This is a genomic window from Paenibacillus polymyxa M1, assembly GCF_000237325.1.
In the GTDB taxonomy this organism is placed as follows: Bacteria; Bacillota; Bacilli; order Paenibacillales; family Paenibacillaceae; genus Paenibacillus; species Paenibacillus polymyxa_C.
Window position 1 is genome coordinate 1514212 of sequence record NC_017542.1, and the last position, 230686, is coordinate 1744897.

Genomic DNA, 230686 nt, shown 5'->3' on the forward strand with positions numbered 1-230686 from the left:
GTCATTCCACGAGTCGCCGATCGCAATGGTCTCCGACAGATCACAGCCAAAATGGTTTGCAAGGAAGGCAAGGGCGTGGCCTTTAGTGCCTTCATGATGCATAATTTCCAGGAAATGAGGTTTGGATTTTGTAATATGCACCTCGTTGCCAAGCAGTTCGCGCAGTTCGGGAATTAATTCATCCAACACTTCCGGCTCGTCAATGATCAGCAATTTAGGGGCCGGTTGCTCTATAACTTTACTGAACACAGGCTCTACAAAATATTCCGTGTTGTTCAGCTCGGTGTAATCTTTAATTTTCTGATTATCTTCACGTGTGTACAATTTGTCATCTATATATGTTTGCAGATGCAGATTGCGTTCCACGCAAAATTCGTACAGACGACGTGCAGCCACGAGTGGAACATAACGCTCATACAGCACGTTTTCGTCGAGCAGATTTTTAACCAAAGCTCCTTGGTACGTAATGATCGGTACATTCAACCCCGTCTGGCGTGCAATTTTGTGCGCGGAGGCATAAGCTCGTCCAGTAGCGAGAGTAACCACCACACCTTTAGCTACAGCAGCTTCCAATGCCTGTTGTGTCGCTGGAGTAACTTCTTTCTGGTCATTAATGAGAGTATCATCAATATCAATGGCAATTAATTTATACATATCGGTATCTCTCCTTTATCTCTATCATGGGGCAATATTAAAATTGTATCTTATAATATTCAAAATGACAATATTGCATTGAAAAAGGGACGCCGCCCATAAGAGCCTGTCCCCTTATAACCACTGAAGTATTGGCTTGAAACCATGGGAAAAAGTAACGCTTAGTCTTCCAAAAATACAAGTCCAACAAAGTCGTCCAGCTCAATATTACCAAAGTAATGCTTCAAATCGAGAGAGGATAAGGCTTGACGGACCTCACCTTCATCATAACGCTTGCCGCGCAGGATATTTTCAATATCAGCGACATCACCTACACCGAAGAAATCCCCGTAAATTTTAATATCACGGATGTAGCCTTCCTTCAGATCCATGCGGATATCTATAATACCGACCGGGAATTTACGTGTGTGCTTGATATTGCTCTCGGGGGATAGACCGTAGTTCCAATCCCACGATTGATAGCGCTCTTTGGAGATTTCATGGATTTTAGCCCAATCCGCATCGGTGAGCTTATATTGAGGCACCTGATCCAATTCTGAGCCAAAGATGGACCGCAGCAGTTCCTCGCGAAATTGTTCTATGGTCATCTCACGGTCCATCAGTTCGCTGATGTTAGCCACGCGACTACGGACGGATTTTGTGCTTTTGGATTTGAATTTTTCGGGATTGGCGTGCAACGATGCAGCCACATTGTCCAGATTCAAATTGAACATCAATGTACCATGGCTGAACATACGTCCACGTGTAGCAAATTGAGCGTTTCCTGAAATTTTACGTTCTCCGACTTGCAGATCGTTGCGTCCTGTCATTTCGGCTTCTACTCCCATTTGGCGGAGGGCGTCAATCACAGGTTGCGTAAATTTGAGGAAATTATGGAAGGACTCCCCATTATCCTTGGTAATGAAGCTGAAATTTAAGTTACCGAGATCATGATATACAGCCCCGCCGCCGGACAGGCGACGAACAACTTGAATATTGTTGTCTCTCACAAACTCAGCGTTGATTTCTTCAACGGTGTTTTGATGCTTGCCTATAATAATAGAAGGCTGATTAATGTAAAACAGCAGGTAGCTGTCGTCCAGCGGTAGATGCTTGAGCGCGTATTCCTCAATAGCAAGATTAATGGCTGGATCGTGTATGCCCTGGTTGTCGATGAACAGCATGTCCATTCCTCCGTATATAAACTGTGTAATTTATGTGTGCCTCCCTCTATTGTAACCCAAGTGAGCCATGTACAAAAGCTCATTTGCATTGACGGGACGCAAAAAGCAGCCTCATAATGGATCTAAATGATTGGAAACGGCCGGAAAGGATGAGAGGCAATGATAGAGGTTTACGGTCATGGCGGGGACAGGGAGACGGCTGCCGCGACATTTGGTGGAGCTGCTGCGGATTTTGTGGATTTTAGTGCGAATATTAATCCGCTCGGTCCGCCACCGGAGGTGCTTGAGGCGCTGCAAAGCTCATTGGACACGGTGATTCGCTATCCAGACCCTGGACACCGCCATTTTAAAAATATGCTGGCACGGCGGCTGCAGGTTCCACCGGAGGCTTTGAGCATCGGTAACGGCGCGGCTGAAAGCATGGCGCTCTTGCTATTAGGGCTGGCACCCAAGCGTGTGGGTACAGTGGAGCCGTGTTTTTCGGAATATGCCGAGCTGGCTGGCAAATTCGGAGCCGAGATCCATCGGGTATACGGGAAGGCTTCGCTTCAATGGAAGGCAGACGTGGAGGACATCCTTCAGCTCATGGAGCAGGTAGATGTATTGTTCCTTGGGCAGCCGAATAATCCAAACGGTGTGCAATATGGTGAGCAGGAGCTATATGAACTGGCAGAGGCGGCTGGCAGAACGGGTACCGTGTTAGTGGTGGATGAAGCCTTTATTGATTTTATCCCACTGGAACGGCAAATCTCATTATTGCCTGTGCTGGAACGCTATCCTCATGTGATTTTGATCCGATCGATGACCAAATTTTATGCCATTCCTGGCTTACGATTGGGCTATGCGATTGCTCATCCGGACTATATCCGGCAAATGACGGCCAAACAGGTGACCTGGAGCGTTAATGGACTGGCGTTGCTGGCTGGAGAGGCGTGTCTGAGAAGTGGGCAAGCTTATGAGCGCCGCACACAGGAACTGATTGCTACGGAGCGCAGTCGCTTACTGGCTGCCTTGGCGGAATGGGGCTGTGGTGTCGTTCCCGGCGAAGCCAATTACGTGCTAGCAAGGGCGCCGGGAACGTGGAGTGCATCGGCTATTCAGCAGGCGCTTGGACAACGCGGGATTCTTATACGTAGCTGTGCCATGTATCCTGGACTGTCAGCGAGCCATTTTCGAATTGCGGTTAAGGACGCCGAAGCCAACAATATGCTGCTGTCTGCACTGAGTGAAGTGCTGGAGGAGGAGCGGCGTGATCGTTAGCTTGGTTATCATGGCAGCCTATCTGCTGGACAGGCTAATCGGTGATCCGAGATGGTTGCCGCATCCAGTCATCGGGATGGGACATGCCATTTCAGCATTGGAAAAAGCGATTCGCCGTAAGGTCCGCAGTGACCGAGGACTGAAACGTGCGGGCATACTGCTTCCATTTATTGTGGCTGGGGGTTCCTTTGTGCTTGCCTGGGGGCTGTTGCGTGTGCTTGCCTGGATTCACCCGTGGTTGTCTGTCGTTGTAGAAATTGTTCTGATTGCAACTACGATTGCTTCCAAAGGTCTAAAGGACGCAGGGATGGCAGTATACCGAGCGTTGCAGGCGAATGACCTGACTGGGGCACGTCGGGAGCTAGGCATGATTGTCGGAAGGGATACGCAGCAGCTTGACGAGCCCGAAATTGTGCGCGGTACCGTCGAAACGGTCGCTGAAAATATCGTGGACGCCATTATTTCCCCGCTTTTTTATGCCCTGATCGGGGGAGCACCCTTGGCACTGGCATATCGTGCCGTAAACACGCTCGATTCAATGGTTGGCTACAAAAATGAAAAGTACCTGCATTTAGGCTGGGCCTCGGCACGGCTGGATGATGTAGCTAACTACATTCCGGCTCGCATGACAGCAGTTATGCTAGTGATAGCGTCGTGGTTGTATCGGCTGGATGCTGCAAGAAGCTGGCGGACAATCAAGCGGGATGCCCGTCTGCATCCAAGCCCAAATAGCGGATTTCCCGAATCAGCGGTGGCAGGTGCCCTAGGGATTCGTCTCGGTGGCTATAATGTGTATCACGGCATACGCTCCTTTCGGGCATATATGGGCGAAGGGATACGACCGCTGGAGTCGAAGGATATCCGGCATACGATCCGGCTGATGTTCGCCGTATCCACTATGTTTGTAGGGTTATGTTTGATGGGAGCTGCAGGGTGTTTTGCCTTGGGATGGATGCAGTGAGGAGTGACACGATTTTGAAACAAGATACAGAAGGAAAAAGAGTGCGAGAAAGTGCACCAAGTCCGAACTCACAACAGGTTAGTAAGCCGAATGATGCTAAAGAAGATCTGCAGTGGGACATGGAGCTCGTGCTAGTTCGTCATGGCACGACCTTATGGAATAAGGAACATCGATATCTGGGACATGCCGACTTGGGTTTGCTGTCGGGAGCAGAGCAGGAGTTAAAGACTTTACAGAAAAAATTGCAGGGACATTCCTTTGCTCGAATCTATTGCAGCGACTTGATGCGATGTCGCCAGACCTTGCAGATCATTTTGCCGGAGTCAGCATTGACGTCTGAATGTTCCCTCTCTGCTATGCCTCCTATCATGGAACCACATCTGCGAGAACTTCACTTTGGTGAGTGGGATGGAAAAACGTATGACATGCTTAAGGATGTGGCGTTGTATCGCGCTTGGATTGATGAGCCGCAACAATTCACCCCACCTGGAGGAGAGCCTTGGATTCATTTTGTGAATCGTCTGCGTGAATTCCTAGACTCTCTGTTTGCGTGGCGCATTGCTTTGGAAGTTCAGCCAATGGAGTCGAATGCTGCGCCGTCCTCTGTTTTGATTGTCACGCATGGTGGTGTAATTCGTCAGTTGGCTTGTATGCTTATGCCTGGCCATGATTTTTGGAGTCTGAATCCGAAGCCGGGAGAAGCATTTAGGATTCAGTTAAGGTTGACAGGACCGCACAATTGTATAGCAAGATTGCTTTCTCATTAGGTTAAACAAGGCGAATAAAGCGACTGCTTGGGTTGTAAGCTAACTCTTTTTAACCTATAATCATCAAGTAAAAGAACGGCTTGACTACCACTACATCAAATATCCAGCAGACGAGGTCGGCGCTATGTGAGGAACTTGCTTTCCTTTATTGCGCTGTTAAAAGGGAAGTCGGTGTGAGTCCGACGCGGTCCCGCCACTGTAAATGGAAACATGCTCATTAGCCCTGTTTTATGTGCCGCCAAGCATATGAAAGAATATCAGGACATGCATTTTCCATAAGTCAGGATACCTGCCCGTCCGCCTGTCACCATAATCCTTCGAGGAAAGGATGACGTGTTCGCAGTGACTGTCCATGCGGAAAGAAGCTGCCCGCCTGCGCACGATCTGTGCTAACGTGACCCCTGTGTCCTGATATGAGGATGCGGGGGTTTTTGATAGGAAAAGAAGGCTGGAATGAGAAAATATCGGATGAAGTTCAAGTAACGCTCTTAACGATTTTTGTATGAAAGGGTGCAAATCATGGCAGGAAAAAAAATAAAGGTATGGACTACAGGTCTATTGGCGCTGATATTGGCAGTTGGGCTGAGTGCATGTGGCGCGAATGGAAAAAATGCACAAAATAAAGAGGGCCAAGCTTCTTCACAGCAGCCGGGACAGACCGTAACCGCACAAGTGCCTCCGGGCAAAACGGTTTACCCGCTAACGCTTAAGGATGCAACAGGACAGGAATTTACATTTAAAAAAGCACCGGATAAGATCGTTTCCGTCTCCCCGGCAGAAACCGAGGCGCTGTTCGCTATCGGACTGGATAAGGAAATTGTTGGTGTATCCGACTACTCTGATTACCCGGAGGCAGCTACGAAAAAGCCTAAAATGGGCGGTATTATGAAACCGAACGAAGAGGCGATCATTGCTGCGAACCCGGAAGTTGTTTTTGCAGGGATTTCACTTAGTGAACAGGCTACGACTAAGCTGCGTGACATGGGAATTATGATTTTTAAAACTGAACCGAAAACAGTTGAAGATGTCATAGCTAACATCGAATTGTATGGGAAAATCACCGATCATCAGAAAGAAGCGAGAGCGGTGACTGACAAGATGAGAGCAGATGTAGCAGAAGTGAAAGAAGGAGTTAAAAATATCGGCAAAGGGCAGAAGCTGCGGGTATACGTCGAGTTTTCACCAGGCTGGACAGTGGGTAAAGGCGAGTTTATGGACGAGCTGATTACATTAGCAGGTGGTGAAAATGTAGGTGCTACGCAGAAGGGGTGGTACCAAATCAGTGAGGAAAATATTATAGCTGCAAACCCTGACGTGATTTTGTACAGTAAAAGTGTGAAGGACGACAAAACAGGCCAGACCCTCGGAGATATCATTAAAGCTCGCAGTGGATGGGATCAAATATCGGCTGTTCGTAACCATCGTGTATTTGCCGTGGATGATAATTTGATCAGTCGTCCGGGGCCACGCGTAACGGAAGGGCTCAAGGAAGTGGCTAAGGGCGTGTACCCTGAAATTTTCAAATGAACCGTAGACTGATCGGTTTTGGGGGGACAGGTCTTGTCTTGCTGCTGCTGACGCTGCTACTCTGTCTTGGCATCGGCTCGGTCAGTCTTCCGGTCAGCCAGATCACAGGTATTTTGATCAACCACCTACCGTGGTTAGGTGATACGTTTACACCGGATTGGAATACATCCTCAGAGCAGATCATTTTGAAGGTCAGATTGCCACGGGTGTTACTGGGAATGTTGGTTGGAGCAGCGCTGGCGCTGGCGGGAGCCGGATTTCAGGGTGTGTTGCGTAATCCCTTGGCTGATCCGTATACCCTTGGGGTATCCTCGGGAGCTTCGGTCGGAGCAGCAGTACTGATTTATTGGGGGCTTCAATTTTCATTTGTGGGTATATGGACGCTTCCGCTAGTTGCATTTATAACCGGCATGCTGACGCTGTGGATGGTGTTGACGTTGGCGCGTGAAGGTGGGAAAATTCCGACCCAAAGCCTCATTTTATCAGGTGTGGTGATGCAATTTTTTGGGGGAGCCATTGTTTCTTTTCTGGCAGCCATGTCGAAGGAAACAGTCAATGAAATATTGTACTGGACGATGGGAAGTCTCAGTCTGCGAGGTTGGTCATATACGGGAATTCTTTTACCTTACGTGATCGTTGGGCTGGTGTTTCTATGGAACCGGGCACGGGTGCTGAATATTCTGGCTTTGGGAGAACGTCAAGCGGCTCATATGGGGGTTCATGTAGATGCGACGAAGCTATCTGTCCTGATCATATCTACCTTGCTGACAGCTGCCGCTGTCTCGGTATGTGGAGTCATTGGCTTTGTTGGACTTGTTGTGCCTCATATCATTCGTCTGATGGCAGGTCCCGATTACCGGATGATTGTTCCGTTATCTGCACTGGGTGGAGCTATTTTTATGGCTTGGGCAGATACGGCGGCTCGCACGTTGTTGGCCCCAATGGAAATTCCTCTGGGCGTTATGACGGCCTTTGTTGGGGCACCATTCTTCGCGTATCTCCTGTACCGGAACAAGAAGCTACGCAGGGGGGATCTGTTGTGACCAAACAAAGTGAATTACAGAAGGTGTATGATCGGGCGCTAGAGGTAGCAGGCCTGACCCGTGCTTATGGAAAGTTCCATGTGTTGAAGAATATTAGCTGGAACGTAGACGAAGGAGCTTGGTGGGGGATCATTGGTCCGAATGGGAGTGGAAAATCGACGTTGCTGCATCTGCTTTCTGGCGTAGATCAGCCGACTTCTGGAAGTGTTCATATCTATGGTAAAAAGGTCGGTAGCTACAGCAGAAAAGAGCTTTCTCAACTTGTAGCCGTACTCCAGCAGGAGGGAATTCCTCCAGTGGGATACACCGTCAGGGAAGTTATAGAAATGGGACGGTTTCCTCATCAGGACTGGCTAGGCAGGGAAAAGGGAGTTGATGTGGAGGCGATTACGGATCGGGTCCTAGCGCGATTGAGTCTAACTTCACTGGCCGACAGAACATTGGACCGCTTGAGTGGGGGACAGCGACAGCGTGTAGCATTAGCAAAGGTGATGGTACAGGAGCCACAGGTATTGCTGCTGGACGAACCTACGACTTATCTGGATTTGCGCTATCAGCTTGAATTTATGGAGTTGCTGGCAGAATGGCGCCAAGAAACGGGCGTGACAATCATTGCTGTCCTGCATGATCTTAATTTGGCGGCACAGTTTTGCGATAATTTGCTTGTACTTAAGGATGGAATGGTTGAAGGATTGGGTACTTCATCGGATTTGCTAACAGAGGACCGGATTCGTCGTGTATATGGTGTTGAGCCTGTGATGCTTCCGCATCCCGATAGCGGTGTGCCGCAGCTCTTGCTGCGCAGAAGCGCTGCGTCTACAGCAGACCAATAGGAGATTGGGAACATACTAAAAAAAGAGCAGGGAGTGGAAGATATGAACGACAAGCTGCGTCAGCTGATCGATAGCATTGCCCAGCCGGATGGAGTGGCGGCTTCGGCAGCTTCAGCACATTTGGACCAATTAACGAAGCCACCTGGAAGTCTTGGAAAGCTGGAGAGTTTGGCCATCCAGTTAGCAGGAATTACTGGCGTGGATAAGCCTGAATTTGATCGTAAAACGGTGATGGTCATGGCTGCGGATCATGGTGTGTGTGAAGAGGGAGTTAGCGCCTTTCCAGCTGAGGTTACGCAGCAAATGCTGTATAACATGCTGTCAGGCGGCGCAGCAATTAATGTGCTGGCACGTCATGCGGGCGCTGATGTCCAGGTAGTAGATGTTGGCGTGAATGCGGATGTCTCTCACCCGAGTTTGGTGAATCGTAAGGTGCGCATGGGCACTTCGAATATGGCTAAAGGGCCAGCCATGCTGCGTACGGAAGCGGAACAAGCAGTTTTGGCCGGAGCTGAAGCTGTAGCAGAAGCGGTTAAAGGTGGCACACGGCTATTCGTTACCGGAGAGCTGGGCATCGGGAATACGACAGCCAGCGCTGCGGTCGTGTGTGCGCTCACCGGGCTTGAGCCGGAAGTTATCGTAGGCCGGGGGACAGGTGTAGATTCGGCGGGACTTACCCGTAAAATAGCCGTTGTCTGCCGCGCATTGGAGGTGAATCAGCCGGATGCCAATGACGCGCTTGACGTGCTGACCAAGGTCGGCGGTCTGGAGATTGCCGCCCTGGCAGGCGTCATCCTCGGCGCAGCCGCACATCGCTGTCCAGTGGTGCTGGACGGCTTTATTTCCGGCGCGGCTGCTCTCGCTGCACGCGCAATTGCGCCTGCAAGCGCGGCGTACATGCTTGCTTCGCACGCCTCGGACGAGCGCGGACACGCGGCGGTGCTTCGCCAGCTCAAGCTGGAGCCCATGCTCCATCTGGACATGCGGCTCGGGGAGGGCACGGGCGGTGCGCTGAGCTTGCACCTGATTGATGCGGCGTGCCGCATTATGCGCGAAATGGCGACCTTTGCCGATGCAGGCGTATCGGACGGTCAGGGAGCCGCGCAGCGATGAAGGCGCTCGTGACCGGCGGGGCACGCAGCGGAAAAAGCGGCTTTGCCGAGCGATTATGCATGGCGCGCGCGCCGCGCGCCTGCTACATTGCAACGGCCCAAGCCTATGATGTGGAGATGAAGGAGCGCATCGCCCTTCATCGGCTCCAGCGCGATTCTGCCGGGTATGACTGGCAGACGCTGGAGGAAGCGCAGGCGCTGCCGGAGCTGCTGCGAAAGCTTGGCGGTGCTCAAGCGTCGCAGCCTGCGCCTATGGTGCTGGTCGACTGCCTGACCCTGTGGCTGTCGAACGTACTGCTGGCCGCAGGCGAGGACGGTGAAACTGCCGCCAGAGCCGCCATGGATGAACTGGCGGCAGCTGTGGAGCAGTATCCGGGATCGCTCGTCATCGTAACCAATGAGGTCGGTGACGGTATTGTACCAGAGTATCCGCTTGGAAGGCTGTACCGGGATTTGAGCGGAGTTATGAATCAGCGGATTGCCCGTCTTTGTGATGAAGTTTTTTTAGTAACGGCGGGTATCCCCGTAGAACTTAAACAGTTGGAATATAAGCTATGAGCAGTGAACGTCAGGCTGTTGCTGCGGCTTTTCAATTTTTATCCCGTCTACCGGTCAAGGCGGAGCTGGATTTTTCCCCGGAGTTGCTGAAACGCAGTACAAGTTATTATCCGCTGGTTGGATTGGTTATTGCCATTATCGTTTGGAGCTTTGCGGCGCTTACGGCTATGGTTCTGCCACCAGTGCCATGTGCGATTCTTACCCTTGCTGTCTGGGTGTGGTTGACGGGCGGACTGCATCTGGACGGGTGGATGGATGCGGCTGATGCCTTGTTTAGCTACAGGTCCCGTGAACGGATGCTGGAAATTATGAAGGATAGCCGTGTAGGAGCAATGGGTGTTATTGCTTGTGTACTGCTACTCATGCTCAAGGCTTCTTTGTTGTATACCGTGCTGGTTGAGCGAAATGCGTCCGGCTTGCTGATACTTCCGATGGTTTGGAGCCGTTGGTTTATGGTACATGCGATGAGGCGCTGGCCTAAAGCCCGTAACGATGATGGGCTGGCGGCGCGTTTTGCTGATATGAATGGTAAACGTGTCGGACTGGCCGTATTCTGGGCAGTATTAGTGACGCTATGCGCTGCTGTAGGGCAATATATATTTGCAGGTTTAGCTACAGTAACAGAGGAAGCAGGGGGCCTATCGTTAGCAGGGGCATACTTACAGATGCATCTTTCGAATTCTGGGTCTTTTCCAATCTGGCTAGGATTTGCATTGCTTCCGCTTTTGGCCTACGGAGCTGGAACCTTTGTTGCAAACCGTATTAACCCTCGCCTTGGGGGACTTACGGGGGATATATACGGAGCTTTGAACGAATTGCTGGAGACGGTTTTGTTGCTGTTTATTGTCATTTTGTACGGGTTGTGACCCAATTTGAAATGAATTCGTTAAAGGGGAAGAGGCAATTGTCAACTTTCGAACCGTCCCGCACGAACCCGGCAGCTATATTGATGCTTCAAGGAACAGCGTCGGATGTGGGCAAAAGCGTAGTAACGACTGCGCTGTGCCGGATCTTTCTGCAGGACGGCTATCGTCCCGCACCGTTTAAGTCACAAAATATGGCGTTAAACTCTTATGTTACTGAGGACGGCAAGGAAATTGGACGTGCTCAGGGTGTGCAGGCAGAAGCCTGTGGTATTGAGGCGACGACCGATATGAATCCAATTCTGATTAAGCCAGTCAAGGACATGCACTCACAAATTGTTGTACACGGTGTACCTTATGCCTATATGAGCGCCTCTGATTACCGAAAGGATTTTTTGCCACAAGCCAAGCATACCGTTATGGATGCGCTGAATCGGCTGCGTGATACCTATGATATTGTGCTTATGGAAGGGGCGGGCAGCCCAGCAGAGATTAATTTAAAGGACCGCGATATTGTAAATATGAACCTTGCAGGCTGGGCGGATGCTCCAGTACTGCTGGTTTCGGATATCGACCGGGGCGGTGTCTTTGCCTCTCTGGTAGGGACTATCGAATTGCTAGAACCCCATGAAGTACAGCGTATCCGTGGATTTATCATTAACAAATTCAGAGGCGATTTGTCCCTGCTTCAACCGGGATTAGACTGGTTGGAAGAACGGACAGGTATTCCTGTACTCGGTGTATTGCCCTATTTACCGGACATTCGTATTGAAGCAGAGGACTCGGTCGTACTGGACAAGAAGCCTAAGCGGTCAGCAAAAGATAAAGAATTAGATATTGCGGTGATACGATATCCGCGTATTTCCAATTTTACGGACACGGATGCTCTGGCTGTAGAGCCTGACGTGAGCGTACGTTATGTCACAGAGGCCGGACAATTGGGCGTACCGGACGCTATTATCTTACCGGGAACCAAAGACACCATCGGAGACCTGCTGGAATTGCGTGAAAGAGGGCTGGAGGAAGACATTCGAGAGGCTATGAAGACGGGACGCACGCAACTGGTTGGTATTTGTGGGGGCTATCAGATGCTGGGCACAGCGCTATTTGACCCCGATGCCGTCGAATCTGGGTTGCCGCAGCAGGCAGATGGATTAGGATGGCTAGCTCTATCCACGACCTTCTTAAAGGAAAAGCAAACCGTGCGTGTTCAAGGAACCCTGTCTAATCATTGCCCGCTTTTGCTAAGCGCTGCACCTGATTCAGGTTCTGCCGTCAAGCCAATCATTGAAGGTTATGAAATACATATGGGTGTTACGGAGTATGTCACGGAACCACATGTATCTATAGACAGGACTCCAGACTCAACGAATATGAAAACATTATTCCAGATTCAGCGTGGGGAAGGGGCCGCCTTTGAGGAAGGTTGGGGCACGACTGACGGTAAGGTATGGGGAACCTACTTGCATGGTGTGTTTGATAATGACCGTTTTCGCCGGTCCTGGTTGGATGGATTACGACAAGCCAAGGGCTTGGCAGCTTTAGATAGCACTTTTACTGTACGTGAAGCCAAGGAACAAGAGTTTGACCGTGTCGCAGAGGTGGTACGCGCTCATTTAGATATGGAGCAAGTTTATCGCATTCTGGGGATGGATTCATAAACTTCTTCATGGAAGATCCTTTAAATCGCTTTAAAAAAATAAAGAGGTATCTCTACAGTCATTTTTGTGACTGAGAGATACCTCTTTTAGCAGCTCAGCTTACTTAATTTTAAATTTTTGGACCGCCTTTTGCAGCTCAGTTGCTTGTTGGCTTAATTGACGAACAACCTCACTTTGGCTTTCCATTTCATTCAGTTGCTCATCGGCATTTAAACCGATTTCCTGAATCATATGCTGTGCATTGGCAGCAATGAGAGCTGTTTCTTCCACGGAAGCAGATACTTCCTCCGAGCTGGCGGATACTTGCTCTGTTGCTGCGGATACGGTTTGAATCGTAGCGTTGATCTTTTGCATGAGCTCACTTAGCTGGTTAAAAGCGAAACTCGCCTGCTGAACCATTTCTGTTCCCGAGTGAATCTCACGGCTAACCTGGGTCACAGAGTCCACAGATTGCTGCGATACTTCCTGAATGGTAACCAAGTAGTCCGAAATTTCCTGTGTTGCTTCTTTGGATTGCTCTGCGAGCTTGCGAACTTCCCCGGCAACTACAGCGAAGCCCCGTCCATGCTCGCCCGCACGGGCAGCCTCAATGGAGGCATTCAGGGACAACATTTGAATCTGTTTTGTAATATCGAAAATTGCAGAAACGATGCTACCAATAGCTTCTGAGCGTTCATTCATACTATGTATGTATCGAAGCGACTCATCAGCAGCATGTCCTACCTGTGACATTTGAGCTACAGCTTTTTGAGCAAGCGTATTACCGTTAACCGTTTCTTTCGTCGCTTCACTGATTTGATCAGATACATCATTGGCAGAGGAGGCGATATGCTGAACACCTTGAGCAATCTCCTCCATAGCCTGCGCATTTTCAGCAGCAGCAGAAGCGATGCTGTTGCTGCCCTTGGCTACTTCTTCAGCGGCAGCTGTAGAGTCCTGCACTTTTACACTCATAGCCTCAGTCCGACGAAGCAGCTCGTCCGACCCTTTAACAACTGCACCTGATGTAGTAAGCACGTGGCCAATCATTTCTTTCAAGTTATGAGACATAGATTGGAAGCTGCGGGCAAGTTGAGCGATTTCATTAACTCCATGAACCTTCGTGTCTTGTGAAAGATCACCTTGGGCAATTTTTTCGCTATGACGAACCAATTCGGCAATGGGCTGTACAACTTTACGTATGACAAGGGTAGAAATAACTCCGCCCAGTATAAGTGTTGTCAGTGTAATACCTATGCAAATCCATAGAATTTGTTGGGATTTTTCCTGTACAAATCCAACATCTTCGTTCACGCCAAGAATCAGATTACTGCCTGATATGGCAAAGAAGGCGGTTTTGTGTACTCCGTGCGAGTCGCTGTAAATGCCACTGATATTCATCTCGCCTTGTTTTGCTTCTTTAATATCCTCGACAGGAACGAGAGTATCCTTGACCTTATATGCTGATTTTACGTTTCGTGCGACAACTTCGGCCTTACCATCATCCTTCAGCACCGCAATATATGCTGATTCTAATTTGAGGGTGTCGACCTTGTCCTGAAGATAAGCTTCCATCTGCATAGCAGAGCCCGAATCAGAACCACTTCCTTGCCCAGCCTGAACAGCTAAGGAGATATTGAGATCCTGGTACACATTTTTAGCTCCAGTTTCTAGCAATTGGTCTACTTGAGGCATGACACTGCTATTAATGATACTCATAGAAACTGCATAAAAACTAATGCTGAACAGAAGGGACGCAAAGAGTTGAATCAGCAAAAACATAATCCGCAATTTTGCGCCTAGGGAACGATTAAAAAGCTTCATGAAAATTCTCCTCTCACATGATGGTAATAAAACAGACGGATTGCCCTGCTTGATGTAGGCCGCTTGTCCAATGAGATACTAGACAGCCATGATCTACTTGTTTCCTTTCTTTGCTTGAAGAAAAGACTGAAAATGTTCGGATTCTATGTATATTTCAGCTGTATTCAAGGGACAAGAATGAGAAAGGGAAGTAATCCATGATTTACTAAAAAGTAGGTTAGACCTATTTTACATAATTAACAGACGGTTGAATAGTCATATTTGCCCAAAAACAAACAAAAAATATATAACTATGGTCTTAGGTGTTTAGATGTAAGTTTGATGTAAATTATCAGGAGTAAGAAATTAAAAGGCTTTACCTGTGCTTTTATAACTATTGTAAAAAAGAAGGAATATAAGTAGTATAAGGAATGCTACTTTTTACAAGCTTCTTCTAAGCTAGCTTTAATACGTTCGAATGTGGCCTTCAATATACATATAATATAAAAGGGGTAAAGGCAGTTATGGATCGTGAATTACTTTCAAAGGAAATAAACTCGGAGGTAGAAGGAGAAGATAAACAGGAACCGACTAGAGACAAAGATAAAGCGAATAGAGGAGGGAATCCGTTCAGCCGCCTGTTTGATTTTATCTCAGATGTATTCACTCCGTGCTTGCCATTGCTAATTGGTGGAGGAATCATTCAGGTGATTGCGCCTGTTTTATTGTTCTTAGATTTATTTTCTGATACTCAAGTTTCCACTGTTTTAGGGTACATTGGTGGGGTCGTATATTATTTTTTGCCCGTTATGATAGCGGTAAATGCGGCAAGAAAGCTTGGTAGCAATTTATTTATTGCGGCGGCAATTGCGGCCTGCTCATTTCATCCTGGCATTATAGAACTGCTGCAATCCAGCATAAAAATGAACTCAGACGATTTACCCGTGGTGGAGCCACAGTATGTTGCTTCTTTTATACTGATCCTTATTGTTGTCTGGCTTGCATCAAAGATTGAAAAGGGATTGAGTAGGTTCGACCGCTATTCTATTCAACTATTGGTCGTTCCGACATTGACGCTTATCATTATTGTGCCTTTATTACTGTTTGTTTTTGGTCCGCTGTGGACGACCCTGGCTCATAACTTGTCAGATGGTCTTGCTTCACTGTTTGACGATGCGGAAGTATTTGCGGGTCTGCTGTTTGGCGGGACGATACCTGTGCTCCATTTTGCGGGTATGCAATATATGATGTCGATGAACATAATAGAATCCATGGCTACGAAGGGCTATGATTCTATTACTCCTGTTGTTGCGGCAGCAGTTATGGCTCAGGCAGGCGCGGCCTTCGGTGTATGTGTTAAATCCAAAAATGCCAAAGTCAAAACACTAGCTGCTTCCACAGGCATATTGGCTATGTTTGGAATCATTGAACCGGCATTATACGGCGTTAATGTGCGCTTCAAAAAACCGCTTATCGCGGGACTGATCGGCGGAGCTGTTGGCGGGGCGTGTATGTGTCTGTTTGAAGTGAAATTGACTGCTTTTGCAGCCTTATCTGGCTTGCTTAGCTTACCACTGTTTTCCGACGCTACATTTGTTTACGCCATTTTGAGCATGCTGATTTCGTTCGTTACGGCTGGCGTAATTACGTATTTTATGGGCTTTGTGGACGAGAAAGAGGAGCGATCAAAAATTGCATCCGCATCCCGCATCAGTGCTTCCTCCGATTTAAATGTGGAAAAGAGCTCTAACAATTAAGATGCAGCGACAGCACATAATTACATCATGAAAGTGTTTACAAAAAAATCTTGTCAGCTCAGTTGTTTATATGATACTATGATGACAGTTATTCAAAACTGCACAATCATGGATTGTTACTGAGCATATCGGGCAAAACCATAAACAGGCACTTTGTGTCAGTTTTGGTGTTGCCTTTTTTTTACTACTCCAAGCGGCTTAAGGTGATGGAATGAAGATAGCAAAGGTGCTGAATAATAACGTCGTAACGGTCATTGATGAACAGCAGAAAGAATTAGTCATTATGGGAAGAGGAATTGCTTTTAAAAAAAACACAGGCGATGAGATTGAAGAGGGGAAAATCGAGAAAATTTTCAAGCTTGAAAGTACCGAGGTTTCCCGTAAATTGATGACCCTGATGTCTGATATCCCTATTGAGTATGTTGAAATTTCTGATGAAATCATCCAATATGCCAAAACGATACTTGGTGTAGAGTTGCATGACAGCATCTATATTTCGCTGACAGATCATATCCATTTTGCCATAGAGCGTTATCGTTTGGGTATGGACATCAAGAATGCACTTTACTGGGAAATCAAACGAATGTACCGCAAAGAATTCGCGATTGGAACCAAAGCATTACACATGATTCAGGACAAGCTGGGGGTTACACTTCCAGATGATGAAGGGGCGTTTATTGCCTTACATTTGGTGAATGCACAGCTTAACAGTGAAATGCGTGAAACGATAACCCTGACTAATATCGTCAAGGATATTATAAACATTGTAAGCCGCTTTTTTGTAATGGAGCTGGATGAAGAGTCGTTAAGCTATTACCGCTTTATTACACATCTCAAATTTTTTGCCCAACGGGTTATGAATGGAACTCCTGTACAAAATACAGATAATTCCCTTCATGATATGGTTAAGGTACAATATAAGGACGCTTATGCTTGTGCGGAAAAAATAAGAGATTATACGACTAAGATCTATGGTCGAAGCTTGTCCCAGGATGAGATGCTGTATCTCACCATTCATATCGAACGCATCATTAAAAATCAATGATTTTATAGATGATCAGGGATTTAGGATTGCTACTTCTAAACCAGAAGGCAAAACCTGAATGCTGAAAGAAGATTGGCTTTTATAAAGCTGTCTGCTTTCTGTATTCAGGTTTTTTTTATTCCTAATTTTCACACTTTATACCTTAAAAAGAAAAGAGGAACACCTCATGGATCGAAATCAATTATCCAAAGAGATACTTACATTGGTTGGTGGAGAAGAAAATGTAGAGCAGGTCATTCACTGTATGACGCGCTTGCGTTTCAATCTTCATAATGATAAGAAAGCTCAAAAAGAGCAGTTGCAAAAAACGGATGGTGTCATGGGAGTCATGGAGAGTGGCGGCCAGTTTCAGGTGATTATCGGTAATGATGTAGCTAATGTATATAAATCGTTGGTGAGCAACATGTCCAAGGCACCGCAAAGTGAAACAGGCGCAAGCACTGCATCCAAGAAAAAACAAAACCCGATCAGCCAACTGTTCGACTTTATTGCGGGTATGTTTACACCTATTTTGCCGGCGATCACCGGTGCAGGTATGATCAAAGGGATCATTGCCCTATTGGTAGCTATGCACTGGATGTCTGACAAGAGTCAAACCTATACGATTTTAGCGGCAATAGGTGATGGTGCGTTCTACTTCCTGCCTATTATTCTGGCTGTCAGTGCTGCTAGAAAACTCGGCAGTAATATGTTTATTGGTGCGGCGATTGGTGCTTCTATTTTACATCCAGACATTACAGCATTACTGGCTTCGAATGTGAAAGTTAGCTTTATTGGCCTTCCGGTGACAGCGGCCACGTATTCTTCGACCGTTATTCCAATTGTTATCGCGATCTGGCTGGCGTCCTATGTTGAAAAATTCATTGATAAGTATACTCATGCATCATTGAAGTTGCTTGTTGTCCCAACACTGACTTTATTGATTATTGTACCTTTGACTTTGGTTGCTGTAGGGCCGCTCGGCTCTATTATTGGTAACGGCCTGTCTGGTGGTATCTCTTGGTTGTTTGAAAATACAGGTGCACTTGCAGGTCTGCTGCTCGGCGGTACCTTCTCCCTGATCATTATGACTGGTATGCACTACGCGTTGGTTCCGATTATGATCGGATCGATTGCAACGCTGGGTTATGACTACATGATTCCAATTATGGGAGCAGCTAACTTGGCTCAGGCTGGTGCTACACTCGGCGTATTCTTGAAATCCAAAAATGCCAAAGTCAAAACAGTGGCCTTCTCCACGAGCTTGACAGCTATTATGGGTGTAACCGAGCCTGCAATGTATGGGGTTAATATGCGGTTTAAAAAACCGTTTACGGCAGCGTTGATCGGCGGAGCTGTCGGCGGGGGCTTCATGAGTTTGTTTGGCACAAAAGCGTACGTCGTTGGGGGACTCGTTGGTTTACCTGGTCTGGCTATGTTTATTGGACCGACTTTCTTGTATGCAATTCTTGGTCTCATTATTGCATTTGTGGTTGCTACGATTGTTACCTATGTGATCGGTTTTACAGATGAAAAGAACGAAGAGGCACCACAAGTAGCAAATGCTACCGGTGGCATTTCTACTAAGGGAGTAGCACAATCTGCGGTGAGCTCACTTCCGAAAGGTGAGACAATCCCGGTTTTCAGCCCAATTATGGGTGAAGTTAAACCGCTCAGTGAAGTTAATGATCCTGCATTTTCTCAAGAAATTATGGGTAGAGGATGGGCTATTGAACCCTCCGAAGGTCGGGTTGTTTCCCCAGTTGACGGCACAGTGTTCTCTATTTCCAAAAGCGGACATGCTGTAGGCTTGGTGAGTGATTCAGGACTTGAAATGCTCATTCACGTAGGGATGGACACTGTTAAACTAAAAGGACTTCATTTTACGCCTCATCTTAAAGCAGGAGATCGCGTGAAGGTAGGCGATCTTATACTGGAGTTTGACCTGGTGGAAATCCGCAAGGCTGGTTACGAAACGATTACGCCTGTTATTGTTACGAATGTAGACCAGTTTAGCGAGTTGGAGCCCGCTGGAAATCAGCATAAAGTGGTTAAGGAACAAGAACTGCTATACACAGTGATCGTCTAACCGTTGAAAAAATCTATGCATAAGCTGAATACAAATCGTTGTGTTCAGAATAACAAACAGCAAGCCTTCATTTTAAGAAGGCTTGCTGTTTGGCGTTTACATAAAGTCTAAAGCTGAAGCATCTTTATTATTTTTATTTCAATAAAACCTACAAAAATAGTTGGCTTTGTGATATAGTAATCTTCGGATTGAAGGGTCGCTTTTTTATAAAACATCTTACGTTTAAGTTTGGAGGAAATGATATATGGATACCTTCTTTATTATTTTGAATGTCATCGTGCTGCTTGCACTGCTCGGCGTATTGGTCTGGATGCAGAAAAAGCGCATCTCTTTTACAAAAAGAGTATTTACCGGACTCGGCTTCGGACTGATCTACGGGGCTATTCTTCAGTACGCTTATGGGGCCGGCTCAGAGGTCATTACCAAATCGGTCGATTGGTTCAACCTTGCAGGTAATGGTTATGTCCGTTTGCTGCAAATGGTTGTTATTCCACTGATCATGGTGTCGATTATTTCGGCTATTATGAATCTAAAGGGAAGACAGAACCTTGGCAAAATAAGCGTGTCCATTATTGCAGTACTACTGATTACAACGGCGATTGCTGCTTCTGTAAGTATTGTAACCAGCCTGTCTTTTGATCTAAAAGCAATCGAGATTCAAAGTGGTGAAAAGGAGCAAGCGCAAGGCCTGAAGATGGAAGAACGACTGGGAACAGTCCAGGATATGACTATTCCGCAGCAGGTGCTGGAATTTATTCCTTCGAATCCTTTTGAAGATATGACAGGGGCACGCCGTACATCGACGTTGGCGGTGGTTATTTTCTCAGCCTTTATCGGGGTGGCAGTACTCGGATTGGATCGTAAAAAACCAGAGCAGGCGCAAACCTTCCGCAAAGTGATCGACGCAGTGTACGCTGTAGTGATGCGGATTGTAACGCTGGTGCTAAGATTGACGCCTTACGGTATTTTAGCACTGATCACGAAAGTTGTAGCTACGACAAATCCGGATGAAATCTTGAAGCTGATCAAGTTTGTACTCGCTTCTTATGTGGCTTTATTAGTCATGTTTGTTATTCATCTTATTTTGCTGGCCTTGTTCGGCTATAATCCAGTGACATATGTGAAAAAGGTATTGCCTACACTGGTTTTTGCTTTTACGTCTCGTTCCAGTGCAGCGACTATTCCATTAAATGTTGAAACACAAACGAAAAAGCTTGGTGTTTCCGACGGCATCGCGAATCTGTCCGCGACCCTGGGAGCAACCATTGGGCAAAACGGCTGTGCGGGTATTTATCCGGCCATGCTGGCGGTCATGATTGCTCCAACGGTGGGCATAGATCCTACAAGCTGGGATTTTATCCTCACGCTTATTCTGGTTGTTACGGTCAGCTCGTTTGGTGTGGCAGGTGTAGGCGGGGGTGCTACTTTCGCTTCCCTGATCGTGCTTTCTACCCTGAACCTTCCCGTGGCCTTGGCAGGATTGCTCATTTCGGTTGAACCGTTGATTGATATGGGACGCACTGCGTTAAATGTTAATGATTCTATTACCGCAGGTCTTATCTCAGGTAAAGTACTTAAGGAGAACGATCAAGACGTGTTCAACAACCATGGCACGGATCTGGATGTAGCGGCACACTCTTAAGTAAAAGATAGACGAATGGTGTACACTGCAGTCTCATATCGCATTTATAGCATAAGTATACGTGCAATGAGCACCCCAATATAAAGAGCCGACCTTAAGGTCGGCTCTTTATATTGGGCTTATGACCGTGTAAATTATAGCTGTTCACAAATCCTAATCTATGATACATTAAAATAATGTTTTTCCGGCTTGTTCGGATGAACCGCGGTTCGCAACCATCCCGCGCTATCAAAACTAGGAGGATTTCATGTTTAATCTGTTATGGGGGGCAGCATTTGTCCTCGTCAATTTTATGTTCTTTTTGTTATGTTATCGGTTGTTTGGTAAAAAAGGGCTGTACGCCTGGATTGGCGTTGCTACTGTATTGGCCAACATTCAGGTAACCAAAACCATTGATCTGCTCGGCATTACCACGACATTGGGAAATACAATGTATGTTTCTATGTATATGGCCAGCGATTTACTAAATGAAAAATATGGGCCTAAAGAGGCGCAAAAAGCTGTGTGGTTTGGCTTTTTCACTCTGATTATGACGACGATCACGATGCAGATGGTGCTGTTATTTGAGCCTACTGCAACGGATTTTGCCCAGACACCGATGCAACAGCTCTTCGGATTGTTGCCAAGGCTTGCGCTTGCCAGCTTGACAGCCTATGCGGTCAGTCAATTGCTAGACGTGCGTCTATATGCCTGGATTCGCAAGTTTTTCCCGGAGCGTCATCAGCTCTGGATTCGCGGCAATGGCAGCACGATGATCAGCTCGTTTATAGACACCCTCATTTTCTGTAGTATTGCCTTTTACGGCTATGCGTGGGGGATATGGATCGAATTGCTGTTCACCACTTACATCTTAAAATTTGTACTGACTGCGGCGGGTACACCGATTTTGTACATCGCACGCAATTTCTGTTTGATAGAAGAGGAGGGGCAAACCCTCAAGCCATGATTGGCTTGGGGTTGCCCCTCTTTTTTTATCCCAGCACGGTCAGTTCCTTCGGAAATGAGGTCAGCACTTCAACACCCTCAGAGGTGACCAGAACGTCATCTTCAATCCGCACGCCCCCAAGACCTGGAACGTAGATGCCGGGTTCGATCGTGAACACGAAGCCTTCATGAAGCAGATCGTTATTGCCTCCGTGTACAGATGGATATTCATGAACACTCATACCAAGACCATGTCCAACCCGATGGTTAAAAGCAGGGCCATATCCAGCGGCTTCAACAACGGCTCGAGCTGCCTGGTCTACGGATGCGCAGGAAACTCCCGGGCGAATGGCGGCAATTCCGGCTTCGTTTGAACGGAGAACCGTATTATATATCGTTTCCAGCTCAGTCGACAGCTTGCCAAAGGCAAAAGTGCGTGTAATATCCGAAGCATAACCGTCGCAATATACGCCCATATCAAACATGAGTAGATCGCCGTGTTGCAGCTTACGGGTCCCCGGAACACCATGAGGCAAGGCCGTTTTGAGTCCAGACAACACTGTCGTGTCAAAGGATGGGCCATCTGCACCGAGTTTTTTCATTTGGTATTCAATTTCGGCTACCAGCTCGACTTCTGTCACCCCTTCGCGAACATGGGTTAGGCCGTGACGAAGAGCATCTTCCACCAAACGAGCTGCATGTTTCAAACGTTGTACTTCCTCAGGAGTTTTTCTCACGCGCATTTCTTGAAGCACCGGACCCAGGTCCACATATTGAGCAGCGCCAATGGCAGTATGTAGTTGTTCGTAACGGAGGACGGAGACGTGTTCCTTTTCTAGTGCGAATGCTTTCACTCCGGTACCTGTGCGTTGGCGTAACAGATCATATGGATTGTCCGTATCGGTGTGGGTGGATATACGCGTCACCGAAGAAGCAGCTTGAGCGGCTTCTGCATCCAGAGCTGGTACAATCAGTTCTGGTTCTTGGTCACGAAGCAGCACGAGCCCTAGAAACCGCTCATGTGGATCACTGGCAAAGCCCGTCAGGTAGTAAATATGTTTGGGATCGGTCACAAGCAGGCCATCCCAAGCTTGTGACTTCAGTTCATCATACAATCTGGTAATTTTCTCATTCATAGAGTCTCATTCCTTTCTGTCCATTTATTCATTATAGCTCTTGTTACACCCTAATTTATATCTTTAAATGGTTTTCTCTCTTGACTGACTTAATGCTTGCAGACGTGCCTGTACGTTGTGATCGTAGTAACCACCATGGTAGCAGAGTACCTTATCAACATCCAATACAGTCAGCTTATCAAGGCTCTTTAGAGCCAACGGCATATCCGGCGTAGCTGACTCAGCGGGACCGACCAGCTCACCTTCGACTACACGCAGTTCATCTGCTGCCAACAGCAGCTTCTGTGCAGGCACATACAAGCTGATATGTCCTGGCGTGTGACCGGGTGTATGAATAATCTGTATGCCTCCACCATAAGGCAGATGTTCACCGTCCTCAAGAATATGAGCAAAGCGCAAATCTGGCAGGTGGCGAATCATATCCTCTGCTTGTTGCTTGAGTGCAGGCTCCATCAGATTGATGCGTTCCGGCGTCAGCTTTATAAATGGTCGTTCTCCTGTCATATATGGAATGTCATCCTTATGGGCCAGCAGGGCAGTGTTCGGTAGCAAGTCCAGCAGTGCTTGAACATTTCCGATATGGTCAATATCCTGATGCGTTATAATAATTCTTTTCAGACGGCTTATATCCTCACCCACATCTGAAATAGCCTTGCGCAGAGGCTCCAATTGGCCGAGCATGCCCGAGTCTATCAATGTAAGTCCATCCTCGTCCTTGAGCAGTACAGGATGAATGATCGAATTACCAAAAAAAGGTCCCATAGACACTTCCAAAATCAAAATTTGAGTTCCGATATTCATATTAAGCTGCTTCAGATTCTTTTAACTCCGAAGCATACCTCCCGTCTCATGTCGTTAAATCGGTTAACGTAGTGTTGGCTTATCTTCAAGCTCTATTATAAGACCCTTTGGGACTAATCCGCAAAACAACTCGATATGGCTGTTCGGGCGCTTGTCCTGTACAATAAATAAATCACCACAATAGGGGGGGCAGCTACGATAATGAATAACGACCAATCTTTTTCCATTGAAATTGCATGCAGGGAGGATCTTCCCGATATTGTGGATATATATAATTCTACGATTGCAGGACGAATGGTCACAGCAGATCTGGAGCCGGTGACAGTAGAGAGCCGTATTCCATGGTTTGAGGCTCATGAGGAAAACCACCGCCCTTTGTGGGTACTAAGACAAAAGGGGACAATTGCTGGATGGGCCAGTCTTCAGTCCTTTTATGGCCGACCAGCTTATAACGGTACAGCAGAAATTAGCATTTATGTCCATGAGGATTCTCGTGGAACCGGCACTGGAAGCCGTCTGGTACAGCACTTGCTAAATGAATGTCCTAGACTAGGAATTACAACATTGTTAGGGTTTGTGTTTGGTCATAATGAACCGAGTATTGCGCTGCTGCGGAAGTTTGGCTTTGAGCAGTGGGGGTATTATCCACGTGTTGCCGTGCTGGACAGCATAGAGCGCGATCTGGCTATATTGGGTAAGCGAGTAGATTAATATTGAGTTACAGAAAAAGGCTGCCTCCAACATCGTCTCATACACTGTCAGTGTAGCGATTTTAGAGGCAGCCTTTTTTTACTTTGTTATTTCTCCGTTTTTAACGCTGAGGTTTAAAACGTATGTTGTGAAAGATTTGGTTAAGCACCTCAGAGATTACCAAACCGACTGCTATCGCTCCTGCGATCATCAGTGTGCTCATGGCCAGCTCCAGTGCCTGAGGATAATGTTGTTGTACGAACTGGCGCATGGCATTATAAGCCATTCCTCCTGGCACCAGGGGAATCATGCCTGCCACGCTGAAAATAATCACAGGCATTTTGTACAGTCTAGCAAAACCTTGACTGACGATGCCGATGAGGATCGTGGCTAAAAGGCTGGCGCTCACAGGTCCCATGCTGTCCGTGGTTGAATAATAGACAAGCCAGCCCAGCATACCGACAAAACCACATTGCAGCAGCGAGCGTCGGGGGGCATGGAACAGTATGCCGAAAGCAGCGGTGGCAATAAAGCTTGTGAATAATTGTGCAAGCATAAGCTTGAATCTCCTCCAAATTACATATAAGAAATGATAACTGCAACACCAGCTCCAATGGCAAAAGACGTCAAGCAAGCATCTGCACCTTTGGAAAGCCCTGAGACAAGGTGCCCGGACATTAAATCTCGAAGGGCATTTGTAATTAGCAAGCCCGGCACCAATGGCATGACGGAGCCAATGATAATTTTATCCATCATCTGCCCCCCGCCGACGATCACTAACAGAGCCGCCAGCAAGCCGATTAGAAAAGATGCAGAAAATTCTGAGAAAAACTTAACCTTAACGAGCCTGTGAAAATATTGTAAGGCTGCAAATCCGATACCGCCGCACAACACAGCTCCGGGGAAATCTCTCCACACTCCACCAAACATGATCATAAAGCAACCGCTGGCCAACGCTGCAGCGATCAGCTGTACACGATTGGAATAGCGGAGGGGACCACGTTCAATTTCCGAAAGCTCTTTTACGGCTGCGCTGGGTGACAAAGTGCCTGCGCTGATTTTACGTGAAATGGAATTCACCTCGGTCACCTTGTGCAAATCTGTAGTCCGCTCTACGATCCGGATAAGCTTGGCAGGTTCCGAATCATTAATAGCAAAAAAAATTCCAGTGGGTGTTACATAGCTATGGGACTGGGATATGCCATAGGCCGAAGCAATGCGGGACATCGTGTCTTCAACACGATAGGTCTCGGCTCCATTTTGCATCATCAGTTTGCCTGCTAGCAGACAAACCTCAATGATTTCAGGAGTAGGATAGGAATGATTATTCATGCTCGCTCTCTTTCATGCGCCTCAGGTCGTTCGACCCTGTTGTTTTCATTTATTGTAGCACAAAAAGCCGCCTTTTCAGAGGCGGTTAAATTGGGGGAATCTATGGAGTTTATCGAGATTCCATCGTATCCGGAATAACGGTATAGTAGGACTCTTCTAGGTATGTTGCGGCCTCAGACAAGCCCATCAACTTAAGCTGCCCTGTTACAAAAGCACGAAGGGCTGAATGGGTGAACAGATGCCGTGTCTGAGCATCTCGAATAAAGGCCAGTCTGGCTTCATGCGAACCGCTGCGGAATAACTCACGTACAGCTTCACCTTGTTGTTCCCAGAGGAACGGCTCCGTTACGTTCAAGAAGTCGCTCTCAATAGAAGAGCTACGCTTCATAGAAGAAGATGTCTGAATACCCAAGCCATTCAGTGTAGGAGCAACTTCATTTTGCTTACGCTCTGTTCGCAAGCTGTCGATGTAGGCGGCCATATCTTGAATCGGCAGAATGCCAAAGCGCTCCCGAAAGCATTCGCGTACAAATGCGGTACGTTCATCCACAGCTTGCAGAGGACGCTGACCGGCATGTCCAGAATAGTCAGCTCCACTGGCATAGTATCGTTTTAATGAACTGTTTTCTGTATAAACAACGCTTAGAAAATCCTGCAAATGGCGGGCAACCACCCATACCCCCGTCCAATCGACGGGAGAAACGCATACAATCGGAGCCTGTGAAAGGTCCTTTTCAAGGCCAAAATCGGTTAAAAAGCCATAATGTATCCCGTCCACTCCAGCGTGGGCAAAAGGAATAACATCAGGCGGTGTAGCCATATATCGCGGAGCGCGGCCCTGTTCCATAATCAAGCCCAAATCAAAACTCAGAGAATGCCGGTTCGCTTCAAGCTCCTGTTCAAACTCTATAAGTGCCTCAATCAAAGGTGTGGCTGATCCGTAGGCTAGGTTAGAACCGGAATCCATTGTGTATACCTCCCTTATCCAAGTACATCTGTAAAGCGTTCATCCCTAAAAGGTACGTGATTTTACACGAAATGTAAACCTGTATGACGAATTTTTTCAAAAATGTGACCTTTTACCCGTGTGCTGTCAAAATAAAACGCTTTCGTTCAAACCAGGACAAGATACCTATGTTAGCGCAGTAGTGAAGTAAAGTGAGTTTGCGAAAATGCAGTCTTTTCAGTGTATGTTATCACCTGAGAAGGGTGAATGAGAGATACGGGCTGGGAAGGTAAGGGTGCAACGTAATAGGTCAACGGGTATAATATCAGGACAAGGTATAGAGAGTGTCATCCAAAGATTTAACAGAAAGAAGTGGGCATATGAACTTGCAAAAGAAGGCTGTTTTTTTTGATGTAGATGACACGATGTACGATCATTTGCACCCTACACGTGATGCATTGCGTACAGTATTAGGATTAAGTGAGCGTTTTCCATATGAGGAAGTCTACCACCGTATTCGCTATTACAGCGATTTACTATCGGCTAAAGGAGGACTATTGGAGGGGAAAGCAGGGCAGGATGAACTGGATGATATGAGGGAAGGTCGTTTTATTCTGGCTCTACAAGAATTCGGGGTAGATATTACCCGTGAGCAGGCAGTGCATGTCCAACAAGAATACTTGGATCGACAGTACCGAATTGAGTCTTTTGAGGGGGCTACCTCATTAATCGATGAATTGAGCTCGGCTGGCTATTTGGTCGGTTTGATTACGAACGGTCTTGAAGAACATCAGATGAGCAAAATTAAAGCTATGACACTGGAAAATCATGTTGCGGCAGAGCATATTTTTGTGTCTGGGACTGTTGGTTATGCCAAGCCTGATCCGCGCATTTTCGAAATAGTCAACGAACGGACAGGCACTTTAGCAGAGCATTGCTGCTACATTGGGGATTCCTGGCGTAATGATGTGGCGGGAGCTATAGCTGCAAATTGGCGGGTAATTTGGTTCAATCACAGGAATGCTATTCCGGAATCTGATGTGTCGGGAGCCTATGAAACTGCGGCAAGCTATGCAGGGCTAAGAAAGCTGCTCCTGCCCGACGCACGTTAGACGCGGTACATATTCGTGTCACCCAAAAGAATCCAACCTATTTTGAAGCTATTTCAAAAGCTGGTCCGTAATACTATTTATCTGTTATAGATCTAACTTCATTTGAAATGGGTAGAACAGAGAAGGAGGGATCGCGCATGGTAGAACAATGGAGGCAGGCAGACGACATCATAAGTCAAGTGACCGTATATAGTACGGAGGATAATGACCCAGTTAGCATTAAAACAGCCACCCAAGGCGTCCGCTGTATCGGCATTGGGACAGATGCGGCCGTATTTACGCTCGATACGTTGCCAGGCTACGCGTTTAAGGTGTATTCAGACATGGCGATCGAAAAAAAAGATGCAGAGGCCGATGTATATGAGCGTTTGCAAGGTTCTGATTATTTTCCTCATTATTACGGAAAAGGCGATAAGTATATTGTCATTAGTTACGAATCTGGTATTACGCTGCTGGATTGCCTGCTGCAAGGAATTCCGGTGCCGGAGCAGGTCATTGAGGACGTGGAAAAGGCGAGGGAATTTGTTCGGTCCAGGGGGCTGAATCCTCGTGATATTCATCTCAAAAATGTACTCATGCAAGATGGACGCGCCAAGGTGCTAGATGTATCTGAATATGTAAAAGAAGGCGATGACAAGCGTTGGGAGCATTTGGTGTGGGCGTATCATACGTTCTATTCCGGTTTCTCCGAGGTTAAGGTTCCTTCATGGATTTTGGAGACGATCAAAAAATGGTATTACAAGCTGGACAACTCCAGCATCAACCTGGAGGAGTTTGCCCAGCGTGCCAGTCAATTGTTTTCTAAATGGAAATCATAACCACTGTGAAGGATACCGAAATACAGCCCTATCCTTCTATACCAAAGGATTGCACCCGCTTTACGGGAGCAATCCTTTTCTTTTATCTGAAATCTCTAGGCACTCTTCTGGCCGTACCGCTCGCAATCGCGGCTTGAATCACCTTTTTACGCACCTGTTGTACGGCGCCCTCGTTAAATACACCCGGGATAATATACAGTTTGTTTAATTCATCGGGACGGATTGTGCTTGCGATAGCTTCTGCGGCTGCCAGCTTCATCTCTTCGTTAATTTCGCGTGCGCGACAGTCCAGTGCTGCTCGGAATATGCCGGGGAAGCAAAGTACATTGTTAATCTGGTTAGGATAGTCTGAACGTCCGGTAGCGATGACCCCTGCAATGTCCTCGACATCCTCTGGGTTAATTTCAGGGACCGGGTTTGCCATGGTGAACAGGACAGGAGCTTCCTTCATGCGCTTCACGTCTTCTCGTTGCAATATTCCGCCTGCCGACAGACCGATAAACACGTCCGCGTCCTTCAGAACCTCAGATAGCGTGCCGGACAGCCGTTCGGGGTTGGTATGCTGCGCATACCAGTTCCACATCGGATGCTCATAGGTTTCATCAGCTGTAAGCGCACCGTTCCGGTCTACACCAATAATGTTCACTGCCCCTGCAGATAGCAAAATTTTGGTACAGGCCACACCTGCAGCCCCGATACCGCAGACGACAATTTTGACGTCAGACAGAGCTTTGCCGACCACCTTGAGCGCATTAATCAGCCCTGCGTACAACACGACAGCTGTGCCATGCTGATCATCATGAAAAACAGGTATGTCCAGCTCGTCACGTAACCGCTGTTCAATTTCAAAGCATCGCGGCGATGAAATATCCTCTAGATTAATACCGCCAAAGGCTGGGGCCAGTTGCTTAATGGCTTTAATGATTTCTTCCGTGTCCTGCGTATCCAGGCAGATCGGGAAGGCATCGACGGACCCAAGCTGCTTGAACAGCATGGCTTTGCCTTCCATAACCGGCATGGCTGCATATGGACCGATGTTGCCGAGTCCGAGGACAGCGCTTCCGTCAGAGACGACAGCAACAGTGTTGCGCTTGATCGTTAACCGGAAAGCTTTGTCCTGCTCCTCATGAATGGCCATGCATACGCGCGCCACATCAGGAGTGTATACCCGGGATAAGTCGTCACGGTTTTGAATCGGGACCTTGGGCTGCATTTCAATCTTGCCCCCGAGATGCAAGAGGAAGGTGCGATCAGAGATGGACAGTACCTTTACACCTTGTGCTTTTTTAATCCGGGCGATCATTCGGTCGATTTCTGCTGGATCAGCAATGGTGACTGTAATATCTCTTACAGTGGCCTTCTCAGAAGTGCGGATGACGTCAATGGCAATGACATCTCCGCCATGTTCGTTTACCAACGTAATCAATTGACCAAACTGGATGTGCTCGGTGGAAATTTCCAGTCGTAAAATAATATTTTTACCGCCAATACCGCCTTGCATACAAATTCCTCCTTTGTCTTTCATAACAAAATAGTGAGATCAATTGATTGCGCTTACAATCGAGAGCAAGTCTAACATCTGGGCTGATAGTTTAAATTAGTGGTTTCTTTCCCTATCATAGTGAACATTCTTCCACTTGTACAGATCAAGCTGAGTAATATCCGTGATTTTGTATCCAAAAAGGACGAAAGCCCGGCTGAATTCCAGTCCAAGCAATCGTCCTTTGTACAACGAAATGATCCAATTTTTGTTTACGTCATATTTTTGCCGTAGTAAATTTCATCCATTTCGATTTTGAGTCGTGTTGATATATTCTGTTGTTCTTTTTCACTCAAACTTTCCTTCGTGTAGCCGAACAGATAGTTGTCCAAATCAAATTGTTTTAGCTTGCATTTGGTATGGAAAATATTTTCCTGATACACATTCACGTCGATCATGTCATACTGATTGCGCACTTCGTCGGGAATATAGTTTTGAATCGAGGCAATGTCATGGTCGATAAAAAGCTTATGACCATTCGTATCACGTGTGAAGCCGCGTACCCGGTAATCAATCGTCATAATGTCAGTGTCAAAAGAATGGGTCAGGTAGTGAAGTGCCTTGAGCGGAGAGATTTCCCCACAGGTAGAAACATCAATATCTGCACGAAACGTGCTAATCCCCTCGTCTGGATGATATTCAGGGTAGGTGTGAACCGTAATATGGCTTTTATCCAGTTGTATCACGACAGACTCAGGTAAGGGGCCTGGTGACTCTGTGTACGATTCATTCGGTACCTCCACAATCGGCCCTTCTGATATAAGCACTGTCACGCTTGCTCCTTGAGGGACATAATCCTGCTGAGCAACATTGAGTACATGGGCGCCGATAATATCGGATACATTTTTTAAAATAGCTGTCAGTCGATCCGAGTTATATTGTTCATCAATATATTCAATATACGCCTCGCGTTCCTCTTTCGTTTTGGTGTAACAAATATCGTACATATTAAAGCTCAATGATTTGGTCAAATTGTTAAATCCGTGCAGGGTAATCCGCTGTTCCGGTGTTATGGTCATAGGCTATTTCCCCTTATAGTCGCAGTATTCATACGTAATATTCCCAACACGCCTCTTCATATACCGATTCATACAATCCGTTCTGTAACGGACAAAATAAAGACTTGAATATGTATGTCTTACCCGTTTGGCATCATTAAAAACAGGCAGCGTCACTTAAGACACTCTCGATTTTACATGTATGGGAATTTAACGTTAATATACTTTATTTCTTACTCAGCAATTTTTAAGTAACAGGCCTTATAATGTGGACTATGTATACAGGAAAGGAACGAAATTGACAGTGGATTCGTAATGTAATAGAAAATTTTAGGTTCGTAATTCCTGAATTTAATGTATCTTATCTTCATAATGCCCAAATCTTAACCGAATATGATTATAGACCCTCAAAAATAGTGACTTAGTACATTGCATAAAATGAGAAAAGCAACTTCAGCTACTGATATGCGTATAATGAAATAAACGTAACAAGCTAAGAATTATGATGTTAAATGAATTTTTGATAGCAAACTCATTTTATAAATCTATCTCATGTTACTGTAAGAAAACGGTGAAAGGAGTATCAAGATGCTGGCTTTGTCCGATCCGGTCTGGACTCTGCTCCAAGGCCCCTACGGTTCTTCTCAATACGTCCCAGAAATGTTAAAACAGCTCCAAGCCGGATATGATGGCGAAATAGCTGACACCTTGTATTGGGAGGAATTGTATCACCAAAATACGTTGTATACTTGTACATTTGCGGCTGTACCCTACCTAGTAGACATTGCGCTAAAAAGTTCTGATATAGGAATTCGGGCAGATATATATAACATTTGCGGAATATTTGAAGCGAAGAATAGTAATCCCTTACATACCAAAATCCCGTTGGAATTTGCAAGGGATCAGGTGGAAGTGGATTCTAGCCTGGCAGAATATATCTACGCGCAATATCGAAGTGCCATCGTTCGCCTTGCAGAATTGACGGAAGAAATGGTGCTCTATGCGAAAGAACATGAAGAAGATGTCGGCAAGCGCTATGTTCTTGCTGCGGCTGCCGCCTTTGAGGGGTATCATTGCGTAGCCTATATGCTGCAAACCTATGATACAGGTGACGAATATATGCTGGATTGTCCCCATTGCGGTACCCCGCTCTATATTTGGCCTGATGAACAGGGTGACACTCTGGTTGTCTATGATAAAGACCCTGTCAGTTCAGGCGATCTAATCCCCTATCCGATTCGCCCCCGTTCATTGGACCATAGAGGTGCAAATATACAGTGGCTACACGAATATGCTCAAAAAATAGATGAGAAATTACTTCTTGCCCAGCTACCCTACTTAAACGGTTGGGTAGAATGTCCAGTGTGTAATTCACCCATATATATATGGGATGAATTGATGAAAATGGCTGATGGTGTTCGGAGGTATACCGCTTAACCAACAAAAAAAGGGGGCTGTTTTTTTACAACCCCCTAATTTCCTTTTGTATTATTACACTCTTCTTCGTGTGCTTTACTGCAGTCTACTCTCTAAACGGATTCAAAAAGGTTTTAGGAGTGTCGGATTCAAAACGCAGCAATACTCCGGTGAGGGGATGTATAAACGACAATACCTTTGCATGCAGACCAAGGCGGCCAATCGACTTGGACTTAGAGCCGTATTTTTTATCCCCAACAATCGGATGACCGATATCCTCCATATGCACGCGAATTTGATTTTTGCGTCCGGTCTCCAAACGTACTTCCAGCAAAGAAAAATGCCGATTGGCCTGAAGCCGCTTGTAATGAGTGACTGCGTGCTGTCCGTCATTCGGATAAGGACTGGAGTACATTTTTAGCGTCTTGCTTTCTTTCAGCCATGAGGTGATTGTGCCCGTTTCTTTTTTAACCTGTCCTTCTACGAGAGCAATGTATGTTCGTTCATACACAACTTCCTTCCACGCTTGTTGCATTTCCTGCTGTATGGCTTCGCTTTTCGCAAACATCATCACTCCTGATGTATCACGATCCAAACGATGCAGTACAAAAATACGGTTGTACGGATGCTCGCGTCGTACGTGGGCTGTAAGCTGGCGATATGCTGTGACTTCCTGCTCCTGCGCAGAAGCGACAGAAAGCAACCCGGCATCTTTATGGATAACGATAATAGCTTCGTCCTCATGCAAAATACGCAGCCCGGTTAGCGGCACCACAGGAGCTACCTTTTCTTTGGAGAGCGCGACAGTCTGTCCTTGCTCCAGCGGAAAATTATGCACCGTACGAGGAATACCATTGACGGAAACTTGTCCACGCGCCAATGCTGATTTAATGGAATTACGACCCATGCCAGTCACATGCTCAACTAAAAAGCTCAATAGCTCGGCAGGCTCCTGAACGATGTATGTTTTGGCAGGTGCTTTATCCAAAGTATGGGTTTTCCGTTGAGCTTCCGGTCTATAGGAGCCAGATTTCCCGGCGGGTTTGTGGTTGCGTCTGGAATGGCTTGAGTTTGAGGTTGATTTTGTATGATTTTTCCTTTGAGGTTTCCGATTATTCATGGGTTCTTTCTCCTTCTTGGAGCCGTATCTCTTCATAGTTATGGACCATTTGCGGCACCGTGTCCACTATATCATGAGAAAACAGCGAATGCCATAAAAGACTAAAACCCGATTGACAGACTTCCAGCGGTTGAACATTACCCTTAACCCCGGTAAACTAAAGGTAACGAAAGAAAAGCCGATATGCGTCGAGGACGCTAGAAATATGAGGAGTTTTGAAACTATGAGTGTACAAGCACCAACATTGGAACGGGCGCAGGACTTGCTGCAAAAATTTTATGGCTATCCCGATTTCCGGGAGGGACAAAAGAAAATTGTGGCCAGTATGCTGGAAGGCAACGACACTTTGGGCATCATGCCAACAGGTGGCGGAAAATCGATATGCTACCAGATACCCGCGTTGTTGCATGAGGGGCTGACCATTGTTGTGTCACCACTGATTTCGTTAATGAAAGACCAGGTGGATGCGCTGACCACGATGGGGATTGCAGCTGCCTACATTAATAGCACGTTGAGCGGTCGAGAAGTCAACGACCGTATCCGCGCCGCACGGAACGGAGATTTGAAGTTGCTGTATGTCGCCCCTGAACGACTGGAACTGGATTGGTTCCGTGATGAGATGGCTCAGTTACCGATTTCCTGCGTTGCGGTAGATGAGGCTCACTGTGTATCCCAGTGGGGTCATGATTTTCGTACCAGCTATCTGGCGGTGGCTCCATTCGTGGACGGGCTGTATGAACGTCCAATCGTAGCTGCGTTTACGGCAACGGCTACACCGCAGGTTATGGATGATATCGTACGCCTGCTTCGTCTGCGTTCACCGGAAACGTTCGTTACGGGTCTTGGAAGGCCGAATTTGGCATTCAGTGTGCTGCGTGGGGAGGACAAACGTAGCTTTTTACTAAATTATGCCCGTGAACATGAGGGTGAATCCGGCATTATTTATGCGGCGACACGTAAGGACGTGGATGATTTATATCAACGCCTGCGCGACGCTGGCATGGCAGCAGGACGTTATCATGCAGGAATGACTGATCAGGAACGTGCAGATAGCCAGGAAGGGTTTCTGTACGACGATATCCGTGTTATTGTCGCAACCAATGCCTTCGGTATGGGGATAGATAAATCAAACGTACGTTATGTCATTCATTACAATATGCCTAAAAATATGGAGGCGTATGTACAAGAAGCAGGACGCGCAGGACGTGATGGCGACCCAAGTCAATGTATTTTGCTGTTCGGACCGCAAGATATTGTGACCCAGAAGTTCCTGATTGAGCAAAATCCACAGGATGAAGACCGCAAGCGCAACGACTACCGTAAGCTCCAACAGATCGTTGACTATTGTTACACGACTCGCTGCCTACGTTCAGCACAGCTGGAGTATTTCGGAGAAGCGCAGGAGCATGAAGCCTGCGGCATATGCAGTTCATGTACAGATGAGCGGGAACTGGTGGATATGACCATAGATGCGCAAAAGATTTTTTCATGCATTCATCGTATGCGGGAACGGTATGGGGTTTCAATGGTAGCCTCGGTGTTGAAAGGCTCGCGCAACAAAAAGGTGCTGCAGTATGGTTTTGACAGCTTGCCAACCTATGGTGTGATGGGCAACCGAACGGAAAAAGAAATTGCTGAAATTATCAATGTTCTTGTTTCGGAAGGCTATCTGATGCTATCCGAGGGGCAATATCCGGTCGTACGCTTGCAACAGCTTGCTGCTGAAGTACTGAGAGGTCAGCGCGAAGTCATGCAGCGTGTGGTCCGGCATGCCACTGCTTTTGCAGGTGGAGCGGGATCGCGTGGACGAAAGGGACGCGATACCTACCCTGCCGCGGTCAACGAAACTGTGTTCGAGCAATTGCGCTTGATCCGCCGTGATCTGGCCGCTCAGGAGCATGTACCGTCTTATATCATCTTCAATGATGCCACGCTGCGAGAGATGAGCGTAGCGAGTCCGCAATCCGAGGCAGACATGTTGCGGATCAAGGGTGTTGGTGAAGTGAAGTTCCGCAAGTATGGCAAGCCGTTTCTTGATTTCTTTCAAAATCAGGGGAATACCGGCGGAATGGTGAGCGAGGATGAGATCTTTGCAGATGATGTGTACGAGGATTTTGAATAGCTATACTAAGGATGTAAGAGTCCATGCAAACTTATAGAAGGTTGTGACCTATGAAAGTCATTTTATCAACGTTAAACGCAAAATATATTCATACCTCGCTGGCCATCCGATGCCTCAAAGCCTACAGTGAAAAGGATTTTGATATCGAGCTGGCGGAGTATACGATTAAGGACCCGGTGATGAACATCGTATCCGATCTGTTTCAACGAGGGGCAGATGTCATCGGTTTTTCCTGTTATATTTGGAACATTGAAGAGACGATTAAAGTCATTGATGTGTTGAAAAAGATTATGCCCGAGGTCAAGATTGTTTTGGGTGGCCCGGAGGTATCTTACGATACAGAGCACTGGATGAAGCGCTTGGCGAATGTGGATTTTATCGTTGTTGGTGAGGGAGAGGAAACTTTCCATCAACTGCTGCAAGAGCTGGAAGGGGATCGCAAGTTCCATTTTGTATATGGACTGGCTTACCGTAAGGGAGAAGAGGTCATTATCATGCCGGGTCGTCCAAAAGCGGACTTGAACGAGCTGCCGTCGCCATATCGTTTTGCAGAGGATATCCCAGAACTCGGGAAACGGGTTGTCTATTTTGAAACGAGCCGGGGCTGTCCGTTCAGTTGCCAATTTTGTCTGTCCAGCATTGAGGTCGGGGTGCGTTATTACGATATCGAGCGCACCAAGTCGGATATTCTGTATCTGATTGACAATGGAGCTAAATTGATTAAATTTGTGGACCGAACCTTTAATATTAAACGCGATTATGCGCTGGAAATGTTCAAGTTTTTGATTGAAAATCACCGTGGCTGTGTCTTCCAGTTTGAGATTACGGCAGATATTATGCGTCCCGAGGTATTGGATTATTTGGCGGAGAACGCGCCACCGGGGGTATTTCGCTTTGAGATCGGTGTCCAGTCAACGAATGATCCCACCAATGAACTGGTTAAGCGCCGCCAGAACTTCACCAAGCTTTCCCGCACTGTTACAAAGGTCAAGCAAAGCGGGAAAATCGACCAGCATCTGGATCTGATCGCCGGATTGCCATTGGAGGACTACAACACATTCCGTAAAACGTTTAATGACGTTTTTGCGCTTGGCCCGGAAGAGCTTCAACTGGGCTTCCTCAAAATGCTGCGTGGTACTGGTCTGCGCATTGATGCCGATAAGTATAACTATACGTATATGGATGTTGCGCCGTATGAAATGTTGAGCAATGACGTCCTTTCTTTTGCCGACATCGTACGACTCAAACGCTTGGAAGATGTATTGGAAAAATACTGGAACTCTCATCGTATGGACCATACGGTGAACTACCTGATTGAGCGTGAATTCTCGTCCGCCTTTGATTTCTTTCAGGAATTCGGAGACTACTGGGAAGGACAGGGCTGGCAAAAAATTGGACATCAACTCGAAGACTTGTTTACGCGCCTTCAGTCCTTTTTGGAATCGCGGGGAACCAAGCAAATGGATATGGTGCTTGGGCTGATGAAGCTTGATTATTTCCTCAACCATAAATATAAGCCGCGCAAAATCTGGTGGGAGCATACTTTGGAGAAGGACGATTGGTCCAGCTATATGAAAATGGCTCTTCAGCACCCGGATGCGCTGCTGTCCCCTGCGGCGGCAGATGTGAGCAAGGAGAATACGGGTGAGACGGATGTGGCTAGTCAACAGACGCAGCCATACCGCGAGATGATCCCAGCCTTTGCTTCTTTGAACCTGGGTGAAAAGGAACTGCAAAAGCACGCTGTGCTGGATGTGCTGCCGTTCAGTCTGGATCATATCCTGAGTGGTGGTAGCCCATTAACAGCCGAAGGCCGCACATTGCTGCTTGTAGTCTATCAGCAAAACGGACAGCAAAAACCGCTGTACTACACCATGCCCATCGGCAAAAATATCGCCGCGATGTAGTATAAACAACAGAAGGCATCAACTCTTGGTATACCATGAGTCGATGTCTTCTTTTTTTATTATAAAAACATAGCTGACCACTTCAATTTTTTACATTCGGGAAACCTAGTGCTTTACGATTTTTTACAAAACCAATATATGATGAAATTATCATATATGAATATTAAATTTATTGGAGTGTGACCTTGTGAAAAAGCCTTCCATGAAAAAGAGTATCCTTGCGTTAAGTGCTGTGACTGTTTTGACTGTACCCTTATTATCTGCTGATATCCCTACAGCTTTTGCAGCCGCGACTTCTACGAAGTCCACTGTTGCAGAGTCCAAGGCACAGAAGGCTGTATCAGCTAAAGCGGATACTCCTAAAAACGTCATTCTTTTTATCGGTGATGGTATGGGGGAAGCCAGTCGCAACGCGATTCGCTTAGCAACGGTTGGAAAATCGGGATTGCTTGAAATGGACAAGATGCCTATAACGGGTCTGGTTAGCACGAGTTCAGGGGACAACCTAGTTACAGACTCTGCCGCTGCTGCGACTGCCATTGCAACAGGTGTGAAAACGTATAACGGCGCGATCGGAATGGATTTGAATAAAAAACCAGTGACAACCATTATGGAGCTGGCTAAAAAAGCAGGCATGTCTACAGGAGTGGTGACGACAAGCCAAGTGACAGATGCGACGGGCGCTGCCTTTGGTGCGCATGTTGAGAAGCGCTCCGCGCAAAGCGAGATTGCCAAGCAGTATCTTGAGAAAAGCAAGCTGGATGTGATTCTGGGCGGGGGTGAGGATTTCTGGTACCCTGCAGGAACACCAGGCAAACATCCAGATGCACCGGCAGAAGATCCTGAGGAAGCTAGTAAGGGAACTCAAGGAAATTTGGTGGAACAAGCGAAGAAGTTGGGCTATAGCTATGTGACAGATCAGGCTGAAATGAAAGCAGCCAAAGGCTCTAAACTGCTAGGTCTATTCGCCAATGAAGAAATGTTCCAAGCTCACAACAAACTAGGCAATTCTTACAACCCAACGGTTTCTTTACCGGATATGACAGCGAAAGCGATTGATGTTCTATCCAAAAACAAAAAAGGCTTTTTCCTGATGGTAGAGGAAGAAGGAACTGATGAGATGGCGCATGACAATGAAGGTGAATTAACCATTAAAGCCGGGCAGCAGCTGGATAAGGCTGTCAAAGTAGCTAAGGACTATGCCAAAGCGCATCCAGATACTTTGGTGTTAGTGACGGCAGACCATGAAACAGGCGGTTTGGCCATTGAAGGCGAAGATGCGGAAGATGAATCCGGTGAAGGTGTCTCCAAAGAGGACGGCCCTTTTACCGTAAAAGGTTCTGATGAGAAGTTTTATATCGACTGGACCACAGGAGGACATACATCCGTTGATGTAGCGCTAACTGCAATGGGTCCGGGTTCCTCCCAATTTAGTGGAAATTACCCGAATACGGCTATTCATGACAAGCTGGTTAAGCTGCTTCAATTAAAAAAATAGCTCAGGGTGAAAGCTGCCCATAAAAGGTTTTCCATATTGTCAATATGGTTTTTCTTGTGATAAACTATAGACAATAGGTATATACTTAAAAAAGAGTAAGGATGCTCTAACATCCTCACTCTTTTACAACAGCCGCTTATAAGGGCGGTGGCTGTAGGGTTGGATTAGTAAAATAGACCGCTAACCTTTTCCAGAGGGCGGTCTATTTCTTTTTGTTGAAGGAAACAATCAAGATCACCAACGTTGCAAATTGAATCATCAACATCAGCGTATCTTTAACCTCCACAGGCATCACCTCCTTTGCAGGAGACTAGCCGACCGCCCATCTAAGCCATTCTGTTGTTAGTTTATAGTATATCATATGGATACTATTGCTAAAAAGGACAAAAATGAAAACGCCTGTTCTAGGCGCTTTTTTGTTTTTTCATAAGATATATTTTAAAAGTTGAAAATCATTATGAGTTCTTAACCAGTATAGGTGTTACGTAACTCATTTAAAAATTGCACAGCATCTTTGAATCCCTATAAATATATTTGGTATGATCGAGATGTATTTTGTCGATTTCAGAAATCCGGGGGCGATGGGAAGCACCATCCGTCTGCGTAGTGGCACGACAGGTAACTTTTAAATTTATGAACATGCCGAATAGACTCAACCTTTACTCCTCCGTTGTTTTCTTCCCCCACACAAATTTCATTATAAAAAATATAATTGTCAGCATGATGAGAAGCAATGCCACCTGCAAGCCATAACGATGAATCAATTCTCCTGCTGCTTGTACATGGTCACCAAAGAGACGTCCGAGCAGGAAGAAGATTAGCGTCCAAATCAAGCCCGTTGAATAAGAGAAGAGGGCATAGCGTTTGAAGCTCATTTTATTGATCCCCACAATATAAGGGACAATGTGGCGAACGATTGGCAGCAAGTAGCTGATGCATATCGTGAAGTTTCCATACTTATGTACTAAATTCTCTGAAAAAGTAATATACTTGTCCATTTTTTTCTTTCGGCGCAAACGATCCAAAATGGGTGTACCCAAGCTTCTGCCCAACACATAACCTAAGGATAGGCCTGATACAACCCCAAGATATACAATTAAAAAAGCAGGTAACGGATGAAGTATCCCCATGCTTGTTACGGCCCCGCCAGTCATCACTATAACTTCGTCTGGAATGGGCAGTCCCACAATTCCGAGCCATAGAGAGAAGAATAATGCTGCATAGCCATATTGTTCGATAATGGAAATTAAATATTCAACATCCATCCCCATACTCCTTTCTTAAGCTTTCTTTCGGCATACATAGACGAATGCAGGTGGAACATTCATAGGTACAAACTTGATTTCTTCAATATCAAACCATTCACCTAACTGCTGCTTCATCTGTTTAGAGTATTGAAAGGCAACAAACATTCCTCCATCCCTAAGTGATAGATGAATTTGTTCTACGATTTGATCTCGCATCGCTTGTGGAAAGTTGAAGAATGGCAGCCCGCTGATTATACAGTCGAGCTGTTCAATTTGGGCATTTTTCATAGCAAGCTGAAGCTCACGCGAGTCGGAATAGCACAGATAATTCGGGAATCTCCTTTTTAAACTCTGCTGCATGGTCGGGTCCTTCTCAAAGAGCAGAACTTTGGGATGAATTTTTGTCGTAGACGGAATGTATTGGGTAATTGCGCCTGTTCCAGCCCCGAGCTCAGCCACGGCATGAACTTCACTCCATGGAATGGATTCTATCATATTTTTAGCTAAAAATCTGGAACTGGGTGTTACGCTACCTACATATGCAGGTGAGTACAAAAATTTGAATAGGAACATAAGTCTCTCATGAACCAAATGACTAATACGGATCATACACCTTTCCCCTACCTTCAATTTTCAATATACGTTCATTTATTCTCTGCTAAGAGTAACAAATTATCCCTTTACTTGCTCCTGTCTGGAGTAGGGTTCAGTTCCCCGTCCTGCGGAGGGGTCTTTCCTTGACTATGGTCTAGGAAAAAGAAAAAGAGTACGTATGGCTCAGTCCGTATTCATTCAGTTATCATTCAGCATTCCCTCAGGCTGCCTTCAGTTTTGCTACCGATGAAAGAGAGGTGGGCAGCTAAAAACACTATGTACATTGAGAGGGGATCTACTTTGTCACTATCCATTAATAGGCATCTCATCAAGACTTCGACTTCCTACGATAATTCGAATACGCTGAAGTCAAATGAGAATGGACTAAATAACACGGGGCATACCACACACAAGAAATCTAACGATTCACTCGAATTAAGTGCGGAATTTATGGAATATGCCGGGGGTATGCAGGCTCCACTTCCTTCGGAAAACTACAGTTATGACTACAAGTACGACCAGGATACTGTGGCGCTGACTACGGATGAACAGAAAGCGTTGTTGTCAGATTTACAAAGTTACTTAACGTCTTCAAGTGCTTTATCTGAAACGAATGAAATCAACAACAGTACGAAAAATCCTTTGGCTGCAGTCAGTGACTTGTTATCCGGGGTGGATCTTTCGACAGCAACAGATGCGGAAGTATCCAATTTATTCGATAAGATAGCAGAATCCATCCAAAATAATCGCCCTGCGCCGCCTGAAGATGACTCATTCCGACCTGAAGTTGATGGCAGTGGTCTGCCTCCAATGATGCAGGCGATGGGTGGAATTATGCCCCCATTTGCATGGAATATTCAGGCGACTACCAATCAAGAGGATAACACCACTACATCTGAAAAAGAGCTTACGGTAGATGAAAAAAGATCCTTACTGAGTGATTTGCAAAACGTCCTGAGTTCCGAGCTTCTATCCGGCTCCGTATCTGCAGAAACAGATGAGGAAATATCGGCTTTATTCGATAAAATCGCCAAGATTTTCGAACAATCTGTATCAGCTTCGTCATAATCTTTAGGGTGCAATAGCGTATCTTAAAACCGGTTAGCCCACATCTGTAACTCAAACTTAACTTTTAAAAAGGGGAATTTTTCTATGAATATTTCAGCGACTTCCAGCAATTCTATATCTATTGCAAGTACTTCATCTTCATCCAGTGCCAACAATACAGCCAGTCTGGAAAAGCAAAAAGCTCAGCTTGAAGCAGAGTACAACAAGGTACAACAAAGCAAAGATAATAAAGATACAAAAGAAACAAAAATGAAGCAGCTTCAGCAGCAAATTAAACAAATTGAAGCCCAGATTGCACAGCAAAGTTCTCAATCCAGCAGCACGTCAACACCAAAAATGGAAAAGTCCGCTCCAAGCAATATGGAAATGACTCGCGCCAGCAGCTCGAATGGCAGTGATATTACTGGGGTTGGAAAATCACTGGATATTTCTATCTGATCATCCCATCTCTTCTTCTGTAAGCCTGACGATGATACAAAAGACAGCAGGCTCTCTGTTTCATAGGGAGCCTGCTTTTTTGCGTTTACGTCGGGTTAAAATGAATCATGTGACTAAACTTAGAAAAGTATATACAATAAATAACAGTGGGAAGATGAAAGGTTTCTAACTTTAGTATTTTATAGATTGAATCAGTAGTGTTAGTATACATTCTAAATTGGAGGATTTAAGCCATGACGCTGGAACCTCAAATGAGTCGAAGTAGTAAGGATGAAGCTCGTTTCGTCAGAAACAAGTTGATTGAGTTTAATGCAACACACGTCCCAGTAGATATTCAAACCCAATATGAAGAGATTAATCTTACGCTCAAAAATGGAGAAGGTCAGGTCATCGGCGGTCTTCTAAGTGTACTATGTTGGAACTGGGTGGAGGTTGATATTTTGTGGGTAGATCAGGTCCATAGAGGAAAGGGCTACGGTTCGCAATTGCTTGATGAAATCGAACAAATGGCTAGAGATAAAGGATGTAATTTTATACAACTAAATACCTTTTCTTTTCAAGCGCCTGAATTCTATGAGAAACATGGGTATGAAGTAGTCGGTGTCATTGAGGAGGCTCCTAGAGGCTTTAAACACTATTATTATAAGAAAAATATCTACTGAGGACTCCGAATATGCGCGTACAGATCAAGGAAGTAAATAAAGATGAAAAGATCATCATTCGTAGTATTGGCGAGGAAAAAGTATACGGCTACTGGACATCTTTTTGGTGTGAACTGACCTCGGGATATGCGTATGTTGTTCCGTATAAACAAAGCTTGGACAAGTTAATTCCTGGCTGTGTCATTTCGGTTGAGATTTCTCAATCCAGTATAGAAGGGTTCAGAAGACTGAGGCCTACTGAAAAGACAGGCGTTGTTCGCCCTCAACCAAAGCTAGGCGACTATTGGATTCAAGGAATGATACAACAAGTGATGCAAGGCGAAGCAGGCGGGATAGAATGTCTGGAGATTGTTGTAGGAGATGCTACGTTTGTTTTAGATTCGGAAGAAATGAATGGTGATATCCACGTTAAAGCAGGCGATGGTGTCTCCTTTGAAATTATAGGTATGCAGTTGTTTGAAGAGGGACTGTGATTGTTCTGATTGGAATACTATATTTAACCAATTACAATATGTCGGTGAGAAAGTCAAAAGCTAGATCATAGAGAATCGCGAATAAAGAAAGGTATGATTGGATTGGCTACAGAAGTGACACACAAAATATATACCATGTGCATGATTCAAGACGGAACCAAGGTATTGCTTATGAATAGACCCAATCGAAAGGGGTTTCCAGGTTATATTGCTCCAGGAGGAAAAGTAGAGTTCCCAGAGAGCATTGTGAACGGAGCCATTCGCGAAGTAAAGGAGGAAACGGGCTTAACGGTTACGGAAATTGTATTTAAAGGAATCGACGAATATTGTGATCCAAATCAAGGGCTGAGATATATGGTCTTTAACTATTTGGCTACAGCAACGGAAGGTGAACTATTAAAGAATCCCCCTGAGGGAGATCTGCTGTGGGTGGATATGAAGGAAGCACTAAATTTGCCGATGCAGGATTGGTTTAAGCGGAGATTCCCATTGTTTTTCGAGCCGGGGACGTTTGAGGTTAGTTCTGTGTGGCTTGCGGAGACGGATGAAACTCTGGAAGCAACGACTAAGAACTATGGGGTGTAGAGATGACGACCATTAGTAGATATATGGAGCGCTTAAAGAGGAGGTCGTGAGTGGGATGCAGACCGTAAGATTGGTTGAGCCGGATCGGCGCTGGAAGGATACTTATCTTTCATTTTATGAGGAATGGAAAAAAAGCCAGGAGCAAATGGTGCCTTGGGTGATTTCTATAGAACCGTATGATTTTGAAGGTATGCTGACGTTTTTAAATCAACAGAAAAATGGAATTGGCTTGTCTGAAGGCTGGGTTAAAAGTTCGACATACTGGCTGATGGATGCAGATGACCAGGTCGTCGGAGCAGTGAATATCCGTCATGATCTTAATGAGCATTTGTTAAATGCTGGCGGTCATATCGGTTATGGTATCCGTCCTTCTGCACGAGGGAACAGGTACGCTGTGACTATGCTGAGTCTGGCATTGGGCAAAGCAAAAGAGTTGGGTGTTTCCAGAGCCCTCGTCGTATGCGACTCCGATAATATCAGTTCCAAAAGAACGATTCTGCGAAACGGCGGAACACCAGACAAGTATTACATAGAGGAAGATGGAAACCGTGTAAACCGGTTTTGGATCGAGCTGTAAGTGAGGGAGGGGAACACAAAAGCTCATGAAAATATGGCCTGAATATGCACAAAATATTATTGTCGGTGTCGTTTTTCAGGGACAATGGAATTGGTATGTGACGGAAAGAGAGTATTGGTTTTTGAATACCGAGATGGAGGAACGGTTTGGTATCGCTATTTTGGATGAGACTACAGCGGGAGCATTTTTGGAACACATCTGTGAATATAAGGTGGCTACGGGAGAACTCACTACAATGCTCCAGATGCTAGATGATGCAATCCAGCATAAGGATGAAGTGTTGGAATTCTGTCCTGCTTTATATGTTGATTTTGACCAGAAAATTCTCTACTCACTATTTCCAGAGCCAGCTTCTTTTGAACACTATGTCCCGGTGGGCTGGAAAGGGGAATATCAGAACTTTTTGGAAGAGGTCCCTCCTGCTGAACAATATTGGATAATCCACGGAAGTGACTTTTTCAAAAAATACAGCTGAAAAGATGAAGGAGGAAATGAACATATGAATTCTTCCATGCATGAATTTACGATCATATCCAAGCACAGAATGTACGATCAATACTTGGTTAAGCTGCGGATTAACAAAAGCAATAGCCAGATAACTGTATAAAATGTAGTTCCAAAATCACAAAAACCTCTGTCACAGATATGTTTTTATTTCTTAATTGATATTGATAATTATTATCACTTATAATAGAAGCAGACATATTAAGTTATGATAGGGAGAGTTGCAGAGTGACAGAGTCCTTGGAATTATATGATGTAACGATCATCGGCGGCGGTCCTGCCGGTATGTATACCGCGTTTTACAGTGGAATGAGAGATATGAAAACCAAGCTGATCGAAGCCAAGCATGAGCTAGGCGGACGGATGCGCATATACCCTGAGAAGATGATATGGGATGTTGGAGGCGTTACCCCGATTTTATGTGAAAAGCTGATCGACCAGCTGGAGCAGCAGGCAAAAACGTTCGAGCCTACCATTGTACTGGGGCAACAGATTACGGGTTTGGATCGGCAAGAAGATGGTACGTTCCTGCTGACTTCTGCCACAGGGGAACAGCATTGGACGCGTACGATCGTTCTGGCCGTAGGCTATGGTATTCTCAAAATGGCTAAACTGGAGATTGAAGGCGCTGACCGTTACGAGGTTACAAATCTGCATTATACCGTACAAGAGCTGGAGCCGTTCCGGGACAAGCACGTCCTGATTTCCGGTGGAGGCAACTCGGCGGTAGATTGGGCGAATGAGCTGGAATCTATTGCGGCGAGTGTAACAGTTGTACATCGTCGGGATCATTTTGGCGGACATGAGAAAAATGTAGCCCGTATGAAATCCTCTTCGGTTCGTGTTCTCACACCTTACGCGGTAGGTCAGTTACATAGCAACAACGGAGAGACGATTGAGCAGGTGACGATCAATCATGTAGATACGGGCGAAACAGAGATACTGAATGTTGATGCAGTTATCGTAAATCATGGTCTAAAATCCGATTTCGGTCCTCTGCGAGATTGGGGACTGGATATGGGAGAGTGGCATGCCCGCGTGAGCGACAAGCTGGAAACGAATCTACCGGGGATTTTTGCTGCAGGCGATTTTGTCGAGTACGGAAGCAAGCTGTATCTGATTGCAGGTACGTTCACAGACGCCGCCCTTGCCCTCAACAGCGCCAAGCTGTACATTGATCCGACAGCTGACAAAGCGGCATATGTATCTTCTCATAACAGCCGATTCAAGGAAAAAAACCGCGAGCTTGGTGTCTTGGAGTAAGATAAGGGAATCAGTGTTTAATAAAGAACTTCCGTTAACTACAGCTGATGTGGTTGAGGAGGTTCTTTTTTTGCATAGTTAAGGACTTCTCGACCTAATGTTGGATGCCACACACATATAGAATAAAATGAAGAAAGCCTGTCTTTTTCGGGACTTAAATAGTAGATTTGGAGTAGAAAAGATTAGGAGTGTGAAAAAATGAGCTTACGAGAGGTGTTTGAGCGTCTAGCGATTTATCTGCCTGACGATACGCTGGAAGCTTTACTGATCCATAGTAAGAAGCAGAAAGGGCACAAGGTTCAGCTACGATTACTGAGTGAACAGGAGCTTGCTGAGAGTACTGAGTGGATGGCGCAGATCGAGGTGTTCAAACATATCGTCCCTCTATGGACGGATGATCATTCTAATTATGTAGGCCTATATGTAGAAGGACCGTTGGCATATAAATTATGTTATATAAATCACGAGGAAACAGATTTGTCACCGATATACCGAAGTGCGGCTTCGTTGATTGCAGAGTTGGAGCAAAAACCGGAGCTCGATTGGGAAGAGCTGCATAAGGATTACCCGTCTAACGAGAACATAAGCACCGAACAACTAGCAGAAGATATTCGCTGTATGCATGAATTACAGGCTATACTGGAAAAGGATTCATCTATGGAGGATGACGTGAGGTGTCAGCTTCTTTACAGCTTAATGGCGATTACTCCTGTCAGTGAGGTGGATTCATTGCTTTCCTATGTGGATGATGAAGATATGTATGTACAGGAACGTGCATGTATTCTTTTGGGATATCATGGGTATGAACCAGCGACCGAAATATTAAAAGAAGTAGTGAAGCATGGAAGCCCAAATGGGAAGCTGGCAGCCCGTAAGGCGCTCTCGATGATTCGCACTAAGCAAATGGACAAGCATATAAAAAATAAACCAACCTCTCACATAGTAAATATAGACGGGATTGAAAGGTGACTTATGAACAGACGAACAGAGCAACAGGAAGCGATAAGGGTAAATATCATTCAAAAGGCAGAGCCGTATGTACAGCAACAGTTGGAGCATGACCACAGTGGTCACGATTGGTGGCATATTGACCGGGTGAGGAAGCTGTCCATTGAACTCGCTGCAAAAGAAGGTGCAGATCCGTTCGTGTGTGAACTGGCAGCACTGTTGCATGATGTAGCGGATGAAAAATTGAATGATTCCAAACAAGCGGGGCTGGATAAAGTTGAGCAGTGGCTGCATCTGCATGTAAACGATCCGGACGTGATCACACACGTAATGACCATTATTGCTACAATGTCCTACAATGGTGGACAAAACCCGCCTATGGAAACGCTGGAAGGTCAGGTTGTACAGGATGCAGATCGGTTGGATGCCCTGGGAGCGATTGGGATTGCAAGAACCTTTATGTATGCAGGCTCAAAGGGCAGTATCATGCATGAACCAGGTCAGGACTATTCACAGTATGAATATCGCGCCGCAGGTAAAAGTGCTATTTACCATTTTTACGAAAAGCTGCTCAAGCTCAAGGATTTAATGAACACCACTTATGCCCGAGAGCTAGCGGAGGTCCGGCATCAATGGATGGAGATGTATTTGGAGCAGTTCTATAGAGAATGGAATGTGAATGATATCCAACAGAACAGGGGAGGCTGATGCTTCCTAATTGCAATGATTCCAGGAGAAGTCAGCTCTCTTTTTAATAAATATTAGAAAAAATATTGCAATACACCGATTTCTCTCCTACTATTGATAATAGTTATCAATGATAATGATAATTATTATCTATAAATTCAAGTAGGTAGAGGGGAGTCTTTTAGATCATGAAGAAATTTGCAGTATGGATGTGTACCTTGTTATCGGCAAGTTTGCTGTTGACGGCATGTGGTGAAAAGGTACAGGAGGTGGATAGCTCAGCCCAAAAGAATACCAATGCATCGACACAAACGTCTGTTTCTGACGGAGAAAGTGCCAAGACGATTACATATCTAGATAAGACTTATAAGCTGGCCAAAACGGATCATATTATTATAGCTAGTCTGGAAGCGATGGAAGATGCGGCTGTCCTTGGAGTGAAACCAACTGGGGCGGTTACCTCGGGCGGGAAATTCCCTGAGTTCATGGAGAAAGCAATGGAAGGAGCTACAGACGTTGGTGACCGAATGCAGCCTAGCGCTGAAACGATCCTCAAACTGAAAGCGGATGTAATTCTGGGAAGTTCTAAATTTCGGCCTGCGGTGGCAGATCAGCTAGGTAAGGTCGCTCCAATGATTCCAGTATCCCATATTTCAACGAACTGGGAAGCGAATCTATTAATGTTGGGAGAACTTACGGGCAAAGAGGCGAAAGCGAAAGAGATCCTGAATAAGTACAAGCAAGATGCGGAAGCGGCCCAACAGAAGCTAAAGCCAATATGGGAAAATAAAAAGGTACTCATGGTAAGGATTCGTACAGGCAATTTGTATGTATATCCTGCAGATGTATATTTCAATCCTTCGCTGTATGCTGATCTAGGAGCTAAAGTACCGGAAGAGTTAAATACAGTTAAAGCACAAGAGGCGGTTTCTCTGGAGAAATTGGCTGATATGAACCCGGATTATCTGTTCGTGCAATTCTCTGAAGGAGAGAACAAGGATCAACCGCAGGCGTTGGCAGATTTGGAGAAGAATCCGATTTGGAGCAGCATCAATGCCGTTAAGAATGGGAAAACCTTCGTCAATATTGTAGATCCCAATGCTCAAGGTGGTACTTCATGGAGCAAACTTGCCTTTTTGGAAGCGGTTATGAACCGACTTTCGCAGTAAAGGTAGGAACATGGGAAAAAAGTTGATCTCTCCTTATGTTGTAATCTTCGTCTCTCCCTTATTTATCGTATTAACGCTACTGCTGTCTGTGATGTATGGAGCCAAAACGATAGAATGGGAGACGGTAACTGCTAGCTTTTTTCATTTTGATGCTGGGAATGTGGATCATCAGGTCGTTTTAAACTCGCGTCTGCCCAGAGCGGTCGGCTCTATATTAATCGGTGCTTTTCTCGCGATTTCAGGAGCCATTATGCAAGGAATGACGCGGAACTTCTTGGCTTCACCCTCAATTATGGGCGTGTCGGATGGGGCGGCATTTGTGATCACCTTAATGATGATTCTCGCGCCAAACTCCACTTCGATGGGCCTGATCGGAAGTTCTTTTGTGGGGTCTGCTTTGGGAGTGGCTATTGTGTTTGGTTTAGCCTGGATGATTCCCGGCGGTCTTGCTCCGGTTCGTATGGCCATTTTGGGAACGATCATCGGCACGTTTTTAAGCAGCCTGTCGGCCGTTCTTTCCATTTATTTTAATGTATCGCAAAATGTAAGCTTCTGGTTTAACGCTCGTCTGCATCAGATGGATCCCGATATGATTCAATTGGCAATTCCCTTAGCTCTTGTGGCAATTGTGGGAGCGATGCTGCTGGCCAAGCCAATAACACTATTGTCGCTGGGCGACGACGTGGCCACAGGGCTGGGACAGCGGGCATTACCGGTCAAGCTGGGGGCCATGCTCTGTGTAGCATTGCTGACAGGTGTTTCTGTTGCGCTGGCAGGAAAAATTGCCTTCGTTGGCTTGTTGATTCCGCACATTACCCGATATTTAATCGGTGTAGATTACCGTTGGGTCATTCCATGCTCTGGATTGATCGGTGGTCTTTTTTTGGGCATGTCTGATGTGTTGAGCCGTTTTCTTAATTATCCGTTTGAAACGCCTATTGGTGTGGTTACCTCGGTCATTGGCATCCCTTTCTTTCTGTACTTAATACGTAGAAAAGGAGGGGGAGAGCATGCGTAAAATCAGTGCGAAACGTCTGTGGTTCGTCCTTTCAGGCGGGGCTGCGCTCATTTTAGCAGCCTCCTATGTCAGTCTGACCCATGGAGAGTTCGACATGACCCTACAGGAAGTAATTCAGACCTTGTTCCGTATTCACCCTACTCCGCAGTTGGATTTGGTGATTTTTGATTTTCGGCTACCGCGTATTGTGATTGCGGCCTTGGTCGGCTTAGGTCTGGGGATTGCTGGGGCGGCAGTACAGGGAGTTACACGAAATGGCTTGGCCGATCCCGGCATTTTAGGCATTAACGCAGGGGCGGGGGCAGCCATCGTCATATTTATGTTCTTTTACCAGGGACAAATGGAAACAACCGGCTGGACTGCAGCGCTGGCTATGCCCTTTTTCGGCTTGATTGGAGGTTTGATGGCTGCGCTGCTGATCTATTTATTTGCTTGGAAAGCAGGTCGTCTGGATCCGCAGCGGCTGCTTCTCGTAGGTATCGCGATTGGCTCTGGCTTCGGTTCCTTAAGCTTATATCTGTCGCTGAAAATGAAAGCCTCGGATTTCGAGATGGCGACAGTATGGATGTCGGGCAGTATTTGGAGTGCTGATTGGAAGCTGGTTGCTGCCGTAATTCCATGGCTCGTCATTTTAATTCCTGTTATTTGGCTGAAGTCATATGTTCTGGATCTATTTCAATTGCATGAACATACAGCTAAAAGTCTCGGGGTTGCGACCGAAAAGGAAAAGTCTATTCTTCTGTTGTCCAGCATTGGACTGGTGAGTGCCTGTGTGTCTGTTTCGGGAGGAATAGGCTTTGTAGGATTATTGTCTCCTCATATCGCCAGAAGGCTGGTTGGCCTTCATCATCGTTTTGTGATTCCTGTATGCGGTATGGTCGGTATGGTACTGGTGCTATTATCTGATTTTATTGCCAAAACGGTAGTTGCGCCTGCGGAAATTCCCGTTGGACTGATTATTGCGGTGATCGGGGTCCCATATTTTGTAGTCTTGCTTATGAAAAAAACGGCCTGATTTCATTAGAATTCAGGTTCTACAGGAGGTTATTCTCATTAAAAGCGTATTTACGCAAGCTAATCATTCCAGCGATGCTCACGGAGCCGTATGCGTTCCTCGTAGTCAGCATCGAGTGATGCACTCGCAGGCTGAAAACCGTGAGTATCATATTTATATTGCCATCCCTGCCGAGGAACCTCCTGTATCTGGTTATCCTATTATTTATGTGCTGGATGCCAATTCTGTTTTTGGAACCATGGTGGAAGCAGTGCGCGTTCAGGGTAGACGGCCCGAAAAAACAGGGGTTGTTCCAGCTATCATTGTAGGAATAGGCTATCCAACAGAGGCTCCATTTCATCCTTCACGATATTACGATCTTACACTGCCGGGGACGGCTGTGGAGCTTCCAATAAAGCCAAACGAAGATGCAGCTATAGAAAGCGGGGGCGCCGAGCATTTCTTATCATTTATTGAAGATGAGCTTAAGCCTATGATTGAGCGTGATTTTCCTATCGACCGCAGCCGACAGACGATCTTCGGGCATTCGCTTGGAGGACTGTTCGTATTACATACCCTGTTTACAAGACCAGACTCTTTTCAGGTGTATGTGGCGGGAAGTCCGTCTATACACTGGGGTGGACAAGCTATTAAGGATGAAGAGAAACAGTTTGTAGCTTCTATAGCTCAGAAGCATTGGACTAAAAAGCTGTTGATTGCTGTAGGGGAGTTAGAGGCTGGGCATTTTAGTGGCATGCAGGAAAAAGCCAGGGACTTAGCTGCGCGTCTAACGACTAGGGACAATCTAGGACTACACGTAGAGTACCGGGAATTTGCAGACGAAGGTCATATATCCGTGCTGCCGGTCTTGGTTAGCAGAGCGGTTCGTTTTGCTAGTGATTCTATTTAAATATGCAGATAGGTATACATTTTTGAAAGTGTTTTTATTAAAAAAATGCAAGAAATCTGAGGCTGTTTCCCCAACCGAGCATATCGGAGGGGAGCAGCCTTTATTTTTTTGTAAATGTCATATTGATATTATTGTTTAGTTGTGTTATTTTATTGTTAATAACAAATTGATAATAACAATTAATAATTAACAAGATGGTGGATACGATAAAGAAAGCGAGGAAGCGACGATGTTTGGATTTAATTTTGTTAAATTTCAACCCAGTGAATATGTCATGAAGGTGAAGAACGGGAAGGTGGTTCGAGAGGGTGTCGGGTTATCCTTTTATTACTACGCCCCGACCACCTCGGTCGTCGTCGTGCCGGTCTCTTCCATTGATGTACCGTTCATGTTTGAAGATATGACGAATGATTTCCAGGCAGTGACAGTGCAGGGACAACTGACTTATCGGATTGTGGATTACCGCAGAACGACGCAGATTTTAAACTACACGTATGATTTGAAGGAACGGCGCTACATTTCGGACGATCCAAGCAAGCTGGCCCAACGGGTGATTAACATTGCCAAGGTGCTTACCAAAAAGTATTTGGAACGTGTCCCACTCAAAGAAGCAGTTCAGTCCAGTGAACGTCTGGCCCAAAACATGACGAAGGATATTGCTCAGCATACAGAAATGGAGAAACTGGGCATTGAGGTCATGGGGCTGTCCATTTTGGCGATTTTACCCAATAAGGAGACGATGAGAGCACTGGAAGCGCAGGCGAGAGAGGAAATTCTTCGTAATGCGGATCACGCTTTGTATGAGCGTCGTAACGCATCCATTGAGCAGGAGCGCCGTGTAAAGGAAAATGAGCTGAATACGGAAATTGCAGTGGAGACGAAAAAAAGGCAGATCCGCGAAACCCAACTGGATGCCGAGCGTTCCGTAAAGCAAAAGCAAAGTGAGATGAAGGAGGAGCAATTGCGGTTCGACACGGCCTTGGAAGAGAAAAAACGCGAACTGATTGAGCTGACCGTAACGAATAAAAAGGCGGAAGCCGATGCCAAGGCCTATGAGCTGACAGCGGTGATGAAATCGTTGCAGGATGTCGAGCCCAACGTGCTTCAAGCTATGGCCAACATGGATATGAGCCCGGATAAGCTGATCGCGATCGCATTTCAGGAGCTCGCAGAAAATGCAGGGAAAATCGGTCAGTTGAATATTACACCGGATCTGCTACAAGGTCTCATGTCAGATATGGGAACAAACGGATCAGCAGGATCGAGAGGATCTGGAGGAAGAGCACGATGAACAACCGAATGACAGAGCAGAAGATTATTTTGGTGAAGCGTAAAACGCGACTGGAGGAACTGATTGTCCGATACAATACGGTGCAGCAGGCTCGCTTCTTTATGGAACGGCTTGGTGCGGATTTCAGTGATTATGTGCTGGAGGATGAAAATTACCGCAGGGCGGTGGCAACGGCAACGTCCGAGTTGTCGGCCTTGGGCCGTGTGCAGATTGTGGAACGGGAGCATGTGCCGAACTTTATTTTTGGTGAACAGGATACGGTGGTGGTACTGGGTCAGGATGGGCTGGTAGCCAACACGTTAAAATATTTGACCGAGCAGCCGCTAATCGGCGTGAATCCAGATCCATTGCGCTGGGACGGGGTATTGCTGCCATTTACTGTATCTGATCTGCGCTGGGTGGTGCCGGATGTGTTCGTGAACAGACGGCCGATTAAAGAGGTTACGTTGGCTAAGGCCCAACTGAATGATGGCCAATCCTTATATGCCGTGAACGATTTGTTCATTGGGCGCAAAACTCATGTTTCTGCGAGATATGAGTTGAGATTGGAGGATCAGGTAGAGCAGCAATCGTCCAGCGGTATTATCGTTTCCACGGGACTGGGGGCGACAGGCTGGCTGACCAGTGTGCTGGCTGGAGCGGCCGGTATTGTCGGCAGTGCTACACGGCATCCGGTCTCGCTGACTCCAGATCACCTGGTGTCAGGTGCTGCTTTTAGTCAGGAGGGGACAGTAGAAGGAATGGGACAGGATCATCGTGCAACCTGGAGCTCGCCATCGCTTTATTTTACGGTGAGAGAACCGTTTCCCAGTCGGACGACTGCTGCGGAGCTGGTGTTTGGACAGGTGGCAGTTGAAAGACCGCTGCGCATTGCTTCGCAGATGCCGGAGAATGGAGTTATTTTTAGTGATGGAGTGGAAAGCGACTTTCTGGAGTTTAATGCTGGCATTGAGGCGACCATTGGACCGGCGGAGAAAAAAGGGCATCTGGTCGTGTAGAGGTTTGTACAGGACAGCAATGGGTAATTATGAGTAAGGTACAACCATCAGATGAAATTAAAAAGGAGGAATCAACATGAGCGACCACACTCAAGACGAAGCGAAAATCCGCAACAAGAAGAACGAGGACGGAGATTCCTTGATGGAGAAAACGAAGCTAGACAACGGCGTGGATATCGAGCCTGAGGCTGATGAATGGATTGCGAAGCCCTCACCAGTATCATACGATGATACGAAATCCTCTTCGCAGAAATAAGACTCTTGCGTCTCAATAGAGCAGTGATGCAAAGACAGATGATCCTTAACCGGGTCATCTGTCTTTTTTTACAAATATTAATTAAATCTGGAATATACCTTCCATACTAGCTCACGACGGCTGCTTACCTCTGTTTTCAAGAAAATCGCTTTCAGATGATCCTGCACCGTGTAGGCCGTAATATGAAGTGCACTTGCCAGTTCCTTAGTAGAAAAGCCTTGGACAATGAGCCGTACAAGCTGTCTCTCTCGTTCAGTCCATGAGTAGATTTCAGCCATAAGCGGCAACATGTCAGTTGCTTTAGCAGGCTCAAACCATACGGCCAACTGCTTCTCGCCCATATGCTCGCGTCCGCCTTGCAGGAGAGTGGCTCTGATCGTGACCCAAGGGGTTTCAGCATCAGCGGAAGGGATACATAGTCTGGCTGGTGCAGTAGAAGTGGATAGCGCTCGCAAGCTTACCGCCCGGACAGAGGCTGGCAGCTCGCCATCATGGATTCCCTCTTGCTGCCGAAGCAGCTTTAGCCACTGTTCTGCTACTATATTGGACGAGAGGGGGGTTAGTTGAGTGGAAAGCGTCAGAACCCCTGGCTCCAGTTCATGTTCCATAATCATTGCGGAGACTGGAGATACACTGACACTAGTTTGACGCAGATGGTAGGCTATGGACGGCGCTAATGCTTCAAGCAGTTGTTGCTCTTCCGTGCTGAATACAGGCTTTCCATGGTGGCGGAACAACGTAAGAAATCCCCAGCAGCTTCCTTTGTACATAAATGGAACACGCAGCTCATCTCCGAATCCGGCGGGTTGCAAAACATTTCTAAAACGTGTGCTGCGATCCGGCTGGCCTTGTGTAGACCCATGAAGCGTCGCGATGGACTGCCCCTCTCGCACCAATTGATCGTATTTCATGATATCGTCGTGCAGATATTCGTATTCTAGTAGTTTGCTGTGAATGCCCTCTACACCCGACTCCGTAAATGCCCCCGTGGAAAGCAGCGTTCGCGGATCTACTGAGGTACAGCACGCCGCATCAAAAGAAATCTGAGTACGCAAGCGGTCGATTAGCGTGTGCTTGTAGGTGGGGGATGAGGGTGACTTACTTCCCATTTCCATGATTGGTTGTCGATTCTTCTTAAGCTGTGCAAATGGTGTATTATGTGCGTTCATCCTTTACTCCTATCGTGAAAGCTGGAGATTCTCAAAGCGCGATTATTAAATCCCACATTTGTGGGATGGTTTGGATATTCGTATTGTCTATATAATTGAGAATGATTCTTAATTAAATCTACAATAAACGAATGGTCGTTGAAGATCAAGGCTAAATGTTTGGAGGAGAGCACATATGAAGCAACCCCATATTGGAAATACCGACTCAAATCAACCTATGAGCTGGAATCATCCGAATGTGCATAAATACGCGGATACGATTGCTTTAAAAATACCTGGATATACCCATCTGTATGAGATGACAGATTGTTTGATAACCGCACAGCTTGAAGTGCAGGCTCATAACAAAAATATTGATCCGAATGTGCTGATTGTCGGAGCTGGGGGCGGTCAGGAACTGATTACGCTCGGAGGGCGGCATGAGGCATGGTCCTTTAGGGCAGTTGATCCCTCTGAGCACATGCTGGATTTGGCACGTCAACGTGTGACACAAGCGGGCATCGGTTCAAAAATATCATTTGTTACAGGTACGTTGGAAGAGTTGTCTGGAAAATCACCTAAAGAACAGTACGAAAAGCGCAGCGAAGAGTCATGCAGAGAACCGGTCTATGACGCTGCTACCTGCCTGCTGGTGCTTCATTTTCTTCAGAGCTTGGAAAATAAACAGGCATTGCTGCGCCAGATATCCGGTCGACTCAAGCCGGGTGCGCCTTTTTGCCTAGCTTCTATTAATGGGAATCCGCAGGATCCTTCTTTTTCCATCCAAATGCAGGCGTGGAAAGGCCATATGCTGAGTCAGGGTATTTCACTGGAGGATTGGGAACGATTCGCTGCTTCTATCGGTCGTGAGTCAAACCCGGTGTCCAATGCGGCAATTCAGGAACTGTTGATAGATGCAGGCTTTACTCGCATTATCCGGTATTATGGTGCTTTTTTAGTGAATGCATGGTTTGCGGTTAAAGAGGGAGAGACGGCTTATGACAAAGGATAATATCATCATCATTGGCGGGTATGGGCATGTTGGGAAAATTGTATGCACAGAGTTAAGTGAAATGTTCCCTGGCAAGGTATTTGCCGCAGGCCGTAGTCTGGAACGTGCCACTGCATTCAGCCAACAATCGAATGGCAAGATACGACCTTTGCAGCTTGATATTCATGAACCCATAGACCCGTCGATATTAGAGCAAGCTAAAATGATTATTATGTGTCTGGATCAGGACAATACAACCTTGGTACGCACCAGTCTTCAGCATGGCGTGCATTACATGGATATTACTGCGAATGCGGCCTTTTTGAGTCAGGTGGAGCAGTGTCATCAGGAGGCCCGAGCTTATCAGGTCACTGCATTGTTAAGTGTAGGATTAGCTCCAGGGCTAACCAATCTATTGGCTCTGCAAGCGACACAGCTCATGGATCAGACGGATGAATTGAACATATCTTTGATGCTGGGCTTGGGTGATCAACACGGTCAGGCTGCGATTGAGTGGACTGTAGATCAGATTCATACCGACTTGGAGGTGATAGAACAGGGACGTCCAGTGACTCGAAGAAGCTTTACTGACGGCATAGTAGCAGACTTTGGTGTAGGAGTGGGTCGTCATCGGGCGTATCGGTTTCCCTTTTCGGATCAGCAGACACTTCCACGTACGCTCAATATTCCTACAGTCAGCACACGCCTGTGCTTCGATTCGCGCTTGACCACCCGTCTTTTGGCAGGGCTCCGGACGATAGGAATATCAGGTCTGCTCCGACAGCCAACTGTTCGTGATGCAGTAGTTCGCAGCTTTGGCAAAGTGCATCTAGGAGGAAATGCTGTAGCGGTCAAGGTAGACACCCAAGGAACTCGCAATGGCAAGGAGACGAGGGTTGAATGCAGGCTAAGGGGACATCATCAGTCTGATTTGACTGCTAAAGCCGCCGTCTTTGCGGCGCTTGCCCTGTATCGTTCAGAACTTCCATATGGTGTTTTTCACATGGAGCAGATTTTTTCGTGGAATCGCATGCGGGCTTGGCTGGGACAGCAGGTAGACGTAGATATTCAGGTGAACGGACAGCAAGTATAAAAGTCATATATCTGAAAAAAGGACTCTCATATCATCCAAGCTTATTCGGCAATGCCTTGCGGATAGGTCTTGGATTTCTTTTCCTATTGGATTACACTAGAAGGAAGTACATATTTTTGGGAAAGACCAGAGGGGATGATATGAAATGTGGAATCCCTATGAACATAGTAGGCAGCATCCGCACGATTTTATAGTAGAATATCGATTTTACACACCGGAAGAAGGAGGCAGGAAACAACTGCCTATTCAGGGTTATCGCTGCGATTTTTCCTATGAGGGCGATGATATTACAACAACGGGAATTTATGCAATACATCCTGAGTTTGAAGATGAAGAGGGTCAATTGATCATGGATACCAGGCACCCGGTTCACCGGGAAGGTCAGGCAAGAATGTGGATTTTGTTTGGAGAAATGAGGGAAAAGGTACACCGACACCGGATACATGTAGGAACTAGGGGATATTTTATGGAAGGCCCACGCCGAGTCGGTGAAGTTGAAGTTACAAGTCTGGTAGGCCTCTTGACCAATCCGCTCGACTAAGCTGCTAGAATTCAATCAGAAGGTGCAATCAGACAGCGAATAGAGGTGTTCAATCGAAGATGGATGTCGCTTATATTATCGATCTATTACGTAAAGACGATGTAACCTTAACCCCAGGCTTATCCACCCAGGAGATTACTGAAGTCGAAGACAGGTATGATATTCACTTTCCGCCCGATTTAAGAGAGCTGCTGATGAACGTTCTTCCAATCGGTAAAAGCTTTATTCCTTGGAGAGATACGTCACCACAGCGAATGGGTGTCATTTGGGAAAGGCTGAATTGGCCGCTCGAAGGTATGATTTTTGATGTGGAGCAGAATATATTCTGGCCTTCCGAATGGGGAGAAAGACCAACAGATTTGCAGGAAGCCATTGATACGTGTAAACGTGAGTTTTTGCACGTGCCCAAGCTCATCCCCATCTATGGTCACCGATATATCCCAGAGCAGCCTTGTGAAGAAGGAAATCCGGTATTTTCAGTGTATCAAACGGATATTATCGTGTATGGAGAAAGTTTGCAGGAATATTTCAAGCAGGAATTTGGAGAGAAGACTTACGAACAGATTGATTTTGAGGCCGTAAAAACAGTTCGCTTTTGGAGTGATTTATGTAGTTGAAGCGTCGAATCGCTAGGAAGTTAAATAAGTCGAGGCAAAGGAAGGAGAGCATAAGGTGACGATGGAACAGGATTTGGAAGAAATCAAGGAAAGGCTAACCCAAATCGAGACAAAACTCGAACAAAAGTCGACTTCTAGCAAAATCCTGAAGTATATGGTCATCATTTTCTTGTCTATTTTTTTCTTGCTTCTTGTGATCGGAGTTCTTCAATTCGTCTCAAGCTGATCGTTATAAATTTACCGACAGAAAGGAGCTCGTTATGTCTATAGAAGCCATTATTTTTGATCTGGATAATACACTGATTCATCGCAAACAGGCATTTGCTGCATATACGGAGCGTTTTATAGAACGATTTATTGTGGCAGAAGAACCAGCCAGCCGTGCGGCTGTCGTTGAGCGAATACGTCTGGCGGATCAAGACGGGTATCGAGATAAGAGGGAACTGTATACCGAGCTGCATGCAGACCTGAAACTGAAAAATCCCGATACGACAGTACAGGAGATGCTAGGCTTTTGGTACGGTGAATTTCATAAGTTTACGGTCCTGATGGACGGAGCCAAGGAAGTGCTGTCCGAACTACGGTCTCGGGGCTTGAAGCTTGGTATTATTACCAACGGCTCACTCCGTACACAGCAGGCTAAGATTGACCGGGTTATGCTGAGAGATTATGTGGATTCCATTATCGTATCGGGTGGCGTCAACGTCGAGAAGCCTAATCCTCGTATTTTCGAGTTGGCACTGAAAGAGCTGGACATTGCCGAACCTGGTCATGCCTGTTACGTAGGCGATCATCCGACGAATGATATTCGTGGTGCGCAAAGTGCAGGGCTGCATACCATCTGGCTGGAAGGCTTTATGACGTGGAATGAAATGGACATTGTACCGGATCATCAGATTGGGAGTCTACGTGAAATCACTGGCTGGCTGGATCGTCTCAGCTATCCATCGAATATGGAGGAGGGGGCATCATGAGTAGGGAGCAGCAACCGAATCCCATTCTGTTATCGTTCCCGGAACAATTCCAGACGGAGCGATTGACCATACGTGCTCCACAGTGGGGCGATGGTGCGGCGGTCAATGAGGCGATACGCGAGAGTGTACATGAGCTGCGGCCTTGGCTTCCTTTTGCGAGAAATCTCCCTACGGTAGAGGAATCTGAAATCCGTTCACGCCAAGCCAGACTTAAATTTCTGGATCGGTCTGACATGGTGCTGTACGTATTTGATACGGCTTCAGGACAATTTGTAGCCAGCAGCGGTCTGCATCGAATGAATTGGGATGCACGAAGATTTGAAATTGGATATTGGCTCAGAACCTCATGGACTGGCAAAGGTATTATAACAGAGGCCGTGCATGGTGTTACGGATTTTGCCATACAGCATTTACATGCTAATCGGTTGGAGATTCTTTGTGATTCCAGAAATACGCGCAGCGCCAAGGTAGCGGAACGGGCAGGTTTTACATTAGAGGGGATTTTAAGGAATGTCGAGTGTGATGAAGAGGGGAATATGGTACACCATATGGTTTTTGCGAAAGTACGTGGTATTGAATTTTAGCAAGCGATTGTACGATATTGCGGGAGCTTATATGATTCATAATATGACGAAAAATACAGACAAGTTGGTGTGCATACAATGTGACATCAGCTTAAGGTTCAGCAATCTTGCAAGCGCTATCCCAAGAGGATGCTTTACGAAGTTTTATTAGAAGCTTGGCAGGTATTTTCCGGTGTTAGGAAAGGTAATTTAGTATGAGAAAATTTAGTAAGAGCAGCAGTAGGGGAATTAATCAGGAAATAAAGGAAAAGTTCCACTGGAAGGCTCGCGCTGCGTATCTGGTTGCCGTGCTGGTCATGATCTTGTTGGGCTTGGGAAGCAGGGCTTTCTCCACCCAGTTACCTGCATTCGTTGCCAATCACTTTGGGGATGCCTTGTGGGCATGCATGATTTATTTTGGGCTGAGAATGTTGTGGGTGAACCGTCAGTTGTCTATAGCCCTTTGGGGCAGTATGCTGTTTTGCTTCGCTATTGAATTCAGTCAGATGTACCAGACTCCCTGGATAAACCACATTCGGGCGACCACCCTGGGCGGCCTAGTGCTTGGCAAAGGGTTTCTGACCGTGGATCTGATCAGGTACACGGTTGGTATTGTGGTATCCTGGGTACTGGACCAGGGCTGCCAAAGGCTGGTGGGGATCAATAGACGTATGGACGATGACAAACCACTCAAATAATCTGAGAAGCGAGGGTTGCGCTTGAAACAAAAGGGAAAGCATCACAGGTCGTTCGGTAAGATGATTGGGTTATGCGTAGGGTTCAGCTTGTTGTTTGCAACCATACTTATTCCAGGGCAGGCATTAGCGGAAAAGCAGCTTGCGGCGCCTCTTCGTTTTGATTTTGGTCCTGGGGATGTGGCTGACGGCTACACTCAGGTCACTGCTAAGGATGCTTACACGCCTGAGCGTGGCTATGGATTTACCGATCTTTCCAAGGTAAATGGAGAGAATCGTGGTGGAAGTGATGCTATCCGCTCAGATTTTGTTCGTGTTCAAGGCTCATCATTTGTCGTCAATTTACCACCTGCGGATTACACGCTTTCTCTGATTGCCGGAGATATTGCCGGAAACACGGACATTATGGTTAAAGCCGAATCCATTGTTAAAGTAGAGCCTACTGCCAAAACAGCAGGACAATTTGTCGAGGCTGGGTTTGAGCTTGCACTCATCGACGGTCAGCTCGAATTGTATTTCTCAGGAAATGAAGCGAAGATCAACGCTTTGGTTATCACTCCCAAGGGAGCTCGAACGGCTGGAGAACATCCTTCCGTATACCTTGCGGGAGATTCTACGGTTCAAACCTATAAATCCTCGATGAAGCCTCAGGCAGGCTGGGGGCAAATGATTGCGCCGTTCTTTACAGATGAGACTATTTTTGTGAACCGTTCTATTGGTGGACGTAGCACGAAGACTTTTTTGGTTCAAGGGCGGTTAGATGATATTTTACGGAATATCCGTCCAGGAGATTATCTATTCATACAGTTTGGGCATAATGATGCCGCGATCAATAATCAGGAGCGTTATGTTTCACCGGCCGATTACAAAGTATACTTGAAAACGTACATCCAAGGAGCCACTCAACGCGGTGCGGTACCTGTGCTAATTACTCCTGTAGGCCGCCGCGATTATGATGCAGCAAGTGCTTCGTTTCGGATTAGTTTCCCGGAATATGTGCAGGCCATGAAGGAAACAGCATCAGAGACGGGTGTTGCACTGGTCGATCTTAGTCAATTGAGTGTAGCCTACTATGATACATTAGGCCTGGAAGGAACACTTCCACTATTTTTACATTTGGAGCCAGGTGTGTATTCTGCATTTCCTGATGGCGTGAAGGATGATACACATTTTCAGGAGTATGGTGCGGAGCAAATAGCCCGCTTGGTAGCCCAAGGGGTTCGTGATTTGAATATTCCTCTATCCTCTTATGTAAAGGCAGAGAATCTGCAATAGCACCGAGTTTCCATAACCATGATATACTCAGAAAATAAGCTGGCCCTACCCAAACCCAGCATGATTTAGGCTTGGGTGGGGCTTTAATGTTCTGGACTTTAAGGAGGAAGTAGTATGACAGTCGCTCAACTTCATAATCTTATTAACGGTCAACTCCTGCATAATCAGCATCGGAGTTTATTTTATATGCGCGAGGGTTCTGTTCTGTTAGGACCTTCAACGGAAATGACGTACTGGCTGACGCAGCGAAGCTCGGAACTGATCCTCATGCTTCAAAGCTTGAAGCGCCAGCATACGTATCATGTTTTTGTGAAGGATGTAGCGGCCAAAATACTGTCCCAGTTTGTAAATACCAATCAGTATCTACATTTTCACACAGATCATGCGAGGGAACTTACGGAGCTGTATGATCGATTCTTCACCCGGATTGAAAAGCTGTTCCAAAAGAAATCTATAGCAGGGGCAACTCTGGACTTACTACTCCAGCAGCATTATGGGCATTTGAGAGATTTTTTAACTCGTACCAATGGACGTGAAGTGTTCGCTAAGTATGCAGAGAATGAATATACCTTTTGGGTACCTTGTGAGGAATATACACCGGAGTTGCAAGCGAATCTGCTAGGATTGGACATTGCTCGTTTGCAAGAGCCTGTTCTAGATGTTGGTTGCGGATCAGAGGCACGGTTGGTTACTTATTTACGTGCCTACGGAATTGAGGCATACGGAACAGATCGGCTGGCTGAAACAGACGGTTGTATCACCCAAGGAGATTGGTTAGCGACTACTTATGAAGAAAGTAGATGGGGAACGATCGTTTCACATATGGCATTCTCCAATCATTTTATGCATCATCATCTGAAGGCAGATGGTAATATCCATGAGTACGCTCGTAAATATATGGAATTGCTTAAAGCCATTCGGCCAGGAGGGAGCTTTATCTACAGCCCGTGCCTCCCGTTTATGGAAGAGCTTTTGGATGCCCAAATGGGTTATCAAGTAGAGTATATCCAGTCATATGAAGGTTATAGAGCTACGAAGATAACGCGTATACATTCATAAGTGCTAGTATCAGCCATTTGTCAGATTCACTCTTGGAATGGTAGTATAAGGATAGATATTACTCTATTTGGGATTCTGTTAATGATCAGGATTCTCATGTCGTTGATTTGATAGCATAGTTGCCCTGAATAATAAATTATTGTATAGATAACGGAATTTTTCAGGGAAGATTAAACCATATTTTCCTAAAAGCCGATATATGGAAATGAGGCGAAAACACACTGTTATTATGCCCGCCGCAAAATGGATGTAATAATTGGGTTAGGAGAGTAGAAGAAGTGTCCGATCTGTATACAAAAAAAGAAGTAGAAGATTATGTAACGAACGTGGCTTTCGAACGACCTTTAGGTGTAAGCATTTCAGCTATTTTACTGATTTTTAATGGAGCACTCCTGTTGGTGACACAGCTATTGACGCTTAATGCATTAAATGAGGCTTCTACGTTGTTAGGCATGTGCAGGGGCATGTTTCAAGGATTTATCGCGTTGCTCGGTCTGGCAGGAACGGCTGCCGGTATTGGTATGTTGTTCGGTAAGAAGTGGGCTTGGTGGCTGGCATTATTTTATTTTACATATGAGACCATGCGTTATGCGTGTGCAATTCTGTTTATTCCCGATATCTCTCCAGCGTTAGGCGGTGTGCAGCTAAGTCCTGCTTTTTACTACCTTAAATATGGTATGCGTATTATTTGGAATTTATTTTTTACGTTGTTTATGTGTCGTAGTACCGTGACCAGCTTTTTTCAAACAAGTGAAATCAACAAATGGAGAGCATGCACCGCATTATTCTTCATCAATGGAGTAGTGGTGGGGATCGGCTGGTGGTTGACAAGATAGGTTCTTCGATGTGAAGGAGAGATGAATAATGACAATGGAAACGTTTCCGACTTTGGTAACCGATCGGCTTTATTTAAGGCAGCTTACATTAGCAGACGCGGAGGACATATTCAACTATTTCTCCAGAGATGAGGTTACTAAATTTTATGATTTGGAAAGCTTTACGAAGGTAGAGCAAGCTGAGAAATTTATTCGTTCCATGCTAACCAGATATGAGAAGCAAGAGGGATTTCGCTGGGGGATTACGTTAAAAGAAGCTCCTGAGCGGGTGGTGGGTACAATTGGATTTCATAACTGGCAGAAGGAACACTCCCGTATCGAAATCGGCTATGAGCTGGCACCGGAATACTGGCGGCAGGGCCTGATGACAGCAGCGATGAAGGTGGTGGTGGATTACGGCTTTCAATTGCCGCAGGTTCACCGTATAGAAGCCTTCATTGATCCAGATAACGAAGGCTCCAGACGGCTATTGCTCAAAAGTGGCTTTACTAAAGAGGGGCACTTGAGAGATTACTTTTATGAAAAAGGTCAGTTTGTTGACGCTGTTGTTTTTGGCTATCTTCGCAAGGAGTTTTCTGCGGAGCAGTAAATTTACAAATATCCTTTGTCCCCGTAAGGCTGGAGTCGATCAAGCCAGGTCTGCTCCAGCTTTGCCAGCGCGTCTTTGACATCAAAGAATTCCGAATCCTTTTTCTTCAAAACATCCAGCACTTCAAATTCAAACGAATCTTCGCCGTACTCATTCCATTCCTGTTGTAGTTGTTTATTCTTAAATCCACCCATATTTAGCTCAAAACGGCGTCCATTCAGCGATTTTAAATTCGGCGTGGAAGCAATGAAAATTTTTCCATTATGTGTATTGCGAATGCAATAGATTCCTGCCTCTGTCTTCATCTCCATGTATTGCTGAACTAGTTCTTTTCTTCGATCCATTGTCGAATCCTCCTATTTTATAAGCGCCTAGCTTCAAGATTCCTTCAACCAATATTCACTGCCATCCGGTTTGCGATCCAATAGACCATATTCAATCATATATCTTCGCACCGTGACATAATCGTCATATACTTCCTGTAAAATCGCATTGATATCTTTCTCATGATATATTTGTCCCTTCACAAAACGGCTCGCAATTTCACGCAGTACAATCAGCTTGTGCTTTTCTTGCATTTTAAAGGTCTTTAGCCGCCCGTCTGTCCCATTCGGAAAATACTTCGTGAGTACCTTGAGCCTTTCGTCTTCTGTAATGTTGTAACGTTCGTCTACCATCCGTGCTTGTACGGGTACTTCTACCATGGCGGGAGCGTGGCGATCTTTCTCCTTTAACAGTTCCATTAATGTGAGAAATACCTTGGACTGCCGTTCTTTTTCCTTGAGACCAAAGCGATGATTGCGTATGGTGGATGCACTGCCGATTCCGGTTTCCTTTTGAATATCCGCATCGCCCATCCCTTGATAAAATAACTGAAGCAACCGATTTTGATGATCCGTCAGTCCAGTTAGCTTTTTATCCAGACCGATCAAATAGTCAAAGACCGAACCGTACGTCCGCTCAATATGAAGGCGCATATACCGCTCCGCGTCATAAAATACCCCTTGATCCTGATATATGATACCTTGCTCGTATCGTTGTCCGTCCAAGAGGCAAACTACCTGCTCTCCTTGGCGAATATATCCACGCTTCAGTTCTTCAATATCAGCATTCCAGAATAGTTCGGAATGATCCATTTTAGCAAACACCTCAATCAAATGATGATTATTTTATAGACAATATAACATTTTGTTTATTGTAAATCAATGAGTGGATATTTTTTAAGATCTCGACAATGTTCGCTATATACAAAAGGGAATTAGGTTTGTTATTATATGTAAATTATTGAATTGCATTAAGACTGGATAGTTTCTATTTATTGTAATAAGGTGGATTGGTAAACAATGAACATAATGCGATTAGAAGAAGTCATAGAGAGTGGAGATTTAAAGGTAGCGATAAGGATTATAGAGGATGTGGGTGAAAAGCTGGATCATACATTCACTCCAATATTATTGAGTTATTTGGCAACAACGGATAGTGCATTGCTCAGAAATGTAATCGCCATTACGTTAGCTGATCTAGGAGACAGTGAAGCGGTGCTGCCACTTATTGACTTGTTAAGAAGTCCTAAGACGAAAGGGAATAGAGGAACACTGTTATATGCTCTAGAATTTTTTGACGTATCTACTCATGTTGTGGTGCTGGTAGATTTACTGGATGATACCTTTGAAGCGAGTAGACAATCCTATCAACTGATAAGTACCGTGCAAGATAAAATCTCTGAGGCTCAAAAGGAGCTATGTAGACAAATGATAAGAAGAAAGCTGGGCGATCATAAAAATAAATATAAGCGTGACTTTTTGCTAGAATCTTTAGAGCTTTTTACATAAGACCTTTAACCTTATTCCTTAAAATTATTGTTGGGAGGTATGATATAAATTGAGACAGAGATTTGCTGTTATGGACGATGAAAGTGGGCTCACAGTTGGTTATTGTCGAGATGTGGTTGGGTTAACGGGTGATATTATGGTTGGAACGAATGAAAAGGTCATTTTTGAGCAATTTGAATTTAACGAAGAATTCATAAAAAACATAGCAAAGACAAAACAATCTGTATCCAACTTGTACATTGCTATTTTAGATGATGAAGAAAAAGTGATTGGAAGCTATCATTATCACCTACCTGAATCCTATATAATCCATAAACCAAATTATAGTAAAGGAAACTTCAATCTGGAGTTAACAGGCATACTTGAAACGAAGCCCTCCCCTGTGGAATTAAGATTATGGGAGTTATTAAAGTGCGCTCAGTCGCTTGAAAATAATATATGGCAAGGCTTTTCTAAAGAAGAACGGTCTGGATGGCTAAACGTGACTAGAATACATTCTGCATCTAATTGTTTTCAATCTTCCAGACTGGATAAACGAGGAGATGTCTACACCTTAGACGGGAAACACATATTTGATTTTACAACATTTTTTATAGCACTTGGGGAAGCGATTAATGGGCCTGGAGGGTACTTTGGATTTAGCTTGGACAGTATATCGGACTGTCTCTGTGGAGGTTTTGGGGTAGTAGGACCGTTCACAATCCATTGGCAAAACGCACATTATTTCTTGGAAAGATTCGAGGAAGAATGGGATCAAGAAGAGAGATACTATAGATTTTCACCACAGCAATATTTTATGGATCTTTTAACGATCTTAGTATCAGGTGGTGTTACCGTGAATTTTTCTTCGAATTAAGCTAGCAAAGCAAAAAGGGAATTTTGAAATGGAATATAAATTAATGCATCCATCTTATACAGGGAGGAATATATTTAAAGTTTGCGTATGACTATTTTAGCGAATGTATCAGTTGTTGACTAATAAATATGAGCGGATTTAAGGAGAACTAAAACCCCAATCAGCTCCCAATAATATGTTTTGCTTCTGCTTAGATGTAGGTGGCTGAGGTTCTTCCAAGCCATATTGCTCTGCTAGTCTCTCTTTCGTTTTTTGATCTATGACAAGGTCATTCTGTGCAAAGGTGAAGCACATAGGAATGCTTAGCTGTACTAAAAAAAGTAATACTACTGCTCCGATAATTATTTTTTTGCTCTGCATGGATAGCTCCTGTGATCTCCAATTTTGGCCTATACTTTTTGCGTCACTCAGACTAAATAATTCCTTTACAGGTTTTTGTGACCAGATTATAATGGTAAATAACAGCAACGATTGACATACACTGGTTTATCGGGGTATAGCGCAGCTAGGTAGCGCGCGCCCTTGGGGTGGGTGAGGTCGTGGGTTCGAATCCCGCTACTCCGATTATAATCCAAATGTCCTGCTGGTGCAGATAATGTGCCTGCCGGGCATTTTTTTGTATATTACATATATCCTATCGCTCTTTGTCGCTACTGGGTTTTGACGAGCTAGCCGTATGTAACGAATGTATGTACTTGTGAAGCATTGAGGGGAGATAGGATGAAACCACTTCTGCACGGGATTGGGAGGCAGAAGTGGCAAATCAACATTCCCTTCAATACTACCATTTATGACTTTTTTAATTTGCCTATAAAGATTCCTGAAGGGCCTTAGAAGAAGTGCTGTAATCAGCATAACGGGGAAGCACAATAGTGTAGTATATGCCTACCATAACGGTACAAACCCCAACTAATAAAAACAAGAGCTCAATTGAAATAAATGAAGGAAAGCTTACAGCAATGAAACCTAATGTAAGAGACTGAGACAGCATCATTAACGGATTAATCAAACCTTGCACACGTCCCATCATTTGAGGATCTACAATACGAGGCAGCCATCCTCCTATACCAATGTTAATGAACGGAAGGATCAGTGCAATGACAAAATTGATAATCATAAAAGCATAGAGGTGGTTAACAAAACCAAGTATGCACATGCCTATTCCAGCTACCAGAACTCCGGCTGCAATCATTTGGTGTAGCTTTAGCTTGGCGGAGATGAGCGAAGCGATTAGTGTACCAAGCAACACACCAGCTCCAAAAATAATACCTGTCCAAACCATATACTGCTCATAGTTGCCTGGAGCTAGCTTATATTTAAGGATAAACATCGGTAAAACGCTAAAACCACCATTTAAAATACCGAACATAAAAAAGCCTGAAACCAACCAAAGCAATAGTCTGTTGCGTAATATGTAAAGAAACCCTTGTTTAAAATCGATCATGACAAGTTTGAATTTTAATTGTTTAAATTGATGTGCACCGTTCGGAAGGCGTACTTCCTCGGGAATTTTGCAAGAACGAATGAGCAGTGCAGACACAATAAAAGAAATAGCATCAATGAGGATGGCTCCAGTAATTCCAAAGTGCCAGTAAACGACGGCCCCCAGAGTTCCTCCAAATAACATGAAAAGACTCCCCATCATTTGATTGAGGCCTGCGGCAATGGTGTAATCATCTTCGCTTAATATCCCCTGTATAATGGCACTTTCGGCTGGAAAGAAAAACTTGGAGGCAGCACTACGGATGAAGAGGAGGGCAAATACCAAAGGAATCGAATCGATCCAAATAAAAACAAGCAAGCATAAGGATAAAAAGGCGCTAATCCAGTCACAATTAACAGCAATTTTTTGTCTGTCCATCCGATCTGCCAGCACTCCAACCACGAGAAATACTACCAGCATCGGGAGCGAATACATTAACTCGGCAAGTGTTGCATAGTAAGGCTGATTTGTAAACCGTTTCAACAAATAAAACATGAATGCAGTAACTCCGATAATTCCTCCCATTTGTGAGGCGAAGGTTGCCAGAAAAAATCTGACATAATTCTTGTTTCTGAGTATTTGTTTTAGTCCAGTCACAGTTCCATCCCTTTCGCTTTCAAAGCGGTTTTTAGATGCCTAAGTAAAATAATAGTGAAAAGTAGGAAAATTGTACAGAAAAGTGACTTTAATGTCACTTTAAGTTTGAATTTGCATCGTATCGGCAACTTAAATAACCAGCCATCGGTTGATATCCGACAGCTGGTTATTTAAGTTGCCATGTGCTTGATTCCTGAATCACAAAAGGGTGTCAATCTCCAATCTTAATTAAGCTAAATCCTCGCCATTTATAGCGATTACTTTTATATACCAGTCACAGATTTAAGTTCGTGATTAGGATATCCGTTTATATCACATCCTAATCTTTAATTGATAAAGACTACAGAATTACAGAATAGCCCGATTCATCTCATTTACGCATGGATATGTTGAGAAAAAGGAAATGCTCATAGCTAGAAAACTTTATACAATGAAAGAGAAATAAGCACTGTGAAATTCGACTTTTGATCATGGATTTCATATAATGTGAATTGCTTAAATTAGAGATTTAACAAAACGACAAAATGAAAATGATTTCCGTCCAGCTATGAATTTCAAAATTTGACGGAGGGAACGAGATGACAATGGAAGAGAGCAGCAGACAGGTACCTTGGCAGACGTATTACGGACCTAATCTAGGTTATGTGCAGGACCAGTATGAAAAGTATGTAGCGGATCCCGGAACGGTTGATCCGGCTTACCGCGAGCTGTTTGATCAATGGGGCGAGCCGCCACAATCCGAATATTCGGCTGCTTCCATGATAGACAACAAATTACAAGGCCCCCCCGTAAATGCTTTGGGGCACCTTGATTCGAACACATTACAGAAAGCGGTTACAGCGGGCAAAATGGTGTGGAATATCCGTGAATACGGACATTTGGCCGCCCAAATCGATCCACTGGGACTGGATGCAGAGCAGGATACACGTCTGCTTGATCCAGCATCTTACGGTTTAACTGAACAAGACCTAAAGGCTTTTCCAGCCTCTTTAATATGGGATAACGCTCCAGCGGGAACACTGAACGGGTGGGAAGCCATTCAACGGCTACGTGTAGCATACACAGGACCGATTGCCTATGAATTTAGTCATATTCATAACGAGGAGGAACGCCGCTGGCTGAACAGCTATGCAGAATCCGGCTGGTCCTCCAAGCCACTTACAACACAGGAACGCAAGTCGTTGCTGGGCAGATTGGTAGAAGTAGAACAGTTCGAAGAGTTCTTGCATAAAACATTCGTCGGGCAGAAGCGTTTTTCCATTGAGGGTAATGATGTGCTTGTCCCTGTACTCGACGAGGTTATTCGTCTAACCACCAATGCAGGAGCAAGTCATGTCCTGATGGGGATGGCGCATCGTGGTCGTCTGAATGTATTGGCACATGTGCTGGGCAAGCCTTATAGCAAAATTTTCTCTGAATTTCATCATTCCCCGAATAAGGATCTGATTCCGTCGGAAGGTTCCACTGGAATTAACTACGGCTGGACTGGGGATGTAAAATATCATCTGGGTGCGGATCGTTTTGTAAAAGATGGGGAAGCCGTCCAGGCCCGTCTGACATTGGCGAACAACCCAAGTCACCTGGAATATGTGAATCCGGTGGTGCAGGGATTTTCGCGTGCGGCACAGGAAGATCGCAGTGAGGCTGGTTATCCGAAGCTGGACGTTAGCAAGGCAGCTACCATTATTATGCACGGTGATGCGGCGTTCCCGGGTGAAGGTATCGTAGCCGAATCACTCAATTTCACCAATTTGCGCGGCTTCCGTAATGGTGGCACAGTGCACATCATTGTGAACAATCGTCTGGGCTTTACGACAGAGAGTGTTGATTCACGTTCGACCCGTTATGCCAGCGATCTGGCCAAGGGCTACGAAATTCCAATTGTACACGTGAATGCGGATAATCCTGAGGCTTGTATTGCAGCGGCTCGTATGGCTGGTGAGTACCGTAATCGCTTCAAGAAGGATTTTCTGATTGATCTGATTGGTTACCGTCGTTATGGTCACAATGAATCCGATGATCCGGAAACAACTCAACCGCTGGTGTATCGCAAGGTAAAGAATCATCCAACGGTGAGCAAATTATATGCTCAAAAGCTGATGAAGCAGGGCATAGTGGATGAAGCATTTAGTGCTGGCCTCATTGAGAAGGTCCAAAACCGACTGAAGGAAGCACATGAGCATGTGAAGAATCAACCGGAGGAGGAGCCTGAATTTACTGCTGTGAAGGCGAAAAAGAATCAGAGCACACCGGTCCGTACTGCGGTTGAAATGAAAAAACTGCGTCAAATTAATGAAAATTTACTCAAATGGCCACAGGCTTTTCATGTATATCCGAAGCTGGAACGAATTTTACAGCGTAGAAAAACCGCTCTGAACGAGGGTGAAAAGGTAGATTGGAGCTTGGCGGAGACACTCGCTTTAGCTACCATTCTAGCAGACGGCAAGCCTATTCGTATGACAGGTCAGGATGCAGAGCGAGCTACTTTTGCTCACCGTAACCTTGTGCTGCATGAGCCTGAAACCGGGCGTACCCATTGCCCGCTGCATACATTGCCGGAAGCACGTGCTTCGTTCAGTATTCATAACAGTCCATTGTCTGAGGCATCAGTCCTCGGCTTCGAGTATGGCTATAACGTGTTTTCTCCTGAGACGTTGGTCATTTGGGAAGCGCAATTCGGTGATTTTGCCAACTGTGCGCAGGTTATTTTCGACCAATTCATTTCCGCTGGCCGTGCCAAATGGAGACAGAAGTCCAGTCTGGTGATGCTGTTACCGCATGGTAGTGAAGGACAAGGACCTGAGCATACGAGTGCACGTCTGGAGCGTTTCCTCCAGTTGTCTGCACAAAATAACTGGACTGTCGCCAATTTGAGCAGCGCCTCACAGTATTTCCATCTGCTGCGCCGTCAGGCTGCATTAAGCGAAAGTGAGGAAGCTCGTCCGCTTGTGATGATGTCGCCGAAGAGCCTGATTCGCAACAATCGTGTCGCTTCGCCTGCTTCTGAATTCAGTGAGGGAACATTCCGTCCTGTGTTGGAGCAATCTGGTCTGGGATCACGTCCGGATCGGGTAGAGCGCATTGTACTGTGCAGTGGCAAGATTGCCATTGATCTGGAGGAAGCGTTGGAGAAGGATAAAAACGGGAATGAAGCAGAGGAGCGTTTGCACATTATTCGTGTGGAGCAGCTATATCCTTTCCCGGCAGAGGAAATTCGGAATATTTTTAGTCGCTTCCCACGTGTTAAGGAGTTCGTATGGGCTCAGGAAGAACCTAAAAATATGGGGGCCTGGAGTTATATGGAGCCTCGTCTGCGGGAGGTTGTGCCACAGGGAGCGGAAATTCGCTACGCAGGCAGACCGGACCGTTCCAGCCCGGCGAGCGGTTATCAGCAAGTACACAGCCTAGAACAACAGCGAATTATTCAATCGGCGTTGAAGCAGGATTCCAAAAACAATATTACACTGGGGAGGTAGCGGCTGTGAGTGATATTATAGTGCCAGCAATGGGAGAATCCATCACGGAAGGAACAATCTCCAAATGGCTTGTAAAGGAAGGAGATTCCGTAGGACAGGGAGATGTTCTACTGGAGCTGGAAACGGATAAGGTCAATCTGGAAATTAGCGCCGAAGAAGCAGGTGTAGTCCAGAAAATCCTTCGTCAAGAGGGGGATACTGTGGTTATCGGTGAAGCTGTTGGCTTGATCGGAAACGACAGTGGTGCGGAAGCAACTGGTGCCGGAGAAGCCGCAGCGACTCAAGCGCCTGAAGCGCCGTCCGTAGCAACTTCACAGACTTCCGTAGAAAGCGGCGGTAAAGCAGTAGAAAAGTCTGCGCCGCCCATCCCCTCCAATAGTGACGGGAATGGTCAGACGGCATCACCATCCGCCCGGAAGCTGGCGCGTGAGCGCGGGATTGACCTTGAGCAGGTACAAGGAAAGGACCCGCTTGGACGTGTGTTTCAGGAGGACGTAAAAACGCATAACAGCGCTGAAGTATCACGTACAGCATCTGTACCTGCGTCTCCCGCTGCTGGCAAGTCTGTGTCACCGTCTCCAGCTCAAACAGAGTACAGCAAGCCTGTGGAACGGCAGCGGATGTCCCGTCGGAGAGCGACGATTGCCAAGCGTCTTGTTGAAGCACAGCAAACAGCCGCCATGCTTACGACTTTTAATGAAGTGGATATGACCGCTATTCTTGATGTGCGCAAACGCCGTAAAGATAAGTTTAAGGAGAAACATGATGTAGGGCTGGGTTTTATGTCCTTCTTTACGAAGGCAGTGGTTGGCGCGCTCAAGCGCTTCCCTACTGTGAATGCAGAAATCAATGGCGATGATATCGTACTGAAAAAATACTATGATATCGGGATTGCTGTATCTGCCAAGGAAGGTTTGGTCGTTCCTGTTGTTAGGGATGCTGATCGGCTTGGTTTTGCTGAAATTGAGAAGAGCATTGCCGATTTGGCTAGCAAAGCTCGTTCCAATTCACTTTCTCTGGGAGACTTGCAAGGAGGAACCTTTACCATAACCAATGGAGGTATTTTCGGTTCCCTGCTGTCTACGCCAATTCTGAATACGCCGCAAGTGGGTATTTTGGGAATGCATAAAATCCAACTTCGCCCGATTGCCATCGACGAGGAACGTATGGAAAATCGTCCGATGATGTATATCGCGTTGTCCTATGACCACCGTATTATTGATGGTAGCGAGGCGGTCCGTTTCCTGGTAACGGTCAAAGAATTGCTGGAAGATCCCGAATCATTGTTGCTGGAAGGATAAAATATATCATTCGAGTGCATCTCCCTTGTACGTGCATGACAAAAGCAGACTCTTGCGGGTCTGCTTTTTTTCCTGCATAGTTATAACATAAGGCTATAGACAATTGCAGACATTCAGATACAGAGAAGGGCGGGAACTGTTTTGGACAAAGACTTGCGCTACCCGATTGGACCGTTCGTGGTTCCAGATACCATTACAGAAGAACAGTTGACCACATGGATCGACGACATTGCTGAATTGCCTGGACAATTGCGTCAGGCGGTCGAAGGACTGAATGAGCAGCAGTTAAATACGCCTTATCGTGAAGGAGGATGGACGATTCGGCAGGTTGTTCATCATTTGGCAGACAGCCATATGAACAGCTATATCCGTTTTAAGCTAGCGCTGACAGAAGATACACCGACAATCAAACCCTATGATGAGGGGCGTTGGGCTGAAATACCAGACGCTAGAGAGCTTCCACTGGAACCTTCGTTGCAATTGCTGGAAGGACTTCATGAACGGTGGGTGACCATGTTGCGTTCATTGGGGGAAGATCAGCTACACCGAACATTTATTCATCCTGAATCGGGCCAGACGATCCGTCTGGAACGAAACATTGGCATCTATGCCTGGCATGGCAAGCATCACACAGCTCATATTACTTCGCTGAAAGAACGAAATGCATGGTAATTAACTCCAAAATGATGCCCTGATGAAAAATAAAGGAATACAAAAGAAGCCTTTAAAGCCACTTTTATCATGCTTTAAAGGCTTCTTTTGCTAATTTCTCACTAGGAAGATGACTTGGGCGAAGCTGATAAAGCGGATGCTTCGGAGGCTCCAGACCCAACGGAAACAGAGGTTGCCCCTGTGTTAATATGACGGTCGAGCCAGTCCACGATGTCACTCATTACCTCGTCGCGATTTGTTTCATGCAACATCTCATGGCGACCGTCAGGATAAAGGCGATACTCCAAGTCTTGAAGCTCCAGGCTTCGATACATATCCACTAGCGACAACACACCTTTTCCGAACAAGCCCACCGGATCACGATCCCCGGCAAAAATATAAACGGGCAGTTTGGGATTAATGTTTTTCAACGAGGAGGGCCAGTGAATTTCTTGCAAAAGCCTGAAAAAATCGAGGAAAAAGCCTGTCGTGCAAATAGCTCCACATAGTGGGTCGTGCACGAACTGATCTACTTCCTCAGGATCACGGGACAGCCAGTCGAACGCTGTGCGCACAGGACGAAAAGCACGGTTAAAGCCGCCAAAGACCATAGCGTTGAGCAGCATGCTACGATGATCCATTCCTTGCAGTTTGGCTTGCAGCAGAGCAACCTGTTCTCCGAGTTTCAGCAGACTACGTCGTCCGTTGGTTCCCGATAAAATAAACCCGTGATACGCCTGTTGATCATCATACATAATTTTCTGGGTTAAAAAGGAGCCCATGCTGTGACCCAGTAAAAAACGAGACTGATCAGGGAATTCCTTGGCCGCAATTTCGCCTAGCTCCAGCATGCCTTTTGCCATTCGGTTGAATGCATTGGCTCCCGGCATACCGAGCTTATCAGGATCACCAGCTGTGCGCCCGTGGCCGATATGATCGTTGGCATACACGCCGTAACCAGAAGCGGTAAGCTTTTCGGCCAGCCGAATGTAGCGGTAGGACGTCTCACACATGCCATGCGAAACTTGAACGATTCCCTTGATGGGAATGTTCGGCTCGGGCAGCCATCGATAAGCAAATAGCTCTGTTCCGTCATCTTCAGCGATGGTGAAGGTGTATTCCCGCATGATTAGACATCACATCCTTTAAGCTTTAAGGAAGATAAGATCTAAGTACGGTCATTCCGTCATTTAGCGTGTAACCGCCCAAATTAGCAGGGAGCAGGAAGCAATCTCCAGCTTTACAGGAAAGAGACTCCGTATTATTGTCCCATGTTATGGTCCCACTGCCTTCGCAAATTACAAGAATAGTGAAGCTGTCTTCCGTTGTAGAAAGTGCCCAACTTCCATCTACGATACCCTTTTCAACAACAAAATACTCACAGGATGCCAGTTGGAGCCATTCTCCAGGCTGCAGGCCGTCCGTTTTCATCGTTGTTGCGCCTGCACCTTCGTAGGAAGTTACATTAAGGGAGTCCTCGATGTGCAACTCACGAGGTTTGCCGTCCAGACCGGGGCGATTATAGTCATATAAACGATAGGTTGTATCCGAATTTTGCTGAATTTCAGCAACCACTACACCCGCACACAGTGCATGCACGGTTCCAGCGGGGATGAAGAATGTATCGCCAGCTTCAACTGGAACTTGGCGCAAACTGCCCATGATATCTCCGCTTTCAAGAGCTGTACGCAGACTTTCACGAGTTACACCTTCGGTCAGACCATAAATGATTTTGGCATCAGGCTTGGCATCAAGCACGTACCACATTTCGGTTTTTCCTAATTCTCCAGCTGGAAGTCCGGCGTAATCATCCGTCGGATGCACCTGAACAGATAAATCATCATTGCAATCCAGCAGCTTGATCAAAAGTGGAAAACGTCCGCCTTTTTTCGATACGCCCTTTGCCCCAAGCCAATCCTGTCCGTAAGTCTGGCGGATTTCATCCAGCCCTTTTCCAGCCAGCTCGCCATTGATGACCGTTGTTGTTCCGTTCGGATGATCGGCAATCATCCATCCTTCACCAATATGTCCTTCTGGTGGGGTTAGACCAAATTGTTCTAAGGCCCGTCCTCCCCAAACTCTCTCTTTGAACTCAGGTTGGAATTGCAGCGGGTATGGCTTTAGCATGATTTCTCTCCTCCATAATGAGTAATGAGTACGATCTAACAGAATCAGGCAATTAAAACGTGCCGCTGGGCAATAAACCGGAAGAATAGACCCATATGGCGCTATAAAATATATGTAAGGCGGCTAAAAAACCGCTCATTACCTAAATATGCGAGAATATGCGAGTTTAACAACTCGACATTATTTCTTTTCAACCGCCACTACGTAAGGTGAAGCGTCTCGTTGTAGTTGACGGTAAATAATGCTTTGACCGCTGGAGACTGGGAGGGTAGAAGCCCAATGAAGAACAGCTTCCGCTTCTTCCCTGCCTCCAGCATGCCCTGGATATAATACGGCAGTCAAAATACCACGCGGTCGCAGCAATTGCAAGGCAGCTTCAAGTGCGACGAGCGTGCTGTCTGTATGCGTGATGACCGTAGGATCGGCGCCTTCGGACGGTAAGTAGCCAAGGTTAAACATGACCGCAGCCACTTTACCATGCAGCAGGTCTGGGACGACCTCCCGCATGTGCTCATGGCCTTGCAGCAATAGTGATACTTCCGCTAATGAAGGGGAGGTGTCTTCTTCCAGTCGACGACGAGCGTAATCCAAAGCTGCTTGCTGGATATCGAAGCCATAGACGCGGCCCCGTTTGCCAGCAGCTTTAGCCAGAAACAACGTATCTGCTCCTGTGCCGACGGTGGCGTCTACGGCAGTATCGCCTGGCTGCACCCGCGCAGCTACTAATTGATGAGCATAGCTCAGAACAGACAGGAATCCCATTTAAGACTTCCTCCAGTATTTTCCCTGCCACGTTTCACGTGATTTCAGTTCATTATCAATGCCGTTGAGCACTTCCCATTTTTTAAGCGACCACATGGGGCCCATCAGTAAATCGCGTGGTGCATCTCCGGTCAACCGATGAACGATCATTTCAGGGGGTAAAAACTCCAACGTATCTACAATAAGCTTAATGTACTCGTCCTTTTCCAGAAAGCGTAGCAATCCTGCTTCGTACTGCTTGACCATTGGCGTTTTGCGCATGAGATGCAGCAGATGGATTTTGATGCCCTGCACATCCATAGCAGCTACTGCACGTCCTGTATCAAGCATCATTTCATGCGTCTCTTGCGGTAGGCCATAAATGATGTGGGCGCACACACGGATATTCCGCTTGCGCAGTTTTTCCACTGCATCCAGATAGCACTGCGTATCATGAGCACGATTAATCAGCTCAGAGGTCGATTCATGAACGGTTTGCAGACCCATTTCGACCCACAGATACGTGCGTTCGTTCAGCTCGGCTAGATAATCGACTACATCATCAGGCAGGCAATCGGGACGTGTAGCGATGGACAGACCGACAACACCGGGCTGCTCCAAAATAACCTCGAAATATTCTCGCAGTTCCTCAACCGGGGCATACGTATTGGTGTAGGCTTGAAAATAGCCAATATATTTAGCGTTGGGCCATTTTAAATGCTGGCGATCCCGAATCGTATTGAACTGGGTGACCAAATCATCGCGGCGACGTCCGGCAAAATCGCCTGATCCACGTGCACTACAAAAGGTACAGCCACCTTTGGCAATGGAACCATCGCGATTTGGGCAAGTAAAACCCGCATCCAGCATGACTTTAAACACTTTATTTTGAAATTGCTCGCGCATTTCGTAATTCCATGTATGGAACCGTTTATCTCCCCACAGGAGAGGAGCAGGCAACAAATCTGTTTTCATGGGAGGACTCCTTTTTTTACGATCACCCTATTGTAACAAAATTCAATCTTAAATGGGAATCACTTGACCGAGAAAGTCATTAAAAAGTGCTGATTTTATAGCTTTGCGGATTGAAAAAGGTTACACAATATGTTATATTGTAAGCGGTACCAGACATATGATAAAAGGACTGTTTTTGATCCTGAAGATAAAAAGTTATCAGTTGCTAATGACTATTCTTCAGGGAGGCAGCTATGCTGTTTCTATCGCCTGCTTTAGGGGAAGTGCACGTCGGTTCCATCACAAATAACCCGTGAGGTGATCTTTTATGAATACGCAGGATAAGACGCGTATGGATAAAGTTACTGTTGAGTTAACCTTTGATGAGGCGTTAGCATTGACTGGTGTCCGTTTTGGGCAGGATCGTCAGATTGGAACGGCCGCACGTCAAAAAATCAGAGCCGCTTGCCAAAAGACAATTGATTTTTCACCTGCTGATGGGGTAGACTATGAACAATTAAATTAGTTGGACCCCAATCCAAATATATTGAAAAAGGAATTTCATTTCCGTATCTTCAAGCGGGGGTGAAATTCCTTTTTCCTTGATAACAGAGTATATGGAGGAGTAACATGCGTTTACGCGGAAGAAAAGGAATACGTGAAAGTCTGGAAGAACAGCAAGATCTGGTCATTTTGGAACCATCACAGTATAAGGGGAAATGGCAGCAGTTATTTGGTAATGATCGTCCCATTCATGTGGAATTTGGTATGGGTAAAGGGCAATTTATAAGCCAAATGAGTTACCGTAATCCAGAGGTTAACTATATCGGCTTTGATATGTATGACGAGCTGGTTCGCCGTGCTACAGAAAAGTCTCGTCTGGCCTGGAGTGAATCAGAAGTTGTAACACCGCCCAACATCAAATTGGCACTGGCAAACATCGAACAGATCGAAAATGTTTTCGAACCAGGAGAAGTAGAGCGCATTTATCTGAATTTTAGCGATCCTTGGCCTAAAGCCAAGCATGCACGCCGTCGTTTGACGCATCCGCGTTTTTTGGACAAGTATCGGCAGCTTCTGAACAGCAAAGGACAAATTCATTTTAAGACGGACTCGGAGACATTGTTTGAGTTTTCTCTGAATTCATTCGCTGATAGTGGTCTACAAATGACGAATATTTCGTTAAACCTTCATCGTGATGGAATCAATGAGGAGCATGTCATGACAGAGTATGAACAAAAGTTCATGGGTAAAGGTATGAATATTCATCGTGTCGAGGTGCTGATTGGCAAAGACGCTTTGGAAGAGTACGAAAAAATACGACTCGAAAAATATGGAAAGTAAAAGCGGGCAAAATAAATAAAGTAAACAAGACAGGGTGCTTCCTTTTAGGAAAGCACCCTGTTTGGTTCCAGTATATCCAAAATACTCTGTGCGCTCTGAAGAGGATAATATCGCGCTACATTATGGATGTGCTCCTGTCGCTTGCGAACGATTTCTGGAAAATCGTATAGCAGTCGGTTCATCCATTTAACGACAACATCCAGCGAAGTAATCGGTTCTCCGAAGCCTTGAGCCGTAAAGTACTGACAATTTTCCTCTTCCTGTCCAGGGAGAGGCTTGTGAAACAGCATCGGAATCCCTTTCGCCAGCCCCTCGGTGCATGTCATTCCACCGGGTTTGGTAATGAGCAGATTCGACACTTCCATTAATTTGTCGATTTCCCGTGTAAATCCGAAAATATGAATATTTGGATGATTAAACCGAGGATCCAGCTCCATTTTACGACGAATTTTATCATTATGCCCCAAACAAAAAATAAATTGAATCTTTTCTCTCCAATCGGTAAGCGAACGATGTATGACTTCGTCGTTCATCAGGCCCCAGCCGCCGCCCATAACAAGTACTGTCGGGATGGGTTTAAGTCCAAATTGTTCTCTAATTTCATCGTGCCCTGGATGTTCCCAAAAATTAGGATGAACCGGAATGCCGGTCACTTGGATTTTTGATACAGGTACTCCGCGCGCGCGCAGCTTACGCATGACTTCAGGCGTAGATACAAAGTACCGGTCAACCTCAGGACTAATCCATGTTCCATGTGCATCGTAGTCTGTTATGACGGTACACAGCGGGACATGTAAGCCTAAGCGCTTCAAACGTGAAATGACCGCGCTTGGGATGGGGTGAGTACATACCACCAAATCGGGACGAAGCTGCCGAAGAATATTCCGGGTCTGTGTGTAGAACAGACGGTGCAAAGCGAGCGTTGTAAGACGGTTTAATGATTTTTTGTATTGATGACGGTAAACCAATCCGACTAGGCGAGGCTGCGATACAACAGTCTTTTTGTATGCTGTAATAATAAGCGGGGCCATTCTCGGATTCAAAAAGCTCCCCAGCTCCAGCACTCTTGTCTGCACATCCGGAGAAAGCTTCCGCAAGCTGCTTGAGAGCGCGTAGGCAGCTTGAGTATGTCCGGCACCGAAACCTTCCGATAATAATAACACTCGTTTTTTAGCCACTCTCATTTCACCTGTTCCTGCTGGGATGTTCTCAATCATACCATATCGGCTTTAAGGCCAGAATGCAACCGTTCCTATTGCTGCAGACGTTCCGATGACTGCTCCTGCAAGTACATCCGTGGGATAGTGAAGCCCCAGGTAAATTCGAGAAAAACCTACAATTATCGCTACAGGCAACAGCAACAGTGCTAGCATGGGTGACTGCAGCATAAAAGGAACGGTAGCCGAAAAAATAGCGGTTGTATGCCCTGAGGGAAAAGAATGATCCGACAAGGGATTGCGGAATGTATTCGTACCTGGTAGCGCCAAGTACGGGCGTATCCGTGGATACAGTTTTTTGACGATAGCCACGGGAATGTGACTGACCGCAAGAGCGATAGCTCCCTTCATGCCGGAATCTTTCCATGGATACGGAGCGAGCCACCAAATCAGAAGCGTAGAGGCTATTGTAAAGGTAGCCCCGCCTAAATGTGTGAGATAATACAGCCAAAAGTTCAAAAAACGGTTGTGTAAGCGCCCGTTGATCCATTTGAACAATCGCTGCTCCAGATTTACAAGTTTTACGACTAGACGTTGCATTTGGTTTCCTCCGGTTGCCGGTTCAGGTCTGTCGGCAAATATTTTGAATCCATTTGACAGAATTAGATCTAAGTAATTATTCTCTTGCTCTCATCATATTTTTAAACGCTGTTCATTTCAAGAATCACCACTTACCTGGTTCAATTCTACACAAAAATGTTAATGGAATATAAGCCGTTTTGTATAACTTTCTTTGCGTTCATCCGTCTAATAAGATAGAGTGATTAGAAGTGGTTGCTAATTGGCCCACAAAAAGGAGGGACCAAAGAAATAAAAAGTTAGCAAATGGATGAAAATAAGACCTAAGCGTCATGAATGAGAGGTCCAGCGCCGCATTCTCGGTTCAAACGGGAATTTGTCGTGTTTTTTTGCTGCTGAGACCCGTTTAGGGGCTTTGACAAAAGATTGAAAACCAACGAAAATCGTAATGGCATTCCTGTGTCAGCCAAAAGGGGGCTGCGCAGAGCCAAAGAAGAAAGCAAGGGTCGGGTCAAAACTACAGAAAAGGCGCACAAAGCGCCGCAACTTGCGCTACACAGATAGAAAACAGACAAACGCAAGATTTTTAAAGGGGTATAAAAAGGGGGTAACAAGAGATCATGTTAGACGCTATTTTCGTGACGCTCCAGATCATACTGGCGTTGATCGCAGTCTATCAGTTTGCATTCTCCTTGTTCGGATTGGTTCGTAAGAAAAGGAAAGAGCAGGCGGCTCCAGAAAAATCATTTGCTATTTTAGTCGCTGCCCACAATGAAGAACAAGTTGTCGGAGCACTGATGGAAAATTTAAAGCAGCTTGACTATCCAAAGGAACTGTACGATGTATTCGTAATCTGTGATAACTGCACAGATAAGACAGCGGACATCGTTCGCGCTCACGGCATGAATGCTTGTGAACGTACGAATCCGAATTTGCGTGGTAAAGGCTATGCTATTGAGTGGATGCTCAAAGAGCTATGGGCTATGCGGCGTCAATATGATGCCATTGTCATGTTTGATGCCGACAATTTGGCGCATACCAATTTCCTGAGCGAAATGAATAATGATTTGTGCTCAGGTGCTCGTGTTATCCAGGGATACATTGATACTAAGAACCCTGAGGACTCTTGGATCACAGCAGCATACGGGGTATCTTATTGGTACATCAACCGTCTGTGGCAGTTGTCACGTCACAACCTGAATATGGCTAATTTCCTCGGTGGTACAGGCATGTGCTTTGAAACAAATCTGCTCAAGGAAATGGGCTGGGGTGCAACAAGTCTGGTAGAGGATTTGGAATTCACTATGCGTTGTACACAACGCAACGTGTATCCAAGATTTAATTACGATGCCAAGGTGTATGATGAGAAGCCGTTGACGTTCAAAGCTTCTTCTAGACAGCGTCTGCGCTGGATGCAAGGTCACTTCACGGTTGCTCGTCGTTATTTCTTCCCGTTGCTGTGGCAGAGTATCAAGCATAGAAGCCTGATTAAATTCGATATGGCTCTTTATGGTCTGAACGTGTACATCGTACTGTTTACCTTTTTGATGACAGTAGCGATGTGGATAGATATTGTATTATTTGGTGGTCCCAATATTGAAAATATCTACGTACAATTCCCTGCTTGGACCGGTTTTGTGGCTGTGAGTCTGAATATTATCACCTTTTTAATCGCGATGATCTTGGAAAAGGTCACGTTCAAAAAAGTATATCTGTACTTGCTGCTGTTCCCAGTCTATCTGATTTCGTGGTATCCGATTACGTTCTATGCGTTCTTTACACAGAACAACAAGCAATGGAGCCACACCCAGCATACGCGTGTCGTTCGTCTGGAAGAGGTTCAGAGCAAGCAAGGCTAATTAACAATGAAGTAAGACTATGCAACCTACAGCGGATGTGTACACCTAATTTTTTATAAAAGTGTTGACACCTCTGTAGTAGCATGATATGATACTTGAGTATGTTAATTGAAAAGTATGGATTAACAAGCAGAAGGTCCGACTTCTCACCTGTCCGGTATTGCCGGCTGGTCATGATCCAATGATTTGTGAATTGAACTTTCATGATGAATTGAGTATCAGACAGGGATGTCGGCTGCATAGTCGTCATCCCTTTTTTGTGCTTAAACACAATACAACAATAACAGGTTCTGGAGGTGGAGGGTTATTAGTAAGGAACATATGATCAATGATGAGATTCGAGTGAGAGAAGTACGTCTAGTTGGTGCAAACGGGGAACAAATCGGTATTAAACCGACTCGTGAAGCTCTGCAAATGGCTATTGATGCAAACTTGGATCTCGTGAACGTGGCGCCTCAAGCGAAGCCGCCCGTGTGTCGGATTATGGATTACGGTAAATTCCGCTATGAGCAACAGAAGAAAGAAAAGGAAGCCCGTAAAAACCAGAAGATCGTTGACATCAAAGAGGTATGGTTCCGTTCCAACATCGAGGAACATGACTACCAGACCAAGTTTCGCAATGTGGTGAAGTTCCTGAATGAAGGGGACAAGGTGAAATGCTCTGTTCGTTTTCGTGGTCGCGAAATTACCCATGCTAATGTGGGACAAAAAATTCTCGAACGTGTAAAAACGGAAGTTGCTGATCTTTGTACCGTGGAGCGCCAACCCAAGCTCGAAGGACGCAGCATGATTATGATATTGGCTCCAAAGAGTCAATGACAAATTAAGGAGGAAGTTCAATGCCAAAAATGAAAACACATAGCAGCCTTAAAGGCCGCTTCAAAATTACCGGTACTGGTAAAGTAACGCGTTACAAAGCTTACAGAAACCACTTGCTTTCCCACAAATCCAAACGTGCAAAACGCGTTCTGGGTACTAACCCTGAGATGGCACCTGGGGACGTTAGACGTCTGAAACAAGGTCTTGCTAACCTGAAATAGCATTAAGCACGGAAATAAATAAAGTATAAACATTATTTGGGAGGTCTTTTGATATGGCAAGAGTAAAGGGCGGATTCGTCGTTCGTCGTCGTCATAAAAAAGTATTGAAGCTTGCTAAAGGTTATTTTGGTTCCAAACACCGCATTTTTAAAACAGCTAACGAGCAGGTAATGAAATCGCTTGTTTACGCATACCGTGACCGTCGTCAGACGAAACGTAACTTCCGCAGACTGTGGATCGTGCGTATCAACGCAGCAGCTCGTTTGAATGGTTTGTCTTACAGCAAATTGATGCACGGTCTGAAATTGGCTGGTGTAGACATTAACCGTAAAATCTTGGCTGATCTTGCAGTCAATGATATTAATGCATTCAACTCTTTGGCAACTGTTGCTAAAGGTAAAATCAACGCTTAATTAAGGCGTAAAAACCGCGAAAGTGGTAACAAAGGTGTCCCGAGCAGTACGCTGTGTAGGGACGCCTTTTTTTGTACATTCTTAACACTAAAAAGGACTTCGTTTTCTTCGAAATACGAATAAATATGACGTGTGATGATAGAATGTATGGATTTTTCGATTTTGTAACGCTTACATTTTTGGGATTCTAAAAAAAATTGACCCAAGGTTATTAATTGTCTAGATTTTAGCCGATCATAATTGTATAATCTCTAAAGTAAGTCTTCTGTACGATCTGTCTCGTCAGTAAATGACATGAAAATGATGTGTATTTTCTAAAGAAAAGAGACAGTCCAGGGATCTAACACTAAGGGGGAACAGTATCAGCATGAAGAAATTGTTTAGTATGTCTTTGGTTATGCTGCTGGCGATCTCGGTCATTCTCGCAGGCTGCGGTAACAAAAATCAAGGTGCGTCCAACGCAAATGGTGGAGAAGCAGGCGGTTCTGCCAAAACATCAAATGTCCAACTTGGCATGGTTACTGATGTGGGTGGAGTAAACGACAAATCGTTTAACCAATCTGCTTGGGAGGCACTTCAAGCTATTGAGAAAGAATCAGGCGTTAAAGTTAAATACCTGCAAAGTAAATCCGACCAAGATTATATTCCTAACCTCAACCAATTCGTTAAGGGTGATTTCAACCTGACTTGGGGAATCGGTTTTAATCTAGCTAATGCGATTGGACAAGTAGCAAAAGACAATCCGAACAAAAATTTGGCGATCATTGATAGTGTTGTGGATGCGCCTAACGTTAAATCGGTTGTATTTGCTGAAAATGAAGGTTCCTTCCTGGTGGGGGTTGTGGCTGGTAAACTTACTAAAACAAACAAAATTGGTTTTGTGGGTGGACAAGACAGCCCGCTGATCAAACGTTTTGAAAAAGGATTTGAAGCAGGGATTAAGGCTGTTAATCCAAAAGCACAACTGAATGTGAACTATACGGGTGCATTTGATAAGCCAGATCTCGGTAAGGCTGCAGCAGCAACGATCTACAACGATGGTGCGGATATTATTTTCCATGCAGCTGGCGGATCAGGAACAGGCGTATTTAACGAAGCACTCGCGCGTAAGCAGCAAGGTCAGCAAGTATGGGTTATCGGTGTAGATAAAGACCAATCACTTGAGTTTGGTGACGAGGTAACATTAACTTCCATGGTAAAACGCGTAGATGAAGCAGTAAAACGCGTATCCCAAGAAGTAATTGACGGTAAGTTTAAGGGCGGTGTCGAAACACTGGCTCTGAAAGATAACGGAATTGGTTTGGCAGATACATCTACAAAAAACGTTCCAAAAGACGTGCTTGATCTTGTAGAACAATACAAGCAAAAAATCATTAAAGGCGAGATTACAGTCCCTTCGAAATAAGTTAGACTGAAGAACATAGAGGTGGCGACAAGGCTGGTTCATAAGACTAGCCTTGTTCTTACGTCTGGAGTTATAAGATTATAACGGTCAATATCAGCTCATTGGAGCACATACTATAAAGTGTATAAGGGTGATCTCATGGATGCAGCGACCCCCGTCGTTGAGTTAAAGCAAATTACAAAACGATTCCCCGGCATCGTTGCCAACGACTCCATCAGCATCAAGCTGCATAAGGGAGAAATTCATGCCCTTTTGGGTGAGAATGGCGCGGGTAAATCTACGCTTATGAATATTCTTTTCGGACTATATCAGCCGGATGAAGGGACCATTGAAATGGGAGGGAACCCCGTACAGATTGATAGTCCAAATAGGGCGATTGATCTGGGGATCGGCATGGTGCATCAGCATTTTAAGCTCGTACAGCCGTTTACCGTAACCGAAAATATTGTCCTTGGGTCGGAGCCACGTAAAGGTCTGAAAATCAATTATAAAAAGGCTGACGCAGAAGTACAGCGGTTGTCTGAACAATACGGACTTCAGGTAAATCCGAATGCCAAAATTGAGGATATATCTGTTGGTATGCAGCAGCGTGTGGAAATTATCAAAACGCTCTATCGCGGTGCAGATATTCTGATTTTCGATGAGCCAACCGCGGTGCTGACACCGCAGGAAATCTCTGAGTTGCTGGAAATTATGAAGCGCTTAGTAGCTGAAGGCAAATCAATCATTCTTATCACTCATAAACTCAAAGAAATTATGCAAATTGCAGATACGGTTACGATCATTCGCCGAGGTAAAGTTATTGACACGGTCAAAACATCCGAAACAACACCAAATGAGCTGGCGGAGAAAATGGTGGGCCGTCGTGTGTCCTTTAAAGTGGATAAGAAGCTTGCTCAACCAGGACAAACTGTACTGGAAATGAACAAAGTAATTTCTAAAAACAAGGATGGCATTCATGTTCTGAATGAATTGAACCTGCAGGTTAAGGCCGGCGAGATTTTGGGGATTGCTGGAGTAGACGGCAATGGACAGAGTGAGCTGATAGAAGCTTTGACAGGATTACGCAAGGTGGATAGCGGAAGTATCCGTTTGCTCGGAAAAGAACTGGCAAATCAGCCACCGCGCAAAATTTCAGAGGCAGGCGTTTCACATATACCGGAGGACCGCCATAAGCATGGATTGGTGCTCGATTTTTCCATGAGTGAAAATATGGTGCTGGAGACGTATTATCAGGCGCCTTACAGTAAAAATGGCTTCTTGAACAAGGACGCTATAGAAAAGCAGGCAAAAAGTCTTATCGAGAAGTTTGATGTTAGAACACCAGATATTCATACCAAGGCAAGATCGCTATCTGGTGGGAATCAGCAAAAAGCAATCATAGCGCGTGAAATTGATAAAAACCCAGACCTTCTCATTGCGGCGCAGCCTACACGCGGGCTGGATGTCGGGGCTATTGAATTTGTCCAGAAACAATTGATTGCCCAGCGGGATCAAGGTAAAGCAGTACTGCTCATTTCTTTTGAGCTGGACGAGATTATGAATGTATCCGATCGAATTGCTGTTATCTATGAAGGCAAGATTGTCGGGGAAGTGCTGCCTGAAGAAACGAATGACCAGGAACTGGGACTGATGATGGCAGGAAGTGCAGTGAAGAAAGGAGCAGAGAATGGCTAACTTATTAAAAATATTCACAAAAGACTCCTTTGTTCTGGCTCTAGTCTCTATTATTTTAGGCCTCCTTCTGGGTGCTATCGTGATGATGATTGGCGGGTATGACCCTATTGTGGCTTATTCCGCTTTATTTAGCCGTGTGTATGGAGATTCCTACAACTTTGGCGAAGCGATCCGTGAGATGACTCCTTTGATTCTAACAGGATTGGCATTTGCTTTTGCGGCTCGTGCCGGGTTGTTTAATATCGGTGGCGAAGGGCAGTTTTTGGTCGGTATGACAGCTGCTTCGATTGTGGGCATCAAACTTCATGGGCTGCCTGCTATCATTCATGCACCGCTGGCTGTGATCGCAGGAGCAGTTTTCGGAGGCTTGTGGGCAGCGATTGCTGGCTATTTGAAGGCTAAGCGAGGCGTGAACGAAGTTATTACCTGTATTATGATGAACTGGATCGGCCTGTATTTGGCTAATTTGGTGATTAATCAGTTTGCACTTATGGAAGGCGAAAATCGCTCTGTGGATATCCAACCTTCCGCTTCCATTTCCATTGATTGGCTGTCCCAGATGATGGGGAATGCTCGGGTTCATTGGGGCACAGTTATTGCTGTGCTGGCGGCAGTGTTTTTCTATATTTTTATGTGGAAAACAAAGCAGGGCTATGAGCTTCGGGCTGTCGGATTTAATCAGGATGCATCCCGTTATGCAGGCATGAATGTAAATCGCAATATTATAAAAGCGATGTTTATTAGTGGTGTTTTTGCCGGATTGGCTGGTGCTTTTGAGGTGCTGGGGGTTTTCCATTATCAATCTGTCATGGCAGGGTCACCGGGAACGGGCTTTGACGGTATCGCTGTGTCTTTGATCGGGATGAATAATCCGTTCGGTGTACTGCTCGGTTCTGTTTTGTTCGGAACACTTACGTATGGTTCTGCGGGGATGAGCTTTAGCGCGGATGTACCGCCAGAAATTATCCGAGTAGTCATTGGCTCGATTATTTTCTTCATTGCGGCCCAAGGCATTGTGCGTTGGGTTGTAAAGCCGCTCTACTCCAAGCGTAAGAAAGAGAAGGTGTTGTAAAATGAGTTGGTTAACACTTGGTGAATTAATCCATACAACGCTCGTTTTTGCGACGGCGATTATTTTTGCGTCTCTTGGCGGAGTTTTTTCGGAAAAATCCGGTGTAACGAATCTGGGATTGGAAGGACTTATGGTATTTGGGGCGTTTGCGGCAGGTGTTGGCGGATTTTATGCCGAGCAAGCTGGACTAGGAGGCACCTCTGCGGCCTGGGTAGGTGTGCTGTCAGCTGCGGTGTTCGGTATTCTGGTTTCGCTCATTCATGCTGTTGCCTCTATTACGTTTAAAGCCGATCAGGTTATTAGCGGGATTGTCATTAACTTCTTGGCAGCGGGTAGTACCCTGTACATGGTTAAGCTGTTATTCGAGGGTGATGGTGACACCGGTCGAATTCAAGGCTTTAACGAGATATCCATCCCTTATCTTGTGGATATTCCGATTGCAGGAAAAGCATTTTTCCAAGCCTACCCAACGACATATCTAGCTATTCTATTGGTTATAATTGGCTACTTTACTTTGTATAAAACTCCGTTTGGCTTGCGTTTGCGTTCAGTAGGGGAGCATCCGGGTGCAGCCGATACCGTGGGAATCAAGGTCAATCGCCTTCGTTATATCGGTGTTATGATTAGTGGTGCGTTGGCTGGGATTGGTGGAGCAACAATCACTTTGACTACAACCAATATGTTCTCACATAATACCGTTTCGGGGCAGGGCTATATTGCTATTGCTGCTATGATTTTCGGTAAATGGAATCCGCTCGGTGCTTTTGGCGCGGCAGTGTTTTTCGGTTTTTCACAAGCCATTCGCAACTATGTGCAGCTGTTCGCATGGTCGCAAAGTATTCCCCAGGAAATTATTTTTATGTTGCCGTATCTCCTGACGATTATTGTGCTGGTGGCGGCAGTTGGACGTTCACGCGCTCCGGCTGCTTTGGGTCAACTGTATGATCCAAGCAAGCGTTAATAACTCATAGACAGCTGAATGTTTTTAAATATACGCGTTAGTGTATATGAAAATCTGGTATCTGCATGTGCAGGTACCGGATTTTTTTACATTGTGCAGGCATTTAAACATACGCTTCTGGCTTGAATGGAATAGACTGTGCTATGCAGATTGGACGGACGCTCGGCCCCTGTCAGCTCCAGTCTATTTTGTGGTGGTGGTAAGCTATCAAGGAGCCGTTCAATCTGTCCATCCGTTGAGAAAGAAGGAGGAAATACGATGAAACAGGCAGTAACCAGAAAGCAGGTGGAGAAGCTTGTCGGCAAAGTCATCTTCGCTACACGTAAGGATGGCTCCCGGGTCAGTGGCAAGCTGATTCGCATTTCAGGTAACCGACTGATTCTCCAACCAAACCGTAAGAAAAAAGTAAACACGAAGGCGATTATTCCTCTGGTGCTTTTTGATTTGCTTGCCATTGGCACAGCTCCATACGTTGGTGCCTACGGTGGCTACGGTCCAGGTTATGGAGGACCAGGCTATGGAGGGCCAGGATATGGTCCACAGTATGGACCGTACACAGACGGGGGCTACCCCGGGGTAGGCTATCCTTTTTACCCTAACTTTTTTTAGTTTTACAAAATCCCGAAAACCATGCTTTTCACAATGACTTTTCGAGTTCGTGACATCGGCTTAGAGCCACATATCGTAGCATGTGGTATTGATGGCGTAGATAAAAATGGATCCCTCGCACATTGTCTTCGTCCACCATCACTTTAGCCCGCTTGCAACGTCGCAGTCGGCCGTATTGCTCGGCATACTCCAGCAACTTTTTTCCGTATCTTTTACCTTGATGAGCCGAAGAAATTGCGATCAAATCAATGTATAATAGTTCTCCATGCAGCATAACATGAATGAAGCCAACAACCTGTGCATTATCCGGTCTGCAAGCTACAAAAGTGATGCCCCGGTTTAAGCGCCGGGGTAATTCTTTACGTATTTGATCCATTTCTTGGGCACTTAAATGCGATAGAGGGACAAGTTCTTGCTCGATTAGACGAAATATCATGTTGTCATCTTGGGCGCATCGTTTGCGAATCATAAACGGGCCTCCTTTTTACCCTTTTAACAAGATATGACTTGGTCTTTGAAGGAGTACAAAATCTCACTGTGCGGTCTTTTTTATAATATGCGGGTACCTCTTACAAGCGTGCGACCCAGAGGTGTTTAAGCGGAGAAACATAAATTTTTATGAAATATGGGTATTGACTATCCCAGATGGGGGACATATAATGTGTCTAAACATTTGAAAGAATGACATGAACACAACGGCAATGAAGAGGACGAAGTGATTAGGGCTCTTTTGTTCAGAGAGTGAGGCATTAGCTGCAAGCTTCACCAAAATCCCTTTTTAACGAGCTCACCTTGGAGCTGTTTTCCTGAAAAGTATTTGGGCCCCATGATATTAACGGTGCGCCGAATCGCCTATTAGGGAAAATCGTACGGTCTACGTTACAGACGCCAGATATGGAGATCCTTTGTGATTTCTGTACCTGCCAAGGTTCGGTATTGCGAAATATCGGGCAAACACGGGTGGTACCACGGAAGCTACAGCCTTTCGTCCCTCAGTAACAGCAAGTCTGTTCTAGGGATGAAAGGTTTTTTTGTTTTTACAAATGTCAGCTGTATGTAAATTTTGTAAAGGAGGATGACCAATGAGTGCACAAATTCCTGAAGTTAGGTCAACCGATGAATTACGTCAAAAGTGGATGAAGCCTGAGGTGATTACAGGTTCGGAAATTTTACTCCGTAGCCTTTTGCTGGAGGGAGTAGAGTGTGTCTTTGGATATCCAGGTGGTGCAGTGCTTTATATCTATGATGCCATGTACGGCTTCAAGGATTTCAAGCATGTCCTCACTCGTCATGAGCAGGGAGCTATTCATGCGGCAGATGGTTATGCACGGGCAAGCGGTAAAGTTGGTGTCTGTATCGCGACTTCCGGACCTGGAGCGACAAACCTGGTAACTGGCATAGCGACAGCTTATATGGATTCGGTGCCGTTGGTGGTCATCACGGGTAATGTTGTATCTTCCCTGATCGGTACAGATGCTTTCCAGGAAGCTGATATCACGGGAATTACAATGCCGATTACGAAACACAGCTATCTGGTGAGAGATGTAGAGGATCTGCCGCGAATCATCCATGAGGCATTTCATATTGCCAATACAGGTAGAAAAGGACCAGTACTGATTGATATTCCGAAGGATGTCTCCGCAGCCCAGACGTTGTTTGTTCCACAGACGGAACCTGTGACCATGCGGGGTTACAACCCGAATGTGTTGCCCAACAAAATTCAACTAGACAAGCTGACTCAAGCTATCGCCGAAGCAGAACGTCCATTCATTCTGGCAGGTGGAGGAGTTGTATACTCCGGTGGACATGAAGCACTTTACGAGTTTGTTCGTAAAACGGAAATTCCGATTGCAACAACATTGCTTGGTTTGGGAGGATTCCCAAGTGGACATGAACTCTGGACAGGGATGCCGGGAATGCACGGAACATACACTTCCAATCAGGCGATTCAACAGTCGGATTTGCTGATCTGTATCGGTGCCCGCTTTGATGATCGGGTGACAGGCAAGTTGGATGGATTTGCTCCTCAAGCCAAAATCGTACACATTGATATCGATCCTGCTGAAATCGGAAAAAATGTTGCCGCGGATATTCCAATCGTAGGCGACGTGAAGGCAGTATTGGAATTGCTGAATCAGGATGTGAAACGCGCGGATCTGGCAGATGCATGGAGAGCGCAAATTCAGCAATGGAAAGCTGCGAAACCTTTTTCTTATAAGGATTCTGAAACAGTGCTTAAACCACAATGGGTTATTGAATTGTTGGATAAAACGACCAAGGGCGGAGCAATCGTTACGACGGACGTAGGACAGCATCAAATGTGGGCAGCACAGTATTACAAATTTAATCAGCCACGTTCATGGGTCACCTCTGGTGGACTGGGTACGATGGGATTTGGTTTCCCTTCTGCCATCGGCGCTCAGATGGCCAATCCCGACAGATTGGTAATATCGATTAACGGAGACGGTGGCATGCAGATGTGTTCGCAGGAATTAGCCATCTGTGCAATCAATAACATTCCGGTCAAAATCGTAATCATCAACAACCAGGTACTTGGAATGGTTCGCCAATGGCAGGAATTGATCTATAACAATCGGTACAGTCACATTGACCTGGCTGGAAGCCCGGATTTTGTGAAACTGGCCGAAGCATACGGTGTCAAAGGACTGCGTGCTACGAATAAGGAAGAAGCACGTCGGGCTTGGCAGGAGGCGCTTGATACACCCGGACCGGTCGTTGTCGAGTTTGTAGTCAGCAAGGAAGAGAATGTATATCCGATGGTGACGCAAGGTTCGACAATTGATCAAATGCTGATGGGGGACGAGTAAAATGACGACAAAAAATACCATTGCTGTACTGGTAAATGATCATCCCGGCGTTTTGCAACGTGTGTCCGGACTGTTTGGTCGCCGTGGCTTCAACATTGAGAGCATAACTGTGGGTCAATCGGAAGAAGTTGGATTATCCCGTATGGTCATTGTGACTGTAGGAGATGAGAACAACCTGGAGCAGATTGAAAAGCAGCTTTACAAGCTGGTTGATGTGATCAAGGTCATCGATCTCAGTTCCAAGCCGATGGTTGCTCGGGAATTGGCAATGATTAAGGTAAAGGCTGAACCGCCTCAGCGACCAGAAATTATGGGCGTGGTAGAAACGTTCAGAGCAGCTGTAATTGATGTTGGAACGACAAGCTTGATTGTTCAGGTCATTGGCGATACTGAAAAAATCGATGCGATGATCGAGTTGTTGAAGCCTTACGGTATTCGCGAGTTGACCCGAACCGGGGTTACAGCTATGATACGTGGAAATGCATAATATAAAGCTTTAACGATTTACCGCTTATAGCGCATTACATCATTAAAGAACCGCCCGCATAAGAGCGGGTGCTCGAAGAGATTTTTAGATACCAATCATGAGGCGAAGTCTCTTGGAGTACCCGCTCATTATGAAGGGTCCAATTAAAAGGAGGAAATTAACCATGGCAGTTACAACGTACTACGAAAAAGATGCAGAACTCAGCGTATTGAAAGGAAAAACAGTGGCCGTAATTGGTTACGGTAGCCAAGGACATGCTCAAGCACAAAACTTGCGTGACAGTGGTGTAAATGTTGTTATTGGTTTGCGTGAAGGCAAATCAGCTGATGTCGCAAGAAACGACGGTTTTGAAGTTCTGAACGTAGCTGATGCAACAAGCCGTGCAGATGTGGTTCAAATTTTGTTGCCTGATGAAACTCAAGCTTCTGTCTACAAAAACGAAATCGAACCTAACCTGAAAAAAGGCGCAGCACTTTTGTTCTCCCATGGTTTCAATGTTCATTTTGGACAAATCGTAGCTCCTAAAGATAGCGATGTATTGCTGGTTGCTCCAAAATCCCCAGGACATATGGTACGTCGTACCTATGTGGAAGGGTTTGGTGTACCGGGATTGATCGCAATTGAACAGGACGCAACAGGCCAAGCCAAAGAAATCGGTCTTGCTTACGCAAAAGGCATTGGCTGTACACGTGCAGGCGTAATTGAAACCTCCTTCCGTGAAGAAACGGAGACGGACCTGTTCGGTGAGCAGGCGGTATTGTGTGGCGGTGTGAGCGCACTCGTAAAAGCGGGCTTTGAAACATTGACTGAAGCCGGATATGCTCCTGAGATGGCATACTTCGAATGTTTGCATGAGCTTAAGCTGATCGTTGACCTGATGTATGAAGGTGGATTGGCAACAATGCGTGATTCCATCAGTAATACAGCAGAATATGGCGATTATGTAACTGGACCACGTGTGGTAACAGAAGATACGAAGAAAGCCATGAAGGATGTATTGACTGACATTCAACAAGGTAAATTTGCTCGTGACTTCATCCTTGAAAATCAATCTGGACGTGCATTCCTGACGGCTACTCGTCGTAATGAAGCTAACCATCCGATTGAAGTGGTGGGCGGACAATTGCGTGAAATGATGCATTGGATCAAAAAGTAACAACCTTTTGTACTATAAGCTCGACAACATGAATTATTTATAAATATTAATTACAATGCGGCCCTGCTTATTGCGTGAGCCGCATTGTAATTTAAGGGTCCAAATCCTGAGGAGGTGCGTTAGGTTGCGCAAAATATATATATTTGACACAACGTTGAGAGACGGAGAACAGTCACCTGGCGTGAACTTGAATACTCGTGAGAAAGTAGAGATCGCTCATCAGTTGGAAAAGCTGGGAATCGATCGTATGGAGGCTGGGTTCCCGGCTGCTTCTCCGGGTGATCTGGCGGCTGTTAATGCAGTGGCAAAAGCTGTAAAAAATTCGACCGTTATTGGCCTTTCGCGTGCAAGGGAACAAGATATTGATGCGGTTCGCGAGGCGCTTAAGGGAGCACAGGACCCGTGTATCCATATCTTTTTGGCAACCTCTCCAATTCATCGTCAGCATAAGCTACGGATGGAGAAGGCACAGGTATTGGAAACTGCCCGTGCAGCCATTCGTTATGGATTGAAGTATTTGCCAAAAGTGGAGTTTTCATTGGAGGATGCAGGACGTACGGAGCTTGATTTTGTGGTTGAAATGGTCACCATGGCTGTACAGGAAGGGGCTTCTGTCGTCAATATTCCAGACACGGTAGGTTACTTAACACCCTACGAATACGGAAATATATTCAAACATATCAAGCAAAATGTGGTTGATGTGGAGAAGATTCAGTTGAGTGCACATTGCCACAATGACTTGGGAATGGCTACTGCTAATACGCTTGCTGCGATCCTGAACGGTGCAGATCAGATCGAGGGGACTATTAACGGTATCGGTGAACGTGCTGGAAACACGGCCATTGAGGAAATCGCCATGGCACTGGAGACGAGACAGGAATTTTTCCAAGCCAAAACGTCTCTGCAATTGTCTGAAATTGCACGCACGAGCCGATTGGTTAGCCGTTTGACGGGGATGGTAGTGCCGGGCAACAAGGCGATCGTGGGTGCTAACGCTTTTGCGCACGAATCAGGTATTCACCAAGACGGCATGCTGAAGGAAAAGACGACCTATGAAATTATGACACCGGAAAGTATCGGTCTGAAAGAAAGCAAGCTGGTGCTGGGCAAGCATTCAGGGCGTCATGCTTTCCGGGAGCGTTTGGTTGAGTTGGGCTACGAATTGAACGAAGAAGATCTGAATCGCGCTTTTGGGCAGTTTAAGGATTTGGCTGATAAGAAGAAGGAAGTATCGGACGATGATATCCTGGCATTGCTGGAAGAAAAATTGGCCGATGCACCTGAAGTCTTCAAGCTGGAAACCATTTTCGTAACTTATGGGAACAAGGCTACGCCTTCCGCACAAGTGCGACTGGTTAACGATGAAGGTCAGGTGATTGAGACAGAAGCTGAAGGGAATGGTTCAGTCGATGCGATCTATAACGCGATTGATCAAGCCAGCAGCGAGAGTGTTGTACTTTCTGATTACTCCATTAAATCTGTTACCCATGGCAAGGACGCTCTAGGGGAAGTACATGTGGTGCTGACTCAGAACGGAATATCTGTACAGGGACGTGGGGTAAGCACCGATATTTTGGAAGCAAGTGCACGGGCTTATGTGGATGCACTGAACGGTTTGATCGACAAGCGTAAAAATTACAGCAATCGCGTAGACTATAAATCCTAATTTTATACAGGCCCAAGGAATGAGTATAGACAGGATCGGTATCGGTCCTGTTTTCTTATTCTCTGATGAAAAAATCAGCTTATAGGCTAAGCCTATTGAATTGATAGATTCTATATCTTGGTCAAAGCCCTCCCAAATATGTTACAAAGAAGGTATGAGAAATACGGCTGTATGGCTGTATAACAAGAGGAGTGTACGTGATGGCAGACGTTAAAAAGATTGCAGTAATAGCGGGAGACGGAATCGGACCTGAAGTGGTCGCAGAGGCAGAGAAAATTTTGAAACGTACGGAAGAAGTGTTTGGCCTCTCATTTGAAACAGAGCATGCGCTGTTCGGCGGGATTGCCATTGATAAGAAGGGGACTCCATTGCCGCAAGAAACACTGGCCGTATGTCAATCTGCAGATGCCGTGCTGTTGGGAGCGGTAGGTGGACCACAATGGGACAACAATCCTAAGGAGCTTCGTCCTGAAACCGGATTGCTCGGTATTCGCAAAGAGCTCGGTCTATTTTCAAATCTTCGTCCTGCTGTCGTTTTCGATTGTCTCAAGGACGCGTCTACATTGAAACCAGAGGTATTGGAAGGAACGGACTTGATCGTGGTGCGCGAACTGACGGGCGGCATTTATTTCGGTGAGAAGTACAGACGAGAGAGTGCTCAGGGGGAAGAAGCGGTCGATACTTGCGCATATAATGTAACAGAAGTAGAGCGTATTGTTCGCCAATCTTTCGAAATTGCACAAAAGCGTCGCAAAAAGCTCGCATCGGTGGATAAGGCTAATGTACTGGAAACTTCTCGTTTATGGCGTGAAGTTGTTAACCGGGTCGCTGTAGATTACCCAGATGTCGAGCTTGAGCATGTATTGGTCGATAACTGTGCCATGCAATTGCTGCGTCGTCCATCCAGTTTTGACGTCATTGTAACCGAAAATATGTTTGGTGACATTCTTAGTGACGAAGCAGCTATGCTGACTGGGTCCATCGGTATGCTCTCCTCTGCATCACTGGGAGAAGGCAGCTTCGGTCTGTACGAGCCGGTGCACGGCTCAGCACCTGATATTGCTGGTCAGGGACTGGCGAACCCCATTGCAACGATTTTGTCCGTTGCTTTGATGTTCCGCCTCACCTTCGGGTACGAGAAAGCAGCTGACGCTATCGAGAAGGCGGTAGCTGAGGTACTGGATGCAGGACACCGTACGGCAGATATCGCGGTGGATAAATCACAAGCGATCTCGACAACTGAAATGGGCGATTTGATCGCAGCAGCTATTCGCTAAAGTCCCCAGAAACGTATTTGTTCTGAAAAAAAGCTTCCTATTATATAGTGAGGTTATACAGTATAATTTTATAGCAAATGTTTGACACAGTAGCTCCTGAGTAATCAGGAGCTACTTGCATATCAGAAAGCTCTTGAAATGTGAATAAATTGTGAATTTTTAAGCTAGTTTAAAATAATTATAAAAAAGTAATGGTTACAATATTGACTTTGATTTCAGCGAATGATAACATTTATCAAGTAGGTGGTTTATTACAATACAGTTGATTGAGGAAAACACAATTGGTGTTTTTCTTACATATTTTAAAGGAGGATTTCACATTATGGCAGAAAGATTGGTAGGAAGACCCGCACCTGATTTTGCATTGGAAACAGTATCTGGAGACGGTCAAGAATTTGGCTCGGTGAAACTTTCCGATTACCGTGGCAAGTGGCTCGTATTTTTCTTCTATCCACTGGATTTCACTTTTGTATGCCCAACAGAAATTACAGCATTGAGCGATGCAGCTGACCAATTCAAAGAGCTGGATACTGAAATTTTGGGTATCAGTGTAGACTCCGTGCACAGCCACAAAGCATGGATCAACACAGCTAAAGAAAACAACGGTCTGGGCAAACTGAACTTCCCGTTGGCTTCTGACATCACGAAAAAAACAGCAAGCGACTATGGTGTTCTGATCGAAGAAGAAGGCGTTGCATTGCGCGGCTTGTTCATCATTGATCCAGAAGGCGAACTTAAATATCAAGTGGTTAACCACAACGATGTAGGCCGCAGTGTAGAAGAAACATTGCGTGTACTGCAAGCTTTGCAATCCGGTGGCTTGTGCCCAATGAACTGGAAACCAGGCGATAAAAATCTGTAATATTAGCTTTACAAGTTGAACTTAAACAAGCAAGCCCCCAACCAGCGGTTACTTTACCGTTGTTGGGGGCTTGCTTGCCTGCGCTATGCAGCGGAGATATAGGAATAGCCTGTCTGAATCATGTAATACAGAGTGAAGTAACAAATAATTATGGAAATGTTGTTGTGTTCTGGAGGAATTTTGCCTGATGAAAGCGAATAAGGTATTGTAGAAGATAAACAAGGCAGAACAGGTTTTGTTCAGAGGAGGCTGAGCCCGGATGAGTTATTGCTGTGGAGCAAGCATGGTAGGAACCAAGGGAACGCTGAAGCATTACCGCACCCAAGTCCATAATGTTCCTTTGCTGTTTTGCCCGGTATGTCATCGCATTGAAGTTCATTATAAAGTTGAAAATGAGTATGAAATTTTGGCTGAGTATGCACATGGAGATGGGGCATCTGAGATTGATTTTCAGGATTATGTCATGGAAGACGATGATACGATATTTGAAAACTGTGTAAATCGTGAGAGTGAAGATGCATTTGAAATTGTGAAGCGACAAATTGACATGTCGCTGGATTTATTGACGGTAGCGAAACAGATGAATGATGAGAAATGGCAGGGAGAGCTTAAGAGAAGACTGGCTGTTATGAGTCAAAGACGATCCCGGCTTCAACATAATAAGAGCGGCAGTTGACATCCTACACACCAAAGAAGCTCTCAAATCTGGAGAGCTTCTTTGGTGTGTAGGGCGCTTATTTTTAACTTATTTTTTTATTTTGTAATGTTGCGCAGATATTATGACGAAAGAAAATAGGATAAAAATGTGGATTCGACACTTTTTCCGATTGACTGTGATCCTTAATCTTGTCTATCATAAAATAAGACTCGAATCGAAAAAAATGGTCGGAGTTGATTGAAACTGTTTTTTACACCATTTGAAGGGTGATCGATAGATGCCTTTCTCTTCTTCAAGAATATTACACGTCCGATACGGCCAGTTTATCATTCCGATACAAGGGGGAAGCCTGGCATGATCAGTGAATTCCAAGAAGCCTTGCTTGATACCGTGGGAGCTTGCCCTTCCACACAGATCGCCAATAATAAGTATGAAAATGTACTGGAGAACCTGGATAGTGGTATCATGCTGTTTGACAGTGACGGGGTACTGACCTTTATTAACGTGCAAATGGCGAGATTACTGGAGCTACCACGTAGTTCGCTCGCGGGTCGCAACCTGATGCAAATTTTGCATCATCCTGAGTTAAGTCGGTTTAAGAAGAAGAAAATCATGCGGATTTATAAAGAAACTATCTTTCATAGAAAGCGCTATCATGAGTTGATTGATGAGTATGGTCGGCATTGGTTGATAACAGTGACCTACGGTGATCAGATGGATGGCGATTTTTTGTTTAGTGTAAAGGATGTGTCGGATTATAAGCAGATTGAGCAGACAGCGTATCAAAACGACAAGCTGGCAATGCTGGGACGTATTTCGGCCTCTATCGCCCATGAAATCCGTAACCCGCTTACTGCAATCCGGGGTTTTATTCAATTGCTTCGGCCGCACTTGGTGGAGTTGGGCAGGGATGAGTATGCCCGCATTATTTTAACCGAAATTGATCGTGCGAACGACATTATTTACGAGTTTTTAAATTCGTCCAAGCCTTCGGCTCCGCAAAAAACGGCAGTATCTGTGATGGGACTGTTGAAAGAAGTAGTGATGCTGACAGAAAGCGAGGCGTTGATGAAGGGCTGCCAGATCGCACTGGATGAAAATGATGAACTCATGAAGGTTTCCATTGACGTGAAGCAGATTAAGCAGGTTATCCTCAATATGATTAAAAATGCGATGGATGCCATTGAAAGCATCGGCGGGGAACGAGAGGGATGCATTGATATCCATACCGTGCTTGAGGGCTCTTATGTCCACATTTGTATTGAAGATAACGGATTAGGGATGGATCACAATACATTGGCGCGTTTATTTGATCCTTTTTTTACAACAAAAGAAAGTGGAACCGGCTTGGGATTGGCTGTGAGCTATCGTATTATCAAAAATCATGGAGGCTTCATTCATGTAGACAGTAAGCATGGAAGCGGTACACAATTTAAAATCACACTTCCTGTAGTCTAATATGATGAGATTTTCGCAGAGGGGTCCTGTACATACTATTTCTGTTGTGGTGTGCAGCGTTGGGGTATAGGTATCACCTAATTGAAAAATGTCGTCTGAAGCGCATGATCTGAAAAGATGATGCGCTTTTTTGGTACTGTAAGCTCGTGCATTTGCGCAAATGCGAAAATAAATTCATGAATATAGAACAAAAAAATGATTCACCTTTCACAGATTAAATGCTATTATATACCAGAATACAACATTTTTTTTGATACTATAGACTTAAACAACGGCTTCCAAAGCTGTCAAACGTCTTAGATGATCGGAATCTCCGATATGCAGGGGGCTGAAGAGGCTGAATGAATATACGGCTGGAAGTAAAAAAAACGATAGGCATTGGTATTGCCGCCATAGTTTTGTTTGTCTTAGTTCAGTTATTTCACGTAACTTTGAATAAAATATACTCCTATAATGTATTTTTCTTGTTATATCCGATTATAGGGTTCGCCTGTGCTGCGATTTGTTTTTCTATTTTTTATCAATCCTGGTCCGTTTTGCTGGAACAGTTGACCTGGCAGAGACTTCTTATTGCCCCAACATTTCTGGTGGCTGGTCTGCTTTACCTTGTTCATATTGTTTCGTTTAGTTTCGTAAGCCTGACGGACTTTGCTTTGTCTCCGGGCATTTCGTTGTGGCTACTATTTGTAAATCGTGCCTTTACCTCTATTATGCTCCTATTCGTTTGTTCTCTCCCATTTAGAAGGACGAAGTCTGAATACAAAACAGTGGCTTTGTGGGCAGGGATAGGTTGTACGTTGCTGATTCTAGGAGTTATTAAGGCATATGATGCAGGCTTACCAGATCTACGTATACGGTACGAATTAGGTAACCTGGGCTGGACGTTGAATCTGGTTGTCATGTTACTGCTGGTGCTTACATTTATTTTTGGAGTACGAAAATACCGAAAAGTCCGCCCTGCGGAGTTGGGCATGTTGCTTATCGTTCGTGGGATTGGGCTGTGTGTTGTGAGCCAGTTATTCTATTTATTTGCTAAGCAAATGAGTGATATCAATCATCTTATAGGACTTTTGACGAACGTGATTGCATTTTATAATCTGTTGAGCGGTCTAGTCCGGCTTATGGTTCTGGTTCCTTATCGGGAAAAACAGGCGGCAGAATCTGAGTTTAATCATATTGCTTATAACGATGATATAACAGGCCTTCCCAATCGCCGTCGTCTTTCCCAGCGCCTGGATAAAATATTGCGCAACTCACTGAAATCTGATGAGACAGTAGCGCTTTTAGTGCTAAATATTGATCGTTTTAAAGCGATTAATGATTCGCTTGGGCATACGGCAGGCAATTATTTGCTGTATGCGGTAGGCGAACGCTTGGGGCATTTTTGCCGTGAAGGGGAAGCTGTCTTTAGCATGGGTGGAGATGAATTTGCCTTTCTTCTAATGGGCTACGAAGATTCAGATGCCATGAGAAATCGTATTGATGATATGGTGAAGCTGTTCGATCAGCCTTTTGATATTAATGGGGAGTCTTATCATGTGATGGTGAGCGTTGGCATAGCTTTGTACCCGTCGGATGCGAATCAGAGCGAACAACTTATTCAGCAGGCGGATACAGCCGTTCATAGTGCCAAGGAGCAAGGAGTGAATTTTCAGCGGTATGCTAGTGCGATGCAGATGCGAGCGCATGAAAGGCTCCAGCTGGAGAATGATTTGCGGCGAGCGCTTGAAAATGAAGAATTTTCATTGGTGTATCAGCCACGCGTCCATCTGCAAAGTGGCGAGCTAACGAGTTTGGAAGCGCTGGTGCGTTGGAATCATCCTCATCGCGGGATGGTGATGCCGGGTGATTTTATTCCAGTAGCTGAAGAAAGTGGCCTGATCGTGCCCTTGGGGGAATGGGTGTTGCGTGAGGCGTGTCTCCAAAATAAGCAGTGGCAGGAGCTAGGGTATCCACCGATCCCGATTTCGGTCAATTTATCCATGCGCCAATTCCAGCAAAAAAAACTGGTGGATGTAATTCGGGGCATTTTGGCCTATACGGGACTGGAACCACGCTATTTAGAGCTGGAGATTACTGAGAGTATGACTTTTGATAAGGATCGGGCTTTTGAACAGTTGAAAAAAATAAAGGCTATTGGTGTTGCAATCAGTATTGATGATTTTGGAACGGGTTATAGCTCATTGCATTATTTGAAGAATCTTCCGATTGATCGTCTTAAAATTGACCGTTCCTTTGTAAATGAGGTGCTGATTGACAGCAAAAATGCGGCCATTGTATCTACCATTGCCTCTATGGCTCACCATTTGAAGCTGAAGGTTACGGCTGAAGGGGTGGAAAATGAGGAGCAACTTCAATTTTTGCAGGCGCAGGATTGCCATGAAGGGCAGGGGTATTATTTTAGCCGCCCCATTCCGGCAGAAGTTTTTGAAAAATTGTTTTTACGTAAACCTGTCAATTGGCTGGTTCAGGATGGTATGTAGTATGCTTGCATTTTGTGGAAAGATAAGTTATACTAGATAACATCCTGATTCAGTTAGTTGACGAGAGCTTAAGTGTGTCATACATATGGATCAAGATGTTATATAATGCGGGTGTAGTTCAATGGTAGAACTTCAGCCTTCCAAGCTGATAGCGTGGGTTCGATTCCCATCACCCGCTTACGACTTTAAAAATTCCGAAACCCTTGTAAATTCAAGGGTTTTTATTTTGTTTTTAATAAGAATATATTTTAGCCGGGCTACCAATGGGGAATCCCGGCTTTTTTGCGTTCCTACGAACTATTTTCACGCTGTTAAATAATATAATTTAAATATTTCTCTTATATGCTATAAATAAACAGATAAAAAGAACTATTTACCATTTTGCAAAAAAAGTATAGTCTCGTAATTGGAATTTAATATAAAAAAAGGATGGTGTGGCTGCGATGAGAAAAATCTCTTTTCTTTTAGCTTTGGCCTTTGTGTTTTTTACCTTTTCAGCAAGTGCTACGTTCGCTGCGACTGATTTCCCAAATACGTCGACGAATGGCATGATTGGTTTTGCTGGACAGGCTAAAAGCGAAACAGGAGCTTCAAAGCCTGCTACAACAGGGGGCAAAAATGGTCAGGTCATCTATATCAATAATCTAAACGAATTGAAAAATCAGCTAGGGGATTCAACTCCCAAAATTCTGGTCATCGAAAAGAATATTTCTGCTTCTTCTAAAACCGTGGTCAATATCGGTTCTAACAAATCTCTAATCGGCTCTTATGCGCAAAATAAGCTAGTCAATATTCATTTGAAAACAACAGCTAACTCGGGAAATGTGATCTTTCAAAATTTAACTTTTGAGCACAGTGCCAGTATTAATGGTAACGATGATATCCAGCTATATCTTACTGCAGGTACAAATTATTGGATTGATCATGTTACTTTTGCAGGTCATAATTATAATGCAAATGGCTCGGATTTGGACAAACTTTTGTACATAGGACAATCGGCTGATTATGTAACCATTAGCAACTCCAAATTTGCGAATCATAAATATGGCCTTATTCTGGGTTATCCAGATGACAGCAATAAAAATTATGACGGCATGCCCCATATTACGATTGCCAATAATTATTTTGAAAACTTACTTGTACGCGGTCCAGGTCTGATGAGATATGGGTATTTCCATGTGAAAAATAATTATATTAATAATTTTCAGTTGGCTTACACAATAGCAACCAATGCACGAATTTATTCCGAGAATAATTATTTTGGAAAAGGTAGTGAAAAGGGCGGCATTTTGGATGATAAAGCCAATGGTGAATTTAAAGATGTAGGTAGTTTTCCAGCCATCACTAACCAAAAATCGCCTGTGACCCGATGGAATCCGAGCAAGAACTACAGCTATCAAGTTCAAACTCCTGAATATACTAAAGAATTCGTAACTAAGTATGCAGGTTCGTCCAATACAACTTTGGTCTTTGGAAAATAAAGCGGGTATTGGAAAATATGCTGTGATCTGCTATACTGACTGCAAGTAAGTATCCCATGAAAAGGAAGGTAACCATACGTCCGATGAAGTAAGCACACTGATTTTCCCACTCAACTGCACGTTACTGGCAGGCGGCTGCAAGCTGCAACGGGAGAAGTGTGTCTGAATTGAAAGTAGGGACGTATGCGTTGAAGATCCGTAACGAGATTTTCTTTTTCGTTCGCGGTGTTATTTTTCATAGGTGTATGTTCTGAAACCATTCATAACAGTCATTCTATATTCCTGTATGCAAGCCGCAGCCTTCTGCGGCTTTTTTTATTGCTTCCGGTATAAAAACCGGACTGGGAAAGGATGATCGTGGTATGAAAACCATTTTGCGAGTTCGCAATGTAGTTAAGGAATGGAACGGGACATCTTTATTTGAGAATGTGTCGTTGGACGTGACGGAAGGAGAACGGCTCGCGTTGTTTGGAAGAAATGGAGCAGGCAAAACGACGCTATTACGAATATTGCTGGGAGATGAAGCGCCAACCTCTGGTCAAGTAGAGCATGATTTGCCGCTGGAAGAGCGAGGTTGGCTGAAGCAGCAGGATACAGTGAATTGGTCTCGAACCGCACTGGAGGTCGCACAGCAGGCGAGCACTCAGCACTGGGATCTCAAGCAAGAGTTGGGACAGCTGGAAGCTGACCTAGCCAATGCTGGTAAGGATATGGAGCAGCAACTGGAGCGTTACGGCGAGCTGATGGATGAATACGAACGCCTGCAAGGCTTTGCTTGGGAGTCTGAGGTGGAAAAGGCGCTCACCCGAATGGGAATGCCTGCACAGACGTGGTCCATTGCTTATGGTGATCTGAGTGGCGGACAGAAGACGAGAGTACGACTGGCTGGCCTGATGGTCAGGCAGCCCAAGCTGCTGGTACTGGATGAGCCAACCAACCATTTGGATGCCGAAAGTATGCTCTGGCTGGAGCAGTGGCTGTCCTCGTATCCTGGAACACTGCTGTTTGTATCGCATGATAGAGCCTTTTTGGATCAGGTGGCTACGAGTATAGTTGAGCTTACATCCACAGGTATTGAGCGCTATAAAGGTGGTTATAAGGAATATAAAGCGCAGAAGGAGCGGGAACTGCGAGAGCAGGAGGCCAGCTATCGGAAGCAGGAACTGGCGAGACAGGCGCTGGAGGAAACGATTCGAAATTACAGGGAATGGTTTCATCAGGCGCATCGCAGCGCATCCAAGGTTGAAATGGCCATTACGCAGAGCTTTTACAAGGCCAAGGCTAAAAAAAATATTTCCCGTTATCATGCAAAAGAGAAGGAATTGGAGCGACTGGAGGCTAACAGGGTAGAGCAACCACGTGGAGCTCCGTCTTTGCACATGAAATTAAATGACAGCGGGTTTCAGGCTAAATATTTGCTGCGTACTGAGCAGGTTGACTTTAGCTACGACGACCATGTCATCGTGAAAAATCTAAATCTGAACGTTGCACGTGGGGATCGTTTGGCTGTTCGAGGGCCCAATGGAATTGGCAAAACCACGCTGCTTCGGTTATTAACAGGTCAGCTTGAACCGAAGACGGGAAAAATCACAGCCAACCCACAGTTGAATATCGGGTATTTTTCACAGGAGTTGGAGCAGCTTCCAGAGGATCAGACGTTGCTCGACAGTCTGCTTGCACTCCCAACCATGACCCAAACAGAAGCGAGAACGGTGCTGGGCTGTTTTTTATTTGCCAAAGAGGATGTATTCAAAAGGATCGGAACGCTCAGTATGGGAGAAAAATGCAGGGTAGCTTTTCTGCGTCTGTACTTTAGTGGAGCCAATCTGCTGGTGCTGGATGAACCGACGAATTACTTTGACATTGAAACCCGTGAAATTGTAGAGGACTCTTTACGCCGATATAATGGGGCATTGGTACTCGTCTCGCATGACCGGGAGCTTGTGCGTTGTACGGCAACTCGATTACTCGATATGCAGCCGGGGGGCGGATATGAAATCTACGAGGGGACGGCCGACGAAAAACAAGAAGATGAACGGAGAAGCATCCGAGAGCCAAAGGATCAGGGAGAGCGGGAGGAACGTCTACGATTACAGCTGCGTCTTACCGAACTGATGGGAATGACGGGGATGAGTGAAGCAAATGAGGAGCTCTTGAGCGATATCAGGCGCATTCGTGCCAAGATGGATCAGTTGAATGATCCCGATATCTGAAGGAATGAAATATAGGCGCTGCTTGCCAAAGTGCAGTAGTTTGCATATAATAATGAACAATAGTTCGTATTTAGAAAATGTCTTGATGGAGAAGAGTAGGCAGTGTCCGATTGAACAGGGAGGAAGCGCCGTAGGATTGAGAGCGTTTCTGCAAATATTGGGCTGTTGAAGTTCACTCCGGAGCAGTTCCTTGAACCTCAAGCGTCATGTAAATGGCGGTTGTGCAAGTAGGGGATACCGGTTCACGACCGTTACAACGTGCAGAGCGAGATGATGATGCATAGCATGAATGATCACCCGTACTGATTGCCATAAGGCAACGCATCGGGTTGCTAAACTTCATTGTCTAACGAGGGTGGTACCACGGTCTTTTCGTCCCTTTTCGGGAGAAAAGACCTTTTTTTGTTGTCTGAAAAGCTGGATATGAAGAAAGGGGACTGAACAGGCGATGAGCGAAACCATCCAAATGAAGGAACATTTGCTGGCCTTGAAGGAAGAAGCACTGGAAGTATTGGAGAAGGTGGCAACACCTAAGGAGCTGGCTGATCTACGAGTTAAATATTCGGGTAAAAAGGGTGCGTTGACCGAAATTTTGCGCGGTATGGGCAAGCTGAGCGCGGAAGAGCGTCCAGTTGTTGGACAGGTAGCCAATGAGGTGCGCGAGGCGATTGAAGAGGTCGTTAACCGTAAGCAGGACGAGTTCACGAAAGCAGAAACGAATGAGCGCTTGCAAGCAGAAAAAATCGACGTTACGTTGCCTGGACGCGCAATGCCGCAAGGCGGGCTCCACCCACTTAACAAAGTGATCGAGCAAATCGAGGATATTTTTACAGGTATGGGATATCGAGTGGCTGAGGGTCCGCAGGCAGAGACCGATTATTATAACTTCGAAGCATTGAATCTGCCTAAAAATCACCCAGCACGCGATATGCAGGATTCATTTTACCTGACCGAGGATCTGTTGATGCGTACTCATACGTCACCAGTTCAGATTCGCGCGATGGAGGCGATGAAGGGTGAAACGCCTATTAAGGTGATTTGTCCGGGTACGGTATTCCGACGTGATGATGACGATGCAACGCATTCCTTCCAATTCCACCAAATTGAAGGTCTTGTGATTGGAAAAGACATTCGTATGAGTGATTTGAAAGGAACTTTGCTGCAATTTGCACGCGAAATGTTCGGGGAATCGACCGAAATCCGCTTGCGTCCAAGCTTCTTTCCGTTCACCGAGCCAAGTGCTGAAGTAGACGTGACTTTTGTGAAGAAAAACGGCGAGCGCGTGTGGATTGAAATTTTAGGCTGTGGTATGGTGCATCCGAAAGTGCTGGAAATGGGTGGTTTTGATCCCGAGGTATACAGTGGCTTTGCATTCGGTATGGGTGTAGAACGGATTGCCATTTTGAAATACGGCATTGATGATATTCGCCATTTTTATAACAGCGATCTGTCGTTCTTGAAGCAGTTTGCGCGTCAATAAACAACTATATCAAGGGAAGTGAACCCATATGAAAGTATCATTCGATTGGCTGTCCGAGTATGTATCACTGGATCAAGTGAGTGCGGAGGAGCTAGCAGAAAAAATCACCCGTTCGGGCATTGAAATTGATGAAGTCGAACATCGTAACCAAGGAATTACTGGCGTCGTTGTAGGCTATGTCAAAAGCAAAGAAAAGCACCCAGATGCGGATAAGCTGAATGTGTGTATTGTCGATGCGGGTCAGGGAGAAGACTTGCAAATTGTGTGTGGTGCCAAGAACGTGGATGCAGGTCAAAAGGTTCCTGTTGCAGTTGTAGGTGCCAAGCTGCCAGGAGATTTTCATATTAAAAAGGCCAAGCTGCGTGGTGTTGTGTCCATGGGCATGATCTGCTCGGCCAAAGAACTGGGCATGAATGATAAGCTATTGCCAAAAGAATTGCAGGAAGGCATTTTGGTGCTGCCAGAAGATGCTGAAATTGGTACGCCAATTACGAAGCTGCTTGCTCTGGATGACCAGGTGCTGGATTTTGATTTGACACCCAACCGTTCGGATTGCCTGAGCATGCATGGAGCCGCTTATGAAGTGAGTGCCATTCTAGGACGTAACATTTCGCTGGCTGACCCCGCTAAGGATCTGGTGGAAATTAACGATGCAGCGGCAGATCATCTGTCCGTAAAGGTAGATACTCCTGAACTGTGTACGCACTATGCAGCGCGTTATATCACAGGTGTAAAGGTGGGGCCTTCCCCGTTATGGATTCAAAATCGTCTGATGGCGGCAGGTGTTCGTCCGATTAACAATATCGTAGATATTACGAACTACGTTATGCTGGAATACGGCCAGCCGTTGCATGCTTTTGATGCGGATAAGCTGGAAAATGGAAATATTGAGGTTCGGCTTGCTCGTACAGGCGAAACTTTGATTACACTTGACGATCAGGAACGTAAGCTGGAACCGCATATGCTGCTGATTACGGACGGCGTGAAGCCGATTGCATTAGCAGGCGTAATGGGCGGAGCCAACTCTGAGGTTACGGATGCAACGGTTAGCATTGCGTTGGAATCTGCGAAGTTTGACGGGGGAACAGTTCGCAAAACATCCCGTCAACTTGGACTGCGTTCGGAAGCAAGTCTTCGTTTTGAAAAAGAGGTTGATCCAGGTGCTGTTATACCTGCTGTGAATCGTGCAGCTGCGCTGATCCAGCGTTATGCAGGGGGCACTGTACACCAGGGTATTGTAGAGTCTGCTTCCGCAAAAGCTGAAAATCATATTATCAAGCTGTCGCTAGATAAAATAAATCGATATTTGGGAACCGAACTGTCACTGCTTGAGGTGAAGACGATTTTTGGTAGACTTCATTTCGGATGCGGCGACACAGAGCCAGGGGTGCTGGAAGTTGAAGTACCTACACGCCGTGGAGATATTACCATTGATGTGGACTTAATCGAAGAAGTAGCACGTCTGTATGGTTACGATAATATCCCAACCACGCCGATTGAAGGTCCAACAACTCCAGGAGCTTTGACGGCATCGCAATCTCTGCGTCGCTCCTTGCGCAGATTGCTGGCTCATGGTGGCTGGCAGGAGACGATCAGTTACTCTTTTGTACATCCGCAAAGCACGGCTTTGTTTAACGCTCTAACAGAAGGCAGCCATCCGGTACGTTTGGCTATGCCTATGAGTGAAGATCGTAGTGTGTTGCGTACAAGTATCATTCCGCAGATGCTGGATACAGCGGTGTACAACATGAATCGCAAGCAAGATAACCTAGCGATTTTTGAGATGGGAACTGTATTTTACACAGAAGAACAAACCTTAACTCGCCAGCCGCAGGAAATTCAAGTGCTGAGTTTGCTGCTGACTGGGGTACGTCGTGAAAAACAATGGAACATCGGTGCCGAAAAGGTTGATTTCTTTGATATTAAAGGTGCGCTTGAAACGGTGTTTGACTATTTCGGACTAAGTGCCAGCATTCGTTATGTGGCTGACCAGCCGCAAAGCTACCATCCAGGACGTTCCGCTTCAGTATGGCTGGATGTGAACGGAAGCTCCCAACGGATCGGTACGGTTGGACAGATCCATCCTGAACTGCAACAGTCCTATGGACTGAACGATACGTATGTAGCTGAAATTGCGTTGCAACAGCTTGTTGAGCATGCAAACTCCCATATTCAGTTCAGAGAGCTGGCTCGCTTCCCATCCGTGGAACGTGACATTGCCCTCGTGGTGAATAAAGACGTTGAGGCAGGTGAACTGCTTCGTGTTATTCACGCTGCAGGCGGAGAACTGTTGCAGGATGCACGGGTGTTTGATGTATTTACAGGCAGCAAGCTTGGTGAAGACAAGAAGAGCGTGGCTATTTCCCTGACCTATCGTCATTGGGAGCATACGTTGACGGATGAAGAGATCAATGCGGCGCATTCTCCTGTCGTTACGTCTCTGGAACAAACTTTTGGAGCGGAATTGAGAAAGTAGCAGGAAATGCGGGAAGCCGTATCGAATCTTAGTGACAGAGGTTCGATACGGCTTTTTGGCCTATTATCATAGAAGCTCTCTACTCTGATATTCACCCGCTGCGGGGAAGCCGGACTAATAAGGTTGAACGCTTCACGGAAGGCGGGTTACCCTAGTACCGGACACACCTTAGAATCAACATACAGTAGTATTGAAGGAGGGCATAATTGTGACTACACCAGATCGTACTCGCGTCACTGTAGAGATCTACGGTACTTCTTATAAACTTGTCGGCAGTAATAGTGATTACATGAAGCAGGTTGCCAATTACGTAGATGAACGTATGCACAGCATTTCTCAAGCTCATTCGCGTCTGGATATGCCCCGAATTGCCGTGCTGGCTGCGGTTCATATGGCTGAAGAAGCTGTACAAATTCAGGAGATCCAGAGCCATATGAACCGCTTGGCAGCGGAACGGGCGGAGCTCCGGGGAGATCTGGCCCAACTCCAGACGGCTCTAGGGGAACAACAGCAGAAAAATACAGATATGCATCAAGCCCTTGTTCAATTGAGGGAAGAAAAAGAAACGACGCAGAAGAAGCTGGTGGAGACTGAATCTGCGTCAGCCAAGGAAATTGCCGAACTAAGGGCAAAGCTTGAACAGCAGGAGAAAAAAGCGGCTGAACTTGAAAATGCACAAAAACAAGCTAAGCGTGAATTGGAGGAATCTCGTCAAGAAGCTTCTCGTAAGCTGAAAGAGCAGCAAGAGGCTGCGAATGCGCGTGTCCGGCAGACAGAAGAGCAGTTGAAGAAGGAAATAGCCGAAGCGGCTAAACAAGCTGAAGCTAAGCTTTCCGCTGCGGAAAAGGCTCATCAGGAGCGAAATCGCACTGAGCTAGACAAGCTGCGATCTGCTTTGCAGCAAGAGCATAGCCAGAAGATAAGCGAATGGCAGATCAAGTGCTCCGGGCTGAATGAACAGCTGGAGCAGGAACGTAAACAGGCTGAATTGGCTCTAAATGAGCAAAAGCTCCAGCATGAGGAAGCACAGAAACGTGCCGAGGAAGCTGCACTGGAGCAGGAGATTCGTATGGAGGAGCTTCAGGAGCAATTAGAACAAGTACAGGCAGGTAGTGCAGAGCTTTCTTCTCGTTTGAAGGAGGCTCAAGAGCAAGCTGCAGCATTGGAGCAACAACAGTCCGAACTGGAGGCTGAGCTGCAAGCACAGCAACAGGCGGCAACAGAGCGGGAGCAGGCAGATACGCTTGCGCGTGAAGAACTGCAAAGCAGATATGATCAATTGCTGGATGAAGCCAAGGCTACGCAGCAGCAGGCGGCTAAGCTGGAGGAAGAGCAGCGCCGGATGCAGAAGCTGCTGGAGCAAGCTCATGTATCTTCTCGCAAGCTGCAAAGCGAGCTGGCTACGCTCGCTGAAAGTGAGAAGTCATGGAAGAAGCTTGCAGAAGAACGTCAATTGGCAGCCGACGAGTTGGAGCTTTCCCTGCTGGAAGCGCGTGAACAGAAGGAAGCAATAGAGCAACAACTACAGCAGACTGTGACTGAGGTTGAAGCTGCTAATGATAAATATGCTTCACAGCAGCAACGTCTAGTTCAACTTGAAGCGAAGATCAAGGAGCTATCGCCTGAGCTGATTCGCGTTCAGGACGAGCTTGAGAAGGCCAAAGTCCGAGAGCAAGAGGGCGCGAAGGCGTATCAATCGCTTCAGGAGCAATATGGAAGCATGAAGAGCCGAGCTGGACAGCTGGAGCAACATATTAAGCAACTCCAGCAGGAAAATCATGATCGGCAAAGTAAACTGGAACGTGCTGAGAAGGCATCTATGGAGTGGCAGCTGAAATATGATCAGTTGAAGGATGAAGCGGAACGTCTGGAAGCTGAAGATGCTGCCCGTAAGGAAGAATTTGCTTCTTGGGAACGGGAGATAGCGGTAACGATTGAACAAAAGGAACAACTTCAGGAAGAGATTCGTTCTGCAGTTGAAGCTGCCAACACCGCAAAGGCAGAACAGCAGTCCATAGAGCAGGAACGGATGGCCTTGCAGTCTGAATTAGACGAAGTGGGTCAAAAATATGAAATGGCAGCTCATCAGCTTCGTTTATTACAAGTACAACAGGATGTAGACCGAGAAAATGCAGAGAAGATCTCGACTGAATTACGTCAATTAAAGGAAGAATACACCAAGCTTCAAACCGAGTATAATGAATGGATTGAACTTATCGAACAGGATCAGTAGATACGGATTATAATTGTAAGGCAATCCCCGGCTGCTCATGGGCCGGGGATTGTTTGTTTATGGATCGCTAAGAAGTGTAAGTGACAAAAAGCTGTCCTTTGGCAGACGAATCTGCTTCGGGACAGCTATGCTGGAAGTGTCCGCTGAAATTATTTCCCTTCCTTACGCCCGGCTTCAAATGGTGTCGATACCGGAATGAACAAATCGATAATCCCGATAACCAATGCAGCGAGCAATGCGCCCAAAATAGAAACACTAACATTGGCCACGACATATTGAGCGACCCAGATAACCAGAGCGCTCACTAGAAAACCGACAATACCGCGTCCAAATGGAGAAACGCGTCGACCAAACACTGCCTCAACGATGTAGCCAATCAAGGCAATGACAATGGCAAGGATCAGCGCGCTCCAAAAGCCGCCTACACTAAATCCGGGAACGATCCAGCTTACGACCATCAAAACCAGAGCGGCAACGATGAAACGTACAATGTGCCCAAGAATGCTCACGGAATAACCTCCTTTGTTTTTTTGAATTAACAGGGTTAGACAAAGGTTAGTGTGTGGCATGAAGAGCTTTCTTATGTGTAAAGCATAGTTGGCAAATAGCGTAAGTTTGCTGCTTTCGGTATAATATAGATATAAGTGAAAGGAGCAGTGAAGTTGGACTCTAAAATTTTCAAAACCCTTGAATATCAAAAAATTCTAAATAAACTAAGTCACTATGCCCAAACGGCAACGGGACAACAGACAGCCCTTCGATTACAGCCCAGCGATGATTTGGAGCATATCAAGAAATTGCTGAAAGGTACGGACGAGGCCTATGCTGCTGATCGACTAAAAGGAGTACCTTCATTTAACGGAGTAGTGGATATCACTCCGGCGGTGAAGCGTGCCCGTATTGGGGGAACGTTAAGTCCGCAGGAGTTGCTTGGTATTCGGACAACGGTTCAAGCTGCACGCCGTATACAGGTATATGTAACAAGTTTGCATGAGGAAAATCCTGTTGAAACTTTGCTGTATTGGAGTGAGCAGCTTTCGGAACAAAGAAGTTTGGAAAACTCCATTAAAGGCTGTATTGACGAAAATGCAGAAGTGCTGGATTCTGCCAGTACAGAGCTTTCACAAATTCGCCGGGAGCTGCGCTCCGGTGAAGTGCGTATTCGTGAGAAGCTGGATTCCATGATTCGCTCCTCAACTGTGTCCAAAATGCTTCAGGATCAGTTGATTACGATTCGTGGAGATCGGTTTGTCATCCCGGTCAAGGCCGAATACCGTTCTTATTTTGGCGGAATTGTGCATGATCAATCCGGGTCTGGCGCAACATTGTTTATCGAGCCTGAATCCATCGTGGCCATGAACAACAAGCTGAGGGAAACCAGGCTGAGAGAAGAGCGTGAAATTGAAGTCATTTTACAAAAGCTGACCGCACTTGTCGCAGAACAAGCGGATATGTTGCTGTATGATGTGGATATTTTGGGCAATCTTGATTTTATTTTTGCGAAAGCGCGTCTCGCTCGTGAAATGAAGGCAACGCTGCCCTTAATGAATGATCGTGGGTACTTGAAGCTGAAAAAGGGTAGACATCCTCTAATTCCGTTGGAACAGGTCGTTCCCATAGATGTGGAACTGGGTAATTCGTACACCTCCATTATCGTTACCGGACCGAACACAGGGGGGAAAACCGTTACCCTCAAAACAATAGGTCTGCTAAGTTTGATGGCGATGTCTGGACTGTTTGTGCCTGTTGAGGATGAAAGCCAGCTATGCGTATTTGATGCAATCTATGCCGATATTGGTGACGAGCAGAGCATTGAGCAGAACTTGAGTACATTTTCCAGTCACATGACCAATATTATTAGCATTTTGAAAAATATGACACCCAAAAGTCTTGTATTGCTTGACGAGGTGGGGGCAGGAACGGATCCGGCAGAAGGTTCGGCTCTGGCTGTGTCTATTTTGGAGCATATACATGCTCTGGGTTGCCGTATGGTGGCGACGACTCACTATAGTGAATTGAAGGCGTATGCCTATGAGCGCAAAGGAATTATTAATGCAAGTATGGAGTTTGATGTCGCTACATTAAGCCCGACTTACCGTCTTCTGGTTGGTGTACCTGGGCGAAGTAACGCTTTTGCCATTGCCGAGCGATTGGGATTACCAGGGCGGATATTAGATTATGCCCGTGGCGAGGTAACGGAAGAAGATCAGCGCGTCGAGCACATGATTGCATCACTGGAGCAGAACCGTTTGACCGCTGAGCAAGAACGGGAAAAAGCAGAGCAGCTGCGTAAGGAAATGGAAGCATTGCGTACCCGTCATCAGACCGAGCTGGATAAGCTGGAGTCACAACGGGACCGTATGTTGGAAAAGGCCGAAGACGAAGCAAGAGTTCTCGTGGATAAGGCTCGTAGTGAAGCAGAAAAAATTATTACTGATTTGCGCAGATTGGCTCAGGAAGAGGGAGCCTCGGTTAAGGAGCACAAGCTGATTGCAGCTCGTAAAGAACTGGATGAAGCTGAACCGAAGCAACGCAAGAAAAGTACAGCCAAACGTTCAATCACTACGCGTACTCGTTCCATCATGGCTGGCGATGAAGTATCCGTTCACAGTCTGAATAAAAAAGGCCATGTGGTTGAACTGACTGGCAGCAAGGAAGCTATCGTTCAACTGGGCATCATGAAAATGAAGGTCAGTCTGGATGATCTGGAGCTGCTGCAACCTGCCCAAACGACGGCTCCAAGGGTCCAAAAGCCAGTGACTGGCGTTAAGCGGACACGGGATGATAATGTGCGAAGTGAACTTGACCTTCGGGGGGCAAACGTGGAGGAAGCGCTGATGGAAGTGGACCGCTTCATGGATGAAGCGTTTTTGGCCAATCTGGGACAGGTATACATTATTCACGGCAAAGGTACGGGGGTCCTGAGAACCGGTATTCAGGAGTACCTGCGCAAGCATAAGCATGTGAAAAGCTACCGTATCGGTAACTACAATGAAGGCGGCACGGGTGTAACGGTTGCTGAATTGGAATAGATATGGGCTGCTGACCGAGAACGCTTGGTAGAACGGGAGGGACGAGGTGAAGATGGCGATTGATGAATTGCTATCACATCCGTTGGGGATGATGTTGGGTTATTTCTCCGTGGCGGTGCTGGAGTTAATTGTATTTTTGTCCTGCTTTGAGCTGGTAACCCGTTATAAATGCTGGGAAGAGATCAAGCGAGGCAATGTTTCGGTAGCCATGGCAACGGGTGGGAAAATGTTCGGTATTTGCAACGTGCTCCGCTTTGCGATGGAGGCAAAATCCAGCGTGTATGATACGATGATCTGGTCATTCGTTGGTTTTTTACTGCTACTTGCGGCATACTTCCTTTTTGAATTTCTGACACCGGTATTTTCTATCGATCAAGAGATTAAAGAGGATAACCGTGCGGTCGGCTTGTTCTCCATGATTATTTCAATATCGTTATCTTATGTGATTGGTGCGAGTGTAACTTGACACATCCTGTATACTAGAGCTTGGTATACGCTTTGGAACGGAAGGATGATAAAGCTTGGAAATGACTATTTGTCCATGGTGTAACATGGAAATTATTTGGGATGAAGAATTAGGGCCTGAAGAAGAGTGTCCTTATTGCCATAATGATCTGAAAGGATACTCAGACATAACAGATGATGAAGAGGAGTCTGAGTCTGTTTCTCCATCTGTTCACAGACATACGGATGGGCATGAAGATGCGACACATGATCATGCGGTTTCTGTAACCCCGGCGCTCCATGCTCATGAAAAAGAAGACCTAAAGGGTTATCGTACATTGAGTATTCAGCTTGGCGATGATGACGAGCAGGATATTTTATACGAGGCAGAGGATGAAGTCGTATCTGAAAAGCCAGCTGATGCACCGTTATTGCAGGATAATGAGCTTCATAAGCTGCCTGTGCTGCATACTTTACAAAAATTCGAAGAAAGCGGTGCGGATCTTATGGCTTATGAACAAGGGGCTGAACAATTACTCGACAGGCAAGATGAGGTTCTTGAATGTTCCCAATGCGGAGAGTACATGCTGCATGCGGGTTCGCAAACCGTAACCAGAGAAGGCTTCGAACCATCGATATCTCCAGTGCTCGGTAAGCCTGTTCTGGATTTGCCGTTCGTCTTGAATGTTTATGTGTGTCCTAGCTGCTTCCATGTTCAGCAGACTTTGTCAGAGAATGACCGACTGCGAATGCTGGAGAAGCTCAGCGGTATTTCCAATATTTAAATAGCGATTCCCCGGATAGGTCCAAGCTCAATACGGGCATGTTAAATCAAAGAAATCTTTGAACAAGCTGACTCGTAATAAGCTGATTGGTGATCTTTCCGTTAGGGGGAACTGCATTGAAATCAAACCTGAACGGACAATCCATTCTGCTATTAAGCTTGAATGGATTGTTTGTGTTTGCAGCAGCATTGTCCGGCACATTTCTTAATGTGTATTTGTGGAAAAGCAGGCAGGATTACGCGATGATCGGATGGTTTAATGTCAGTCAACAAATTGCGCTGGGAATTATGGTCTGGGTAGCTGGAAAGTGGGTCAAGGAACATAACAAAATGAATGCCCTGCGCGTGGGAACCGCATTGTCCGGCCTATTCTATCTAATCGTGTTGTATACGGGACCGCAGGCTGTAAACTACATATGGCCGCTCGGAATGTTGTTGGGTGCAGCGTTAGGTTTATTTTGGCTGGCGTTTAATGTCATTTTTTTCGAAGTCACGGATCAGGCAAGTCGTGATCATTTTAACGGATGGGTGGGCCTGCTGGGCTCATTTTCCGGTATAGTGGGTCCTTGGCTCTCTGGTTGGATTATTGCGCGTATGGAGGATGACGCGGGTTATCGTGTGATATTCAGTATTTCCTTGGCCTTTTATGTCGTAGGAGTGGTGCTAAGTTTCTTTCTTCGCAAGCGTAAACCGACAGGAAATTACAATTGGAAAGAGCCTAAGCAGCGATTGTCACAAAAAGGAAGTATGTGGCGTCCGTTGTCGTTATCGCTTGTTACGCAGGGCATTCGTGAAGGTGTGTTTGCTTTCCTGATTACGCTGCTTGTGTATGTAGTTACTCAACAGGAATGGAAGCTAGCACAGTTTTCACTTATTACATCGGGGGTTTCATTTTTCAGCTTTTGGGCTGTCGGAAAATGGCTCAAGCCACACTATCGCTCGGCTGGTATGTTGTTGGGTGCCGTGCTGTTGGTGATCGCGCTTTTACCGCTATTGTGGCGTATGGAGTATAGCACGCTGCTGATTATGGGGATTGGCACCGCTTTATTCATGCCCTTGTATTTAATTCCTATGATCTCTGCGAGCTTTGATCTAATGGGTACGAGTGAAGGAGACGCTAATCAGAGAGTGGAACTGGTTGTACTGCGCGAACTATGCTTAATGATAGGTCGGTTGACGGGGACACTCATTTTCTTGGGCGTCCTAAGTATCAGCAAGGCTCCTACGGCGATGATCTGGCTGTTGATTGGACTGGCATTGATGCCAGTGATTGGATGGCTCTTTATGCGAAGTGTGCTGAAAATGGAACAAAAAACGAAGCAATGCAAGTCCGATTCCCATGCACGACGCTGGCACAAGCAAACCGAATAATTGGAATTTCCATACAAATGACCTCCAAATCCATTTATATAGGAAAAGGAGGTTTTGTTATATCCCAATTAAATCATCGGTTCCGTTGTTTCGGGCGAGGGTTTGGTAGAACGAGTCAGAGAATAAAGCTCCATTTCAGGTCGGTGTATGCCCGTCAGTTCATCAGCCAATAGCTGTGCTGCCATCATACTCGTGACTGCTCCATTCCCTCCGTAACCCTCCAAAAAGTAGCAATTTGGAAAACGCGGATGTGGACCAATATACGGCAAGCCGTCATGAGAGGAACCAAATACAGCTGCCCAAGCATAGTCGATTTGAAATGGGACACCGGGAAAAAATTCCTTTAGCGATTGTAGCAGCTTTTGCTGTTGATGTAAGAGCCTGATTTCACGCTGGCTGGCGTCCAATATAGGTTCATCCAAACCACCAATAATGATCCGTCCCTCCGGTGTGGAGCGCATATATAGATAAGGACGAGCAGTTTCCCAGATCAGACACTGCTCATGCCATAAGGGAGCATCTTCGATTGGATTGGTGACGATAGCATAAGAGCTCTCTAGAACGGCTCCGCGATCGGCTTTAATCTCTTGTGTTTCATAACCTGTTGCAAAAACAACTTTTTTTGCTCGGATCATTCCACCGCTGGTATGACAAACGACCTCATTATCGTTGAAATCAAAATGCTTGGCTTCCGTATGCTCATATAAGCGAACACCAAGACGGTTGGCAGATTGCAGCAGCCCCTGGGCAAAACAAAATGGATTCACTTCAGCATCTTCATGTGTGTACAACGCCGCTGGTTTTCGAAAAGGAAATCGGGCAGCAACTTGTTGCTCATCCCAGAACTCCACTGGAAATCCAAACCGGGTTAGCTGTTCGTACTCTTCCTGAAGCATCAATACATCCTCCCACGTACTTGCATAGTACAGGCTGCTGCGCCGAATAAAGGTAGGGTCTGTATCCAGTGTGGTGGACAGCTTTTCTAACTGATCCAGAGCATCTTTGCACATGCGGTAAAACAGTACGCCGTTCGTTTCACCAAACGTGTGGATGCAAGAGGTTAAGGTCTTGTCATTGCTATATTGCAGCAGTCCTGTATTGGCCAAAGAGCTTCCGTGTACCAGCTTGCGCTTGTCAATAACCACGGTGTCTACCTGTTGTTCTCCCAATAACCTGGAGCAAATGGATCCGCTCATCCCTCCCCCGATAATCAATACATCACAATTTAAATCCTCTGCCAAAGGCGGAAAATCAAGCGTCTGCTCCAAGGTATTAGGCCAATATGTTTTCCCGATTATCAACTCCATATAAAATAGCACTCCTCATAGGTAATATGTAGTATCTCTTATGCGTACATAGTATTTCGCCAAAGGGACAAGATAACCAGCGTGCAACAAAACATTTAAGGAGGCACAGAGATTATGCAATCTACGAACATGCAACCCTTGTCAGGCAAAGAGCTGGAGTACATCGTGGACTCCATTTCCAATGAAGAACTACTACTCAAACAATGTGCGGCCACAGCGGCGTCTATTCAGCATCCAGCCATCCAACAAGCCTGTTTGCAACTGGCAAGAACTCATGAGCACCACTTGAATCTGCTTTCTAATGCTCTTCAACAGCATCAGCAGCTTGCTCCAATGCAGCCGCAGCAGTAATTTGGACTAACTAATAAAGGAGGTTTGACAGAATGTATTCACAAAACAATATGTCATTTATGCCCGAAGAGGATTTGCTCTATACCATTCTTGCTGATATGAAACGTACAGTGCGCGAGTACACAACAGCGACGACAGAATCCAATTGTCCGTCTGTGCGTCAGATGTTCACCGACCTTACGAATGATACATTGCGTCTGCAAGGTGATTTGTATCATCTAATGAGCCAGAATAATATGTACTCCGCTCCGACTAAAGCGCTGCGCATCGATTTGGACAAACAGATTCAAGAAGCTCGCAAGACCCAACAGGAATGCCAACAGTTCATTCAGCAGAAGTCGTCATCCGCGGGAGTATATGGTCAACCTATGCATCAGCAAGGCCAATCTACTCATCAAAGCAACCCTTATTATATGTAAACGGGATTTTCCGTTTTTGAAGCAATTTCCCATAACAGCCGTCCGTCTGCCGGGTTTACCGGGGCGGACGGTTTTTCTTTGCAGGTTTAAAGTGCGTATTGTATGATGTATAGTAATCTCTTTCGATGGAGGCCTTATGTAGAATGACAGAGCTGAATGAATTGAAACTAAAAGTGCTGGAATTGTTAAAAGAAGATGCAAGAAGAACACCGACTCTATTGGCTACTATGCTGGGGGTAGACGAGCAAGACGTACGCACCTCAATTAAAGAGCTTGAAGACCAACATGTGATCGTCAAATACGCCGCTGTAGTCAATTGGGACAAAGTCGACGACGAAAAGGTTACCGCTTTGATCGAAGTGCAGATTACACCTGAGCGTGGAAGAGGATTTGAAGGGATTGCAGAACGGATTTATTTGTATCCGCAAGTTAAATCTGTTTATCTCATGTCCGGAGCATATGACTTGCTGGTAGAGGTGGAAGGCCGCAATCTCCGTGAGGTCGCTAATTTTGTGTCGGAGAAACTGTCGCCTATTGACTCGGTATTGTCTACCAAGACTAATTTTACGCTTAAAAAATACAAGCAGGACGGAATTATCTTTGAGGACCATCAGGAAGATAATCGTCTGATGATTTCGCCGTAAAGGAAGATCATGATGAATCTCAAAACAGAAGCATTTACCGACAGTAACAAGGCCATGAGTTCTTATTTATCCCCATTGGTACGCGAGATTCCATCATCGGGTATCCGTAAGTTTTTTGACCTGGTGGGTGGTAACAAGGACATTATTACCCTGGGGGTAGGCGAACCGGATTTTACAACCCCTTGGCATATGCGGGAAGCCTGTGTCTATTCATTGGAGCGAGGCTTCACCAGCTATACGTCTAATGCGGGAACGGCAGAACTGCGTGAAGCGATTAGTGAGTATCTGAATGAGCAATTTGACGTCCGCTATGATCCTAAAAATGAGATTATCGTAACAGTTGGAGGTAGCGAGGCAATTGATCTTGCGTTGCGCGCCTTAATTGTACCTGGTGATGAAATTCTGGTGCCTGAGCCGTGCTACATTTCCTATTCTCCAATCACTTCGATTGGAGGCGGGATTCCGGTCGGTATTGAAACGTTTGCCAAGGATGAGTTTAAGCTGACGGCTGAGGCGCTGGAGGCAAAAATTACACCAAAATCCAAGGTGTTGATTTTATGCTATCCGAGCAACCCGACCGGGGCTACGATGACTTATGAAGATTGGCTTCCGATTGCGGAAATCGTGGAAAAGCATGATTTGATCGTCATCTCTGATGAAATCTATGCCGAATTGAATTATGGCGACAAGCATGTCAGCTTTGCTTCGGTACCGGGTATGATGGATCGTACGATTCTCGTTAGTGGTTTTTCCAAAGCCTTCGCCATGACTGGCTGGCGTATTGGATATACTTGCGGGCATCCTGATTTGATTGCTGCTATGCTCAAAATCCATCAGTACACTGTTATGTGTGCGCCTTCTATGGGCCAAGTTGCAGCACTGGAAGGCTTGCGAAATGGTATGGGTGAGAAAGATCGAATGGTAGAAGCCTATAATCAGCGTCGTCGTCTGATGGTTGAGGGATTCCGCGACATTGGTCTGGAATGCCACGAGCCAAGAGGGGCTTTTTACGTTTTCCCGAGTATTCAAAGCACAGGACTCAGCTCGGATGAATTTGCGCAGCGCCTATTGGCAGAGGCCAAAGTTGCAGCTGTACCGGGCAATGTGTTTGGTTTGGGAGGCGAAGGCTATCTTCGGTGCTCATATGCGACTTCTGTCACTCAGCTGACGGAAGCTCTGGATCGGATTGGTCATTTTGTTGAAAAAGTTAAAAAAGAAGGTTAAAATTATTTTTTTTATGGGTAATTCATAGAAAATAGTCTTTTATTTCTAAATTTCTATGCTATAATTTGAAATCGGAAGCAGGAAGTTCAATTTTTCAATTACAGGAGGAGTGCTCATGTCATATGTTGGATATAAGTCGCCGAGTTCAATAGGATACGACATTTCCCTGGAAGATGAAATTTTGTTCCTGCGCAATGAGATGATGCGGACGTTTCAGGAAGAGCAGTCCTTCACCTCTGATCTTGTCATCGAGATCAGCTGCAAGCTTGATTTGAAAATCAATGAATACATGAAGCTGTACGGTATGGAATGCAGAGTGTAACTGTGTGAAGTCACCGTAGCTACGAAGAAGGCCGCAGGGCCTTCTTTTTTTGCATTCACAACTTATGATATATTAGTGGCATGGAAGAGGGGGCGTACATATGAGAGCAGGGCTAAAAAGGATATCGCCATGGATTATCGGAATCATAGCACTTGTACTATTGGCTGGATGTGGGGGACGGGACAAGGACAGCTTCTCCATATTTATTATGGATAAAGGGGATGCATCAGTTATTCGTGACGAGCTGGCACAAAAGCTTAAGGATAAGCTGGGCGAACAGGCTCCGACGATCGAGATTTCAGTCAGCCCACTGTATAACCAGCAGAAGCTGGTCGTAGAATATGCGGCCGGAGAGCATGATTTGTTTCTTTTGCCGGAAGAGGACATGAAGTTGTATGGACAGAATGGCTCGAATCTACCGTTAGATGATGCCTTTGACAAAAAGACGTATGCCCGGGGTGTGTTCGAGGGCGGCGTATTTAAGAAAAAGGAGCAAGGGGAAGAAGGAACGGATGTAATCAAGGCAACCCATTTGTTCGGAATTCCGGTGGAGCAGATGAAGATGTTTAAGGACCTAAAATATAACTCAAACACATTATTTGCTACTGTACCGCCACGCACAAGCAATAAGGAAGAAGCCATCAAGGTACTGAAAGCACTCACAGAATGATAAAGGGGATGGAATGATATGGGTATTTATACCAGAACAGGCGATGAAGGGCAAACTTCTGTGATCGGCGGCCGAGTGTCCAAAGATGACGACCGTGTGGAGGCGTACGGTACCATTGACGAGCTGAACAGCTTTGTAGGACAAGCAATCAGCTTTGCCGAAGGGGAGAAGTTTGCGGACATTCGGACTCAATTGGAAGAAATACAGCAGGAGCTGTTCGATTGTGGTTCGGATTTGGCGTTTGTTAAAATCAATGAAAGTAAATATAAAGTAAAAGACGAGCTGGCAGAGCGGCTGGAAGGCTGGATTGATGCATGCCAGGAGGAAAATCCAAAGGTGGAGCGCTTTATTATCCCGGGAGGAAGCACATTATCTTCGACGCTTCATGTTTGCCGCACGGTTTGCCGACGCGCGGAACGCCGTGCGGTTACACTAGGTAAGCACACAGATATCAATCCCGCGGTACGTCGGTATTTGAACCGCCTGTCCGATTACTTCTTTGTTGTGGCTCGCACAGCGAATGTGCGTCAGGGTGTGCCCGATGTCGAATATGTGCGCAGCAAAAAGGTGTTCCGCAAATAAGGAGGCAATCGGGAATTTGTGATGAGCTTGTACTATGAACCTATCGTATATATGATTCCTCCTGAGGAGGAGGGCATGTTGTTGAAGACCATTCTCCAAAAACGTATGAACATTTCTCGTAAGCTCATATCCAAACTCAAGCTGACCGAACAGGGGATTATGCTGAACGGGATACGTGTGTATATCAGCGTAAAGGTAAAGTCCGGGGATCGAGTAGAGATTCGCATGGAACGCGAGCGTTCCGACGATATTTTACCCGAACCCATTCCTTTTGAGATTTTGTTTGAGGATGAACATCTGTTAGTAGTGAACAAGGCGGCGGGCATGGTTGTCCATCCGACTCATGGTCACTACACAGGGACGCTGGCTAACGGGGTTGTGCATTATTGGCAGGCCAAGGGGGAGCTGTTTCGGTTTCGTCCTGTTCATCGTCTTGATCAGGAGACGACGGGCGTGCTAGTTGTAGCTAAAAATCCGTATGTTCACCAGCATATTTCCGAACAGATGATTGCGGGAACGGTGGACAAGCGCTATACAGCTTTGGTGCATGGACGCCCTCAGCAGCAGGAAGGCAGGGTGGACGGACCGATTGACCGCAACCCGGATAATCCGCATTTGCGCATGGTGACCCCGGATGGTTATCCTGCTCTTACGCTATATAAGCTGGAGGAAGTGTGGAGCGGAGGAAGCCGCATCGGTTTAAAATTGGAATCTGGACGTACGCACCAAATTCGGGTGCACATGACATATATCGGATGCCCGTTGATCGGAGATAAAATGTACCGGATTACACCTAATGACGCTGTGCAGCGTGAGCTCTATGATCAGCTTGATGCGAGGATGCCTCGACAAGCCCTGCATGCTTCGGAATTGTCCTTGGTACATCCTGTGACCGGGGAGCGGATGACGTTTTACGCTCCTCTGCCGGACGATATGATCAGAATGCAAGAGCTGTTAAGAGCTCAATATCATCCAGAATAAAATATTCAATAATAGATTGAAACTAAATGGAGGTTAATCTAGCGATGAGCCAACTGAAAGTATATCAATATTCTAAATGCAGCACCTGTCGTAATGCAGTGAAATGGCTGCAAAACAAGGGGCATGAGACGGAACTGATTCCTATTTTTGAACAACCGCCCGGCCCGGAGGAACTGGAAGACTTGATTAATAAAAGCGGGCTGGAGTTGAAAAAGTTTTTCAATACAAGTGGTGAAGTATACAAAGAGTTAAAGCTGAAAGATAAGCTTGGAAGCATGAGCCGTGAAGAGCAAATTTCACTTTTGTCCTCGAATGGAAGATTAATCAAACGTCCAATTGTAACTGACGGGAGTAAAGTAACGGTAGGATTCAAAGAGGAAACATTTGAGGGGACATGGGGAGCTCAGTAACGCCCAATTTACCACCATGATATGTTATACTGTGGGGGTTAAATAATATGATGAATGGGAGCAATACAATCTGTGACACAACGCAATGAACAATCCGTAATGCTGGTTGACGGCATGGCCCTGCTTTTTCGTGCTTATTATGCAACCGCTGCAAACGGTTATATCCGTCGTACAAAAGCTGGAGTACCAACGAACGCCATATATGGTTTTATTCGATATTTTTGGGATGCAGTCCAAACCTTTAATCCTACACATGTTATTTGCTGCTGGGATATGGGCGGAACGACATTCCGTGGGGAACATTTTGCTGCGTATAAGGGAAACCGAGCCGACGCGCCAGATGATTTGATTCCTCAATTTACTTTGATCCGTGAAGTGACGGACAGCCTCGGCATTCCCAACATTGGGGCGGAAGGCTTTGAAGCGGATGATTGCATCGGTACGCTCGCACGCCATTATTCGCAAAATGAGGACATGGATGTCATGATTCTATCGGGAGATCATGATTTACTTCAATTGGTAGATGAGCGGACACAAGTCATTATTATGAAAAAAGGACATGGCAATTACATGGTATATACCCCGGAGACGCTGTTGTCTGAAAAAGGGCTTAAGCCGCGCCAAGTGGTTGACCTCAAAGGTCTGATGGGTGATGCAAGTGACAATTACCCGGGAGTACGCGGAATTGGTGAAAAAACGGCCCTCAAGCTGGTGCAGGAATACGACTCCATTGAAGGCATTCTGGAAAATCTAGATCAATTGACACCGTCGGTCCGTAAAAAGATCGAGAGTGATTTGGATATGCTGCATCTTTCACGCAAACTTGCTAAAATTCACTGTGATGTGCCTGTTGCATGTGCTTTAGACAGCTGTCTGTTGACACTGGATCACGTGCAAATTGTCGACAAATTTGAGCAACTTGAAATGAAAAGCTTGTGTACGTTGATGGGTGTCGCAACCGGATCATAATGAAGAGCTGTTAGGCTGGGGATGTACATTTCAGATAGACTAAGTTATATAGGGATGCTGACGCTTGGTGCGTGAGTGTCCTTATTTATATGCCATTATGCCAGCGAAGATATATAGCCATGTGAAGGATTTTATACAATTGTGATAAGGGGATTGACCTTAGGCTCGTTTCAGGTGAATATAGTGAAGAGAGATCATGGAGAGGGGATTACAACAGCTATGACAGTATTGGGAGCAATTGAGGCAGGCGGCACCAAATTCGTATGTGGAATCGGAAATGAACGTGGGGAGGTCTTGGAAAGAGCAAGCTTTCCAACAACAACTCCAGCAGAAACCATGGAGAATGTCATCGCATTTTTTGAAGGCAAAGGGATTGAAGCGCTGGGTGTAGGCTCATTCGGACCAATTGATCCTATCGAAGGCAGTGATACATATGGTTATATTACAACAACGCCAAAGCCGCATTGGGGAAATTATAATCTGATTGGCAAACTGAAGGAGCATTTCGATGTACCTATGGGGTTTGACACGGATGTAAATGGAGCAGCACTGGGTGAATCCATTTGGGGTGCGGCTAAAGGATTGGACAACTGTCTGTATATTACAATAGGTACAGGCATCGGAGCGGGTGCTTTGGTTGGCGGAAAGCTGGTACATGGATTGTCCCACCCGGAAATGGGGCACATTCTGGTACGTCGCCATCCAGAGGATAACTATGAGGGCACATGTCCATATCATGGAGATTGTCTGGAAGGACTGGCAGCCGGTCCGGCGCTCGAAAAAAGATGGAAGGTTAAAGGACACGAGCTTTCTGTGGATCACCCTGCCTGGGAAATGGAGGCGCATTATCTGGCACAGGCTCTAATGAGCTATATTTTAATCCTCTCACCGCAAAAAATTATTATGGGCGGCGGAGTAATGAAGCAGGATCAGCTGTTCCCGCTCATTCGTACCAAGCTTCAACAACTTTTAAACGGGTATGTACAGCATTCAAGTCTGACTACAGAAATTGAGCAATATATCGTATCTCCAGGATTGGGTGACAATGCTGGATTGTGCGGAGCTCTGGCTTTGGCCAAGGAAAAGCTGAATTCTTAGAATTTATGGTTGACGGTACTCCAAGGTCCGGTTATCATATAGGCAACAGCATAGTACGGATCAAAAAGGGAAGCACCTTTCTTGCGAATACGCGGGATAGGTGCTTTTTTTGCGTTTTTGTATTGTGCGGGTCAGTAATCTAATTATATGAGGGAGGAAGAATCATGGAGATTGTATTTTTAAATCGCTTGTCCAAACGGAATGAACAGGGCTGTGAGGACTTTGCGCAGGTATGGATTGGACAACATGAAGGGGGATGGAGTGCAGGCTGGAGCACACACCATGTCCCAGATGAAAGTATAGACGACCTTTGGTATGAGGGCAGTTTGTGGCAGGAATTACTGCATGTATACCGTCATGAGCTGGCGCTCAAGATGGCTGAGGGCTACAGGCCTCTAATTCATGGCGTTTTTCATGAACAAGCAGGATCATCAGGACGTGGACAAACGCTACAAAAGCTGTATTGCTATAGTGATTTGTTTCCGCGTGATGAGGTGTATGAACAATTGACAATGTGGAGACGGCAAAAGGCAGCAACTGAGCGAAAAGCACCTTATTTTATCGCTACGAATCGACTACTTCGACTCATCAGTGTCTTTCTTCCTCATACCGAAGAAGAATTGTTAGAACTGCCTGGTATGGGCCTGGGTAAGGTGTCGCAATATGGGACGGAGCTATTGGCTATTACGAAGCAAAATGATCGGACTACGCCATTTCCGCTGAACTGGGTAACAGAGGCACTTGAAGAAGAAGTTTTTTTGTCATGGCTGTACAAGCAAAAAGAAAACCAGTACAGACAGGAACTAAACAAGTTTAGCCTGACTAGAGCGATTGTCGAAGGCATTTCGGACGGTCTTTCACTGGAGCATATCGGAATGAAGGCAGGCTTGCACCGCCGAGAAATGATTGAAGCTGTGGAACATTTGGATAGGGATGGAATGGATATGGAGAAGCTGATCTGCACGGAATTGGCACATGTATCTGAGGAGGAGCAAGCAGCCATCTGCTCTGCTTATGCAGAGTTGGGAGATACGCTGCTCAAGCCCATTATGCTAAAAGTGTATGGAGAAGAAAAAGCGACGGAAGCAGGACTGGATCAAATTTATGAGCGATTGCGACTGATTCGTATACGGTTCCGCCATCAGGAGGTACCTGACCAACATGTTGGATAATATAGAGACGATTGGAAGTGTCCTAAAGTACAAATAAGGTGCAATATAAAAAAAGCAGCAGCGAGTTCCTCATAGGAATCGGCTGCTGCTTTTGATGACCAAGCTTGAAAAATCGAAATAAGCACCCAGCTTGGTAGTTTTGGTTTACTCTCTTCTTTTCAAACCCAGTCCTTCTTGCGGAAAATACAGAACATACTGACACCTAGTGCCACCATAATCCCAATGACGACAAAATAACCATAACGTGTATGAAGCTCAGGCATATTATCAAAGTTCATCCCATATATTCCGGTAATGACCGTCAACGGCATAAATACGGTTGTAATGGCGGTAAACACACGCATGATTTCATTAGCACGGTTGGCGATACTTGACTGATAAGCTTCTCTAAGGTTCCCCATCAAGTCGCGATAAGTTTCGAAAGTCTCCGAAATTTTCACAGCATTTTCATAAATGTCGCTAAAATATTTTTGTAGTTGATCGTCGATAAGTCGCAAATCCCGTTTGTTCAGGGTATTGATGACTTCCTTTTGCGGGCCGAGCACTTTTTTTAGCCATAGAATCTCACTGCGCAAGCCGATGATTTCGTTCAAGTGCGACTTTTTCGTATGCATTAGAATGTCTTCTTCCAGCTTTTCAATACGAACCTCAATCCGGTCACCAACCAGAAAATAGTTGTCAACGATCAAGTCGACCAACAGATACATAAAACGGTCAGGCTGGCTGACTTCCTGCTCCCATAGCATAGGCTTGAGAGTACGAAGCTCATTGATTTTCTGCTTGGTCACCGTAATGATAAAATGGCGGCCGAGAAAAATGTTCAAAGCACGCAAAAATATTTCTTCATCATCAAAACGAATACTATTTACAACGATAAAATAATGGCTTTCATAAATTTCAATCTTTGGACGCTGTTCTTCTTCACTTAAACAGTCCTCTACTGCAAGATCATGCATAGAAAATAAGGGCTGGAGCACTGTCAGATCCTCGACATCGGCATCAATCCAATAAAAGCCTTCTGCCGGTGCAGTGAGCGCCATTTCAATTTCTTCGACAGGGGTAAAAACCCCGTTGTTAACCAAACGGATTTTCATATATGTCACTCCTTATGCTCCGTCGTAACGGAAATACGTTTACCTTAAGCATAAGGAATGGACTCAGTTAGCCAGTTAGCCGGTTCGGGTAAGCGTGCATACCATCAAAAGCAGAAGGCTTTTGGAGCATACGGAGCCTGGCGTCCCGTCTTTCGGCAAGCTGAAGTCATTCCTATGCTGTTGTTCAGGGATCGCCGCCTATTCGGACTCGGGTCGCCTTCCATTCCGGATTCACCTCACAAATGTTCTTTTTTTAGGTTGCCACAGTATCGCAGAAAACACTCTAATCTACACTGCTGCACCATATTTTTGCCTATTAGCACTTGTATAGTATAACGCTCGGCCTACGGCCTTTCAAGCGCAAAATCATGGGCAAAATCAACAGCAGTCATATGAGCTTCTGCGACAGGGAGGATATGATTTAACCTATGGAAAAGGTAGACAAAATGTGAATGCAGGGCACAAATTTACAAGTCCATCTTGACGAAGCCCAGCCGATGCATTAAAGTGAACAACAAGAACTTTGTGAACCCAAAATGAATATAGCGAAATCTTATCAAGAGCAGGTGGAGGGACTAGCCCGATGATACCCGGCAACCGGCGATTTTTATCGCACGGTGCTAATTCTTGCAGGACTCGCGCTTTGTACAAAAAAGCGTAGCCCTGACAGATGAGAGAGGCGCATATGGATACAAATATGACCTTTCTCTAACTGAGAAAGGTCTTTTTATTATATGCCCGGCATCTCTACCAGACGATTTTCGCACAACTTACCGATCAAGGAGTGAGTTTACATGCCGATTAAAATTCCAGACACGCTGCCTGCCAAGGAAGTGCTGGAGGGCGAAAATATTTTCGTAATGGATGAAAGCTTGGCTTATCATCAGGATATTCGTCCGTTGCGTATCGCCATTTTGAATTTAATGCCTACCAAGGAAACGACGGAAACCCAACTGTTGCGCTTAGTCGGTAATACGCCGCTACAAGTAGATGTCACGTTGGTGCATATGAAGTCTCATGTATCCAAAAATACATCGCAAGAATATTTGAACATGTTCTATAAAACGTTTGATGAGATCAAGAACAGTCGTTTTGACGGCATGGTCATTACAGGAGCTCCGGTTGAACAGCTTGAGTTTGAGGATGTGAACTACTGGGAAGAGATCCGGCAGATCTTTGAATGGACGAAAACGAATGTAACTTCGACCATGCATATCTGTTGGGCCTCACAGGCAGGCTTATACCATCATTTCGATGTCCCTAAATACGGGCTCGACACCAAATGCTTTGGCGTATTTCCACACACCGTAATTAAACCTAAAGTGAAATTGCTACGCGGCTTTGATGAACTGTTTTATGCTCCTCACTCCAGACATACAGAAGTTCGGCGGGAAGATATTGATCATATTGCCGAATTAGAAGTCTTATCCGAATCCGAGGAAGCTGGAGTATACCTGGTAGCCACACTTGACGGTAAACAAATTTTTGTAACAGGGCATTCTGAATATGACCCGCTTTCACTGAAATGGGAATACGACCGCGATGTGGCCAAAGGACTGGATATTGACGTCCCCAAAAATTATTTTCCTAACGATGATCCTGAACGCATACCACCCTCTATCTGGCGAGCTCATGCTAATTTATTATTTTCAAATTGGCTTAACTATTATGTATACCAAGAAACACCTTATGATATCGGACCTCAGATTTAAAAAGGGGCTTGTCGTTTACCCTTATACAGTAACACCTTGCAGTAGCGCAGCAGTATAGTCTTGGACATCCATTTTTGCAGCATATGTTATAGCACCTACTATGGAAGTGAACAGGAGGATTCATATGAGTGAGAAACAGTGGAAAATCGAAAGCAGATTGGCACAAATTGGTTCGATTGAGGAGCCAGTAACTGGGGCTGTTAATTACCCGATTTACCAATCTACGGCGTTCCGCCATCCCCGTCTGGGCCAAAGCACTGGGTTTGATTACATTCGGACGATTAATCCCACGCGAAAGGTACTGGAAGAGGCTGCTGCTGCACTTGAATCTGGTGATGCAGGCTTTGCTTGCAGCTCAGGTATGGCAGCGCTGCAAACTGTATTTGCATTGTTTGGACAGGGAGACCACCTCATTGTATCGCTGGATCTTTATGGCGGGACCTATCGTTTGCTAGAGCGTATTTTATCCAAATTTGGTGTGACCGCAAGCTATGTGGATACAAACGATCTTGAAGCACTCCAACAGTCATGTCGACCGAATACCAAAGCAGTATTCATAGAAACGCCTACAAACCCGTTAATGATGATAACTGATATTCAAGCGGTGGCTTCATGGGCATCACAACATGAGTTGCTTACTATTGTAGATAATACACTGCTAACACCATATTTTCAGCGGCCATTGGAACTGGGTGCGGATATTGTGGTACATAGCGCAACCAAATATTTGGGCGGGCACAACGATGTGCTGGCAGGGTTGATTGTAACCAAAGGAAAAGAGCTGTCAGCTGAAATTTCCTTCCTGCACAATTCCATAGGGGCCGTGCTTTCCCCTAGCGACTGTTATCAGTTGATGAAGGGGATGAAGACGTTAGCGCTGCGCATGGATCGACATGAGCATAATGCAACGGTGTTGTCTAATTATTTACTGACGCATCCGGCAGTGGCGGAAGTATTTTACCCGGCGCTTGAAGGTCATCCGGGTCGTGAGATACAAAATAAACAATCCAGCGGAAACACAGGGATTTTCTCTTTTAAAGTGAAGGATGCTCGCTACGTTGAGCCTTTGCTTCGCCATATTAAGCTTATTGCGTTTGCCGAAAGTCTGGGCGGTGTGGAATCGCTAATGACTTATCCTGCTGTACAGACACATGCGGATATACCGGCAGAAATTCGGGATGCAGTCGGGGTAGATGACAGGTTGCTTCGTTTCTCCGTAGGTATCGAGCATACAGATGACCTGATTGAAGATTTGCGTTCGGCACTGGAAGCGGCACGTCAAGAAGTAGAAGGAGGGGAACAGCAATGATAGAGGATGCGAGGAAGATCGGAGAGGATCTGGACAAAGGGCGGAAATTCGCAACCAAGCTGCTGCATTTTGGCTCTGAAATTGACAGTGTTACAGGGGCATCGAGTGTCCCGATCTATCAAGCTTCGACCTTTCACCATCATGATATTTTTAATCCTCCGCAGCATGATTATAGCCGTTCAGGTAATCCGACACGACAAGCTTTAGAAGATTATATCGCATTATTAGAAGGCGGAGCTTGCGGTTTTGCCTTTGCCTCTGGTATGGCTGCTATCTCCACTACATTTATGCTCTTATCGGCTGGTGATCATGTCATTGTTTCGGAGGACGTATATGGAGGAACATATCGACTGCTGACCTCCATCTTGAAACGGATGAATATCGAAACGACCTTCGTTGATATGACGGATCTCAACCTTGTGAAAGAGGCGTTGCAGGAGAATACAAGGGCTGTGTATATGGAAACCCCCTCTAATCCGACACTCAAAATTACCGATGTGGCAGGAATAACCTCTTGGGCAAGAGATAATGGGCTGTTGACGTTATTGGATAATACTTTTATGACACCTTATTATCAACGTCCGATTGAGCAGGGAGTCGATATTGTATTGCACAGTGCGACCAAGTTTTTAGGTGGACACAGTGATGTACTGGCAGGACTTGCGGTAGCTCGTACTGAATCATTGGGGAGACAAATCAAGCAGCTGCAGAATGGATTGGGTACCGTGCTGGCTCCGCAAGAGTCTTGGTTGCTTATGCGTGGGATGAAGACACTGGAAGCGCGTATGGCTCACAGCGAAAAAAGTGCAGCTAAGCTTGCAAACTGGCTAAACGAGCGCAATGACATTGAAGCGGTATACTATCCGGGTTTGGAGAACCATCCAGGGCGTGCAGTTCATGAGAGTCAATCGAGCGGTTATGGTGCAGTGATATCGTTTGATGTGGGTTCTGGTGAGCGTGCAAAAGAGGTCCTCAGTCGTGTACGTATTCCCATTGTGGCGGTGAGTCTGGGAGCTGTGGAAAGTATCTTGTCGTACCCAGCAATGATGTCACATGCGGCTATGCCGCAAAGTGTACGGTTGGAGCGCAGGATTACGGACGGTCTACTCCGTTTTTCCGTAGGTCTGGAGGACATTGATGACCTGATCCGTGATCTGGATGAGGCGTTGCGCTAGAACGTTAGCACATCCGCAGCAGCTTAACGTTATACGAAGGAAGCAAATAGGTACAGCTTTAAGCAGCAGGTTTCCGGTATTCAGGAGACTTGCTGTTTTCTATATGAATGACATGAAAGACAGTGTGAAAAAAGGCACTTTTCAGTCTAAGTATGGTTCCTTACCTAAAGATATGTTAGTATTATCATTAGGTTTTACTATGCTAAATAGCACAGACAACATACAAGGCTAGTCATGAACATACATTACGGCAGGGTTCGAACGCAGGTTTGTGAAAGCATTCTCGTTCATACGTCCTGTCTTTCATTTCGTCGCCCTGTGACAGCGAAGGAGGATACACCATGAGTGTAATCGACCATATTTTAGATAAAGCCCTACGCGGCGAACGCCTGAATTTAGAGGATACCGTTGCTTTGTTCGAATCAGACGAGGTTGAAAAAATAGGTCATGCCGCAAATAAAGTCATGAATCGTATGCATCCCGATCCCATAAAAACCTTTGTCATCGGACGAAATATTAACTATACGAACGTGTGTGACGTATACTGCCGCTTTTGCGCTTTTTACCGTAGACCGGGTTCCGATGAAGGTTATGTTTTGCCGGATGAGGTAATTTTTCAAAAAATTAAGGAAACGCAGGAAGTAGGTGGCACCGAAATCCTAATGCAAGGCGGTGTAAATCCAAATCTGCCATTCAGCTATTATACCGATTTGCTAAAAGCTATTAAGGAACGTTTTCCCGATATCACGATGCACTCCTTCTCACCAGCTGAAATTCATAAAATGAAGGAAAAATCCGGTCTATCCATGGAGGAAACGATTCGGGCCATTCATGAAGCTGGGTTGGATTCGCTGCCAGGCGGAGGCGGAGAAATTTTGGACGACCGCACACGCCGCAAAATTAGCCGTCTCAAAGGCTCCTGGCGTGATTGGATGGATGTTATGCAAACAGCTCACAAGGTTGGGATGAACACGACAGCTACGATGGTTATCGGCTTTGGCGAGTTGATGGAGGAGCGTGCACTGCATTTGTTGCGTGTCCGTGATGCTCAGGACGAATGCATTGAAAACAAGTATAACTCTGAAGGATTTTTGGCCTTTATTCCATGGACCTTCCAACCAGACAACACCAACCTGAAGAAGGAACGCCAGACGCCAGAGGAGTATTTGAAAACTGTAGCGATCAGTCGTCTTGTTTTGGATAACATCAAGCATATCCAGTCTTCATGGGTAACCATGGGACCGGAAATCGGTAAAAAATCGCTGTACTACGGTTGCGATGATTTTGGCAGCACCATGATTGAGGAGAACGTAGTTTCCGCTGCAGGTGCAACGTATAAGGTCAACATTGAATCCATTTTACAGTTGATCCGTGAGACGGGTCACATTCCGGCACAGCGCAATACCCGTTATGATATAATTCGTACTTTTGACAGTGCCAGCAGTATTGAGCATGACTTTATTATGCAAAATTAAGACCTGTTATTAGGTGCTATAACCAGAACGCTTATCTATCACTAATCCAAATGGAGGGATTGATGTAGATAAGCGTTCTTTGTCGTCTGTTAGAAACAACAGAATGGCTTAGATGGGCGGTCGGCTAGTCTCCTGCAAAGGACCGCCCTCTCCAAAGGTATACGGCCTATTTCGGTGAACAAATCTTTGAACTGCCACCGCCCTTGTAAGCGGCTGTTGCTAAAGAGTAGGGATGCTACAACATCCTTACTCTTTTTTAGTGTCTACATATTAGCTATATTGTATCATTATTGCCAATCCGCATGACAATGGAGTAAAAGCGTATTTTGGTTAATATATTGGGCTTTGCTACGTTTCCCAGCACTTCATATGCATGATCTCAGCCTGTGGGTCTGCCATTTGGATGACTGCCTTAAAGCGCTGCAAATCTAGAAGATGAACGCTGTAAACGATGACCATTTGTTCTTTTTTATCTGATTCACTTTTCATCTTACCCTTTATCTGGGCAGAGCCTTCAATAGGTGTGCCGTGTAAACGCAACCTGCGATATATGGCATCTTCGACAGTTTGCTGTTTTTTGCTGACAACACAGACCATGCGTCTCAGACCAGTAAACATCAGCCGGGTCGTTTCATATGCAGCGAGACAGGATAAGGCGGAATAGAGGGCTGGCTCCCATCCTAACACAAAGCCAGCCGTAATGAGCAGCAGGCCATTACACAACATTACAATCTGTATTAACGGAATTTTCCGATGGGTTAGTACCAAAGTGGATGGACGGCCATCGTCAGATTCGCTAAGTCCTAGTGAATCAAGCAGCCCCCCGTGACGAGCTGTCAGTGCTGCGCCAAGCCCAATACAGATTCCGCCTCCCAAAGCGCATACGACCGGATGGCCGCTCACTGCCGGAAAAGGCGAGAGAATGATGGCTGAGCCTGAAAAGGCAAACAAGCCGGGGAGTGCGCGAAGCAGCATGGGCTTGTGAGTAAACAAAGAATACAGCAGCATTAGTGGCAAGTTTAATACGAATAGCAGCAATCCAAAATGCTCCTGTGTGTAAAGCGACATGAGTCTGGAGATCCCCGTAACGCCTCCAGCGATCATATCGTGCGGATGTAAAAACAATTCCAGACCGACGGATGCCGTAATTCCGCCAATCACCGTATAAAAGACAGGGAACCTGCTCGCATCTCCTGAAGCGGGCTTCACAAGCCGCCTCATAGAGTTTCGGCATGTTTTACAGCGTGCGGCATAGCCTTCCCTCCTATGGATTGTCGTATCCAGCTTTTACAGTTACGCCGATTTGCTTTCTTCCTTTCGTAAGCGAGGGTCCTTAAATTTGAATACTTTGTTTAGCATATTAAAGATAGGCTTTGACTGCTTTGTCAGAAGTGGTCCAAGAATTGCCAGTATGAGTACATAGATGGCTGCAAAAGGTTGAACAATATCAAGCAAACCGCCTTCTTTACTCAAGTTGGCCATGATGATCGAAAATTCGCCTCGCGCCACAATAGTTAAACCGATATTTGCGCATGCTTTGGGAGATAAGGACGCCGTACGCCCAGCCAGCATACCCGCCCAAATATTACCCAATAGTGTGAGAAGGACTGCTGCCAGCGCAAGCCATATGGCGTTACCTCCTAAGGACAGCGGATCAATGGAGAGTCCGAAGCTGAAGAAGAACAGGGCACCGAAGAAATCACGGAAAGGAACAATTAAATGTTCAATCCGTTTGGCGTGTTCCGTTTCGGCCAGTACTAGACCAACCAGCAGGGCTCCAATAGCTTCCGCTACATGAATCGTTTCCGAAAAGCCAGCCACCAGTAACAGTGAGCCAAAAACAACAAGTCCGAATACCTCATTGGAGCGGATACGGAGAATCCGATTTAGCAGAGGGACGGCCTTTCGACCGATAATAATAACTGCAAGCATAAAGCCAAGCGCGATGAGTGCCGATAGCAGTACACCCCCGAGCGAGGAAGAATCGCTAAGAACCAATCCGGAGAGGATGGAGATGTAGACGGCGAGGAAAACATCCTCAAACATAATAATACCTAAAATCATTTCTGTTTCAGCATTAGCGGTACGCTTGAGATCGACCAGCACCTTGGCTGCAATAGCACTGGATGATATTGTCGTAATTCCGGCAATAACCAGTGTCTCTGCTACAGGAAAGCCGCTCAGGAAGCCCAGAGCCAGCCCCAGTGTAAAATTGATGCCAATATAAATGGTACCGCCTACAGCAATGGAACGACCTGATTTAATCAACCGACCTACTGAGAACTCCAGCCCTAAGTAGAAGAGAAGAAACAGCACTCCGATTCTCCCCATAAAATCAATAAACGGGGCGCTTTCGATAAACCGAAAATCAAAATGCCATAGCTCCATCGCATGCGGTCCAACTGCCATTCCGATCAGAATATAAAAAGGGATGACCGAGAAGCGCAGTTTGGAGGATATCAGCCCGGCTGCAGCGATTAGAGCAATAGCCAATCCAACCTCAAATACCAGATGATCCATCCAATCACCCGCTTCCGTTCATAAGGATTTGTTTAAAGCGTTTCTGCTGATCACGTTCTCCAACAACAACTACAGTGGCATCATCGCTAATAATCACTTCAGGGCCAGGATTTACATATTTTTTTCCCTTTTTCTCCACAATGGCAATAACCGTGGCACCCGAATTTTGCCTTACATCCAGTTCCCCGATGGATTTTCCGACACTTGCATAGTGGGATTCCACTCTATACCATTCGATAATAAAATCGTCAAAAGTCATTTCTACACTTTCAAGCTGCTTGGGCTTATAAGTCATACCACCGATGATAGAGGCTACCAATCGTGCTTCCTGATCATTCAGGGTTGTCATAGAAATGCTTTGTTCCAGATTCTCGTAATCAAAGTGATATAGCTCACGTCTGCCATCATCATGAATAATAATGACAATTCGGTCGCCACTCTCCGCATCTATTCGATATTTAATTCCAATTCCTGGTAAAATAGACTCTCGAATATCCATTTATAAAGCCTCCTGTATAATACGTTTATTTAAGTGAATGATATAAGAAATAAATCACATACTTTGGGAGTGACATGATAAAATTAGAATTCATTAAATTTTAAATAAGAATGGAAAATGAAATTTTACGCATTAGATGAATAGGAAAAATTGGCAAAGAGACATGCAATTGTGGTGATATGCATGCTAAAAGGAGGTTAAGCCACATAACTAGAGGTGAATTTGATGGGGAATAAGAATAATTGCTTTTTTAGCTTACAGATGACAGGAATAAAAGGCAGACGTAGCTTAGGAATGCTCATGAGCAGCACAAGCGCTATCAAAATGACAAAGGGAAGTGATTTAGCCGCAGCAATCACCAGATGAAGTAACGGGGAGGATTTGCGCACCGCTGGTTTGGAATGATGCTCCAGACCGTGAGAGTCCGTTTCTAACGAAGTAACCTCAGCCTGAAGCATAAGTGAAGAACCTGAAGTAAATTGAAGGGATTGAGTGGTATCTTCCGCGTGAAACGTCACAGGAAGGGACAAAATCTGAACGAGGCTCAATATGACGATCATGAATGTACGCAGCATGTTCAGCATCGTTGACATCTTATCTCCTCCCTCTTGTGAAAAATTCATATCACTATAACCTTAACATACCCCGCCCTAAATATTCAAACAGCTTTCGTTTTTACCTAATCACGGTAATTGTTTATAACACGCTTCACGTCTCTTTGAAACCTGATCAGCCTTTTTTGCATATGTCTTTCTGTTTCCAGTCGTTCACTTCGTATAACCCTTCGGAGGCCGCCATATACTGAAAGCAGTGATCGAAAGGAGTGAGCCAATGGAACTGTTTACAGTGTGGACCAATACAGACGGAGATCAAGAAACCGACCGTTTTTACGAAGTGGTCAAAAGTAGAACCAAGGGACTACATATGTCACGGCGCGGATTTCGATTCACTTTCAGACAGCTGGACAACAAAGTGGCATGGACCTGCAAGGGCACTGAAAGCAATTCGGCGTTTGAAAGCTTTCTTCCCTGTGTATACAGCATCATGTCTTCGGCAATAGCGGATTATATTATCGAAGTCAGGGAGTGGAGGATACTCAATCAAATTCTCAACAAAGCCTGCTCGTTGCTGGAGAAAGAGGATGTTGAACAAATTCGTAGCATGATTCGCTCACTGTTAAATGATGATGGTCCCCGAGGACGTTTAAAGCGTCATGGTAAGCTGACCACTCTCCTGGAAAAGGATTTCAAGGAGCTTCGTGTGATCAATTTGGAAGGGCTTATTCAATTCAGACTGCATGCGTATAAAAAAGAGCTTGAAGAAATCGTTGACTATGCCATGGAAGAATTCTGGGCAGATCGGCAATACGAAGAATTTATGGGGCTGCTTAAATATTTTGTGTTTTTTCAGGAAAGCAAAGTTCCACTCGTGCATGTACTTCACCAAGGGGGGCATGATTTTACCATTCTCGATAGTGCCATGGTGCCCATACCGACTCCTGATGCAGATGATATTATTGTGGAAATGCCCGGTATTGAACTGGAGATGGAGGTTGAAGATCGAATCGTCAGTACCCTTATTTCGATATCTCCTGCTTCCATTATATTGCACACAGACGATGAGCACACCCCTATTGTGCGGACGCTCCTGCATATTTTTGAAGATAAAGTGAAGCTAAGCAGACTTTATCCGGGGCAGGATGTTCAAAAATAATCAATAGTTCGTATAAACCTATGGATTTCTGGAAAGCCTTTGCCTCAAGGGGAGGTTTTTTATGAGATCCATGTTGGTATGGAAACGGGTTTTGGGAGCCATGTTAATCGCAATTTGTCTGGTATTGCCCGGCAATGAGGTTTACGGTCACAAAGAACCGGTCCAGCATAAGAAATGGCAGTCTGCACCTGTTTTGGCTCCACGCGAAGAGCAGGTTATTACGACCATGACGGTCACGGCAACAGGATATACAGCAGGCTATGAATCCACTGGCAAACGGCCGAATCATCCCGGTTACGGTATTACGTATTCCGGTGTAAAAGTGCGTCGTGACAAAAATACACTGTCCACGATTGCGGCTGATCCGAAGATGTTTCCTTTGGGCAGCATATTGTACATTCCAGGTTACGGCTACGGGATTGTAGCAGATACAGGTTCAGCGATTAAGGGCAATAAAATTGACTTGTATTTTAAAACAATCCGGCAGGTGTATTCTGAATGGGGCAAGAAAGATGTGGATGTTCAAATCATAAAAAAAGGAAACGGAAAGTGTACGGAAAAAATGATAAAATCGCTGCAAAAGGCGATAGAAACGCATAAGACCATTCCGCCCGAGACACTGGATGCTTCCATATAATCCTTGAATATTGTTTTTCCTGACTTCACATACTATGTTTCGGGATGAGCTTATCCCGCAAAACCATACTGGGAGGTCGAGGAATATGCCAAATCAAGGCGGAAGTTCTTTCACGAACAAAGGCTTCAAGGCAAACACAGGAAATCAGTTCAAAGCGGAATTTGCACAAGACGATACGGTAGGCGTTGTTTCTCAAAAGGTAAAGCAGTCTGAACAAAATAAAATTCAAGACAACTTCCAAACACCAAATGAGAAGTATGACGAAGAATTTGCGACAGATCAAGGCGGTACAAGTGCAGTAGCGCAAAAAGTTCAAAACTCCAGTCGCAGCAAAATTCAAAGCAATGCACAAACACCGAACGAAAAGTTCGACGAGAACTTTAACACAAAATAAAAAAGCAATACTCAACACGAAATGCTCCGGATTGAATTCCGGAGCATTTCGCGTTGAGTAAAAGTGGCTAGATACAATAGGTCTGAGGTTTTATCTCCTTTTTAATTTTTTTTAAGGTGGAATTAAGGTTTAAAGTGCAAAATAAAGTCAGTTAAACAACACCACCTTGAAGCATAGGGTTTGGGAGGAGATATACAATGGACGAATTTAAAAATAATAATTCCGGGCGCCGGAACGACAATGATCAGGTTGATAACGATAAAGCAACTCGGCAAAACGATTCAAACGGTTCCTCATATTATTATTCCTATGGCCCTTTTTCCTCAGTGCAGTCGGACGGACAACGCAGGGAAGGACAGTCGGTGGAGGACGTTGAGATTACGCCACCGCAGGCAGTGAGACCGCTTCCTTCCTCTTATCAACGTGCTATGCCTGAGCAACAGGATGGTTCTGGTCGGAATAGTGGAAACTGGCAATTTAAACCCAATAAGCCCAAGTCGCAGGTAAAAACGATCTTATTATCTTTTTTAGCCGGAATGCTGGTCATTACGGTATTGATGTATACAGCTGACCGAACCAATATGTTCACACCGGAGACAGCGTTGACTTCGGCGGCAGCTGAAAGCGGAGAAACGACGAATTCGGGAACCACTAACTCGTCTCCAAGCGCAGTTCCAGCTGTGATGCCTTCAGGTACGGCTGATGTTCAATCTGTTGTGGCGAAGGCTGGTCCGGCAGTCGTCAAAATTGAAACGCTTGCCAAGCAATCGAGTGCTGGCAGCGGCAGACAAAGCAGCCCTTATTACAATGACCCGCTGTATCAATACTTTTTCGGTAATCAGTATGGCGATAGTGGCAGCAGCGGCAATAGTAACGAAAATGAAGGTAGCAACAGTGGACAGCTGACTCCGCTGGGTATTGGTTCCGGTTTTATTTTTGATAAATCGGGTTACGTCCTGACCAACAACCATGTTGTGGAAGGCGCGAGTGTGGTTCAGGTTACAGTAGAAGGAACCAACAAGCCTTACGAAGCCAAGGTCTTGGGCAAAAATGCAGATCTAGATTTGGCAGTTCTTAAAATTGAAGGAAAAAATAACTTCCCTACCGTAACCTTGGGAGACTCCGATAACGCTAAAGTCGGCGAGTGGATGGTTGCAATCGGTAATCCAGAAGGCTTTGAACATTCAGTAACAGCCGGTGTGCTAAGTGCGAAAGAGCGTACTATCACCATTAACAGTGAATCAACTGGAAAACCGACGCAATACAAGCATCTCATTCAGACGGATGCCTCCATTAATCCTGGTAACTCTGGCGGACCGTTGTTAAATCTTCAAGGGCAGGTTATCGGTATGAACGTAGCTGTTAGTGCAGATGCACAAGGGATCGGGTTTGCGATTCCGTCCAATACGATTTTGGAAGTCGTCGATAAGCTGAAAAATAACCAACCTATTCCGAAAGAACCTGTACCTTTCATTGGTGCAAGTCTGCTAAACTTGAGCCCTGAAGTAGCCAAGGAATTGGGTACATCTCTGAGCGAAGGCTCGGTTGTTCGGGATATTATATACAAATCCCCAGCTTATCAGGCCGATCTGCGTCCTTACGATGTAATTATCGGAGCCAATGGCACGCCTTATAGCACATCACAGGAGTTAATTCAATTTATCCAAAAACAAAAAGTGGGTACAGCACTTACGCTTAACATCGAACGAGCCGGGCAGAAAAAAGATATTCAGCTGAAAATAGGCAACAAAAATGACTTTAGCTCGACTCTTCAGCAGTAAGAGAATAACTCTAAAATTGAACATGAATGCAAGAAACGGAAGGAAGAAGCCCCTTCCGTTTCTTGCTGCATGCGGTGGCAAGATGCTACACGCGTCTACTCCTGCTACAATAGAGGGAAAAGAAGAAGAGATAAAGGAGTTTGATCGTGTATGCGTTCTACTATTCTGATCATTGATGACGATGAAAAAATCGTATCCATGCTGCGCAGAGGGCTGGCTTTTGAAGGATATGAAGTGCTGACAGCCACCAATGGAGCAGAGGGATTAAATAAAATGCTAACAGCTGAGCCTGATTTGGTCGTACTGGATGTAATGATGCCGCAGGTCGATGGTTTTGAGGTTTGCCGGCGTATGCGAGAGGGAGGAAGCACGGTACCTGTCCTAATGCTTACAGCCAAGGATGAGGTGGAGAACCGGGTGAAGGGTCTGGATCTGGGGGCTGATGATTATCTCGTGAAGCCGTTTGCTCTGGAGGAGTTGCTGGCACGAGTGCGAGCGCTTTTGCGGCGTAAAACTGAACAGCAGGACAATAATGGGAATCGGCTTACCTTCGAGGATTTACAACTGGATAATGAATCGCGTGAAGTGGTTCGTGGTGGCAAACGCTTGGAACTGACGGCCAAAGAATTTGAACTGCTCCATTTGTTCATGCAAAACCCGAAACGTGTTCTGTCGCGTGATCTGATTATGGATAAAATTTGGGGCTATGACTATAGCGGGGAATCGAATGTGCTGGAAGTATATATTGCCATGTTGCGACAAAAAACCGAGCAGGATGGTGGCAAACGGCTTATTCGTACCATTCGGGGAGCCGGCTATATTTTAAGAGGTGATGTGTAATATGTCTATTCGGTGGCGGCTGACAGCTTGGTATTCGAGCATCTTGGCTATAGTGCTTGTCATTTTTGGTCTGGCTATTTACGGACTAGTATATTACTACACATATAATGAAGTGAAAAGTCAGCTTATGACTCAGGCGCCACAGATTAACAAGCAATTACGCCTTATTATAAAAGGGGGATTGTTTGAGGTCCCTAACCTGGATCTTGGATTGGAGCAGGGGCGTGGAATAGATGACTCACAGCTCTATGTTCAAATTTACAATTATACGTCCGGTGTAACTAAAACGACCCAAAATATGAAAGACCTTAGTATCACCTTCCCTGTTCCGTCTACAGCGGCAGGAGCAGTTCAAAATGAGGGAGTTCGGCGTGTGAACGTAAATGGTGATTCCTTTATGATTTATCAACAGTCGATCAAATCCGAGGAATTGGGCTTGGTGGTCGGGCTGCTACAGGTAGGGCAATTCACGGGTTCTCAGGACCGACTCATGAATAGGTTACAAAATGTGCTTGTGTACGGTTCGTTATTTGCCTTACTGGCTGCTGCGACCTCTGGTCTCTTCCTGGCTCGTAAATCTATGAAGCCGCTGGTTAAGGTGATTGAGGGGGCCAATCAGATTCAATCGAGCAATGATTTGAGTGTTCGGATTGAATATGACGGTCCGCCAGATGAAATAGGACAATTGATCGGGACGGTTAACAACATGCTGGGGCGTACAGAAGTGTTCTACAAGGAACTTGAAGATGCATATGGTGCGCAGCGCCGCTTTGTAGCCGATGCTTCCCATGAACTGCGCACACCCTTGACGACGATTCGTGGCAACGTTGATTTTCTGCTCAAAATGTGGACTACTGAACCGGGCGAGCGGCCGAATATGGATGAAGCGATGATTCGCGAGCTTTCCATGGAGGCGCTGAATGACATGGCGGATGAAGGCAAACGAATGAGCCGCTTGGTGAGCGATATGTTGTCACTCGCAAGAGCGGACACAGGGAAAACGTTCGATAAGATGCCTGTTGCGCTGGAGCCGCTCGTAAACGAGGTTGCTCGTCGAGCTCAGTTTTTGGAGCGAACAGCCGAATGGAATGTGGGCGACTTTTCATTGTTGAATGGTATTTATATGGACGGAAGCAAAGATTATTTGCAGCAAATGCTATTCATTTTCATTGATAATGCTTTTAAATATACACCTGAAGGCACAGTCCGATTTGATGCGATTGTATATCAGGGACAGGTGGGGCTACGAATCAGTGATACAGGCATTGGTATGGACAAAAGTGAGGTTCCCTTTATTTTTGACCGGTTTTACCGGGCAGATGAGTCACGCGGCGTGACAGAGGGAATTGGCTTGGGATTATCGATTGCCAAGTGGATTATTGATGAACATCAGGGGTCTGTGGAAGTGGTTACGCGCCAAGGAGAAGGAACGACCTTTGTCATTTGGCTTCCAGTCAGCTTTTCCGCGCCTTTGGAATAGGCTATAATAGGAGGGGAACTACATCATAGAGTTGGCCGGTAGAGGCATAAAAGCCCACAGCTGTCCCGTTATTGGAGCTGTATACTGTGTCGAAGAAAGTGGGGGCTATTTTTGGAGGTACTCAGAATTTCGCCCCGGGGTTACTGCTACGGCGTAGTCGATGCCATGGTATTGGCTCGTCAGGCAGCCAGAAATTTGGATTTACCCCGGCCTATTTATATACTAGGCATGATTGTTCATAACAGTCATGTTACCAATTCCTTTGAAGACGAAGGGATTATTACATTGGACGGACCGAACCGCATGGAGATTTTAAGCCAGGTAGAGAGTGGTACTGTCATCTTCACTGCTCATGGCGTATCACCAGAGGTTCGCAAGCTGGCACGGGATAAGGGATTGACTACGGTTGACGCAACCTGTCCTGACGTGACGAAGACACATGATCTGATTCGGGAGAAGTCAGCCGAAGGCTATCAGATTGTTTATATTGGCAAAAAGAATCATCCAGAGCCAGAGGGAGCTATCGGTATTGCTCCTGACCATGTTCATCTGATTGAAAAGGAAGAAGAGATTGACGGTCTTACACTGTCAGCAGACAAAATCCTGATTACGAACCAGACAACCATGAGTCAATGGGACATCAAGCACATTATGAAGAAGCTGCTGGAGAAGTACCCAGGTGCCGAGATACACAATGAAATCTGTTTGGCAACGCAGGTACGTCAGGAAGCGGTAGCTGAGCAGGCAGGACAGGCGGATCTGGTAATTGTAGTCGGTGACCCGCGAAGCAACAATTCCAACCGATTGGCTCAGGTGTCGGAGGAAATAGCTGGTACCACGGCTTATCGTATTTCTGATATAACCGAGCTGAAGAGGGAGTGGCTTGAGGGCGTAGCCAAAGTAGCTGTGACCTCCGGGGCTTCAACACCTACGCTGATTACCAAAGAGGTCATTACGTATTTGGAACAGTATGATGCGGATAACCCGGAAACATGGGAGATTCGGCGAACCATTGATATGAAAAAACTGTTGCCTCCTGTACGAGAAAAGTCAAAAACGACGAAATAGTATGTGATTGATTACAGCCGTTATTCGGATACAAAGTCCGCGTAGCGGCTTTTTTTAAACTGTTTAAGTGCCGATATTATCCAATTAGACCAGCTACACTAATTCAAAAAAATAGAACAATTCGGGATAATTAAGCCTTGACGAGTCAAGTTAAAACAGGTATAGTTGCTTTAACGAATAAAAGCTTAAAAGCGAACAAGCGTCTAAGTGTCATAATATCATCCTATGTGATTGTAAAATATGGTTTATAGAGAGGGAGAAAAAAATGATCGTTATCGCTGGTGTTCAAACACCTGAAGAACATATTCAAGCTATTGTTGAAGTTATTGAAAAAGAAGGATTGCAGGCTCATGTATCGCGAGGATCGGATCGTACGATTATCGGGCTGATTGGAAGCGTAGAGCCGAAGCTGGCAGAACATCTACGCCAAATGAAGGGTGTAGAAAATGTGGTTAAAATTTCAAAGTCCTACAAATTGGCCAGCCGTGATTTTCATCCGGAAAATACGGTGATCTCCATCAAAGGTGTAAATATCGGCGGGGGCGAGCTTGTCGTTATGGGGGGACCATGTGCTGTTGAGTCTGCTGCACAGATCGATGAAATTGCCGGATTGGTCAAAGCTGCAGGAGCGCAAGTCCTTCGTGGAGGTGCTTTTAAGCCGCGTACAGGGCCATACAGCTTCCAAGGAACGGGTGTAGAAGGTTTAATCATGATGGCTGAGGCGGGTCAGAAGCACGATCTCTTGACCATCACAGAGGTCATGACACCTGAATACGTAGACATCTGCGCGGAATACGCCGATATTCTGCAAGTAGGTACACGTAATATGCAAAACTTTGATCTGCTGCGCAAGCTGGGTACTTGCGGCAAGCCAGTATTGCTCAAGCGCGGTTTCAGCTCGACTTATGACGAGTTCTTGAATGCTGCTGAGTACATCTTGGCAGGCGGCAATCCGAATGTTATGTTGTGTGAGCGCGGTATCCGTACATTCGAAACTTACACTAGAAATACGCTCGACTTGTCCGCGATCCCTGTTTTGCAACAGTTGAGCCATTTGCCGGTCATTTCCGATCCTAGCCATGGCACAGGTAGACGTGAACTGGTTGTTCCTATGACGAAGGCTTCGGTAGCTGCCGGAGCGGATGGTTTAATTATTGAAATGCATACAGACCCTGACAACTCGATGACGGGGGATGGTGTACAGTCCCTATTCCCGGATCAATTTGCAGATTTACTAAAAGATTTGGAACTGTTAGCCCCCGCAATTGGAAAAACATTCCATACACCTAGTTCCGTATCTTAAAACTAATTATTAACATTAATGCATAAAAGTTTTGCCGCAATGCAGTAAATGAGAGTAAAATCACCAAAAAGCCCGATATTTCGGGCTTTTTGTATTGTTCAAATGTTATCAAGGGCGTAAGCATATCTAACATTAGTTTAAAAAATACCTTACATAGCTATTGACCCGTGTCATGTTTGAGATTTATAATGACGACAGAAAAAAACATTCGATCATGAACATTTCAGGGTTGTATAAGACTTAATGTTCGGAAAAATTGGGAGGAAGAAGACATGTCCGTTGAAAACGTATTGAAAACAATTCAAGAAAATAATATTGAGTGGGTAGATTTTCGTTTTGTAGATTTGTCTGGTCGTGCTCACCATATTTCGTTGCCAGCTTCCGAAGTAGATGAAGAAACATTTGTTAACGGTGTTGCTTTCGACGGTTCTTCCATTCCCGGCTATCGTGGCATTGAGGAATCCGACATGGTTATGCTGCCCGATCCAGAAGCGGTTTTTATCGACCCTTTCACTCAGCATCCTACACTGAATATCCTGTGTGACATTGCTACGCCAGACGGCGAAAAATATGACCGTGATCCTCGTGGCATTGCTAAAAAAGCTGAGGAATTTCTGCAATCCGCAGGAGTGGGCACAGCGGCATTCTTTGCACCTGAATCTGAATTTTTCATCTTTGATGATGTTCGCTACGAAAGTGGCATGAACAGCTCCTCCTTCTTCGTAGATTCTGAGGAAGCAGCTTGGAACACGAACCGCAAGGAAGAAGGCGGCAACCTGGGCTTTAAAGTGGGAGTGAAGGGCGGCTATGTACCTGTAGCACCAGTAGACACCCAACAAGACATTCGTAGTGAAATGTGCCGTTTGCTTGAAGAAGCAGGTCTGAGAATTGAGCGCCATCACCATGAGGTGGCTACAGCAGGCCAAGCGGAAATCAACTTCCGTTTTGATACACTCAAGAAAACAGCAGATAACCTGCTCGTTTATAAATACATTGTACACAACACAGCTCGTCAATATGGTAAAGTGGCAACATTCATGCCGAAACCAATTTTCGGGGACAACGGAAGTGGTATGCACGTTCACCAATCTATTTTTGACGGCGATACTCCTTTGTTCTACGAAAAAGGTGGTTATGCTAATCTGAGCGAAATGGCTCTTCATTACATTGGTGGTATTCTGTACCACGCACCTGCGTTGATCGCTTTGACCAACCCAAGTACCAACTCGTTCAAACGTCTCGTTCCTGGTTACGAAGCGCCGGTTAACCTGGTATTCTCCAAAGGTAACCGTTCTGCGGCTGTACGTATTCCAGTAGCGGCTGTTACTCCTAAAGGCTGTCGGATCGAGTTCCGTACACCGGACTCCACAGCTAACCCTTACCTCGCCTTCTCAGCAATGCTGATGGCGGGTCTGGATGGCATCAAGCGCAAACTGAACCCAATCGAATTGGGCTATGGTCCACTCGACACTAACATCTATGAGCTGTCTGATGCTGAAAAAGGCAAAATCCGCAGTGTACCTGGTACACTGGATGAAGCTCTGGACGCTCTGGAAGCCGATTACGAATTCCTGACTGAGGGCGGCGTATTTACGAAGGACTTTATTGATAACTATGTAGAGTTCAAACGTTCTGAAGCTAAATCGGTGAATATCCGTGTTCATCCACATGAATACAGCTTGTATTTTGACTGCTAATACTACATCGATAGCATAGCTGCTTTTGAATAACGCTCATTAGCCTGCGGGGAATAGATGTTGTTCAAAATAGGTCTCCGGTCTCACGCCGGAGACCTTTTACCATTAAGAAGAATATTACAAAATGAAGATGTTAAATATATTAACATTCACAGCTTTGTCACATCGTAAAGGAATTCGGAAACATTTTTATACAAGTCTTGAACGCATTTATGAATACTGCTATCATAGCGATAATATCCACACCAGAGTAGAGAAGGGATGGGAAATTGTTGAGTAAGAGAGCCTACAATTTTAATGCAGGACCGGCGGCATTGCCGCTTAAAGTACTGGAACGTGTACAAGCTGAATTCGTAGATTTCCAGGGAACAGGGATGTCCATCATGGAAATGTCTCACCGTGGAGCCGTGTATGAATCCGTTCATAATGAGGCGCAGGAACGTTTGTTATCTCTGCTGGGCAACCCACAAGGCTACAAGGTGTTGTTCCTCCAAGGGGGGGCAAGTACGCAGTTTGCCATGCTGCCTTTAAATTTCTTGAGTGAAGAGCAGATCGGAAGCTATGTAATGACAGGTAGCTGGTCGGACAAGGCATATAAAGAAGCTAAGCTATTGGGCAAGGCTCACATTGCCGCCTCCTCCGCTGATGAGAAATACATGCGTCTTCCAAATGTGGATTCCTTGGACTTGCCTGAGAATACTGCATATGTGCATATGACATCCAATGAGACGATTGAAGGTACACAATTTAAGCAATTCCCGGATACGGGTTCCGTACCGCTGATTGTGGACATGTCCAGTGATATTTTTTGCAAACCTTTTGATGTTACTCAATTTGGATTGATTTATGCTGGTGCGCAAAAAAATCTGGGACCTTCTGGTGTAACGGTCGTGGTTGCCCGTGAAGAGCTACTGGCTTCCTCACCAGGTAATATTCCTACAATGCTGCGTTACAGTACTTATCAAAAGAATAACTCTCTCTACAATACTCCCCCATCCTTTGCCATATACATGGTGAATGAAGTGCTCAAATGGATCCAGGAGGAAGGCGGTTTAGAAGGCATCGAGCGTGTGAATCAGCAGAAAGCTGCTCTGCTATACGACCGTATTGACAGAAGCGAAGGCTTCTATCGTGGCTGTGTGGACAGCGCTGATCGTTCTATTATGAACGTAACCTTCCGCCTTGCAAATGAGGATCTGGAAAAACAATTTATTAAAGAATCCGAACAAGCCGGGTTCATCGGATTGAAGGGGCATCGCAGTGTAGGAGGGCTTCGCGCCTCGATCTACAATGCGGTTCCACTGGAGAACTGTCAAGCATTAGCCGAGTTTATGGATGGATTTAAGCAACGTAACAGTTGATAACACAGACATATATTTCGATACACGATATTTGAAATCGAAAAGTAAAAATAAAGCCTTCCCTGAATGTGTATAGGGGAAGGCTTTTAGTGGTGTAGGGAAAATGATATTTTTTTGTCGTTTGATGTCTATATCCCTCTGATTTTGTTAAAATGAAGAGAGTGCATGCTTTCAGCGTACACATTTTGGTTAGACTTTAGGTTATTTGTCTGATGAATTTAATGATGAAAGGAATGAAAAACTGATGCCATTACATATTGTGCTTGTCGAGCCGGAAATTCCAGCTAACACAGGGAATATTGCCAGAACATGTGCTGCAACCGGAACTCATCTGCATCTGGTTAAGCCACTGGGTTTTCGTACCGATGATGCTACGTTAAAACGGGCTGGGCTTGATTATTGGTATGCTGTCCACATTGAGTATCACGAGTCTTTTGCTGAAGTACAAGAGAAATATCAAGCAGGTCGCTTTTTTTATGCGACGACAAAGGCAAAACAGCAGTATAGTGATATTAAATTTCAGGATGGAGACTTTTTGGTATTTGGTAAAGAAACGAAAGGTTTGCCTCCTGAGCTGTTAGCTGCTAATCCTGATACATGTATCAAGATGCCAATGTCAGATAAAGTAAGATCTCTAAACTTGTCGAATTCCGCTGCGATTATTGTATATGAAGCGCTGAGACAATTGGATTTTCCAGGTTTATCGTAATAAACATCAATCGATCAAGTATAAATGCGAATAAAGAACCAGGACCTTAGTTACTGATAAAAGTTGCACTATTATTGCTCGAAAGTACATGACAGTAGAGCTTGAATAAAGGATATATGGTCATAAATTTGCGGAAATTCTCTGTGAAAGCTAATGATAATTAGCTTTCCGGTCGATAAAAATATTATAGACATTCTGTACCATACTTTGATATGGTTCATGATTTTATGAAAAAATGTAATAAAATTTCCTGCTATCAGCAGGATTCGACAAAAAGACAGCGAATACTACATAAAGAATAGTGTCTTTGTACCTAGTTTTTCGCCTGGAAAGAAAATTGAAAGCTAATACTCAATAGGAGAGGTGTACGATCACGATGAAACCTGCCGGTGTGGTACGTAAAGTTGATCAGTTGGGGAGAATAGTTCTGCCTAAGTCACTACGTAAAAGATATCAAATGAATGAGGGAGATCCTGTCGAAATTTTGGTTCAGGGCGACCATATTATTTTGGAGCGTTATCGTCCAAAATGTGTATTCTGCGGCTCAATAGAACAAGTGAACGATTTCAAAGAACGTTATATTTGTGCTCAATGCCTGACAGAAATGACACAGTACTCCTCCTAAATGAGGCAAAAGCATCACGACATTCGTTCGTGATGCTTTTTTTCGGATAGAGCTATGCCTGAACAGCATATATTTAATTGGATAGTAAACTACACATAACTATTTATAGAACAAAAAATGAGTAGGGACTGGACGCAAATTACCATCTGACGGTTTGTTTACGATTCGGCCGTTTAGTATAAGGGACGATGAACCGCCGCCGTCCAAATTATAAGCATCTTGAACACCCAGATTGAACATCTTCCCTTGGAGTTCTTCGAGCGTTGCACCTGAACCCCCGCTTTCATTGTAGCCATCTACGACAATAATGAGCAACTGATCATCTTTATAGTTGCCAATGACTGTACGTGGAGCCCGCTTGGGAGAGACTTTCCATTTGTCAGGAATAGGCACTTTTTGTCCCCTTTGTAACAGAACGGGAACGAAGGTAGCTCCAAAGGCAGGTTTTAAGCTGTCAAGAGCACCTTGATTGTAAAATTTGCCCCCAATAAGCTTGCCGTCGTTACTCAATCCAACGAATGACAAGTCCTTGAAACTTGACTGAAAGCCAGTAAGGTAGCGGCCGTTCAAGACAGTAGTGCTTAATGGATAGCGTTTGCCGTCTCCATCGGCAAAGCCGCCTGCGTTGATGCCAGCAATAGCTCCGTGTCTCAAGACTGCACGCATGGTCGTTTCTGAGCCACCCAACTTGTCATTTCCCAAAGACATTTTCATTGCCGTAGGATCTTTAAGTTTGACTTTCATAGCGTATCCGTGATAAATTCCCGGGTTTACTTTAAACAATTCAATGGTAATCCGGTTGCTATCTACCTTGTAATAGGGAACACCCAGTTTGGCAGTGATGCGCCGATTATAGATAACCGCGGGTCGCTTGGACTGCGCAGAGGCAGTCACGACAAGCTGATTCATCGTTTGGGTCGTTTGTTTGTAGAGCTCAGACGTCCGGCGAATCGTAGATAAGGTATACGTTGCTGTTTGCTTGGCTTCATCAAGCTGCTTGCCTACTGATTGCGCTTGTAGAGTGATTTCGGCTTTTTGCAGACTCGGAGATGTAGATTTAGGAAAGCTCAAAGGGGGATGCACTAACAAAATACACCCTAACAAACCGATAAAAGGAGCAAGGGCCAACATAAAGAACCGGTTTACTAGCTTTGTATCTACATTCATTTTAGCAAGTCCATTTTTTTCTGAAGTGTATTGAGTTGCTGCTTGACTTCATTTAATTGAGTATACAGTTTATTGCTATTATCGGTCTTGTTATTGGCATTATCCTTTGTAAATGTCAGTAGTTCGTTGAAGGACTGAACTTTGCCCTGCAATCCGCTAACTTCCTTGGAAAGTGCAGTCAGTTGCTTTTCATAGTCGGATTTGAGTGCCTGAATCTGTTGGTCTGTATGGGTTTGCATTTCGTTTAGCATTTGCTGCTTCAAGTGATTGCTATACAGATAGGTTGCGAGAGCACCTAGTATAATAAGAATGAACCAAAATAGCAGAAAAGTCTTTACGGGTAACCCCTTTCTTGAATTGCTCCGCCGGGCTTCGGCAGGAGGACGTTCAGGTGAAGCTTGCATGCGATTTTCAACTCCCGTGTAAATTCAAATTTCCAGTCTTTATTTGCAGTACCAATTCTATCATGGGCCTATTTATTTCGCAAAAGCGAAATAGTCATATAAAAATATTGGAAAAAGAGATTGCATCGGAAGGAAGTCCTAGGATACAATTTCCTTAAATCGTTTTCGCTTCCTATACGTTCACATTTACGCAATTTCTACATAAGTATTCTTTAGTTTTATGATTATTTTCATTAAATATGTATTTTTTTGTAAATCAGGAGGTTTAGATATGAGAAAAGTATGGCAGGTGGTCATCATAGATATTCATCCTACAAGTATGCTGGGAACAAAGCTTATTTTGGAAGACCAGCAGGATTTGCTTGTTAGAGGGATGTCTTCCTCCGGCACAGAAGGCCTGGAGCTGGTTTGCTCCATTCGCCCGGAAATTATTTTAATGGACTATAGGTTGCCTGAGGGAACGGCGGAACCGTTTTTGACACAAATGCGGGTCTTGTCTCCGGACAGCCATATTGTTATTATGACGGATGAGGACAATATTACGTTGTTCCAGCAGTTAATCTCGCTTGGTGCAAATGGAATGCTATCCAAGCAGGCATCACCGAGCCAGTTAATTCACCTGATCAACGGTTTGCGCGAAGGATTTGCTTCATTACCGATGGATTGGATTCGTTGTGGAAACTGGCCATTTATGCCGTTAATGGCTTCGGAGCCTTTTGACGAATTGACGCAAACCGAAGTTTTTATTATGGAACGTATTGTACAGGGAATTACATATGACAAAATTGCTGTCGAGATCGAAGTTAGTCGGCGCTCCATTGATAATTATTTACGTAAAATTTATGCGAAATTAGGTGTGTCCAGCCGGGCGCAGGCGATTGAACGTTATGCCTTATATGCGCGTCAGATGAAGCAGTTATATGCTTGACGCGTCAGCCCGGAGATCATGACTATTTTCAGGAGAAGGAGGATGTTCATGCAATATTCCTTTGCTTCACGAACGGCTGCGATGTTGGCTTCTCCAGTGCGTCATATCCGGGAAAATGCGAGGAAACATTCCTTTATATCTTTGGCTGAAGAATTGCCCGCACAAGAGCTGTTTCCGGTGAAACTATTGGAAGAAGCGGCTCATGATGTGTTTGGCTCCGGCCCTGACGCCCTCCAGTATGGTGAACCGGAGGGTTATTTTCCGTTGCGGGCATGGCTTGCGGGAGAGTGGGAACAGCGTAAAGGAGTAAGAGTACCGCCAGGTCAAATCCTTCTCACCACAGGTAGCCAGCAGGCTATTGACTTGATCGTAAGGCTGATGGTGGATGAGCGTGATCCGGTATTGGTCGAGAACCCGACATCCCCTGGATGTTTGCAGGTGCTATCTATGCAAGGGGCGCAGGTCGTTCCTGTAGAATCAGATGGAGAGGGCGTTATTCCCGATAAGCTTGAAGCTTTAATGATCCGTTATCGCCCCAAGCTTTTTTTTGCTACGCCAACGTTTACGAATCCGACAGGCTCCTTATGGAGCGCGGCTAGACGGCAGGAAATTTTGGATCTGTGTAGACGTCATGAGGTGTTAGTCGTTGAGGACGATTCTTACGGTGAATTGCATTTTAAGACAAAGCACGAAACTCATGATAAGAGTCCGCATGCGCAGAGCCGAAAGTTTGCAGAGGCTTACCCCTCACTATTCGCGCTGGATCATGCGGGTCAGGGTGGTCAAGTGCTATATATCGGTTCATTTAATAAAACAGTTGCCCCTGCACTGCGAACTGGCTGGGCGGCTGGTCCTGCGCCGCTGATTGAAGGGATGTACGCCTTGAAGCAGCTGGCTGACGTGCAATCCAGTACGATGAACCAACGGCTGCTGTTCCAATTGCTGACCAACTCGCGTTTTCAATGGCACGAGCACTTAGCAATGTTGAACAAGGAATATTCAACTCGGCTCCAATTACTCTTGGAGCTGCTCAAGCGTCCGTTTTGGAAAGATGTGACGTATCATATTCCATCTGGTGGGATGTATGTGTGGGTGAAATTGCCCGCTGGGCTGGACAGCGCCTTGCTGCTCAAAGCGGCGCTACCCAAGGGTGTAGCCTTTATGCCAGGTGCGTTGTGTGCGGTTGGCGATGAAGGTGCGTCCCATATTCGCCTTAACTTTAGCCACCCAGGCCGAGAACAGCTGCTTATGGGCATGAATCTAATCGGTGAGACGATCGGAGAATTTACTGCGCGAAGCTAGTCAAAACAACTATCCGAGGGTCAGTCATCCTCTGCTTCCGCTACAATGGTGGAGTAACCGACGGATGCGTCCGCAATCTGCAATTGCTCGCTACTCTCGTTAAACTCTGCCGCCATTCCAGCGGCAGTTTCAATCCCCTGCTGCTGCAGCACTTCCGCATACTCGCTCAGGGCGGCTTCACCGAACGGAGTCAGCCGATAGCGACCGCGGGCTACACGTTCAAACCAGCCGTAGTAGTTACGCTGGAGTACCGCAGCAGCATCGCTGACGGCTGCTGTACGGGCAAGCTGCGCCGGGGCGGCTTCTCCCAAGCCCTGCAAAGCAGCGGCTACGCGCAGTGCTTTTTCCCGGTAGGCAGTGACCAGCTTGCGCCGGGTGCTACCGCCGACATTGTGGTCACCGCTGCGTGCGTGGAATTCCCGCAGCAGCTTTTCCTTGCGCGAGCCGCGACGAATGGCAGTCGTTTTGTAAACATCATCACTAGATGCCACGGGCTTACACAGCACCTCAACGAGTGGAGGCTTTGTTTTAAAATGCGTGACGGTGAGCAAGCCAAGCCCCAACTGGCGGCACAGTCCGATCAGTTCATTCCAGCGTTGATTCACCGCCCCTTTTTTGGCACGATTCCGTTCTACGGCTACATATACATTGCTGCTTAGCTTCAAGCGCTGCATACCTTGCAGCACTAACGCCAGGTTAAACGTCTTTTTTATCTCCACAATCAGTGGCGTTTGCTGCCCTGGCTTGATTCCCACCAAATCGCAGTTACGCACTTCTCCTTTGACTTCATATCCCAAATTTTCAAAAAAGGCTTTGACTGGAGCGTACAGCTCCGTCTCATGCCGAACCGCCATGGATTCTCCCGCTCCTTTATCCCATTATTCCGAGCTTATATTGTACCATAATGCGTCAGGTCCGCGTCGTTGTTGTCTATTTTAACATAGTGAATCCCTTTGTTTTTGGAAAAAGCGCAGAGACCTGTCACAAAAAATAGGTCAATTCTGAAATCAATCTGCATAGGTATGTATTACACTTTTTTTTAGAGGATCGCATCATATCCTGAAAGGCGTGACGAGTGTAGCCATAATCATCAAGAGTGGAGGATAGTCATTACGCAGTCATGGGAGGAACCGAGCATGAATATTTTTGACCGCCTTGCGGAGTACCGAGCGGAGAACAACCGCTTGGCCTGGAACGGCACTTTTAGAGAGTATATCGAGATACTCAAGAAAGACCCGACACCGGCGATGACCGCTCATGCACGGGTTTACAAAATGATTGAATCTTTTGGTGTAGAAGAGGTTGGGGGACATAAGCGATATAAATTTTTTGAGCAGGAGATTTTTGGGCTGGATCGTGCACTGGAGAAGCTGGTGGAGGAGTACTTCCATTCCTCAGCCAGGCGGCTCGATGTCCGCAAGCGTATCCTTCTTTTGATGGGACCTGTTAGCGGAGGGAAATCGACACTGGTCACCTTGCTAAAGCGTGGGCTGGAGAAGTTTTCAAGAACAGATCAGGGAGCTGTGTATGCTATAGAGGGCTGCCCTATGCATGAAGATCCCCTTCATCTTATTCCTCATGAGTTGCGTCCCGAATTCGAAAAGGAACTGGGTGTACGCATTGAAGGTAATCTGTGCCCATCCTGCCAGATGAGATTGCGTACGGAATTTGATGGCGACATCGAAAAGGTGCGTGTGGAGCGGGTCTTTATATCGGAAGAAAACCGGATCGGCATAGGTACGTTCAGTCCTTCTGATCCAAAGTCACAGGATATTGCCGATTTGACAGGCAGCATCGACTTTTCCACCATTACGGAGTATGGTTCGGAATCTGATCCGCGCGCCTATCGATTTGACGGAGAACTGAATAAAGCGAATCGCGGACTGATGGAATTTCAGGAAATGCTGAAATGCGATGAGAAATTTTTATGGAATTTATTGTCTCTGACCCAGGAGGGAAATTTCAAGGCCGGACGGTTTGCGCTCATCAGTGCAGATGAATTGATCGTAGCTCACACGAATGAATCGGAGTATAAAAGCTTTATTGCGAATAAAAAGAACGAGGCGTTGCAATCGCGGATGATTGTAATGCCCATTCCCTATAATCTGAAAGTGTCCGAGGAAGAAAAGATTTATGCCAAACTCATTGAGCAAAGTGACATGCGTCATATTCACATCGCTCCTCATGCGCTGCGAACGGCTGCCATTTTCTCTGTGCTCACCCGGTTGAAAGAAACCAAGAAGCAGGGTATGGATCTGGTTAAAAAGATGCGCATGTATGACGGTGAGGAGGTCGAAGGCTATAAGGAGGCCGATCTGAAGGAGATGCAACATGAGTTTCTGGAAGAAGGCATGTCCGGCGTAGACCCAAGGTACGTCATTAATCGTATTTCCAGTGCGCTGATTAAGCAAAATGTGGAGTCCATCAATGCTCTGGATATTTTACGAGCCATTAAGGATGGTTTAGACCAACACGCTTCCATCACCAAGGAAGAGCGGGAGCGTTATCTGAATTTCATTTCCGTGGCTCGTAAGGAATATGATGAATTAGCGAAAAAAGAAGTACAAAAGGCCTTTGTGTACTCTTTCGAAGAATCAGCCAAGACGCTGTTTGATAACTATTTAGATAACATCGAAGCTTTTTGCAATTGGGCGAAAATCCGCGATCCGCTCACAGATGAGGAGCTCGACCCGGATGAGAGGCTTATGCGTTCCATCGAGGAGCAGATCGGGGTGTCGGAAAATGCGAAAAAGGCATTCCGTGAGGAAATATTAATCCGTATTTCCGCCTATTCCCGCAAGGGGCGAAAGTTTGAGTATCATCATCATGATCGGCTGCGAGAAGCCATTGAAAAGAAGCTGTTCGCCGATTTGAAGGATATTGTGAAGATCACAACTTCGACCAAAACGCCTGATGCTAATCAGCTCAAACGGATGAATGAGGTGATTAAGCGACTGATTGAGGAGCATGGCTACACTGGAGCCAGCGCCAACGATTTATTGAGGTATGTAGGCAGCCTCCTGAATCGGTAAGGGGAAATAAACAATTGTGTAATGAAGCTATGGATTGAAATGGATGGTGAAGAGAATCCGGCAGGCACAGAGCGTTTGAGGTGCTGGCGGGTTCTTTTTTTGTAATATTAGGGAGTTGAATTTATATACTTTTCTGAAATTAATATGTAAACAATCACAATCAATCTTCTGCTTTTTTAACATTTTCTAAAAAGTTGCCGATAAATATGGTAATGTAAAATCTATGTAAACTATTATTTGGAGGAACTTATGATTCATGTCGCTGAGAGTAGATTAAAACAGATACAATATATTGGTATTACTGATGGTGATTTGGCTTTATTGCATCATTATCAGGGGCTATTCCAATCTATTGTAAATGAGGTAGTGGATCGTTTTTATGAGCATGTAGAAAAGGTTCCGCATCTCGTGTCGATTATCTCTAAATGGTCGAATATTGAGCGACTAAAGCAAACACAACGTGAATACTGGCTTTCTCTTGCAGATGGGAAAATAGATGATCAGTTTATCGAACACCGCCTTTTTGTGGGGCAGGTACATTCCCGGATCGGATTGTCTTCCGATTATTATTTGGGTACGTACATTGCTTATCTGGATATTGCAGTAGACATTTTAAAGCATTCGGGGATAGAGGACTGGTATTCTATTGTGCACGCTCTTTCCAAAATGTTCAATCTGGATTCTCAGCTTGTGCTGGAAGCTTATCAGGAAAAGGAAAAGGAGCAGATTAACGAGCTCGCCGATGAACAAACGCAGATGCTGGCTGTGGTGTCCCGAATTGCACAAAATTTGACGGGGATGATTGCCGAACTTAGGGAAAATACCGATAATATCGCGGAGAGTGCTTGCAATACTGCTTCTTCGTAGGAACATACAGAGGAACTAGTATTGCAATTGAGTGACGAGATTAAGCATATTGAACAGATGAGCAGTACCATTCGAGAATTGTCCGATCAGACTCATCTGCTGGGACTGAATGCGGCGATTGAGGCAGCCCATGCGCAAGAAGCAGGGCGTGGATTTCAAGTGGTGGCGCAGGAAGTGCGAAAGTTGGCATCTAATTCAAAGCAAGCACAGGAGCAAATTCAGCGCAAGGTGCTGGATATTGCCCGTATGCTTGACAGTGTGCAGTCCGAAACCGCTACCACAACAGCCAGTGCCCGGCAACAGGCCTCCAGCTCGGAAGAATTGGCTTCATTCACAAAGCTGATTGAAAACATGGTGAAGGAATTGGAAATGTTGCAGCACTCCCCGGAAATGCTGGAGGTGTGAGATGTAGCTGATCGGTATATCCTGGGGAACTGGAAGTTTTCGGGCGTTAGCTGGCTGGATACTGGCAAAGCGATGCTCTTCCTGTGTGGCAGTCCAATCAACGCAACAGAGGCAACAGAGGAAGTGCATATTCCTATGAAAGAATACCGAATCTTTGAAACAAGGAATTAGAGGAAGCTTCTCTATTGTAACGCTTCAGTCAAAGATTTTTTTCCATTCCATATGAGCCGCAAGTACTCTTTTCCATAACTCGTCCCGTTCCTGGTGACTGTAGTTAACGAGCGGCTCACCAAATACATCTGCCAATACTTCCAGCCACTGCGACTTCTTATCCAGCTCTATTTTTTCCAAACCGTTTAGCCCACGTTTCTTCCAAATACATCCTCTGAGTTCATTCGCTTCTAATGCTTGCCTTTGCCGAATTAGAAACAGGTTAAACCATGGAGATTCCACGGAGCGGCTATAGAAATGATGTTTCGGCCTGAATTCTTCCAAATCCTGAACAACCGTAGGGGCAAAATCAACGCCAACAAATGAAGCAAGCGAGTCGTGTTCTAAACGCCAACCATTAGTAACAACTTCAGATTCCATAACTTTATAACGAAGTGGGGGTTGTTCATAAGTCCCCATCAGGAGTGGAAGAGGCTCATATGGCATATCGCCCAGTCCGACATCTACAATCCATACTTCATCTTCTTGCTGCTCATTTAGCAAGTTCACTGTTAATCCAAGATGAAATGAATTAATGCGTGGCTCAGCTCCTAAAGGTTGTACCCCAGCATGATGCAGAGAAACTTTGTACCCTAGTGAATGTAGTAGCGCACTAAAGGCACCATTCAGATGAAAACAATAACCACTTCTCCCATGTAGAATGAGTTGAACAGATTCTTGAAAACCAATGGCAGCCGGCTTTCTTGCAAAAATGTCCAACGTTTGCCATGAAAGATGTTTTACATGTGCCTTATGCAACTCCACTAAATAGGATAGGGTAGGAGGCTGAACTTCGGGAATTCCGATTCTGTTCAAATAAGCTTTTATTTCTTCTTTTGTCATGGTGTACATGTACAGTCACCTCTATTGTTAGTTTGCCAAATTCTCTTCTCGAAACAAATGAGCATTGAGTCTTAGCATCATTGTAAAAGGGGGGCGTGCTGTGTACAATGCTATAAATTTTTGGTTGTACCGGTACAATCAGAAAATCGATTCGTTTAGTAACATGCCGATTTTCCTTAGCTAGTTGTCAAAACACAAAAAAACAGACCTTATCACCAGGTCTGTTTTTTTTGCTTAGTTCCATGCCAACTGATTATAGCAGTGATCTAAGTTCACGTCGGTATTTGTTCAGATGCACAAACGATGGAATGACTCGCTTCGCAGAACGGAAGCCGCCTATTCTAAGGTTGCGGACTACATGATAGGGAGAGATCAATAGCATATGAAGCAGATGCAAATCCTGAGTGCTCAACGGTCGATATCGTTGATAAAATTCTATCGCGCGCAGCATCTTTGTCGCGTTCCAAAGACAATTCCGATGAAGAAGATGGGAGAGATCCTTCATCCTTACATGTAGGGAACAATTTTCGAAGTCGATCAAATGGATTTTGAGCTGCCTGTCTTTGACCAGATTGGGATAGTTATAGTCACCGTGTATTAATGCAGCTGCTTTTTGCTCCTGCTGGATTGCTGCTCGAATTTTGGGTTGCTGTAGACGATATAACACTTCTTCACAAAGAGCTAGGAGATGTGCTGTGCCTTTGTAAGGACTGAGGCGTTTTTTATATTCAGCTATTTCATCGCTCAAGCCTTCATAACGGATTCTGGAAGGCGGCGCTTCCGTGACAGGAAAGCCTACGGCACTGGTGTGGAATTTGGCTAAAGTAGAAATTCCCTTTTTGAAGTCTATTCTTTTTGTAAATTCCGGCCTGGGTCCATGAACCCAATTGGTTAATGTATACGAAACGCCTTCATAGGTCATGTAGGCTGTTTGCTGTACGGTTGGATAGACCTTTTGGCTACGTGTAAACCCGCGTTCATCCAGGTAGGACAAGACACGTGTAATAAAACGAATCTCTTCTTCCGGGAATTTATAGGGTTTTAAGCAGTAAGTTGTATTGGCAGTTTCAATCTTGTGAATGTCCTTCATTTGACGGCTACGCTGAATTTTGATTCCGTACATTTGCTCAACATTCGATAAAATCGACATTTTGCTCCTCACTTTCTTTTATACACGGGCCCACTCCTGCAAAATATGGATGATTTGTAATCGAAGAGGCCACGACTGATCCCAGTTGTCTAGGATTTCGCGGTCTCTTGAACGATTTGGATGTCGGGAAGCATGCCAAGCCTCTCGTGGCAGTTTATATAAAGCTGTAACAATCTTCCGCTCAGTTCGGCTGAGTGGTTTGCGTTTTTGGTATCCCCTCAACAAGGATTGCACAAATTCAGGATTGAATTGAGTTGTATTCATAAGAGCCTTTGCCAAATCAGCATAGACTGAGCCAATCTTAGCCCGATCCCAATCAATGATTTTAAGATGACCGTCATCTGAAATAATGACATTCGGGGTGGTGATATCACTGTGTATCAAGGAGGGGTGCCGACGTTCCGTCCGAAGCAGTCTTATAATGGATGCGTCCTGCAAATCCTTCCATGCACGTCTGGATAAACGTTTACAGTCCTTGCCATGAGTGTTGTACCAGTTGCGGTACTCTTTATTCTGGCGACTGATTTTTATCATTTTTTTTTGGAAAAGACGGTCTTGGTTTTTCCATATCCGCAATTGTTGAATAGTCGGAGGGGACTTTCCTTTCTCCATCCGATGCAAGCCGGTGGATGTAGCGTGAAGTGTGGCAAGAGCCAACCCCAGTTTTTCGAAATCTTCAGCGGTCTCCAGTCCCCGTCCTTTGATCCACTGACTTACATAAAATGGCGTCTCTTGATACAAAGTCCATAGCTTACCGGAATGAGTGGGGAGCCATGTAGGCATGTAGGTATATTTTCTCTTTTTCAAAAGCCTTATATAGCTCGCAGCTCGTTCCATCTGTTGAATCGTATTTGAACGAGCCATCTTTGAACGACTAAAGGGCTTTAATGCATAAGTTCCCTTTTTCGTTTTTACTTGGATCACAGCATTTTTTCGGTACAGCGATGAGACTAAGCTTGATTTTAAGGGAATCAGGCCGAAACGACGGGTGATTTCGCGAATCTGTGCTTTTGTATAGGATTTCGCCATAAGAACCTCACTTGATTTTTAATTGAAGAAAAAGGTAATCCTCTGTTAGTTATCAGTCTATTCATGAGGAAATAATAGGTGCAGTTTTATGGGCTATTCTCGTTCTTTTCCTGTTCACGTTGGTCAAAAAAAACGGAGCAGCGAAAGTTCGCTGCTCCGTTTTAATTAGCACTGTATTATGCAAGTCTGGTCATGAATGGTGGGTGATTAGTTATCGTTGTTGTCATCATCTTCGTCTGTATCCACGATCGCTCCAGATGATGCATGGATTTCAAGCTCAACAGTTCCTTCGTTGGTGAGTACCTTGACCTCATAGATGAACTGTCCATCTTCCTTATCTAATTTAGAAGACAGAAGGGTACTCCCAGGCACATGCTTAAGTGCAATTTGTCCAGCCTGCTTTTCAGTTAGAGTGACGTGGTTGGGTTTGTAAAGGGAAGACTCGTCATTCGAGTCATGATCAAGCTCGGAATGGGAACGGATGGTTTTCCCAGTATAAGCATCAACCTCTATATCCCAATCTTTATCTCCTTGCTGAAGATCCACTTCATAGTAGACTTTTCCGTTCTTGCGCTCCAGTTCGACATCCTCAACTTGCGCATGATTTCCCACAGCTTTTTTGGCAATATTGGCAGCAGTAGTCGCTCCAATTAGTCCTGTAGGCTTAGCAGCCCATACGGCATTTGCCGAGACACCTGTAGCCGTAACTCCAAGCAGAACCGTGGCTGCTATTATTCCTAATGTATAGTTTTTTTTCATTACCTAATTCCTCCTTGAGCTGTATGCTTGAATACAGCTTAACCCTTGAACATGAGAGGAACATAATAGAATCATGAGAAAACAATGAGAAGACATAAGCATGATCATCAGGGCGTCATGATTCGTCGTGATCCTGTTTTTCTTTTTCCCAAGTGATAGAGTCGATTGAGCCTGATACTGCATTGATCTGCACCACTGCCTCACGCCCATCTTGTACCTCAACCTCAACAAGATAATAGAGGCCTTTGTCATTGCGGTGCAGTTCAATGTCATCGGATGTTCCATTCACTGCTTTTGCAGCAAGCTTGGCTGCTTCATTCTCTGTAATGACAAGAGAAACCGGGTCAGTTTTATGGACTGGATTTGATTGGTCACTGGGCTCTGAGGAACCGGGCGTGTGATCTTGGGGTTCCTGCTTTGCATCTGTATACATCTGTGTCCGCTTTATGGATTGGATGACACCATCATAGGCGTTGACTTTTATTTCGTACTTCCCTTTGGCGCGTTCTAGCTTGATCACATAAAAATTATCCAAACGTTGGGATTCGAGCACCTCGCCGGGATACTGATGCAATACAGATTGGACCACGGCTTTTTCTTCCAAGGGCGAAGCTGCTAACGATCGTGCCCAGGGCCACTGTAAAAGGCAAATGGTGATCAATACAGCCGCTACCGTACCTCCAATCATCCAGGCATAGATCGTTTTCATCGGTTTTCCCTCCTTTGGCTTATTATTTTGGAACAGCAGGGAGGATGATCGTTGCAGTTGTTCCGCTTCCCTCTATGCTTTCTAGCCCAATTTGTGCTTGAATAGCTTGAGCAATTCCTGTAGCTAATGATAAGCCTAGCCCGGCCCCACCTTCCTCGCGGCTTCTGGCTTCGTCCACACGATAAAAGCGGTCGAAAACTTTAGATAACTTTTCTTCAGGAATTCCAATTCCTTGATCTGTGATTCTTATGCAAGGTTGAGCCGTACCGCTCACAATATCAATCATCAGGTGTATCGGCTCGTCACTGTATTTGCGTGCATTATCCAAAAATATAAATAGAAGTTGTTTTAGTTTATTCTCGTCCGTAAAGGCAGTGCAGTCTGTCTGTACATCCAGTTGAATTTGTCGGGCGAAAGCATTTTCAAATGTAGCTTTCAGTTCTGTCCCTACTTTGGTCAAGCGTACAGGTTCTAACACGACATTCCATTGTTCTTCGTTTCTGGCCAACAGAAGAAGTTGTTCTGCCATATCCTTCATTCGGATCGCCTCAGAATGGATTGCTTCAACGGATTCGGCAAAAATATTGGGATTCTGCAATCCCCGTCGTTTAAGCAAACTAGCATAACTTTCAATAATGGTTAGAGGTGTTTTCAATTCATGGGACGCATTCGAAACGAATTGTTCTTGGCGAACGAAATTCCGCTCCAGCAATTCAATCATGTCATTAAACGTTTCTCCCATCTCGACTAACTCGTCGCGTGATGACGAATTGAGCGGAAGACGTTTGAATTTCCCGCTACGTTGAATCTCTTTCATCGTGCTAATCATGGATGTAATTGGATGTGTAATCAGTCTGCCCAGCAGTCTTCCCGATATGACGACAGGAATAAGAGCAATTCCTGTGACTGCAATAAGTACGATTTTGAGTACCTGGAGCGTCTGCATCGTCGGTTGCAGACTTTCGGTCACCTGAAGATTGACAACCTCTCCATTCGACCAAATCATGGGGACCGAAACGAGAATATAACGGTTGCTTTCATGGGTAATGATGCGAACCTGCCGTGTTTCATTAAAAACGCCCTTCATCAAGCTGAGAGACTGCTCTGATGAAGAGGTGATAGGAGCAAGAAAATCGCCTTCCGGTCTCATCAGACGAAGCATGCCGTCCAGAGGCACATAGGCTCGTAGCAGATCCTCAGCGGCTATGGATACTGGAGCACGTTGAATGCCATGAATCATGTTCTCTGCTGCGGCCTCTACCTGGTTTTTTCGACTGTCTATTGAAAGTTGGCTGAATAGAAAATAGACTGAGAAATTAATAGCCACAAGTAGAATCCCGAATAATAACGAGGTGTACGTATGGATTTTGTTCTGCAGCTTCATAACGATTCCTTCAGAACATAACCAATACCGCGCACTGTATGAATCAGCTCAGGGAGCTGGCGCGTGGGGTCAATTTTATTGCGTACGTAGCGAATATACACATCGACGACATTGGTATCACCGATATAATCAATGCCCCATACATTTTCCAGTAATTGTTCACGACTAAGGACCTGCCGCTGATGTCGGAGTAAATGAACGAGCAAGTCAAACTCTCGCGGCGTAAGCTCAATGTTGTGCTCTCCCCGAAGCACTTCACGTGTACCCTCATGAAGACGTAAATCTCCGGCACTAAGCCATTGATCTGCCACTTGTAAAGCCATGTCTTTCGTTGCACCTACCCTGAGCGCGGCCCTTACACGTGCAAGCAGCTCTTCGATCACAAAAGGTTTGGTAACATAGTCATTGGCTCCCAAATCGAGTCCCTCGACCTTATCCGCAATGGAACTTTTAGCCGTCAGTAAAATGACAGGAACGTTCGCATCATGTTTACGAATCCTCCGAAGGAGTTCGATGCCATTGATACCGGGAATCATAATATCCAGTAAAACTAGATCCCAACTACCTTTGCAATAGGTCTCCAGCCCATCAATTCCGTTCTTTTCTTTACTTACTTGATAGCCTTCAAATTCAAGTTCGATCTCTAGAAGTCGGGCAATCTTCTCTTCGTCTTCTACGATCAAAATGGATTGGTTCATAATCATGCCCTCCTGTAGGCGAATAGCCGATACGGAAGTATTTTAGCATATACGGACAGGTAAGACACTTCAAAACACAGGGCTGGGAGAGAAAGAGATTAGTATGGTGTGTTATATTTATCGACATTAAAAAATGATAATAGCGCTATAAGTTTGTTTTTTTATTCTGTGAGCACAAGAAAAAGATCCATGTTTTGGCCGAAATGAACATTGTTATGCTAGAAAAGTTGCATTAACATAAACTAAAATTCATCAATTGGTGAAATCTGCGATTTCTTCAGCTACTTTCGGAACGCCAATAGCCTGCTCATTCCAATTTAAGCTCCTATCTTATGGAAACACCTGATAAGGGCAGGCGGCAGGCTTGCCCTTTGTCATCAGGAGCGTAAAATAAAATGAAGCGAAAGCAGAGATTCAAGATGTATAAGCTTGGAATGATTACGATTGGACAATCCCTTCTTCGGTCAGATGTAGCCCCTATCGTAGAAAGGGCATTAGAAGGACGGGCCAAGCTGGTGCAGGCACTTGGGGCAGCGGCTGGAGCTCGCCTGGCAACTATGCCTGGCATGACCGATGATATGTTCATGAACGTTTTTTGAGGTAGGGAGGGAAGGACATGGATAAAAGAATACTGATAGCGGACGATGAGGCGAGTATTCGGAATGCACTGGCCTATGCGTTAAAGCGGGAAGGTTTTTTGGTGGAAACTGCTGTGGATGGAGAGGATGCATTGGAAAAAGTGCGTTTGTTCCACCCGGATGTGCTTATATTGGATGTGATGATGCCCAAACTGGGCGGATATGAGGTGTGTCGCCGTTTGGAAAGCCGGAAGGGCGTTGGTATTCTACTGCTAACCGCCAAAAATGATATCGTCGATAAGGTGCTTGGACTGGAGCTGGGAGCAGACGATTTTATGAGCAAGCCGTTTGACCTGAGAGAACTGCTCGCACGTATTAAGGCATTAGTACGGAGACTGGAACGAGAAGGAGCACCTGCGCCGGAAGGAACGGAGGTAATACTGGGTCCATTACGAGTGCGTCCATCTAGCCGAACGGCCGAACTCGGAGTAAAAGCATTGGATCTGACCCCCAAGGAGTTTGATGTACTGGCTCTGCTGGTGTCCCATACTGGGAGGGTGTATACACGGGACGATCTGTTGGAACAAGTATGGGGCATTGATTATGTGGGAGGAACGCGGACGGTGGATATTCATATTCAGCGCTTGCGCAAAAAATTGGAACCGCATCAGTCGATGCTGCAGACCGTATATGGAATCGGCTATAAGGCGGAGAAAATGACGTGAACGAACATCATTCACTCCATTCACAAGAAAGCTTGCAGTCCACTGACCCGCAGAAGCGCAAACATAAGCGTACAGGCTTGAGCCTGCGCTGGAAATTTCCGCTGGTCCTGGCGGCTTTACTGCTGTTTACTGTCGGTGTGCTGAGCTGGCTCGTGCTTACTGGTATTCGTGCCAATCAGACTGATCAAATGGAACGCGGCTTAAAGCGTCAGGCGGAAATCGTGGAAATGCGCGTCAAACAGTCTTACCTGTTGGGAGCTGGCCAATCACCCGAAGACTTCATGAAAAAGCAAGCGCCACAGCTTGCCGTGGAACTCGGTGTGTCCAGTAATATGCGCGTTATTTTATATGATGGCCGGGGACATGAGGTCGGAAATTCTCTGCCACTGGCTTATAGAACAGATGTCGGCCAGGCGCTTTCTTATGCGCTCCAAGGGAAAATTGCGTATATTACAGAAGGTAGCTCAGTGACCTATCTAGCTCCGCTTCAAGGTCCAGACGGCTTGCTGGGAGTGGTACAGCTTCATAGCTCAATAGAAGCACAGCAGCAGTTTTACCAGGACATTGCCCGCTTGTTTTTATGGACAGGAGGTGCGGTGCTGGTCTTAAGCTTTATTCTTGGCTTAGGCTATGTCAGCCGCCAGACGAGGGACATCGGACGACTGACTCGCGCTTCTGAGCAGATCTCGGCAGGGCACTATCCAGAAGCCAGATTGCTGCGACGGCAGGACGAGCTGGGAAGGCTGGATGAAGGGATGCTCCAGATGAGTCATGTGATCCGGGCAAGTATTACTGCGCTCGAAAATGAAAAGCTTCGGCTGGAAGAAGCGGTTCGGCGTTTGAGAGAGCTAGAGCAGCAGCAAAAGACCTTTATTGGCAATATCAGCCATGAACTGAAGACTCCGTTGACCTCTATTCAGGCTTACGCTGATTTGCTGGATATGTATGGGGATGATCCCGAATTGGTGCGTGAAGCCAGAGAAAGTATCGGTAAGGAAACCAAACGGTTGTATGAGCTTGTCGAGGATTCACTGAGACTATCTGTGCTGGACAAATATGATTTTGAATTACATACGGAGGAAGTGGAGCTGCATTTGCTGCTCGAAGATGCAGGTAGCCGAATCCGGGGGAAAGCTGCGGCGCGTGGACTGAATTTTTCGATGGATACCATTCCAGCCAAGGTGTGTGGAGACCCTAAGCATCTGATGCATATTGTGCTGAATTTGCTGGATAATGCAGTAAAATACAATCAGGACGAAGGCTGGATTACGTTATCTAATCGAGTGGAAAAGGACACCGTGATAGTGTATATACGCAATTCCGGTCCATGGATTCCTCGGGAAAAATGGGACATGATTTTTGAGCCGTTTGCTACCTTAAGTCGTGATCGTTCTCGTCAAGACAGTGGCACGGGACTTGGCCTGCCTTTGGCACGCAGACTGGCGGAGCGCATGGGTGGAGAGTTGCAGCTCACAGCTTCAGACGAAACCGGGTTGGAAAATGGCAATGGTCATTCAGGTGCAAGTGGCAATGAATTTTCGCTCAGGCTACCCCTGTTGGTTCACGATGGCTTCCAGTAGTTGGACCGCTCGATAGCTATAGAACTGAAAATGTTGTCTTATTTACAATTTGGAAACAATTCGATGTATTCACGAGATGTTCAGGCATTAAGCTGGGGGTAACGTTAACAAGGAGGCCGTTGTACATGATGAAGAAAAACCTAGACAGCCACGGGAAAAAGAACGGCTTTCCTCGTCTCAAACATCCCTATGCACGCTTTTTCAGACACAAAGTCACAGGATTGCTCATGACTGGCTTGATCGCTGGAGGATTGCTAGGCGGCTGCGGCATAAAAAGCGCAGGAGAGACAATTCCAACATCCGGTATGAAACCGGGGCAAAAGCTTACTGTGATTGACATGGAGGCAGCTCGGCAGCAAGTATCGGACGAGCTGGTGGTACAGTCCATCGACAAGCTGGGAGATGTCTACGCGAGGTCATGGCTGAGTGATGAAGAGCTGATTGTGGAACGTCAGAATCAGTTATGGATTCATAATGTAAAGACCAATAAGGAACGAGTTTTAACACCAGGTCGTAAGGCTCTACAGTTACTTGCTGTGGTTTCTCCGGATCAGCGCCATGTCTTTTTTACGGAGGGCAGCACCAGCAGCAAGTATGATATTCAGGGCTATATTTTAGAGCTAAGCAGCGGCAAGGTTACATCGGCTGGCCAGCTGGACATGACTAACGAAGTGAGCTGGGGCGATAAGGATCATCTCATTACAGGTACACCAGACGGTAAGATACATCTGATTGGACTGGACGGCAAAGCTGAAGAATTGAGTTTTCAAGATCCAAATCACTCAGAATTAATTGCTCATGTCGAAAAAGTGGGTAACGCCATATTTTATACAGGCAATGATAAACAAGGGTATCCGGTGCTGAATCGGTTCACTCTCAATCATCCTCAAGCTGTGACCATTGCAGAGGGGGCCATGTCTTTTGCAGTGTCGCTTGATGGTAAATCTATTGCCATTGAAAAGCGGAAATGGAATACATCCGAACCTGCTCGTATGATCATTTTGGATGAACAAGGCAAAGAGAAAGGGATCGTGGGTCAAGGGACTTTAATGAGTCGTGGAAGCTGGTCCAACGACGGGTCCAAGCTTGCTTTTTCCATTTATGATGAGGATCAGCAAGGTATGAGAGGGTTGTATGTGTTTGACCAATCCACGGGTAAAACCACTCCCGTTACGACCGATATCCAGTCCTATGACAGTCCAACAGTGTGGAGCACTTCCGCCCGGTTTTTATCCATGTACCAGAACATTTCGGAAGGTGGAAAACAACTGAATCAGAGCTACATCGTCGAATTTAAGAAAAAGCAGTAAAAAAAGGCGCATTTCCTTCTTCGGAATGTACCTTTTTTAATTAGGCTGGTTATTCGATTGTGTATCACTATACAAATTTGCGATGGTGTTTCTTACCGTCATATGAAAATAAGGCGAGCTTACCTTCAATCATTGTTTCCAAATGAACGGTGCGCCCCCATAGCTGATATACATACGGAAGCGTACGCTCCATATATTTTAAATCCAGTTCAATGCCTTCATACTGGTGCTTGAGTTTTAATTCACCTGTATGCAGATAATCTCCGTCTTCAACAACGATATAAGGGGAGCCTCCATTTACACGTGAGAACACAAGCTGATCCCGTATGTTTTCCCAGGATTTATCGGTAATTTTCCAATCCGGTCCCCGTTTCTCAAACACGTACAGATCCAAATCCTCCGTTAGTTGCTTGGTCATGTAATTGCGTATAAAGGAGGTATCCGAGTCAAACTCTCGCACCTCGAATATTTTAGCTCGACCTTCGCCCGGTTTGCGTCCTTGGCGCTCTTGCTCCTCGCGGGTCGGGTTATCCCATCGCTTTTCAATATCTTCAAATATTTTCAGTCCCAAATAATACGGATTCAAGCTTTGCTTGGAAGGCTGCACAACGGAGGCGTTCAGCATGGCAAATTCAACGGTTTCATCCCCAGTCAAATCCAGTTCTCTGACAATCCGTTGATGCCAATAGGAGGCCCAGCCTTCATTCATGATTTTGGTCTCCATTTGGGGCCAGAAATACAGCATTTCGTCCCGCAGCATCGTCATGATGTCCCGCTGCCAGTCCTCCAATACCTCGGAGAATTCCTGAATAAACCAGACAATATCTTTTTCAGGTTCCGGTGGGAACTGGCGTACCTTAATACCCTCGGTCTCGGCTGAATCATGCTGCTTTACTGTGTCCAGTGACCACAGATCATCGTAAGGTCCGATGGGACGCTGGTGTTTTTTAGGTTCTTTTTGCTCCTTGATTTTGAGTTCCATGTAGCGTTGTTTATCCAGATGCCTTGGTTTGATGAGCTGTGGGTCTACATGTTCCTGTATCGCCAGTACAGAGTCAATGAAGGATTCCACGGCCTTTGAGCCGTACTCCATTTCATAGCTGCTGATCCGTTCTGCGGTGGCAGACATGCTCTCTACCATATTGCGGTTGGAGGCCGAGAAGCGGGCGTTGTGTTTAAAAAAATCGCAGTGTGCCAGTACATGGGCGACAATCAGTTTATTTTGCACCAAAGAATTTCCATCCAGCAGGAAAGCGTAGCAGGGATTGGAGTTAATAACCAGCTCATAGATTTTACTCAATCCAAAATCGTACTGCATTTTCATCTTGTGAAATGTTTTGCCGAAACTCCAGTGGCTGAAGCGCGTGGGCATACCATACGCCCCGAATGTGTATACAATATCCGCCGGACAAATCTCATACCGCATCGGGTAGTAGTCGAGCCCGAATCCATCTGCAATCTCCATAATTTCTGATATCGCGTACTCAAGCTCTTTCTGATCGGTGCTCATCCTACCGTTCCCCCTTCCCGTTTGCGAAAAAAGGTACGTAAGGCTTGGTATACCTCACCTTTTTCCTTGATGACATAGTACATAAACTGATCCGTTTTAATATTCTTGTAGGCTGACATCAGCGTACTGCTGCGATTATATTGGTTCACCTCTCCATAGCCGAACATATTGCTGCGCTTCATAAGCTCCTCGATTAGTTTCACACACCGTTCATTGTCTGAGCTTAGGTTATCGCCATCGGAGAAATGGAAGGGATAAATATTATAAGTCGAAGGAGGATAGCGTTTATCGATAATCTCCAATGCTTTCAAATAGGCAGAAGAGCAGATTGTGCCGCCACTTTCACCGCGAGTAAAAAATTCTTCCTCCGTAACCTCCTTGGCTTCGGTATGATGCGCAAGAAAAACAATTTCCACCTTTTCATATTGGCGACGCAAAAAGCGGGTCATCCAGAAAAAGAAGCTGCGGGCGCAATATTTTTCAAAAGATCCCATACTGCCTGAGGTGTCCATCATAGCGATAATTACCGCATTGGATTGGGGAATGGTCTTCTCTTCCCATGTTTTGTAGCGAAGATCGTCCGGACTAATATGATGAATGCCCGGATTCCCCTCACGCGCGTTGCGGCGCAGATTTTCGAGAATCGTTCGTTTCTTGTCAATGTTCGCTTGCATGCCTTTTTTGCGTATATCATTGAATACGATAGATTCAACCTCAATTTGATCCTTATCTTTTTGCTGCAAATGCGGCAATTCCATTTCCTCAAACAGCATATCTTCGAGTTCCTCTATGCTGACTTCTGTTTCCATAATATCGTGTCCCGGTTGGTCGCCTGCTTTCTCACCTTTACCTGGCTTTTGGGAAGCAGGATCACGTCCGATGACATCTCCCACCTGACTGTCGCCATCCCCTTGGCCTACATGCTTTTGCTTTTGGTAGTTATAAATGAAGCGATATTCATCCAGACTGCGAATGGGCACTTTGATAATCTGTTGACCGTCCGACATTATAATATTTTCTTCCGTAATCAGATCGGGTAGATTTTGTTTAATGACATCTTTGACCTTCTGCTGATGGCGTTGCTGGTCCTGGTACCCTTTGCGATGCAGCGACCAATCTTCGCGGGATACGACGAATGAATATGGCTGGCGTGGTTCCGTCATTGTTAGGCACCCCCCAAGTGGATACACGGCACAGTTTGGCCTTGTTGGTTATTAAGTATATTCACGGGGATGTACGATATGTGATGGAACTCGATTTAAATTCTGCCCGTTTGCTTTTATAATGAAAGTAAAAAATGTAAAAAAAGAATGGAGAACCTTGGTTATGGAAGAAATTGCAGTGCTTATCGTAGACGATGAACAGGGACTGCGAGATATGCTGACAAAAGTATTAAAAAAGGAAGGATTTCTTCATGTTAAGCATGCAGCCACGGGCCAAGAAGCGCTGCAAATCGTGATGGAATCTCGTATTGATGTGATTGTGCTTGATGTTATGCTCCCTGATAACGATGGATTTGAGGTATGTCGTCAGATGCGTCTATACACGGAAGTTCCTATTCTTTTTTTGACGGCAAGAGATACAGATCTGGACAAATTAATGGGATTTGGTATTGGGGGGGACGATTATATCACCAAACCGTTTAACCCGTTGGAAGTCGTTGCACGTATGAAAGCTCGAATGAAGTATCGAAATGTGACAACAGCGGATATGAAGCCTGCTTTACAAACCTTAGATTTTGGATATTTTTGTCTGGAGCTGGAATCAGGTGCATTGTATGTGCAAGACCAAGAGGTCGATTGTCCTGCACGTGAATGGCTACTGCTGGTATTTTTGTGTAAGCATCCTAACCGTATATTCAGTGTGCGTCAGCTATACGAAGCAATATGGAGCGAGACCTTCCTTGGTGATGAAAAGACAGTAGTCATTCATATCTCTCGTTTGCGAAAAAAAATAGAACCTGATCCCAAGCACCCGCAATTTTTAGTTAATGTAAGAGGGCTAGGTTATAAAATGATATCAGTCAAGAGGGGGGAGCAAGAATGAACTCTCTGGTCAAGATATCCTTTCGTTTTATAAAAGTAACATTATGTTTTGCACTAGCCTATGTTCTTTGTTTTCTTATCTGCACTGTTATATATATTTTTATAAAAAGTACATTTGGTACATCTCATAATATGAATATTGATCTCTTCTGGATAGGACTTGGAATCGTGCAGAGCATTGTGTTCATAGCTGTCTATGGATGGTATATAGGCAAACCCTTGGTGTATGTAATTAAATGGATTGGAAATATAGCAACAGGGGAATTCCAAGCGCCGCTAAGTGAGCTAGAACTGCCAGAGCGCAAAAAAAATCAGAGCAATAATTATAAGCCTCCGTATCAATTGTATAAAGAAGTTTTTGAACAAATGAACATCTTATCTGCTCAATTGCGCAGCAATGAGGAAGAGAGAATGGAAATAGAAAAGCGAAAACAGCAGTGGGTAGCAGGTGTAAGCCATGATCTCAAAACACCTTTATCTTATATTGAAGGATATGCAGCCATGCTGACTGCTCAAGAGTATGATTGGTCCGAGGAAGAAAAAAGAAGCTTTAGTATGGCTATCAGTGAGAAAGTGACGGAAATGAAGCAGTTGATTCAGGATTTGAATGCTTCTATGCAGCTCAAGGAGGGTGCCTTGCCGATCCAGTTAAAGAAGGAGGACATTGTGGAGTTTCTCCGCAATACGGTCATAGATATCGCTAACCATCCTTCGGCCGAGCAGTACGAATTTTCTTTTATGTCATTGGAGGCAGTATGTGTCGTGCCCTTCGATAGTAAATTATTAGGTAGAGCGTTGAAAAATTTTTTGATGAATGCAATCATTCATAATCCTCCAGGTACACATGTTTCAATGGAAGTAAACAAAGAGAGCGATAAGCTTCATATTTCTATCGAAGATGATGGAATAGGAATGAATCCAACTGAATTTATACAGATGACACCTTCCAAAGAGCATGGGATACCTATTGCCAAAAGCTTTATTGAAGCCCATAACGGAACGCTTCATATTCTTCCGGGAAGTCAAGAGGGTACCAGAATAGAAATTACGTTGCCACTGAATATGTAACTCTTTAACATCTCTCCCTCACATTTTGGAGTTCGCTCGTTTTTTTGCCTGTTGTTTAGGAACTGTTTACTTGATGTTAACTTTCTTTCAGTAAACTGTATGTAACTAACTTCAGCATTAAAAGTCGAGAGGAGAGCAGGAAATGTCTGAATATGTAATACGTACACGTCAGCTAACCAGGCGTTTTGGAAAAAGGGAATTTGTCAAACAAATAAATCTCCAGGTACCTGGGAAGCAAATTTACGGATTTTTGGGACCAAACGGGGCGGGGAAAACAACCACGATTCGTATGCTACTCGGGCTGATTAAATCCACATCCGGGGATATTGAGATTTTTGGGAAAAAGCTCAAGGATCATCGCATGGAAATATTAAAAGATGTGGGTTCTTTGGTTGAATCACCTGCCTATTATGCCCATTTGTCCGCATATCGAAATTTAGAAATCGTTACAACGATGCGTGGGTTGCCGACTCGAAAAATTCATAAAGTGCTGGATTTGGTGAGATTAAGCAAGGATGCGTATCGTCCGGTAAAAGGATACTCCTTGGGGATGAGACAAAGGCTAGGAATTGCCATGGCGTTGATTGCTGATCCCAAATTGTTGATTCTTGATGAACCGACGAATGGTTTGGACCCGTCCGGTATTCAGGAAATTCGGGAGTTAATTATGAGCCTGCCTGATGCTTACGGAATGACGGTATTGGTTTCGAGCCATCTATTAAGTGAAATCGAACAGATCGCAACCTATGTAGGGATTATTAATCAAGGGGAAATGATTTTCCAGGGAACGATGAAAGAACTTACAGACAAAAGCAAGCCTCAATTATTCATTGAAACCCAAAATCCTGTTCAGGCTGCTGGAGCCCTGATGCAGCATGGATGGATTGCCGGAGCTGAATCCATGGAGCAAAAAGAGGTCATAACTCCTATAGTAGACCGTGAGCAGTCATCGGAGATGATCAAAGTGTTGGTGGAGCACAATCACCCCGTCTACCGGGTAAGGGAGAAGAAAAAAACATTGGAGGAAATATTCCTGGAGCTGACTGGTAAGGAGCGAAGCTTATGATACTCCAAGTTATCAAGGCGGAAGGATATAAGCTGAAAAAAATATGCTGGTGGCTTCCTCTAATACAGGGCTGTGTTCTTACAGGAATGACTGCCGTGGAATGGTATCTCTACTTTCGCCAGGGGCCAGGCGGGGTCTATGCTGGTTTTGCCGTTATGTTTATGTTCATCTCATTTGTGATGTTGCTTGGTTGTACACTTTTGGCAAGCATAATGGCAGGTACAGAGCACGATACTCAAACATGGAAGCAGTTGATGGCCATGCCTGTTCCTAGAAGCTATATTTATGTATCCAAAATAGTGTGGATCGTGATTTTGCAGCTTGGCACCGCCTTGATCACGATAGCAGGGATGAGTCTCATCTGGGTGTTGTATACAAACGAGCCCATTCCTTGGCGAGTTATGCTGCTGCAGCCGATTAATGCCAGCTTGGCTACCCTGCCTGTACTTGCAATTCAACTTTGGTTGTCTACCCTTTTTACTAATCAGGCATTTCCGTTAGCGTTTGGCATATTTGGTTCTATTGCCAGTTTGTTTTTGGCACGAACAAGTATTCTTTGGATTAAATTATTACCTTGGTCGTATCCGGCACTATCAAGTCCTCTGATTAAGGAATACGTAATGTGGGTGGTCATTGCTTTATGTGCAGGGATCATCTTCACAGGACTCGGTACTCTACAGTTTACAAAGCATGAATTCAAATAGAGAGGGGAATCTGCATGGGATCCATTTTACGCGTGGAAGCGATGAAGCTTCAATGGGTCATGGTATGGATTCTCATTATATTGGATGCGGTTATCAATTCTTTAATGGGAGTCCTGGAACTGAACGATTTGAAGCAGTTTTATGAGCCTAGCTGGTTAATGTTATACACCTATGCGGCGCATTTTCACTCGATGTTTTTTTATCCGCTTTATTGTGGAATTATTGCTTCTCTTTTGTGTGCATACGAACATCGAGATGGAGGATGGAAGATTTTATTGAGCAGCCCGTATCCCCGTCAGCGAATCTATTATGCAAAATATATATTGCTCATTCTCATACTGTTTCTTGATCAGCTTACATTCATAGTAGGATATTTTGCAGGTGGGTATATAGCAGGTGCTCCAGGAGAAATCCCTTGGACTCTCGTTCTTTCTACCGGATGGGGAGGGTGGTTCGGAATTCTTCCATTGGCAGCCCTCCAGCTTATGCTTTCGGTAAAAATCCGCAATTTCGGAGCTTCACTAGGAATGGCTATTTGCTGTGTAGTGCCTAATATTGTTATGACAGGCTTTCATTCTTCTATAGGAGCATGGTTTCCCTTTACGATTCCTTATTATATTATGTTGCCACAAACAGCGAGCTATGCTCCCAGAGTCGAGCCTTATAGTCTTGGTTTGATTGTACTTTTTACGTTTTTAGCCTATCTATATGGTGGAAGAAAAATGTTTGTGAATAGGGACTGGTTGTAGCTAGGATATCATGAGGCTGTAATTCATCTCTTTGTTCTCAGAAACATTTATTAAAATAGCAGTAATCTCTGCAAGGCCTTCAAGTATGTCGTATTTGAAAAATAATATGGCTTAAGAATTAAATAAGATATCCGTAAAGATCATTTAAGAGTGAGTACCTTATGATTAAAATGAAAAAAAAACAGAAAGGAGATGATGTAATGAAAAATCAATTTGATCTGGATTTGCAAGTGACCAAAAGTGAGAGTGCTTCTAAAGAGCTTCAAGCAGACAGCGGCATTATTTGTACTCCTACTTGTTTAACATCTATTTTAAACTGCTATACTAGCATTTCACATTGTGGACCTTGTTGATAACTAAAATTTGACCATGAAGGCACGGTTCAAAAACCGTGCCTTTAGTTATAAATTTAATTTCCTTTACTACTCGCTTTAATAGCATAGCGTCTTCAATATAAGGGTTCGTCCTTAGGGTTCTGATATAAAAATAAAAATGGATAGTCCTAAATAGCGGCTGGTTTTAGCTAAGATAACATCAGAGTGTAATCCCAGGGCATCTCTTTGTTCTGAGAAACACTTAATAACGCAGAAGCAATCCCGGCGACGCCTTCAAGCAGGCCTGCTTTTGTCAGCCAGGCCAAAGAGCTGTCTGCCCTTGGCTCGGGGTCCAGATATCCAAGTGGACTATCGGCTTGAAAGCGATCTATCAGCTGACTGGTTAATTGTTGAATAAGCGGGATAAACGCTGGTTCCTTACTGTGACACCACATTCGCCAGGAGATCGTAAGCAACCCGGCAAGACCATGACACAATGCAGAGGAGTCCATTTCCCGCTTAGCTACCTCATAGGAAATGGCACCGATACAGGCCTTCACAGCCATTTTTTGCAGTACTTCATCATGAAGAGCCTTCCCGGCAAGAAATAAGGAACAGGCAACGCCAGGAGTACCGTAACACCAGGCTTCTCTTGCTCGATTTAAATCAAACTGTAAAGAGCCTGTTTCAGCCTCAAAAGGAACAATATGAGGCCAGTAGTAGCCGTATGTATCCTCATTTTTATACTTAAGCAGCCATTCCGTAATCGTTTCAATCGCTTGATATTGGCCTTTTACTTCAATTCCAGAGTTGTAAGCTACTGATAGTAAGGCCAATGGTCCGGGAATGCCGTGTGCCATTCCGCAATTGAAGTTACCCATAGGATAGTTGCGTTTATCTCGATCCAAAAACTGAAACTTTTGCGGAGAGTACCAGCCTGGAACATAGCGGTTGTGGATTTTTATAGGATATGTGAGATCGGTTAGAAATTGAAGAATAGGCTCGACAAGAGGAGTACAACTAGGATCGGTTGAGTTCATCACAATATATCTCCCAATCCCGGTGGCTCCTGAAATCGTATCAAAGGATTGCAGGGGCATCCCTTCGTGCAGAGCTAATTGTGCTGTATTCAATTGCAGCCATTGTTCTGTCAGAGGAATCATCCATTCATGTATTTGCTGTAAAAAATGACTATAGTATTCGCCATGATTGGAGGCTTCTCTCACGGAAGAAGCGATGCCGGTCCAGCCGCTGTAAAGTGAGACATCATTTAGACCACTTTTAGCAAGCGAAGCTTGAATGTGCTTCATATTCAAGTAGATAGCCTGATTCCAATCATACGTGGAGTCTGAAGCACGACATTGAGATAGTAAAAAAATATTACCCGGATATCCGTGTGAAAGCGAAGTCTCGCCCCATGGGTGATATTTGGTTTCGGGTGAAATATTTTGCTCTGCGTGGACTGCTTTGTAGACTGATTCAGGATTACTCAGGCGCAAGGCGATTGTTGTACTGAAGTCTTTTGCCTGTAATTGATCGCATACTTCCATAACAAACTGGCCCGTTTTCATACGAATGCCCCTTTCATTTTTTCCTTCATTATATTGTTGCTCAAAGCTGGCGAGTTGTCCTTAAAAATTCTAAAAAGTAACGAGGAATTATCTTAATTGCATTCACTAAATTTAAGATGGATGTAAGAGATTTATAAAGTCTAGTTAAGATTGTATAACTTATAATAAAATTGTAAAAAATAAAAGGAGGTAGCAAAATGAAAAATCAATTTGATCTGGACTTGCAAGTAGCCAAAAATGAGGTTGCTCCTAAAGAGGTTCAACCAGCTAGCGGTCTTATCTGTACTCCTTCCTGTGCAACAGGTACTTTGAATTGCCAAGTTAGCCTTTCCTTCTGCAAAACGTGTTAATAACGAGAAAACATGGTACAAAAGGCACGGTTTTATAACCGTGTCTTTTCCCGGTTATAAAAATAGGGGGAGGAATTATGGTTGGAGATTTGCAGGCAAGGTCAGTTGAGATCAGCAAAAATATTACACAAAAACTGATAGACCTATCATATACAGAAAAAATAGTTCACCATAGAAACAACCTTTCACCTTCGCGTGGAACGGCCCCTTGGAATCCCGGCTGGCTTGCTGATGGAGTTCCAGGTGTATTCGTGCTGTTGGCCGAGTGGGGTTATCTGGAACCTGATCAGAATTGGTCAGAACATGTGCATACACAGTTGTTGTATTTACATCGCAATTCTTTAATACTACTGCCCGATATATCTCTGTACTATGGTTCTACAGGTGTAGCATATGGAGTATTGCTTGCCTCAAATAACAGAGCTAATTATCAACAACTGTTAAATCAAATAAATGATTATATTCGTACTCAATGGGTAAAGTCACCCGTCATAAATACAATTACAGAGTTTAGCAAGCAGATGGACGTTATCCACGGCTTGCTCGGAATGGGCAGATACACATTAGAGATTCCTGAAGACGAAAAGATGTGTAATCTGTCCCATCAACTATTAGACACTATAACGCACTTTATACCTGAATATATACATTCGGCATCAAGGAGAAGTTCGACTTCGATTCATCTAGGTATGGCGCATGGCATCACCGGAATCCTTGCACTGCTTGTCACTGCCCTACAAAAAAAGATTGGAGTTAAAGGATTACATGAGGCTATAGAACATATAGCCGATTTTTTGCTTATTCAAATTCAGGAGGATCAATATGGTTTGTATTGGCCTGTTAACTCTCAAGCGACTTCAATGAACAAGACAGATAACAAAGAAGGAATGAGAGAAATTGAAGGCTGGTGCCATGGAACCTGTGGAATAGCATGGACTTTACTCAGAGCAGGAATGGAGTGTAGCAATGAAGAATGGAAAAAGATAGCCGAACAAGCTATGAAATCCGTATTTTGCTTGGATGATGAGCTTTTAAACGCGCTATCCCCCACTTTCTGTCACGGATTGGCGGGTTTGCTTCATATGGCTCATAGATTCTATTACTTCACTGGTAATAAAGCTGCATTAGGCTTTGCCAACCAAATAGCATTAAAGTTAATGAATCTATACGATGAAGAGCTCCCATTTGGTTACCAGGATTTAGAGGGGAGCATTCATGTTCATAATATAGGAGTACTGCAAGGGGCAGCAGGGATTGCGTTAAGCTTATTGGATTATGGAATAGGGAAGGAAGAGCCTAAATATTCAGGGAGATGGAGTGAATTATTTCTGATTTCATAAAAGAACTGTCTTAACTCTTTACCTGAAGCATTGGTTTTATAGTTAGGGGGGGGTTAGATGAAACAAAAATTTATCGCTATATCATCTTTTGGGAAAATTAGACACTTTTTTGAGGCGTTAAGTACTCCGGAAAACGTCCAAATAATTTTTTATAATTCGCTTAATGAGGCTTTACCGTGGATTGATGAGCAGTGCATCGGTGTCGCTTTGAACCAAGATCATTTAACGCTAGAGGATTTATCTTACTGGCATACTATCAAAGAAAAATGTTCGGTTCCATTTATCTTCCTGTCCTATCATCGTGATGACCAGAGGCAATTGGATCTCCTGAAACAGTTGTTTTCAATCGCTTCATCTGAATATCAAATCCAGCGAGAGCATGAGGCTATTAGTCTATCTCCCAACGTTATTTTTGATCCTGCTGGAAAAGTCATTTGGAAGCAAGGGCATGAGTATATGCTGACGATGATGGAATTTCGATTATTGATGTATCTCCTTACAGCGAAAGAGTGTGCATCCACGATTGATCACATTATAGACAGAGTATGGGGAGTTGATGCTTATACTACATCTAATACGGTGTATGTGCATATCCGAAAATTAAGAGAGAAAATAGAAGATGATCCAAGTCATCCGAAAATATTGGTAACATGCCATGGAATCGGTTACAGGTTGAATATATTTCCTAAAAACTTGGAGGTGGCCAGTTGTGAAGAGACAACTGCATTACACTGATGCTCATAACCTACATAGAGAACCGAGAGATAAGAATGAACGATGGTTCAGCGCATGTGATTATTTTCTAATCAGAGCTCCATTACTCCCGATAGAGCAATATTATAAGGTGTTTTCGGATCAAGATGTAGATAGCCATCTTTCTTTGGAGGAAATCACTCGTCGACTAAAGCTGGTTTCCCAGGAAGCTGTTATTCGAGAAGCTATTTCATTGGCCTCTCCGTCCCTTATGCAGTTTCTACACTATTTAAACGATGACAACGCTTCGGATGATAAAGGAGAGTTACAAAAGTATGAGAAGACGCTGAATAGCTTTTATCGTTATTTTATTCGGATGACTACCCGAACAACCCCATTTGGATTATTTTCAGGGGTGGGGCAAGGGATTTGTAGGGATGCTACCCATTTGGACATAGGTACCTATCATCAGCATCTGAAGAGAGCCAGACCCGACATGGAATGGATATATAAGATGATCCGGAAGATGGAGTCTGACCCAGTCATATTTGATCAACTAAAGGTTTTCTTAAACCGAACGGTTATGATCAAGGGCGATCGTGCCAAATTACCATTTCGGCCTAAACATGGAGCGGCAGAAGCCGATGATTCAGCCGAAATGTTTAGTTCCATTCGGCTTACGGACGTCGTTCGCCTGACGTTTGAAGCTGCAGAGCATCCGATTCAGGTGATGGAGCTTAAAGAATTACTATTGAAGGCATTCCCCGACGCTACTATGGAAATCATCGCTCATTTTTTGCAACAGCTTGTAGAGCAGGAGTTTATTTTGAGCGAGCTTAGACCTCCACTGATGGATCATTCACCTTTTCATTACATATTTGAAAAAATTAAAAAAATGGACATGTCTGATCATTGGACTGACATTTTACACGAAATTGATATTTTATTACGTCAATACAATCAGTGCACGATTGGAGAAGGAGAGAAGGCCTACCGGGAACTATGTGGCAAAATGCTGGATATCATTCCTGTAAAAACACCTGTACAGGTCGATGTCAAATTAGCTCAAGAAGTAACGTTGCCAAGACATGTGCTCAATGATGTTGCATTAGGAGCTGAAGTCATGTGCAGGTTGTTTTCATCCCCCAAAACGGATGAGCTGGACGATTATTTAAATCGTTTTTTGGAAAAGTACGGCGTGTATCAGGAGGTCCCTATCAATGAACTGTTTGATGAGGATTGGGGACTTGGTATACCAAAGATGTATCGTACCAATGAGAAAAAATCAATGGGCATGGAAGCATTTAAACGCAATGCTGTTCTCTTTCAATGGCTTTCGAATGCCATTGCCAACCATGACATAGAAATCGTCCTTTCAGATGAGCAGTTGGAGCAACTGACGATTTCCGATAATGATGACACTTCCCCGGAATCTATGGAGGTATACTACAGTATATTTGCCGAATCACCTGAAAAAGTCGATTCAGGAGACTATAGGCTTTTACTTGGGCCCAGCGCTGGTTCTAATCGGGCAGGTAAAACTTTTGGACGTTTTCTGGATATGTTTAGTGATGAGTTTGTACAAAATTTTTCTGAAATATATGATCATCACCAGTGTTTTCATCCTGATGCGTTATTGTCAGAGATGGTTTTTATGCCCGATCAGGGGAAAATATCAAATATATCACTGAGCAAAAATTTAATGGGATATGAAATCGTGTCCGGAACGACCTCTTCTAAAGATGAGGAAACGACATTACACATGGATGATTTATTGATAGGTGCAACTCATGACCGTTTCTATGTCAAGTCCAGACGTTTGGGTAAAGAAATTATTCCCCTGCAAACCCATATGCTTAATTACAAGCTTTCACCGCATATATTCAGATTCTTGACCGATATCACCAACAAAGAGCTCGGCACATGGTCCTACTTTGACTGGGGGCCACTAGAGCAGTCTCCTTTTTTGCCAAGACTTGTATATAAAAAAATCGTTATTAGTGCTGCACAGTGGAGGCTTGGCAAGACTGCGTTGAATATTTCAGGTTTAACTGAGCCTCAAGCAAGGGAGTATCTTTTTCATACTTGGAGAGAACAGTGGAATGTGCCACGCTATGTTTATTTAACGATGGGAGATAACCGACTTTTATTGGACCTGTGCAATCTCTTCCATGTCAAAGAATTGCTCCGTGAGGTGAGCAAGATGCGGGAAGGACAAGAATTGCTTCTTACCGAGTGTTTGGGCGATCCATTCCATACCCCGTTACATGGGACCGCCGGGAGATATATGGGGGAATTTGTGTTTCCGCTCAAGAAGAAAAAAATAAAGGTGAAACCGAGTATCCCTAGTTCACAAAACCATTTAGATTCTCAAAACTTCATTGCTCACACTTCTTCCAGCATTCATAGAGGTATACTTCCAGGGGGCGAGTGGATTTACCTTAAATTGTACGGAGTCAAGGAAAGGGAAAACGATCTGATTGGATTGAGTTTAAGTCAACTCCAAAATAACCCGGGATTTGAGGATTGGAGTCAAAAATCTTATTTTTTGCGGTACGTTGATCCCGAGCATCATATCCGTCTGCGGTTTCAAGGAGAGCCGAGTCAACTATGGAGTGCTGGCTTGGCGCAATTAAATCAGTGGGCAGTTGAGCTGCGTGAAGAAGGACTTATCACCCATATGGTACTGGATACATACCTTCCTGAGCTGGAGAGGTATGGAGGACAGATGCTTATGGACCTGGCAGAACAGGTTTTTGACGTGGATAGCCGATGGGTCATCGCCTATATGGCTGGAATTCGTTCCAAAGCTTTCAATCTGGACATAGAGATTGCAGCTGTGATTAATATTATTCATTATTTAAGCAGCTTTGGTTTAACGATTCGGGAACAAGTGGACTGGCTAGACGAAAGAATTGACAGCAAGCCTTATATGAAGGCGTTCAGGGATGTTAAAAAAGCATTGATTAACGCTGTAGAATCGGATTATGAATGGATTAGACAAGCAGATCCAGCTGCACAGGTCGCTTTGTTGGCACTTGTAAAAAAAAGACAGGCCATGATTCAACAGTATGCTCAAGCGATAACCCTGGCTGAAAAAAATCATGAGCTTACGAATCATGCGAATGATATTTTAGGCAGTATCATTCATATGCACCTGAATCGTCTGCTTGGTGTCAATAGGGAGCGGGAAATGAAATGTATGGCTTTGGCAAAGCATACAGCGGCCAACCTGTTGCATCGGAAAGGAGTGCACCATGTCACAGTCTAAAGGACAAACCAGTGACCTGGTTTCTTTATCCTATAAAAATATATTTCGTACCTTCTTATTTTGGCCTCGTATATTCAGGCTGCTTTGGGACACTCATCCTTCCTTTTTGATTGCTATACTCATTACAAATTTATTGAAGGGTGCCATTCCTGCGGCGATCCTTTTAGCAACAAGAGAATTAATCAACAGTGTTGTGGCAGGAGCATCAGGAGGACGTTTTCAGCCTGCTTTTATAGCTTTTGGCGTCCTAATAGGTGTTAATTTAGTGTACGACCTAATCAATATTGGTGAAAGCTTTTTTCGTAAAATGTTCCAAAGTCGGCTATCCAATCAGGTAAATATTAAAATTATTGAAAAAGCACAAAAGATGTCTTTGCAGTCATTTGAGGATGCAGATGTGCAAAATATGCTTCAACGTGCTCAGGGAGAAGCAGATTACAGACCATTTGAAATATTTACTCAGATTCTTGCTATTATAAGCAGTGTTGTAACTTTATTTTCAACAGGTGCTATTCTTATCGCGTGGAGATGGTGGGCATTCTTATTCATTTTTCTCATTCCATGCTTATCATTCTATTCTTTTTTACGTATTGGACAAAGAGAATTTAACGTTCACTTTCAAAGAGCAGGAAGACAACGTGAATCCTGGTACTTGTCGTTTTTAGTGACAAGAGATAATAGTTTTAAAGAAGTGAAAATATTTCAACTAGGAGATTACCTGCGAAAAAGATATAAAACGATACTCGAAGGGTTTTATCGTGAGGATAAAGTGCTAGCGGTTCGTAGATCCTATACTTCTCTTGCATTTCAGATTGTGAATCAGGGTGCATGCGCATTTATTATTTTCATGGCCATACAAGCCACCTATGTTGGTCAAATTTTAGTGGGGAACCTGGTGAGCTTAATTCAGGGGATCACGTTAACCCAGTCAACATCGCAAAGCATTGTACAAGGAATTTTAAGTCTGTGTCAAAATAATTTGTATATTAAGCAGCTATTTGACTTTTTGGATATGCCGGAGGAAGCAAAAATACAAAAGTCAGTTCAACCTTTGCCTTTGTCCGTTATACACAGTATTGAATTTCGTAATGTATCGTTTAAATATCCCAACACGGAGGAGAATGCCATTTCTAATGTTAGCTTTACTCTTCATCAAGGAGAGAAGCTGGCCATTGTGGGGAGAAATGGATCGGGTAAATCAACGATTGTGAAGTTACTCACTCATCTGTATTCTAATTTCGAAGGAGAAATCAGAATTAATGGACACTCTATACACGAATTGGATAAAGACAGCTTTAGAGGAAAGATAGGCGTCGTTTTTCAGGATTTTGTACATTATGAGATGTCTGTTAGGGATAATATAGGCTTTGGTCATGTGGCTTCCAGAGAAAATGATGAGGTCATATGGGCAGCTATTGATAAGGCAGGCATTACAGATTTGGTAGCTGGTCTGCCCGATAAATTGAACACCCTGCTTGGAAAATGGTTTGAAGATGGACAACAGCTATCCGGAGGGCAGTGGCAGCGCATAGCAATAGCCAGGGCTTTTATGAGAAATGCCGATATCTATGTGTTGGATGAGCCGAGTTCTTTTTTGGACCCACATGCGGAGAAGGAGGTTTTTCAAAAATTTGGTCAGCTTGTTCACGAGAGAATTGGAGTATTTATTTCACACAGATTGTCCTCCGCACGTATGGCGGATACCATTATTTTAATGGAGGAGGGCAGAATTGTGGAAGCGGGCAGCCATGAGCACTTAATGGATATGGACGGAGTGTATGCTGAAATGTTCAGGCTACAAGCTTCTTCGTATCTTTCACAAGGAGAAAGTGACCTTGAGGAAGAAAAGCTGTCACCTTCGTTAGTAAGGGCGACAGGTGGATCATAAGAAAAGGAAAATACCCTCCTATTTTAGGAGGGTATTTTCTACCCCATCCACAAAAGTCGAACTACAGCCATACTCACAATACCGACAAGCACAGTAGCCAGCAAATTTTTACTCCACAAAGCGGTCACCAGCGTAGGAAGGACCGCTATAAGCACTTGCCCATTAAGAGTGACCGAGGTTTCGGTTCGTACGAGCAGATTTTCCATGACCAGTGCCGTGAAAATGCAAATGGGGATATAGGACAGCCACTGCAACACGGGTTTGGGTAGCGTCAGTTTTTGCAGCACGACAAAGGGAATGATCCTTGGGATGGCTGTGACAATCATCGCACCGATAATGATATATAGCACATTGGGATTAATATTCATTTGTCGGTTAACACTCCAATCGTTGCGGTGATGATGGTCGCTACAATGACGGCGATATGTGATGGCACCCACCAGGATAAAAGGTACATTAGAACGGCCATACATAGCACAAGCAGCAGGCGATGCTTGAGTTTGGAGGTCTGGACACTTTGGAGCTGAGAAATGAGTAGGGCCAGAAACATTGCAGGTAAGGCAAAGTCCAGACCAAAAGCTTCCGGCTGGGAAATCCAATTCCCGAGCACTCCACCAGCCACACAGGAAGCAATCCAAGCGAGATAAGCTGTAATATTAAGTCCGTTCATCCAGCGGTCACTGACCTGCCCGCCTTTAGCCAATTTATCCGATGCTACCCCAAAGGATTCATCCGTTAAAAGGATACCGATGCCTATGTTTTTCCGCAGTGAATATTTAGAAAAGTAAGGAGCCAATGACGCACTTAACAGCAGGTGGCGGGCATTCACAATAAATGTCGTTAAAATAATGACAGATGGAGGACTGGCTGCAGCCAGCATCGAGCACATAATAAACTGGGAGGCGCCTGCGTATACAAGCGCTGACATCAGACCAATTTCCATGGTGCTAACCCCTGATGAAGCGCCCACAATGCCTGCCGCGAATCCAATACATACATAACCAAGCAGTGTAGGAATACAATCTTTAACCCCTTGTAAAAAGCTGAGTGAATCGTGCTTTGTTCCACTCAACTCCGAAGCTATGGACATTTCAACCTTACCCCCAGTGTATAAATTTTATAATAGTATATAACGGAAGTTGTAAAGTATCAATATATTATACGTTTGTATGTTATATTGAATATTATCTATAGCGAACACGTAGTCTTATTGTACGCTCTCGGCTACACTCTTCTAATCAGAAACAGTCTAATAAAGTAGACTACAGGAGAATTGCCCTTGAGCCCTTCAAAATGGCAAACGGACAAAGGCTGATGATTAGTCAAAGCAGCTCGAATGTGTTCATACAAGGACTGTTTTGACTGAATGGGGAGTTCGTAAAAAAAGGGCGCCCCAGTCAGTTCATGACTTATGGGACAACCCTAAAGTGGTGGCTTATATAAGCTCCTGCCGTTTTTTCAGATATCCGTAGAGAATAATTCCCGAGACCGCGCAGATGGCTGCGCATAGGCCAATAACTCCATATCCCGCCTGAAGCCCGCGCAATATGCCAAGCTCAGTGGTTGCGCCGTAGACTATCTTGACCCCTTCGATTACCCAGCCGATCACATAGTTGCCAATGACACTACCTATGCCCATCAGCGTGACGACGAACGTAATAGCTGTATCACTGTCCTTAGGATATCTCCGTGCAATGAACGCCATCACGGTCGGATAGATCATTGCAATGCCTGCACCCGATGTGGCAAAGAGAAACGCCAGTCTCTCCCCACCCGCGATTGCTGCGAACGTACATATCGCTGAGAAGGCGGAGAATAAAATCGTCGAAAGCACAAACCCCATTCGGTCTGTGAGCGGACCAAGCAACAGGCGCCCCAACGAGAAGGTAAGAAAGAACGCGGAGAGCATGCTGGACGCCTTTACTGTACTCCATGAATACGCTTTCTCTAAAAAGTTAACTAGCCAGCCTCCAACTGCCAGCTCGGAGACTACTCCAAACGATAGGATCATTACCATCATCCAGAGTGCTGGATCGCGGGTTAGGGTCTTGAGTGAGGTCCGTTCCTCATGCTGCAGATCGTCTCCCGGGAAGGTGCTGAGCAGTGCGGCCACAATCGGCAGCAGACAGAGCGACAACATAGCCAGATACATCCCTCGCCAGTCCAGCGTATGTCCAAATACCGTCAATGACATGACTCCCGTCGCCAGCAAAGGGGCGACTGTTGAGCTAAGCCCATAGAAAAAGTGGGACAAATTCATCATCGTGCCGGTATTTTTTACAAAAATCCTCGCCCCCAAAATTGCGAGTGCAATCTCCAGCATGCCGTTCCCGATATACATCAAGAAGTAGGACGAGGCGAAGAATGGATACGTGTGCGACAGATAAATGAACACTCCCGAGATGATCATGGAAGCAAAGGAAATAATGCTGACCGCCTTGATTCCCCACTTACGGACAAGGACGGCGGTGAACGAGCAGGCAATCAAATACCCAAGTGCGTTTAGAGACAACAATGTTCCGAGCTGCTGTTCATCCAGATTGAAGTCGAATTGAATGCGTGGAATGGCAGGGCCTTTAATATTTTCCGAGATACCAAATACAATAAAGCCAATAAAAATTGTCGCCAGCTGCATCGTGTACATGTGGCGGGACTTGCGGGTTTGCGGATTCAAATTTAGTCCCTCCTAGATAGTTAACGTTGATTTTCTCACCTGTTGGGTGTTCAGGGACGGAAAAGACATAGGATAGCAACCCCTTTCAAGATATTACAATAGTTTTGAAAAACATTTTAATAAGTGAAGTTTAAGGACATTTATATTCAATGTCAATGTTTTAATTGACATGTTGAAGTAAACGAGGAACCTGACCATAATAGAGTAAATTGTAGCATGTCTACTTCCCGTTTAAGCTTTTATATATACCTTGATCGGCTACACTTAATCTAATGTGGATAATAAATCGTGTATTCTAAATTGCAAAAGATAAGTGATATTTTACAATACAGTCTATATACAGCGGGTACTTTTGTGTATTCTTCATATATAGACTTTTGGATATGAGGAGGTATAATTCGGTGGATTCAATGCAATATATTATTGGTTCTAATTTGGCTCAAATCAGGAAGACTAGAGGACTTAGTTTGGATAAGGTGGCTGAACTGACAGGGGTTAGCAAAGGGATGTTGGCTCAAATTGAGAAGGGGAGATCCAATCCTACGGTAACCACGCTTTGGAAGATTGCGAACGGCTTGCACGTATCCTTCTCGACCTTTCTTAAAGAAGACCCGCCGCAAATCACGAAGATTCGGAGAGCAGATTTGCATCCAGTTATTGATGAGGGCGGTAACTATTTTGTTTACCCTGTCTTCCCGTATCACTCGGAAAAGAAGTTCGAGGTATTCACGGTAAGTCTGAAGCCAGGCTTTACACACAAGGCAGAAGAGCATCTGGGAGAGGAAACGATTCTCATGATCCGTGGGGAAATGTACTTTGAAATGCAGGGGCAACAGCTCAAACTGAGTGCAGGGGACGCCGTACAATTTCAAGGATCTGATTTTCATACCTATCGTAATGATTCGGATGAGGATGCCGATTTTTATGTATTGATTTATTATGCGGATTAGTGGGATGATTAACATAGTCTACAACAGACTTCGACACAGGATTCTACAAAATCCTGAGATATAAAAAGAGAGCAACGAGGAAAAGAGAGGAAAGAACCCATGGAAAGCAAGTACATCCGAGAAACCTACTGCTTTAAGACGTCCCGAGTATTTCCCAATGATATCAACAATCATAACACGCTCTTCGGAGGCCGATTGATGTCGTATATCGACGATATCGCATCTATTGCTGCCGCCAAGCTGTGCCGTACGAACACAGTTACAGCCTCTACAGATTCGGTGGATTTTTTGCTGCCTATCCACCCGAGCGATTCTGTCACGCTGGAAGCGTTCGTAACTTGGACAGGCCGCAGCTCGATGGAGGTATTCGTAAAAGTGATTCGCGAAGGATTAATGACAGGCGACCGCAAAATTGCAGCCACCGCCTTCCTGACCTTTGTGGCATTGGACGAGAACAATCGTAAAGTGACCGTCCCACAGGTGATTCCGGAAACAGAGGAGCAAATACAATTACACCAGACAGCTCCATCGCGCGCAGCCATACGGCGTCAGCGGAGGGAAGAAAGCAAGCAACTGGCCAGTTTTCTGACGACAGATTTTCCGTGGGAAGTGTAGTGTACTAGACATCACCCATCTTACGTTTTTGCGTAAAAAGGAGCCGTTTTTCCGTTACGATCACTAAGATCTGTTCGGATGACGGCTCCTTTTGGTAAGGATTTGAGCTATTCCACTTTAACTACACGGAAATGCTGATTCGTCCCGCCATTATCGCCCCATTGAATGGCTTTGGCTCCATCGCCAGTGGCGCCTTCGGAAATGTCGATCAGCTTGCCAGTTGCCCGATTTTTCAGCTTGTAATAGCCCCCGGTTACGGATACGAGCTGCCAATGCTGGCTGGACCAGCCTCCATCATTCCACTGTTCGATCACTGCGCCGTCCGCTGTAGCACCGCTTTCAACACCAATCAGCTTCCCGCTGTTCCGATTCACAATTTTATAGTATCCGCCGCCTGCATCCTTAAGCTGCCATTGCTGGCTTGGTGCTCCGGAATTCGCACGCTGCTCTAGATCTGCTCCGTCTATCGTCGCATTGCCAATGATGCCTAGCGGCTTGTTGCTCTTGCGACTTACCAGCTGATAATAAGCATCCGGGTCGATGACCATCGGCGTAGTTATGCCCTCAACCACACCACTGGCGGTATCAACGTTAATGCTGTCGAACCAATCCATGGCCAATGAAGTTGCAGTTGGAAAACGCAGTGGCAACCACACATATTGCGAATCCTGCACAGGACCGCTCCACGCCCCAGCCCAACGGTCGCCCAAATACAGATATGAGGTCGTCTGCGTACCTTCAACAGGAATGACGTAGGCCGACTGTGAACCGTAAGTCGTCCCGTCCCCGAAGTTCATCGTATTGCTCCAGGTTCCTTCAATGCTGGACGCAGTAGCATACTTGGCCTGATTGGGATTCCAGCCAGTTGCCCCGGATGTAATCAGGAAGTAGACGTCTCCTTTTTTGAACATCGCCGGCGCTTCACGATATTGTCCTGGCCAGAGTGTAGTTACCAGCGATTCAACTTGAAGAAAATCCGGTGTTAGACGATAAATGTTCAGATCCGCGTTTACACGGGTAGCCGATATCAGGTATGCAGTACCGTTATCGTTGTATACAGTCATATCACGTGAATCATAATCCAGCGGACGGAAGCTGCCCTGATACGTATAATCGCCGTCTACGGTATCAGATGAGGCAACTGCCACTCGGGCTTCGTTGTAATTAATCCCGTTTTCCTTGTGCATCCATAATACGTATTTGCGTGTTTTTTCATTATAAATTACTTTCGGACGTTCAATATTCGATACATTCAGCTCTACGGCCGAGCTGCTGGTCAGCACGTTTTTACGAAACTCCCAGTTTTTTAAATCCGAGGAACGATAAGCGGATACCGCCTTGAACGTTCCATTCGGATTACGGTTTTCACCAAACCAATAATAATAACCGTCCACTTTGATCATTCCGCCCCCATGGGCATGGACCACGTTTCCATCTGTATCTTTAAACTGAATTCCATTTACTACATTCGCTGAAGTAGCTGAAGCAATCTTAGGTGAGAACATCTGAAAAATGCTTAACGAAAGCAAAATAGTGAGCATAATACACAGCAAGCGGGCAAAATCATATTTCATCGTTTCGTCCTCCTCTGTATGTGTTATTTTAAAGCGCTTTCATTAGTAAATTCTATAGAAGTAGCTTTGAAGAGCTGCCTATCCCAATTGTATCCATATTGAATTGAAAGTGCTAGAGTAGTATATTGACCATGTATATGGCAAGCGTCATCCAAATTTGACAGACTTCAATCGAATAGTGAGTGTACAAACGTATTATATTCATTAGGATATACGGGAGGCGACCATGGAAATATACGCGATTGATACGAGCAAGCCAGAGGCTGAGAATCATTACGAATTACTGGTAAATCGGGTTTCGCTGGCAAAACAGCACAAGTTGGATCGTTTTTTACATCGGGAAGACGCTTTGAGGGGGTTATACGCTGATGTGTTGTTAAGATGGTTGGCTTGTCGACAATTAAAAATACCGAATGCCAGCCTTCAGTTTACATACAATGCTTTTGGCAAGCCCTCCTTGTTGAATGCGCCGGCATTTCATTTTAATGTTTCCCATTCGGGAAAATGGGTAGTATGCGCTATCGATGATCATCCGCTTGGTATTGACATTGAACAGCTCCGTCCTATTGATTTTGAAGTAGGCAGGGTGTGCTTCTCGGACACAGAGTATGATGCATTAATGCATCAGGATGCAGAGAGTCGTTTATCCTATTTTTACGATCTTTGGACGCTTAAGGAAAGTTTTGTGAAGGCCGAAGGACAGGGGCTAACGCTTCCGTTAAAGTCTTTTTCATTCGAGTTGGAAACACAACCGTCTATAGGTTTCACGACAGAGGGCTTTACTACGGTGTATTGTCATTTTAAGCAGTATGAGCTAGACCCAGATTATAAAATGGCTGTCTGTGCAGCTCATGATGACTTTGCACAGGTGGTACAGCAGGTAGATATAAATACACTACGTTTGGAAGTAGCAACCCTGGCGTAATATGCAGCAGATCAAGCGTATAGTTGGAAAAAAGGAGATGAGTGGCGTTGACATTCGTTTTGTTCAAGCACGGCAGGTTATATGGGGACTGGGCTACCAAAGGAGACTCCATCGTTGTACAGCATGGCCGCATACAGGCCATTGGAAATGCTCGGGAGCTTGAATTGCAGTTATCTGGTAAGGAGTATGAAACCGTGGATTGGGAGGGAGCCCATGTACTGCCGGGCTTAACCGATGCCCATATGCATTTGTCTATGCATGGTATGAAGCTAGCTATGCTGGATTTAACATCAGCTACTTCCAAGAACGAGATGCTGGCTATGCTGCGCAAGCGGGTCGCTGTAACACCGCCGGGAGAGTGGATTTTAGGTCTTAATTGGAACGAAAATGCATTTAATCCTGTTGAAATTCCGAATATAGCTGAGCTAGATGCTATTACAGATCAGCACCCGGTATATCTGACCCGTACGTGTTTTCATACGTTTTTAGCTAATTCAGAGGCATTTCGGCGTGCAGGTATTAATGAGAACACCCCTGATCCGGCTTCAGGAGCCTATGGACGGGACGCAGAGGGTCGATTAAATGGATTAATTTATGAGGAAGCATCCTTTGCCTTTACAAGCGTGCAGCCAGAGCCGGATTATTCGGTGAAGAAGGATACGATCCGGCGAGCTTGTCTGGATGCGCTACGGCTGGGGCTGACTGCTGCGCATACGGAGGATTTACGTTTTTTGGGCAGCGTGGAGACAATGCAGCGAATTTACAGAGAGCTGAGAGAAGAAGGTCTTGCATTTCGCACACACCAGCTCATCTATCATCCATTTATGGAAGAAGTGAAAGTACAGGAGCTGCGTGCAGGTACCGGAAATGAGTGGTTCAAAATCGGTGCGATTAAAATGTTTGCTGATGGCGCTATTGGTGGAAGAACGGCTTTATTATCCGAACCTTATAGTGATGCTCCACATACGTGTGGAATGGCCATCCAACCACAGCCAGAGCTAAATCAGATGGTGGCAGCAGCCAGAGCCGCAGGCTTTCCAGTGGCTGTACATGCCATCGGAGATGAAGCGGCGCATATGATTTTGACAGCGATGGAGGCTCATGGATTAACGGAGGAAAGCGGGTTGCCGGATCGTCTGATTCATGGGCAGGTGCTAAGGGCTGATTTGGTCAAAAGAATGGCGAAGCTGCCGCTGATTGCGGACATCCAGCCTCGTTTTGTCGCCAGTGACTTTCCCTGGGTGCTGGATCGAGTTGGGAAAGAACGGAGCGAATATTTGTATGCCTGGAAAAAGCTGCTGCAAGTAGGTATTCCGTGTGCTGGAGGCAGTGATGCGCCGATCGAGCCGCTAAACCCATTTCTGGGTATACATGCGGCAGTGACTCGCGCCAAGCCGGAAGAAACGCATGAAGGTTATCTTCCCGCTGAGAAGCTGGATGTTCACGAAGCCCTTCATCTGTTTACTATGGGAAGCGCAGTAGCCGCTGGGGAAGCTGCTGACAGAGGGACAATCGCTGAAGGCAAAGCTGCTGACTTTACCGTTATTGACCGCGATGTATCGGAAAGTCACCAGGCTTTACTGGATGTTAAGGTACGGATGACCGTTGTGAACGGGCAAGTTGCATATCGGTCGTAGGCTGGTGATACGTATGTATGGCAAAAGCCTTCAACTTCACTTTTTACGTGAGGTTGAAGGCTTTTGACTTTTACAAGCCACGCTGTATGAAGCGGTCCGCATTTTTCACACTGGACCACAGATCAGAGCTTGCGCCGCCTGAATACCAGTAGGCGAAGCCGGCAAATCCTTCATCCTGGCCCAAGCGGTACTTACGAGTAAAGGATCGCCCTTCTTCCAGCCATAGCTTATGAAGCTGAGTATCTTTGTATGATACGGTATACTGCTGAATATCCTCGTTCCAGATCGGTTTGGAAGAGATACGGGATATTAGCTGATTTTGCTGGTCTAATGAAATATCAGAGGAAGCGATTGACTGTCCGCTAGTGTTAAGTGTCCAATTCCGTGTAAATAAGGGCAATGCCAAAATCGCTTTCTCCGGATCGGTGGTTTGTACAAAGCGCCGCACGCTTTCACGCAGCCATGGCAGTGAGGACACGGAGCCGGGGATCGAGCTCCCTCCCCAATGCTCGTCATATCCCATCAGGATTAGATAGTCTGCCGCAGCGCCAAGCTTTCGATAATCAAAAGCGGCAGTCCAGTCCGTTCCGTAATCAGGAGATACACAAAGCGCCAGTACCGCATTTTGACTTTTCAACTTAGCCTTTAATTGTTGGACGAACAATGTAAGGTAGGCACGATCCTGACCATCTACATTTTCAAAATCAATGACAAGCCCGTCCAAACCATGTACAGACACAGCATTGGCAAGTTGAGTTATGGTTGTAGCCCGTAGAACCTCACTGGACAGAATTTGGTGCGTTAGCGCCAGATTGGAGCGGTTGCCTACCATAGCCCAGATTTTTTTTTGATGCTGTTTGGACCAGGTAAGCAGCGAAGAATTGGTGTAATCGCTGATACTGCCTGTTTCGTTCAGAAAAAACCAGCGTGGTGACAGGGTGTTGATGTTGGATTGAAGCACCGTATTTTCAAACTGCTGAACGGTTTGGTCATATTGCCAGCCTAATCGAATGGAAGAAGTAGTGGAAGCAGCTTGGCGAGCATGCTGTGCTGAATACGTTAGCAGCCGCTCCAATAATACCGCTGTTTCTTCACGAGTGAGAGAAGATGCCGGGCGAAAATAGTTGTTTTCACCTTTCATAAAGCCGTAACGATTCACGGTGGTTACCCCTTCAAGAGCCCAATCTGCAATTTCGTCACGATCTGTGAAAGAGGATGTGGTGCCGCCTGATCCGCCCGAAGAGCGGATGAGACGTGCAATCATTAAGGCTGCTTCTTGTCGGGTTATAGGACTATTGGGTTGAAATGTAGCGGAAGAACCTCCCTGTACGATATCAAGCTGCGAAGCCGCCTCAATCCAACCGTAGTACCACGCCTGTTTGGGAACATCCCGATAGGAGGAAACAACTGCTTGTACAGGTTCTAGCCCGAGTGTACGGTCCAATGCGGTAACCCATTCAGCTCTGGTAACAGCCTTTTTAGGAGAAAAGTAACCAGGTTGTGTACCATTCAAAATTCCTTTAGCATGCAGGGAAATAATAGACTGATAGGCGTAGCTGTGTGCAATATCCCGAAAAGCTACGCCGGATGCTGCTGCCGGGGCAGCTAAGTATGAAGTGAATGTTGTGAATATTGTAATGGCTGTAGTTGCCGATAGAGTAAACCTGGTTAGCCAACGCGATCGTTTGGAACTCATCCCCAATAACCTTCTTTTTATGATAGATTGTAAGTGTATATATTGTTACTCGACGAATAATACTATCAAAAAGAGGAAAGTTATTCATTGCTAAATTGCTGGAAAAATACCAAAAAACCCGCTACCAATGGGTAACAGGTTTGATATTGGATAAACTATGCTTTTTTGCTATACATAATACCGATCGTTTGTGGACCACAATGACTGGATATAACACAGCCTGCTGTTGTTAGCAGTACCTCTTGTGCGTTTGTTTCCTCTTTCAGACGTGCTTGCAGCATCAGCGCATCTTCCTCAGCCAAAGCGTGCACGACAATAATCATATCGTTATCCATCAAATCCCGATGGTTCAGGGCATTTTGCAGCATTTGTTCCAGTGCTTTTTCACGTTTGCCGCGAACCTTGTAGGCGGGCGTCATTTTTCCGTCAATCACTTTGATTACCGGACGAATTTTGAGCAGACTGCCGATCAGGTTTTGCATGCCTGAGCATCTTCCGCCTTTATATAGGTATTCGAGTGTATCAATCACAAATTCCGTGTCGATTAGCGGTCTGGTTGCCGTCAACATGTCTACAATCTGCTCTATCGTACTACCGTTTGCTGCCGCGCGAGCAGCTTTCATCACAAGCAGGCCAAAACCGCACGACAAATTTAGGGAATCAAAAACCGTAATGCGACCTTCTGGAAATTCGGAGGCAGCGAGCAGCGCATTCTGGTATGTCGATGATAGCTCGGAGGACAGACTGATATATAAAATGTCATCTCCTTGTTCTATGTAGGGCGTAAAGGCTTGAATAAAATCTGCCGGAGAAGGTGCGGCGGTACGAGGTAAGCTTCCCTCGCGGCTGACACGCTGAAATAATTGTTCCGGGTGAATGTTCACCCCATCTTGCAATGCTTCATCACCAAATACTGTATACAATGGTACAATGCTAATCTCGTACTGTTGACGCCAGTGGGCAGGAACATCACTGGTACTGTCTGCAAAAATTTTAGTTTTGTTCATACATTAAATCCTCTCTGTGAGATGCAGAAAAATCATAAAGACTGCACAGAGGAAGGATAAATATCCGCTGTGCTATTCGGAATCGAAAGACCGATGGCAAGTAGTGCAATAAAACCTACAATAATGAGTGCATTAATGATTAATCCAGTAATAGCAAAGGTTTTTTTGCGGTTTTTTAACGCAATGCCGATGATCCCGACCACAAGTCCGCTACAATTGAGCAGCAGGCTGGCTAAAAAAATAAAGGGAATCAGCATCGTTCCGGTTTGCTGCAAAACGACTTCCGGGTTCATTGTTTGGTATTGGCTGAAATGAGCCATCAGATTAATGACCATAATAGCCAAGATAATATATCCGATCAGACTGACGAGCGACATAATAAAAGAGGCAATTCCGGGACCGGAATGCTTGAGCTTGACCGGAGGCTGAAACACAGGAGCTTCTGAAAAAACAGGGTGCTCCTCAGACGCAGCAGGCTTTTGCAAATTAGGATCTTGGTAACTCATTTTTTCAACTCCTTGAACATAGTCCGAACAGGTACTAATTTTCCACAAAATAAACAAAAAAGCAAGCCGCTTTACATATTACCCTCCAATAGACAGGGCTTAATCATCGAATTTTGTATGCGGTTTGTTTACACACACTGGCTGGTAAACTTCATGCTGTTCCGATAAAATAAGAAGAACATTCGGGTAAAAGGAACAGTGAAAAGGAGTATAAAAACATGCAACGAAGATGGATAATGGTAGGATCTATAATGATGATGTTGGCGGTAGCCATTGGAGCCTTCGGAGCGCATATTGTAAAAGCACGGATTGATGCGGATGCATTGGCCGTATATGAAACCGGTGTGAAATACCATATGATTCACGCTGTCGGTTTGCTAATCATTGCGTTGGCTGCCGGACAATGGGGCCCTTCGACCCGCTTAAGATGGGCCGCGCGGCTGTTGTTCACGGGTATCATTTTGTTTTCCGGCAGTCTGTATGTGCTAAGTTTAACCGGAATCCGTGTGCTGGGTGCGATCACCCCATTAGGGGGCGTATGTTTTATTGCAGGATGGATATTCCTGGCATGGGCTGCTGCTGGTCTAAAGAAAGAGGATTAGAAAACTTATCGGTCCATACTAAAAAAGAGAATCGGCAGGAAAGACGCAATGTTTTTCCACCGATTCTCTTTTTTCATGCTTAGTTGTTTTAGTGAGATGTTACACTTATGATGTGATTTCGTCGATCTCATTCATTTTAAAGGAGTATACTTGCTTCTCATCGACATGATATACACTCAGCAGGTTATTATCATGGTCCAGGTTGAGTATGCGGCAAGGAATGCTGCGCTGTCCTCCATAGCGGTTCACAATTAACCGTACAAGCGTATTATCATGTATATAGCGTTTGATCCATTCGTACGTACTAAGGTCTTGTTGTATTGCAGGCTTTGGCTGTACGTGGGATTGTTTGATCTCTTGAACAACGGGTGTCTTGTTCGGAATTGCGGCTGCTTTCTTTTTGGAGAATCTTTCCGCAAGCGTAGCGGCTGCATCAGATGGGCTATTAACAGCCGACTGTTTTTTTAGATATAATGCAGCTTCAATTAAATTGCCAAGTTCGATACCAGATTGAATCCGACTATCCGCAATTTGTTCGTTTTGGCTCAAGAGATTAAGCAGGAACTGAAGGGCCTCTACGTTCGAACGACCTTTAACTAATACATCAACATTAAATAAATAACTGGTTTCGTCTTGATTTGATTCCTTTTTCATACATCCTCCAGCCCAAGCCCTGGGTAATTAGTCTTTTGTAGTATCTATCAATATATCATTAAAATGTAATCTGTCATAGGGCCTAGGGCCCTGTTATTGGATATTAACAAAAATTAGCTCTATATAAAGACCTATGCGTTACAATTTCTCTGAAAACACAGGAAATATACATTCTGGCATGTGTACATGAACAAGGGTTGTATATGAGAAGATTAATAGAGCCAAAGTATGCATATACCGAGAATAAGCGAGGTGGGGAATGAAATCAAGTAATTTAAATTTAAAATATTTTACAAAAAAATATAAAATAACATGTCTGTAAAAAGGATCTCATCCGCTCAGAAGAAAAATGAAAATCCCCCTTAATGAAAGGGGGATTTGGCATAGCGAAAATAGGGTATTATAGTAAGCGAAATTAAAGCGGACTTTAATTTCCGATTAAAATGGGATTCGTTGTGAGTTCATATGATAGTCATGTTCGACTGCCCAGCTCACAAGACCACTCCAGAAATTTTCACAGGCTGAAATGATCTTTGTGGATTCCGCTAAGTCACCGGACATGACCATCTTAACCAGATGATCAAATCCTTGTGGACGACTCGGCAGTTCCAGTGCTTCCGGTAGAACCATTGAGCCCGTTGAGAAAAGCTTCTGATTGTGTAACCCAACTAACATAGCCCCATATTGGGCAAACTGCATGATCAAGTACGGCAAGAAAGTACGAGGGCCATTTATACTGACATTTCTAAGCTTTCCAATAAACTCATACATTTCACCTACAAGCACTTCGTTGATGGCATGCCTGAAATCTTCCCTTGTTGGGGATTCGGCAGCTTCCTTTAATATAGAAAAAAAGTCATACAGACGAAGTGGGGAAAAGAAGGGTCCATGTGTTAACGGCCAGTCGCCCTCAACAGTAGAGGCGGTTTTCAGAAGAATGTCTGAACTACAGACGTTCACCTCAGCTTTCCAGGGACCCGCCGACCATTCATGGCTAAAATCTACAGGAGCGTTGGATTCACTTAATACACAAAACATTTCAATATCTGAGAAAGGGCCGTCCGTACCTTTGGCAACAGATCCATAGACCCCTATAGCCAAAATTTTGTCTCTATATACCTCATGCAACCTAGCAGCTATTTCGTGGCAAGTCTGAAATCTCTCAATTCGAGAAACGTGAATAGGTCCATTCATGTTCATTAGTGATTCTCCCTCCGATTTATTGGGGTGAGTTGAAACTAACACATGGATGGAGGAGAACGGGCTTAACGAGGGACATTTTTTCGATGCATTCCAATTCCTCCCAAGGGATTTTCTTATGAGAATTGTACTCAAACGGGTCTATTTTAGCAAGCATATTGCTCTGTCCATCTTACTTAGGCTATTGATAGAGCGGTCATAGGGTGAATCCACGGCTGAAGATTGTTGCTTGAGCGCTGTAAGAAATAGCGATAAGTTTAAGGCATGTATTTTATGAGTAAAGCGGTGATCTTCTCACAGCTGAACTAGGCATAGAGAAATGAGCTATGTGTTCATGACCTTGAGGGCAACAAAACCTCAAGGTCTTTTTTATATGGATCAAGTGAGAGAAAAGATGCAGATTAGGAGTCTTAGAAATGAAACAAATAAAAGCCGGACCGTAAGAGGAGGGGAACGCGTGGAGCTGACAGACGATCATTCCATTATTGAAGTTGTATTAAAAGGCAATAAACAGGCGTACGCAGACATTGTCCGGCGCTATCAGAATAAGCTTTACGGTTTGTTTCGCAAGATGGGGTCTTCTGAAGTGGATGCTCAGGATCTGACCCAAGAGACTCTAATTAAAGCCTATCGTAAACTGGCAGCACATAACCCGTCGCAAAGTTTTGCCGGTTGGATGTATACAATTGCCGTCAATTTGCAGAAGGACCGTGGACGCCGAAAAGATCCGAAGTCTCCGGCACAGGAAGATACATATGAACGTGAAACACCGGAATCAAAGTTGCTGCAAAAGGAACTACGTTTCGAATTGGATCGCTTGTTGGAGACGCTACCCGAACATTATCGACTTGTGTTGATTCTGCGCTACACTAACCAACTGAGTCACAAGGAGATCGCTAGTATTACAGGCATGTCGGTTCGGCAGGTTAACAACGCCGTCCACCGTGCTAAAATCAGCCTACGGAAAACCGTAGAAGCCAGGAAGGGGCAACGTTATGAGATTCTGGGGTCGTACAACAACGAAAAAAGCCAATCTTGAAGCAGTAGACGGTAAATCGATGATAGAAGATAGGAACTGGGAAAATTCGTTGTTTCACGAAAGGCTTCCTGATGAGTTTACCGACCAGGTGATGCTGGAACTGGAAGGAGTGGAGATCGAACCAGCTGACAGAGCCGACGCGAGCGATCAGGATCTATCCAGATACTCTGCGAGCGGGCAACCTGCGGAAACGGAGGCACAGATTATGACGGGATCGACTGGACACGGGAAGCGGCAACAGAACGCAGCAGCGTACGATGACACGTCCATAGTTGCTCAGGTGAAACATTACCGCCTTACCAGATGCTCTTCACAGCTTAAAGTATGGAGTGTGGTGGTCGTCGTCTCTGTATTTGCGGTTAGCACACTACTGTATACGCAGCCAACTCTCGCAGATACGGTGAGATCGCTGTTTGCGAAAGATAGTTATGTGGATAGCGGTATGAAGAAGGCACGTGAAACAGGGCTGGTACAGATTTCGGGCGCCAGCGCTAAAGATCAGGGTTACACCCTGAAAGTCAACGAACTTATCGCCGATTCGACTAGAATGATTATCGGGATCGACGTTTTCGACGCCAAAGGAAATGCTATAGCCGGGGATTTTGGTCTTCAAGATGTCGATTTCAGTATCTTTGATAACCAGAGAGGTGATATTGGCGCTGTTCCTTTTGAAGTAAGCACAGGGAGCAACGAGACAACTAGCAGGATTGAGTTCGACTTTACGAGGCCAGTACTGACCGACAAGCTTCAGCTTAGTGCGCATATCCGTGAACTTAGGCTGTATGCGGATAAACTCAATGTGGAAGCTCCTATTAAAACGGTAAAAGGAGATTGGAGACTGAATCTGGAGGCAGATCTGACTAAAGCCAAAGAGCAAACGTTGCTGACTCCAATTGATAAAACGTATGAGACGCCAAGCGGCTTACAAATTCACATGCAGGGAGCTACTCGGACACCAAGCGGCGGATCATTGGAATATACGACAGAGTTGACTCCGGAAGCGGCAGGCCGAGCGCTGAACGGAAAAAGCGGATTTCACGAGCTTAAGTATCACCTGGAAGATGCACAGGGGAAATGGCTTGGGGATAACAGAGAACCTGAATTCGAACGCCGATCTAAATTGGACCGTTGGAGTGGCAAGACGCAGTGGTTCTACCAATTTAATGACTTCGCTTATGATAAGCAGCAAATTCGATTCGTATTGGACGGCTATATAATTCGAGAGAAAAGCGAAATGTCGGTCGTGCTCGACCCGGCTCAAACCTCAGCTGTGCATCCCGTTAAATTTGAAGATTCGGGTGATGCTTATCTGTTCAAGGGGCTCAAACTTCGTCCCAGTTCCAATTCGGGCAAAATGTATGCGACCATTCCGGTTAGTGGTACGTTCAGCAGTCCAAACTTCACGCAAGATATCTGGGTTGCAGTTGACGAGAATGGCAGGGAGTATTCAATGTTTTTTGGCGGAGGCTATACCACAGACCGTGCAGGTGTGATCGAGCCGCAGGAGGATGCCGGATATTTCGTCGATGGTCTAAATCAAATGCCGAAACAGCTCACGTTAAAACGAAAGATTGTTAACCATTTGTACAAGGATGCCGATTGGTCGTTTGTCATACCGCAAACGGGAACGAACGGCGTCATCCTGAAATAAGCAAGCGGTTATGTATCGAGGTTGATGAATGAAAAACCTTTTTGGTATCTCCCTTGGAGCAAAGTAGCTGTGACAAGAACAGGAATGAGGTGGAGCACTTGATCATAGTAAATCAGATAACCACATTGAATCTGCTCGCTCTGCTTCACCTGACTTGTGCCGAAGATAAAAAGAAAAATTCAAACAAGGGATTTATAACAGAGGGCCGAATGTGCCCTCTGTTTTCTACGGACGAAGAGACTTTTCCAATCTACCGATTCGCCATTCAGCGAGGGTTTAATTTTACCTGTGAGCCCTTGCCGCCCGTCTGGATTCCAGTTTCCTTTACGCCGACTTCCTTCAGATCACCCAGTAGACGCTCCAGCACCGCTTTGGCGACAGGTGATTCTTTTGCGCCTGACGCCTTAACAACCAACTGTACCGGCTTACCAGAACGAAGCTGTTTGTCCGCCTGACGCAGCTTCGTGTCGTAATCATGATCCTCAATGTGAGCGGTGAAGCGGAGCTCCTTGACCTTTTCTTTGCCGCTGTTTCCTGCGGCTCGTCCGTTGTTTGTTTTGCTTGCTGCGGCTTTTTTTTGCGCAAGTGCTTTTCCTTTGCCTTTTGCAACCAAACTGCACGGTGGTGGACTACTCATCAGTGAGGTGCAGACCAGATCCACTCCTTTGGATCGGGCCATAGCCAAGGCTTCTGACTTGGAAACAACGCCGAGGTTCTCCCCTGAGAGTCCAGTGAGCACCACCTCATCAGCTTTAATTTGCTCGTTGATTAATACTGCCACTTCAATGTAGCCTCCCTTAAAACAATGATAAAGTTATCATATACGGAACCTGTGTGCGATTCAATTGAACTTCGATATATCCTTATTGACAAAAATCACTAACCCCTATACTCTTTTACTGATAATGATTATCATTTTCCGATGCATATACATACAGGGGTGATTGAGAAAAATGAAAAAGATGTTGAATGGCCTATTGTTATTTGTAGTTTTCGCGATTGTATTGGCAGGTTGCGGTTCGGCTGGGGATAGCTCAAAGACGGAAGGTGCTGCAGGATCTGAGCAGACATCTACAGCGGCTGGTCCAGTTACGGTTAAGGACGACCATGGAGAAGTCAAGCTGGACAAGCCAGCGGAACGTGTCGTTGTACTCGAATGGACGTTTACCGAAGATCTGATTGCCCTTGGCGTACAGCCGGTCGGTAATGCGGACAATGAAAACTACAAGCTGTGGGTAACACCGGAGGCGAAGCTGGCTGATACCGTAACGGATATCGGCACACGGGGCGAACCCAATCTCGAAGCGATTGCGGCGCTCAAGCCAGATCTTATTATCTCTAACGCCGATAACAATGCAGCGATCTATGCACAGCTTAAGGGAATTGCACCAACGATAGAGTTCGATCCTTACAAGGGGAACGGCTATGATTACGATCGTATGGTCGAGATTTTCAAGCAAGTTGCTGTGGCTACCGGTAAAACGGAACAGGCTGATAAAGTCTTAAGCGAACTTGACCAGCACTATGTAGAAGCAAAGGCTACATTGGAAAAAGCGGGCAAAGCAGACTTTCACTATGCGCTGACACAAGCCTTTACATCTCAAAATGCTGCCAGTCTGCGAATGTTCAAAGAAAATTCGGTTGTAGTGGGAACACTTGCGAAAATCGGTATGGTGAATGACTGGAAGTCGGACCAGACTGAGAAGTACGGATTTAGTACCGTTGGAATCGAAGCTCTTCCAGCTGTACAGGACAGTAATTTTATCTACATTACGCAAAAGACGGACGATATATTTGGCGCCGCGATGAAGAACAACACGGTATGGAACGGACTGAACTTTGTTAAAGAGAAACGGACCTACCCGCTAGACGGCACAACATGGACATTCGGTGGCCCAATCTCATCCAAAGTACTGGTTGATCAAGTAGTCGGAGCTCTGACGAAATGACCCGAACGGACACAACGGGTTTATCGAAGACTTGGCGTATAGGAAGCATCTTTGGGGGCGGTTTGCTCGTCCTCATCGTGCTTTTTTTTGTAAGTTTGTGTTATGGGGAAGCTTCGATCCCGCTGCATACAGTCATCGAGGCGTTGACCCAGCGTCAGGATACGCTTGAGCATAACATGGTGTGGGATCTTCGGATGCCGCGTACGGTTATTGGAATCCTGGCTGGCGGCGCGCTGGCTATTGCCGGTGCTTTGCTTCAGGCCATCACCAAAAATCCACTGGCGGCTTCTGATACCCTAGGGATAAACGCTGGTGCCTACTTTGTGGTCGTACTTGGTGCAGTGATGTTTCCTGGCTTGCTGCACCAGGCGCCATTTCTATTTGCCGCCGCTGGCGGGCTGTTGGCAGCGGTGCTAGCTTATTTTATGGGTGGAGGAAGAGCAGGAACACCGATTCGGTTGGCGCTTGCCGGCCTGATCGTATCCATGGTTCTTGGTTCATTTACCGGAGCGTTGCATATCTTTTATTCATTTGAAACACAGGGGCTGTTTCTCTGGGGTTCGGGCTCACTGGTGCAAAATGATTGGAGTGGGACGACTTACGCTTGGCCTTGGGTTGTAGGACTCTCGGTTATTGCTGTTATGCTGTCAAGGCAGTTTGATGTGCTGGATCTGGATGAGTCCACATCCACATCCCTTGGACAAAAGGTTAGCTTAACCCGGGCGGTGGGAATTGTGCTGGCGGTTCTGCTATCGACCATTACAGTCAGCGTTATTGGTCCCATCGGATTTGTAGGTTTGGTGGCTCCGCATTTGGTTCGCTTAAGCGGGCTGAAAATGCATCGTTGGGTACTGCCCGGTTCCTTCCTATGGGGGGCACTGCTGTTGATAGGCGCAGACGTGCTGGCGAAAATGGTTCACAAATCAAGTATGGATTTGCCAACCGGAGCGGTCATGGCCTTGATCGGGGCACCTTGGTTGATTTGGCTGATTTTGTGGAAGATGAAGCTGCCTTCCGGTATCGGTGGACAGTCTTCAATGAACATAGGTGTGCGCTCTCGGAAATTACCGTTTGGCAGACTGGTTACAATATTTGCTTGCTGTGCCGTGATATTAACGGTATTCAGTCTAATGTTTGGAGGCATGCGCATTCCGGTGGGGGATCTGCTGTCTGGCCTGTTTGGCGGGGAGAACGCGAATTCGGCTTTACTACAATTTAGAATACCACGCACATTGGTGGCGGCCGGGGCTGGTATCGCGCTTGCGGTCAGCGGCGTCTTGATCCAACTAGCGGTTCGTAATCCTTTGGCGGATGCCTCAATTATCGGGGTTTCTTCGGGGGCTGGTATCGGCGCGCTTGCAGTGATTATTGTGTGGCCTGGGCTGCCTATCTATATGTTGCCCATCGCGGCAATTGCCGGAGCGACGGTGTCGGCAGCGGTAATCTTCTTTTTATCGTGGAACAAGCAACTCAATCCGTCTGTGGTCATCCTGCTTGGTATTGCCGTATCTGCCATCGGATCAGCCGGTATTCAGGTGTTGATCATCCAAGGTTCACTTTGGGGTAGCACAGGCTATATCTGGCTGACTGGTAGTACCTACGCTCGAAACTGGGGGCAGGTGGCGACCATTCTGGCCTTTCTGCTCGTGTTGTTGCCAGTAGCGTGGTGGCTGGCTCGTCGTTTCGATCTTTTGGTATTTGACGATGGCAGTGCCATGGGTCTGGGACTTCCGGTGCGTCGTACCCGGCTGCTGGCGATGGTAGTGGGTGTGCTGCTGGCAGGTGGAGCAGTAGCCTGTGTGGGTACAATTGGCTTCATCGGGCTAATTGCTCCGCATATTGTGCGTACGTTAATCGGGCACCATGTACGCCGTTCCATTGTTCTGTCGAGCATCTTGGGAGCGGTCATGCTGGTGCTGGCGGATACGATTGGACGGACCGTGCTTGCACCGACCGAAATTCCTTCTGGATTGCTGATTGCATTGATCGGTGCACCGTATTTTCTGTACTTGATGTACCGCTCGAATAAGAGTAAATCTGTGTAGTTGAGATGACACCAACAGGCTGTTTCCAAGCGGATTCTCCGTGAGGAAGCAGCCTTTATTATATTTTATTATGTAATCATCTGAGTAATCTTCTGAATTAAATATTTACAAATCTAATAAAGTAGATATAATGTGATGTATGGAACCGTCATTGATTTATAAAGCTTTGTCCAACGAGACTCGTCGTCTAATTATGCAGTGGTTAAAAAAACCGGAAGATTATTTTGATGAACAGGCTTATTTAAAGCAAGGGCTTAATTTTCAAATTGGTGTATGCGTGGGAGATATTCAGGCCAAATCGGGACTGGCACAGTCTGTAATTTCAAGTTATTTATTAACGATGCAAAAATCCGGTTTGTTAGAGTCTGAGCGAGTAGGAAAGTGGACGTACTATCGTCGGAATGAAAAAACAATACAGGAATTTGCCGAGTACATCCAAAAAGAACTATAAACAGAAAGGAGTTTTTTTTCACATAACATATCTACAAATCTATATATGTATATAATTAATTGGAGGCTTATACTTAATATGAAAAAGGTTAACCCGTTACTTATTATCATTCTAGCTTTGGGCGTGTTCGGCATTATTACAACGGAAATGGGGATTATAGGTGTTCTTCCCCAAGTCACTCAAAAATTCAATGTATCAGCTTCCCAGGCTGGTTGGCTCGTCAGTATATTTTCTTTAGTTGTTGCTATCTCAGGTCCGTTTTTGACCTTACTCGTTTCTGGCATGAATCGTAAAGTTATTCTATTAATAGCTGTATTCAGTTTTGTTATTTCAAATATTGTCTATGTCTATACTACTCATTTTGAGGTCATGCTCATTTTTCGTGTTCTCCCTGCTATATTTCACCCTGTCTTTTTTTCAGTTGCCCTCGTGACCGCATCTCATCTTGTCCCCCCTGAAAAGAGCAGTAAAGCCGTCACCAAGGTTTTCGCCGGGATTACAGTAGGATTTGCTTTTGGTGTGCCCTTGACTTCTTATCTTGCTGAGAAGATAGCGTTAGAAGCTGCTTTCTGGTTTGGAGCTGTCGTAAGCATGATTGCATTTGTAGGAATCCTCATATGGCTTCCTTCTCTACCTGTCCAGCAAAAGATGTCTTATGGCAAACAGCTTGGTATATTACGCAAGCCTCAATTATGGTTCAATATTGTGTCTGTTATTTTTATCTTTGCGGCTATGTTTTCAGTGTATAGCTATTTTGCTGAATATCTTGGAGAAATAACTCTTATGAACGGATCATGGATCAGCATGATGCTGATGGTCTTTGGAATCGTTATGATTTTTGGGAACTTTTTATTTGGAGGGTTATTACATAAAAATCTGATCAAGACCGTCATCATGTTCCCGTTGCTATATATGGTCGTTTACGTATTCACTTATGCTCTGGGTACATCTTTCCTAGCGATGATTGTAGTTGTGCTCATTTGGGGAACCGTGCATTCTGGAGGGCTTATTATTAGCCAAACATGGTTAACCACTGAAGCGAATGAAGCTCCGGAGTTCGGTAACAGCCTGTTTGTCTCATTTTCTAATCTGGGTATTACGATAGGATCTGCTATAGGCGGATGGTTTATCTCTCATCTGGGAATACACCAGCTCATCTGGAGCGGAATGATGTTTGCGCTGCTGGCATTCTTATCTATGATTATAAAAATAAAATTGTTCAATTCGAATGCAGCGGAAGTGAACGTGCGTTAAAATATGGAGAGACATTAGAAGATACTTTACAAGATGACCATAAAATGATGCATGGGGTGATGTTGATTGCATTTCGTGTGGACTTCGATCTTAATGACCTTTGTAATCGTCAGTGGGATCTTGGCGTTGCTCATCTGGGGAGTGATATCCTTGATTAAGCGCTTTCGTTAATCGTAATGAAGGAGTAGACATCTCTAAGTGTTAGAATTTATATTATCTATGGGGAGGAATCTGATGGATATTCGAATGTATCACGATCTGGAAGCTCAATTGGAAGAAACGATTTGGGCTCTTGGAGAAGAAGCAGCTCTTACACTCCCGTTAGATAGCAGCTTGGCCGAGGAAAAGGCACAGAAGGCTTGGGACCTCATCCCCGAACCTAAGCATACATGGGGCATTACAAGTGTAACTTTGCATCAGTATGTTCAAATTCTCAATTATAACAGCCATATGCAGCGATCAGTAGAGCTTTTAAATGAGGAAATTATAGATTTGGAAAGTGCGGGGTATCGGATTATACATGCAGGGCCTTACATTCAAATGGCGGAAACGCTTCTTCTGCAGAGCAAGCCTGTATTAGCTCATGAATATCTCAAGAAAGCATACTCGATTGGGAATGCAAGGGCATTTCGGGATCAACCCAAGCTTTATCTCGAAATGGCAAAAAGTAAAGTTCTGGATGAACAGGCTATATTACTTCGTTTTAAGGCGTTGGATGTAAATGCCAAACTTTTGAGCGAATTAAAAGATAGTCAATAACCAATATAATGATCCAATACACCCCTAAATCGATATGCTAATTTGGATATGTACAGGTTATCTTTTATCTATGAGGGAGGACGATCGTATGAAATTAAAAGCAGTGCTCTTGGACACACGCAGCTTCGAAGCGATGAAAGCTTTTTACGGCTCTCTCCTGGATTTGCAGGTTGTAGAGGAGGGCCCTTCGCGGTTGTCGTTTCAAGTAGGGGAATCGGTGCTTGTTTTTCAGGAATCCTCCCACATGGAAAATGAATTTTATCATAAGAAATTCGCACCGCTAGGGGATGTGGAAGGTTCCTTTATTGTCACAGACAAGCAACGCCCCTGGTTTCCTGATGATAGGCTTCCGGCCGTGTTCGGCATCAGTGTCTTGTTTGAAGGTACATGTTCTGCCCGTCTTTCGCTTCACAAGGGGTTGTATGAATTGAGATCAATCTAAGTTAAGGCTTTATCTCATCGCCACCACTCCCGGATTTCTGAATAAATCAAGAAGTGGGAAAATTCGGGGATAACAATACATACAGGAGAGAATAGATGAATATTAGATTGCTTAAACCAAATGAAAATTGTCCGTTAGAGCTCTTGCTACTAGCTGATCCTTCGCGCCAACTTGTTGAGGAATATTTGAAAAGAGGGCAGTGTTATGTAGCAGAAATTGAGCATCAAATTGTGGGAGTCTATGTTCTTTTACCTACAAGACCCGAAACAATTGAGGTGGTGAATATTGCAGTAGCGGAAGTCATGCATGGTAAAGGGATTGGGAGACAATTAGTAACCCATGCCATTGAAACAGCCCGGTCACAAGGCTATAAAACGTTAGAAATTGGTACAGGAAACTCTAGCATTGGACAGTTAGCTCTCTACCAAAAATGTGGTTTCAGAATTGTGGGTGTGGATCTAGATTTCTTTGTCAGACATAACTATCTAGAAGAAATTTATGAGAATGGCATACAGTGTAGAGATATGATTCGTATGTCTCAGGATTTATAGAGCTTAATTTTCTTTGCAAACCCTTCAAAGGTATCTTAAGTAAGGTTCTGAAAGGTATATGATATTGTGCCAAAAGATGGTACAATAAATTGCGGAAAGGCTATACAATCATTGGATTGCAATAGTCCTTTTTTAATGAGTTGATATCCTAATAAGTTCCTGATAAGGGGTGGTTACTTTGTACAACACAACAACCACGATACTCACAGAGATAGCAAAACATATGAGAGATCATGATTTAATCCTAAGTGATTTAGCTCGAGCAGCCGAAATGAATCCGGGCACCATGAGCAGTATTATTAATGGGAACCGCACACTTTCAGTGGATCAGTTAGATCGAATTACACAAGCAATGGGCTACCCCGTTGGTTACTACTATGAACGCTATGTGTCTGAGTATTTAGCGGAGGCTAATCCGAATTGGCGTCGAATGAGTCCTTTCATACATAATTGTGCGAGACTCCATAAATTGGACTGCATTCATGATGTGGTTAATTTATTGATGGATAAACTAGGCTATTCAGAATCTTTATTTGAGCTTGCCGAAGAACTTTTTAGAGAAGGGCTTTACGAAGCGGCAACTATTCTATATGAGAATGTGGCTCTAAGTGAGAAAAAGCAATATTCAGAACGTCTGGCTATGTGTCAATACCGTTTGTTCCATACAAGGCAAGGAGATAATCAAGAGAAAAACTATGATGCCGTGGTCCAATTTGAGACTTACGTGGAACGTTTGGATGAAGCTGATCAGTTAGATGCATTAAGAGATTTAGTAAATACTTGTCGTTCATTGCGAAAGTGGGATAAGGCAAATAACTTTGCTACGGCTTTGGGCAATAAAGCTGAAATACAATATAAAATTGACCAGCAGCAAACAAAGAGCGAACAAACAAAGAAGCCTTTTTATCCTCCATTTGTTTATTGGGCATTTTCGCATTTAATTCGTGCTGAAATTTGTGATGCTAATAAAGATTATGAGACAGCGCTTCAGCATATTCAAAAGTATGCCGATTTAAGCTGGGTAGAAGAAAAAGATGATACAACTTTAAAATGGAAAAATCAATTTAAAGAATGGGCCGACGCTAATACTTATGTGAATAGGCTTATGTCTGGCGATGTAAGCGTACTCTCTGATTATGTTGCTTATTTTTCTTCGAAGGAAGATGAAATACTTCCCGCAATAGATAACATAATCGAGGCGGCTAATCGATACAATATAAATGTAGATCATATACTTGCATTGTTTGAAGTAGAAATTCAATCTTTTTTGAATGAAAAAAATCGGGTAGGAGTATATACTCAACAAATTATTCTAGAACGTTTTACTCATTTCTCCAATGAATTAGCAAAATACTATTTAAATAAAGGGATTTATTCAGAAGGTTTTCGTTTTTTGTTGAGTTGTTTGGAAAAATCTACAGTTATTAATAATAAATCATATATAATCAAATGTGTAAGACTCTATGAGTCTTATCAGGAATATGCATCATCTGAAACAAAGGCAGTGTATAGAAAGTTGATTAAAGAGGTGGAGGAAGATGAAGATGAAGCGTAAAATTATTCTAACCTTATGGGTGACTAGTTTTCTAGTATTGACGATAATGGTTCCTCCTTTCCAATATCAAGATGATGGGTTTAATTACGAACCGACAGGACACCACGGAGGAATCTAAGAATAAAAAGTCTCCAGTATAAGGCACAGTAGAACCTAAAAAAATTACTATTATTAAGTGGTTAGACGGAATGATCCGTCTAACCTTTTTATTATCTGTTTTGCTGTATATAAGCAATATGAGGAAATCTTCTTTTGAGAAATATATGTAAAAAGTGCAAAAATGTAATGTGTGTTGTTGTACACAACTAAAGGGTGTATGGCTTTATTCTAAAAGACGATACAACTATGGGTGATAAAGTGATTTTTACTAACCATTTCTCTATTACATCGTTTAATTTTATATTATATATCGAGTCTACGTTGAAAGGGTGGTTTATCTATGGAGATCACACCTACGATTAGAGCAGAAGTACAAACCTATCTGATACGGAAAAGCTTAACCATGACCGAGTTTGGTCACATGATTGATTTGAATGTAGGAACAGTTAGTGGCATTGTGACGGGCAACCGATCAATTTCAGTTCACCAGCTAGATCGCATCACTATGGGAATGAATTTACCACCAGATTATTTTTATGAACGTTATATTGATGAATGTATTGAAGAAGAACCGCTCAACTGGCGAAGAATCAGTCCTTTTTTGTACCGCTGCGTGGAGCTAGGACGACTTGATTGCTTGCGAAGAGTTGTAGGTATGTTGCTAGATAATCCTGTTTATCTTCCTTCACTTTTTGAAGTAGCCGAGGATTCTTATAAAAAAGGTTATACTGAAGCAGCGGCGTTCCTTTATGAAAATGTGGCAGAAGGGGAAAAGTATCAGTATTCAGAACGATTAGCCGTTTGCCAGTATCGATTGTTTACGATTCGTATTGGAGACGATCAAGAGAAAAACTATGATGCAGCCATTCAATTTGAGCCTTACGTTGAACGGTTAGATGAGATAGATCAGTTAGAGGCATTAAAAGACTTGGCGAATACATACCGCTCGTTACGAAAATGGGACAAATTAGAATTATTCGCTAAAGCACTTGGAGACAAGGCTAAGATTCAATACAATTTGGAACAAAAACGGCATCATATGAATAAAGACAATTCGAAGAAACCCAAATTTCCTTTGTTTGCGTATTGGGCATTCTCGCATTTGCTTCGGGCAGAAGCTTGTGAAGGAAGGAAAGACTATGAGCAAGCACTTCAGCATACTTATGCTTACGCCGATTTGAGTTGGGTGAATGCTACAGATGAAACTGCTTTGAAGTGGAAGAGGCAATATGAAGACTGGGCAGTAGTAAATACGTATGCAAATAAGCTTCTTTCTGGTGATAAGGGCGTTCTTCTTAATTATGTAAATTATATTTCTTCAAGAAAAGAGGAAGTTCTTCCCGCGCTTGATAATATGCTTGAAGCGGCAAATCGATATCATTTTGATGTAGATGATATTTTAATACAATTTGAAGGAGAAATTATCTCCTTTCTGGAGCGGGAAAAAGTGGAAGGGTTGTATACTCAACGCTTCATAACGGAGCGATATACTGATTTCTCGAGGGAATTAGCAATCTATCTTTTGCGTAAAGGGAAGTTTTCAGACGGTTTTACATTTTTGCTCAGCTGTTTGGAAAGGTCCGCTGAAGTTAATAACAAAATACAAGCAATTAGATGTATGAGGTTGTTTACACATTTTAAAGAACATGCATCTTTTCATACAAGGACAGTCTATGGAAATTTAATTAAAGTGGTTAATGAAGATGAAGAGTAAGTTGATTCCACCATTCCAGTTTATGTTAGTAGCAGTGGAAGCACCTCCTATTGCGCATTGAGAGAATGGCTCGAATTACAGACCAACGGGTCACCACGTGGCAGTCTGAGAATAAAATGCTCTCAAGTTCAAAATCACAGCCATTAGAAGGAGTAAGAGTATGAAGACAGATAAAATAAATGATACCTACTATGCTGGATTTGAAGGAGAACCAGAAATAAGAGTGATTTATATAAATTCAGATGAAAGCTATGCATTGAAGATATGGAATGGATACTTTGAAACATTATTGGGCTGCTTGATTCAAATAGAGTCTGTACAAAGTAATATACTAAGTGAGTATGATGCTCACGAAGGCTGGTATGAGGAAAGTCGTTGGGAAGTGAAAAATATTAGAGAGACTCTACATTTGTTTGATTCATTTGATATTAAAAATTTGACCGAGGAAGAAGCGAAAAGTTTAACTAATATATTACCTGTACTTCCTTGCCTTAAGGACAATATAATTATATTGTTACAGAAAGCCATCAATAGAAACGGCAATGTGTTCATTGAGTATGATTAATATTTTATAAGCTTGCGCCTTTGACATAAAATGAGGACAGGCTTTTTTAAAATAGTTAGTCAATCAAATAAAGGGTACGAGTTTCTGAATACAGCAAACAACAATATCATCCATGATAAAATGGCTGTGCCTCGATAGGCTAATATAACTTGAGTAGGAGCAAGCTTAAAGTAGTTCTACCTGTGACGCAATATTTGCTTTGAACCGTCAATAAAGAAAAGGAGCTATTGCGATTGGTCGGCTCCTTTTGCTTTAGGATTATTCTGGGGGATATACTTATTTCCTTTTATACATAAAAAAACGATAGTATAGACCACTCCAGCAATGAGGCTTAGTAGAAACGAGATGGATAAAGTTCTGAAAATAAAAGTAGAAGTGGGTACTGTATAAAACTTAAATATACCGTTGACTGAAGAACTCATAGTTGGCCCTTTGATAAAGGAATAATATATTCCTACAAAAAAACCATAAGACAAATACTTAATTAGATTTTTTTCAAATTTACTCATTTACTAGCCTCCAATAAGGTTTATGGAAAAGGATAATTTTTGTACTATGAAACCATTCAAATTAGTATAGGGAAAGCCTGGTGATTAAAAGAAATCCTTGTTAAGCTAACGAGAAACGTTAGGTCAATGACAACAGGGGCGGACACAAGATTTTATTTATCAAGTCTTGTGTCCGCCGCTGCTCCTTTATTATACTGGTCCATATTTAGCTGGTGTTAGATCTGGAAGAGAAGAATTATGGTTTTTTCTTGGTTTTAGGCAATACTTCGACTGCTATCTCAGCCCATTTGACAGAGCCGTACGGTGAACTACCTCCCACGAATACATCTGGGCTTAGAATATTGACCAAATAAGTACCAGGTTTTTGAATAACGACAGAACCGCTAAAGGATTTATCCTGTTTGAGGGGAATAACGGTCTTTTTTTCAACTTCAACAAAATCACCGTTTTGAAATGCTGCCACTCCAAAAGAAACTTCATTGCTTTGGATATACGTGTCCATCACGACTCCAGCAATTGCTATTGAATCTCCAGCCTTTACACGGAGATATCCCTGGCTCGGTTTGGTAAAGCGGATGTCTTGCTCGTTACCGGCATGATTGTATCTGATAGGAACGGATGATGGGTTTAATACTTTGCGATGGACCATTATCTTAACAGATCCTTTATCATTAGTGTGAATTTCTAATGGATTTGGACCGGGACGAAGTTCTACTGAGTATTCAATCCGCTGAAATGTTTGTCCATTCATTATAATCGGCTTTCCAATGTTTTTTTCTTTTCCCTTAAACGTGCTAATGCTACCTCCGATAGAGCTTGTCATGCCACCGTCTCCTGTATTCACCATAAGATAAGCATGCCCGAACTCTTTTTGCACTAATGCGCTAAAAGTGATATTTTCCTTATCCGTTGTGTACGTTGGGTGAAGCGCTTTGATTATTTTATCGTTCCAGGTCCAGTGCATGATACCATTATTCCATGTATAAATTATTCCCATCTTAGACAGGAATGACACTGGAATATACAATTGGCCGTTTTTCATAAACGTTTTAGGAATTGACTCATCTAGTGCTGTCATTTTTCCGTCGAAGTAACTGTAAATCTTTGATTGGTTAGGCATCAATCGTAATGAGGAAAATGGTACCGAGTTCCCAGTGTTAAACTCCGCCCACGTACTGCCTGTCTTTGCATCCCACTTGATGGTTGCCAAATGAGCTGTTTCCAGCCATTTGAACGGGAAATATAAGTGATTATTTCTTTTCAGCAGGGGAGCGGTCTTTATGGAGACGAAATCCAGCGATAAAGAAGATTTGTTCAATTCGGCAGTCAGTTGGTGCGGAACCAGATAGAACACAGCCGCATCCTCTACTACAACGGGAAGATTGGAAGTTGAATTCTCCGCATAACTCAGAGCCGTTGGAAGCAGGCCAGAAATTAGAAGGCAGGAAGATACAAGTAGAGAAACAAAAATTCGTCTCATTGAATAAACACCTGATTTCATTTTTTTATCATATATACCAGAAAAACGAAAAAAAGTTGCACAGATATAAGTATTTTATTCTGACCATTAGCCTTTTTAAATAACTTAGTTCTTTCATTCAACTACTTTCTTATTTTGTTTTATGACAAGCTTTATGATACTTCGACACGACTTTTACTATAAGATAAAAAAGACTAATTTACTTTGGAGGTGTCTGTTTGGAGTTATTTCTATTTATACTTAATATTTTAGTTATCCTCCTTTCTATTGCTGGCGGAGTGCTTTTAATTGGATTAGTGTACAGAGGATATGTACTACTAGGTTTACTTATTGCTGAGAAAAAGAGAAGAATAACGGATCAATCTCAAAATCAGGCTTGACTATTAGCCCAACATCCGATGGCGGTTACATTCAATGAGAATGTCTGCTTTATAGCGGCTACGCTTGTTGCCATTGGCATATCAATCCCTCCTCAAAATGAGTGCAAAAAAGCCGCCATAGCTTTGGCGGCCGTGATTGGTATGTTTATACCGATTATAAAGTTGAGAAATCCAAGCGGACGTCCAAAGTCAACACGGAGTCAATGCTTCGCTTCAACTTTTTCAGCGCAGGATGAATCGAGCGTTTGCTCTTATTCGTCCCGATCATTCTCGAAAAAGCTACGCTGCATCAAAATTTTGACAGTTTGAATATCGGCCTCAAAATCTTGCGAATCCCAAAAGCAAATACAGTCATTGCGGTCCATGAGCTGCGCATATTCTGGATGTATTGATCGTTGATTATATAAGTCCGAGTGGAAGAAGGGCTCTTCAGACCGAACGCTTCCCACTTCGCCGGATCATTCGAACTTCCGAGCCTTACAAGCATATTCGCTGACTCACTATTTATTTTAGCTGGAATTTGCTCGTATGCTTGGATGATTTGCTCATGAAATTCGTCGATCGGATTGCGGCTAGCAAGGCTCTCCAAGTGGATGCCTTCGCGAAGGTAAGAAACGTATGCCAGATGGTCAGCCCAGAACTTGTCAATATAATAAAGCCGTACGCGCTGCTCCGAAGGGCTCATCGGCGTCTCTCCTTTCAAAATTGCGAGCCGCTCCTCGTATAGAATACGTCGCTGTTCCTCCACCATATCCGAATAACGGTTTAGTTCCTGGTGGATATCGAAGTTCTGGCCCATAATAACGCGCTGAATATGCGCGATTTTGCTGCGTAGCACCGGGTCTTCGAGAGTCTCATCCTGCCTGTGGGCACGAATCGCTTTATCGATGCCGAACCGAAGTAACAACTCGTCCTCCAAGCTTACGAAAAATACGGAAGCTCCAGGGTCGCCTTGGCGTCCAGAACGCCCGCGCAGTTGGTCGTCGATCCGCACACTTTCGTTTACATGTGTACCAATCACGTATAACCCTCCCAGCTTGGCGACAACTTCTGCTTGCGTAGGGTTACCACCGCCGAGCCGAATGTCGACGCCGCGTCCCGCCATATTCGTAGACACCGTCACGGCGCCGATTTCTCCCGCTCTTGCAATGACCTCGGCTTCTTCTACGTCGTTTTTCGCATTCAGAACATGGCAGGGTACGCCGGCAACCGCTAGCGCCTCTGCCAGCATGTCCGACTCCTCCACGCTTGACGTACCAATGAGAATCGGCCGTCCCATCGCATGGACGGACGAGATTTCTTGGACAAGCGCCTTAAGCTTGGCTTCCTTATGGGTATAAATTCGATGCGGTTGGTCGATCCGTATGTTTGGCCGGTTCGGTGGAATTTGCACGACCTGCAGCGCATAAATCTCTTTGAATTCCATTGCGGAAGCGTACGCGGTAGCCGTCATTCCGCAAATTTTTGGATACAGGCTAATGAAGTGTTGAAGGGTGATCGTTCCGAGAATTTTCCCGCCGGCTTTCGAGTGCAGCCCTTCTTTGGCTGCAAGCGCGGCTTGCAGTCCTTCTGGCAAATGCCTGTTCTCCGCCACGCGGCCGGTATATTCGTCGATCAGCTCGATTTTACCGTCCCGGACGATGTAATCGACGTCTTTTTTCAATAACGTTTCCGCATACAACGCGCAATTTAACGACGACAACAAATGACTATTATGGCTTTCGTACAAATTACCGCATCCCAGCAGCGACTCCGCTTTCGCAGCGCCCGCCTCATTCAAATAAACGTTCCGCTTGAACTCGTCGAAGTCGTAATACTTATCTTGCTCAAGCTGTCTAGTCACATCTGCGAAACGAATTACGTCGTTGCCGGAAGAATCCGGCTCGCCAGCGATGACTAGCGGCACCCGAGCTTCGTCGAGAAGCAGTGAATCCGCTTCGTCGACGATAACGTAGTGGAAAGGACGATGCACGGTATCGGCTTCGCTTAGTGTAATCGTGTCGCGCAAATAATCGAATCCCGCTTCTTTGGCCGTAACATAGGTTATATCCGTGGCGTACGCTTCTCGTTTCTCGGACAAGCTCATGCCCGCTTGAACCGATTTTACCGTTAATCCGAGGAAACGATAGATCGGACCCATCCACTCCGCATCCCGATTTGCCAAATAATCGTTAAAAGTGAGCACATGAACGCCTTCGCCGGTCAGCGCATTTAGATAAGCAGGCATAACAGCAGAGAGCGTTTTTCCTTCGCCGGTATGCTGCTCGATCACAAACCTATCGTGCAGAGCGATGGCAGCCATGATCTGGACATCATAAGGCTGTAATCCGAGCTTTCTCTTCGCTGCCTCGCAGACTAACGCATAAGCATCGACAAGCAGCTCATCCAAAGGCGTACCCAATTTTGCTTCCTTTTTCAGCCGGAGAGATTCCGCTTTCAGCCGCTGATCGTCCCATGCTTCCAAATTCCGTTTCCTAATGAGCTCCGCTTTGTCCCGATAGCCTTTCAGCTTATTCTGGGTATCGCGGTCTTTGAATTTTTGCATCAACTTGACGGCTAAATTCATTGGAATTTGATCCCTCCTCGGTAGAAACACGCAATTCTAATAGTGGCTAAAGTATAATCAAACTCTGTAACAATAGCAAAGTTTGGAATAAAAAACTTCCTTGCTTTATTCTTATTATTAGGCAACGATGTATGATTCACAGGAAAAGTACATCTTGGAGGTCAGAAAGATATATTTTCAGTAAATTGTTAATTTTAAATAAAGGGAGAGATGGATGAATGATGAAAAGATTCTTTCCGGTTTCCGTATTTCTTATTTTTTCACTTGTATTAAGCGTACAAGCCAGTGCAACAAAACATCCTTATAGTTACACAATTAATGTACAGGTAAACGGTGTTCCTATTAATTTTGGAACTAATTCAGATTCACCTCCTTATATTGAAAATGCTACAAATACAGCTTTTGTTCCTCTTCGCTTCGTTTCTGAAAATCTAGGAGGGAGAGTAAGAGACTGGGACAAAACTTTACAACAAGTCACAATCGAATCAAAGAATGGAACTGTAATTAAATTGGCGATCGGTAGTAAGATTGCATATGTCAACGATGAAGAGAAAATGATGCTGGCGGCACCGCAGATTCCTACAACTCGTGTTCAAGTTCCTTTAAGAGTTGTTTCCGAAGTGTTGGGAGCTAAAGTGGATACCCAAAAAATAGGTGAAACATTAAATGTGAACATTACAACCTCTAATTAATAATTCTTGGAACTAAACTATCCTATTTATGCGGCAGTTTTTCCTCATTTAATTGATTAAATTTATTTTCATCGTTAAACATTTGTTTTCAAAAGAAGATGCTGCTGTATTGCTAACGATGGGACGCTTGTTATAGTTATTCCTAAGGGTAAGTATGGTGATGCATATAAAGCACTATCTAAATCGTTATTTGGAGAATAGGAGTCTATAAAAATGAACAATGATATAGTACAAATGATTAATGAATGGAACCCAATCGAAATATATCCTCTATTAGAAGATGAATATTATTCAGAAATACATAAAATTCATGAAAAAAGCAAGGAAACAAACTCTATTAGAGAATTAGCCAAGCAGATCCATTCTGTATTCGCTCAATCTTTTAAAAAGGAATTCGATAAAAGCATTGAAGATTGTCAGTCAATCGCTGAAAAGATAATGAATATTACAAAATAATTTATTTATGAGCTTGCTCCTTTAACAATAAAATGGGAGTAGGCTTATTTTTGCATAATTGGTCAATCAAATAAAGGACACGAGTTTTTGAATACAGCAAACAACAATATCATCCATGATAAGATGGTTGTGTCTGGATAGGTTAATAAGGAATTGGGACAATGGTTTATTTATAGCGAAACACTCCATTGAATTTGAAGACGAGAAGAGCCTTAAACCAAGGAGGAGTATATGGGATATGATTCTTTAATTAAAGCTATTATTTCTGTGCCAAAAGATGAATTAACTATTCATTGGGGGAATGGATTAAAGATTATTGGCACTAGGGACACCATCTATGAAACAAACAATGGTTTAGATGAAGAAGATAATGGGTTCCTTGAATATGCTGCTGCAGTTATTGAAGTTGAAAAAATAGTATCTAAGCCGATTAACGATGAAGGAAGTATATATAAATGGTTGCAAAAAAGAAAAAGCTCCTTTATTGAAATTTCTCTCCATGACGATCCCCCTAGCATGATTACATCTTCAGATGGCTCTATTATCTGGAAAAATGAATAGCTTAGGCCATCCTCAATTGAGTTTTTTCACTGAATTGAGGATGATCTTTCGTTTTTATTTGTTTTCATGATGTTTATAAATATAAGCACCATCATCTACTCCCTTAATAGGGGCTTGGTTATACTGAATAATTTTACCTTGCTCCTTTTTATAAAAATACCTAGCATCGATTTCGTCCTTAAATATAACTTGTGTACTAATTAAGGGAGCTTTAGCTATTTGAGTTTCAACTGAATAAATTTCAGATGGTTTGTATCCTTGATCTTTTATAAGATAGCTGAATACTTCGTTTTGGGTATAACTTTTAGTGTAACTACTAAGTATCCAAATGCTCGCAAATAGAGTTGCTATAAAGATTGCTATTCCATATTTCTTCATAACGATCTCCCTTTTTAATTGAAAGAATAGAAATAATTCAGTTTTTCTTCTAATGCTTTTTAATTATATTGTCTATTCCCTTCATTTCCCTTATGATAATTGTACTATTACCAGACAAGGGGATACATATGAAGAAAGCTATTCTACTATTATTAATGATTGTTGTTTTAATTCCATCACAAGTATTGGCAGCAACATCTACAAAAGCAATGTCAACAAGTGAAATTGAAAAATTATACTTTGAGAATTACAAAGATCGTGTGAAAGAAATTAAAGCTGCACAAAAAAAACTTAATGCTATTCTGGGGGCAGAGGTTCGTGAGCTGACTCAAAGATTAAACCAAGCAACTGCGCGATATAAAAACGAAGTGAAAAATAAGTCTAGTAAAACGGTAATAGCTCAAGCGAAGGCTGATTGCGATAAATTAAAGAAGCAGCTCAGCGTGGCGAAGGTTGAACTAAGTAAAAGTATTAAAAATTACAAGCGAGAAAGTGACCAAGTTTTAAAGGATATTGCAAAGCAGAAAGCAGAGCTTATAAAATTCATTAAAAATCACACGGCAGGAAAAGATAAACTTACGGAGTCTCAATTTAGCAAGCAAGTTAATGGAGAAATTATGTCGATCGGCAATTCATTTACTGAAGCTTTAAAAACATTAACGGAAGCTGAATAATAGGGAGTAAGGCAGCAGGTATTACCTGTTGCCTTTTTATTTAGACTTGTTTTTGTTTCTAATTCACTATATTCATCTAAATTTTATGGGAAGTTGTACCTATTTGTTGTATTATAAGCAAGTATGGAAAAGAGTTGAATAGCTGAGGAGGAGCAGAGTTGTACATATTTATAGTTGTTGGTGTCATTGCTGTATTACTTGCTTTGGCTCTATTACGTTTTCTTAAAAAGCCTAAAGTCCAAGAGCGATATAAAGTAACGCAGGATATTGACCCTTACAAAATCGGAATAAATGAGATCGATCGTATGGAAGATGGCAAGGATTTTGAAATGTATCTGTTCAGGTTGTTCTTGTGTTTAGGCTATAGTGATGCGTATAAAACACAGGACAGTAGAGATTTTGGAACAGATTTGGTATTTACGGATAGAGAAGGATATCGCAATGTCATTCAGGCAAAACGGTATGCATTAAGCAATCCTGTAGGTTTGAGTGCAGTTCAGGAAGTGTACAGTTCTATGCGATTTTATAGAGCTAAGAAATCTATTGTGATTACTTCAAGTAAATATACTCCCTCGTGTGAACAGTTAGCCAGTTATAATGGAGTGAAGCTGCTGGATCGTAATGATTTAATTCGAATGATTGAGCTATTCAAAGAACAACAGCACAGCAAAGTAAAAGACATCATCGAAGCAGAGCCTTACTTGAGTCTGGATTCATGGGATGATTATAGGAATAACAGTAAAGTGATAAAAAAGGATCGTAAGACTGAAAAATACCAGAAACAAACTGTGTTGTAACGAAAGAAAACAGGACCGGAACGGATAGGGATACCCCCTTACCAGTCCGGTTTTCACTTTTTTCATGCAAAAGACTGTCTAATGGTCGAAGAAAAACTACTTTTGGAAGAGATCCATTTGTAGACGGAGGGCTAAACAAGAAGGGATGTGCATATAGAGTCAAACAAATTGCAGAAGGCAAAAGTTACAAAAACGCTTCTCACATTACTCCTTTGTTAAAGATTAAAGAATGAAGATGAAGATTAAAAAACGATGAATTTAAGTCTTTAGACATAGGTAGAAAGGTTAATCCTTCATATAACAATTAGGAATTAAGTTTATTTTCCATAAATCGGAATAGTGTTACTATGTCATAACGAACTCATGACTAGAGGTAAACTATGACAACTATTAAAGTGACACCTGAGCAACTTATGACTGTCTCCAAGCAGTTTGAGTTAGCACAGCAAACTGCAACTCAAATGAATAGCAATTTATTAAAACAAATTTCATCTATGGGACAATTGTGGGAAGGACTGACTAAAGAGCACTTTTACTATTCCTTCCAGACCGCTCAGAAGAATATGAACGACTTTGTTACCCTGATGGATTCTATTGCGAGGGAGTTACGTCATCATGCAGATAAATTCAGATTAGCGGACCTAATGGAAGCAGGTAATATTGACACAAGTTGTTTACCGCCTCCACCGAATTCATGTGCTATTCCTGCTCCAGATACACGAAATGCATTCCAGAAATCGGTAGATAGCTTAACTGAACTAGGTCAGGATTTTGTAGATGCTAATTCAGTACGCTATGAGAAAAAGTTTGATTCGGTTTGGAGCTTCTTAGATTATATGTCGTATGGTATTCCAAAAGGAATGTATCAAGGGTACATGGAACGGGCAGCTAAACAAAACGATTCATGGAATGACATGCTCAATTTCGGTACATTTGGAATAACGGGTATGATTCAGGGAGCATTTAATCCTACCAATGCGTGGTCAAAGGAACACTGGGCTAATATGATCGGTACAGCAGGATTGTTTGGAGGAGTTAGCTCAGTTATTAAGCCTAAAATTGGGTTATCAGGGTCTATAAAATATACTCCATTAAAAGATGGAACTACCCGAATAATAAAAGAGGCGGACAATGCAAGAAAAATTATTGATACTAATGGCCTGCGTAATGAAGTGCCTTTAACTGTAGCACAAATTGAAGGTTTAACTCAGTATGCAAAAAAATTAGGGATGCCACAAGAAAATATCCGTGTAGCGGGGCCTAATGACACATCTCCTACTGGATTATTATTTGATACGATTCTCAATATAAATAATGATGTATTACCTTCTAATGCGACAGGTAAATTAGCAGCTAATAGCCGGATTACTGGTCATGGAACAATAGCGCATGAAGTTGTCGGACATTATGAAGCAGGACTAGCAGGAAAATCCTTCCGGGTTATGGATGATGAATTTAACGTTATAACTAGGAACTTTGCACTTGACGAAGCTCAAGCAAGTATCCGAGCTGCACGGTTTGCTCCTGATTTGACCCAATTAGAAAGGATCATGCTATTAAGAGATGGAATTACTAGATTAAAAAACGAAGGTATCAAAATTAGGGAAGTTAAAGATATACTGTTTATACATGAACGTTAGAATGGAGAGGTTCTCTTTTGGAGATTATGAAGTTAGACGATATTATTAAAACACCTAATAAAGGAATCATTTTAATTGGAACAAATCTTGGTTTAGATAAGCAGGATCATACCAATTTGAAAGGTTTGATAGGTTCAAAAATACAAGTAGATAAGATAGATGGAACGAAATGCGAACTGGACGTATTGGATATAAGCATTTCTTTCTCCATTGCTAACCATCCGCTAATTGGAATTAATGTAAAGGATTCAGGAAACATTGAAGATATAAAAAAGGGAACACAAGTAGTACGATTTATATAAAATGAATTAAGGACATCTGTAAAGATGGGGTATGCGAATTGTATACTCTACCTTTACTTAGTGTTGTTATAAAATATAAATAATGAACTTGCGTTTTTAAAGAAAATTAACAGCAATACAGAAGGAAAGAGTTTATTTTATATATAATAGGATTATTTAATTAAAATGGATTTGAACAAAATTAATAATAAACTAAGCGAATACTATTTTGATGAAGACTGGTATGGGGAAAATTCATGTGAGAATCTAACTATTCTAATATAATAAAGTACATTATTAGAAAGGAGGGGGATTTATGAATCGGAAATCTTTTATCATGGCTTTGGTAAGAGGCATTTTCGGGTATTTTCCTTGTGGATTTGGGCTTCCAGCAGTATTTGTGGCTTATAATATAAACAGTCAAGAGGTTTTTTAATTGGAGGTACATCCTTCCTTATCGGGGCATTTGTGCTTTACTTCACAAGACGCTATGAATCATCAGATTGGTTACTATAGATCGACAAATATTTTAATTAGAAGGAGCATATCATGTTAACGCCAAAACAAGAAGAGAGCCTTAGTAAATTTATGAGTGAGATTCTTAGGCATACACCAGAACAGTTTGGTCTTGAACTGGATCATGAGGGCTATTGTGACATTCAAGACCTGCTTCGAGGAATAAGATCAGAGGATAGATGGTCTGATGTCAGTGAGTCGGATATCAAGCAAGTAGTAAGCCATTGTCCAAAACAAAGATATGAGATGGTTAATGGGTACATAAGAGCTAATTATGGACACAGTGCAGGCAAATTAAATTATGAGGAAGCTACTCCACCAACGATTCTCTATCACGGTACAAACACAAAGGTAATCCATAACCTTTTCACCGAAGGAATTAAGCCAATGGGCAGAAAGTATGTACATCTGTCTGAATCCCTTGAGTTTGCAATTTTAGCAGGCAAAAGACGCGGAGAACTAGTGATCCTTGAAGTGGACACAGCAAAGGCATTGGCTAATCAAGTGAAGTTTTATAAAGCCAACCACGGTGTTTGGCTTGCCGACCTTGTGCCGCCACAGTACTTAAAAAAGTTTGAATAAAGCGTAACCCAGACCATTAACGATGATCACCGAGACTAGATGAGAAAAAATACGTCGGGTCTATTTGATATCGCTATTTTGCTGTACATACATTCCCCACCTAATATGTCCACACTCACCCGCAAATGCCGCATAAAATATCCCGGATGAACAAAGAGGAGGTGCATGAAATCGTCATGATACACATAGAGCCTATTCAAGTGGGTGAGCATACATTTATCGGAGTCGAGGTCAAACTGCCTAAAACAACGCTGTTGACGATCTCTAACTCCCGTGGTTACATCATGTGTGGTGCGTCTAAGATGTACCGAATTCGGGGCAGTGAAATTTTTCGATGTTTAAGCCGTAAATTCAAACGGGACAAGCTTTCATAGCAATTTTCAATTTACTGATCTGTACTGATTCATTCTATTAAAATCTTATAAATGACTGAATTTTGTGACGGCATTTGTGACCTCTTGGAGGGGGGCAAGCATGTGACTATGCATCATACTCCTGTGAGGTCTGCTCAAAGGAGTATGTTAACCAACGTAGGTGAAAGTTACGGGGGCTTTGAGACTTCCATATTCATAATATAAATAAAGACCCCGTGTGGGGTCTTAAGAATTTTTTCTAACTGTAACCTTGGTTGTTTGATTGTCAGAGCTTATAGTAATAATCAGTAAGTATTTAATATTGTTTTTTTCTACTGATATTACTTTGTTGCTTTCGACTTCAGTTATTTCCCATCCCTCATCTTTGAGTTCTTTTTGATATGCAGCATTAAAATTTTCAAAAGGTTGAGAAACTTCATATATTTTAAAATATTTATTATATTTTCCATCGACTTTGATGGCAGTGCTGGGAAGAGGCAAATTATTAAGTTCCTGAACATTTTCATATTCAGTACTAACCTCCTGGGTCAAACTATCTGTTACATTTGAGCATGATGCAAGGATTATTAATAATACTAAACAAATCAAGCGCATAAACACCTCAGTCATTTGGGGTTCTTTTTGCAGTACTCATTTTCCATGCATAAACCTTGTACCCATTTGAATACCAAGTAGATAGGGGAGCGTCTTTTCGATCTGTTGTATGCTGAGTCAAAAAGAAATGACCATTCGTAAACTCAGTTATAATAGCTGTATGATCAATGTCACCATCATTATTAAAGTCAGCATTTACTGGGTCTCCCATTGACATATCGTTTGTACTAGATGCTAATTTAGCTCTATACTTCCAGTGATTATAGAAGTTATGTGCCCCTCCCCAGCTATGGGTTGGTTTAAAGAGGTGGCCATTTCTAAAGTACCAAGCATCATCACCAGTTAAATATAAACCATCCCATTCCAGCATACCACCAGCATATAATGCCTGTGAAACAAAGTTGGTGCAGTCATTCCAACATGCTCTACTTACAGAACAACCAAAATAATCGGCGTAGTACTCAGAGTAAGTTGGATTACGGTCATCCCACCATTTGTAAGCATATTCTCTTGCATCAACTGAACTGTATCCATTTGCATATCTTAACGGTTTTATGTCTGCCTTTTCTTGATAAACTGAGGCTTCAACAGTCGAAGGAGTCTCAACTGTTGAAGGATCTGACAAGGATACTGGTACAAGTTCCAACAGTTCCGCTAAGCCATCCTCATTAATGGATTTTGTATATAATTTTGATTTAAGGTTATTAATAATCTTGTTTTTCTCAGCGTTTTCGTATAAATCCACAAATTTAACTAACTTCACAAGTTCTTGTCTGTCAGGCTCTGAAAAGTCATCAAGTGATGACCCTAATGACTTTATAAATTTTTGATATTCAATGTTGTCGAGATCTTGATTGATTTTAATATTTTTTTCTACAATATACTTTTCTACAATATCAAAAGCTTTAGCATATTGTTTTAAGGCTTCGTCTTTTGTGACATTTGTTTCTTTAAGGGTATTGATTTTTAGCGTAGTTTTTCCCTGCACAATGTTATCTACCAATGTAGAAAAGGACGAATTTGGTTTAGCTTTTGACGTCAATTCCTTTTCTCCGTCTGCTGATGCAGGCGATGCTAAGAATGAGGTGGTTAAAAAAAGAAATAACAAGTAACGGACTAGTAATTTTTCTTATGATTTTTAACATAATTGCACCAATTTGTAATATTTATAATCAAAGACTAGCACACATCCTAAAGTACTTGAACATGCCATTCGAATCAAAAGTCGATGTCGTTTTTTGTCTTTTTGGGGCTATTTGT

The 230686-nt window shown here is 44.7% G+C and carries 219 protein-coding genes, 2 tRNA genes, 2 pseudogenes and 2 riboswitches (1 of these 225 cut by a window edge); of the genes and pseudogenes, 161 read left to right on the top strand and 62 right to left on the bottom strand.

Annotated elements, in window-relative coordinates:
- Positions 1 to 654 carry the 5' portion of a Cof-type HAD-IIB family hydrolase gene (locus tag PPM_RS06600; RefSeq protein WP_013369983.1) on the bottom strand. 147 nt of this gene lie to the left of the window's left edge, so only the first 654 of its 801 coding nucleotides appear in the window; the start codon lies at positions 652 to 654; the stop codon falls past the left edge of the window.
- Positions 655 to 815: 161 nt separating this feature from the next.
- Positions 816 to 1817 carry a lipoate--protein ligase gene (locus PPM_RS06605; RefSeq protein WP_013369984.1) on the bottom strand — a complete coding sequence of 334 codons (1002 nt, stop codon included), beginning with the start codon at positions 1815 to 1817 and terminating at the stop codon, positions 816 to 818.
- A gap of 159 nt (positions 1818 to 1976) precedes the next feature.
- Between PPM_RS06605 and cobD the strand changes: the two genes are divergently transcribed.
- The 10 genes from cobD to PPM_RS06655 all read left to right on the top strand — a co-directional run bounded on the left by cobD (position 1977) and on the right by PPM_RS06655 (position 12402).
- On the top strand, positions 1977 to 3077 hold the full coding sequence (gene cobD / locus PPM_RS06610; protein ID WP_013369986.1) for a threonine-phosphate decarboxylase CobD: 1101 nt from the start codon (positions 1977 to 1979) through the stop codon (positions 3075 to 3077).
- Positions 3067 to 4038: an adenosylcobinamide-phosphate synthase CbiB gene (gene cbiB / locus PPM_RS06615; RefSeq protein WP_013369987.1), complete on the top strand. Its 972-nt coding sequence runs from the start codon at positions 3067 to 3069 to the stop codon at positions 4036 to 4038. Before cobD ends, cbiB begins: the two co-directional genes overlap by 11 nt.
- 14 nt (positions 4039 to 4052) lie before the next feature.
- Positions 4053 to 4805 (top strand): histidine phosphatase family protein, encoded by a 753-nt coding sequence (locus PPM_RS06620; protein WP_013369988.1) that lies wholly within the window; start codon positions 4053 to 4055, stop codon positions 4803 to 4805.
- A 100-nt stretch (positions 4806 to 4905) separates the two neighbouring features.
- Positions 4906 to 5117: riboswitch (cobalamin riboswitch) on the top strand.
- Positions 5118 to 5324: 207 nt separating this feature from the next.
- Positions 5325 to 6332 (top strand): ABC transporter substrate-binding protein, encoded by a 1008-nt coding sequence (locus PPM_RS06625; RefSeq protein ID WP_013369989.1) that lies wholly within the window; start codon positions 5325 to 5327, stop codon positions 6330 to 6332.
- Complete coding sequence (locus tag PPM_RS06630; protein ID WP_013369990.1) at positions 6329 to 7375, top strand: FecCD family ABC transporter permease; 1047 nt, start codon at positions 6329 to 6331, stop codon at positions 7373 to 7375. The genes PPM_RS06625 and PPM_RS06630 overlap by 4 nt, the downstream gene beginning before the upstream one ends.
- A complete protein-coding gene (locus tag PPM_RS06635) occupies positions 7372 to 8208 on the top strand; it encodes an ABC transporter ATP-binding protein (RefSeq protein WP_013369991.1) in 837 nt (278 codons plus the stop codon). Before PPM_RS06630 ends, PPM_RS06635 begins: the two co-directional genes overlap by 4 nt.
- Positions 8209 to 8250: 42 nt before the next feature.
- Positions 8251 to 9321 (top strand): nicotinate-nucleotide--dimethylbenzimidazole phosphoribosyltransferase, encoded by a 1071-nt coding sequence (cobT, locus tag PPM_RS06640; protein WP_013369992.1) that lies wholly within the window; start codon positions 8251 to 8253, stop codon positions 9319 to 9321.
- Complete coding sequence (gene cobU / locus PPM_RS06645; RefSeq protein ID WP_013369993.1) at positions 9318 to 9878, top strand: bifunctional adenosylcobinamide kinase/adenosylcobinamide-phosphate guanylyltransferase; 561 nt, start codon at positions 9318 to 9320, stop codon at positions 9876 to 9878. The genes cobT and cobU overlap by 4 nt, the downstream gene beginning before the upstream one ends.
- On the top strand, positions 9875 to 10744 hold the full coding sequence (cobS, locus tag PPM_RS06650; protein WP_013369994.1) for an adenosylcobinamide-GDP ribazoletransferase: 870 nt from the start codon (positions 9875 to 9877) through the stop codon (positions 10742 to 10744). The genes cobU and cobS overlap by 4 nt, the downstream gene beginning before the upstream one ends.
- 38 nt (positions 10745 to 10782) lie before the next feature.
- On the top strand, positions 10783 to 12402 hold the full coding sequence (locus PPM_RS06655) for a cobyric acid synthase (RefSeq protein WP_043885903.1): 1620 nt from the start codon (positions 10783 to 10785) through the stop codon (positions 12400 to 12402).
- Between the two features lie 99 nt (positions 12403 to 12501).
- Here PPM_RS06655 and PPM_RS06660 read toward each other — a convergent pair whose 3' ends face one another.
- Complete coding sequence (locus PPM_RS06660) at positions 12502 to 14205, bottom strand: methyl-accepting chemotaxis protein (protein ID WP_013369996.1); 1704 nt, start codon at positions 14203 to 14205, stop codon at positions 12502 to 12504.
- Between the two features lie 503 nt (positions 14206 to 14708).
- On the opposite strand from PPM_RS06660, the gene PPM_RS06665 reads away from it, so the two are divergent.
- The 5 genes from PPM_RS06665 to PPM_RS06685 all read left to right on the top strand — a co-directional run bounded on the left by PPM_RS06665 (position 14709) and on the right by PPM_RS06685 (position 21642).
- Positions 14709 to 15941, top strand: a complete 1233-nt coding sequence (locus PPM_RS06665; protein ID WP_013369997.1) for a PTS transporter subunit EIIC — start codon at positions 14709 to 14711, stop codon at positions 15939 to 15941.
- 211 nt (positions 15942 to 16152) lie between these two features.
- Positions 16153 to 16986 carry a BglG family transcription antiterminator LicT gene (licT, locus tag PPM_RS06670; RefSeq protein ID WP_013369998.1) on the top strand — a complete coding sequence of 278 codons (834 nt, stop codon included), beginning with the start codon at positions 16153 to 16155 and terminating at the stop codon, positions 16984 to 16986.
- A gap of 166 nt (positions 16987 to 17152) precedes the next feature.
- Complete coding sequence (locus PPM_RS06675) at positions 17153 to 19054, top strand: beta-glucoside-specific PTS transporter subunit IIABC (RefSeq protein ID WP_013369999.1); 1902 nt, start codon at positions 17153 to 17155, stop codon at positions 19052 to 19054.
- A 244-nt stretch (positions 19055 to 19298) separates the two neighbouring features.
- Complete coding sequence (locus PPM_RS06680; protein ID WP_013370000.1) at positions 19299 to 20696, top strand: L-cystine transporter; 1398 nt, start codon at positions 19299 to 19301, stop codon at positions 20694 to 20696.
- A 247-nt stretch (positions 20697 to 20943) separates the two neighbouring features.
- Positions 20944 to 21642: a queuosine precursor transporter gene (locus PPM_RS06685; protein ID WP_013370001.1), complete on the top strand. Its 699-nt coding sequence runs from the start codon at positions 20944 to 20946 to the stop codon at positions 21640 to 21642.
- Between the two features lie 25 nt (positions 21643 to 21667).
- On the opposite strand, the gene PPM_RS06690 is transcribed toward PPM_RS06685, so the two are convergent.
- Positions 21668 to 22756 (bottom strand): M24 family metallopeptidase, encoded by a 1089-nt coding sequence (locus tag PPM_RS06690; RefSeq protein ID WP_013370002.1) that lies wholly within the window; start codon positions 22754 to 22756, stop codon positions 21668 to 21670.
- A 63-nt stretch (positions 22757 to 22819) separates the two neighbouring features.
- Complete coding sequence (locus tag PPM_RS06695; RefSeq protein WP_013370003.1) at positions 22820 to 23557, bottom strand: MBL fold metallo-hydrolase; 738 nt, start codon at positions 23555 to 23557, stop codon at positions 22820 to 22822.
- A gap of 201 nt (positions 23558 to 23758) precedes the next feature.
- Here PPM_RS06695 and PPM_RS06700 point away from each other — a divergent pair, with 201 nt between their 5' ends.
- Positions 23759 to 24268 (top strand): GNAT family N-acetyltransferase, encoded by a 510-nt coding sequence (locus PPM_RS06700; RefSeq protein ID WP_013370004.1) that lies wholly within the window; start codon positions 23759 to 23761, stop codon positions 24266 to 24268.
- Between the two features lie 100 nt (positions 24269 to 24368).
- Here PPM_RS06700 and PPM_RS06705 read toward each other — a convergent pair whose 3' ends face one another.
- The 3 genes from PPM_RS06705 to PPM_RS06715 all read right to left on the bottom strand — a co-directional run bounded on the left by PPM_RS06705 (position 24369) and on the right by PPM_RS06715 (position 26546).
- Positions 24369 to 24803: a threonine/serine exporter family protein gene (locus PPM_RS06705; protein ID WP_013370005.1), complete on the bottom strand. Its 435-nt coding sequence runs from the start codon at positions 24801 to 24803 to the stop codon at positions 24369 to 24371.
- Positions 24804 to 24823: 20 nt separating this feature from the next.
- Complete coding sequence (locus PPM_RS06710; RefSeq protein ID WP_013370006.1) at positions 24824 to 25579, bottom strand: threonine/serine exporter family protein; 756 nt, start codon at positions 25577 to 25579, stop codon at positions 24824 to 24826.
- Between the two features lie 109 nt (positions 25580 to 25688).
- A complete protein-coding gene (locus PPM_RS06715) occupies positions 25689 to 26546 on the bottom strand; it encodes a hypothetical protein (RefSeq protein ID WP_013370008.1) in 858 nt (285 codons plus the stop codon).
- A gap of 359 nt (positions 26547 to 26905) precedes the next feature.
- Here PPM_RS06715 and PPM_RS06720 point away from each other — a divergent pair, with 359 nt between their 5' ends.
- Both PPM_RS06720 and PPM_RS06725 read left to right on the top strand, forming a co-directional pair.
- Positions 26906 to 27637 (top strand): HAD family hydrolase, encoded by a 732-nt coding sequence (locus tag PPM_RS06720; protein WP_013370009.1) that lies wholly within the window; start codon positions 26906 to 26908, stop codon positions 27635 to 27637.
- Between the two features lie 137 nt (positions 27638 to 27774).
- Positions 27775 to 28455: a serine/threonine protein kinase gene (locus PPM_RS06725; RefSeq protein WP_013370010.1), complete on the top strand. Its 681-nt coding sequence runs from the start codon at positions 27775 to 27777 to the stop codon at positions 28453 to 28455.
- 82 nt (positions 28456 to 28537) lie between these two features.
- Here PPM_RS06725 and PPM_RS06730 read toward each other — a convergent pair whose 3' ends face one another.
- Together PPM_RS06730 and speD are read right to left on the bottom strand one after the other, a co-directional pair.
- Entirely contained in the window at positions 28538 to 29956 is a 1419-nt protein-coding gene (locus PPM_RS06730; RefSeq protein WP_013370011.1) for an NAD-dependent malic enzyme, read from the bottom strand.
- A 251-nt stretch (positions 29957 to 30207) separates the two neighbouring features.
- Positions 30208 to 31014 carry an adenosylmethionine decarboxylase gene (speD, locus tag PPM_RS06735; protein ID WP_013370012.1) on the bottom strand — a complete coding sequence of 269 codons (807 nt, stop codon included), beginning with the start codon at positions 31012 to 31014 and terminating at the stop codon, positions 30208 to 30210.
- 567 nt (positions 31015 to 31581) lie between these two features.
- Between speD and PPM_RS06740 the strand changes: the two genes are divergently transcribed.
- Positions 31582 to 32430, top strand: coding sequence for a hypothetical protein (locus tag PPM_RS06740; RefSeq protein WP_013370014.1), 849 nt, complete (start codon positions 31582 to 31584; stop codon positions 32428 to 32430).
- A gap of 85 nt (positions 32431 to 32515) precedes the next feature.
- Here PPM_RS06740 and PPM_RS06745 read toward each other — a convergent pair whose 3' ends face one another.
- Positions 32516 to 33529 (bottom strand): RluA family pseudouridine synthase, encoded by a 1014-nt coding sequence (locus PPM_RS06745; RefSeq protein ID WP_014599559.1) that lies wholly within the window; start codon positions 33527 to 33529, stop codon positions 32516 to 32518.
- A gap of 223 nt (positions 33530 to 33752) precedes the next feature.
- Here PPM_RS06745 and recQ point away from each other — a divergent pair, with 223 nt between their 5' ends.
- From recQ to PPM_RS06760, 3 genes are all read left to right on the top strand, one after another.
- The gene (gene recQ / locus PPM_RS06750) at positions 33753 to 35651 is read left to right on the top strand and encodes a DNA helicase RecQ (protein WP_013370016.1); all 1899 of its coding nucleotides are present in this window, start codon (positions 33753 to 33755) and stop codon (positions 35649 to 35651) included.
- Between the two features lie 50 nt (positions 35652 to 35701).
- Positions 35702 to 37558, top strand: coding sequence for a B12-binding domain-containing radical SAM protein (locus PPM_RS06755; RefSeq protein ID WP_013370017.1), 1857 nt, complete (start codon positions 35702 to 35704; stop codon positions 37556 to 37558).
- Positions 37559 to 37745: 187 nt separating this feature from the next.
- On the top strand, positions 37746 to 39056 hold the full coding sequence (locus PPM_RS06760) for an alkaline phosphatase (protein WP_013370018.1): 1311 nt from the start codon (positions 37746 to 37748) through the stop codon (positions 39054 to 39056).
- 202 nt (positions 39057 to 39258) lie between these two features.
- Here PPM_RS06760 and PPM_RS30580 read toward each other — a convergent pair whose 3' ends face one another.
- The 3 genes from PPM_RS30580 to PPM_RS06770 form a co-directional block, all read right to left on the bottom strand.
- Positions 39259 to 39348, bottom strand: a complete 90-nt coding sequence (locus PPM_RS30580; protein WP_222435348.1) for a putative holin-like toxin — start codon at positions 39346 to 39348, stop codon at positions 39259 to 39261.
- Between the two features lie 367 nt (positions 39349 to 39715).
- The gene (locus PPM_RS06765) at positions 39716 to 40321 is read right to left on the bottom strand and encodes a DedA family protein (RefSeq protein ID WP_013370019.1); all 606 of its coding nucleotides are present in this window, start codon (positions 40319 to 40321) and stop codon (positions 39716 to 39718) included.
- A gap of 15 nt (positions 40322 to 40336) precedes the next feature.
- The gene (locus tag PPM_RS06770) at positions 40337 to 40912 is read right to left on the bottom strand and encodes a class I SAM-dependent methyltransferase (protein ID WP_013370020.1); all 576 of its coding nucleotides are present in this window, start codon (positions 40910 to 40912) and stop codon (positions 40337 to 40339) included.
- A 285-nt stretch (positions 40913 to 41197) separates the two neighbouring features.
- Here PPM_RS06770 and PPM_RS06775 point away from each other — a divergent pair, with 285 nt between their 5' ends.
- From PPM_RS06775 to PPM_RS06855, 17 genes are all read left to right on the top strand, one after another.
- Positions 41198 to 41965: a hypothetical protein gene (locus PPM_RS06775; RefSeq protein ID WP_014599561.1), complete on the top strand. Its 768-nt coding sequence runs from the start codon at positions 41198 to 41200 to the stop codon at positions 41963 to 41965.
- An 84-nt stretch (positions 41966 to 42049) separates the two neighbouring features.
- Positions 42050 to 42403: a FlxA-like family protein gene (locus PPM_RS06780; protein WP_013370022.1), complete on the top strand. Its 354-nt coding sequence runs from the start codon at positions 42050 to 42052 to the stop codon at positions 42401 to 42403.
- 233 nt (positions 42404 to 42636) lie between these two features.
- Positions 42637 to 43065 (top strand): GNAT family N-acetyltransferase, encoded by a 429-nt coding sequence (locus PPM_RS06785; protein WP_013370023.1) that lies wholly within the window; start codon positions 42637 to 42639, stop codon positions 43063 to 43065.
- A gap of 11 nt (positions 43066 to 43076) precedes the next feature.
- Complete coding sequence (locus PPM_RS06790; protein ID WP_013370024.1) at positions 43077 to 43538, top strand: hypothetical protein; 462 nt, start codon at positions 43077 to 43079, stop codon at positions 43536 to 43538.
- Positions 43539 to 43631: 93 nt separating this feature from the next.
- The gene (locus PPM_RS06795) at positions 43632 to 44123 is read left to right on the top strand and encodes an 8-oxo-dGTP diphosphatase (protein WP_013370025.1); all 492 of its coding nucleotides are present in this window, start codon (positions 43632 to 43634) and stop codon (positions 44121 to 44123) included.
- Positions 44124 to 44178: 55 nt separating this feature from the next.
- Positions 44179 to 44700, top strand: coding sequence for a GNAT family N-acetyltransferase (locus PPM_RS06800; RefSeq protein WP_014599563.1), 522 nt, complete (start codon positions 44179 to 44181; stop codon positions 44698 to 44700).
- Positions 44701 to 44725: 25 nt separating this feature from the next.
- Positions 44726 to 45175 (top strand): hypothetical protein, encoded by a 450-nt coding sequence (locus PPM_RS06805; protein WP_013370027.1) that lies wholly within the window; start codon positions 44726 to 44728, stop codon positions 45173 to 45175.
- A gap of 257 nt (positions 45176 to 45432) precedes the next feature.
- Entirely contained in the window at positions 45433 to 46467 is a 1035-nt protein-coding gene (locus tag PPM_RS06810) for an NAD(P)/FAD-dependent oxidoreductase (RefSeq protein WP_013370029.1), read from the top strand.
- A gap of 198 nt (positions 46468 to 46665) precedes the next feature.
- A complete protein-coding gene (locus PPM_RS06815; protein WP_013370030.1) occupies positions 46666 to 47436 on the top strand; it encodes a HEAT repeat domain-containing protein in 771 nt (256 codons plus the stop codon).
- 3 nt (positions 47437 to 47439) lie between these two features.
- The gene (locus tag PPM_RS06820) at positions 47440 to 48123 is read left to right on the top strand and encodes an HD domain-containing protein (protein ID WP_013370031.1); all 684 of its coding nucleotides are present in this window, start codon (positions 47440 to 47442) and stop codon (positions 48121 to 48123) included.
- Between the two features lie 167 nt (positions 48124 to 48290).
- Entirely contained in the window at positions 48291 to 49271 is a 981-nt protein-coding gene (locus PPM_RS06825; RefSeq protein WP_013370032.1) for an ABC transporter substrate-binding protein, read from the top strand.
- A gap of 10 nt (positions 49272 to 49281) precedes the next feature.
- A complete protein-coding gene (locus tag PPM_RS06830) occupies positions 49282 to 50289 on the top strand; it encodes a FecCD family ABC transporter permease (protein WP_013370033.1) in 1008 nt (335 codons plus the stop codon).
- A complete protein-coding gene (locus tag PPM_RS06835; RefSeq protein ID WP_013370034.1) occupies positions 50282 to 51304 on the top strand; it encodes a FecCD family ABC transporter permease in 1023 nt (340 codons plus the stop codon). Before PPM_RS06830 ends, PPM_RS06835 begins: the two co-directional genes overlap by 8 nt.
- Positions 51305 to 51422: 118 nt before the next feature.
- Positions 51423 to 52193 (top strand): alpha/beta hydrolase, encoded by a 771-nt coding sequence (locus tag PPM_RS06840; protein ID WP_013370035.1) that lies wholly within the window; start codon positions 51423 to 51425, stop codon positions 52191 to 52193.
- Positions 52194 to 52422: 229 nt separating this feature from the next.
- Entirely contained in the window at positions 52423 to 53484 is a 1062-nt protein-coding gene (locus PPM_RS06845) for an SPFH domain-containing protein (protein WP_013370037.1), read from the top strand.
- On the top strand, positions 53481 to 54482 hold the full coding sequence (locus PPM_RS06850) for a sugar kinase (RefSeq protein WP_013370038.1): 1002 nt from the start codon (positions 53481 to 53483) through the stop codon (positions 54480 to 54482). Before PPM_RS06845 ends, PPM_RS06850 begins: the two co-directional genes overlap by 4 nt.
- Positions 54483 to 54558: 76 nt before the next feature.
- On the top strand, positions 54559 to 54738 hold the full coding sequence (locus PPM_RS06855; protein WP_013370039.1) for a hypothetical protein: 180 nt from the start codon (positions 54559 to 54561) through the stop codon (positions 54736 to 54738).
- A 77-nt stretch (positions 54739 to 54815) separates the two neighbouring features.
- On the opposite strand, the gene PPM_RS06860 is transcribed toward PPM_RS06855, so the two are convergent.
- Positions 54816 to 55907: a LuxR C-terminal-related transcriptional regulator gene (locus PPM_RS06860; protein ID WP_013370040.1), complete on the bottom strand. Its 1092-nt coding sequence runs from the start codon at positions 55905 to 55907 to the stop codon at positions 54816 to 54818.
- A gap of 175 nt (positions 55908 to 56082) precedes the next feature.
- Here PPM_RS06860 and PPM_RS06865 point away from each other — a divergent pair, with 175 nt between their 5' ends.
- From PPM_RS06865 to PPM_RS06915, 12 genes are all read left to right on the top strand, one after another.
- Positions 56083 to 56898 (top strand): class I SAM-dependent methyltransferase, encoded by an 816-nt coding sequence (locus PPM_RS06865; protein ID WP_013370041.1) that lies wholly within the window; start codon positions 56083 to 56085, stop codon positions 56896 to 56898.
- On the top strand, positions 56885 to 57970 hold the full coding sequence (locus tag PPM_RS06870; protein WP_013370042.1) for a saccharopine dehydrogenase family protein: 1086 nt from the start codon (positions 56885 to 56887) through the stop codon (positions 57968 to 57970). The genes PPM_RS06865 and PPM_RS06870 overlap by 14 nt, the downstream gene beginning before the upstream one ends.
- A gap of 145 nt (positions 57971 to 58115) precedes the next feature.
- Entirely contained in the window at positions 58116 to 58511 is a 396-nt protein-coding gene (locus PPM_RS06875; protein WP_013370043.1) for a hypothetical protein, read from the top strand.
- A gap of 59 nt (positions 58512 to 58570) precedes the next feature.
- A complete protein-coding gene (locus PPM_RS06880) occupies positions 58571 to 59128 on the top strand; it encodes a hypothetical protein (protein ID WP_013370044.1) in 558 nt (185 codons plus the stop codon).
- A 55-nt stretch (positions 59129 to 59183) separates the two neighbouring features.
- The gene (locus PPM_RS29570; protein WP_013370046.1) at positions 59184 to 59354 is read left to right on the top strand and encodes a hypothetical protein; all 171 of its coding nucleotides are present in this window, start codon (positions 59184 to 59186) and stop codon (positions 59352 to 59354) included.
- A 34-nt stretch (positions 59355 to 59388) separates the two neighbouring features.
- Positions 59389 to 60102 carry an HAD family hydrolase gene (locus tag PPM_RS06885; protein ID WP_013370047.1) on the top strand — a complete coding sequence of 238 codons (714 nt, stop codon included), beginning with the start codon at positions 59389 to 59391 and terminating at the stop codon, positions 60100 to 60102.
- The gene (locus tag PPM_RS06890; protein ID WP_013370048.1) at positions 60099 to 60686 is read left to right on the top strand and encodes a GNAT family N-acetyltransferase; all 588 of its coding nucleotides are present in this window, start codon (positions 60099 to 60101) and stop codon (positions 60684 to 60686) included. Before PPM_RS06885 ends, PPM_RS06890 begins: the two co-directional genes overlap by 4 nt.
- Positions 60687 to 60880: 194 nt before the next feature.
- The gene (locus PPM_RS06895) at positions 60881 to 61363 is read left to right on the top strand and encodes a DUF2809 domain-containing protein (RefSeq protein WP_013370049.1); all 483 of its coding nucleotides are present in this window, start codon (positions 60881 to 60883) and stop codon (positions 61361 to 61363) included.
- Between the two features lie 60 nt (positions 61364 to 61423).
- Positions 61424 to 62635 (top strand): rhamnogalacturonan acetylesterase, encoded by a 1212-nt coding sequence (locus PPM_RS06900; protein ID WP_013370050.1) that lies wholly within the window; start codon positions 61424 to 61426, stop codon positions 62633 to 62635.
- 114 nt (positions 62636 to 62749) lie between these two features.
- Positions 62750 to 63694 (top strand): class I SAM-dependent methyltransferase, encoded by a 945-nt coding sequence (locus PPM_RS06905; protein ID WP_013370051.1) that lies wholly within the window; start codon positions 62750 to 62752, stop codon positions 63692 to 63694.
- A gap of 278 nt (positions 63695 to 63972) precedes the next feature.
- Entirely contained in the window at positions 63973 to 64530 is a 558-nt protein-coding gene (locus PPM_RS06910) for a hypothetical protein (RefSeq protein WP_013370052.1), read from the top strand.
- A 28-nt stretch (positions 64531 to 64558) separates the two neighbouring features.
- Entirely contained in the window at positions 64559 to 65119 is a 561-nt protein-coding gene (locus tag PPM_RS06915; protein ID WP_013370053.1) for a GNAT family N-acetyltransferase, read from the top strand.
- A 2-nt stretch (positions 65120 to 65121) separates the two neighbouring features.
- Here the strand turns inward: PPM_RS06915 and PPM_RS06920 are convergent, their stop codons facing one another.
- A complete protein-coding gene (locus PPM_RS06920; RefSeq protein WP_013370054.1) occupies positions 65122 to 65463 on the bottom strand; it encodes a GIY-YIG nuclease family protein in 342 nt (113 codons plus the stop codon).
- A gap of 33 nt (positions 65464 to 65496) precedes the next feature.
- Positions 65497 to 66255, bottom strand: coding sequence for a DUF2087 domain-containing protein (locus PPM_RS06925; protein ID WP_013370055.1), 759 nt, complete (start codon positions 66253 to 66255; stop codon positions 65497 to 65499).
- 207 nt (positions 66256 to 66462) lie between these two features.
- Here PPM_RS06925 and PPM_RS06930 point away from each other — a divergent pair, with 207 nt between their 5' ends.
- Together PPM_RS06930 and PPM_RS06935 are read left to right on the top strand one after the other, a co-directional pair.
- The gene (locus PPM_RS06930) at positions 66463 to 66951 is read left to right on the top strand and encodes a HEAT repeat domain-containing protein (RefSeq protein WP_013370056.1); all 489 of its coding nucleotides are present in this window, start codon (positions 66463 to 66465) and stop codon (positions 66949 to 66951) included.
- Positions 66952 to 67000: 49 nt separating this feature from the next.
- Complete coding sequence (locus PPM_RS06935) at positions 67001 to 67807, top strand: barstar family protein (RefSeq protein ID WP_013370057.1); 807 nt, start codon at positions 67001 to 67003, stop codon at positions 67805 to 67807.
- A gap of 138 nt (positions 67808 to 67945) precedes the next feature.
- On the opposite strand, the gene PPM_RS06940 is transcribed toward PPM_RS06935, so the two are convergent.
- Positions 67946 to 68167, bottom strand: coding sequence for a hypothetical protein (locus PPM_RS06940; protein ID WP_228392890.1), 222 nt, complete (start codon positions 68165 to 68167; stop codon positions 67946 to 67948).
- 130 nt (positions 68168 to 68297) lie between these two features.
- On the opposite strand from PPM_RS06940, the gene PPM_RS06945 reads away from it, so the two are divergent.
- Positions 68298 to 68371 (top strand) — tRNA-Pro (locus PPM_RS06945).
- Positions 68372 to 68615: 244 nt separating this feature from the next.
- Here the strand turns inward: PPM_RS06945 and PPM_RS06950 are convergent.
- Complete coding sequence (locus PPM_RS06950) at positions 68616 to 69887, bottom strand: MFS transporter (RefSeq protein ID WP_014599564.1); 1272 nt, start codon at positions 69885 to 69887, stop codon at positions 68616 to 68618.
- A 578-nt stretch (positions 69888 to 70465) separates the two neighbouring features.
- Here PPM_RS06950 and PPM_RS06955 point away from each other — a divergent pair.
- From PPM_RS06955 to PPM_RS06965, 3 genes are all read left to right on the top strand, one after another.
- The gene (locus PPM_RS06955) at positions 70466 to 73363 is read left to right on the top strand and encodes a 2-oxoglutarate dehydrogenase E1 component (protein ID WP_013370059.1); all 2898 of its coding nucleotides are present in this window, start codon (positions 70466 to 70468) and stop codon (positions 73361 to 73363) included.
- Positions 73364 to 73368: 5 nt separating this feature from the next.
- On the top strand, positions 73369 to 74664 hold the full coding sequence (gene odhB / locus PPM_RS06960) for a 2-oxoglutarate dehydrogenase complex dihydrolipoyllysine-residue succinyltransferase (RefSeq protein ID WP_013370060.1): 1296 nt from the start codon (positions 73369 to 73371) through the stop codon (positions 74662 to 74664).
- Between the two features lie 141 nt (positions 74665 to 74805).
- Positions 74806 to 75336 (top strand): YfiT family bacillithiol transferase, encoded by a 531-nt coding sequence (locus PPM_RS06965; protein WP_013370061.1) that lies wholly within the window; start codon positions 74806 to 74808, stop codon positions 75334 to 75336.
- A 101-nt stretch (positions 75337 to 75437) separates the two neighbouring features.
- Here PPM_RS06965 and PPM_RS06970 read toward each other — a convergent pair whose 3' ends face one another.
- The 4 genes from PPM_RS06970 to PPM_RS06985 form a co-directional block, all read right to left on the bottom strand.
- The gene (locus PPM_RS06970) at positions 75438 to 76442 is read right to left on the bottom strand and encodes an alpha/beta fold hydrolase (protein WP_013370062.1); all 1005 of its coding nucleotides are present in this window, start codon (positions 76440 to 76442) and stop codon (positions 75438 to 75440) included.
- A gap of 25 nt (positions 76443 to 76467) precedes the next feature.
- Complete coding sequence (locus tag PPM_RS06975; RefSeq protein WP_013370063.1) at positions 76468 to 77442, bottom strand: type I phosphomannose isomerase catalytic subunit; 975 nt, start codon at positions 77440 to 77442, stop codon at positions 76468 to 76470.
- A 180-nt stretch (positions 77443 to 77622) separates the two neighbouring features.
- A complete protein-coding gene (locus PPM_RS06980; RefSeq protein ID WP_013370064.1) occupies positions 77623 to 78204 on the bottom strand; it encodes a class I SAM-dependent methyltransferase in 582 nt (193 codons plus the stop codon).
- Positions 78205 to 79158, bottom strand: coding sequence for a TIGR01212 family radical SAM protein (locus PPM_RS06985; RefSeq protein WP_013370065.1), 954 nt, complete (start codon positions 79156 to 79158; stop codon positions 78205 to 78207). It abuts the gene before it with no gap.
- 307 nt (positions 79159 to 79465) lie between these two features.
- On the opposite strand from PPM_RS06985, the gene PPM_RS06990 reads away from it, so the two are divergent.
- Both PPM_RS06990 and trmB read left to right on the top strand, forming a co-directional pair.
- Entirely contained in the window at positions 79466 to 79663 is a 198-nt protein-coding gene (locus tag PPM_RS06990) for a hypothetical protein (RefSeq protein WP_013370066.1), read from the top strand.
- Positions 79664 to 79767: 104 nt separating this feature from the next.
- Complete coding sequence (gene trmB, locus PPM_RS06995; RefSeq protein ID WP_013370067.1) at positions 79768 to 80481, top strand: tRNA (guanosine(46)-N7)-methyltransferase TrmB; 714 nt, start codon at positions 79768 to 79770, stop codon at positions 80479 to 80481.
- 44 nt (positions 80482 to 80525) lie between these two features.
- Here the strand turns inward: trmB and PPM_RS07000 are convergent, their stop codons facing one another.
- Positions 80526 to 81659, bottom strand: a complete 1134-nt coding sequence (locus tag PPM_RS07000; RefSeq protein WP_413985812.1) for an MGDG synthase family glycosyltransferase — start codon at positions 81657 to 81659, stop codon at positions 80526 to 80528.
- 51 nt (positions 81660 to 81710) lie between these two features.
- Positions 81711 to 82238, bottom strand: coding sequence for a phosphatase PAP2 family protein (locus tag PPM_RS07005; RefSeq protein WP_013370069.1), 528 nt, complete (start codon positions 82236 to 82238; stop codon positions 81711 to 81713).
- A 405-nt stretch (positions 82239 to 82643) separates the two neighbouring features.
- Between PPM_RS07005 and PPM_RS29415 the strand changes: the two genes are divergently transcribed.
- The 10 genes from PPM_RS29415 (at position 82644) to PPM_RS07050 (ending at position 91253) form a co-directional block, all read left to right on the top strand.
- Positions 82644 to 82781: a hypothetical protein gene (locus PPM_RS29415; RefSeq protein ID WP_013370070.1), complete on the top strand. Its 138-nt coding sequence runs from the start codon at positions 82644 to 82646 to the stop codon at positions 82779 to 82781.
- Positions 82782 to 82837: 56 nt separating this feature from the next.
- On the top strand, positions 82838 to 84076 hold the full coding sequence (locus tag PPM_RS07010; protein ID WP_013370071.1) for a glycosyltransferase family 2 protein: 1239 nt from the start codon (positions 82838 to 82840) through the stop codon (positions 84074 to 84076).
- Between the two features lie 321 nt (positions 84077 to 84397).
- A complete protein-coding gene (gene infC / locus PPM_RS07015) occupies positions 84398 to 84895 on the top strand; it encodes a translation initiation factor IF-3 (RefSeq protein ID WP_007429515.1) in 498 nt (165 codons plus the stop codon).
- A gap of 20 nt (positions 84896 to 84915) precedes the next feature.
- Complete coding sequence (gene rpmI, locus PPM_RS07020) at positions 84916 to 85116, top strand: 50S ribosomal protein L35 (protein WP_007429516.1); 201 nt, start codon at positions 84916 to 84918, stop codon at positions 85114 to 85116.
- A gap of 53 nt (positions 85117 to 85169) precedes the next feature.
- Positions 85170 to 85529 (top strand): 50S ribosomal protein L20, encoded by a 360-nt coding sequence (gene rplT / locus PPM_RS07025; RefSeq protein ID WP_007429517.1) that lies wholly within the window; start codon positions 85170 to 85172, stop codon positions 85527 to 85529.
- Positions 85530 to 85896: 367 nt separating this feature from the next.
- Positions 85897 to 86934, top strand: a complete 1038-nt coding sequence (locus tag PPM_RS07030) for a BMP family lipoprotein (RefSeq protein ID WP_013370073.1) — start codon at positions 85897 to 85899, stop codon at positions 86932 to 86934.
- A gap of 138 nt (positions 86935 to 87072) precedes the next feature.
- Positions 87073 to 88611, top strand: coding sequence for an ABC transporter ATP-binding protein (locus tag PPM_RS07035; RefSeq protein WP_013370074.1), 1539 nt, complete (start codon positions 87073 to 87075; stop codon positions 88609 to 88611).
- Positions 88604 to 89683, top strand: a complete 1080-nt coding sequence (locus PPM_RS07040) for an ABC transporter permease (RefSeq protein WP_013370075.1) — start codon at positions 88604 to 88606, stop codon at positions 89681 to 89683. The genes PPM_RS07035 and PPM_RS07040 overlap by 8 nt, the downstream gene beginning before the upstream one ends.
- 1 nt (position 89684) lies before the next feature.
- The gene (locus PPM_RS07045) at positions 89685 to 90644 is read left to right on the top strand and encodes an ABC transporter permease (protein WP_010349245.1); all 960 of its coding nucleotides are present in this window, start codon (positions 89685 to 89687) and stop codon (positions 90642 to 90644) included.
- 258 nt (positions 90645 to 90902) lie between these two features.
- On the top strand, positions 90903 to 91253 hold the full coding sequence (locus tag PPM_RS07050; protein WP_013370077.1) for a hypothetical protein: 351 nt from the start codon (positions 90903 to 90905) through the stop codon (positions 91251 to 91253).
- A 28-nt stretch (positions 91254 to 91281) separates the two neighbouring features.
- On the opposite strand, the gene PPM_RS07055 is transcribed toward PPM_RS07050, so the two are convergent.
- Positions 91282 to 91722: a GNAT family N-acetyltransferase gene (locus PPM_RS07055; protein ID WP_013370078.1), complete on the bottom strand. Its 441-nt coding sequence runs from the start codon at positions 91720 to 91722 to the stop codon at positions 91282 to 91284.
- A 613-nt stretch (positions 91723 to 92335) separates the two neighbouring features.
- Between PPM_RS07055 and ilvB the strand changes: the two genes are divergently transcribed.
- From ilvB to PPM_RS07130, 15 genes are all read left to right on the top strand, one after another.
- Positions 92336 to 94081, top strand: coding sequence for a biosynthetic-type acetolactate synthase large subunit (gene ilvB, locus PPM_RS07060; protein ID WP_013370079.1), 1746 nt, complete (start codon positions 92336 to 92338; stop codon positions 94079 to 94081).
- 1 nt (position 94082) lies between these two features.
- Positions 94083 to 94568, top strand: a complete 486-nt coding sequence (ilvN, locus tag PPM_RS07065) for an acetolactate synthase small subunit (protein WP_013370080.1) — start codon at positions 94083 to 94085, stop codon at positions 94566 to 94568.
- Positions 94569 to 94731: 163 nt separating this feature from the next.
- On the top strand, positions 94732 to 95724 hold the full coding sequence (gene ilvC, locus PPM_RS07070; protein ID WP_013309387.1) for a ketol-acid reductoisomerase: 993 nt from the start codon (positions 94732 to 94734) through the stop codon (positions 95722 to 95724).
- Between the two features lie 124 nt (positions 95725 to 95848).
- Positions 95849 to 97390 (top strand): 2-isopropylmalate synthase, encoded by a 1542-nt coding sequence (locus PPM_RS07075; protein ID WP_013370081.1) that lies wholly within the window; start codon positions 95849 to 95851, stop codon positions 97388 to 97390.
- 200 nt (positions 97391 to 97590) lie between these two features.
- Entirely contained in the window at positions 97591 to 98667 is a 1077-nt protein-coding gene (gene leuB, locus PPM_RS07080; protein ID WP_013370082.1) for a 3-isopropylmalate dehydrogenase, read from the top strand.
- Between the two features lie 322 nt (positions 98668 to 98989).
- Positions 98990 to 99529 (top strand): peroxiredoxin, encoded by a 540-nt coding sequence (locus PPM_RS07085; RefSeq protein WP_013370083.1) that lies wholly within the window; start codon positions 98990 to 98992, stop codon positions 99527 to 99529.
- 259 nt (positions 99530 to 99788) lie between these two features.
- Complete coding sequence (locus PPM_RS07090; protein ID WP_013370085.1) at positions 99789 to 100205, top strand: hypothetical protein; 417 nt, start codon at positions 99789 to 99791, stop codon at positions 100203 to 100205.
- 336 nt (positions 100206 to 100541) lie between these two features.
- Positions 100542 to 101645, top strand: coding sequence for an ATP-binding protein (locus PPM_RS07095; RefSeq protein WP_013370087.1), 1104 nt, complete (start codon positions 100542 to 100544; stop codon positions 101643 to 101645).
- A 341-nt stretch (positions 101646 to 101986) separates the two neighbouring features.
- Positions 101987 to 104128 carry a putative bifunctional diguanylate cyclase/phosphodiesterase gene (locus PPM_RS07100; protein ID WP_013370089.1) on the top strand — a complete coding sequence of 714 codons (2142 nt, stop codon included), beginning with the start codon at positions 101987 to 101989 and terminating at the stop codon, positions 104126 to 104128.
- Between the two features lie 107 nt (positions 104129 to 104235).
- A tRNA-Gly gene (locus PPM_RS07105) sits at positions 104236 to 104306 on the top strand.
- Positions 104307 to 104571: 265 nt separating this feature from the next.
- Positions 104572 to 105609 (top strand): pectate lyase family protein, encoded by a 1038-nt coding sequence (locus tag PPM_RS07110; protein ID WP_014599567.1) that lies wholly within the window; start codon positions 104572 to 104574, stop codon positions 105607 to 105609.
- 362 nt (positions 105610 to 105971) lie between these two features.
- Positions 105972 to 107822 carry a ribosomal protection-like ABC-F family protein gene (gene abc-f, locus PPM_RS07115; RefSeq protein WP_013370092.1) on the top strand — a complete coding sequence of 617 codons (1851 nt, stop codon included), beginning with the start codon at positions 105972 to 105974 and terminating at the stop codon, positions 107820 to 107822.
- A gap of 448 nt (positions 107823 to 108270) precedes the next feature.
- Entirely contained in the window at positions 108271 to 109302 is a 1032-nt protein-coding gene (gene pheS / locus PPM_RS07120; protein ID WP_013370093.1) for a phenylalanine--tRNA ligase subunit alpha, read from the top strand.
- Between the two features lie 28 nt (positions 109303 to 109330).
- The gene (gene pheT, locus PPM_RS07125; RefSeq protein ID WP_013370094.1) at positions 109331 to 111778 is read left to right on the top strand and encodes a phenylalanine--tRNA ligase subunit beta; all 2448 of its coding nucleotides are present in this window, start codon (positions 109331 to 109333) and stop codon (positions 111776 to 111778) included.
- Between the two features lie 208 nt (positions 111779 to 111986).
- Positions 111987 to 114011 carry a cell division protein ZapA gene (locus PPM_RS07130; RefSeq protein ID WP_013370095.1) on the top strand — a complete coding sequence of 675 codons (2025 nt, stop codon included), beginning with the start codon at positions 111987 to 111989 and terminating at the stop codon, positions 114009 to 114011.
- Positions 114012 to 114160: 149 nt separating this feature from the next.
- On the opposite strand, the gene PPM_RS07135 is transcribed toward PPM_RS07130, so the two are convergent.
- Entirely contained in the window at positions 114161 to 114520 is a 360-nt protein-coding gene (locus PPM_RS07135) for a phage holin family protein (RefSeq protein WP_013370097.1), read from the bottom strand.
- A 153-nt stretch (positions 114521 to 114673) separates the two neighbouring features.
- Between PPM_RS07135 and PPM_RS07140 the strand changes: the two genes are divergently transcribed.
- From PPM_RS07140 to PPM_RS07155, 4 genes are all read left to right on the top strand, one after another.
- On the top strand, positions 114674 to 117043 hold the full coding sequence (locus tag PPM_RS07140) for an endonuclease MutS2 (RefSeq protein ID WP_014599568.1): 2370 nt from the start codon (positions 114674 to 114676) through the stop codon (positions 117041 to 117043).
- A 52-nt stretch (positions 117044 to 117095) separates the two neighbouring features.
- Positions 117096 to 117509, top strand: coding sequence for a DUF350 domain-containing protein (locus PPM_RS07145; protein WP_014599569.1), 414 nt, complete (start codon positions 117096 to 117098; stop codon positions 117507 to 117509).
- 55 nt (positions 117510 to 117564) lie between these two features.
- Positions 117565 to 118272: a hypothetical protein gene (locus PPM_RS07150; protein WP_013370100.1), complete on the top strand. Its 708-nt coding sequence runs from the start codon at positions 117565 to 117567 to the stop codon at positions 118270 to 118272.
- 116 nt (positions 118273 to 118388) lie between these two features.
- Positions 118389 to 119642 (top strand): MFS transporter, encoded by a 1254-nt coding sequence (locus tag PPM_RS07155; protein ID WP_013370101.1) that lies wholly within the window; start codon positions 118389 to 118391, stop codon positions 119640 to 119642.
- A gap of 68 nt (positions 119643 to 119710) precedes the next feature.
- On the opposite strand, the gene PPM_RS07160 is transcribed toward PPM_RS07155, so the two are convergent.
- Positions 119711 to 120949, bottom strand: a complete 1239-nt coding sequence (locus PPM_RS07160) for an NAD(P)/FAD-dependent oxidoreductase (RefSeq protein WP_013370102.1) — start codon at positions 120947 to 120949, stop codon at positions 119711 to 119713.
- Positions 120950 to 121063: 114 nt separating this feature from the next.
- Here PPM_RS07160 and PPM_RS07165 point away from each other — a divergent pair, with 114 nt between their 5' ends.
- The 12 genes from PPM_RS07165 to PPM_RS07220 all read left to right on the top strand — a co-directional run bounded on the left by PPM_RS07165 (position 121064) and on the right by PPM_RS07220 (position 129791).
- A complete protein-coding gene (locus PPM_RS07165; protein ID WP_013370103.1) occupies positions 121064 to 121300 on the top strand; it encodes a hypothetical protein in 237 nt (78 codons plus the stop codon).
- A gap of 32 nt (positions 121301 to 121332) precedes the next feature.
- Positions 121333 to 121719, top strand: a complete 387-nt coding sequence (locus PPM_RS07170; protein ID WP_013370104.1) for a spore coat protein — start codon at positions 121333 to 121335, stop codon at positions 121717 to 121719.
- A gap of 143 nt (positions 121720 to 121862) precedes the next feature.
- A complete protein-coding gene (locus PPM_RS07175) occupies positions 121863 to 122363 on the top strand; it encodes an Lrp/AsnC family transcriptional regulator (RefSeq protein WP_013370105.1) in 501 nt (166 codons plus the stop codon).
- 12 nt (positions 122364 to 122375) lie between these two features.
- Entirely contained in the window at positions 122376 to 123587 is a 1212-nt protein-coding gene (locus PPM_RS07180; RefSeq protein WP_013370106.1) for an aminotransferase class I/II-fold pyridoxal phosphate-dependent enzyme, read from the top strand.
- 115 nt (positions 123588 to 123702) lie between these two features.
- Positions 123703 to 123909 carry an aspartyl-phosphate phosphatase Spo0E family protein gene (locus PPM_RS07185; RefSeq protein ID WP_013370107.1) on the top strand — a complete coding sequence of 69 codons (207 nt, stop codon included), beginning with the start codon at positions 123703 to 123705 and terminating at the stop codon, positions 123907 to 123909.
- A gap of 100 nt (positions 123910 to 124009) precedes the next feature.
- Positions 124010 to 124579: a hypothetical protein gene (locus PPM_RS07190; protein WP_013370108.1), complete on the top strand. Its 570-nt coding sequence runs from the start codon at positions 124010 to 124012 to the stop codon at positions 124577 to 124579.
- An 18-nt stretch (positions 124580 to 124597) separates the two neighbouring features.
- Complete coding sequence (locus PPM_RS07195) at positions 124598 to 125161, top strand: cob(I)yrinic acid a,c-diamide adenosyltransferase (protein ID WP_013370109.1); 564 nt, start codon at positions 124598 to 124600, stop codon at positions 125159 to 125161.
- A 21-nt stretch (positions 125162 to 125182) separates the two neighbouring features.
- A complete protein-coding gene (locus PPM_RS07200; protein WP_013370110.1) occupies positions 125183 to 126142 on the top strand; it encodes an RluA family pseudouridine synthase in 960 nt (319 codons plus the stop codon).
- A gap of 44 nt (positions 126143 to 126186) precedes the next feature.
- A complete protein-coding gene (locus PPM_RS07205) occupies positions 126187 to 126552 on the top strand; it encodes an arsenate reductase family protein (protein WP_013370111.1) in 366 nt (121 codons plus the stop codon).
- 72 nt (positions 126553 to 126624) lie between these two features.
- The gene (locus tag PPM_RS07210; protein WP_013370112.1) at positions 126625 to 127521 is read left to right on the top strand and encodes a 5'-3' exonuclease; all 897 of its coding nucleotides are present in this window, start codon (positions 126625 to 126627) and stop codon (positions 127519 to 127521) included.
- A gap of 219 nt (positions 127522 to 127740) precedes the next feature.
- Positions 127741 to 128619: an ROK family protein gene (locus PPM_RS07215; protein WP_172800007.1), complete on the top strand. Its 879-nt coding sequence runs from the start codon at positions 127741 to 127743 to the stop codon at positions 128617 to 128619.
- 164 nt (positions 128620 to 128783) lie between these two features.
- On the top strand, positions 128784 to 129791 hold the full coding sequence (locus PPM_RS07220; RefSeq protein ID WP_013370114.1) for an HRDC domain-containing protein: 1008 nt from the start codon (positions 128784 to 128786) through the stop codon (positions 129789 to 129791).
- 158 nt (positions 129792 to 129949) lie between these two features.
- On the opposite strand, the gene corA is transcribed toward PPM_RS07220, so the two are convergent.
- Entirely contained in the window at positions 129950 to 130885 is a 936-nt protein-coding gene (corA, locus tag PPM_RS07225; protein ID WP_013370115.1) for a magnesium/cobalt transporter CorA, read from the bottom strand.
- 550 nt (positions 130886 to 131435) lie between these two features.
- Positions 131436 to 131562: riboswitch (SAM riboswitch) on the top strand.
- A 117-nt stretch (positions 131563 to 131679) separates the two neighbouring features.
- Here corA and metA point away from each other — a divergent pair.
- The 4 genes from metA (at position 131680) to mqnC (ending at position 136556) form a co-directional block, all read left to right on the top strand.
- Positions 131680 to 132597, top strand: a complete 918-nt coding sequence (metA, locus tag PPM_RS07230) for a homoserine O-acetyltransferase MetA (RefSeq protein ID WP_013370117.1) — start codon at positions 131680 to 131682, stop codon at positions 132595 to 132597.
- A 124-nt stretch (positions 132598 to 132721) separates the two neighbouring features.
- Positions 132722 to 133906: a PLP-dependent transferase gene (locus tag PPM_RS07235; protein WP_013370118.1), complete on the top strand. Its 1185-nt coding sequence runs from the start codon at positions 132722 to 132724 to the stop codon at positions 133904 to 133906.
- Positions 133903 to 135081 (top strand): aminotransferase class I/II-fold pyridoxal phosphate-dependent enzyme, encoded by a 1179-nt coding sequence (locus PPM_RS07240; RefSeq protein WP_013370119.1) that lies wholly within the window; start codon positions 133903 to 133905, stop codon positions 135079 to 135081. The genes PPM_RS07235 and PPM_RS07240 overlap by 4 nt, the downstream gene beginning before the upstream one ends.
- A 341-nt stretch (positions 135082 to 135422) precedes the next feature.
- The gene (gene mqnC / locus PPM_RS07245) at positions 135423 to 136556 is read left to right on the top strand and encodes a cyclic dehypoxanthinyl futalosine synthase (RefSeq protein WP_013370120.1); all 1134 of its coding nucleotides are present in this window, start codon (positions 135423 to 135425) and stop codon (positions 136554 to 136556) included.
- A gap of 348 nt (positions 136557 to 136904) precedes the next feature.
- On the opposite strand, the gene PPM_RS07250 is transcribed toward mqnC, so the two are convergent.
- From PPM_RS07250 to PPM_RS07265, 4 genes are all read right to left on the bottom strand, one after another.
- Positions 136905 to 137765 (bottom strand): YitT family protein, encoded by an 861-nt coding sequence (locus tag PPM_RS07250; protein ID WP_013370121.1) that lies wholly within the window; start codon positions 137763 to 137765, stop codon positions 136905 to 136907.
- A gap of 84 nt (positions 137766 to 137849) precedes the next feature.
- Positions 137850 to 139076 carry a cation:proton antiporter gene (locus PPM_RS07255; protein WP_013370122.1) on the bottom strand — a complete coding sequence of 409 codons (1227 nt, stop codon included), beginning with the start codon at positions 139074 to 139076 and terminating at the stop codon, positions 137850 to 137852.
- Between the two features lie 4 nt (positions 139077 to 139080).
- Complete coding sequence (locus PPM_RS07260) at positions 139081 to 139575, bottom strand: cation:proton antiporter regulatory subunit (RefSeq protein WP_013370123.1); 495 nt, start codon at positions 139573 to 139575, stop codon at positions 139081 to 139083.
- Positions 139576 to 139772: 197 nt separating this feature from the next.
- Positions 139773 to 140168, bottom strand: a complete 396-nt coding sequence (locus tag PPM_RS07265; RefSeq protein ID WP_013370124.1) for a hypothetical protein — start codon at positions 140166 to 140168, stop codon at positions 139773 to 139775.
- Positions 140169 to 140406: 238 nt separating this feature from the next.
- Here PPM_RS07265 and PPM_RS07270 point away from each other — a divergent pair, with 238 nt between their 5' ends.
- The 12 genes from PPM_RS07270 to PPM_RS07325 all read left to right on the top strand — a co-directional run bounded on the left by PPM_RS07270 (position 140407) and on the right by PPM_RS07325 (position 153183).
- A complete protein-coding gene (locus tag PPM_RS07270) occupies positions 140407 to 141288 on the top strand; it encodes a putative sporulation protein YtxC (protein ID WP_013370125.1) in 882 nt (293 codons plus the stop codon).
- 61 nt (positions 141289 to 141349) lie between these two features.
- Positions 141350 to 141925 (top strand): 3D domain-containing protein, encoded by a 576-nt coding sequence (locus PPM_RS07275; RefSeq protein ID WP_013370126.1) that lies wholly within the window; start codon positions 141350 to 141352, stop codon positions 141923 to 141925.
- Positions 141926 to 142010: 85 nt separating this feature from the next.
- Positions 142011 to 142319: a hypothetical protein gene (locus PPM_RS07280; RefSeq protein WP_013370127.1), complete on the top strand. Its 309-nt coding sequence runs from the start codon at positions 142011 to 142013 to the stop codon at positions 142317 to 142319.
- 197 nt (positions 142320 to 142516) lie between these two features.
- Entirely contained in the window at positions 142517 to 144100 is a 1584-nt protein-coding gene (locus tag PPM_RS07285) for a S1C family serine protease (RefSeq protein WP_013370128.1), read from the top strand.
- A gap of 150 nt (positions 144101 to 144250) precedes the next feature.
- On the top strand, positions 144251 to 144940 hold the full coding sequence (locus tag PPM_RS07290) for a response regulator transcription factor (RefSeq protein WP_013370129.1): 690 nt from the start codon (positions 144251 to 144253) through the stop codon (positions 144938 to 144940).
- A 1-nt stretch (position 144941) separates the two neighbouring features.
- Complete coding sequence (locus PPM_RS07295; protein WP_013370130.1) at positions 144942 to 146420, top strand: sensor histidine kinase; 1479 nt, start codon at positions 144942 to 144944, stop codon at positions 146418 to 146420.
- Between the two features lie 111 nt (positions 146421 to 146531).
- Positions 146532 to 147488 carry a 4-hydroxy-3-methylbut-2-enyl diphosphate reductase gene (locus PPM_RS07300; RefSeq protein ID WP_014599573.1) on the top strand — a complete coding sequence of 319 codons (957 nt, stop codon included), beginning with the start codon at positions 146532 to 146534 and terminating at the stop codon, positions 147486 to 147488.
- Between the two features lie 265 nt (positions 147489 to 147753).
- Positions 147754 to 148791: a 3-deoxy-7-phosphoheptulonate synthase gene (aroF, locus tag PPM_RS07305; RefSeq protein ID WP_013370133.1), complete on the top strand. Its 1038-nt coding sequence runs from the start codon at positions 147754 to 147756 to the stop codon at positions 148789 to 148791.
- Between the two features lie 272 nt (positions 148792 to 149063).
- Entirely contained in the window at positions 149064 to 150488 is a 1425-nt protein-coding gene (gene glnA, locus PPM_RS07310; RefSeq protein ID WP_013370134.1) for a type I glutamate--ammonia ligase, read from the top strand.
- A 269-nt stretch (positions 150489 to 150757) separates the two neighbouring features.
- On the top strand, positions 150758 to 151849 hold the full coding sequence (gene serC, locus PPM_RS07315; protein WP_013370136.1) for a 3-phosphoserine/phosphohydroxythreonine transaminase: 1092 nt from the start codon (positions 150758 to 150760) through the stop codon (positions 151847 to 151849).
- Between the two features lie 244 nt (positions 151850 to 152093).
- Positions 152094 to 152558, top strand: coding sequence for a tRNA (uridine(34)/cytosine(34)/5-carboxymethylaminomethyluridine(34)-2'-O)-methyltransferase TrmL (trmL, locus tag PPM_RS07320; protein WP_013370137.1), 465 nt, complete (start codon positions 152094 to 152096; stop codon positions 152556 to 152558).
- Between the two features lie 376 nt (positions 152559 to 152934).
- Positions 152935 to 153183 (top strand): AbrB/MazE/SpoVT family DNA-binding domain-containing protein, encoded by a 249-nt coding sequence (locus tag PPM_RS07325; protein ID WP_014599574.1) that lies wholly within the window; start codon positions 152935 to 152937, stop codon positions 153181 to 153183.
- 99 nt (positions 153184 to 153282) lie between these two features.
- Here the strand turns inward: PPM_RS07325 and PPM_RS07330 are convergent, their stop codons facing one another.
- Both PPM_RS07330 and PPM_RS07335 read right to left on the bottom strand, forming a co-directional pair.
- On the bottom strand, positions 153283 to 154350 hold the full coding sequence (locus PPM_RS07330) for a phosphodiester glycosidase family protein (protein WP_013370139.1): 1068 nt from the start codon (positions 154348 to 154350) through the stop codon (positions 153283 to 153285).
- Positions 154347 to 154754 (bottom strand): hypothetical protein, encoded by a 408-nt coding sequence (locus PPM_RS07335; protein ID WP_013370140.1) that lies wholly within the window; start codon positions 154752 to 154754, stop codon positions 154347 to 154349. The genes PPM_RS07330 and PPM_RS07335 overlap by 4 nt, the downstream gene beginning before the upstream one ends.
- 271 nt (positions 154755 to 155025) lie before the next feature.
- Between PPM_RS07335 and PPM_RS07340 the strand changes: the two genes are divergently transcribed.
- Entirely contained in the window at positions 155026 to 155682 is a 657-nt protein-coding gene (locus PPM_RS07340) for a response regulator transcription factor (RefSeq protein WP_013370141.1), read from the top strand.
- Positions 155683 to 155730: 48 nt separating this feature from the next.
- On the top strand, positions 155731 to 156984 hold the full coding sequence (locus PPM_RS07345) for a PLP-dependent aminotransferase family protein (protein WP_013370142.1): 1254 nt from the start codon (positions 155731 to 155733) through the stop codon (positions 156982 to 156984).
- Positions 156985 to 157004: 20 nt separating this feature from the next.
- Here the strand turns inward: PPM_RS07345 and PPM_RS07350 are convergent, their stop codons facing one another.
- Complete coding sequence (locus tag PPM_RS07350) at positions 157005 to 157838, bottom strand: DUF2161 domain-containing phosphodiesterase (RefSeq protein ID WP_013370143.1); 834 nt, start codon at positions 157836 to 157838, stop codon at positions 157005 to 157007.
- 282 nt (positions 157839 to 158120) lie between these two features.
- Between PPM_RS07350 and PPM_RS07355 the strand changes: the two genes are divergently transcribed.
- Complete coding sequence (locus PPM_RS07355) at positions 158121 to 160016, top strand: PrkA family serine protein kinase (RefSeq protein ID WP_013370145.1); 1896 nt, start codon at positions 158121 to 158123, stop codon at positions 160014 to 160016.
- 249 nt (positions 160017 to 160265) lie between these two features.
- Positions 160266 to 161288 (top strand): annotated as a pseudogene (locus PPM_RS07360) (protoglobin domain-containing protein).
- Positions 161289 to 161483: 195 nt separating this feature from the next.
- On the opposite strand, the gene PPM_RS07365 reads toward PPM_RS07360, so the two are convergent.
- The 7 genes from PPM_RS07365 to PPM_RS07395 form a co-directional block, all read right to left on the bottom strand.
- Positions 161484 to 162350, bottom strand: coding sequence for an arylamine N-acetyltransferase family protein (locus tag PPM_RS07365; protein WP_014599579.1), 867 nt, complete (start codon positions 162348 to 162350; stop codon positions 161484 to 161486).
- Positions 162351 to 162594: 244 nt separating this feature from the next.
- Complete coding sequence (locus PPM_RS07370; protein WP_013370148.1) at positions 162595 to 163491, bottom strand: phosphotransferase; 897 nt, start codon at positions 163489 to 163491, stop codon at positions 162595 to 162597.
- A gap of 18 nt (positions 163492 to 163509) precedes the next feature.
- Positions 163510 to 164520, bottom strand: coding sequence for an aminoglycoside phosphotransferase family protein (locus PPM_RS07375; RefSeq protein ID WP_013370149.1), 1011 nt, complete (start codon positions 164518 to 164520; stop codon positions 163510 to 163512).
- 207 nt (positions 164521 to 164727) lie between these two features.
- Entirely contained in the window at positions 164728 to 165279 is a 552-nt protein-coding gene (locus tag PPM_RS07380; protein ID WP_013370150.1) for a PepSY domain-containing protein, read from the bottom strand.
- 115 nt (positions 165280 to 165394) lie between these two features.
- A complete protein-coding gene (locus tag PPM_RS07385) occupies positions 165395 to 165988 on the bottom strand; it encodes a PepSY domain-containing protein (protein WP_013370151.1) in 594 nt (197 codons plus the stop codon).
- Between the two features lie 22 nt (positions 165989 to 166010).
- Positions 166011 to 167372 (bottom strand): sensor histidine kinase, encoded by a 1362-nt coding sequence (locus tag PPM_RS07390; RefSeq protein WP_013370152.1) that lies wholly within the window; start codon positions 167370 to 167372, stop codon positions 166011 to 166013.
- Positions 167369 to 168070, bottom strand: coding sequence for a response regulator transcription factor (locus PPM_RS07395; RefSeq protein ID WP_013370153.1), 702 nt, complete (start codon positions 168068 to 168070; stop codon positions 167369 to 167371). Before PPM_RS07395 ends, PPM_RS07390 begins: the two co-directional genes overlap by 4 nt.
- Positions 168071 to 168465: 395 nt before the next feature.
- On the opposite strand from PPM_RS07395, the pseudogene PPM_RS29165 reads away from it, so the two are divergent.
- From PPM_RS29165 to PPM_RS07415, 4 genes and pseudogenes are all read left to right on the top strand, one after another.
- Positions 168466 to 168612: pseudogene (locus PPM_RS29165) on the top strand (protein aroM); the annotation flags it as partial.
- 74 nt (positions 168613 to 168686) lie between these two features.
- On the top strand, positions 168687 to 169373 hold the full coding sequence (locus PPM_RS07405; protein WP_013370155.1) for a response regulator transcription factor: 687 nt from the start codon (positions 168687 to 168689) through the stop codon (positions 169371 to 169373).
- Positions 169370 to 170953, top strand: coding sequence for a sensor histidine kinase (locus PPM_RS07410; protein ID WP_013370156.1), 1584 nt, complete (start codon positions 169370 to 169372; stop codon positions 170951 to 170953). The genes PPM_RS07405 and PPM_RS07410 overlap by 4 nt, the downstream gene beginning before the upstream one ends.
- Positions 170954 to 171078: 125 nt before the next feature.
- On the top strand, positions 171079 to 172263 hold the full coding sequence (locus PPM_RS07415; protein WP_013370157.1) for a hypothetical protein: 1185 nt from the start codon (positions 171079 to 171081) through the stop codon (positions 172261 to 172263).
- Between the two features lie 67 nt (positions 172264 to 172330).
- Here PPM_RS07415 and PPM_RS07420 read toward each other — a convergent pair whose 3' ends face one another.
- The gene (locus PPM_RS07420; protein ID WP_013370158.1) at positions 172331 to 173773 is read right to left on the bottom strand and encodes a SpoVR family protein; all 1443 of its coding nucleotides are present in this window, start codon (positions 173771 to 173773) and stop codon (positions 172331 to 172333) included.
- Positions 173770 to 174936, bottom strand: a complete 1167-nt coding sequence (gene yhbH / locus PPM_RS07425) for a sporulation protein YhbH (RefSeq protein ID WP_013370159.1) — start codon at positions 174934 to 174936, stop codon at positions 173770 to 173772. The genes PPM_RS07420 and yhbH overlap by 4 nt, the downstream gene beginning before the upstream one ends.
- Before the next feature lie 163 nt (positions 174937 to 175099).
- Here yhbH and PPM_RS07430 point away from each other — a divergent pair, with 163 nt between their 5' ends.
- The 6 genes from PPM_RS07430 (at position 175100) to PPM_RS07455 (ending at position 179758) form a co-directional block, all read left to right on the top strand.
- The gene (locus PPM_RS07430) at positions 175100 to 175819 is read left to right on the top strand and encodes a response regulator transcription factor (protein WP_014599581.1); all 720 of its coding nucleotides are present in this window, start codon (positions 175100 to 175102) and stop codon (positions 175817 to 175819) included.
- Between the two features lie 167 nt (positions 175820 to 175986).
- A complete protein-coding gene (locus tag PPM_RS07435) occupies positions 175987 to 176886 on the top strand; it encodes a sensor histidine kinase (RefSeq protein ID WP_228392891.1) in 900 nt (299 codons plus the stop codon).
- Positions 176887 to 177028: 142 nt separating this feature from the next.
- The gene (locus tag PPM_RS07440; protein ID WP_013370163.1) at positions 177029 to 177952 is read left to right on the top strand and encodes an ABC transporter ATP-binding protein; all 924 of its coding nucleotides are present in this window, start codon (positions 177029 to 177031) and stop codon (positions 177950 to 177952) included.
- Positions 177949 to 178656: an ABC transporter permease gene (locus tag PPM_RS07445; protein ID WP_013370164.1), complete on the top strand. Its 708-nt coding sequence runs from the start codon at positions 177949 to 177951 to the stop codon at positions 178654 to 178656. Before PPM_RS07440 ends, PPM_RS07445 begins: the two co-directional genes overlap by 4 nt.
- A gap of 14 nt (positions 178657 to 178670) precedes the next feature.
- On the top strand, positions 178671 to 179405 hold the full coding sequence (locus PPM_RS07450; RefSeq protein WP_013370165.1) for an ABC transporter permease: 735 nt from the start codon (positions 178671 to 178673) through the stop codon (positions 179403 to 179405).
- A 161-nt stretch (positions 179406 to 179566) separates the two neighbouring features.
- The gene (locus tag PPM_RS07455) at positions 179567 to 179758 is read left to right on the top strand and encodes an FDLD family class I lanthipeptide (RefSeq protein WP_013370166.1); all 192 of its coding nucleotides are present in this window, start codon (positions 179567 to 179569) and stop codon (positions 179756 to 179758) included.
- A 170-nt stretch (positions 179759 to 179928) separates the two neighbouring features.
- Here PPM_RS07455 and PPM_RS07460 read toward each other — a convergent pair whose 3' ends face one another.
- Positions 179929 to 181290: a lanthionine synthetase C family protein gene (locus PPM_RS07460; RefSeq protein WP_013370167.1), complete on the bottom strand. Its 1362-nt coding sequence runs from the start codon at positions 181288 to 181290 to the stop codon at positions 179929 to 179931.
- A gap of 197 nt (positions 181291 to 181487) precedes the next feature.
- On the opposite strand from PPM_RS07460, the gene PPM_RS07465 reads away from it, so the two are divergent.
- The 5 genes from PPM_RS07465 (at position 181488) to PPM_RS07485 (ending at position 188832) form a co-directional block, all read left to right on the top strand.
- Positions 181488 to 181640: an FDLD family class I lanthipeptide gene (locus tag PPM_RS07465; protein WP_016820476.1), complete on the top strand. Its 153-nt coding sequence runs from the start codon at positions 181488 to 181490 to the stop codon at positions 181638 to 181640.
- Positions 181641 to 181717: 77 nt separating this feature from the next.
- On the top strand, positions 181718 to 182980 hold the full coding sequence (locus tag PPM_RS07470) for a lanthionine synthetase C family protein (RefSeq protein ID WP_013370169.1): 1263 nt from the start codon (positions 181718 to 181720) through the stop codon (positions 182978 to 182980).
- A gap of 57 nt (positions 182981 to 183037) precedes the next feature.
- Complete coding sequence (locus PPM_RS07475; RefSeq protein WP_013370170.1) at positions 183038 to 183715, top strand: winged helix-turn-helix domain-containing protein; 678 nt, start codon at positions 183038 to 183040, stop codon at positions 183713 to 183715.
- Entirely contained in the window at positions 183690 to 186944 is a 3255-nt protein-coding gene (locus PPM_RS07480) for a lantibiotic dehydratase (RefSeq protein ID WP_014599582.1), read from the top strand. Before PPM_RS07475 ends, PPM_RS07480 begins: the two co-directional genes overlap by 26 nt.
- Complete coding sequence (locus PPM_RS07485) at positions 186931 to 188832, top strand: ABC transporter ATP-binding protein (protein ID WP_013370172.1); 1902 nt, start codon at positions 186931 to 186933, stop codon at positions 188830 to 188832. The genes PPM_RS07480 and PPM_RS07485 overlap by 14 nt, the downstream gene beginning before the upstream one ends.
- A gap of 38 nt (positions 188833 to 188870) precedes the next feature.
- Here the strand turns inward: PPM_RS07485 and PPM_RS07490 are convergent, their stop codons facing one another.
- The 3 genes from PPM_RS07490 to PPM_RS07500 form a co-directional block, all read right to left on the bottom strand.
- On the bottom strand, positions 188871 to 189200 hold the full coding sequence (locus PPM_RS07490; RefSeq protein ID WP_013370173.1) for an AzlD domain-containing protein: 330 nt from the start codon (positions 189198 to 189200) through the stop codon (positions 188871 to 188873).
- On the bottom strand, positions 189197 to 189922 hold the full coding sequence (locus PPM_RS07495) for an AzlC family ABC transporter permease (RefSeq protein WP_013370174.1): 726 nt from the start codon (positions 189920 to 189922) through the stop codon (positions 189197 to 189199). The genes PPM_RS07490 and PPM_RS07495 overlap by 4 nt, the downstream gene beginning before the upstream one ends.
- A gap of 345 nt (positions 189923 to 190267) precedes the next feature.
- Positions 190268 to 191506, bottom strand: a complete 1239-nt coding sequence (locus tag PPM_RS07500) for an MFS transporter (protein ID WP_013370175.1) — start codon at positions 191504 to 191506, stop codon at positions 190268 to 190270.
- A 401-nt stretch (positions 191507 to 191907) separates the two neighbouring features.
- Here PPM_RS07500 and PPM_RS07505 point away from each other — a divergent pair, with 401 nt between their 5' ends.
- Together PPM_RS07505 and PPM_RS07510 are read left to right on the top strand one after the other, a co-directional pair.
- Positions 191908 to 192456, top strand: coding sequence for a helix-turn-helix domain-containing protein (locus tag PPM_RS07505; protein WP_013370176.1), 549 nt, complete (start codon positions 191908 to 191910; stop codon positions 192454 to 192456).
- A gap of 99 nt (positions 192457 to 192555) precedes the next feature.
- Positions 192556 to 193071, top strand: a complete 516-nt coding sequence (locus PPM_RS07510; RefSeq protein WP_014599583.1) for an acyl-CoA thioesterase — start codon at positions 192556 to 192558, stop codon at positions 193069 to 193071.
- Positions 193072 to 193178: 107 nt separating this feature from the next.
- On the opposite strand, the gene PPM_RS07515 is transcribed toward PPM_RS07510, so the two are convergent.
- Positions 193179 to 194645: an RICIN domain-containing protein gene (locus PPM_RS07515; RefSeq protein ID WP_013370178.1), complete on the bottom strand. Its 1467-nt coding sequence runs from the start codon at positions 194643 to 194645 to the stop codon at positions 193179 to 193181.
- Positions 194646 to 194871: 226 nt separating this feature from the next.
- Here PPM_RS07515 and PPM_RS07520 point away from each other — a divergent pair, with 226 nt between their 5' ends.
- Both PPM_RS07520 and PPM_RS07525 read left to right on the top strand, forming a co-directional pair.
- Complete coding sequence (locus tag PPM_RS07520; protein WP_013370179.1) at positions 194872 to 195570, top strand: 4'-phosphopantetheinyl transferase family protein; 699 nt, start codon at positions 194872 to 194874, stop codon at positions 195568 to 195570.
- A gap of 47 nt (positions 195571 to 195617) precedes the next feature.
- Positions 195618 to 197207 (top strand): amidohydrolase, encoded by a 1590-nt coding sequence (locus tag PPM_RS07525; protein WP_013370180.1) that lies wholly within the window; start codon positions 195618 to 195620, stop codon positions 197205 to 197207.
- A gap of 70 nt (positions 197208 to 197277) precedes the next feature.
- Here the strand turns inward: PPM_RS07525 and PPM_RS07530 are convergent, their stop codons facing one another.
- The 3 genes from PPM_RS07530 to PPM_RS07540 form a co-directional block, all read right to left on the bottom strand.
- Positions 197278 to 198903 carry an S-layer homology domain-containing protein gene (locus tag PPM_RS07530; RefSeq protein ID WP_013370181.1) on the bottom strand — a complete coding sequence of 542 codons (1626 nt, stop codon included), beginning with the start codon at positions 198901 to 198903 and terminating at the stop codon, positions 197278 to 197280.
- Positions 198904 to 199058: 155 nt separating this feature from the next.
- Positions 199059 to 199910: a DegV family protein gene (locus PPM_RS07535; RefSeq protein ID WP_013370182.1), complete on the bottom strand. Its 852-nt coding sequence runs from the start codon at positions 199908 to 199910 to the stop codon at positions 199059 to 199061.
- A gap of 32 nt (positions 199911 to 199942) precedes the next feature.
- Positions 199943 to 200416: a hypothetical protein gene (locus PPM_RS07540; protein ID WP_013370183.1), complete on the bottom strand. Its 474-nt coding sequence runs from the start codon at positions 200414 to 200416 to the stop codon at positions 199943 to 199945.
- A gap of 218 nt (positions 200417 to 200634) precedes the next feature.
- On the opposite strand from PPM_RS07540, the gene PPM_RS07545 reads away from it, so the two are divergent.
- On the top strand, positions 200635 to 201018 hold the full coding sequence (locus tag PPM_RS07545) for a DUF423 domain-containing protein (protein ID WP_014599585.1): 384 nt from the start codon (positions 200635 to 200637) through the stop codon (positions 201016 to 201018).
- Between the two features lie 105 nt (positions 201019 to 201123).
- Here the strand turns inward: PPM_RS07545 and PPM_RS07550 are convergent, their stop codons facing one another.
- Positions 201124 to 201672 carry a hypothetical protein gene (locus PPM_RS07550; RefSeq protein ID WP_013370186.1) on the bottom strand — a complete coding sequence of 183 codons (549 nt, stop codon included), beginning with the start codon at positions 201670 to 201672 and terminating at the stop codon, positions 201124 to 201126.
- A gap of 438 nt (positions 201673 to 202110) precedes the next feature.
- The gene (locus PPM_RS07555; protein WP_013370187.1) at positions 202111 to 202872 is read right to left on the bottom strand and encodes an ANT(4')-I family aminoglycoside nucleotidyltransferase; all 762 of its coding nucleotides are present in this window, start codon (positions 202870 to 202872) and stop codon (positions 202111 to 202113) included.
- Positions 202873 to 203329: 457 nt separating this feature from the next.
- Between PPM_RS07555 and PPM_RS07560 the strand changes: the two genes are divergently transcribed.
- Together PPM_RS07560 and PPM_RS07565 are read left to right on the top strand one after the other, a co-directional pair.
- Positions 203330 to 203911 carry an RNA polymerase sigma factor gene (locus tag PPM_RS07560; RefSeq protein WP_025676422.1) on the top strand — a complete coding sequence of 194 codons (582 nt, stop codon included), beginning with the start codon at positions 203330 to 203332 and terminating at the stop codon, positions 203909 to 203911.
- Positions 203868 to 205562, top strand: coding sequence for a DUF4179 domain-containing protein (locus PPM_RS07565; protein WP_013370189.1), 1695 nt, complete (start codon positions 203868 to 203870; stop codon positions 205560 to 205562). The genes PPM_RS07560 and PPM_RS07565 overlap by 44 nt, the downstream gene beginning before the upstream one ends.
- A gap of 265 nt (positions 205563 to 205827) precedes the next feature.
- Here the strand turns inward: PPM_RS07565 and infC (PPM_RS07570) are convergent, their stop codons facing one another.
- Positions 205828 to 206343: a translation initiation factor IF-3 gene (gene infC, locus PPM_RS07570; RefSeq protein ID WP_013370191.1), complete on the bottom strand. Its 516-nt coding sequence runs from the start codon at positions 206341 to 206343 to the stop codon at positions 205828 to 205830.
- A gap of 172 nt (positions 206344 to 206515) precedes the next feature.
- Between infC (PPM_RS07570) and PPM_RS07575 the strand changes: the two genes are divergently transcribed.
- From PPM_RS07575 to PPM_RS07620, 10 genes are all read left to right on the top strand, one after another.
- Positions 206516 to 207511: an ABC transporter substrate-binding protein gene (locus PPM_RS07575; RefSeq protein WP_013370192.1), complete on the top strand. Its 996-nt coding sequence runs from the start codon at positions 206516 to 206518 to the stop codon at positions 207509 to 207511.
- Positions 207508 to 209556: an iron ABC transporter permease gene (locus PPM_RS07580; protein WP_013370193.1), complete on the top strand. Its 2049-nt coding sequence runs from the start codon at positions 207508 to 207510 to the stop codon at positions 209554 to 209556. Before PPM_RS07575 ends, PPM_RS07580 begins: the two co-directional genes overlap by 4 nt.
- Positions 209557 to 209695: 139 nt before the next feature.
- Positions 209696 to 210007, top strand: a complete 312-nt coding sequence (locus tag PPM_RS07585; protein WP_014599587.1) for an ArsR/SmtB family transcription factor — start codon at positions 209696 to 209698, stop codon at positions 210005 to 210007.
- Between the two features lie 78 nt (positions 210008 to 210085).
- On the top strand, positions 210086 to 211261 hold the full coding sequence (locus PPM_RS07590) for an MFS transporter (protein WP_013370195.1): 1176 nt from the start codon (positions 210086 to 210088) through the stop codon (positions 211259 to 211261).
- Positions 211262 to 211495: 234 nt separating this feature from the next.
- Positions 211496 to 212020 carry a hypothetical protein gene (locus PPM_RS07595; RefSeq protein ID WP_013370196.1) on the top strand — a complete coding sequence of 175 codons (525 nt, stop codon included), beginning with the start codon at positions 211496 to 211498 and terminating at the stop codon, positions 212018 to 212020.
- A gap of 88 nt (positions 212021 to 212108) precedes the next feature.
- Positions 212109 to 212462: a hypothetical protein gene (locus PPM_RS07600; RefSeq protein ID WP_013370197.1), complete on the top strand. Its 354-nt coding sequence runs from the start codon at positions 212109 to 212111 to the stop codon at positions 212460 to 212462.
- A gap of 95 nt (positions 212463 to 212557) precedes the next feature.
- Entirely contained in the window at positions 212558 to 213013 is a 456-nt protein-coding gene (locus tag PPM_RS07605; RefSeq protein ID WP_013370198.1) for a GNAT family N-acetyltransferase, read from the top strand.
- Positions 213014 to 213236: 223 nt separating this feature from the next.
- Positions 213237 to 214568 carry a helix-turn-helix domain-containing protein gene (locus PPM_RS07610; protein ID WP_043886094.1) on the top strand — a complete coding sequence of 444 codons (1332 nt, stop codon included), beginning with the start codon at positions 213237 to 213239 and terminating at the stop codon, positions 214566 to 214568.
- Between the two features lie 439 nt (positions 214569 to 215007).
- The gene (locus tag PPM_RS07615) at positions 215008 to 216381 is read left to right on the top strand and encodes a helix-turn-helix domain-containing protein (protein WP_013370202.1); all 1374 of its coding nucleotides are present in this window, start codon (positions 215008 to 215010) and stop codon (positions 216379 to 216381) included.
- Between the two features lie 160 nt (positions 216382 to 216541).
- Positions 216542 to 216946: a hypothetical protein gene (locus tag PPM_RS07620; protein WP_013370203.1), complete on the top strand. Its 405-nt coding sequence runs from the start codon at positions 216542 to 216544 to the stop codon at positions 216944 to 216946.
- Positions 216947 to 217170: 224 nt separating this feature from the next.
- Here the strand turns inward: PPM_RS07620 and PPM_RS07625 are convergent, their stop codons facing one another.
- From PPM_RS07625 to PPM_RS07640, 3 genes are all read right to left on the bottom strand, one after another.
- A complete protein-coding gene (locus PPM_RS07625) occupies positions 217171 to 217455 on the bottom strand; it encodes a hypothetical protein (RefSeq protein ID WP_043885907.1) in 285 nt (94 codons plus the stop codon).
- Between the two features lie 235 nt (positions 217456 to 217690).
- The gene (locus tag PPM_RS07630; RefSeq protein ID WP_231860486.1) at positions 217691 to 218956 is read right to left on the bottom strand and encodes a copper amine oxidase N-terminal domain-containing protein; all 1266 of its coding nucleotides are present in this window, start codon (positions 218954 to 218956) and stop codon (positions 217691 to 217693) included.
- Between the two features lie 648 nt (positions 218957 to 219604).
- Positions 219605 to 221881, bottom strand: coding sequence for a DEAD/DEAH box helicase (locus PPM_RS07640; RefSeq protein WP_013370207.1), 2277 nt, complete (start codon positions 221879 to 221881; stop codon positions 219605 to 219607).
- 218 nt (positions 221882 to 222099) lie between these two features.
- Between PPM_RS07640 and PPM_RS07645 the strand changes: the two genes are divergently transcribed.
- From PPM_RS07645 to PPM_RS07655, 3 genes are all read left to right on the top strand, one after another.
- Complete coding sequence (locus PPM_RS07645) at positions 222100 to 222573, top strand: copper amine oxidase N-terminal domain-containing protein (protein ID WP_013370208.1); 474 nt, start codon at positions 222100 to 222102, stop codon at positions 222571 to 222573.
- A gap of 213 nt (positions 222574 to 222786) precedes the next feature.
- Complete coding sequence (locus tag PPM_RS07650) at positions 222787 to 223029, top strand: DUF1871 family protein (protein ID WP_013370209.1); 243 nt, start codon at positions 222787 to 222789, stop codon at positions 223027 to 223029.
- A 231-nt stretch (positions 223030 to 223260) separates the two neighbouring features.
- Complete coding sequence (locus PPM_RS07655; RefSeq protein ID WP_013370210.1) at positions 223261 to 223590, top strand: hypothetical protein; 330 nt, start codon at positions 223261 to 223263, stop codon at positions 223588 to 223590.
- Between the two features lie 54 nt (positions 223591 to 223644).
- On the opposite strand, the gene PPM_RS07660 is transcribed toward PPM_RS07655, so the two are convergent.
- The gene (locus tag PPM_RS07660) at positions 223645 to 223968 is read right to left on the bottom strand and encodes a DUF3139 domain-containing protein (RefSeq protein WP_013370211.1); all 324 of its coding nucleotides are present in this window, start codon (positions 223966 to 223968) and stop codon (positions 223645 to 223647) included.
- A gap of 128 nt (positions 223969 to 224096) precedes the next feature.
- Here PPM_RS07660 and PPM_RS07665 point away from each other — a divergent pair, with 128 nt between their 5' ends.
- The 6 genes from PPM_RS07665 to PPM_RS07690 all read left to right on the top strand — a co-directional run bounded on the left by PPM_RS07665 (position 224097) and on the right by PPM_RS07690 (position 228832).
- Entirely contained in the window at positions 224097 to 224642 is a 546-nt protein-coding gene (locus PPM_RS07665) for a hypothetical protein (RefSeq protein WP_013370212.1), read from the top strand.
- A gap of 158 nt (positions 224643 to 224800) precedes the next feature.
- The gene (locus tag PPM_RS07670) at positions 224801 to 225439 is read left to right on the top strand and encodes a restriction endonuclease (protein ID WP_013370214.1); all 639 of its coding nucleotides are present in this window, start codon (positions 224801 to 224803) and stop codon (positions 225437 to 225439) included.
- A 380-nt stretch (positions 225440 to 225819) separates the two neighbouring features.
- Positions 225820 to 227079, top strand: a complete 1260-nt coding sequence (locus tag PPM_RS07675; protein WP_013370215.1) for a WXG100 family type VII secretion target — start codon at positions 225820 to 225822, stop codon at positions 227077 to 227079.
- Between the two features lie 26 nt (positions 227080 to 227105).
- Positions 227106 to 227381 (top strand): hypothetical protein, encoded by a 276-nt coding sequence (locus tag PPM_RS07680; RefSeq protein ID WP_228392921.1) that lies wholly within the window; start codon positions 227106 to 227108, stop codon positions 227379 to 227381.
- A 528-nt stretch (positions 227382 to 227909) separates the two neighbouring features.
- Positions 227910 to 228458 (top strand): RNA 2'-phosphotransferase, encoded by a 549-nt coding sequence (locus PPM_RS07685; RefSeq protein ID WP_013370218.1) that lies wholly within the window; start codon positions 227910 to 227912, stop codon positions 228456 to 228458.
- Between the two features lie 176 nt (positions 228459 to 228634).
- Entirely contained in the window at positions 228635 to 228832 is a 198-nt protein-coding gene (locus tag PPM_RS07690; protein WP_014599589.1) for a hypothetical protein, read from the top strand.
- Positions 228833 to 229057: 225 nt separating this feature from the next.
- Here the strand turns inward: PPM_RS07690 and PPM_RS07695 are convergent, their stop codons facing one another.
- Both PPM_RS07695 and PPM_RS07700 read right to left on the bottom strand, forming a co-directional pair.
- Positions 229058 to 229441: a hypothetical protein gene (locus tag PPM_RS07695; protein ID WP_014599590.1), complete on the bottom strand. Its 384-nt coding sequence runs from the start codon at positions 229439 to 229441 to the stop codon at positions 229058 to 229060.
- On the bottom strand, positions 229434 to 230468 hold the full coding sequence (locus PPM_RS07700; protein ID WP_014599591.1) for an amidase domain-containing protein: 1035 nt from the start codon (positions 230466 to 230468) through the stop codon (positions 229434 to 229436). The genes PPM_RS07695 and PPM_RS07700 overlap by 8 nt, the downstream gene beginning before the upstream one ends.
- Positions 230469 to 230686: the final 218 nt, after the last annotated feature.

What these genes read in the sequence shown, in the direction of transcription:
- PPM_RS07380 (WP_013370150.1), bottom strand. Translation starts at nt 165,279, where the DNA reads ATGAAAAAAAACTATACATTAGGAATAATAGCAGCCACGGTTCTGCTT.
- PPM_RS06755 (WP_013370017.1), top strand. Translation starts at nt 35,702, where the DNA reads ATGAAAGTCATTTTATCAACGTTAAACGCAAAATATATTCATACCTCG.
- PPM_RS07345 (WP_013370142.1), top strand. Translation starts at nt 155,731, where the DNA reads ATGCAATATTCCTTTGCTTCACGAACGGCTGCGATGTTGGCTTCTCCA.
- PPM_RS06705 (WP_013370005.1), bottom strand. Translation starts at nt 24,803, where the DNA reads ATGCTTGCACAATTATTCACAAGCTTTATTGCCACCGCTGCTTTCGGC.
- aroF (WP_013370133.1), top strand. Translation starts at nt 147,754, where the DNA reads ATGATCGTTATCGCTGGTGTTCAAACACCTGAAGAACATATTCAAGCT.
- PPM_RS06690 (WP_013370002.1), bottom strand. Translation starts at nt 22,756, where the DNA reads ATGAATGAGAAAATTACCAGATTGTATGATGAACTGAAGTCACAAGCT.
- PPM_RS06840 (WP_013370035.1), top strand. Translation starts at nt 51,423, where the DNA reads ATGCACTCGCAGGCTGAAAACCGTGAGTATCATATTTATATTGCCATC.
- PPM_RS06855 (WP_013370039.1), top strand. Translation starts at nt 54,559, where the DNA reads ATGAGCGACCACACTCAAGACGAAGCGAAAATCCGCAACAAGAAGAAC.
- PPM_RS06675 (WP_013369999.1), top strand. Translation starts at nt 17,153, where the DNA reads ATGGATCGAAATCAATTATCCAAAGAGATACTTACATTGGTTGGTGGA.
- PPM_RS06990 (WP_013370066.1), top strand. Translation starts at nt 79,466, where the DNA reads ATGAATACGCAGGATAAGACGCGTATGGATAAAGTTACTGTTGAGTTA.
- PPM_RS07395 (WP_013370153.1), bottom strand. Translation starts at nt 168,070, where the DNA reads ATGAACCAATCCATTTTGATCGTAGAAGACGAAGAGAAGATTGCCCGA.
- PPM_RS07005 (WP_013370069.1), bottom strand. Translation starts at nt 82,238, where the DNA reads ATGCAACGTCTAGTCGTAAAACTTGTAAATCTGGAGCAGCGATTGTTC.
- PPM_RS07565 (WP_013370189.1), top strand. Translation starts at nt 203,868, where the DNA reads ATGAGATTCTGGGGTCGTACAACAACGAAAAAAGCCAATCTTGAAGCA.
- ilvC (WP_013309387.1), top strand. Translation starts at nt 94,732, where the DNA reads ATGGCAGTTACAACGTACTACGAAAAAGATGCAGAACTCAGCGTATTG.
- PPM_RS06765 (WP_013370019.1), bottom strand. Translation starts at nt 40,321, where the DNA reads ATGGATGTTGAATATTTAATTTCCATTATCGAACAATATGGCTATGCA.
- ilvB (WP_013370079.1), top strand. Translation starts at nt 92,336, where the DNA reads ATGAGTGCACAAATTCCTGAAGTTAGGTCAACCGATGAATTACGTCAA.
- rpmI (WP_007429516.1), top strand. Translation starts at nt 84,916, where the DNA reads ATGCCAAAAATGAAAACACATAGCAGCCTTAAAGGCCGCTTCAAAATT.
- PPM_RS07275 (WP_013370126.1), top strand. Translation starts at nt 141,350, where the DNA reads ATGAGATCCATGTTGGTATGGAAACGGGTTTTGGGAGCCATGTTAATC.
- PPM_RS07390 (WP_013370152.1), bottom strand. Translation starts at nt 167,372, where the DNA reads ATGAAGCTGCAGAACAAAATCCATACGTACACCTCGTTATTATTCGGG.
- PPM_RS06920 (WP_013370054.1), bottom strand. Translation starts at nt 65,463, where the DNA reads ATGGATCGAAGAAAAGAACTAGTTCAGCAATACATGGAGATGAAGACA.
- PPM_RS07205 (WP_013370111.1), top strand. Translation starts at nt 126,187, where the DNA reads ATGAGCCAACTGAAAGTATATCAATATTCTAAATGCAGCACCTGTCGT.
- PPM_RS07655 (WP_013370210.1), top strand. Translation starts at nt 223,261, where the DNA reads ATGGGATATGATTCTTTAATTAAAGCTATTATTTCTGTGCCAAAAGAT.
- PPM_RS07465 (WP_016820476.1), top strand. Translation starts at nt 181,488, where the DNA reads ATGAAAAATCAATTTGATCTGGACTTGCAAGTAGCCAAAAATGAGGTT.
- PPM_RS07145 (WP_014599569.1), top strand. Translation starts at nt 117,096, where the DNA reads ATGGCGATTGATGAATTGCTATCACATCCGTTGGGGATGATGTTGGGT.
- PPM_RS06730 (WP_013370011.1), bottom strand. Translation starts at nt 29,956, where the DNA reads ATGCAAGGCGGTATTGGCGGTAAAAATATTATTTTACGACTGGAAATT.
- infC (WP_007429515.1), top strand. Translation starts at nt 84,398, where the DNA reads ATGATCAATGATGAGATTCGAGTGAGAGAAGTACGTCTAGTTGGTGCA.
- PPM_RS06720 (WP_013370009.1), top strand. Translation starts at nt 26,906, where the DNA reads ATGAACTTGCAAAAGAAGGCTGTTTTTTTTGATGTAGATGACACGATG.
- PPM_RS30580 (WP_222435348.1), bottom strand. Translation starts at nt 39,348, where the DNA reads ATGCCTGTGGAGGTTAAAGATACGCTGATGTTGATGATTCAATTTGCA.
- leuB (WP_013370082.1), top strand. Translation starts at nt 97,591, where the DNA reads ATGGCAGACGTTAAAAAGATTGCAGTAATAGCGGGAGACGGAATCGGA.
- PPM_RS06895 (WP_013370049.1), top strand. Translation starts at nt 60,881, where the DNA reads ATGAGAAAATTTAGTAAGAGCAGCAGTAGGGGAATTAATCAGGAAATA.
- PPM_RS07370 (WP_013370148.1), bottom strand. Translation starts at nt 163,491, where the DNA reads ATGTCGATTTTATCGAATGTTGAGCAAATGTACGGAATCAAAATTCAG.
- PPM_RS06805 (WP_013370027.1), top strand. Translation starts at nt 44,726, where the DNA reads ATGAAAATATGGCCTGAATATGCACAAAATATTATTGTCGGTGTCGTT.
- corA (WP_013370115.1), bottom strand. Translation starts at nt 130,885, where the DNA reads ATGAAAATCCGTTTGGTTAACAACGGGGTTTTTACCCCTGTCGAAGAA.
- PPM_RS06790 (WP_013370024.1), top strand. Translation starts at nt 43,077, where the DNA reads ATGCGCGTACAGATCAAGGAAGTAAATAAAGATGAAAAGATCATCATT.
- PPM_RS06905 (WP_013370051.1), top strand. Translation starts at nt 62,750, where the DNA reads ATGACAGTCGCTCAACTTCATAATCTTATTAACGGTCAACTCCTGCAT.
- PPM_RS06845 (WP_013370037.1), top strand. Translation starts at nt 52,423, where the DNA reads ATGTTTGGATTTAATTTTGTTAAATTTCAACCCAGTGAATATGTCATG.
- PPM_RS07650 (WP_013370209.1), top strand. Translation starts at nt 222,787, where the DNA reads ATGAACAATGATATAGTACAAATGATTAATGAATGGAACCCAATCGAA.
- PPM_RS06970 (WP_013370062.1), bottom strand. Translation starts at nt 76,442, where the DNA reads ATGCGGGAATACACCTTCACCATCGCTGAAGATGACGGAACAGAGCTA.
- PPM_RS07190 (WP_013370108.1), top strand. Translation starts at nt 124,010, where the DNA reads ATGAGAGCAGGGCTAAAAAGGATATCGCCATGGATTATCGGAATCATA.
- PPM_RS07280 (WP_013370127.1), top strand. Translation starts at nt 142,011, where the DNA reads ATGCCAAATCAAGGCGGAAGTTCTTTCACGAACAAAGGCTTCAAGGCA.
- PPM_RS07485 (WP_013370172.1), top strand. Translation starts at nt 186,931, where the DNA reads ATGTCACAGTCTAAAGGACAAACCAGTGACCTGGTTTCTTTATCCTAT.
- PPM_RS07270 (WP_013370125.1), top strand. Translation starts at nt 140,407, where the DNA reads ATGGAACTGTTTACAGTGTGGACCAATACAGACGGAGATCAAGAAACC.
- PPM_RS07580 (WP_013370193.1), top strand. Translation starts at nt 207,508, where the DNA reads ATGACCCGAACGGACACAACGGGTTTATCGAAGACTTGGCGTATAGGA.
- PPM_RS07555 (WP_013370187.1), bottom strand. Translation starts at nt 202,872, where the DNA reads ATGAACATGAATGGACCTATTCACGTTTCTCGAATTGAGAGATTTCAG.
- PPM_RS06795 (WP_013370025.1), top strand. Translation starts at nt 43,632, where the DNA reads ATGATTGGATTGGCTACAGAAGTGACACACAAAATATATACCATGTGC.
- PPM_RS07100 (WP_013370089.1), top strand. Translation starts at nt 101,987, where the DNA reads ATGAATATACGGCTGGAAGTAAAAAAAACGATAGGCATTGGTATTGCC.
- PPM_RS07265 (WP_013370124.1), bottom strand. Translation starts at nt 140,168, where the DNA reads ATGTCAACGATGCTGAACATGCTGCGTACATTCATGATCGTCATATTG.
- cobT (WP_013369992.1), top strand. Translation starts at nt 8,251, where the DNA reads ATGAACGACAAGCTGCGTCAGCTGATCGATAGCATTGCCCAGCCGGAT.
- PPM_RS07170 (WP_013370104.1), top strand. Translation starts at nt 121,333, where the DNA reads ATGTATTCACAAAACAATATGTCATTTATGCCCGAAGAGGATTTGCTC.
- PPM_RS07595 (WP_013370196.1), top strand. Translation starts at nt 211,496, where the DNA reads ATGGATATTCGAATGTATCACGATCTGGAAGCTCAATTGGAAGAAACG.
- PPM_RS07660 (WP_013370211.1), bottom strand. Translation starts at nt 223,968, where the DNA reads ATGAAGAAATATGGAATAGCAATCTTTATAGCAACTCTATTTGCGAGC.
- PPM_RS06985 (WP_013370065.1), bottom strand. Translation starts at nt 79,158, where the DNA reads ATGAAAACAGATTTGTTGCCTGCTCCTCTCCTGTGGGGAGATAAACGG.
- PPM_RS07475 (WP_013370170.1), top strand. Translation starts at nt 183,038, where the DNA reads ATGAAACAAAAATTTATCGCTATATCATCTTTTGGGAAAATTAGACAC.
- PPM_RS06715 (WP_013370008.1), bottom strand. Translation starts at nt 26,546, where the DNA reads ATGGATTCCGGTTCTAACCTAGCCTACGGATCAGCCACACCTTTGATT.
- PPM_RS07350 (WP_013370143.1), bottom strand. Translation starts at nt 157,838, where the DNA reads ATGGCGGTTCGGCATGAGACGGAGCTGTACGCTCCAGTCAAAGCCTTT.
- PPM_RS06710 (WP_013370006.1), bottom strand. Translation starts at nt 25,579, where the DNA reads ATGAATAATCATTCCTATCCTACTCCTGAAATCATTGAGGTTTGTCTG.
- PPM_RS06870 (WP_013370042.1), top strand. Translation starts at nt 56,885, where the DNA reads ATGACAAAGGATAATATCATCATCATTGGCGGGTATGGGCATGTTGGG.
- PPM_RS07640 (WP_013370207.1), bottom strand. Translation starts at nt 221,881, where the DNA reads ATGAATTTAGCCGTCAAGTTGATGCAAAAATTCAAAGACCGCGATACC.
- PPM_RS06625 (WP_013369989.1), top strand. Translation starts at nt 5,325, where the DNA reads ATGGCAGGAAAAAAAATAAAGGTATGGACTACAGGTCTATTGGCGCTG.
- PPM_RS06900 (WP_013370050.1), top strand. Translation starts at nt 61,424, where the DNA reads ATGATTGGGTTATGCGTAGGGTTCAGCTTGTTGTTTGCAACCATACTT.
- cobU (WP_013369993.1), top strand. Translation starts at nt 9,318, where the DNA reads ATGAAGGCGCTCGTGACCGGCGGGGCACGCAGCGGAAAAAGCGGCTTT.
- PPM_RS07430 (WP_014599581.1), top strand. Translation starts at nt 175,100, where the DNA reads ATGGAAGAAATTGCAGTGCTTATCGTAGACGATGAACAGGGACTGCGA.
- PPM_RS06865 (WP_013370041.1), top strand. Translation starts at nt 56,083, where the DNA reads ATGAAGCAACCCCATATTGGAAATACCGACTCAAATCAACCTATGAGC.
- PPM_RS07030 (WP_013370073.1), top strand. Translation starts at nt 85,897, where the DNA reads ATGAAGAAATTGTTTAGTATGTCTTTGGTTATGCTGCTGGCGATCTCG.
- PPM_RS07010 (WP_013370071.1), top strand. Translation starts at nt 82,838, where the DNA reads ATGTTAGACGCTATTTTCGTGACGCTCCAGATCATACTGGCGTTGATC.
- PPM_RS06605 (WP_013369984.1), bottom strand. Translation starts at nt 1,817, where the DNA reads ATGCTGTTCATCGACAACCAGGGCATACACGATCCAGCCATTAATCTT.
- PPM_RS06835 (WP_013370034.1), top strand. Translation starts at nt 50,282, where the DNA reads ATGCGTAAAATCAGTGCGAAACGTCTGTGGTTCGTCCTTTCAGGCGGG.
- PPM_RS06875 (WP_013370043.1), top strand. Translation starts at nt 58,116, where the DNA reads ATGTGGAATCCCTATGAACATAGTAGGCAGCATCCGCACGATTTTATA.
- PPM_RS07440 (WP_013370163.1), top strand. Translation starts at nt 177,029, where the DNA reads ATGTCTGAATATGTAATACGTACACGTCAGCTAACCAGGCGTTTTGGA.
- rplT (WP_007429517.1), top strand. Translation starts at nt 85,170, where the DNA reads ATGGCAAGAGTAAAGGGCGGATTCGTCGTTCGTCGTCGTCATAAAAAA.
- abc-f (WP_013370092.1), top strand. Translation starts at nt 105,972, where the DNA reads ATGAAAACCATTTTGCGAGTTCGCAATGTAGTTAAGGAATGGAACGGG.
- cobD (WP_013369986.1), top strand. Translation starts at nt 1,977, where the DNA reads ATGATAGAGGTTTACGGTCATGGCGGGGACAGGGAGACGGCTGCCGCG.
- PPM_RS07495 (WP_013370174.1), bottom strand. Translation starts at nt 189,922, where the DNA reads ATGTCCATAGCTTCGGAGTTGAGTGGAACAAAGCACGATTCACTCAGC.
- PPM_RS07195 (WP_013370109.1), top strand. Translation starts at nt 124,598, where the DNA reads ATGGGTATTTATACCAGAACAGGCGATGAAGGGCAAACTTCTGTGATC.
- PPM_RS06980 (WP_013370064.1), bottom strand. Translation starts at nt 78,204, where the DNA reads ATGGGATTCCTGTCTGTTCTGAGCTATGCTCATCAATTAGTAGCTGCG.
- PPM_RS07040 (WP_013370075.1), top strand. Translation starts at nt 88,604, where the DNA reads ATGGCTAACTTATTAAAAATATTCACAAAAGACTCCTTTGTTCTGGCT.
- PPM_RS07470 (WP_013370169.1), top strand. Translation starts at nt 181,718, where the DNA reads ATGGTTGGAGATTTGCAGGCAAGGTCAGTTGAGATCAGCAAAAATATT.
- PPM_RS07695 (WP_014599590.1), bottom strand. Translation starts at nt 229,441, where the DNA reads ATGACTGAGGTGTTTATGCGCTTGATTTGTTTAGTATTATTAATAATC.
- PPM_RS07035 (WP_013370074.1), top strand. Translation starts at nt 87,073, where the DNA reads ATGGATGCAGCGACCCCCGTCGTTGAGTTAAAGCAAATTACAAAACGA.
- PPM_RS07285 (WP_013370128.1), top strand. Translation starts at nt 142,517, where the DNA reads ATGGACGAATTTAAAAATAATAATTCCGGGCGCCGGAACGACAATGAT.
- PPM_RS06890 (WP_013370048.1), top strand. Translation starts at nt 60,099, where the DNA reads ATGAGTAGGGAGCAGCAACCGAATCCCATTCTGTTATCGTTCCCGGAA.
- PPM_RS06785 (WP_013370023.1), top strand. Translation starts at nt 42,637, where the DNA reads ATGACGCTGGAACCTCAAATGAGTCGAAGTAGTAAGGATGAAGCTCGT.
- PPM_RS07185 (WP_013370107.1), top strand. Translation starts at nt 123,703, where the DNA reads ATGTCATATGTTGGATATAAGTCGCCGAGTTCAATAGGATACGACATT.
- PPM_RS06880 (WP_013370044.1), top strand. Translation starts at nt 58,571, where the DNA reads ATGGATGTCGCTTATATTATCGATCTATTACGTAAAGACGATGTAACC.
- PPM_RS07535 (WP_013370182.1), bottom strand. Translation starts at nt 199,910, where the DNA reads ATGAACAAAACTAAAATTTTTGCAGACAGTACCAGTGATGTTCCTGCC.
- PPM_RS06825 (WP_013370032.1), top strand. Translation starts at nt 48,291, where the DNA reads ATGAAGAAATTTGCAGTATGGATGTGTACCTTGTTATCGGCAAGTTTG.
- PPM_RS06740 (WP_013370014.1), top strand. Translation starts at nt 31,582, where the DNA reads ATGCTGGCTTTGTCCGATCCGGTCTGGACTCTGCTCCAAGGCCCCTAC.
- PPM_RS07090 (WP_013370085.1), top strand. Translation starts at nt 99,789, where the DNA reads ATGAGTTATTGCTGTGGAGCAAGCATGGTAGGAACCAAGGGAACGCTG.
- PPM_RS07515 (WP_013370178.1), bottom strand. Translation starts at nt 194,645, where the DNA reads ATGAAATATGATTTTGCCCGCTTGCTGTGTATTATGCTCACTATTTTG.
- ilvN (WP_013370080.1), top strand. Translation starts at nt 94,083, where the DNA reads ATGACGACAAAAAATACCATTGCTGTACTGGTAAATGATCATCCCGGC.
- PPM_RS06680 (WP_013370000.1), top strand. Translation starts at nt 19,299, where the DNA reads ATGGATACCTTCTTTATTATTTTGAATGTCATCGTGCTGCTTGCACTG.
- PPM_RS06860 (WP_013370040.1), bottom strand. Translation starts at nt 55,907, where the DNA reads ATGAACGCACATAATACACCATTTGCACAGCTTAAGAAGAATCGACAA.
- PPM_RS07490 (WP_013370173.1), bottom strand. Translation starts at nt 189,200, where the DNA reads ATGAATATTAATCCCAATGTGCTATATATCATTATCGGTGCGATGATT.
- pheT (WP_013370094.1), top strand. Translation starts at nt 109,331, where the DNA reads ATGAAAGTATCATTCGATTGGCTGTCCGAGTATGTATCACTGGATCAA.
- PPM_RS07055 (WP_013370078.1), bottom strand. Translation starts at nt 91,722, where the DNA reads ATGATTCGCAAACGATGCGCCCAAGATGACAACATGATATTTCGTCTA.
- PPM_RS07540 (WP_013370183.1), bottom strand. Translation starts at nt 200,416, where the DNA reads ATGAGTTACCAAGATCCTAATTTGCAAAAGCCTGCTGCGTCTGAGGAG.
- PPM_RS06685 (WP_013370001.1), top strand. Translation starts at nt 20,944, where the DNA reads ATGTTTAATCTGTTATGGGGGGCAGCATTTGTCCTCGTCAATTTTATG.
- PPM_RS07355 (WP_013370145.1), top strand. Translation starts at nt 158,121, where the DNA reads ATGAATATTTTTGACCGCCTTGCGGAGTACCGAGCGGAGAACAACCGC.
- PPM_RS07520 (WP_013370179.1), top strand. Translation starts at nt 194,872, where the DNA reads ATGGAAATATACGCGATTGATACGAGCAAGCCAGAGGCTGAGAATCAT.
- PPM_RS06830 (WP_013370033.1), top strand. Translation starts at nt 49,282, where the DNA reads ATGGGAAAAAAGTTGATCTCTCCTTATGTTGTAATCTTCGTCTCTCCC.
- PPM_RS07415 (WP_013370157.1), top strand. Translation starts at nt 171,079, where the DNA reads ATGATGAAGAAAAACCTAGACAGCCACGGGAAAAAGAACGGCTTTCCT.
- PPM_RS07365 (WP_014599579.1), bottom strand. Translation starts at nt 162,350, where the DNA reads ATGTACACCATGACAAAAGAAGAAATAAAAGCTTATTTGAACAGAATC.
- PPM_RS07375 (WP_013370149.1), bottom strand. Translation starts at nt 164,520, where the DNA reads ATGGCGAAATCCTATACAAAAGCACAGATTCGCGAAATCACCCGTCGT.
- PPM_RS06925 (WP_013370055.1), bottom strand. Translation starts at nt 66,255, where the DNA reads ATGGATCATTCCGAACTATTCTGGAATGCTGATATTGAAGAACTGAAG.
- PPM_RS07110 (WP_014599567.1), top strand. Translation starts at nt 104,572, where the DNA reads ATGAGAAAAATCTCTTTTCTTTTAGCTTTGGCCTTTGTGTTTTTTACC.
- PPM_RS06800 (WP_014599563.1), top strand. Translation starts at nt 44,179, where the DNA reads ATGCAGACCGTAAGATTGGTTGAGCCGGATCGGCGCTGGAAGGATACT.
- PPM_RS07220 (WP_013370114.1), top strand. Translation starts at nt 128,784, where the DNA reads ATGGAGATTGTATTTTTAAATCGCTTGTCCAAACGGAATGAACAGGGC.
- PPM_RS07255 (WP_013370122.1), bottom strand. Translation starts at nt 139,076, where the DNA reads ATGGATCATCTGGTATTTGAGGTTGGATTGGCTATTGCTCTAATCGCT.
- PPM_RS07460 (WP_013370167.1), bottom strand. Translation starts at nt 181,290, where the DNA reads ATGAAAACGGGCCAGTTTGTTATGGAAGTATGCGATCAATTACAGGCA.
- PPM_RS06770 (WP_013370020.1), bottom strand. Translation starts at nt 40,912, where the DNA reads ATGATCCGTATTAGTCATTTGGTTCATGAGAGACTTATGTTCCTATTC.
- PPM_RS07510 (WP_014599583.1), top strand. Translation starts at nt 192,556, where the DNA reads ATGGAAAGCAAGTACATCCGAGAAACCTACTGCTTTAAGACGTCCCGA.
- PPM_RS07340 (WP_013370141.1), top strand. Translation starts at nt 155,026, where the DNA reads ATGAGAAAAGTATGGCAGGTGGTCATCATAGATATTCATCCTACAAGT.
- PPM_RS07625 (WP_043885907.1), bottom strand. Translation starts at nt 217,455, where the DNA reads ATGAGTAAATTTGAAAAAAATCTAATTAAGTATTTGTCTTATGGTTTT.
- PPM_RS06955 (WP_013370059.1), top strand. Translation starts at nt 70,466, where the DNA reads ATGACAATGGAAGAGAGCAGCAGACAGGTACCTTGGCAGACGTATTAC.
- PPM_RS07450 (WP_013370165.1), top strand. Translation starts at nt 178,671, where the DNA reads ATGGGATCCATTTTACGCGTGGAAGCGATGAAGCTTCAATGGGTCATG.
- PPM_RS06630 (WP_013369990.1), top strand. Translation starts at nt 6,329, where the DNA reads ATGAACCGTAGACTGATCGGTTTTGGGGGGACAGGTCTTGTCTTGCTG.
- PPM_RS07290 (WP_013370129.1), top strand. Translation starts at nt 144,251, where the DNA reads ATGCGTTCTACTATTCTGATCATTGATGACGATGAAAAAATCGTATCC.
- PPM_RS06700 (WP_013370004.1), top strand. Translation starts at nt 23,759, where the DNA reads ATGAATAACGACCAATCTTTTTCCATTGAAATTGCATGCAGGGAGGAT.
- PPM_RS07180 (WP_013370106.1), top strand. Translation starts at nt 122,376, where the DNA reads ATGAATCTCAAAACAGAAGCATTTACCGACAGTAACAAGGCCATGAGT.
- PPM_RS07690 (WP_014599589.1), top strand. Translation starts at nt 228,635, where the DNA reads ATGATACACATAGAGCCTATTCAAGTGGGTGAGCATACATTTATCGGA.
- PPM_RS07645 (WP_013370208.1), top strand. Translation starts at nt 222,100, where the DNA reads ATGATGAAAAGATTCTTTCCGGTTTCCGTATTTCTTATTTTTTCACTT.
- PPM_RS07455 (WP_013370166.1), top strand. Translation starts at nt 179,567, where the DNA reads ATGATTAAAATGAAAAAAAAACAGAAAGGAGATGATGTAATGAAAAAT.
- PPM_RS07165 (WP_013370103.1), top strand. Translation starts at nt 121,064, where the DNA reads ATGCAATCTACGAACATGCAACCCTTGTCAGGCAAAGAGCTGGAGTAC.
- PPM_RS07530 (WP_013370181.1), bottom strand. Translation starts at nt 198,903, where the DNA reads ATGAGTTCCAAACGATCGCGTTGGCTAACCAGGTTTACTCTATCGGCA.
- PPM_RS07680 (WP_228392921.1), top strand. Translation starts at nt 227,106, where the DNA reads ATGAAGTTAGACGATATTATTAAAACACCTAATAAAGGAATCATTTTA.
- glnA (WP_013370134.1), top strand. Translation starts at nt 149,064, where the DNA reads ATGTCCGTTGAAAACGTATTGAAAACAATTCAAGAAAATAATATTGAG.
- PPM_RS06780 (WP_013370022.1), top strand. Translation starts at nt 42,050, where the DNA reads ATGAATATTTCAGCGACTTCCAGCAATTCTATATCTATTGCAAGTACT.
- yhbH (WP_013370159.1), bottom strand. Translation starts at nt 174,936, where the DNA reads ATGACGGAACCACGCCAGCCATATTCATTCGTCGTATCCCGCGAAGAT.
- PPM_RS07235 (WP_013370118.1), top strand. Translation starts at nt 132,722, where the DNA reads ATGAGTGAGAAACAGTGGAAAATCGAAAGCAGATTGGCACAAATTGGT.
- PPM_RS06695 (WP_013370003.1), bottom strand. Translation starts at nt 23,557, where the DNA reads ATGAATATCGGAACTCAAATTTTGATTTTGGAAGTGTCTATGGGACCT.
- trmB (WP_013370067.1), top strand. Translation starts at nt 79,768, where the DNA reads ATGCGTTTACGCGGAAGAAAAGGAATACGTGAAAGTCTGGAAGAACAG.
- PPM_RS06975 (WP_013370063.1), bottom strand. Translation starts at nt 77,442, where the DNA reads ATGCTAAAGCCATACCCGCTGCAATTCCAACCTGAGTTCAAAGAGAGA.
- cobS (WP_013369994.1), top strand. Translation starts at nt 9,875, where the DNA reads ATGAGCAGTGAACGTCAGGCTGTTGCTGCGGCTTTTCAATTTTTATCC.
- PPM_RS07600 (WP_013370197.1), top strand. Translation starts at nt 212,109, where the DNA reads ATGAAATTAAAAGCAGTGCTCTTGGACACACGCAGCTTCGAAGCGATG.
- PPM_RS07160 (WP_013370102.1), bottom strand. Translation starts at nt 120,949, where the DNA reads ATGGAGTTGATAATCGGGAAAACATATTGGCCTAATACCTTGGAGCAG.
- PPM_RS07215 (WP_172800007.1), top strand. Translation starts at nt 127,741, where the DNA reads ATGACAGTATTGGGAGCAATTGAGGCAGGCGGCACCAAATTCGTATGT.
- PPM_RS07685 (WP_013370218.1), top strand. Translation starts at nt 227,910, where the DNA reads ATGTTAACGCCAAAACAAGAAGAGAGCCTTAGTAAATTTATGAGTGAG.
- recQ (WP_013370016.1), top strand. Translation starts at nt 33,753, where the DNA reads ATGAGTGTACAAGCACCAACATTGGAACGGGCGCAGGACTTGCTGCAA.
- PPM_RS07260 (WP_013370123.1), bottom strand. Translation starts at nt 139,575, where the DNA reads ATGGATATTCGAGAGTCTATTTTACCAGGAATTGGAATTAAATATCGA.
- licT (WP_013369998.1), top strand. Translation starts at nt 16,153, where the DNA reads ATGAAGATAGCAAAGGTGCTGAATAATAACGTCGTAACGGTCATTGAT.
- PPM_RS06930 (WP_013370056.1), top strand. Translation starts at nt 66,463, where the DNA reads ATGAACATAATGCGATTAGAAGAAGTCATAGAGAGTGGAGATTTAAAG.
- PPM_RS07615 (WP_013370202.1), top strand. Translation starts at nt 215,008, where the DNA reads ATGGAGATCACACCTACGATTAGAGCAGAAGTACAAACCTATCTGATA.
- PPM_RS07325 (WP_014599574.1), top strand. Translation starts at nt 152,935, where the DNA reads ATGAAACCTGCCGGTGTGGTACGTAAAGTTGATCAGTTGGGGAGAATA.
- PPM_RS07585 (WP_014599587.1), top strand. Translation starts at nt 209,696, where the DNA reads ATGGAACCGTCATTGATTTATAAAGCTTTGTCCAACGAGACTCGTCGT.
- PPM_RS07295 (WP_013370130.1), top strand. Translation starts at nt 144,942, where the DNA reads ATGTCTATTCGGTGGCGGCTGACAGCTTGGTATTCGAGCATCTTGGCT.
- PPM_RS07605 (WP_013370198.1), top strand. Translation starts at nt 212,558, where the DNA reads ATGAATATTAGATTGCTTAAACCAAATGAAAATTGTCCGTTAGAGCTC.
- PPM_RS06815 (WP_013370030.1), top strand. Translation starts at nt 46,666, where the DNA reads ATGAGCTTACGAGAGGTGTTTGAGCGTCTAGCGATTTATCTGCCTGAC.
- PPM_RS07575 (WP_013370192.1), top strand. Translation starts at nt 206,516, where the DNA reads ATGAAAAAGATGTTGAATGGCCTATTGTTATTTGTAGTTTTCGCGATT.
- PPM_RS07200 (WP_013370110.1), top strand. Translation starts at nt 125,183, where the DNA reads ATGAGCTTGTACTATGAACCTATCGTATATATGATTCCTCCTGAGGAG.
- PPM_RS07095 (WP_013370087.1), top strand. Translation starts at nt 100,542, where the DNA reads ATGATCAGTGAATTCCAAGAAGCCTTGCTTGATACCGTGGGAGCTTGC.
- PPM_RS07590 (WP_013370195.1), top strand. Translation starts at nt 210,086, where the DNA reads ATGAAAAAGGTTAACCCGTTACTTATTATCATTCTAGCTTTGGGCGTG.
- PPM_RS06660 (WP_013369996.1), bottom strand. Translation starts at nt 14,205, where the DNA reads ATGAAGCTTTTTAATCGTTCCCTAGGCGCAAAATTGCGGATTATGTTT.
- PPM_RS06850 (WP_013370038.1), top strand. Translation starts at nt 53,481, where the DNA reads ATGAACAACCGAATGACAGAGCAGAAGATTATTTTGGTGAAGCGTAAA.
- PPM_RS07335 (WP_013370140.1), bottom strand. Translation starts at nt 154,754, where the DNA reads ATGCAAGCTTCACCTGAACGTCCTCCTGCCGAAGCCCGGCGGAGCAAT.
- mqnC (WP_013370120.1), top strand. Translation starts at nt 135,423, where the DNA reads ATGAGTGTAATCGACCATATTTTAGATAAAGCCCTACGCGGCGAACGC.
- trmL (WP_013370137.1), top strand. Translation starts at nt 152,094, where the DNA reads ATGCCATTACATATTGTGCTTGTCGAGCCGGAAATTCCAGCTAACACA.
- PPM_RS07085 (WP_013370083.1), top strand. Translation starts at nt 98,990, where the DNA reads ATGGCAGAAAGATTGGTAGGAAGACCCGCACCTGATTTTGCATTGGAA.
- PPM_RS07550 (WP_013370186.1), bottom strand. Translation starts at nt 201,672, where the DNA reads ATGAAAAAGGAATCAAATCAAGACGAAACCAGTTATTTATTTAATGTT.
- PPM_RS07405 (WP_013370155.1), top strand. Translation starts at nt 168,687, where the DNA reads ATGGATAAAAGAATACTGATAGCGGACGATGAGGCGAGTATTCGGAAT.
- PPM_RS07545 (WP_014599585.1), top strand. Translation starts at nt 200,635, where the DNA reads ATGCAACGAAGATGGATAATGGTAGGATCTATAATGATGATGTTGGCG.
- PPM_RS06820 (WP_013370031.1), top strand. Translation starts at nt 47,440, where the DNA reads ATGAACAGACGAACAGAGCAACAGGAAGCGATAAGGGTAAATATCATT.
- PPM_RS07610 (WP_043886094.1), top strand. Translation starts at nt 213,237, where the DNA reads ATGAGAGATCATGATTTAATCCTAAGTGATTTAGCTCGAGCAGCCGAA.
- speD (WP_013370012.1), bottom strand. Translation starts at nt 31,014, where the DNA reads ATGACCATAACACCGGAACAGCGGATTACCCTGCACGGATTTAACAAT.
- PPM_RS07330 (WP_013370139.1), bottom strand. Translation starts at nt 154,350, where the DNA reads ATGAATGTAGATACAAAGCTAGTAAACCGGTTCTTTATGTTGGCCCTT.
- PPM_RS06915 (WP_013370053.1), top strand. Translation starts at nt 64,559, where the DNA reads ATGACAATGGAAACGTTTCCGACTTTGGTAACCGATCGGCTTTATTTA.
- PPM_RS07630 (WP_231860486.1), bottom strand. Translation starts at nt 218,956, where the DNA reads ATGAAATCAGGTGTTTATTCAATGAGACGAATTTTTGTTTCTCTACTT.
- pheS (WP_013370093.1), top strand. Translation starts at nt 108,271, where the DNA reads ATGAGCGAAACCATCCAAATGAAGGAACATTTGCTGGCCTTGAAGGAA.
- PPM_RS07385 (WP_013370151.1), bottom strand. Translation starts at nt 165,988, where the DNA reads ATGAAAACGATCTATGCCTGGATGATTGGAGGTACGGTAGCGGCTGTA.
- PPM_RS06745 (WP_014599559.1), bottom strand. Translation starts at nt 33,529, where the DNA reads ATGAATAATCGGAAACCTCAAAGGAAAAATCATACAAAATCAACCTCA.
- PPM_RS07620 (WP_013370203.1), top strand. Translation starts at nt 216,542, where the DNA reads ATGAAGACAGATAAAATAAATGATACCTACTATGCTGGATTTGAAGGA.
- PPM_RS06725 (WP_013370010.1), top strand. Translation starts at nt 27,775, where the DNA reads ATGGTAGAACAATGGAGGCAGGCAGACGACATCATAAGTCAAGTGACC.
- PPM_RS07665 (WP_013370212.1), top strand. Translation starts at nt 224,097, where the DNA reads ATGAAGAAAGCTATTCTACTATTATTAATGATTGTTGTTTTAATTCCA.
- PPM_RS07045 (WP_010349245.1), top strand. Translation starts at nt 89,685, where the DNA reads ATGAGTTGGTTAACACTTGGTGAATTAATCCATACAACGCTCGTTTTT.
- PPM_RS07675 (WP_013370215.1), top strand. Translation starts at nt 225,820, where the DNA reads ATGACAACTATTAAAGTGACACCTGAGCAACTTATGACTGTCTCCAAG.
- PPM_RS06885 (WP_013370047.1), top strand. Translation starts at nt 59,389, where the DNA reads ATGTCTATAGAAGCCATTATTTTTGATCTGGATAATACACTGATTCAT.
- PPM_RS07240 (WP_013370119.1), top strand. Translation starts at nt 133,903, where the DNA reads ATGATAGAGGATGCGAGGAAGATCGGAGAGGATCTGGACAAAGGGCGG.
- PPM_RS07175 (WP_013370105.1), top strand. Translation starts at nt 121,863, where the DNA reads ATGACAGAGCTGAATGAATTGAAACTAAAAGTGCTGGAATTGTTAAAA.
- PPM_RS07050 (WP_013370077.1), top strand. Translation starts at nt 90,903, where the DNA reads ATGAAACAGGCAGTAACCAGAAAGCAGGTGGAGAAGCTTGTCGGCAAA.
- metA (WP_013370117.1), top strand. Translation starts at nt 131,680, where the DNA reads ATGCCGATTAAAATTCCAGACACGCTGCCTGCCAAGGAAGTGCTGGAG.
- PPM_RS06665 (WP_013369997.1), top strand. Translation starts at nt 14,709, where the DNA reads ATGGATCGTGAATTACTTTCAAAGGAAATAAACTCGGAGGTAGAAGGA.
- PPM_RS07445 (WP_013370164.1), top strand. Translation starts at nt 177,949, where the DNA reads ATGATACTCCAAGTTATCAAGGCGGAAGGATATAAGCTGAAAAAAATA.
- PPM_RS06940 (WP_228392890.1), bottom strand. Translation starts at nt 68,167, where the DNA reads ATGCAGAGCAAAAAAATAATTATCGGAGCAGTAGTATTACTTTTTTTA.
- PPM_RS07420 (WP_013370158.1), bottom strand. Translation starts at nt 173,773, where the DNA reads ATGAGCACCGATCAGAAAGAGCTTGAGTACGCGATATCAGAAATTATG.